The sequence below is a fragment of the Pseudomonas sp. ok266 genome (genome assembly GCF_900110195.1).
GTDB classification, from domain to species: Bacteria; Pseudomonadota; Gammaproteobacteria; order Pseudomonadales; family Pseudomonadaceae; genus Aquipseudomonas; species Aquipseudomonas neuropathica.
Genome location: NZ_FOCU01000005.1, coordinates 173,015 through 401,673 on the forward strand (window position 1 = coordinate 173,015; position 228,659 = coordinate 401,673).

Below are 228,659 nucleotides of genomic sequence, written 5' to 3' on the forward strand. Positions count from 1 at the left end.
GCTGAAGCACGGCCAGATCGATATGATCGGCACCGCCAACGGTTTTGAGGCGGCGGACCCCGAACTGGCAATCTCTTCGCCTTACGCTGACGATAACCCGACCCTGGTGACGCGCATCGATGAGAGTCACAACCTGCCGGAAGACCTGGCGGGCAAACGAGTGGCGATGCTCTATCACTACCTGCCACCGGAAACGGTCAAGGCGTTTTACCCAAAAGCCGACGTGCAACTGTATCCCTCGACACTGACGGCGATCGGTGCCGTGGCGTTCGGTCAGGCTGACGTCTATCTGGGCGACCTGCTCAGCTCTAATTACCTGGTCAAGAAGAACTACCTCAACAACGTTCAGCTCAGCGATTTTTCGCGTATGGAAACCCAGCCCTTCAGTTTTGCCGTGACCCGGGACAACACTCGGTTGTTGCACATTCTCGATGCGGCGTTGAAGGTCATTCCTGCGGAAGAGCGTATGAGCATCCGGCGCCGCTGGAGTGTCGGCGGGGTGGCCATTCCCGGCCAGCATCGACTGCATTTCAGCGTGAACGAACAGCGTTGGCTGGATCACCATCCGCGTATCAAAGTCGCGATCAACGAAAACTTTCTGCCGTTGACCTTTGTCGATGAAGCCGGAAAGTTTCGCGGCATCAGTGCTGATGTGCTGGCCAAGATCAGCCTGCGCACGGGCCTGCAATTCGATATACAGCGTGTTGAGTCGGTGGGCGACCTGATCGGTGAGGTGACCAGCGGCAAGGCCGACATGCTGGCGGCGTTCACGCCGAGCACCGAGCGCGAAGGTCAATTGCGCTTTACCCGGCCGTACCTGATCAACCCGTTCGTGCTGGTCACTCGCCGTGGCGGCGAACCGATGACGCTGGATCAGATGGCCGGCAAGCGCTTGGCGCTGATCAGCGGCAACATTCTGCGCGAGTACCTCATCGAGCAATTCCCCAAGGTGCAACTGGTGACGGCAGGCAACGCCGCCGAGGCCATGGAGATGGTCGCGTTGGGCAAGGCCGACGGCGCGATCAATTCGCTGGTCAGCGCGCGCTATTTGATCTCGCGCCAGTACCGCGACACATTGCAGGTCACCAGCACGGTCGGCACCCAACCTGCACGCATCGCACTGGCCACCAGTCGCGGTGCGCTGGAGCTGTACTCGATTCTCGACAAGGCCCTGTTGAGCATCAGCCCGGAGGAAATGGATGAGCTGACCAACCGCTGGCGCAGCGAAGTGGTGGTGAATGACAGTTATTGGCTGCGCAATCGCGGCATGATCATCCAGGGCTTCGTGATCGCCGGCGTGTTGCTGTTGGTGGCGCTGGGCTGGATCGCCTATTTGCGTCTGTTGATGCGCAAGCGCCGTCAGGCGGAAATCGCGCTGAACGATCAGATGGAGTTCATGCGCGTGCTGATCGACGGCACGCCGCATCCGATCTACGTGCGCGATCGCGAAGGTCGCCTGGTGATCTGCAACAGCGGTTATCTGCATGTGTTTGGTACCGAGCGCGAAGCGGTCATCGGCAAGTTGGTCACGGACGGCGTGCTCAGCGATATGCAGCAGGCACAGACGTTTCAGGATGATTATCTACGGGTGATGGAGGACGGCTTGCCGAGCATCCAGGACCGTAGCCTGAATCTGGCGGACGGCCGCGCGCTGACCATCTACCACTGGATGCTGCCGTATCGTGGCAGCGACGGTGCCGTCAACGGCATGATCGCTGGCTGGATCGATGTCAGCGAGCGTCAGCATCTGTTGCAGGAACTGCAAATCGCCAAAGATGTTGCCGATGACGCCAACCGCGCCAAAACCACGTTCCTGGCAACCATGAGCCATGAAATTCGGACGCCGATGAACGCCATCATTGGCATGCTCGAACTGGCGCTGAAAAAGGCCGATCAAGGTGTACTGGATCGCTTTGCCGTTGAAGTGGCCTCGGGCGCAGCGCGGGGCTTGCTGGACCTGATTGGCGACATTCTCGATATTGCACGGATCGAGTCCGGGCGCCTGTCGCTGGCGCCGGAGCGCGCCAATCTGCGTGAACTGATTGAATCGGTTGCGCGCATTTTTGAAGGCCTGGCGCGCCAGAAACAGTTGCGTCTGCAACTGGACCTGGATGCCCTGAGCAACGTCGACGTGTTGATCGATCCGCTGCGTTTCAAGCAAGTGTTGTCGAACCTGTTGAGCAATGCGATCAAGTTCACCGATGTGGGCAAGGTGGTATTGAGCGTGCAGGTCGAGACCGGCAGTGATGACCGACTGCGCCTTTGCTTGCGCGTGACCGACAGTGGGCGCGGCATCTCGCTTGTGGATCAGGCGCAATTGTTCACGCCGTTTTCCCAGGCTGCCAACCATGGTCAGGCGGCCCAGGGCGGCTCCGGGCTGGGGCTGATGATCAGTCGCACCTTGTGCGAAATGATGGGCGGCAGCCTCGCGCTGACCAGCGAATTGGGGCAGGGCACGCAGATCGAGGTGCGGTTGAATCTACCGACACTCGATCCTCTGAACGCCGCGCCGGTCGAGGAAAACGTGGCACTGCAGGCCAGTCACTGTCTGAATATTCTGGTGATTGACGATTACCCGGCCAACCGTCTGCTGCTGTCGCAGCAGTTGAGTTATCTGGGCCACCGGGTGACGGATGCCGAGGACGGCGCCCATGGTCTGCGTGCCTGGCGCAATCAGACGTTCGACGTGGTCATCACCGACTGCAACATGCCGATCATGAATGGTTACGAACTGGCCCGGGCGATCCGCGATGAAGAGGCGACGCGAGGATTGGCGCGCAGCCTGGTGTTGGGGTTTACCGCCAATGCGCTGGCCGAGGAGAAGGATCGTTGCGCCGAGGCCGGCATGGACGATTGCCTGTTCAAACCGATCAGCCTCAGGGATCTGAATCTGCGTCTGGCCGCAGTCGTTCCACGACCTCGTTCACCGACTGAAGACGAGCCCGGCGATGTCGGCACCGGTGACATTGATCTGGGCAGCCTCGAACAATTGACCCGTGGCGACCGCGCGTCGATCAACAGTCTGTTGAGCGATCTGGCCACGAGCAATGCGCAGGACATGGCCAAACTGATGCGCCTGTTTACCCAGCACGACATGCCCGGGCTCGCCAATCTGGCCCACCGGGTCAAGGGCGGCGCACGCATTATCAAGGCGCACTCACTGATCCAGGCTTGTGAAGCGCTGGAGGTTGCCAGCGAAGGTCTCGACACGCAGGTTCTGACCGAAGCGGTGGATGCCTTGCAGCAATCAATGGAACGTTTGGCGGAGCAACTGGACGAGCGCCTGGCGTAACAAACTATTTCCAGTTTCCCTGTGTTTCTTGCGAATTTTCCTACATTCGTCACTGGCTCTCTGTCGCTAACGTGCGGTGGTCTCGGCATACAGCCGAGCTCACTTCACTGGTTAACATTTGGAGCTGTTGATGACCCTTCCACGTATGTCTTCCCGTGCACGATTGGCCGTCTGTGGACTGGCCGTTGCTGCGGCGTTGAGTGCCTGCGCCAGCGCGCCGCTGCCAGAGCAACAGATCAGCTTGTCCAAGGACGCGGTCAACCGTGCGGTGTCGGCCGAAGCAACCCAATACGCACCTTTGGAAATGAAGGCAGCGCAAGACAAGATGTTCCAGATGGAACGCGCCCTCGGTGAGAAAAACTACCCGCAAGCCAAGTTGTTGGCCGAACAGATCGAAGCCGATGCCAACCTCGCCGAACGTAAATCGCGCGCTGTGAAATGGCAGAAACAACTGGCTGACGCGCGCAATGGCATTCAGGTGCTCAAGCAGGAAATGCTGCAAGACCCGGTCACCGGTTTCAATCCGCCAGCCAGCGCTCAATAAGGACTTGTTCATGTCGAATTTCAAACTGTTGCCCATCGCTTCGCTGATCGCTCTGACACTGGCCGGTTGCGCCACGCCGCCTGAAAACCCGCAACTGCTGCAAGCCCGCGAACAGTTCGCGGCGCTGCAAAACAAGCCGGAAGCCAACACCCTCGCAGCCATTGAAACCAAGTCTGCCTTTACGGCGTTGAACGCGGCCGACCAGGCGTCGCAGAAGGACCACCAGGCACCGCAAGTCGATCAATTGGCCTATCTGGCCAGCCAGAAAATCGCCCTGGCCGAGCAGACCATTGCCGGCCGCCAGGCCGAGGCGGGTCTGAAGAAAATCGACGCCGAGCGTACCCAGGTGCAACTCGACGTGCGCACTCAGCAGCTCAAGGCGCTGCAAGCGATGAAAGCGCAGAAAACCCAGCGCGGGGAAGTCGTGACCTTCGGCGATGTGCTGTTCGACACCGGCAAGGCCGATCTCAAGTACGGCAGCCAGCGCAACTTCGAACAACTGGCGCAGTATCTGGCGGCCAACCCTGAACGCAAGGTGCGCATCGAAGGGTTTACCGACGATGTCGGCGGTGACGATTTCAATCAGCGTCTGTCGGAGCGGCGCGCAGACGCCGTGGCTTTCGCGCTCAAGCAAATGGGCATAGGCGCTGATCGGCTGATCACCAAAGGCTACGGCAAGCAATTTCCGATTGCCGATAACGGCAATGCCCGCTCCCGTCAGCTCAACCGTCGGGTGGAGGTCATCATCTCTTACGGTTCAAGCGTGGTCGGTGCACGCGGCTGATGAGCGATCAAGCGAGCCTGCAACGGGCTCGCTTTCTTCCATCTGAGCATGGGTCAAGACCGATCAATGCTCTTGGGAAATTTCCTACAAAGACAAGGAAAAATCCTACTCAGAAAGTCCCTTCGATTCTCTAAATTGCCGGTTCCCCGAGTGCGAACCGGTTCCCTCAAAGGTTCTGACTCAACTCGATTTACGCCGTTGCCCAAGAAGGCGCACGTGAGGTTCTGTTGATGAAAACCCGTTTCCCGTTGTTCCAGCGCAACCCAGTCGCCGTGGCCGTCGCCATTGCGTTTTTGCTGCCACTGCACGCCAGTGCCTATACCTCTTCAGTCAATGGCGGGGCAGTGATTTATGACGAAAGCGTTACCATCGGCGGGCAATCGATCGGAACCAACGGCACGGCCCATCGCACCACGGTCAGCGCTAGTGGGACGCAGAGCGTATTTCAGAACGGTGTGACCTACGACACCGTAGTAGACGGTGCGACACAAAACGTTCTCAGTGGCGTCAGCCATGGCACGGTGGTCAATAACGGCGGCTCACAGATGGTGGGCACCAGCGGTATTGCCAATGACACCGTGCTCAATGCCAGTCAGCAGACCGTCACGCGATCCACGGCCAACCGCACGCTGATCAATGCGGGCAGCGTACAGACGCTGGATATCATGGCGATTGCCAACGATAGCCAGGTCGGTGCTGGCGGTACGCAAAACCTGATCAACATGGCGGTGGCTAACGGCAGCGTGATTAACGCAGGCGGTGAGCAAACCCTGCGCCGTGGCTTGGTCGGCGGGGCGGTGGCCAATGACACGCGCGTGCAGGGTGGTACCCAAAGCGTGTACGCCACTGGCACGGCCAATAACAGTACGGTCAGCAACGGTGGTCAGGTCAATCTCTACACGGGTGCCCAAGCCAATGGCCTTGTGGCAGACGCCGGTGGCACGGTGAATGTCATGGAGAACGGCGTGAACACGGTGGACTCGCTGACCCTCAATGGCGGGCGTCTGGCATTCGCGCCGGGCAGCGACGGCACGTTCAAGACGCTAACGGTCAATGCTCTTGCCGGTAGCGGCAGCATTTTGATGAATACCGATATCGCCAATCAGCGTGATGATTTGCTGATCGTGCAAGGCGCCGGCATGGCCAGTGGTGATCACACGCTGATCGTCGGCGATAGCGGTCATGAACCGACGACCTCCGATGGCCGCTTGCTGTTGGTCGATACGAACGGCGGCAGCGCGAAATTCGCCCTGTATGGCGGCCACGTCGATGCGGGTGCATTCCGTTATACCTTGCGCCAACAGGGTGATGACTGGGTACTGGCGAGCGGGGGAGCGATTCCGGTTGATCCGGTAACGCCGGTGGATCCAGTGACGCCAGTTGATCCGGTCAATCCCGTGGATCCGGTGGGCCCTGTGACGCCACCGCCGCGCCCGATCGACCCGGCGCCGGAAGACCTGTCCAAAGGGGCCAACGCCGCCATTGCCGCACACACCGCCGGCGCCAGCCTGTGGAACGCGCAGATGAACGCTCTGGTCAAGCGCCTCGGCGAGTTGCGCATGGGCGAGGATGACGGGGGGCTCTGGACCCGCGCCATCGGCAAGCGTTTCGATGTCAGCGAGCATTCCAGCCGCGCCTACTCCCAGGACGTCAGCGGTCTGGAAATCGGTGCCGACAAGGCTTTCGCAGTGGACAGCGGCAAGATTTATGTCGGTGGCATGGTCGGTACTGCGCGTTCCGATCTGGATTTCGGTGAAGGGGCGTCGGGCGATATCGACAGCCGCATGTTCGGCATTTACGCCACCTACCTCAATGACAATGGCGTCTACGTTGACAGCGTCTTGAAGTACAGCCGTTTCGATACGGACATCAAAACGCCGAACAATCTGGGGCAAGCGGTAAAAGGTTCCTACAGCACTAATGGTGTCGGTGCTGATATCGAGGTTGGCAAGCGCATCAATCTGAAGGATGGCTGGTTCGTCGAGCCGCAACTGGAAATCACTGCGACCCGCACCCAAGGGGCCAGTTACACCGCCAGCAACGGCCTGCGCGTCAAGTCCGATGATCTGGATTCACTGCAAAGCCGTGTCGGTTCGCTGTTCGGTCGCAGCCTGGAGCTGAGCAATGGCATGAAGGCCCAACCGTATGTCAAAGCGTCGTACATCACCGAGCATGCCGGCAGCAGCAAGGTCAGCGTCAATGGCAACAAACTCGATGCCGAGCTGCCGGGCAACCGCGTCGAACTCGGCTTCGGCGGCGTATTGCAGGTCAGTGAAAAAAGCAAGATCTCGCTGGATGCCGAGTACGCCAAGGGCAATGGCATCGAACAGCCATTCGGAGTGAGCCTGGGGTATCGCTACCTTTGGTGAGGCGGTTGCCACGTCGGATCCTTCCGACGTGGCGTTGTTCTTCAAAGGGCGTCGGAGATTTCTTGGTATTTTTTCAGACTCGTCCTACATGCTTTGACGACTGTTTTGCCTAGTGTGTCGCCTCTTACGCCGCGAGCGGCGACCTTTTCTACCTCTGTCGAAACCAATGTCCTACAAAAGCTGGCGAATTCTGATTGCCGACGAGGAGCCTGCGTTGCACGCCCGAATCGGCAAGACCTTTAAAGAACTGGGCTGTCGCGAACTGACGCGGGTGCACTCGTTTCGTGAGTTGTTGGGCGTGACCCATTACTCCAGCGAGCCCTTCCAGCACTTTGACCTGATGATCATCAACGCGGGGTTGATCGCCGCCACTGGCGTGGATTGGGTGCGGTTCTTTGCAAGCAATGCACAGATTCGCCACGGCGTGATTCATGACACTGTTCGCGGCCAGCCGCAGGCTCAGACGATTTATGCCAACCACCGACGACAGTTGATGCTGATCCGTACCCCGGACCGGCAAACCCTTGGCCCTTTGCTGGAGCACCTCGATGTTCAGGAACAATCCCACAACCGTTGAGACCTCTGCTGGCGAGTCGAATACGCCATTGGCCACGACACACCATGCTCCCGGCATCGACGACTCAATTGCCGTGCCTGCTCTGCCGCTGCGTGTGTTGGTGTTGGAAGACCATGCGTTCCAGCGCTCGGTGGCGGTCAACATGCTGCGTACGCTGGGTTGTCGCGAAATCTTCGAGGCCAGTGACGGAGCTCAGGCGCTGGCGCTCTTGCAGGAAGTCGGTACGGTCGATGTCGCCCTGTGCGATTTGCAGATGGAGGGGATGGACGGGCTGGAGTTTCTGCAGCGGGTGGGGGCCTCGGGGCAGGTCAAGTCGGTGATCATCAGTAGTTCGCTGTCGGCAGACCTGCGTCGTGCGGTGCATCAGATGGTGGCGTTGCTTGGCCTGGAACTGCTTGGCGATGTAGGCAAGCCTTTGCATGTGCAAGTGCTGGCGAATCTGCTGAGCAAATCCCTCGACAGGCCTGCTCTGGCGCAACCCACGGCCGCTGCCGTGACGCTGGCCAGTGAGACATCGGTTCGTCAGGCGTTGGCGCAGCAGCAATTGCAGGCCTGGTATCAGCCCAAATTCAACCTGCAGACCGGTGAGGTCTGTGGTGTAGAGGTGCTATGCCGCTGGCTCCATCCAACCCACGGCATCCTTTCGCCCGCTTTGTTCATGCCTGTGCTGGAGCGTTGCGGATTACTCGACGAGCTATTGTTTGCGCAGATCGATCAGGCGCTGGGTGTGCAACGAAGTGCCCGTGCGCAGGGAGTTTTCCTGAATGTTGCGTTCAATCTGCACGCTGTGCAGTTGGCCAATGCGCAGCTCACGACCACGTTGAAAAACCTTCTGGCGCACCACGGTGCTTGCGGTGCAGGCCTGACTTTCGAACTGACCGAAAGCGGTCTGCTAGAAGCGCCGGCCACCAGCCTGGAAAGCCTCGTCCGCCTGCGAATGATGGGCTGTCGTCTATCGATCGATGACTTCGGCGCCGGCTTCTCATCTTTGCAGCGCTTGTGTCAGTTGCCGTTCAACGAGATCAAGCTCGACGCCGAATTCATCCGCAATCTTGAGCACGAACCGCGATGCCGGGCGGCGATCAGCAGCACGCTGGCGTTGGGAGAAACCCTCGGTATGAGCGTGGTGATCGAAGGAATCGAGACCGATGCACAGCGTCGTGAACTGTTGGCATTGGGGTGTTCCCAAGGGCAGGGCTACTGGTATGCGCGGCCGATGTCGGGGGCTGATTTGTTGCTTTGGTTGCAGCAGCACGGTGATCGGCGTGACTCGGATGAGTGAACCTTCTTTTAGGAAAAGTCCTACAGAACCTGTCGTGTGGCTTGCGTAGTCTTGCCGCACCCAGAAACCGTGACACCGGGAGATTGAACATGATCAATAAAGCCCTGCGCATCCTGATTGCAGACTCGCAGCATTTCCACCGGATGAAAATCGAGCGTCTGTTCAACAGCCTCGATTACTACCGCGTGGCCCCGGTGCAAAGCCTCACTGAACTGTTGACGCTGGTGGACTACGGTTGTGAGCCGTTCGATGTGGTGGTCATCAACGCCGAGCTGGCTGCGCGTTCGCTGGATCTGCTGGGGTTTTTCCTTGATAACCCGCAGATTCGTCAGGCGTTGATCTACAACGAAGGCACGGCGCCGTTGCAACAGACCTCGGGGTTCGCTCAGGAGAATGTGCAGATCAGTCATTTGATGTTGCCTTCAAAGCAGTCGATCAGTCAGTTGATGGCGCTGGTCGATGTGCCCGCAAAGCCAGGTAAACCGGTCGCTCACAAGCCACACCCGCTGATGCAGTACGTTGCGCATGCATAAAAAGTCCCCGGCCGCAACTGTCAGACCTGACAGGTGCTTTGCTCCCCGTTCCATGCAACAGTCCCTGTGCAGCCACTGAGTCTGGATCAGCCCCCATCGGTGGCCTGCCCGTCAGCCTTTGCACCGGGAGTGGCCATGAAGTTAGCGCTGATCGTCGACGATCATCCGGTGGTGCGTGCCGCCATCCGGATCGTGTTGCAAGCCGAAGGATTCAAGCAGATATACGAGGCGTCCGAAGGCAACGAGGTGATCTCGCTTATTCGTGAACACAAGCCTCAATTGGTGATCCTCGACCTGAATTTGCCAGTGCTCGGCGGGCTGGAGGTGCTGGCCCGGATCAAGGCCAATGATCTTCATTGCCGAGTGCTGGTGTTCAGTACACACGAGCCGATGTTCTATCAGGAACGCTGTGTGCGCGCTGGGGCCATGGCCTACGTGACCAAAACCAATCAGCTGGAGCAGTTGCGCAATGCCATCCGGGCGGTGGTGTCGGGGCATACCTTTTTCTCTGCGCTCCCGGACCCTTTCAGTACGCTGAATGCCGTACAGATCACGGAAAAACAGATGATCGAGCAGCTCTCCGACCGTGAGTTGAGCATTTTCGCGCAACTGGGGCGGGGCAAGTCCAACAAAGCGATTGCTGAGGACATGCACCTGAGTCACAAAACCGTCAGCACCTATAAGACCCGTCTGATGAAAAAGCTCGGGGTGAACTCAGCGGTACACTTGCGCGATTTCGCCAAGCGCAATCATGTGATCTGAGCGGACAGACATGAGGCAGGGGCGCCGGATTGTCTGGCTGTGGCTGTGGCTGTGGCTGACGCTGATGACCACTTGTTGGGCAAGCGATACGCCGCAGGTGCTGCAAGTGCTGACCCGTACCGGACTGGAAAATGTCCAGCTGCGCCTGGATGAACAGGACCGGCAATGGCTGCGTCAGCACCCGGTGTTGCGCATGGGCATTTCCGGGCCGGATTACCCGCCGTTCGAGATCACCCGTAATCAACAGGAACTCGAAGGGCTGACCGCCGATTACGCCGACCTGCTGGGGCAGTTGCTCGGCGTGCGCATCGAAGTCCGCCGTTTCGCCAACCGCGATGCCGTGATGGCGGCACTCAAACGCGGCGATCTCGATCTGCTGGGAACCTCCAACAGTTTTGAAGCCGCCGACCCGGCCTTCATCCTGTCCCGTGCCTACGCCGAAGATCAGCCGATGCTGGTGACTCGACTCGATGAACAATTGCCCACCGATCTGGCCGGCAAGCGCCTGGCCATGGTCGAGGACTATCTGGCTCTGGCCAGCGTGCAGGCGTTTTATCCCCGGGCAAGTGTGCAGCGTTACCCGTCGGCGATGGATGCGCTCGGTGCGGTGGCCTTCGGAGCGGACGATGTTTATCTGGGCGACTTCATCAGTGCCAACTACCTGATCAACACCAATTATCGTAATGACCTGCAATTGGCCGGTCCGGCCGGGCTGGACGCCAATTCGTTCGGCTTCGCGCTGTTGCGCAGCGATGGGCGCCTCAAACGCATCGTCGACAAGGCATTGACGGCCATCCCCATGGAGCGGCGCCAGCGCATCGAGCTACGCTGGAGCGTCGGCCTCGCCGATATGGCTGAACAGTCGCGGGTGCAGCTCAGTGCCAATGAGCAGGAATGGCTGGACCAGCATCCAGTTGTCCGGGTCGGAGCCATCGAAGATTTCGCGCCGCTGACATTTTTTGATGCCGATGGCCGTTTCAGCGGACTGTCGGCGCAACTGCTGAGTCTGATCAGCCAGCGCAGCGGGTTGAACTTCGAGATCGTGCGCGGGGCGTCGCTGGATCGGCAGATCGAACAGCTCAAGGCCGGTGAACTGGATGTATTGCCGGTGGTGACACCGAGCAGCGAGCGCGAAGCCGAACTGCAATTTACCCGCGCCTACCTGAATAATCCGTTTGTGCTGGTCAGCGCAATCACCGCGCAGGGACCGCTCAACCTCGATGATCTGGCCGATAAACGGCTGGCGATTTATCGCGGCCATCCGTTACGTGCTTACCTGTTGAGCCGCGTGCCGCGCATCCGTCTGGTCGAAGTCAAAAGCCCCGCTGAAGGCATGGCGTTGATTGCCAAGGGTCAGGTCGATGCCACGGTGAGTTCATTGCTGGTCGCGCGCTTTCTGATCGCACGTCACTACCGTGAGCGTCTGCGCATTACCGGCACCATCGGCGATCAACCGGCGCGCATTGCGTTGGCGACGGCACCGCAGATGCCGGCATTGCATTCGATCCTGAACAAGGCGCTGTTGAGCATCGCCCCGCCACAGATGGACGAACTGGTGGAGCGCTGGAGCCACGATGTGGTGGTGGAAGACAGTTATTGGTTACGCCATCGTCGCGAGATTCTCCTCGGTTTTGCCGGTGCGGCGGTGTTGCTGGCGCTTGCGCTGGCCTGGATCGTTTTTCAGCGCCAACAGATTCGCCGGCGCCAGCAATGGCTGCAGCAATTGCAGGAAGCCAAGGACGCGGCAGACGATGCCAATCGCGCCAAGACCACGTTTCTGGCGTCCATGAGCCATGAAATCCGCACGCCAATGAACGCCTTGATCGGCATGCTCGAACTGGCCTTGAAGCGCGCCGAGGAAGGCGTGACCGATCGCTTGGCGATTCAGGTGGCATCCAACGCCGGGCAACAGTTGCTGGCGTTGATCGGCGACATCCTCGACATCGCGCGGATCGAGACCGGGCATTTGTCCCTCGTGCCTGAGCGTGCCAACCTGCGTGAGCAGGTGGTGTCGGTGTGTCGGGTGTTTGAAGGGCTCGCGCGGCAGAAGCGTTTGTTGTGGCACATCGAACTTGATGCCCGCAGCAACATTGACGTACTGATTGATCCGACGCGCTTCAAACAAGTGCTGTCGAACCTGTTGAGCAACGCGATCAAGTTCACCGAGGAGGGCGAGGTCAGTCTACGGCTGACGGTGACCACCGTGACGGCGGAACGCCTGACCGTGAAAGTGCTTATTGAAGACAGCGGGGTGGGGATCAACGCCGACGACCGACGACGGCTGTTCAACCCTTTCGTGCAGGCGAGCCATGACTCGCAATCAGCCCGCAGTGGTTCCGGGCTGGGGTTGGTCATCAGTCGCAACCTCTGTGAAATGATGGGCGGTACGCTGCGGCTTGACAGTGCACCGGGTGAAGGCACACGCGTCGAAGTCAGTCTTGAACTGCCGTTGTTGGCTGCTCTGGCTCGCTCGCCAAGTGCTCCGCAAGCAGCGCTTGCGGTAACGTCGTCACTGAGTGTTCTGGTGGTGGACGATCATCCGGTGAACCGATTGCTGTTGTGCTGGCAGTTGAGTGAACTCGGCCATCGCACCGTCGACACCGAGAACGGTGATGAAGGCCTGAAGCAGTGGCGGGCGCAGGCGTTCGATGTGGTGATCACCGATTGCAACATGCCGCGGCGCAACGGTTACCAACTGGCGCGGGCCATCCGCGATGCCGAGTCGGATGCCGGCCGCAAGCCTTGTCTGATCCTAGGCTTTACCGCCAATGCGCAAGCCGAGGAAAGGACGCGCTGCCTGAATGCCGGCATGGACGAATGCCTGTTCAAACCGATCCGCTTGCACGACCTGGCGCAGGCGTTGACGGCTGCCAGTCATTGCGAGAAGACGGTGGACCCCGGCGAGGTGCCCGCGCTGACGGAAATCGACCTGAGCACGCTGGAGCAAATGGCCGGGGATGATCGTGCCTTGATCGAACAGTTGCGCAAGGAAGTGTTGAACAGCGTGCGCCTCGATCTGCAACGTCTGGAGATTTTGCAGCAGGAGCAGGATCGCGCAGGGCTGCGCGAGCTGGCGCATCACATCAAGGGTGGGGCGCAGATGGTCGGCGCGGCGCGGGTGGTGGCGGCATGTGTAGCGCTCGAGCAGGCGTGTCGCGAGACGCACGCGGCGCCGCTGGACGTGGCGAGCGAGACGTTACGCGAGGCCATGGCCGGACTCGCGCAACGCTTGCAAATCTGACGGGCGCCGGCTCAGTCCCAGTGCGGCGCGATGCCTTTCGGGCTGGTCAGGCGATGGCCGCGATCAAGCGTGGCAATCAGCGCCATATCGGCGTCGCTCAGTGTCAGCGCCGTAGCGGCAAGGTTGCTTTGCAGGTTGGCGCGTTTGGTCGACGACGGAATCACCGCGTAGCCAGACTGCATGGCCCAGGCCAGGGTGACTTGCGCCGGGGTGGCTTGCAGGCGCTGGGCGATCTGCCGGATCAGCGGATCTTGCAGCACTTCGCCGTAGGCGAGGGTCATGTACGAAGTGATGTGGATGCCTTGGCTCTGGGCGAACTCGACCACTTTGCGGTTTTGCAGGTACGGGTGCAGTTCAATCTGATTAGTAGCGATGTTGTCGGCACCGACCGCCGCGATCGCCTGTTGCATCAGCTCGATGGTGAAGTTGGAAACACCGATCTGTCGGGTCAGGCCCAGACGCTTGGCTTCGAGCAGGGCGCCCATGAACTCTTCGACCGGTACCTGGTTTTCCGGCGACGGCCAGTGAATCAGCGTCAGGTCGAGGTAGTCGGTCTGCAGTTTTTGCAGGCTTTCCTTGAGGCTGTCGATCAAGCGATCCTGGGCGAAGTTGGCGACCCAGATCTTGCTGGTAATGAACAGCTCTTCGCGGGGGACACTGCTGGCCGCAATGGCATGGCCGACGTCGGCTTCGTTTTCGTAGATTTGCGCGGTGTCGATGGCCCGGTAGCCGAGTTCGAGAGCGGTGCTCACCGAATCAATGACGACCTGGCCTTGCAGGCGAAATGTACCCAGACCGAAAGCGGGAACAGACATGAAAAACTCCAGGGTTGCAGTGGGAATGGTCAGGAGTATCCGCATCCGGATGGTTGAGAAAAACCGTTGGTGGGACAAAGCACTGTTGACCGGAAGTCATGAATCATTTTCAGGATTTGTGTTGTCCGGGCTGTCCTCTTCGCGAGCAGGCTCGCTCCCACAGGAGATCTGTGGTGTTCACAAAATCCTTGTGGGAGCGAGCCTGCTCGCGAAGGGCGCACCACCGATTCAGGCAATGTCACTGTGGGCAAATTCCTCGCCGAGAAAATCAATCAACGTGCGCACCGACGGCAATAACCCGCGCCGCGAAGGAAAAATCGCATGCACCAACCCGCACTTCGGTGCCCAACCGGGAATCAACTCCACCACACGACCGGCCGCAATGTCCTCACGCACCACCACACTCGGCAAATGCGCCACGCCGACGCCGGCAATCACCGCCTGACGCAAGGCAATCAAATCATCAGTGACCATGCGTGGCGTATGGCGAATCAGTGCCGTGTTGTCATTCGGCCCGAGCAGCTCCCATTGATATTCGCGCTGCGCCGCGCCCCAGTGCAGGCTCGGCAAGCCATTGAGGTCGGCAGGTGAGGGCGGTGAGACAGGCGTTCGACAAACTGCGGGCTGCCGACCACTGACTGCGTGCTGTTGCCCAGCACCTTCATGACCATGTCGGTGTTCTCCAATGGCGGAAAACGCACGCGCAGGGCGATGTCGAAGCCTTCGTGCAGCAGATCGACGCGGCGATTGGTGCTCTCGATGAACAACTCCACCAGCGGGTATTTGAGCATGTAACGGGTGAGCATCGGCCCGACCCACGAGTTGAGCAGCGCTGTCGGGCAACTCAGGCGCACCAGCCCCTGCGGTTCGGAGCGGTTGCGTTCGATCAGCTCGGCCGCGCTTTCCGCCTCAACCCGCATGGCCAGGCAGCGCTGGTAGTACGCCTGACCGATTTCGGTCAACTAGCAGTGGCGGCTGGTGCGATGCAGCAGGCGCACGCCAAGGCGTTCTTCCAGTTCGGAAATCCGTCGGCTGAGCTTCGATTTGGACATGTCCAGTGCGCGCCCGGCGGCGAAACCATGATGTTCGACCACTTGGGTGAAGTAGTAGAGGGTGTTGAGGTCTTCCACCATCGTTCTCCATATAGAACGCTAAGGCTGATTTTTGCAGTCTAGTGCATTAATGGCTACGGATTTAAGCTTGATCCATCGCGTCACTCACCCAAATTGGAGACAACCATGAAAAACATCATCGGTATCTACACCAGCCCGCGCGGCCATTGGGTCGGCGATGGCTTCCCGGTTCGCACGCTGTTTTCCTACGACAACCTGGGCAAACACATCAGCCCGTTCCTGCTGCTCGATCACGCCGGCCCGGCCGATTTCACCCCGACCACCGAGCGCCGTGGCGTTGGTCAGCATCCGCACCGTGGTTTCGAAACCGTGACTATCGTTTATGAAGGCGAAGTGCAGCACCGCGACTCGACCGGTAGTGGCGGCGTGATCGGCCCGGGCGATGTGCAATGGATGACCGCCGCTTCCGGGATCCTCCACGAGGAATTCCATTCGAAAAACTTCGCCAAAACCGGCGGCAAACTGGAAATGGTCCAGTTGTGGGTCAACCTGCCGGCCAAGGACAAAATGGCCGCGCCGGGCTACCAGACCATTCTCGACAGCGACATCCCGAGCATTGCGCTCAAGGACAACGCCGGTCGCCTGCGCCTGATCGCCGGCGAATTCGATGGCCACACCGGCCCGTCGCGGACTTTCACACCGATTGATGTGTGGGATCTGCGCCTGAACGCCGGCAAGTTGCTGACGCTGGATTCGCACGAAGGCCGCAACACCGCGCTGGTGGTGCTGAAAGGTTCGGTGCAGGTCAACGGTGTGGAATCGGTGCGTGAAGGGCAGTTGGCGCTGTTCGAACGTGATGGCCATCAGCTGACACTCGAAGCCAGCCAGGACGCGGTGGTGTTGCTGCTCAGCGGTGAGCCGATCGACGAACCGATCATCGGCCACGGCCCGTTCGTGATGAACACCGAGCAGGAAATCCACCAGGCCTTCGCCGACTTCCAGTCCGGCCGCTTCGGCCAGATGCACGCTTAACGCACAACCACTGCGCTCTACACAGGACGCGTAGGCCGGTTCGCAGGCCAGGGATGGCTGTTGCCTATAGAAAAGAGGAAACGCACATGAACACTCAATACAAACGTCTGGACAAGAACAACGCTGCGGTGCTGCTGGTTGACCATCAGGCCGGGTTGCTGTCGCTGGTGCGCGACATTGAACCGGACAAATTCAAGAATAACGTGCTGGCGCTGGCCGATCTGGCCAAGTACTTCAAGTTGCCGACGATCCTCACCACCAGTTTTGAAACCGGCCCCAACGGCCCGCTGGTGCCGGAGCTGAAAGCACTGTTCCCGGACGCGCCGTATATCGCCCGTCCGGGCCAGATCAACGCCTGGGACAACGAAGATTTCGTCAAGGCGATCAAGGCCACTGGCAAGAAGCAATTGATCATTGCCGGTGTGGTGACTGAGGTTTGCGTGGCGTTCCCGGCGCTGTCGGCGCTGGAAGAGGGCTTCGATGTGTTCGTGGTGACGGACGCCTCCGGCACGTTCAACGAACTGACCCGTGAATCGGCGTGGAACCGCATGTCCAGTGCTGGCGCGCAATTGATGACCTGGTTCGGGCTGGCCTGCGAACTGCACCGCGACTGGCGCAACGATATTGAAGGGCTGGGCACGCTGTTCTCCAACCACATCCCGGACTACCGAAACCTGATGACCAGCTACAGCACCCTGACTAACGGTAAATAACCCAGGCCACACGCAGTCCCCTCCGTGGGAGCGAGCCTGCTCGCGAAGGCGTCATGTCAGTCGATGCACCTTTGACTGATCGACCGCATTCGCGAGCAGGCTCGTTCCCACATTTGGTTTTGTGGTGTTTTTGCGGGCGTGTTCATCCTCTGAAATCAATTGCTCCTACACTTGCTCAATCTGTGCGATCTTCTCGCGATTGGCCCCTGTCGGAGTTGTTTGATGCTGTCTCTGCTCACCGAACATCCGTTGTTCTGCGCGTTGATCCTGATCCTCCTCGATCTGGGTTTATGGCGTCTGATCAGTTCCCATGGCAGCGAGTGGAAACTGCTGGTGCGGGTGCTGATTTTCAGCCTGTTCAGCGTGCTGCTGTTCAACGAAGGCCTCAATCCGATGGAGCCGGCGCCGTGGGCCGACAACGTGCCGCTGCACCTGGCGGCGACTGGCCTGCAGATTGGCTGGTGGCTGTTCGGTGCGCGCACCCTGACGGTGTTGATCGGCGCGGTGATGATGCAGCGGGTCGGCCACACCGGGCGGTTGTTGCAGGACTTGCTCGGCGCGGTGATTTTCCTCATCGCGATTATCGCGGCGCTGGCCTATGTGCTGGATCTGCCGGTCAAAGGCGTGTTGGCGACCTCCGGGGCGTTGGCGATCATTGTCGGTCTGGCCTTGCAGAGCACGCTCAGCGATGTGTTTTCCGGGATCGTCCTCAACACCACCAAGCCTTATCAACTCGATGACTGGATTTCCATCGACGGCACCGAAGGCCGGGTCACCGATATCGACTGGCGCGCCACGCGCTTGCAAACCAGTCAGGGCAGCATGGCGGTGATCCCCAACTCGCTGGCGGCCAAGGCCAAGATCATCAACTTCAGTCGGCCGAGCAATATGTTCGGCGTCGCGGTCAGCGTGCAAGTCAGCCCGCATGCGCGGCCCAGTTCGGTGATCGATGCGCTGGAGCGGGCGATGCAGGGCTGTCGCCAGTTGCTCGACACACCTGCGCCGAGCGTCGCACTGAAAAGCTCCGGCAGCAGTGGCGCGGAATACGAGATCAGCGGTTTCGTCGCCTCGATGGGCGAGAAGCGCGTGGTGCGCAATCAGTTGTTCGATCTGGCCTATCGGCACTTGCAGGCCTCCGGGGTCAATCTGCTGTCGAGCGATGAAAGTGCTGCGCCGACCAACCTGTCGCGGCCCCGGGCGTTGCTCGACAGCTCGCCGATTTTCTCCACCCTGCGCCAGGAAGAGAAGGACACCTTCAGCCAGAACATGAGCCTGCAAACCTTCCGTGCCGGCGAAGTCATTCTGGCGGGTGGGGAGGTCAGCGATCATTTGTTCATTATCGAGTCCGGTGTGGTGTCGGTGACGTTGAAGCGCCACGGCACACCGTTCGAGTCCGGGCGCATGGGACCGGGCGAGGTGATTGGCGAGGCAGGGATCTTGTCCGATTCCGCATTGCCGGCGGACTTTTCGGCGAAGACCTTCTGCGCGTTGTATCGCATCGAGAAGTCCTACCTCAAGCCGTGCCTCGATGCGCGTCATGACATCCACGACGCGATGCAGACGCTGCTCGATTTCCGCCTGCACAAGGCGCAATCCCTGACCGAGGAAGCGCCGGCGGTTGTACCCAAAAGAGGCTTTTTGCAGTGGCTGCGTAATCGCGCCTGAAGGGTCAAATAGCGAGTTTCTGCTCCAGATGCAAGCGCACCTGCGGCCACTCGTCGTCGATGATGCTGAAGCGCACCGAGTTGCGCTTGCGCCCGTCCGGCATGATCCGCTCATGCCGGACGATGCCTTCTTGCTGCGCGCCAAGGCGCAAGATCGCATTACGTGATTTCTGGTTGTTCTCGTCGGTGGTGAACTGCACGCGCACGCAGTTGAGCGCTTCGAAGGCGTGTCGCAGCATCAGGTATTTGGCTTCGGTGTTGACGAAGGATTTCTGCCAGCTCGCGGCGATCCAGCTGCTGCCGATTTCCAGCTTGCGATTGAGCGGGTCGATCTTCCAGAAACGCGTTGAGCCGAGCACTTCGCCAGTGTCTTTGAGCACAATGACAAACGGCATTACCGTGCCGGCATCACGGCCATCGAGGGCTTTTTTCAGATAACTGTCGACAGTGCTGGGCGAAGGCACCACGGTGACGGTGAGGTTCCACAATTCGCCGTCAGCGGCAGCGTGGAGCAGGGCGTCGGCATCTGAATACTGAAGCGGGCGCAAGAGAATGCGCTGACCTTGCAGCGTGGTTTGCATGGGATTCCGGTCTCGGCAGTGCGGGCGAATGGCGAGCGCCCATTACGCCGCACGAGACTGATCCGATGCAACCGGCACGACGATCACGGGGTCACAATTTTTACAGCCCTTGGGCAGGAGCCTCAGCCGATGAAAAACCTGCGAATCGCCACTTACAACGTCAACGGCTTACGCGCGCGTTTGCCGAACCTGCTGGACTGGCTCAAGCGCGAGCAGCCGGATATCGCCTGCCTGCAAGAACTCAAATCCGTCGACACTGCATTCCCCGTCGCTGAACTGGAAGCCGCCGGTTACGGCGCGATCTGGCAGGGCCAGGCCTCCTGGAACGGTGTAGCAATTCTCGCCCGCGATGCGCAGCCGCTGGAGAGCCGACGCGGTCTGCCGGGTGATCCCGATGACAAGCACAGTCGTTATCTGGAAGCGGCGGTGCACGGCGTGCTGGTCGGCTGCCTGTACCTGCCCAACGGCAACCCGCAACCGGGGCCGAAATTTGACTACAAACTGGCCTGGTTCGAACGGCTGATCAGCTATGCAAAAGACCTGCAAAGCAGCGATCACCCGGTGGTGCTGGCCGGCGACTACAACGTCGTGCCCACCGACATGGACATCTACAACACCCGCTCGTGGCTCAAGGATGCGCTGCTGCAACCCGAGAGCCGCGAGTGTTATCAGCGCTTGCTCGATCAGGGCTGGACCGATTCGCTGCGGCATCTGTATCCCGAGGATCGGCTCTATACGTTTTGGGATTACTTTCGGCAGCATTGGCAAACCAACTCTGGTCTGCGCATCGATCATCTATTGCTCAACCCGGCGCTGAGTCCGTATCTACATGAGGCCGGGGTCGACGCCTGGGTGCGCAACGAACCGCACGCCAGTGACCATGCGCCGACATGGATTCGCATCGGTTCCCGCAAGAAACGCTAGCGGGCGATTGGCGAAATCAATTGTCGAAAGCAGTGCCTGATCCCGTATACATGGCGACCATCAACGCAGTGACCTGCGGCCCCATGCATAAGGATCGAGCAATGAGTGAGCCACGCCTGACGAATCTGAAGCTGTACCTGCAACGTCTGGGTTTTGAAACGCCACCGGAACCGACAGTGGCGACCCTGCGCCTGCTGCAACTGCGCCATACCGGCGTGTTCCCTTTCGAGAATCTGGCGACGATTACCGGCGCGGCGGTATTGATCGATCTGCCATCCATTGAAGAGAAAGTCCTGCTCGGTGGACGCGGTGGTTACTGCTACGAGCTCAATAACCTGTTCTTTGCCCTGTTGCTGGAACTGGGCTTCGACGCTCGGGCCATCAGCGGGCGCGTGGTAATGAATCAGCCCGAAGGCAGCTGGACAGCGCGCACACACCGTTTGAGTCTGGTGACCATCGACGACGTGCGCTACATCACAGATGTCGGCTTCGGCGGCATGGTGCCGACCGCGCCGCTGCTGCTCGATACCGAGACCGAGCAAGCGACCCCTCACGAACCTTATCGCATTGAAAAACAGGCCGACGGCTACATGCTACGTGCCAATGTGGCGGGTGAATGGCGGCCGATGTACCTGTTCGATCTGCAACGCCAGGAAGACATCGATTACACCATTGGCAACTGGTATGTCTCGACTCACCCTGAGTCACCGTTTACCCAGCGTCTGATGGTCGCGCGCACGGGTAATGGCTGGCGCAAGACGCTGAACAACGGCAGTTTCGCTGTTCATCGCATGGGCGCCAGCAGTGAGCGACGCGAGGTTACTCGGGTCGATGAGCTGATTGAATTGCTGGCGCGCGAGTTTGCTCTGCACCTGCCGGATCTGCCCCACATACGGCAGGCTCTGGCGCGGATGATCGTACCGGTTTCCGTTTAGGGCTTGGCGTCGGGCTCGAGCACTCGGCGAATTTCTCCGACCGCTGCCGACAGTTTTTTCTCGAGACTCTTGAGGTCTGCAGCGGTGATGCCTTTCTTGAATTGCCCGCTCGATTCGGCTTGTTCCGGTTTGGCAACGGCATCGAGCAGGGCATGACGCAGGGTGTTATTGATCACCGTCTGATAACCGAACCCTTCGTTTTCCGCGACCGTTCGCGCCGCTTCGATGACGGCGTCATCCAGCATGATGGTGATGCGGGTTTTGCCCTTGTTTGAAGCCAACGCACCGCGTTTGCCCTGAGAAAAGTCATATTCGTCTTGCATCGATCAAGCCTCCAGAAAATAAGCGCTACGTTCGCTGGGTGTGGCGACACGCGCAGAAATGATTCGAACGACATTTGCATCCCGGTAACTGTAAGCAACGACCAACAAGCGCCCTTTGCCGTTGGCGCCAATAGTGATCCAGCGCTGTTCGTCATGGTCGTTGTCCTCGATCGTCAGTGCTCGTTCGTCGTGAAAGACCGGTTCGGTCTCGGCGAGGCTGACGCCCTTGTGCTTGAGTTTGTTGGCTGCGTTCTTGCTTTTGTCGTACTGAATTTCAATTGACTTCATTATGCATACTTTATATGTATAAAAAAGAGCGCGACCGCACCGTCGGTCGCCGTGAACACTTCAGCGTAGTGGCGGCAGGCGAGGGCACTGGAGAGGAAGTGTTGCCGGATTTGTGGGGGATGGGAGCAGCGGGCTAGAAGCTTGGGTGGCTACCTATCCATTATGTGACTGATAAGTTGTATACAACTCTATGGACATTTGTCACGAGTATTGAATACAGTGTGCGCATAACAAAAACCAGGGAACCCCCCACCATGAAAACGCCCCATGTTTCACACCAACGGCCCGAGGACGAAAATCTCGGGGTCGGCGCGAATATGGCTTACGGCCTGCAACATGTTCTGACCATGTACGGCGGTATCGTTGCGGTGCCACTGATCATCGGCCAGGCGGCCGGCCTGTCGCCGGCGGACATTGGTTTGCTGATTGCTGCTTCATTGTTTGCGGGGGGGCTGGCGACGCTGCTGCAAACCCTGGGTCTACCGTTTTTTGGTTGTCAGCTGCCGCTGGTGCAGGGCGTGTCGTTCTCCGGTGTGGCGACCATGGTCGCGATCGTCAGCAGTGGCGGGGAGGGCGGCTTCCAGTCCGTGCTTGGCGCAGTGATTGCGGCTTCCTTGATAGGCTTGTTGATCACACCGGTGTTCTCGCGCATCACCAAGTTCTTCCCGCCGCTGGTCACCGGCATCGTGATCACCACCATCGGCTTGACGCTGATGCCGGTGGCCGCACGCTGGGCCATGGGCGGCAACAGCCATGCGCCGGACTTCGGCAGCATGCAGAACATCGGTCTGGCGGCAGTCACGCTGGTGCTGGTGTTGTTGCTGAGCAAGGTCGGCAGCTCGACTATCTCGCGTCTGTCGATCCTGTTGGCCATGGTGATCGGCACGGTGCTGGCGGTGTTCCTCGGCATGGCGGATTTCTCCAGCGTCACCACGGGGCCGATGTTTGGCTTCCCGACGCCGTTCCATTTCGGCATGCCGACCTTCCACTTCGCCGCAATTCTGTCGATGTGCATCGTGGTCATGGTGACCCTGGTGGAAACTTCGGCGGACATCCTTGCGGTCGGTGAAATCATCGGCACCAAGGTCGATTCCAAACGCCTTGGCAATGGCCTGCGGGCAGACATGCTGTCGAGCATGTTTGCGCCGATTTTCGGTTCGTTCACCCAGAGCGCCTTCGCCCAGAACGTCGGGCTGGTGGCGGTTACCGGGATCAAGAGCCGTTACGTGGTCGCTACTGGCGGTATCTTCCTGGTGATCCTTGGTCTGCTGCCGTTCATGGGCCGGGTTATCGCAGCAGTGCCGACGTCAGTACTCGGCGGCGCCGGTATCGTGCTGTTCGGCACGGTGGCGGCGAGCGGTATCCGTACGCTGTCGAAGGTTGATTACCGCAACAACGTCAACCTGATCATCGTCGCCACTTCGATCGGTTTCGGCATGATCCCGATTGCCGCACCGAACTTCTACGATCACTTCCCAAGCTGGTTCGCGACCATTTTCCATTCGGGCATCAGCTCGTCGGCGATCATGGCGATCCTGCTCAACCTGGCGTTCAACCACTTCACCGCCGGTAACTCGGATCAGCAGTCGGTGTTTGCTGCGGCGGAAGAGCGGACCCTGCGCTATCGCGACCTGGCGGCGCTGCGTGAAGGCGATTACTTCAGCGACGGCAAGCTGCATGACTGCGATGGCAAGGAAGTGCCGGTCATTGAGCCTGATGATCACGATCATGGGCAGGGTGCACCGAAGGTGCAGGTGAAAAGCAGCGAGCATGTCTGACCGCTGTAACTAAATAAAAAAGGGCCGATCTGGTAAGCACAGATCGGCCCTTTTTCATTTCAAGATCTTTTGACCTTTTCGAGCGCCCACAAAAAAGCCCCTGAATCTTTCGATTCAGGGGCTTTGCTATTTGGCTCCACAACCTGGACTCGAACCAGGGACCCAATGATTAACAGTCATTTGCTCTACCAACTGAGCTATTGCGGAATTGGTGCGTATGTTACTGATTCAAAAAGAGAAGTCAAGCGCCGGTTGTAAAATTAGCTGAATCCTCGGGACGAACGGTGACTTGTCAGCGATTGGCGGTTACCAGAACTGCAGCAGAGGTCTACCATGGGCGCCCGGAAGTGGTCACACGCGCTGCCGGCCATTCGCCGAAAAAGGTCTGCGTCATGAACCATTTATCCCGCAACAGCGAGGTGTTCGCATGAGCATCGCGCAAATCAGCCTGCCCAAGGGCGTTGGCCCTCACGCCGAAAAACTCTTCGATGCAATCACCCAGGCCAGTACCGCTGAGGAATTGAACCGCGCCGGTGGCAAGGCCGAAGGCTTCGTCCTGGGTCTTGAAAGCACCAAGGCGATCAAGAGTCAGATCGCCGAATCGCTGTACGTCGTTTATGACGACGCCGCGAGTCAGCGTGCGATCGAACTGGCTTAACTGCCGAAGGTGATGGTGCCCATCATCAGTTTGGCGTAAGCCGCGGTGGCGGCCAGTTGCACCAGCCACAGGACCAGGCCACCCAGGAACACCCCGGCGGCGACTTGCAGCACCAGGCTCTTTTGGCGTTTTGCCGATGCGCGGGGGATGAAATCATCCAGATCGTCACGGTCGGCGCGCAGGTTGTCGTTTTTCATATCTGATCTCACAAAATTCTGGAATGTACTCATCACCTGTGGGAGCGAGCTTGCTCGCGAAGGCGTCATGTCAGTCGACAACGATGTTGAATGACAGATCGCTTTCGCGAGCAAGCTCGCTCCCACATTTGGACATGTGTGCAGTTTAGAGGGGATAGGGATTGTTTCGTGACAATAAAAAACGGGAAGCCCCAAGGCTTCCCGTTTTTCATCACAGTGCGAAATCAGATGACCTGAACAATCGCATCCGTTACCGCCTCGATGTTGTTCTGGTTCAGCGCAGCCACGCAGATGCGGCCGGTGTCCAGGGCGTAGATGCCGAACTCGTTACGCAGGCGATGCACTTGTTCAGTGGTCAGGCCCGAGTAGGAGAACATGCCGCGCTGACGACCGACGAAGCTGAAGTCGCGGCCCGGGGCTTTCTCTGCCAGCAGGGCAACCATCTGCTCGCGCATGCCGCGAATGCGCAGACGCATTTCCGCCAGCTCGGCTTCCCATTGTGCACGCAGTTCCGGGCTGTTCAATACAGCTGCAACGATGCTTGCGCCGTGGGTCGGCGGGTTGGAGTAGTTGGTGCGGATCACACGCTTGACCTGCGACAGCACGCGCGCGCTTTCTTCTTTCGATTCGCTGATGATCGACAGCGCACCAACGCGCTCGCCGTACAGCGAGAACGATTTGGAGAACGAGCTCGAAACGAAGAAAGTCAGACCGGACTCAGCGAACAGGCGCACAGCTGCGGCGTCTTCGTCGATGCCGTCGCCAAAACCTTGATAGGCCATGTCGAGGAACGGCACGTGACCTTTGGTTTTAACCACTTCCAGCACATTGTTCCAGTCCGCCGGGGTCAGGTCGACGCCAGTCGGGTTGTGGCAGCAGGCGTGCAGGACAACGACCGAGCCGTTCGGCAGGGCGTTGAGGTCGTCGAGCATGCCGGCACGATTCACATCGTGGCTGGCTGCGTCGTAGTAACGGTAGTTCTGCACCGGGAAACCGGCGGTTTCGAACAGGGCACGGTGGTTTTCCCAGCTTGGGTCACTGATCGCCACAACGGCGTTCGGCAGCAGTTGCTTGAGGAAGTCGGCACCGATCTTCAGTGCGCCGGTCCCGCCGACGGCCTGAGTGGTGATGACGCGACCGGCGCTGATCAGCGGCGAGTCGTTGCCGAACAGCAGCTTTTGCACGGCCTGGTCGTAGGCGGCGATACCATCGATCGGCAGGTAACCGCGCGAAGCGTGTTGAGCGGCGCGAACGGTTTCGGCTTCGATCACGGCGCGCAGAAGTGGAATTCGCCCCTCTTCGTTGCAGTAAACACCCACGCCCAGGTTGACCTTGGTGGTCCGGGTATCGGCGTTGAATGCTTCGTTGAGGCCCAGGATTGGATCGCGGGGTGCCATTTCGACAGCGGAGAACAGGCTCATTATTGCGGCGGCTCTGAATGGAGAATGGAGGGACGTGTCGCGCTCCAGCCGGATGCACTAGAGCGGTGCACAAACGGGGAGCAAGTATAGAGGCCATTACGGAACAATGGCGACAGGCGATTCGGCTTTTAGGGTAAGTTTTTCCGATTATTTCTTGACCGTTAGTCGACTGCGCGTGTCAGAGTCTTTACCGGATGTAGGACGTTTGCCTTGAAAGGTGGGGCAATCGCCACCACATTGAGCACAATCCAGCTTTTTTCTTGCGCGACACCGGTCGTTTGCGGTCGTCCCCGTGGTGTACCGCTTTACTCGGAATGCCGCGATCCCAGAGGTGTATATGTCCGAATTCCAGCTCGTCACCCGCTTCGAGCCCGCCGGCGATCAGCCAGAAGCCATCCGCCAATTGGTGGAGGGCATCGAGGCCGGGCTGGCGCACCAGACGCTGCTCGGTGTGACCGGCTCGGGCAAGACCTTCAGCATCGCCAATGTCATTTCGCAGATTCAGCGCCCGACCCTGGTGCTGGCGCCGAACAAGACCCTTGCTGCGCAGCTGTACGGTGAGTTCAAGGCGTTCTTCCCGAATAATGCCGTCGAGTATTTCGTTTCCTACTACGACTACTACCAGCCCGAAGCCTATGTGCCGTCGTCCGACACCTTCATCGAGAAGGATGCGTCGATCAACGACCACATCGAGCAGATGCGCCTGTCCGCAACCAAAGCGTTGCTGGAGCGTAAAGACGCGATCATCGTCACCACGGTATCGTGCATCTACGGTCTGGGTAGCCCGGAAACCTATTTGAAGATGGTGCTGCATGTCGATCGTGGCGACAAACTCGATCAGCGTGCGCTGTTGCGGCGGCTGGCCGACCTGCAATACACCCGCAACGATATGGACTTTGCCCGCGCGACTTTCCGTGTGCGCGGCGATGTGATCGACATCTACCCGGCGGAATCCGATCTGGAAGCGATCCGCATCGAGCTGTTCGATGACGAGGTCGAAAGCATTTCCGCGTTCGACCCGCTGACCGGCGAAGTCATCCGCAAGATGCCGCGCTTCACCTTCTACCCGAAGAGCCACTATGTAACGCCACGGGAAACCCTGCTCGACGCCATCGAACACATCAAGGTCGAATTGCAGGAACGCCTCGAATACCTGCGCAGCAACAACAAACTGGTCGAAGCCCAGCGTCTTGAACAGCGCACCCGTTTCGACCTGGAGATGATCCTCGAGTTGGGTTATTGCAACGGCATCGAAAACTACTCGCGCTACCTGTCCGGTCGCCCGGCCGGTGCCGCGCCGCCAACGCTCTACGATTACCTGCCGGCCGATGCCTTGCTGGTGATCGACGAGTCCCACGTCAGCGTGCCGCAGGTCGGTGCGATGTATAAGGGCGACCGTTCGCGTAAGGAAACCCTCGTTGAATACGGCTTCCGTTTGCCGTCGGCGCTGGATAACCGACCGATGCGTTTTGACGAGTGGGAAGGGGTCAGCCCGCAGACCATTTTCGTCTCGGCGACGCCGGGCAACTACGAGGCCGAACACGCCGGAAGGGTGGTCGAGCAAGTGGTGCGGCCGACCGGTCTGGTCGACCCACAGGTTGAAGTGCGTCCGGCGCTGACTCAGGTCGATGATCTGCTCTCGGAAATCAGCAAACGCGTGGCGGTCGAGGAGCGGGTGCTGGTCACCACGCTGACCAAACGCATGGCCGAAGACCTTACCGATTACCTCGCCGATCACGGCGTGCGCGTGCGTTATCTGCACTCGGACATCGACACCGTTGAGCGCGTGGAAATTATTCGCGACCTGCGCCTCGGGACCTTTGATGTGCTGGTCGGGATCAACTTGCTGCGTGAAGGTCTGGACATGCCGGAAGTGTCGCTGGTGGCGATTCTTGATGCCGACAAGGAAGGCTTCCTGCGTTCCGAGCGTTCGCTGATTCAGACCATTGGTCGCGCCGCACGTAACCTCAATGGCCGGGCGATTCTCTATGCCGATCGCATGACCGGCTCGATGGAGCGGGCGATTGGCGAGACCGAGCGGCGTCGCGACAAGCAGATAGCGTTCAACCTGGAAAACGGCATCACCCCGCGCGGGGTGATCAAGGATGTCGCCGACATCATGGAAGGCGCCACCGTGCCGGGTTCGCGCAGCAAGAAGCGCAAAGGCATGGCCAAGGCCGCCGAAGAAAACGCCAAGTACGAAGCCGAACTGCGTTCGCCGAGCGAGATCACCAAGCGCATTCGTGCGCTGGAAGAGAAGATGTATCAGCTGGCGCGGGATCTGGAATTTGAAGCGGCGGCGCAGATGCGCGACGAGATTGCCAAACTGCGTGAGCGGCTTTTGGCGGTCTGAAAATTTGCAGTGTTTAGTCGGGCCTCTTCGCGAGCAAGCTCGCTCCCACATTGGAGTTGTGTCGTTCACAAATCCCCTGTGGGAGCGAGCTTGCTCGCGAATGGGGCTACGCGGTCTTAATGAGACTCCCCAGCCTTCAGCCCCTCTGGCAATTTCTTGGTCAGCAAAATCGCCAACATGCTGATTCCCAGCGCAATCCCGACAAAGTGAAACGCATCGTTGTACGCCATGATCGCCGCCTGCTGATGGACGATCTCGCTCAGCTTGCCCAACGCCGCCGTGTCACTGCCAAACCGATCAGTCATCGACGCCAAACGCTCGGCCACCTGCGGATTGGTCGGCACCACCGCCTCGCGCAAATAATCGAAGTAGGTCTTGGTGCGCGCATCCAGCAGTGTCGCGAGCAGGGCAATACCAATCGCGCCGCCCAGATTTCGTAGGATATTGAACAGACTCGACGCCGACCCCGCGTCCTGCGGCAGGATGTATGCCGTGGCGATCAGCGAAATGGTCACCATGATCAACGGCTGCCCCAGCGCACGAATAATCTGGATCTGGTTGAACTGCGGCCCTGCGAAATCCGGGTTGAGCACCCCCGAAGAAAAACTCGCTAGCCCGAACAATCCAAAACCGATCGTGCACAGCCATTTCGGCGAAACAAACTTCATCAGCTTCGGCACCAGCGGAATCAGGAACAGCTGTGGCACGCCCATCCACATGATCACTTCGCCGATCTGCAGGGCGTTGTAGTTCTGGATCTGCGCCAGATACAGCGGCAACAGATAGATCGAACCGTACAACCCGACACCCATGCCCAGACTGGAAATACTCGACAGACCGAAATTGCGATTACGCAGGATGCCCAGATTGATCAGCGGATTCGGTTTGGAGATCTGCACGATCACAAAGGTGATCAGACTCACCAGCGCAATGCTGCCCAGCGTCACGATCAGGCTTGATTCGAGCCAATCCTTGCGATGGCCTTCCTCTAGAAAAACCTGCAAGCAGCCGAGACCAATCCCCAGCGTGAGGATTCCGGTGTAGTCGGTGCTTTTCAGTAATTCCCAGTGCGCTTCTTTCTTTTCCAGCCCGTACATCAGGCCGGCGATCATGATCAGGCCCGGCGGGATGTTGATGTAGAAGATGTATTCCCAACCCCAGTTTTCCGTGAGCCAGCCGCCCAGCGTCGGGCCGATGGACGGCGCGAAGGTGGCGGTCATGGCGAACATCGCCATGCCTTTGGCGCGGTGGTGTTCGGGGAGTTTGATCAGGGTCAGGGTGAACGCCAGCGGGATCAGCGCGCCGCCGGTAAAACCCTGCATGGCGCGGAAGACGATCATGCTCTCCAGACTCCAGGCCATCGAGCACAGCAGCGATGAAACCAGAAAGCCCAGCGACACCCACACCGCCAGACGTCGCGCCGACAGCAGCTGCACCAGCCACGCGGTCAGCGGAATCATGATGATTTCCGCGACCAGATACGAGGTGGAAATCCACGAGCCTTCTTCCAGCGTCGCCGATAAGGCGCCCTGAATATCCTTCAGAGAAGAGTTGGTGATCTGAATGTCGAGCACGGCCATAAAGGCGCCGAGCATCACGCTCATCACCGCAATCCAATCGCGCCGGGTCGGTTCGCCGACCGGGCGGATCAGCGAATCACCGGCCATTGTCCGGGGCGTCTTTGATGTTCACGGTGGCGGTCACCGACATGCCCGGACGGATCTTGCCGTGCAACGGGTTGTCGGCCTTGAAGGTCAGTTTTACCGGAATCCGCTGCACGACTTTGGTGAAGTTGCCGGTGGCGTTGTCCGGCGGCAGCAGGCTGAATTGCGCGCCGGAGGCGGCGAACAGGCTGTCGACCCGCGCTTCGATCGGCGTGTCGCTGTAGGCATCGAAGGTCAGCTCGGCTTTTTGCCCGGGCTGCATGTGGCCGATCTGGGTTTCCTTGAAGTTGGCCTGCACCCAGATGTCTTCGTCCGGGACGATCGACAGCAGGTAAGCGCCGGCTTGCACCACTTGGCCGTTACGCGCGGCGCGCTGGCCGACCAGACCACTGATCGGTGCGTGGATTTCACTGCGGGTCAGGTTGAGTTCGGCTTGCGCGAGATCGGCGCGGGCATTGGCGATCTGCGCGTCGAGGCGTTTGATTTCTGCGTTCAGGGCGTTGACCTGCTGACGCTGGCCTTGCGCATCAGCCTGCGCCTTGGCCACTTGCGAACGGGCGATATGAGCGTCAGCGGATAGGGTGGTCACGCGTTCTTCGGAAACGTAACCGGGTTTGCGCAGGGTTTCAGCACGCGACAAATCCATTTGCGACCGGCCCAACGTTGCTTGGGTGGTTGCCACTTGTGCGTCGCTGGAAGCAATCAGACTGGCTTGCTGAGTCAATTTGCTTTGCGCTTGCAGGCGCTCGGCTTCGCGGGTGGCGAGGGCGGCATTGGCGCGATCGATGGCCAGACGGAAATCATTCGGTTCGAGGCGCACCAGCAACTGGCCTTTTTCCACGTGTTGATTGTCCTGCACCAGCACTTCATCGATGCGCGCGCTCAACTGGCTCGAGACACGGGTGATTTCGCCCTGGACATAAGCGTTGTCGGTGCTTTCATAAAAACGCCCCTTGAAAAACCAATGGGCGAAAAAGCCCCCGGCAATCAGCAGGACGAGCAGCAGGAAAATCAACAGGCGACGCTTGAGTTGGGCAGGCATGGGCAAACTGTAGTCGAGGAATTGTAAGGAAAGTTATCAGCAGGCGAATCTGGCATACAGCCGATAAACGGTAAATGCCATCCGCTGATATTTGCCCATTCACCACGGCTTACGGGCGTTCCAGACGCAAACTTGGCTTAAATGCCCTGCCCGCTGGAGCGGGGCGGGTGTCGCCTGTTACCATTCGCCGCTTGATTGTTTTGCTTTTCATTCTTTTCGAGACATGCCATGACCACCGTCCGCACTCGCATCGCGCCATCGCCTACCGGGGACCCCCACGTAGGTACCGCTTACATCGCATTGTTCAACTACTGCTTTGCCAAGCAGCATGGCGGTGAGTTCATCCTGCGGATCGAAGACACTGACCAGTTGCGTTCGACCCGCGAGTCCGAACAGCAGATCTTCGACGCCCTGCGCTGGTTGGGTATCGACTGGAGCGAAGGCCCGGACGTTGGCGGCCCGCACGGTCCATACCGTCAGAGCGAGCGCGGCGACATCTATCAGAAGTACTGCCAGCAACTGGTCGACATGGGTCACGCGTTCCCGTGCTTCTGCACCGCTGAAGAGCTGGATCAGATGCGCGCCGAGCAAATGGCTCGCGGCGAAACACCACGTTATGACGGCCGCGCGCTGCTGCTGTCGAAAGAAGAAGTCGCCGCCCGTCTGGCCGCTGGCGAACCCCACGTGATCCGCATGAAAGTGCCGAGCGAAGGCGTTTGCGTGGTGCCGGACATGCTCCGTGGCGACGTCGAGATCCCGTGGGATCGCATGGACATGCAAGTGCTGATGAAGACCGACGGCCTGCCGACGTACTTCCTTGCCAATGTGGTTGACGACCACCTGATGGGCATCACCCACGTGCTGCGCGGCGAAGAGTGGCTGCCATCGGCACCGAAACTGATTCTGCTTTACGAGTACTTCGGCTGGGAACAGCCAGAGCTGTGCTACATGCCGCTGCTGCGTAACCCGGACAAGAGCAAGCTGTCCAAGCGCAAGAACCCTACCTCGGTGACATTCTACGAGCGCATGGGCTTCATGCCGGAAGCGATGCTCAACTACCTCGGCCGCATGGGCTGGTCGATGCCGGACGAGCGCGAGAAGTTCTCGCTGCAGGAAATGGTCGACAACTTCGACCTCAAGCGTGTCTCGCTGGGCGGGCCGATCTTCGACATCGAGAAGCTGTCGTGGCTCAACGGCCAGTGGCTGCGTGATCTGCCGGTGGAAGAGTTCGCTGCACGCGTGCAGAAGTGGGCGTTCAATTCCGAATACATGATGAAGATCGCGCCGCACGTTCAGGGCCGCGTTGAAACCTTCAGCCAAGTTGCCCCGTTGGGCGGTTTCTTCTTCGCCGGCGGCGTCAATCCGGATGCCAAGCTGTTCGAATCGAAAAAGCTTTCGGGTGATCAGGTTCGCCAGTTGATGCAGTTGATCCTGTGGAAGCTGGAAAGCCTGCGTCAGTGGGAGAAGGACAACATCACCGCGACGATTCAGGCTGTGGTCGAATCGCTGGAGTTGAAACTGCGCGATGCGATGCCGCTGATGTTTGCTGCGATCACCGGTCAGGCGAGTTCGGTCTCGGTGCTCGATGCGATGGAAATCCTTGGCCCGGATCTGACCCGTTATCGTCTGCGGCAGGCGATTGACCTGCTGGGTGGCGTGTCGAAGAAAGAAAACAAAGAGTGGGAAAAGCTGCTCGGCGCTATCGCCTAAGCGCTTGCGGCTTTGTGCAGGAGCTGCCGAAGGCTGCGATCTTTTGATCGTGCCTTCGGCGCTTCTCCCGAATTTACGGGGGGAGGGCGGTAAGTGATTGTTATGCCGACGAAAAACTTTGAAAAATTTCAAAAATAAGTTTGACAGGCTTTCGATACGCCCTTAAGATTCGCCCCGTCCTCAGCGATGACATCAACGATGAGGGGCTATAGCTCAGCTGGGAGAGCGCTTGCATGGCATGCAAGAGGTCGACGGTTCGATCCCGTCTAGCTCCACCAATTTACACTTCGAAGCCTGGCCACACCGGCTCCGAAGCGATCAACACTCAGCGTTGATCAGTTGTATAGAAGGGTTTGCGTCCCCTTCGTCTAGTGGCCTAGGACACCGCCCTTTCACGGCGGTAACAGGGGTTCGAGTCCCCTAGGGGACGCCAGTTTTACAGAAGTGATGTTGCAAGATGTCACTCCGCCGCGAGGCGAAAAATCCGGGGCTTTAGCTCAGCTGGGAGAGCGCCTGCATGGCATGCAGGAGGTCAGCGGTTCGATCCCGCTAAGCTCCACCAATTTACACGTTCAAGGTCTGGCCACACCGGCCTTGAATCGATCAGATCTCAGCACTGATCAGTTGTATAGAAGGTTTGTGTCCCCTTCGTCTAGTGGCCTAGGACACCGCCCTTTCACGGCGGTAACAGGGGTTCGAGTCCCCTAGGGGACGCCACGATTACCCGCTCTGCGGGATTTTATAAGGGTCATTCAATTATTGAATGGCCCTTTTGTTTGTCTGGCGTTTGGCCAATTCTCCTTTTTCCTTACACTGTGCATCAGACCAGCGGTCATATCCTTGACTTGCAGAATATTATTATGCGAATAATATTCTAGTCGTAATATTCGGAGGCAACGATGAACGATAAAAAAGCTCAAACCCGCGAACGCATCCTCAAGGCTGCCAGCGCCGCACTGATTCAGCGTGGCCCGGCCGACCCTAGCGTGGGCGAAGTGATGGGCGCAGCCGGCCTGACCGTCGGCGGTTTCTATGCGCACTTCGAAAGCAAGGACGCGATGATGCTGGAAGCGTTCAAGCAGCTTCTCGGCCGCCGCCGCGACCTGATTGCCGACATGGATGCCGAGCTGACCGGTGAAGAGCGTCGTGCCTTGGTCGCCGCGTTTTACCTGTCGCGCAAGCATCGTGATTCCAGCGACGCGGCATGCCCGATTCCAGCGTCGATCGGCGAGCTGGGGCGCTTGCCGGAATCGTTCCGCATCGCGCTGAACGAGCACCTGGAATTGATGATTGCGCAGTTGGCGTCCAGCCCTGAGGACACCGACAAAGCCTTGGCTGACGTGGCTTTGATGGTGGGTGGTCTGGCACTCGCAAGAGCGCTCGGCCCGGGAGACTTATCCGATCGATTGCTGCGCGCTGCCAAGTCGGCGGTGCGTTGACCTGAAGGCAACTCGCCTGAGGAGAGAGCGATGAACACGTTGAAGTGGGTTCGTGGCGTTAATGGCACCTTGGGCTGGATTGCACCGAAACGCGTGGCGAGCAAAATGCGTGTGGCATTCATGACGCCACGTTCGCTGCCTCTTCGTGATTGGGAATTGCCGCTGCTGGCCAGCTCCGAACGCATCACTTTGCGTTTTGGTCTCTCGGCGCTGCGCTGGGGTCAGGGCCCGACCGTGCTGCTGATGCACGGCTGGGAAGGGCGGCCAACCCAGTTTGCCGCGCTGATCACTGCGCTGGTCGATGCCGGGTATACCGTCGTCGCGTTGGATGGTCCGGCTCACGGTCGCTCGCCGGGGCGTGAAGCCAATGTGGTGTTGTTCGCCCGGGCGATGCTCGAAGCGGCTGCCGAGCTGCCACCATTGCAAGCGGTCATCGGTCATTCCATGGGCGGCGCCAGCGCCATGCTCGCCGTGCAATTGGGCTTGCGCACCGAAACCCTAGTCAGCATTGCCGCGCCTGCGCGCATTCTTGGTGTACTGCGCGGTTTCGCCCGCTACGTTGGTATGCCGCCGCGAGCGCGCTCGGCCTTCATCCGTCAGGTCGAGCAAGATGTCGGTATGCGCGCCGCAACTCTCGACGTTGCCCACTATCAACTGGATATGCCCGGCCTGATCGTGCATGCCGAGGACGACAATTTCGTCTCGGTCAAGGAATCGCAACTGATCCACGAATCCTGGTTCGACAGTCGCCTGTTGCGCCTTGAAGGCGGCGGGCACCAGCGTGTGCTAGCCGACCCTCGGGTGATTGATGGCGTGTTATCACTGCTGGCCGGCCGAAGCCTTCAGGCGCGCCAATCGGCCTGAGCTCCGTTACACTGCTCCGGTTGAATACTTTGACCGGGAGTGGGGCATGGGTTGGGATCGGGCAACGCCGTTTACCATTGATCTGCAAGTAGGCGCCGAGGACATCGACGGGCTGGGCCACGCGAATAACGCCGTGTACGTGACCTGGCTCGAGCGCTGCGCCTGGCGCCACTCGCAGCGTCTGGGGCTGGATCTGGTCGAGTATCGGCGACTGGATCGGGCGATGGCCGTGGTCCGTCACGAGATCGATTATCTCGCCGCCGCCTATGAAGGCGACGAACTGCAATTGGCAACCTGGATTGTCGATTGGGATCAGCGCCTGAAAATGACCCGGCATTTCCAGCTCAAGCGCCCGAGCGACAATGCCACGCTGTTGCGCGCGCAGACCACGTTTGTCTGTATTGAGCTGTCGACCGGTAAGCCGAAGCGCATGCCGGCTGAGTTTATCGAGGGCTATGGCCCGGCGATCCAGTTTCCCGAGTCGGCAAATATCTAAACTGTAGGAGTGAGCCTGCTCGCGATAGCGGTGTGTCAGCCAACATATGCCTCACTGACACACCGCTATCGCGAGCAGGCTCACTCCTACAAGGGATCTGCGGATTTGTGCGATATCCAGTAAACTGCCGCACGTTTTTCTTCAAGTAGTGTTTTCCCATGCAAATTGCTCTGGCGCCCATGGAGGGGTTGGTCGACGACATCCTCCGCGACGTGCTGACCCGCGTTGGCGGCATCGACTGGTGTGTGACCGAGTTCATTCGGGTCAACGACCAGCTGCTCACGCCGGCCTATTTCCACAAGTTCGGCCCGGAGTTGCTCAACGGTGCCCGCACCGCGTCCGGTGTGCCATTGCGCGTGCAATTGCTCGGTTCCGACCCGGTGTGTCTGGCGGAAAACGCTGCACTGGCCTGCGAACTCGGCTCTGAAGTGATTGACCTCAACTTCGGCTGCCCGGCCAAGACCGTGAATAAATCCCGTGGTGGTGCGGTCCTGCTCAAAGAGCCGGAACTGCTCAACCAGATCGTCGAACACGTGCGCCGCGCTGTACCCGCGCACATTCCCGTCACCGCAAAAATGCGCCTGGGCTTCGACAGTCCCGACGGTTCGCTGGTCTGCGCCACTGCGTTGGCTGAAGGCGGCGCCGAGCACATTGTGGTGCATGCCCGAACCAAAATGGACGGCTACAAGCCGCCGGCGCATTGGGAGTGGATTCCTCGCGTACAGGACGTGGTCAAAGTCCCGGTGTTCGCCAACGGTGATATCTGGAGCGTCGAAGACTGGCGGCGTTGCCGCGAAATCAGCGGCGTCGAAGACATCATGCTCGGTCGCGGTCTGGTCTCGCGCCCGGATCTGGCCAGGCAGATTGCTGCCGCTCGCGCTGGCGAAGAAGTGGTCGAGATGACCTGGGCCGAGCTGATGCCGCTGATTCAGGACTTCTGGCTGCAAGCCAAAGCGCAGATGACCGCACGCCAATCGCCGGGCCGTTTGAAGCAATGGTTGGCCATGCTGACGCGCAATTATCCCGAGGCCACCGAGCTGTTTACGGTGCTGCGCCGTGAGACCGAACCGGATCATGTCTCGCGTCTGCTCGGTCTGCCAGTGGCTGAAGCGGCTTGAAAAAAATCTGCGAATAATCTCTTGAAATCATTTCAGCGGTCCCTATCTAAGGGTTACGCGATGCCGAATTCGGGTCGCGGAGTCAAAAAACCTTGCTGATTGTTTTCAGGAGATTTGAACCATGAGTACTGCATTTTCCCTCGCCCCGCTGTTCCGTTCCTCGGTAGGTTTCGACCGTTTTAACGACCTGTTCGAAACCGCCCTGCGCAACGAGCCAGGCAGCAGCTACCCACCTTACAACGTCGAAAAGCACGGTGATGACCAATACCGCATCGTCGTAGCGGCCGCCGGTTTCCAGGAAGAAGACCTGGAACTGCAAGTCGAAAAAGGTGTGCTGACCATCAGTGGCGGCAAGCGTGATGCCAACGAAGGCGTGACCTTCCTGCATCAGGGCATCGCCCAACGTGCTTTCAAGCTGTCCTTCCGCCTGGCCGATCACATCGAGATCAAGGCGGCGGATCTGAAAAACGGTCTGCTGAGCATCGACTTGTTGCGGGTGATCCCGGAAGAGGCGAAAGCCAAACGCATCCCGATCAACGGGGTGGAGAAGCCGGCGTTGCAGCACTGAGTCATGTGCCGCAACACAATCGTCTGAACGGATGATGAGCCGCTGAATGAAGGCCCCGATACGTCGGGGCCTTTTTTGTGCGCGCAAGAAAACCGTTGTTCGACTTTGCCGCTGGCGGTGGTTTCTCTACAATCCGCGGCAGTTTTGCCGACCCCCATTCCTCACCGGTCGGCCTGGAGCCTTTTTTCATGGACGAGATTCAACAGCGCTGGCTGTGCGCTTTGTCTGCGCCAATGGCGGCGATCAATATCGGCGCCAGCTACGACGACCCCGCGTTTTGCGACGATCGCTACATCGACTTGAAAGACAGCTGGGGTATCGACGACCGTGGGCAATTGTTCGACATGCTCGAACGGATGACCGACGACGGCCACGCTAAGCACCTCAGCGCGGCCTATCTGGCGTGGCAGCGTTGTCTGCCGAGTGAATGGCAGGCCTTGCTCGACGACCTGAGTCCCCGCGAACGCATCCTGCATGAATTCGCCAGCCGCACCTTCGGGAGTTGTGGGCCGGGCGGAATATTGTCCTGGGACTATGGGCGCATGGGTTTTCTCTTGCGCTGTGCGGTGCGCAATCAGTGGGTCGACCTGGACGAAAGCAACTGGCTGCACAGTCGTTTGGCCCTCAGAGCGCAATTTCACTACGGTAGCTGGATGGCTTACTTCGATGGCTTTGTCGTGGGCCGGACCTTCTGGTCCTGCCTGAGCGCCAGCGACGATGAGCTTGCGCGCGAACTCGATCGACAAGGCGCCAACGCCCTTAACGTGCGGATTGCCCGCGGCCTTGCCGAGAACATTCCTCAGTTCCTTGCTGATTTGCCGTGGCACATGGAAATCGATTTGCCGCCACGTCCGGCATCGCTCAAGGAGTTCGACTGGTCATGAGTTGCTGGATCCGCTTGGGCATCGAGCCTACCACCGACGAAAACCTGATTCGCAACGCCTATCGCGCACGTTTGCCGGCGCATCATCCGGAGACCGACCCACAGGGATTTCAGGCGTTGCGCATGGCCTACGAAAACGCCCTGCGTCTGGCTCGTGAAGATGAGGAAGAGGAGCCTGAGCACGAGTACGAGTCCCAAGCCTCAGAACAGACTGTCGTTGAGGTCCCTCCAATGTTCGGGGATTTTTGCGCGTTGCTGGATGATCCCGCGCGCCGGTTCAATTTCGCCGCGTGGCAGGCCTTTATTCGAGGGCTGGATGAGCTGTCGCTGGACGTGCTCGATGAACTCAGCTGGCCGCTGTACCACCGGATGGCCGACGCCGGTCCGTTGTCGTACCGCTGCGCGAATCTTTTGGCCAAGCGTATGGCCTGGGATCAACAGTTGCTGGATCTGGGCTTCGACGACGCGCATCAGGTGGGCTTCTTTCTCCAGCGAATCGAAACGCCGGACCCGTTCGATACGGATCTGATGTGCACATGGTCAGAGGCCGCCCAGACTGAATCGCTGTGGTACGCCCGTAGTCTCGACTTCATCTTCAACCAGCGTCCACTGCCTGAGTTCGCCGACTTCGCCAGTCAGCACACCTGCCTGCCGTTGCCGGAGGATGCCGTGTTCCTCAAGCGTCTGCTGGTGCAGTTCACTCAGGCAGGTATTGGCGGGCCGACGTTTTTGCAGTGCTGTATCGAGGAGCAGCTTGCTGCACCGGACGATGTCGACTGGCTTTACCTGTTGGCGTGTCAGAGCAGTCTGCTGGGGCGCGACGATCAGGCATTGCCGTGCTGGATCCGGCTGTGGAACGAGCATCGCCATCCGATGGCGGAAAGTCGTCTGCTGGAGCTGTGTGCCAAGCGCCAGCCGACTTTTCTGCCCTTGCTGATTCAGGCATTCGATCGTCTGCAGGGCATTTCTGCCTGGCCAGAGGATCTTGCCGATGACGCCCAGGTGTATGGCTCTCCGTCACAACATCCCGAGACGCTGAACCGTTGGCTGGGTGTCGGGCGGTTAAAGCTTGAGAGCCTTGCGCAAAGCTTTGTCGATTGGCGCGTGACCGGTGATGAACTGCCATTGCTCGCGCAATTGCTGGGCGAAAATGCCGACAGCCGATTGCTGCATCTATACCGGTACGCCTGGGCGCTGCATCGGGGTGATGCGGCGTTGTTGCAGCAGATTGTGGATGCTCCGCTGCCGATCGATGCCCTCGAAAGCCTGGTGATGAGCGGATTCAAATATCAGGCTGCGCAACACCTGCGCTGGTTGGGCGAGGCACCGATTGCGCTGGCCATGAGCGCTTTCTGCGATGCGCATCCAAGTCCTCAGCCATTGCCGCAGGTGCTGACAAAAGGTGAGTCGCACAAAGTTTGTCGTCTGTGGTTGCGTCGCTTGCGGCCCTATAACGACACTGCGCTGGAACGCATGACCGAGGCGTTCAAGCTGGGTGCGGTCAAAGACGACTGTGACTTGTCCGAACTCGACTTGATGCTCCAGTTGAGCCGTCGCGGGATTCAGTTGCCGCCGGTCGGGCTGGGTGAGGCCGCTTGGGAGTGGCACGCGCAGACCCTGTTTTTGCTGGCATTGCTGGAACAACCCGAACGCTGGCTGCAAATGATTGACGCGCAGTGCGTGGAGCGCCTGCCTTTCAATCCGGCCCATCCGTTGAGTCGCCTGCAACCGTTGTTACGGCGCTTGCAGCGTGAGCAAGGCCATTGCGCCGGTTTGCTCGGATGGTTGCAAGGCAATGACCCGGTGCACGGCTTGTTGGTGCAGCAATTGTTCAGCGTTCAGCAGGCGCTCGACAGCGCGCGATTGCCGGCCAATAGCCTGCTTTACACCTGCCTCGAAAGCGATCGTGCTGCCTGCGGCGATGATTTGCTGGGGTTGATGATGTTCTGGGGCGTGCTCTATCACGATCCGAGCCTGAGTGCTGAGCAGCATCGCGCATTGTTGCAGTCGATTGCGGCGATCAGTTGTGAGGACGATTGGTTCGAAGGCTTCCGCGACGGTTTGATCAAAGGCGAGCCGGTGTGGCCGCCGCGCAAAGTGCTGACCGATTTTGGCGTCGACAAACTGTTGGCGTATGAAGCGCTGGATGCGCTCAAGGGCCTGATTCGCTATGGCGCTGCTGGCGTGCCGAAAACGCGCGTCCTGCGCCAACTGCAACAGGGCAAGGACGATGTGCAGAACAGCATCGGGCTGCGCCTGGCTCTGTGCGCGATATTGTCCTGGTCGGAACGATTACTGCTGGCGAAAAGCGATGCTCAGCCGGTACCGGCGACAGCGATCTGGCGTCTGGGATCGCGGTTGGGGCGTAAGGCTTTTATCGCTCAGGTCTTGGCCTGCGTGGTGATTGCACCGGTGGCAGGGCTGATCAGTGGCACCACGGGCGCTGGCATTCTTATCCTGATACTCGGAGTTCTGCTGGTATTTGGCGCGATTTTGCGTCGCTTGCACGACATGGGCCGGGGCATCCCGACCTTGTTGATCTTCATGGCGCTGACACCGATGTTGCCATTCCTGCCGCTGCTGCTGTTCGGCTTTCCCGGTGACAAGTTGCCCAACCGCTATGGTGTGCCGCCGGACAGCGGCGATAGCGAGATGCTGTCCGGCGGCCTGCAGGCTGCCTTGCGGCGCCTCAACGGCTAGAGGCGCAGTTGATCCAGTGCCTTGTTCAGCTCTGTGCGATGGCTGGCGATCTCCGCTGATTGCTGGCCGCCGAGCACTGTGGTGAAGCTGTGCAGCCACTCGGCTATGTGCTCGCGTTGTGTGCCGAGGCTCTGCATCCATGCCCGCTCCAGACGGGCCAGCAATGTACGGTTGGGCAGTGCGTCACGTGGATGGACTTTCAGCGTCGACAGCCGGTTATGGCTGTCTCGGCGTGCTTGCTCATCCAGCCCCGTGGGGCTGCGGTCGATGCTGTGACTGTGACGCTCGCCGGTTTCGAGCAGGGTGACGTCGACTTCGAGCAAACCGTTGATGTCATAGCTGAAGCGCACGTCCAGTTCCTGGATGTGTTGAGTAGGCGTCAACGTGACTTCGAAAGCATCAATCAGAATGTTGTCGCACACCCACGGCCGTTCACCCTGATAGACGGCGATGCGCAGCACTGTTTGCTTGGGCTGGGTGGTGTAATAGCGCTCCACCCTTGACGTCGGAATGATGGTGTTACGTTCGATGATGGGCGAGAAGGCACCTTTGATGTCTTCTCCACGCATGGTCGCAATCCCCAGCGTATACGGGCAGACATCCGTCAGAATCAACTCTTCAACCGCCCCGTCACGCGCCTTGCACGCCGCTTGCGTCGCCGCCCCGAGCGCAACAATGGTGTCCGGATCAAGATGCCGGTAAGGCAGGCGCCCGAACAACGTCGCAACCATCTGCTGCACCGCCGGCATGCGCGTGGCGCCGCCGACCAGCACCAGGCTGTCGAGGTCGCGCGGCTTGAGGCGAGCATCGCGCAGCGCCTGTTCGATCGGTGTGCGCAAACGGGCCAGTAGCGGCTCCCAGATTTTCACCGCAGCAGCTTCGTCCAGCGACCACTCGAACGTTTTGTCGCCATGGCGCCAGCTCAGCGGCTGAACACCTTCAGCGAGTTTACATTTCAGTTGCTCCAGGGCATCACCGAGGCTGGCCATGCTTTGCGCATCAACCATGGCCGCGGTCAGTTGCCAGTGTTTCAGGCAGGCCTGCAACAGCGCAGCGGTGAAGTCTTCGCCGCCGAGAAAGTTGTCGCCGGTGGAGGCGTGCACTTCGATCAGGGGCAAAGCGTATTCCAGCACCGTGACATCAAAGGTGCCGCCGCCCAGATCGAAGATCAGCGTGCGTTCGAATTTCTGTTCATGCAGCCCGTAAGCCATCGCGGCGGCGGTTGGCTCGTTGATCAGGCGTGTCACCGAGAGCCCGGCCAGTTCGGCGGCAAACAGCGTGCGTTTGCGTTGTTCGTCACTGAAATAGGCCGGGACGGAAATCACCGCTTCCGATACCGCGTGGCCGAGAAAGGCTTCGGCGTCCTGCTTGAGTGAGCCGAGTACCAGCGCCGACAGCTCTTCCGGGCTGAACTGACGTGTACCGAGCTGGACTTGCTTATCGCTGCCCATGAAGCGCTTGAATGCTGCGGCGGTGCGATCCGGGTGCGTGGTCAGGCGCGCGCGGGCGGCTTTGCCGACCAGAATCGTGTCGTCTTCATCGAGGCTGACCACCGAGGGCGTCAGCACATCACCCAGGGCATTGGGAATCAGTCTGGCCTGACCGTCCTGCCAGACGGCGATCAGACTGTTGGTGGTGCCAAGGTCGATGCCCAGCAGGGCCGGGCGGGGGAGGGTTGCATCCTGCATGTCAGATCTCGAAACGGCGCAAAAAACGCGACCCTACAGGTTGCTGCAAATCGTGGCAATTGCGCGTCTGTTGCAACGTGCACCGGTTACGGCAAGAGCTTTTTCAGATCCTCGAGCGCAACCGGTCGGCTATGCAGATAGCCTTGATACAAATGGCAGCCCAAACCCTGCAGGAACGCCAGTTGTTCCGGGGTTTCGACGCCCTCGGCAATCACCTCCAGCTCCAGGCTGCGCGCCATGGCGACAATCGCGCGGATGATCTCGGCATCGTTCGGGTCGGTCGTGGCATCGCGGATAAACGACTGATCGATTTTCAGTGTGTCCACCGGCAGGCGCTTGAGGTAAGTCAGCGACGAATAGCCAGTGCCGAAATCATCCATCGCAAAGCTCACGCCGAGTTTTTTCAGCCGGCGCATTTTGCTGATGGTGTCTTCCAGATTCTGGATGACGATGCCTTCGGTGATCTCCAGTTTCAGTAGCGAGCAGGGCAGACCATGGCTGCTCATGCTGTGTTCGATGCGTTCGACAAAATCGTTCTGGCGGAACTGCCGTGGACTGATGTTCACGCACAGGCTGAAATTCAGCGGGTCGACCAGTTTCAGGGCGATCAGTTGTTTGAACGCGTTGCAGGCTTCGTCGAGGATCCAGGTGCCGACTTCGAGAATCAGGCCGCTGTCTTCTAGCACTTTGATGAACTCGGTGGGCGACTGCGCACCCAGTTCCGGGTGATTCCAGCGCACCAAGGCTTCGGCGCCGATGATGCGGTTGTCGCGGGCGTCGACCTGCGGCTGAAAGTGCACGTTGAATTCACCGCGCGACAGCGCCAGGCGCAAGTCGGTTTCCATGCGCAGCCGTTCGCTGGCGGCCTTCTGCATGGTGTTGTGATACATCTGCGTGGTGTTGCGCCCGGAATCCTTGGCCCGGTACAGCGCGATGTCGGCGCGTTTGAGCAGGTCGGTTGGCGTCGAGCCGTGATCGGGAATCAGCGCCACGCCGATGCTCGGCGTCACTTGCAGGCGCTGGCCGTCGAGGAACATCGGTTCCGAGAGCAATTCGCGCAGGGTGTCGGCCAGATTGCGCACTTGCGCGCTGACCTCATTGCGCGAGCCTTCGAGGCCGCTGAGCAGCACGACAAACTCGTCGCCACCGAGGCGCGCGACGGTATCTTCCATGCGCACACTGGCTTCGAGCCGCGCCGTGATGATTTTCAGCACGGTGTCGCCGACCGGGTGGCCGAGAGAGTCGTTGATGTGCTTGAAGTGATCGAGGTCGAGAAACAGCAAGGCGCCGCGCAGATTGTGGCGCTTGAGCAGGGCGATCTGCTGGCTCAGGCGATCCATCAGCAGGGCGCGATTGGGCAGGTTGGTCAGCGGGTCGTGATAGGCCAGATGGCGAATCTGCGCTTCGGCGTTTTTCAGCAGGCTGACGTCTCGGGCGGTCAGCAGCAGGCACGCGGTTTCATTGAGGGTGATCGGCTCGACCGAGACCTCCACTGTCAGTATTTCCCCGCGTTTGTTGCGCCCGAGCATTTCCTGATGGTGCACGCGGCCCTTGATCTGCAACTCGGCGAGTAACGCCGAACGCTGTTTCTCTTCAGCCCAAATACCCACCTGATAAACCGTTTTGCCCACGACCTCTTCGGCACGATAGCCAGTGAGACGGCAAAAACCGTCGTTGACCTCCAGATAACGCCCGGTGTCGCGCTCGGTAATGGTGATTGCGTCGGGGCTGGAGTGGAACGCCTTGGCGAATTTCTCCTCACTGGCTTTCAGCGCTGCTTCCGAGCGCTGCTGCTGGGTGATGTCGCGCAGAGTGGTGACGATACAAGCCTGGTCGCCGACGCTGATCTGCCGGCTGGAAATCACACAGGTCAGCGACTGGCCGTCCTTGTGTTGCACGATGATCGCGACATTGCTCAAGCCCTGTTCGCGGATGACCCGTTCAATCCGTTGCAGGCTTTTTGCCGAGGCATCCCACAGGCCGATTTCTTCGGCGGTATGGCCGATGACGTCGGCGGCGCTCCAGCCGAAGGTCTGGGTAAAACTGTTATTGATTTCGATGAACTCGCCACTGTCCTGGCGGGTGACGCAGATCGGGTCCGGGCTGACCTGGAACAGCGTGGCGAATTTCTCTTCCGAGGCCACCAGCCGCTGTTCACGCTCGACCTGATCGGTGATGTCCAGCAGTGTGCCGGCCATGCGCAGCGGTGCGCCGTTGTCGTCGCGGTAGAGGCGGGCGCGGCTTTCCAGATAGCGCGAACTGCCGTCCGGCAATTGCACGCGATAAGTCAGTTGATAATTGCCCGCCGGGCCTTCGCGCAGGCTGCGGTAGGCGTCACGCATGCTGTCGCGTTCCTCACCGGGGACGCCTTCGAAAAACTCTTCGAACGACTCATGAAACGGTTTCGGCTCCAGCCCGTGCAACTGCGCGGCGCGCGCCGAGCCGTAGAGCATGCCGCTGGGAATGTGCCAGTCCCAGGTGCCGAGTTGTGCCGAGTCCAGTGCCAGATCGAGACGTTCCTGGCTGTCCTTCAAGGCGTGTTCGGCGGCTTTGCGTTCGGTGGTGTCGAGGAAGGTGCTGAGCAGATACGGCTGGCCTTCGAGTTCGACTTTCTGCGCACTGAGAATGCCGTCGTGGATTTGCCCGTTGCTGGCGCGAAACTGCACTTCCATGGCGATCAGCTCGCCTTTGGCTTTGGTTTTTTTCACCAGTTCTGCGCGTTGCTCCGGGTGCACCCACAAACCCAGCTCCAGCGTGGTGCGGCCGATGGCGCTCTGCACTGGCCAGCCAAACAGGCTTTCAAAATACTGATTGGCCTCGCTGATCAAGCCGTCTTCCTGACGGGTCAGCAGGACCATGTTCGGGCACAGGTGAAAAAGTGTCGCGAAACGTTTTTCCGAACTGCTCAGCGCCTGCTCGCGCTGGCGCTGGTGGGTGATTTCGCGAATCACCCCGATCATTCGGGGGCGGCCGTTTTTATCCGGCAGCAGGCTGCCGCTGATTTCCAGCCAGTGCAGGCTGCCGTCAGGCCAGCGGATGCGGTGGTGCATCGCTTGTTCCAGCGGCGCCCCGGCAATTACCGCGTGGAAGGCGCGAACCGTTTTCGCGCGGTCTTCCGGGGGCAGCAGATCAAGGTATTCAAGGTCTGCCGGCAGCGGCTGGCGCGGGTCGAAACCGAACAAGGCCTGGGTGCCACGCGACCAACTGATCTGCCCGCGCTCGATGTCCCAGTACCAGGCGCCGAGCCGCGCGCCGTTGAGCGCCGCCAGCAATTGCGGCGCGCTCTCCCAGCTCTGCTCGGAATGTCGCGGGTCAATCGCCTGAATACGCGGCATCGGCGGAATTCGGTCAACAGATTTCGGCATCGTGGACAAGCCTTGAGCTGAGGGTGACGTTAGGCACAGGGGTAGCGGCTCTTTAGGAGTAGCACAAGATGGCCTCAAGTCCCTGGCAGATCGATTTGTGCATCCAGTAAGGCCATAAAGGCCCGCGCCGCATTCGAGAGCGTCCGTTCAGTGTGCAGGATATAGCCTAGCTGGCGACTGAGCTGTATGCCCGGCAATACGATGCTTGCCACCTGCTCGTCGAGCATGGTGCGCGGCAAAACGCTCCAGGCCAGGCCGATCGAGACCATCATCTTGATGGTTTCCAGGTAGTTGGTACTCATGGCGATGTTCGGCGTCAGGCTCTGGGCCTCGAATAACCGTTGGACAATGTGGTGCGTGAAGGTGTTGCCACCGGGGAAAACCGCCGGATGACCGGCAATGTCCGCCAGAGTGACGGGGCCATTGCTGATCAGCGAATGCTCCGGGGCAACCACGAAGTCCAGCGGGTCATCCCAGACCGGCGTGGCTTTGACCAGGGCGTGAGGCTCCGGCGCCAGGGTGATGACCGCCAGTTCAGCGCGGCCATGGAGAATTTCTTCATAGGCCACTTCCGAATCGAGGAACTGAATATCCAGCGCCACCTCTGGGTAGCGGCGGGTGAATTCGCGCAAAAGCGGTGGCAAGCGGTGCAAGCCGATGTGGTGACTGGTGGCCAGGGTCAAACGCCCGCTGACTTCGCCGGTCAGATTGGTCAGGGCGCGGCGGGTGTCATCCAGCACGTTGAGAATCTGATAAGCCCGTGGCAACAGGGCGCGGCCGGCCTCGGTCAGGCCGACTTCACGACCCAGCCGATCGAACAGGCGCACCTTCAATTGTTGCTCCAGCCCGGCGATGCGTTTGCTGATCGCCGGCTGCGTCAGGTGCAGCCGTTCGCCGGCGCCGGAGAAGCTGCCGGTCTCGGCAATCGCGATAAAAGCATTGAGGTTGGCCAGATCCATGTTTGTATTCCAGTTGGTTATCCAAAGCATAAAAAATATGAATTTGAGTTATTTAATCTAACCCCATAGGATCGGCCTCACAAGCCAAAGGGTTATTGATAAGCCCAGGGCATAGAAACAAGCTGATGAGGAACCGTCTGATGGCCGGCAAAACGCTCTACGACAAGCTCTGGGATTCGCATTTGGTCAAGCAGCGCGACGATGGCTCGGCGCTGATCTATATCGATCGTCACATCATTCACGAAGTGACCTCGCCGCAAGCCTTCGAAGGCCTGCGTCTGGCCGGGCGCAAGCCTTGGCGCATCGATGCCAACATCGCGACCCCGGACCACAACGTACCAACGACTCCAGAGCGCAAGGGCGGCATCGAAGCCATTGCTGATCAGGTCTCGCGTTTGCAGGTTCAGACTCTCGATGACAACTGCGATGAATACGGCATCGTCGAGTTCAAGATGAACGACGTCCGCCAAGGCATCGTTCACGTGATCAGCCCGGAGCAGGGCGCGACCTTGCCGGGCATGACCGTGGTCTGCGGCGACTCGCACACCTCGACCCACGGCGCCTTCGGCGCTCTGGCGCACGGTATCGGCACTTCCGAGGTCGAGCACGTGCTCGCCACCCAGTGCCTGGTCGCGAAGAAAATGAAAAACATGCTGGTGCGCGTTGAAGGGCAGTTGCCGTTCGGCGTGACCGCCAAGGACATCGTCCTCGCGGTGATCGGCAAGATCGGCACCGCCGGCGGTAACGGCCATGCCATCGAGTTCGCCGGCAGCGCGATCCGCGACTTGTCCGTTGAAGGCCGCATGACCATCTGCAACATGTCCATCGAAGCCGGCGCCCGCGTTGGCTTGGTGGCAGCGGACCAGAAGACCGTTGATTACGTGAAGGGCCGTCCCTTTGCACCGAAAGGCGCCGAATGGGACATGGCCGTCGAGGCCTGGAAAGACCTGGTCTCCGACGCTGACGCCAAGTTTGACACCGTGGTTGAACTCGACGCCGCACAGATCAAGCCGCAAGTCAGCTGGGGCACTTCGCCTGAGATGGTTTTGGCCGTTGATCAGAACGTGCCGGACCCGACCAAAGAGATGGATCTGGTCAAGCGCGACTCGATCGTCCGCGCTTTGAAATACATGGGTTTGACCGCCAATCAGGCGATCACCGACATTCAGCTGGATCGCGTGTTTATCGGTTCCTGCACCAACTCGCGGATCGAAGATTTGCGCGCTGCGGCGGTGATCGCCAAGGGCCGCAAAGTCGCTTCGACCATCAAGCAAGCGATCGTGGTACCGGGTTCGGGTCTGGTCAAGGCGCAGGCTGAGGCCGAAGGTCTGGACAAGATTTTCCTCGAAGCCGGTTTTGAATGGCGTGAGCCGGGCTGCTCGATGTGCCTGGCGATGAACCCGGATCGTTTGGAGTCCGGCGAGCATTGCGCCTCGACCTCCAACCGTAACTTCGAAGGCCGTCAGGGTGCCGGTGGCCGTACCCACCTCGTCAGCCCGGCCATGGCGGCTGCGGCAGCGGTGAACGGTCGTTTCATCGACGTTCGTGAATTGATCTGAAGGAGCGCAGCATGAAAGCTTTTACCCAGCACACTGGTCTTGTCGCGCCTCTGGATCGTGCCAACGTCGACACCGACCAGATCATTCCGAAGCAGTTCTTGAAGTCGATCAAGCGCACCGGTTTCGGCCCGAACCTGTTTGACGAGTGGCGTTACCTCGATGTCGGGCAACCGTATCAGGACAACTCCAAGCGCCCGTTGAACAAGGACTTCGTGCTCAACGCCGAGCGTTATCAAGGCGCCAGCGTGTTGCTGGCCCGTGAGAACTTCGGTTGCGGCTCCAGCCGTGAACACGCGCCATGGGCGCTGGAAGAATACGGTTTCCGCAGCATCATCGCGCCGAGCTACGCCGACATCTTCTTCAACAACAGCTTCAAGAACGGCTTGTTGCCGATCATCTTGAGCGACGCTGAAGTCGATGAGTTGTTCAAGCAGGTCGAGGCCGAGCCGGGTTATCAATTGCAGGTCGATCTGCAAGCGCAGACCGTGACCCGTCCGGATGGCAAGGTGTACAGCTTCGAGATCGACGCGTTCCGCAAGCACTGCCTGTTGAATGGTCTGGACGATATTGGCCTGACTTTGCAGGACGGTGATGCGATTGCGACGTTTGAGGCCAAGCATCGGGTTAGCCAGCCGTGGTTGTTCCGCGACGCATAAGCAACTTTTGAATTGATGCAGTTCAGGCTGGCCTCTTCGCGAGCAAGCTCGCTCCCACAGGGGAATGCATTTCAAGTGTGGGAGCGAGCTTGCTCGCGAATGCGGTAGTCCAGGCAATACAAGGCTAAAACCCAGAAGGAAGTCCCCATGACCAGCACCGCCCAGCACACTCAGGTCGTACAAAAGCAATTCGGTGAACAGGCCGCCGCCTACCTGAGCAGCGCCGTTCACGCTCAGGGCACCGAGTTCGCCCTGCTACAGGCTGAGCTGAAAGGGCAGGGCAGCGCCCGGGTGCTGGATCTGGGCTGCGGCGCCGGTCACGTCAGTTTTCACGTCGCACCGCTGGTCAGGGAAGTGGTCGCCTACGACCTGTCGCAGCAAATGCTCGACGTGGTCGCCGCCGCTGCCGTTGATCGTGGTTTCACCAACATTGCCACGGTCAACGGCGCCGCCGAGCGTCTGCCGTTTGCCGATGGCGAGTTCGACTTCGTGTTCAGCCGGTATTCGGCGCATCACTGGAGCGATCTCGGTGTGGCTCTGCGCGAAGTGCGTCGGGTGTTGAAGCCGGGCGGTGTGGCGGCGTTCGTTGATGTGTTGTCACCGGGCAGTCCGTTGTTCGACACTTACCTGCAAAGCGTCGAGGTGCTGCGTGACACCAGCCATGTGCGCGATTATTCAGGCGCCGAATGGCTGCGTCAGGTCAGCGAGGCCGGTTTGCATGTACGCAGTACCACCCGTCAGCGCCTGCGTCTGGAGTACACCAGTTGGGTTGAGCGCATGCGCACGCCTGAAGTGCTGCGCGCAGCGATCCGCCAGTTGCAGCAGTCGATGGGCCACGAAGTGCGTGAATATTTTGAGATTGATGCCGACGGCTCGTTCAGTACAGATGTAATCGTATTGATGGCCGAGCGATAAGAATTTTTCCGGGCGCGCCGGTAGAGGCGCACCGACTGAAGACACGAGGAAAGCATGAGCAAGCAGATTCTGATTCTCCCAGGTGACGGTATTGGTCCGGAAATCATGGCCGAAGCGGTCAAGGTGCTGGAGCTGGCCAACGACAAATACAGCCTGGGCTTCGAGCTGAGCCATGACGTGATCGGTGGCGCCGCCATCGACAAGCACGGCGTGCCGCTGGCCGATGAAACCCTCGACCGCGCTCGCGCTGCGGACGCCGTGTTGCTGGGCGCCGTCGGTGGCCCGAAATGGGACACCATCGAGCGCGACATCCGCCCCGAGCGTGGCCTGCTGAAAATCCGTGCGCAACTGGGCCTGTTCGGCAACCTGCGTCCGGCGATTCTGTACCCGCAACTGGCCGATGCTTCGAGCCTGAAGCCGGAAATCGTTGCTGGCCTGGACATCCTCATCGTCCGTGAACTGACCGGCGGCATCTACTTCGGCGCGCCACGCGGCACCCGTACCCTGGAAAACGGCGAGCGTCAGTCCTACGACACGCTGCCGTACAGCGAAAGCGAAATCCGCCGCATCGCCCGTGTCGGTTTCGACATGGCCATGGTCCGTGGCAAAAAGCTCTGCTCGGTGGACAAGGCCAACGTGCTGGCGTCCAGCCAACTGTGGCGTGAAGTGGTCGAGCAAGTGGCCAAGGATTACCCGGAAGTCGAACTGAGCCACATGTACGTCGACAACGCCGCCATGCAACTGGTGCGCGCGCCGAAGCAGTTCGACGTGATCGTCACCGACAACATGTTCGGCGACATCCTCTCCGACGAAGCGTCGATGCTCACCGGCTCCATCGGCATGCTGCCGTCGGCCTCGCTGGACTCCAACAACAAGGGCATGTACGAGCCGTGCCACGGTTCGGCGCCGGACATCGCTGGCAAAGGCATCGCCAACCCGTTGGCGACCATTCTGTCGGTGTCGATGATGCTGCGTTACAGCTTCAATCTGCACGACGCGGCTGATGCTATCGAAAAAGCTGTCAGCGTTGTCCTTGATCAAGGGCTGCGTACTGGCGACATCTATTCGGCCGGTTGCACCAAAGTCGGTACGCAGGAAATGGGCGACGCAGTAGTCGCCGCGCTGCGGAATCTGTAATCTCTCGGGCCCGCTGCGAAATTCAATACAAAGCAGCGGCCCACTTTTCAAGAAGGTGTAGTTGCGATGAAACGTGTAGGTCTGATCGGTTGGCGCGGGATGGTCGGTTCCGTGCTCATGCAGCGGATGCTGGAAGAGCAGGATTTCGATCTAATCGAGCCGGTGTTTTTCACCACGTCCAACGTCGGTGGCCAAGGCCCGTCCGTGGGCAAGGACATTGCTCCGCTCAAGGATGCTTACAGCATTGACGAGCTGAAGACCCTCGACGTGATTCTGACCTGCCAGGGCGGCGACTACACCAGCGAAGTGTTCCCCAAGCTGCGCGAAGCCGGCTGGCAGGGTTACTGGATCGACGCGGCCTCGAGCCTGCGCATGAACGATGACGCGGTGATCATTCTCGATCCGGTCAACCGCAAGGTCATCGACCAGCAGCTCGACGCGGGCACCAAGAACTACATCGGCGGCAACTGCACCGTCAGCCTGATGCTGATGGGCCTGGGCGGTCTGTTCGAAGCCGGTCTGGTCGAGTGGATGAGCGCCATGACCTATCAGGCGGCCTCCGGTGCCGGCGCGCAGAACATGCGTGAACTGATCAAGCAAATGGGCGCGACCCACGCCGCTGTCGCCGATCAACTGGCTGATCCGGCCAGCGCGATCCTCGACATCGACCGTCGCGTGGCCGATGCCATGCGCAGCGAAGCGTACCCGACCGAAAACTTCGGCGTACCGCTGGCCGGCAGCCTGATCCCGTGGATCGACAAGGAACTGCCGAACGGCCAGAGCCGCGAAGAGTGGAAGGCTCAGGCCGAGACCAACAAGATCCTCGGCCGCTTCAAGAGCCCGATCCCGGTCGACGGCATCTGCGTGCGCATAGGCGCTATGCGTTGCCACAGCCAGGCGCTGACCATCAAGCTGAACAAAGACGTGCCGATCGCCGATATCGAAGGGCTGATCAGTCAGCACAACCCTTGGGTCAAACTGGTGCCAAACCAGCGCGAGATCAGCATGCAGGAGCTGAGCCCGACCAAGGTTACCGGCACCCTGAATGTGCCGGTGGGTCGTCTGCGCAAGCTGAACATGGGTTCGCAGTTCGTCGGTGCCTTCACCGTCGGCGACCAACTGCTGTGGGGCGCGGCCGAACCGCTGCGTCGCATGCTGCGGATTTTGCTCGAGCGTTGATCGCTTGAAGCAATGAAAGAGCCCGTGCCTTGAAAGAGGTGCGGGTTTTTTTATGCCGATCGTTCCCACGCTCTGCGTGGGAATGCATTCCGGGACGCTCCGCGTCCCTTTACAAGCCGAACGCAGAGCGTCCGATGCGGCATTCCCACGCAGAGCGTGGGAATGATCTGGGTGGGCAGAAATTGCCTGTGCGCCAGTCACCCGGTAAAGTGCCGCTCCCCCCGTTTCGCCAGAGGCTCGCACCATGACCCAGACCCTAGATATTGCCGTGATCGGCGCCACCGGTACTGTCGGCGAAACCCTCGTACAGATTCTCGAAGAACGCGACTTCCCGGTCGGCACCCTGCACCTGCTGGCGAGCAGCGAATCCGCCGGCAGCTCGGTGCTGTACCGCAACAAGAACGTGCGCGTTCGCGAAGTCGACGAGTTCGATTTCAGCAAGGTCAAACTGGTGTTTTTCGCCGCAGGCCCGGCGATTACCCTGAGCTACGCCGCCCGTGCCCACGCCGCCGGTTGCTCGCTGATCGACTTGTCCGGCGCGCTGCCGGCCGATCAGGCGCCGCAAGTAGTACCCGAAGCCAACGCCGAAGTGCTCGCTGGTTTGAAAGCGCCGTTTCAGATCAGCAGCCCAAGCCCGTCGGCCACATCGCTCGCCGTGGTGCTGGCGCCGCTGCTTGATCTGCTTGACCTGCAATATGTCAACGTCACCGCCAATCTGGCCGTTTCCGCCCAGGGGCGCGAGGCCGTGACCGAGCTGGCGCGGCAGACCGCCGAGCTGCTGAACATGCGTCCATTGGAGCCGACGTTCTTTGATCGGCAGATGGCCTTCAACCTGCTGGCTCAGGTCGGCACGCCCGACGCGCAGGGCCATACGCTGCTGGAAAAACGTCTGGTGCGCGAGTTGCGTCAGGTGCTGGCGAAGCCTTTATTAAAGATTTCCGCAACTTGCGTTCAAGCCCCGGTGTTTTTTGGCGATAGCCTTAGCGTGACCTTGCAGTCAACGTCGGCTGTCGACCTGGCAAAAGTCAACGCTGCACTCGAAGATGCGCCGGGTATCGAGCTGGTCGAGGCCGGTGACTACCCGACTGCGGTCGGTGACGCGGTGGGGCAGGATGTGGTTTATGTCGGTCGCGTGCGCAGCGGTGTCGACGATCCGGCGGAACTAAATCTGTGGCTGACGTCAGATAACGTACGCAAAGGCGCGGCCCTTAACGCTGTGCAGGTGGCTGAATTGTTGATAAAAGACCTGCTGTAAAAGATACTTGGCAACAATTTGTCGACTGATTCTAGGTGAGCGCTATGCTTGCCCAGATTGCTTGATAACGTGTCACCCTCCGGGACTTTCCGGGGCATCAAAGAAATGATCGCGCGCGACATCTGTCGTCGTCGCGCGCAATGCCTTACGGCAGCGGTATTCAACATCTTCTCGCTGGCCGAGGAACGTTCAAACAAAGGATGAGGCTATGGTTCAAGTTCGCAAACTGGTGTTAGCAATAGCGGCCGCCTCGGCGCTGTCCTCCGGTATGGCGCATGCCCTCGGGCTCGGGGAGCTGACCCTGAAGTCGACCCTGAACCAGCCGCTGGTGGCTGAAATCGAGCTGCTCGACGTCAAGGATCTCACTGCTGCCGAAGTGGTGCCGAGCCTGGCTTCACCCGAAGATTTTGCCAAGGCCGGCGTCGACCGCCAGGCCTTCCTCAACGATCTGACCTTTACCCCGGTGCTCAACGCCAGCGGCAAAAGCGTGCTGCGCGTAACGTCGAGCAAGCCGCTGTCGGAGCCGATGGTCAAATTCCTCGTGCAGGTGATGTGGCCGAACGGCCGTTTGCTGCGCGATTACAGTGTGCTGCTGGATCCGTCGAAGTTCTCGCCACAGACCGCTGACGCCGCCGCACAGCCAGCGCCGTCGCAGACCATCGCCGCGCCGACCACTGGCGCCACGCACCCGACGCAATACACCACCACGCCGCGCGATACCCTCTGGGAAATCGCTGCGAAGGCGCGTACCGGCGGCTCGGTGCAGCAGACCATGCTCGCCATTCAAGCGCTGAACCCGGATGCATTCATCGGTGGCAACATCAACCGCCTGAAAACCGGCCAGGTGTTGCGTCTGCCGGATGCGGTGCAAAGCACGGCATTGCCGCAGTCGAAAGCGATTGCCGAAGTCGCTGCGCAGAATGAAGCCTGGCGTCAGGGTCGTCGTTATGTGGCCAAACCGGGCACTGGTCAGCAGCAGCTCGATGCGACCAACCGTGGTCGCGGTAACACCGGTGCAGCACAGAACGCTCAGGACAATCTGAGCCTGGTCTCCGCTGAGAGCGCCAAGGCGCGCGGCAAAGGCCCGGCAGGTGATGCCAAGGCACTGAGCAACAAGCTCGCGGTCACTCAGGAAAGCCTCGACACGACCCGTCGTGACAACGAGGAACTGAAAAGCCGCATGTCCGATCTGCAGAGTCAGCTGGACAAGCTGCAAAAGCTGATCGAGCTGAAGAACAATCAGTTGGCAAAACTGCAAGCTGAAGGCGCGGGCACTGCGCCGGCCACCAATCCTGCCGCACCGGCGGTGCCTGCAATCACGGCTGAGCTCGCCGCCACCCCGCCAGCTACTCCGGCAGACGCAGCTCCGACGCCAGAGTCCGCCATTGCACCACCGGCTGAAACGCCAGTCGTCGAGCCAGTGGTTACGCCGAAACCGGTGGTCGAAGACGAGAAAACCTTTAACGAACTGCTGACCAACCCGATTCTGCTGGGGCTGGTGGGCGGCGGTGCTGTGGTTCTGCTGCTCCTGTTGTTGCTGCTGGCGCGTCGCCGCAAAGCGCAGCAAGAGGCCGAAAAACACATGCGCATGGCCCGCGCGCTGTCGGAAGAGCAAGAGTTCTCCGCCGAGCAGGATCTGCCGGAAAGCAGCTTCGAAGGTCTGGAAACCCCGGCGGCGAGCGTCAAGCTCAGCACTCCGGCACCTGCACCCGTAGTGGCTCCGGTAGTCGCCCCGATCGTGATGGCTGAGCCGATTGCCGCGCCGCTGGTAGCTCCCGCCGCCGAGCGATCCGATGACGTGCTCGACAAGGCGCAGTCGCATATCAACGCCGGTCGCCTGAATCAGGCTGCCGCGCTGCTCGAAGAGGGCGTCAGCCTGGAGCCGCAGCGCAGTGATCTGCGTCTGAAGCTGATGGAAGTCTACGGTCAGCAGGGCGACCGCGACGCGTTCGTCGGTCAGGAGCGTCAGCTGGTGGCCAACGGCGACAACTTCGCCAAGGTCGAAGAACTGAAAAGCCGCTTCCCGGCCATGGCCGTCGTCGCTGCCAGTGGTCTGGCCGCTGCCGCCGTGGCTGCCGAGCTGGATGCGCAATACGTCAAGGATCTGCTGCTCGATGAGCCTGAAGCACCGGCGCCAGCGCCGGTGGAAGATGACCTCGACAGCGCGTTTGATCTGAGCCTGGACGATCTCGACAACATCACGCCGGCAGAGCCTGCGCCGGTGGTTGAGCCTGAAGCGCCGGTCGAGCTGGATGAATTCCCGGCGGACGACGACCTGAGCTTCGAATCGGTGCTGCAACAGCAGACCGACATCAAAGAGAATCTGGATGATCTGTCGGACTTCGACCTCGATCTGGACCTCGGTGCCGAGCCGGCAGCTCCAGCGGTTGATCTGGCGGACGATGACTTCCTGCTGGACCTGGACGAAGGCGTGAAGGATCTGCCGCCGGTCGAGGCGCCAGTGGTGGCTGACGTGCCACAAGATGATCTGGAGCTGCCGGCCGATTTCGATCTGTCGCTGGCCGACGAAATGGACAGCAATCCAGCGGCCGAACCGGATGCGTTCGCGGCTGAGCTGGATGACGTCAACGCCGAGCTGGATCGCCTGTCGCAAAGCATCGCCGAACCGACCTTCACCGAAGCCGATGCAATGAAGGGTGATGATCTGGGCGAAGATGATTTCGACTTCCTCGCCGGCACCGACGAAGCGGCGACCAAGCTCGATCTGGCTCAGGCCTACATCGACATGGGCGACAGCGATGGTGCGCGCGACATCCTCAACGAAGTGTTGACCGAGGGTGACGAGAAGCAACGTGGCGAGGCCAAGGACATGCTCTCGAGCTTGTAGTAAGGCCAGCGGTAAACGAAAGCGGCAGCCCATTGAGGCTGCCGTTTTTGTTTGTGCCGGATTCAGTGGTGTCTGAATGATTGCTATCGCGAGCAGGCTCACTCCTACATTTGGAATGCGTTCCCCTGTAGGAGTGAGCCTGCTCGCGATAGGGCCAGAGCTGCCAATAGAGAACTCTGGCATCCCTGAACGACAGCCTTATAATGCCCGCCTTTGCACAAACAGCAGGCTGTCCCACCTTGGCAAACATAGATAACCCGGTCGCCGAAATGGCCCCCGACGGCTTTTACCGCGTCGCGCTGGGCGTTGAGTACAAAGGCTCGCGCTACAGCGGCTGGCAGCGTCAGTTGACGGGTGTGGCGACGGTGCAGGAAGAACTCGAAAAAGCGCTGTCGAAAGTCGCCAATTCACCGGTTTCGCTGCAGTGCGCCGGACGTACCGACGCCGGCGTGCATGCCTGCGGGCAAGTGGTGCACTTTGATACGACCGTCGATCGTTCGCTGAAAGCTTGGGTTATGGGCGCCAATATCAATCTGCCTCACGACATCAGTGTCAGTTGGGCGCGGGTGATGCCGGCGCATTTTCATGCGCGCTTCAAAGCCATCGCCCGGCGTTATCGCTATGTGATCTACAACGATCAGATTCGCCCGGCGCATCTCAACGAAGAAATCACCTGGAACCACCGCCCGCTGGACGTCGAGCGCATGGCTGAGGCTGCGCAGTACCTGATCGGCACCCACGATTTCAGTGCGTTCCGTGCCGGCCAGTGCCAGGCCAAGTCGCCGATCAAGAAGATGCACCACCTGCGCGTGACCCGCCACGGCAAGATGATCGTGCTCGATATACGCGCCAATGCGTTCCTGCATCATATGGTGCGCAATATCGCTGGCGTGTTGATGACCATTGGTGCCGGCGAGCGCCCGGTCGAGTGGATGAAGGAAGTGCTGGAAAGCCGCGAGCGCCGTTCCGGTGGCGTTACGGCGCATCCGTACGGCTTGTATCTGGTGCAAGTCGAGTACCACGACGAATTCCCGTTGCCCGAGCGTTTTATCGGGCCACATTTCCTTACGGGTTTCTCCGAACTTGACGGCTGACGCCCTCGAACGCTTTTGTTACCATCCGGGACTTTCCCGGATTTTGCCTCGGAGTTTTTCTCGATATGTCAGCCGTTCGCAGCAAGATCTGCGGGATTACCCGCATAGAAGATGCGCTGGCCGCCGTTGAGGCCGGGGCGGATGCGATCGGGTTCGTGTTCTATGCCAAGAGTCCGCGTGCGGTCACAGTGCAGCAGGCGCGAGCGATTATTCAGGCATTGCCGCCGTTCGTGACCACCGTGGGCCTGTTCGTCAACGCCAGCCGCTGCGAGTTGGGGGAAATCCTCGATGCCGTGCCGCTGGATCTGTTGCAGTTCCATGGCGACGAAGCCGCTGAAGATTGCGAAGGCTGGCATCGCCCGTACATCAAGGCGTTGCGGGTCAAGGCGGGAGATGATATTGCCGCAGCGGTGGATGCCTATCCGAGCGCCAGCGGTGTACTGCTCGACGCTTATGTCGAAGGCGTACCGGGTGGAACCGGCGAGGCCTTCGACTGGTCATTGATTCCGCAAGGTTTGAGCAAGCCGTTGATTCTCGCGGGTGGTTTGACCCCAGAGAACGTCACAGAGGCCGTGGCTCGGGTAAAACCATACGCGGTAGACGTCAGCGGTGGGGTAGAGGTGAGCAAAGGCATCAAGGATCACGCAAAGATTCGCGCGTTCATCAACGCGGTACGCAAAGCGCCATATTGATGTGACGGCTGGCAGTCTGCCGCCGTCCATCAATGCACTTGCACAAAGCAGGCGCGGCTGAGGGTTTCTGGATCGCACGCAGGTCATGTTTCGCGCTGACCGTGGCTTTCCACCAACCATCGCCACACACATGAATTTAGCTGAAGGGCATACGCGGGGCTGCGAACCAGAGCGTTCGGGCCGCCGGTACTGGAGAAAGAAAGCATGAGCAACTGGTTAGTAGACAAACTGATCCCTTCGATCATGCGTTCCGAGGTCAAGAAGAGCTCGGTCCCTGAAGGTCTGTGGCACAAATGCCCGTCTTGCGAGGCGGTGTTGTATCGTCCAGAGCTGGAAAAGACCCTGGACGTTTGCCCTAAATGCAACCATCACATGCGCATCGGCGCACGTGCACGCATCGACATCTTCCTCGATGCTGAAGGTCGCAACGAACTGGGCGCCGATCTGGAGCCGGTTGACCGTCTGAAATTCCGCGACGGCAAGAAGTACAAGGATCGCCTGACCGCTGCCCAGAAGCAGACTGGCGAAAAAGACGCGCTGATCTCCGTCAGCGGCACCTTGCTGGGCATGCCGGTGGTGGTTTCGGCCTTTGAATTCGCCTTCATGGGCGGTTCCATGGGCGCCATCGTCGGCGAGCGCTTCGTTCGCGCCGCCAACTACGCGCTGGAAAACCGCTGCCCGATGATCTGCTTTGCCGCCTCCGGTGGTGCGCGCATGCAGGAAGCGCTGATCTCGCTGATGCAGATGGCCAAGACCTCGGCAGTGCTGGCGCGTCTGCGTGAAGAAGGCATTCCGTTCATCTCCGTGCTGACCGACCCGGTCTACGGCGGTGTTTCGGCGAGTCTGGCGATGCTTGGCGACGTGATCGTCGGTGAGCCGAAAGCCCTGATCGGCTTCGCTGGTCCGCGCGTTATCGAACAAACCGTGCGTGAGAAACTGCCGGAAGGCTTCCAGCGCAGCGAGTTCCTGCTGGAACACGGCGCGATCGACATGATCATCCACCGTCAGGAACTGCGCCCGCGTCTGGGTAACCTGCTGGCACAAATGACTGGCAAGCCGACGCCGAAATTCGTCGCCGCGCCAATCGAGCCGATCGTGGTTCCACCGGTACCTGCTGGCCTATGACCGAGCGCACCCTTGGCGAATGGCTCGCCTACCTTGAGCAGTTGCATCCTTCGGCCATCGACATGGGCCTGGAGCGTTCACAACAGGTAGCGTCCCGCATGGGGCTGGGCCAGCCGGCGCCTCGGGTGATCACGGTCACCGGCACCAACGGCAAGGGTTCGACCTGCGCATTCGTGGCTTCATTGCTGCGGGCGCAGGGTCTGAGCGTTGGTGTCTACAATTCTCCGCACCTGCTGCGTTACAACGAGCGGGTGCAGCTCAATGGCGTCGAAGCCACTGACGCGCAGCTGTGCGAAGCCTTCGCAGCAGTCGAGGCCGGGCGCGGCGACACTTCCCTGACTTACTTCGAAATGGGCACCCTCGCGGCGTTCTGGCTGTTTCAGCAGGCCGGGCTGGATGCGGTGGTGCTGGAAGTCGGGCTGGGCGGGCGGCTGGACACGGTCAACGTGGTCGATGCCGATATCGCGCTGGTTACCAGTATTGGCGTCGATCACGCCGATTATCTGGGCGACACCCGCGAATCCGTGGCTTTCGAGAAGGCCGGGATCTTCCGCCAGGGCAAGCCAGCCCTGTGCGGCGATCTGAATCCTCCGCAGCCGTTGCTCGACAAGGCGCGTGAACTGGCTTGTCCGTTCTTCCTGCGCGGGCGTGATTTTGACCTCGGTATCACCGATCAGCACTGGCAGTGGCGCGGCACCGACGCGCGGGGTCAGGTTGTCGAATTGCGTGACTTGCCGCTGCTTGATCTGCCGATGGAGAACGCCGCGTTGGCGTTGCAGGCGTACTTGCTGCTCGGTTTGCCGTGGAATGCGCAGCAGATTGTCGCGGCCTTGCAGGCGACTCGTGTGGTCGGTCGACTGGATCGCCGCTCGTTCGATTGGAACGGCAAGCGTCTGAACCTGTTGCTGGATGTCGGGCATAACCCGCATGCCGCCGAGTATCTGGCTCGTCGTCTGGCCTCGCGACCACCGGTCGGCAAGCGCCTGGTGGTGTTTGGTCTGTTGGCCGACAAGGATCTGGATGGTGTTGTCAGCGAATTGAATGCTAGTGTCGAGCATTGGGCGGTGGCGCCGCTGGATTCTCCGCGTGCCCGTCCGGTGGCTGAATTAAACGCTGCATTGCAGAACCTTGGTGCGTCGGTCACGTCTTACGACAGTGTCGCCGCTGCGCTGGAAGGGCAGTGCGCAGTAGCCACCAGTGACGACGAGATTCTGTTGTTCGGATCATTTTATTGTGTCGCCGAGGCCCTTGAATGGCTGGCCCGGCGCTCCACGGAGGAAGCGGCAAATGGCTTTGCTGGATAAAGCGTACAAGCAGCGCATGGTTGGCGCTTTGGTGCTGGTCGCGCTGGCAGTGATTTTCCTGCCGATGCTGTTTTCCCGTCAGGACGAGCAACGTCAGGTGACCGTCGAAGCACCCGCCGCGCCGCAAGCGCCTGTCGTGCCGCAAGTGCAGATGGAGACGGTGGCTGTTCCCGAGCCGCAAGCCTTGCCGCAAGAGCCGGTGCCGACTGATGAAGAAGTCGCCGAAGACACAGCGCCTGCTGCGCCCGTCGCCGCGACGCCGACGGCTCCCATCATGATCACCAAGCCTGTTGCGCCGCCGGCGGTGGCCAAGCCGATTCCGGCTCCTGCTCAGCCGATCACTGCGTCCTCGACCAAGCCGGACACCACGCAAAGCCGCGTCGATGCCAATGGCCTGTCGGTGAGCTGGTCGGTGCAGTTGGCCAGTCTGTCGAGTCGCGCCAGTGCAGAGAGTTTGCAGAAAACCCTGCGCAGCCAAGGCTACAACGCCTATATCCGTTCGGCCGATGGCAAGAATCGGGTGTTTGTCGGTCCGCTGATCGAGCGTGCCGAAGCCGATCGTCTGCGTGATCTGTTGGGTCGTCAGCAGAACCTCAAGGGCTTTGTCGTGCGCTTCCAGCCCGAGCGTGGTTAAAAACTATCGCCTCGATTGAAATGCACTGACAATCGCAGCTTACCGAGAGGCATGCGCTCTGCTAAAATGCGCCGCCTTATCCGTCTGTAGGCTGCACTGTGCCATTTACCTGGGTTGACTGGGCGATCGTTGCAATCATCGCCATCTCCGCTTTGATCAGTTTGAGCCGCGGCTTCGTCAAGGAAGCATTATCGCTGGTGACCTGGATCATCGCAGGAGTCGTCGCCTGGATGTTCGGTGGCTCATTGTCCGAGTACCTCGCCGGATACATCGAAACCCCATCGGCTCGCGTGATCGCGGGCTGTGCCATCATGTTTGTCGCCACACTGATCGTGGGCGCAATGATCAATTATCTTATCGGCGAGTTGGTTCGCGTCACCGGGTTGTCCGGGACCGATCGATTCCTCGGCATGGCCTTCGGCGCAGCGCGTGGCGTGTTGCTGGTGGTCGTGGCGGTCGGGCTGTTGAGCCTGGGGCCGGTACAGCAGGACGGGTGGTGGAAAGAATCACAGCTCGTACCAAAATTTCTATTGGTCGCTGATTGGTCCAAAAACCTGATTCTCGGGTGGAGCAGTCAGTGGCTTGCCAGCGGAATCAGCGTACCCGCTGATATTCCGTTCAAGGAGCAACTCTTGCCGTCGGCGAAAACGCCTCAGTGAGTGTTGTTCAGTTCAGATCCATTAAGTAGGGGTTGCGTCGCATGTGTGGCATCGTCGGTATCGTCGGTAAGTCGAACGTCAATCAGGCGCTGTATGACGCGCTAACCGTGCTCCAGCACCGCGGCCAGGACGCTGCCGGTATCGTGACCAGCCATGATGGCCGGTTGTTCCTGCGCAAGGACAATGGCCTGGTGCGTGACGTGTTTCAACAGCGTCACATGCAGCGTCTGGTCGGCCACATGGGGATCGGCCACGTCCGTTACCCGACCGCGGGTAGCTCGACTTCGGCCGAAGCCCAACCGTTTTACGTCAACTCGCCTTACGGCATCACTCTGGCGCACAACGGTAACCTGACCAACGTTGAGCAGTTGGCCAAAGAGATCTACGAATCCGATCTGCGTCACGTCAACACCAGTTCCGACTCGGAAGTGCTGCTCAACGTGTTCGCTCACGAGCTGGCCCAGCGCGGCAAGCTGCAACCGACCGAAGAAGACGTGTTTGCCGCCGTGACCGACGTGCACAACCGTTGTGTTGGCGGTTACGCCGTTGTGGCGATGGTCACCGGTTATGGCATCGTCGGTTTCCGTGACCCGCACGGCATTCGTCCGATCGTGTTCGGTCAGCGTCACACTGACGAAGGCGTTGAATACATGATCGCCTCCGAAAGCGTTTCGCTGGACGTGCTCGGTTTCACCCTGATTCGCGACCTGGCGCCGGGCGAAGCGGTCTACATCACTGAGGACGGCAAGCTGCACACCCGTCAGTGCGCGACCAATCCGTCCCTGACCCCGTGCATTTTCGAACACGTCTACCTGGCGCGTCCGGACTCGATCATCGACGGCGTGTCGGTCTACAAGGCTCGCCTGCGCATGGGTGAGAAACTCGCCGAGAAGATCCTGCGCGAGCGTCCAGAGCATGACATCGATGTGGTTATCCCGATTCCGGACACCAGCCGTACCGCGGCACTGGAGCTGGCCAACCACCTGGGCGTGAAATTCCGCGAAGGTTTCGTCAAGAACCGTTACATCGGTCGTACCTTCATCATGCCGGGCCAGGCGGCTCGCAAGAAGTCGGTTCGCCAGAAGCTCAACGCCATCGAGCTGGAATTCCGCGGCAAGAACGTGATGCTGGTCGACGACTCGATCGTGCGCGGCACCACGTGCAAGCAGATCATCCAGATGGCCCGCGAAGCCGGCGCGAAAAACGTCTACTTCTGCTCGGCAGCGCCAGCGGTACGCTTCCCGAACGTCTACGGCATCGACATGCCAAGCGCGCACGAACTGATCGCACACAACCGTTCGACTCAGGACGTGGCGGATCTGATCGGCGCTGACTGGCTGATCTATCAGGACCTGCCTGACTTGATCGAAGCGGTTGGCGGCGGCAAGATCAAGATCGAGAATTTCGATTGCGCGGTGTTCGACGGCAAGTATGTTACCGGTGACGTCGACGAGGCTTACCTGGACAAGATCGAGCAGGCACGCAACGATGCCTCGAAGGTCAAGACCCAGGCGGTCAGTGCGATCATCGATCTGTACAACAACTGAGTTATCACCGGCCCTGAGGGGCCGGTTTTGTATCTGACTTTCAATTTTCGAGAATACGGCAAGGAGTGACAGCATGAGTCAGGAATGGGATGCCGGTCGGCTGGACAGCGACCTCGAAGGCGTAGCGTTCGATACCCTGGCCGTACGTGCCGGTCAGCACCGTACGCCGGAAGGTGAGCACGGTGATCCGATGTTCTTCACCTCCAGCTATGTGTTCCGCACCGCTGCCGACGCGGCCGCACGGTTCGCCGGGGAAGTGCCGGGTAACGTTTACTCGCGTTATACCAACCCGACCGTGCGCGCGTTTGAAGAGCGCATCGCTGCGCTGGAAGGCGCCGAGCAAGCCGTTGCGACCGCAACCGGCATGGCCGCTATCATGGCGGTGGTGATGAGCCTGTGCAGTGCCGGCGACCATGTGTTGGTTTCGCGCAGCGTGTTCGGTTCGACCATCAGCCTGTTCGAGAAGTACTTCAAGCGTTTCGGTGTGGAAGTCGATTACGTGCCTTTGGCCGACCTGTCGGGTTGGGATGCGGCAATCAAATCCAACACCAAACTGCTCTTTGTCGAGTCGCCCTCCAACCCGTTGGCCGAACTGGTCGATATCACCGCACTGGCTGAAATTGCTCACGCCAAAGGCGCGATGCTGGTCGTCGATAACTGCTTCTGCACGCCAGCGTTGCAACAGCCGCTGAAAATGGGCGCAGACATCGTCGTGCACTCGGCGACCAAGTTCATCGACGGCCAGGGCCGTTGCATGGGTGGTGTGGTGGCCGGTCGCAGTGAGCAGATGAAAGAAGTCGTCGGCTTCCTGCGCACTGCCGGGCCGACCCTGAGCCCGTTCAACGCGTGGATCTTTCTCAAAGGTCTGGAAACCCTGAACCTGCGGATGAAGGCGCACTGCGCGAATGCTCAGGCGCTAGCCGAATGGCTGGAGCAGCAGGACGGCATTGAGAAGGTGCATTACGCCGGTCTCAAGAGCCATCCGCAGCACGAACTGGCTCAGCGTCAGCAGAAGGGTTTCGGTGCGGTTGTAAGCTTTGAGGTCAAGGGCGGCAAAGAGGGCGCTTGGCGCTTCATCGATGCGACCCGACTGATTTCGATTACCGCCAACCTCGGCGACAGCAAGACCACGATCACGCACCCGAGCACCACCTCTCACGGCCGTCTGGCGCCGCAAGAGCGTGAAGCGGCGGGCATCCGTGACAGCCTGATTCGCATCGCGGTCGGTCTGGAAGACGTCGCTGACCTGCAAGCCGACCTGGCGCGCGGTCTGGCCGCGTTGTGATCGAGTTGTCTACGCCGACAGCAGGTACCCATGGCCGCGTTGCGCTGGTCACGGGTGCTGCGCGCGGTATCGGTCTGGGCATCGCTGCCTGGCTGATCAGCGAGGGCTGGCAAGTCGTGTTGACCGATCTGGATCGGGCGCGCGGTTCGAAAGTGGCGAAGGTGTTGGGCGAAAATGCCTGGTTCATTGCCATGGACGTTGCCGAGGAAAGTCAGGTGGCGCTCGGCGTGGCTGAGGTGCTGGGTCAGTTTGGTCGTCTCGATGCGCTGGTGTGCAACGCGGCGGTCGCTGATCCGCACAACATCACACTGGAAAGCCTCGATCTGGCTTACTGGAATCGGGTGCTGGCGGTGAATCTCAGTGGGCCGATGCTGTTGGCCAAGCACTGTGCGCCGTATCTGCGTGCGCACAACGGTTCGATCGTCAATCTGGCCTCTACTCGTGCGCGGCAGTCGGAAGCGGACTCCGAGGCTTATGCGGCGAGCAAGGGCGGCTTGCTGGCGCTTACGCATGCGCTGGCGATCAGTCTGGGGCCGGAGATTCGCGTCAACGCGGTCAGTCCGGGCTGGATTGATGCGCGTGATCCTTCTGCGCGTCGCGCTGAGCCGTTGGCCGATGCCGACCATGCTCAGCATCCTGCGGGCAGGGTAGGGACGGTCGAGGATGTGGCGGCGATGGTTGCCTGGTTGCTGTCAAGGAATGCCGGGTTTGTTACCGGACAGGAATTCGTCGTTGATGGCGGCATGACGAAAAAGATGATCTACAGCGAATAGGTCGCCTTTTTCGCCTGAATTTGCGTTGAATGAACTGACGCCTTCGCGAGCAAGCTCGCTCCCACATTTGGAATGCAATCCCCTGTGGAAGCGAGCTTGCTCGCGAAGGCGGTCTTGCAGGATCGAAACAATTTCGTCTTTTTCAGAAAAACTTCAATCCTGCTATTGACTTAGGTTCGCTACCTGCGTAAATTTCGCGGCCTCGGAGATGCAAACGGGTGATTAGCTCAGCTGGGAGAGCGTCTGCCTTACAAGCAGAATGTCGGCGGTTCGATCCCGTCATCACCCACCACTCCCCGAGAGACTTGCATAAGCAAGAGCGTAGGCTGAAAGTGCCTGCACCGACGCGCAGCGGTAGTTCAGTCGGTTAGAATACCGGCCTGTCACGCCGGGGGTCGCGGGTTCGAGTCCCGTCCGCTGCGCCATATTTTACGAATCAGACTTGTCTGGTTCGCGATTGCAAAGCACCGAAGCTTGCAGTCAAAACGAGTTACTTGAGCGCAAGCTCAAAGCGATACGCAGCGGTAGTTCAGTCGGTTAGAATACCGGCCTGTCACGCCGGGGGTCGCGGGTTCGAGTCCCGTCCGCTGCGCCATATCTGCTCCAAGGACCACTGAACGCCTTGAAGCACCGAAAACAGCCGTTGGCTGATTCGGAATCGATAGCAAAGACCCTGGTCGAAAGACCGGGGTTTTTTGTGTCTGAAATTTGGCTTTTCCCTCTGCTCCTTCCCCCTGATTCTGAATTCGACACAAATCCCCATGTGGGAGCGTTGGTATGTTCAACGAGCTCCTGCGGTGCCACGTCGCATTGATTTTCTGATCCTTTAGTCAAATTTTTGTAACTGGTTGTTTGCTGCGAGCGCAGAAACCTTTAAAGTTAACCTTTCGGTCAGCTTTGCACTGTCATCACGCCTTTTGTTTAGCCAAGAAAGGCTTCTGCAAGACTCGAGATTCCCCAGTAGATAACCAGAAGGGCGGACACATAACCGCCCAGAGGATGATCCATGTCCAACCGTGAAATATCCCGGCGCTCGTTCCTCCAGGGCGGGCTGGTGGCGGGTGTGAGCGTCACGCTCACGCCGCTCAGCAGTCAGGCGCTGGCTGCCTTGATGGAAAACACCGTCACCGTGCCGTCCGAGAAGTGGCTCGGCAACAACGGCAAGGCGCGTCAGCGCAACGATGCACTGTCCAAGGTCTGCGGCAGCAAAGTCTTTGCTCGCGACATCCGTTCCAAGGACATGCCGGGCTGGCCTGAGCAGCAAGGCCACGCCATGCTGCTGAAAACCATCAAGGCTGACCGCATCTACGACGGCTACGACCTGTCGTGGCTTGGCGCTGACTTGCAGCCTGACCGCATTGTCACTGCCGCTGATCTGGACAAGGACGGCATCGTCTTCCCCGAAGAGCACGCGCCGGATCCACTGCTGCCAGAAGGCAAAGTGCCGATGTTCATCGGCCACCCGGTGGCAATCCTGATCTGGAACGACTTCGAGCGTTTCCGCCAGGCCAAGAACAAACTCAAATTCAATGACAAAGCAATCCGCTATGGCAATGTAGCGCCGTTCTACGAAGGCGACCCCTACGGCAGCTTCCGCTACGTGCGCGTCGGCGGCGCGACCTCGGCCGACGAAGACGAATTCGCCAGCCTCAAGGATTCGATCCTGTTCCCGATGCTGAAGAACCGTCGTCCGGTGTGGAATTCCCAGCCGAACCTGCACGGCAACCTGACCGAGCGCGGCCTGTTCTACGCCGACCGCATGAAGCAAGAGATCGATACGCCACTAGACAACTGGCTGGTGTTCGACGAGCGCTACAAGACCCCGTCGATCGAGCCGGCCGCCATGGAGCCGGACAACGGCAACGGCTGGTATGACCCGAAAACCAAGACCCTGCATTTCGTCGTGGCCACCCAGTGCCCGCTGGAGGCAGCGACCGAAACCGCGAAGATGATCGCGCCGTCGCGTTTCGGCCTCGACAACCTGAACATGCACCCGGGTTACACCGTCGGTTACGGTTCCAAAGACCACAACATCTTCGTCTACTACGCAGCCCTCGCGGCGCTGTATGGCGCAGGTGTGCCGGTGCGTCTGGCCAACGACCGCTACGAGCAGTTCCAGAGTGGCATCAAGCGCCACCCGTTCGACATCCGCTACCAGTTGGCCGTGGACAAGAATGACTACACCTTCAAGATTTTCCGTGCCGAAATGAGCGTCGACGGTGGCGGCCGGATCAATTACAGCCCATCCGTAGCCGCAGTGGGAGCAACAGCCGCGCAGTCGATCTACTACATGCCGCAGAACGACCTGCAGGTCACCGCCTATCACTCGCGTGGTGTTGAGGCGGGTTCGATGCGCGGTTACGGCACCCTGCAAAGCATGGCGGCGACCGAGATGATGGTCGACGAAATCGCCAATCGCCTTGGTGTCGATGCGATCGATCTGCGTCGCAAGAACGCCCTGCGTTCCGGCATGAAAAACACCCAGGGCGCGATTCCGGCCGGTGCTCTGCGCCTGCATGAAATTCTCGACAAAGCCTCGGTGCACGAAGTCTGGAAAAACCGCGACGCGATCAAGAAACAACGCGAAGCGGCAGACCCGGACAACTGGTACGGCGTCGGTTTTGCCATTTGCCAGAAAGACTTCGGCACCGGTTCTGAAGCGCCGATGGCCAGCATCGAATTCACGGCTGACGGTCGTATCACTCTGCGCCACATCGGCATTGAAATCGGCACCGGCATGTCCACCTCGCAAGCCCTAGTGGTTGCCGATTTCCTCGGCAGCCCGGCGCACGAAGTGAAGACTGGCGAAACCGAGTGGAAGGAAATGCAGCTGATCACCAGCGGCAACCCTTACATCATGAGTCAGGCCGAGCAGGACAGCCTGCTGCGCAACCCGCGCTGGGTCGGCAAACTGGCTTCGGCCTCGTCGGCGACCAACTCGGCGTACTACTTCAGTCACGCCACCCGTGAAGCGGCACGCGTGCTGTTCAACAACGGCTTGTGGCCGGCGGCCATGGAAATCTGGCGTCAGGGTCCTTATGGCGGTCAAGCCAACCCTTACGTGGTGCGTCGCGAAGATGCGCATTGGGTCGACGGCAAACTCACGGCCAACGGCATGCAACCGTTGAGCTTCGAAGAACTGGCCAAACACGCTCATGAGCGTGGTCTGGTGACCGGCGCCACCGTTCACGCATTCAACCGCTGGAGCTGGGCTGAAGCCGAATACAGCATCGACGGCGTGCGCGAGCGGCTGCCGCTCGACGGTCTGGCGGTGAAATATGGCGATGGCGCGCCGAAGGCGAAGAAGGCGCTGATGAACACCGCTGGTTTCCACCTGTTGGATCGCCAGAACATCAATTACCCGGTTGTCCAGTTGAACAACGCTGCCGTGACTTACTACAGCCCGGTCGCGACACTGGTCGAACTGAAGGTCAACAAAGGCTCGGCGGAAGTCGAAGTGCTCAACCACCATTCGTGGGTCGAGTGCGGTCGGGTGCTGGTCGAAGAACTGGTCAAGGGCCAGCTCGAAGGTGGTATCGCCATGGGCATCGGCCACGCCTTGATGGAAGAAATGCCGCTGTACGAAGGCGGGCCGGGGGAGGGTGACTGGAACTTCAACCGTTACCGTTTGCCGATGGCGCGTCACGTTGCCGTGTGGAAACAGACGTCGGAGATTCTGCCGGCACTGTCGCCAAGTGATCCGTCCAAAGGCATCGCCGAAGTGGTGATGATCCCGATCGTCGGTGCCATCGGTAACGCCGTGGCGCACGCCATCGGTAAACGTGTTCGCGATCTGCCAATCACTGCTGCGCGCATCAAGGAGGCCCTCAATGGCTAACCGTCCGCTTCAACTGACCCTCAATGGTCAATCCGTCGGCCCGGTGGACATCCCTGATGACCTGCCGATGATCGACTACCTGCACGAATACAAGAACCTCACCGGTTCGCGCCTGGGCTGCGGTCAGGGCATCTGCCACGCCTGCGTGGTGATCGTCGATAACCCGGACGGCACCAGCGAAGAAGTGCGCACTTGCATCACCGGCGCGCACTATTTCGAAGGCAAGAAAGTCCGCACCATCGAGTCTCACGCCAAGCGTGACGAGAGCGGCCAGGTCACCGAGCTGAATCCGATCCAGCAACGCTTCGTCGACGAGTTCGCCTTCCAGTGCAGCTACTGCGCACCAGGTTTCGTCAACGCCGCGACCGTGCTGGTCGAGAAGCTGCAGCGCCAGCCGACCGTGCAAAGCAAGCTCGAACAAGTCATCGAGGACAGCCTCGGCCATCACGTCTGCCGTTGCACCGGGTACGTGCGTTACTACAACGCTACCCGCAACGTGCTGACCGATCTCGGCCTGGTCAAGGAGGGTTAAGCATGAAGCTTTTTCTGACTCGCCTGACCCTGGCGGTCGGCCTCGCTGCGCCGGTGTTGTTTGCCCACGCCGATGATCAGGTCAAGCGCGGCGAATACCTCGCCCGCGCCGCTGACTGCATGGCTTGCCACACTGCACCCGGTGGTGCGCCGTTCGCTGGTGGCCTGCCGATTGTGTCGCCGTTCGGCACGATCTACGGCACCAACATTACCCCGAGCAAAGAGCACGGCATTGGTTTGTACAACGATGATGAGTTCTTCGCGGCGCTGACTGAAGGCAAGCGTCGCGATGGCGCGAATTTGTATCCGGCTATGCCGTATACCTCGTATCACCTGATGCCGCGCGAAGACTCGGATGCGATCCATGCGTATCTGAAAACCATCGAGCCGATCGAGCGCGCAGCCCCGGTTACCAGCCTGAGCTTCCCGTTTAATGTGCGTCCGGGCTTGATCGGCTGGAACATGATGTACGGCAAAGCCCTGAAACTGGAGCCGGCCGAAGGCAAAAGCGAAGCCTGGAAGCGCGGCCAGTACATGGTCGAAGTACTCGGTCACTGCGGCGAATGCCACACACCGCGTGGCCTCCCGGGCGCAATGCAGCTGGACAAGCGTCTGACTGGCGGCATCCTCAATGGTTACCTGGCGCCAAGCTTGCTGGCTACTGATCTGGCTGCGCGGGGCTGGAACGAGCAGGACCTCGGCACGTTCCTCAAGCACGGCATGAGTGCGCAAGGGACGATGTTCAACGAGATGTTCCCGGTGTTCCACAACAGCACTCAAGGCCTGAGCGATGCCGATCTGGCGGCCATGGCGACGTTCCTGCTCGGCGACAAACCGCCGGCAGCCAAAGCCCTCGTTGAAGTGCCAGTCGAGAAACTCAGCGCCAGCGCCCAGCGCGGCCAGCAGGAATACCTGAACGTCTGCGCCGGTTGCCATGCGGTCGGTGGCGAAGGCAAGCCGCATATCGCGGTGGCCATGCGCGGTAATACCACGTTGCGTCTGGAAGACCCACGCAACCTGTTGCGCGTGATCGAGGATGGTATCGGCGAGCAGAAGTTTTCCGGGTTCGAGCACATGCAACCGATGCCGGGCTTCGCTGGCAAGCTCAGTCCTGAGCAACTGACTGATCTGCTCAACTACCTGCGTCAAGGTTGGGGTGGTCAATCCGCTGAGTTGGCGGTGAGTGAAGTGCAGAAGCTGCAAGCCGACGCACCGTCCATCGAGCACAAGGCGCACTGACATGCAGCATCTCGATCTACAAGTGGTGCGGCGAGCGCTGGAGTGGTCGGTGGCGGGGCAGCGCATCTGGCTCTGCACCGTGCTGACGACTTATGGTTCGGCACCGCGTGCGCCGGGTTCGCTGCTGGCGGTGAACGATGGCGGACAGTGGATCGGTTCGCTGTCCGGCGGCTGCGTCGAGGAGGATTTTCTCGAGCGCGTCGCCGAAGGTGCGTTTCTCGAAGCGGTCAGCGTCGTGCGTTACGGCGAGGGTGATGATCCGCGCTCGCGGGTCAGCCTGCCTTGTGGCGGCATTCTCGATGTGCTGGTAGAGAAATTTGACGCCGACTGCGAGGTACAGGCGCATCTGCGTGAATTGGAGTCGGCGCTGCTCGGTCAGCGCCGCTTGATTCGCGAGGTCGATCTGGCCAGCGGTGCACGCAGTCTGTTCGCTGATCGCGAGCAGGGCGCGCGGATCGAGCGTGAGATTGATCGGGTGCGCGTTCGTGTCGGCGCGGCGCAGCGTTTGTTGCTCGCCGGGTATTCCAGTGTGGCGCAGGCGTGTGCCGAGTTTGCCGTTGGATTGGGTTTTGAGGTGATTCTCTGCGATCCGCGCGACGAGGTGCTTGAAGGCGTGGTGCTGGATGGCGTGGAGATTCGTCGGCAGTTGCCGTCGGTGTTTATTGCTGACGGTGGCTGTCATCGTGATACCGCAGTCGTAGCGCTCACTCACGATCCGCGTATCGATGACCTGGCGATGATGGAAGCGGTGCGCACCGAAGCGTTCTACATTGGCGTGATGGGCTCGCTGCAGACGTCACAGAAGCGCTTCGAGCGTTTGCGTCGAATTGGCGGCGTGGGCGAGGCGGAGTTGGCGCGGATTCATGCGCCGATCGGTCTTAACCTCGGCAGCAAGACGCCAGCGGAAATTGCCTTGGCGGTGCTGGCGGATATCCTGCGAATCCGTAGCGGGATTGCCCGAGACCAACTCTGAAACCGTTCTATGTTGAATAAGAAGGGCCGCTGTTCAGCGGCCCTTTTTTACATCCCGAATTTGTCGCGCAAGCCGTAATACCAAGCGCCCAACGCCGCAAATGGTGTACGCAGCAACTGCCCGCCGGGGAACGGGTAGTGTGGCAAATCGGCAAACGCATCAAAGCGCTCGGCCTGACCGCGTAGCGCTTCGGCCAGCACTTTGCCTGCAAGATGCGTGTAGGTCACGCCATGGCCGCTGCAACCCTGCGAATAATAGATGTTGTCGCCCAGGCGTCCGACCTGTGGCAAGCGCGACAGGGTCAGCAGGAAATTTCCGGTCCAGGCGTAGTCAATCTTCACATCCTTGAGCTGCGGGAAGGCCTTGAGCATTTTCGGGCGGATGATCGCTTCGATGTTCGCCGGGTCGCGCGCGCCATACACCACACCGCCGCCGAAGATCAGGCGCTTGTCGCCCGTGAGGCGGTAGTAGTCGAGCAGGTAATTGCAGTCTTCAACGCAGTAGTCCTGCGGCAGCAGCGCTTTCGCCAGTTCGTCACCCAGTGGCTCGGTGGTGATGACTTGCGTGCCGCACGGCATCGATTTGGCCGCAAGCTCCGGCACCAGATTACCGAGGTAGGCATTGCCCGCGACGATGATGAACTTGGCCCTGACCTTGCCCTGCGGCGTGTGCACCACCGGGTTGGCGCCGCGCTCGATGCGCACGGCGGGTGACTGTTCATGGATCGTGCCACCGAGAGACTCGACCGCCGCCGCTTCGCCCAGCGCAAGGTTCAGCGGGTGGATGTGCCCACCGCTCATGTCGAGCATGCCGCCGACGTACTGATCGCACGCAACCACTTCGCGAATGCGGCGCTGATCGAGCAGTTCCAGTTGCGTATGACCGAAGCGCTCCCAGAGGCGCTTCTGCGATTCCAGGTGGCCCATCTGCTTGGCCGTCAGCGCCGCGAACACGCCGCCGTCCTTCAGGTCGCACTGGATGTTGTACTTGGCCACGCGCTCGCGAATGATCCGGCCGCCTTCGAATGCCATCTGCCCGAGCAGTTGCGCCTGCTTCGGTCCGACGCTGCGTTCGATCACATCAATGTCACGGCTATAACTGTTAACGATCTGCCCGCCATTACGCCCGGAGGCGCCGAACCCGACCTTGGCCGCCTCCAGCACGGTGACGCGAAAACCGTTCTCCAACAGGAACAGCGCTGAGGACAATCCGGTATACCCGGCGCCGATCACACAGACGTCCGTCTCCACATCATCCTGCAAGGCAGGGCGGGGCGGTACGGCATTGGCCGACGCAGCGTAATAAGACTCTGGGTAAGGGGTGTTCGCCATCCTGCAGCCTCTGTTTAATATATTTTACGAGTGCGTCGATCCTACCCGAGTTGAAAAACCTCCGCCAGCCACCGGAAAATCTGCGTCGGCGAGCCGAAATTAAATATTTTGCATATTCATAGGGTTAGGTGAAAAAAAGGTGTTGACACCCCTCCGGAATTCCGTAGAATGCCGCCTCACAGCAGGCACGTAGCTCAGTTGGTTAGAGCACCACCTTGACATGGTGGGGGTCGTTGGTTCGAGTCCAATCGCGCCTACCAAACAAAATCCGCTCTGCTGGGCGGTCTAGAAGGGCTCACCGAAAGGTGGGCCCTTTTTTGTTGTCTGCGATTTGCAAAACTTTTGCAAAACCCTCCTCAGGGCGCCAGCTGGACTTCGCGTTTAGTCGATCTCAGGGCATTCGAAATTCCATGCGAGGCCTGTTGATCCACTGCGCGTCGTGCTTCACCGTTTAGCGGTCCTTGCTGAATGGCGTGCGCAAGTCCTCGTCGTGCCTCCCGCCTCTGATCGAATTTCTGCGTCGTCGGGTCAGGCAGTTGGTTGACGATTCACCGTTCGTCGCCAGCGCCCTTTGAAAAAGTGTGGATATTGAACAGGTTACGAGTGTTACTAACCAGCCAGTTATCAAAAAAATGTTGTTACTGTTCGTGGGATTAAGTAACATTCGTCCCGCGTTCACCACCACGGTTTATGCATTTTTAAATCCCAAGCTTCCATCAGCTGCTTGGGATTTTTTTTGCCTGCGATTTGCCTCAACTGGCTGAAATTTTTCCTTTCGATCTCTCCTGAAGGCCTGGCGACACCCCGCAGGCACATCCTGGTTTTTTCAACTACTACTGACTGGCCGATTTTCAACTCTGCGATGAGGGGGTATCGATGCTGGTTCATTGGTTTCTTGCAGCTGTTCATCTGCTGGCATTTGCCTTGGGTTTCTGGGCGGTACTGACGCGTGGCACGGCGTTTAGTCGCCTTGCTGCCGGTTCAGGCGAGCCCCGGCGCGTTTTGCTGGCCGATAACCTATGGGGCATCTCTGCATTGATTCTGCTGGTGACAGGGGGAGTGCGGGCTTTTGGAGGCTTTGAAAAGGGCACTGACTATTATCTTCATCAGCCACTGTTTCATCTGAAGATGACGCTGTTTGTGCTGATCCTGATTGTAGAGCTCGCCCCGATGATCACGTTGGTCAAGTGGCGGATCGCTTCCGCACGCGGCGCAGCAATCGATACCGGGCGCGCGAAGCTGTACGCGCGAATCAGTCATGTCGAGGCGTTGTTGCTGGTGCTGATGGTGATTGCGGCCACAGGCATGGCGCGTGGTGTGACATTCGGTTAGAGGGCGAATTCTCTGCGCTCTATCGGAAATGTCCGACAGCCAGCCTCGGGGATGGCAGGTAGTATCGGGCAGCAAGAGCATGCGGGGAGAGGTTGGAAGGGGAGTCGGGTTTTGCGTGTCAGGCGCCGTGCCCAACAGAGTGGGGAGCGGATGGCAATACGGCGCGTGAATCTCTAGCCAGTCATTCCACAAGGTAAACGGACTGGCTACTGACTGCGATCTGGCTCAGGGAGTTTGTGGCTTGTCCGGGGCGGTCAGGCCAGCCTGAATGCGCTGGTAAATCTCTTCACGGTGCACGGCAACGTTTTTCGGAGCGTTGATACCAATGCGGACCTGTTGGCCGCTTACGCCCAGAATGGTGATCGTAATGTCATCACCAATGTTTATGCTTTCACCGACTTTGCGGGTGAGTATCAGCATGGTCTTCTCCTTGATTGCTTTGTAGGGCACCTGATTCAGACAGTGCAGAGGTCGGTGTACGTATAGATTAGTGCGAAGTCTCACGGTTTGGGTGCCTCTTTCTGACGCGCAGAAGCGGCATTAATTCCCAGGGCGTAACTATACAGAGGCTGCAGGCATCAATCTCGTTGTTTTGTGCCCATTTTGCGGGGCTCGCGAAGTATTTATGAATGATAAGATCGCGGCTTTGAGAATTTCGAGGAAAGCGTTGTGCGCAAATTGGTTTGGGTAGTCGCGGCACTGGTATTGGCAGGGTGTGGTGAAGGCAAGAATGCAGACGCAGCAAAGCCACAGTCGGCAGCAGTGACGGCGCCGGCGGCGGCCGCTGCACCACAATGGGATCTCGAAGTGCGCGGTGAAACGCCACAGGCTGTCAGCGACCTGAGTGGCTGGCTCATCGAGCACGCCTTCGTGCCTACGGTGATCAAGGACAGCAGCGGCAAAACGCGAATTCTGATTGGTCCGTTCAACTCTCAGGCTGAAGCTGAAGCACGTAAGGTGCAAGTGGATGCAGCGTTGGTGAAGGCCAAGAAACAGAACGTTGAGTCGGTGCTGGTCGAGCATCCGCTCACGCCGTAAACGAACGGGCGGTGACTCTGCCAGTTGATATGGCAGCAGCGGGGCAAGCGATTGAGTTGGCTGGCGTCGACATGGAAAAGAACATTCTCCGGGAAATCGCCGACACCGCCACTGACGGCTTTTATGGCTGGATTGCCGGAGAGTCGACAGCCGTCATGAATATTGCGCAGATACCTGATCAAAGAGCGTGGCATACCTCGTGAGTCACTGAGTTTGATGGGCTGCTGGCGACACAACAAAGCCGCTAATCAGGTGCAAAAGAAAAGGCCTCGAACATCACGTTCGAGGCCTTTTTTGTCTGAGCTGCAATCAGCCGCAGGCTTTCATGTTCACTGGGCCGACAAACTCATTACCGCGTCCCATCACGCATGCCACGCTCTGATTACGCTGACGCTCCCAGTCCTGCACCGGGTAAGTCTTGTCCCACGCTTCATACAATTGGCGATCTTGCTTCGACAGGCGCAAGCCGTATTGCTTGCTCATGTAGAAGTACGTGCGGGCGATCATGCCGCGAATCGACGGGCGGGGCATGACCTTCTTCGCCTTGAAGTCGACCTGGGTCAGGCACGAACCGTATTGCCCGGACTGCACGGGCAACCAGCCGTAGCTGAAGTTGCTGCGATCGCCATTGACCTCGCCAATGCTTGGCACCAGGTTATGCAAATCGGCTTCGGCCTTTTGATAGGTCGGGTCGTAACGGGTGCAGTTCTTGCGTCCGCCTTCCTGCCAGCATTGGCGCTGATGGCCGAACTGCCAGGCCGGCACAATGTGTTCCCACTCGATGCGTGATGCGCGCTTGGCATTCTTGCGCGGTACGTAACCGCAAGCCTTCAGATCAACTTTATTGCCAGTGTACTTGCACCCGCAATAAAACTCTGTGGACTGCGGCGCATACAGTTTCCAGGCGACCTTCTTGGCTTCGGTGAATGTGCGGGGTGCGCCAGCCTGGGCACCCATGGCGAAAAACAACAACAGCAAAGCAAAACAGCGGACACTCATTGAATCAATCTTCCTTCGGCACAACCCAAAAAATCTGCACGCCACCGTCGTCGCGATAGGCGAGAGTGACGTTGTCGTTCTCGTCGATTTCCTCAAGCAGGCGCTCCCACTCGTCCATCGGCTCGTCCGGAAGACGAAAGATCAGTGCGGCTTTGGCTTTTTGTGCGGTGGGGGAATTGATGATTTTCTGAACGCGCATGCCTATGCGTTCGTAAGCGTCAGGAGCATCAGGGGAGGTGGCCACGAGGTTATCCTTATTAAGCTGTACGTGCATACAGTATTTAACTGTAAGCATTTTCGCAACTGCTTAAAATTCAAGAAAATCCTCTGACAGCGGTTTTCGGATTTTGGTGTAGGTCGTGCCGAGTTTTTTGTAGGAAAAGTGCGAGAGCTTTGTGAGCGTTGCACCACCCGCCCGTCAGGCGAGTGGTGCAGGGTGCCCAATCAAGAATTGACCGGGCGAAAGTCCATCAGTATTCCCAGAACATCCGTTGCAGCTCTTTGCTGTCATTGGTTTTGGTCAGGGCGACCATTGCCAGGATGCGGGCTTTCTGCGGGTTCAGGTCGTGAGCGACAACCCAGTCGTATTTGTCGTCTGGCTGTTCAGCGTTACGCAGAACGAAGCCGCCAGCGTTGACGTGGGAGGAACGAATGATTTGTACGCCATCCTTGCGCAACGCTTGCAGGGTTGGAACCACGCGGGAGGATACCGAGCCGTTACCGGTACCGGCATGGATGATCGCCTTGGCGCCGGATTGTGCGAGAGCCTTGTAGGCGGTATCGCTGACGTTGCCGTAGGAATAAGCGATTTCTACGTCAGGCAGGCTCTTGATATTTTTGATATCGAATTCCGAATCCATGGTGTGACGCTTGGCTGGCAAGCGGAACCAGTAGGATTTGCCTTCAACCACCATGCCCAATGGGCCCCAGGCGCTTTTGAATGCTTCGGTCTTGATGTTGATCATCTTGCTGACGTCACGACCGGACTGGATTTCATCGTTCATGGTCACCAGTACGCCTTTGCCGTGCGCTTCTTTGCTGCTGGCCACGGCCACGGCGTTGTACAGGTTGAGCATGCCATCGGCGGACATCGCGGTACCCGGACGCATTGAGCCGACGACGATGATTGGCTTGTCGGTTTTTTCTACCAGGTTGAGGAAGTAAGCGGTTTCTTCCAGGGTGTCGGTGCCGTGGGTGATGACGATGCCATCGACGTCTTTGCTATCGGCCAGTTCGGCCACGCGACGACCCAGTTGCAGCAGGTTTTCGTTGGTGATGCTTTCCGAAGCAATCTGCATGACTTGTTCGCCACGCACGTTTGCCAGTTTGCTCAGCTCGGGAATGCCGGCGATCAATTGTTCGACGCCAACCTTCGCCGCTTGATAGGTGGCGCTGTTGGCGGCGCTCGCGCCGGCGCCGGCGATGGTGCCGCCGGTGGCAAGGACTACGACGTTAGCGAGCTTGGTCTGGGTTTCGACTTCTTTCGCCTGAAGGGCGGTGGGCAGGAGTAGGAGAAGGGCCAAAGCGCCCGGAACCAAAGTGTTGAAAGCAGATTTCATTATTTTTCTCTCTAGTAGTGAGACGGTGCTGATGCAGGTTCATCTAGATGCGCCCCAAGCCGATCTGAATGCTCGGGGTGCAGGCTAGGGAGCAGGATCTGTACCAGCCCTACTTTGCTTTAGAGAAATGTTTAACTTGATGATTTACATCAATATTTTATGGATTTGCAAATGGTGGGGCGAAGCGTTTATCCGGGTTTCCGAACAATGGAGGCTTTCGCGTTCGGTTCACCGAAAGGGACTACGGCTTCTTTCGAATGAAACCGGTTGCCGGCTCCGGATTCTCTACTAAAGAAATCGGCCTTGAGGCCGATGGTTGTTCTGGGAAACGCTTTTTTAGGGAGTTCACATGTCACTGACGATCGGTTTTTCAAACCCGGGTACAGTCACCATCGGCGGTAAAACCGCAGCGACGATCAATGCAATGAACCAGGCAGAAGCGGACGCTTCCGACGAGGCGCTGGGCGTTGAAAAAGAGCCGAGCAACCAGGTCAGGACCGGCGGCCCTGCGCAAGAAGCCAGTCAGGCCGATAGCGCGGACAGCGGCGACAGTCTGAATGTCACCGTGAAAATGCTGCTCAAGCGGATGAAAGAGTTGCAGAAGCAACTGCAGGAGCAGCAACAGCAACTGGCGGCGGCTCAGGCTGCGAGCTATCCGACGCCTGAGGCCAAGTCGCAGGCGGTGATGTCCATTCAGGGTCAGATCGCGCAGACCAGCGGCGCACTCATGGAGGTCGCGGCGGCGTTGCTCAAGGAAATGTCCCAAGGCTCCACCAGCGGCAACGTGGTCAACACCACAGCCTGAGCATCAAGGGACGAAGCAACGGATTCGTCCTTTAATCAATACCGATTTCTGATTGTTGACAAATGTCGGCGGGATTCGCATAGTTCGGTCTACGCAAACGTTTGCGAGGCGCTCTCGGGGCACTATGGCCCTGCAGATAGCCAAGTAGCTTACGCCAGCGCAAGCGTTGCTCACAATAATCATAAGATCGGAGTGAACCCATGAAGCTGCCATTCGCTGGACGTCTTCTTGCTGTCGCTATGCTGGCTGCCACAGCCGCCGCACTACCTGTCTCCTCGGCATTCGCCGAATCCGCCGAAAAACCCAAAGTTGCGCTGGTCATGAAGTCTCTGGCCAACGAATTCTTCCTGACCATGGAAGATGGCGCCAAGGCGTACCAGAAAGAACACTCCGCCGATTTCGACCTGATCTCTAATGGCATCAAGGATGAAACCGATACTGCTGGCCAGACCCGCATCGTCGAGCAAATGATCCTGGCCAAGGTCAATGCACTGGTGATCGCGCCTTCCGATTCCAAGGCCATGGTGCCGGTGATCAAGAAAGCCGTCGATGCTGGTATCACCGTGATCAACATCGACAACCAACTCGATCCGGCCATCGTCAAAAGCAAAAACATCAGCGTGCCCTTCGTAGGTCCGGACAATCGCAAAGGCGCGCGTCTGGTCGGTGAGTACCTGGCCAAGCAGCTCAAGGCCGGTGACGAAGTCGGCATCATTGAAGGCGTGTCCACCACGACCAACGCTCAGCAACGTACCGCTGGCTTCAAGGATGCGATGGACGCCGCACAGATCAAGATCGTTTCGTTGCAATCAGGTGACTGGGAAATCGACAAGGGCAACAAGGTTGCCGCTTCGATCCTCAGCGAATACCCGGACGTCAAAGCACTGCTGGCCGGTAACGACAGCATGGCCGTCGGCGCCGTTTCCGCAGTACGTGCCGCTGGCAAGGCCGGTCAGGTTCAGGTGGTCGGTTACGACAACATCAACGCCATCAAACCAATGTTGAAGGATGGCCGCGTGTTGGCCACGGCTGACCAGTTCGCTGCCAAGCAGGCAGTGTTCGGCATCGAAACCGCGCTGAAAATCATCAAGGGCGAGAAAGTCGACAGCGGCGCCAACGGCGTGATCGAAACACCGGTCGAGCTGGTCACCAAGTAAGTCTTCTGGCGACACAACGGCGCTCGTCCGTCCGGGCGAGCGCATGGAGAGTTTTTATGTCAGTTTCCGCCCCGAACGCTGTCCTCTCGGTCAGCGGTATCGGTAAGACCTATGCGCAACCGGTGCTCACCGGCATCGATCTGACGCTGATGCGCGGTGAAGTGCTGGCGCTGACCGGCGAGAATGGTGCCGGCAAAAGTACCCTGTCGAAGATTATTGGCGGACTGGTCACGCCGACCACCGGCCAGATGCAATTCCAGGGCAAGGACTACCGTCCGGGCAGTCGTACACAGGCTGAAGAGCTCGGCGTGCGTATGGTCATGCAAGAGCTCAATCTGTTGCCGACATTGTCGGTCGCGGAAAACCTGTTTCTCGACAACCTGCCAAGCAACGGCGGCTGGATCAGCCGCAAACAACTGCGCAAAGCGGCGATCGAAGCCATGGCGCAAGTCGGTCTCGACGCGATTGATCCGGATACACTGGTCGGCGAGTTGGGGATCGGGCATCAGCAGATGGTTGAAATTGCCCGTAACCTGATTGGCGATTGCCATGTGCTGATTCTCGATGAGCCGACCGCGATGCTGACCGCACGTGAAGTCGAAATGCTGTTCGAGCAGATCACCCGGTTGCAGGCGCGCGGCGTTTCGATCATTTACATTTCCCACCGTCTCGAAGAGCTGGCCCGTGTCGCACAGCGCATTGCCGTGCTGCGCGACGGCAATCTGGTCTGTGTCGAGCCGATGGCCAATTACAACAGCGAGCAACTGGTTACGCTGATGGTCGGTCGTGAACTGGGCGAACACATCGACATGGGCCCGCGCAATATCGGCGCCCCGGCGCTGACTGTCACGGGTTTGAATCGCTCTGACAAAGTGCGCGATGTTTCATTCGAAGTCCGTGCCGGCGAGATCTTCGGGATTTCCGGATTGATCGGGGCAGGGCGCACAGAACTGCTGCGACTGATTTTTGGTGCGGACGTTGCCGACAGCGGCACCATCGCGCTCGGCTCCCCGGCCAAAGTGGTCAGTGTGCGCTCGCCGGTCGATGCGGTGCGCAACGGTATCGCGTTGATTACCGAAGACCGCAAGGGTGAAGGCCTGCTGCTGAGTCAATCGATCAGCGCCAACATCGCACTGGGCAACATGCCGGAAATCTCCAGTGGCGGTGTCGTCAACAACGGCGACGAAATCGCTTTGGCGCAGCGTCAGATCGACGCCATGCGCATCCGCAGTTCGAGTCCGACACAATTGGTCTCCGAGCTGTCCGGTGGCAACCAGCAGAAGGTCGTGATCGGCCGCTGGCTGGAGCGCGACTGTTCGGTGCTGCTGTTCGACGAGCCGACCCGTGGCATCGACGTCGGCGCCAAGTTCGACATTTATGCCTTGCTCGGCGAACTGACGCGCCAGGGCAAAGCGCTGGTGGTGGTCTCCAGTGATCTGCGTGAGTTGATGCTGATCTGTGACCGCATCGGCGTGTTGTCGGCCGGCCGGTTGATCGACACCTTCGAGCGCGACAGCTGGACCCAGGATGACTTGCTTGCCGCCGCGTTCGCCGGCTACCAAAAACGTGATGCGTTGCTCAATGAAGCGGCGCCTAGGGATCTCCCATGAAAACTGCATCTCCTGCCGGCAAACGTAGTGGCAACTTCTACGGTCTGGGCACTTATCTGGGCCTGGCCGGCGCCTTGCTGGCGATGATTGCGCTGTTCTCGGTCTTGAGCAGCCACTTTCTGTCCTATAACACCTTCAGTACGCTGGCCAACCAGATCCCTGATCTGATGGTGCTGGCGGTCGGCATGACCTTCGTGTTGATCATCGGCGGCATCGACCTTTCGGTGGGTTCGGTATTGGCGCTTGCCGCTTCGACGGTCAGCGTCGCCATTCTCGGTTGGGGCTGGAGCGTATTGCCGTCGGCGTTGCTCGGCATGGCAGTGGCAGCGCTGGCTGGCACCGTCACCGGTTCGATCACGGTGGCGTGGCGGATTCCATCGTTCATCGTTTCTCTCGGTGTGCTGGAAATGGCTCGGGGTCTGGCTTATCAGATGACGGGATCGCGCACCGCGTACATCGGTGATTCGTTTGCCTGGCTGTCGAACCCGATCGCGTTCGGCATCTCGCCATCGTTTATCATTGCTTTGCTGGTGATTATCATCGCTCAGGCCGTGTTGACCCGTACCGTATTCGGTCGCTACCTGATCGGCATTGGCACCAACGAAGAGGCGGTGCGCCTCGCGGGGATCAATCCGAAACCCTACAAGATTCTGGTCTTCAGCCTGATGGGGCTGCTGGCCGGTATCGCTGCGCTGTTTCAGATTTCCCGTCTGGAAGCCGCTGACCCGAATGCCGGTTCCGGTCTGGAGTTGCAGGTAATCGCAGCTGTGGTTATCGGTGGTACCAGCCTGATGGGCGGGCGTGGTTCGGTGATCAGCACGTTCTTTGGCGTGTTGATCATTTCGGTCCTGGCGGCAGGTCTGGCGCAGATCGGTGCGACTGAGCCGACCAAACGAATCATCACCGGCGCCGTCATCGTGATCGCGGTGGTGCTCGACACTTATCGCAGTCAGCGCGCCAGTCGCCGGGGCTAAGAGATGGCAACGATCAAGGATGTGGCAGCCCTCGCGGGGATTTCCTACACGACGGTGTCGCATGTGGTGAACAACACCCGTCCGGTGAGTCAGGAAGTGCGGTTGAAAGTCGAGGCGGCGATCAAGAGCCTCGACTATGTGCCGAGTGCGGTGGCGCGCTCGCTGAAAGCCAAGACCACTGCAACCATCGGCCTGCTGGTGCCCAACAGTCTCAACCCGTACTTCGCCGAGTTGGCGCGGGGCATCGAGGATTATTGCGAGCGTAACGGCTATTGCGTGATCCTCTGCAACTCCGACGACAATCCCGACAAGCAGCGCAGCTATTTGCGCGTGTTGCTGGAGAAACGCATCGACGGTTTGATCGTTGCTTCCGCTGGCGGTGACAGCGGTCTGGCGCAGGGGTTGGCCGGGGTGAAAACGCCGATGGTCATCGTCGACCGAGGTCTGGATGGCGTCGATGCCGATCTGGTGCGTATCGACCACGAATACGGCGCTTACCTCGCGACCCGGCACTTGCTTGAGTTGGGGCACCGCGACATCGCCACCATCGGCGGCCCGGCCAGCACCAGTGTTGCGCAGATGCGTCTGGCCGGTTATTGCCGAGCGCTGAAAGAGGCGGGCGTTGACGTCCGTCAGGAGCGCATGCTGGAAAGCGATTTCACCAGTACTGGCGGGTACAACGCAGCGGCGATTCTGCTCGAGCGCAATCCGCCGAGCGCAATCTTTGCCGGTAACGACATGATCGGCATTGGTGTGCTGCGAGCGGCGGCGGAGCGCAATGTGCGCGTGCCGAGCGAGCTGTCGGTGATTGGTTTCGACGATATCCAGATGAGTCGTTACGTCTACCCGGCACTCACCACGGTGGGGCAATCAATCCTGCAACTGGGCGAGATGGCGGCCGAAGTGCTGCTGCGCAGGATTGCCACGCCGAGCCTGGGCACTGATCAACGGATCGTGACTCCGAGTATTGTCTTGCGCGAATCCACTGCACCGTTGTCCGGCGTGTTCACCGAATACCGCTGAAACCGAATTGACGAGTAATGATGTATGCCAGCAAATGTAGTGGTAATAGGCAGCCTGAACATGGATCTGGTGACCCGGGCGCCACGGCTGCCGGTCGGCGGCGAAACGTTGATCGGTCATTCGTTTGCCACGGTTTCCGGTGGCAAGGGCGCCAATCAGGCGGTGGCCGCAGCGCGTTTGGGCGCGCAGGTGGCGATGGTTGGCTGTGTTGGCAGCGACGATTATGGCGTGCAACTACGCAACGCCTTGTTGGCCGAACAGATCGATTGCCAGGCAGTGAGCACCGTCGATGACTCCAGTGGCGTGGCGTTGATCGTGGTCGATGACAACAGTCAGAACGCCATTGTCATCGTCGCCGGCGCCAATGGCGCCATGACGCCCGCAGTGATCGACCGGTTTGATGCGGTGCTGCAAGCCGCAGACGTGATCATCTGCCAGCTCGAAATTCCGGATGCCACGGTGGGGCATGCGCTCAAGCGCGCGCGCGCGCTGGGTAAAATTGTCATCCTCAATCCGGCGCCGGCCAGTCGTCCACTGCCGGCGGACTGGTTTGCGGCGATCGACTACCTGATCCCCAATGAGAGCGAAGCGACCGTGTTGAGCGGCTTGCCGGTGGACTCGCAGGAAACGGCAGAAAGTGCAGCCAGTCAGTTGATCGCCATGGGTGCGGGCAAAGTCATTATTACCCTTGGTGCGCAAGGCTCGCTGTTCGCCAATGGCCAAAGCTTTGAGCATTTCCCGGCGCCCAAAGTGAAGGCTGTCGACACCACGGCCGCAGGCGACACGTTCGTGGGTGGTTTCGCCGCTGCGCTGGCCAATGGCAAGTCCGAGGCCGAGGCGATTCGTTTCGGGCAGATCGCCGCCGCGTTATCGGTAACCCGCGCCGGCGCACAGCCGTCCATTCCAACCCTATCCGACGTACAGGCCTTTAAACCCGCATGAAAAAGACTCCTCTGCTCAACGTCGCATTGTCGCGGCTGATCGCGTCCCTGGGCCATGGCGACATGGTGGTCATTGGTGATGCCGGGCTGCCAGTGCCGCCGGGTGTCGAGCTGATTGATCTGGCGCTGACTCACGGCATCCCGGATTTCGTCAGCACCCTGAAGGTCGTGCTCAGCGAGATGCAAGTGGAAAGCCATGCATTGGCCAAAGAAATCTTCGACAAGCAACCGACCGCGCTGAATACCCTGGAGCAGTTGAGTGAAGAGGGCGCTCTGGGCCGTCGTGATCTGCTCAGTCACGAGCAATTCAAGGTTCTCAGCCGACAGGCTCGGGCGATTGTTCGTACAGGGGAATGCCAGCCGTACTGCAACATCGTGCTGGTCGCTGGAGTCACCTTTTAACTTTTGATTTCACAAGCACAAGGAATGCGCCATGCAACGCTATGCTCAGAAACTGCATCAATTCATCCGGAGCCTGCTGCTTTTGTCCGTAATAACTGCCACCGGCGCCCAGGCGGCGGAAAAAATCGACCTGATCATCGACACCGACCCGGGTGCCGACGATGTGGTCGCCTTGCTGTTCGCCCTGGCCTCGCCGGACGAACTTAACATTCGCGCGCTGACCACCGTGGCCGGCAACGTGCGCCTCGACAAGACTTCGCGTAACGCACGACTGGCGCGCGAGTGGGCAGGGCGCGAGGACGTACCGGTTTATGCTGGCGCGCCGAAGCCGCTGATGCGCACACCGATCTACGCCGAGAACATCCATGGCAAGGAAGGCCTGTCGGGTGTCACCGTGCACGAACCGAAAAAGGGGCTGGCTGAAGGCAATGCGGTCAATTACCTGATCGATACCCTGAAAAAAGCCAAGCCGCACAGCATCACGATCGCCATGCTCGGTCCACAGACCAACCTGGCGCTGGCGCTGATCCAGGAGCCTGAAATTGTTCAGGGCATCAAGGAAGTGGTGATCATGGGCGGGGCGCACTTCAACGGTGGCAACATCACCCCGGTGGCGGAATTCAACCTGTTTGCTGACCCGCAAGCGGCTGAAGTGGTCCTGAAAAGCGGCGTGAAACTGACCTACCTGCCGCTGGACGTGACCCACAAGATTCTCACCAGTGATGCGCGCCTGAAGCAGATCGCTGCGCTGAACAACAACGCGAGCAAGATTGTCGGCGACATTCTCAACGAGTACATCAAAGGCGATATGGAGCACTACGGTATTCCGGGTGGTCCGGTGCATGACGCTACCGTTGTGGCCTATCTGCTCAAGCCGGAACTGTTCACCGGTCGCTCGGTGAATGTCGTGGTGGATAGTCGTGAAGGGCCGACTTTCGGTCAGACCATCGTCGATTGGTACGACGGCCTGAAGGCGCCGAAAAACGCCTTCTGGGTGGAAAATGGCGACGCGCAAGGCTTCTTTGACTTGCTCACCGAACGCCTGAAACGTCTGAAGTAAGCCACTCGCCCGCAGGTGCCAGCCTGCGGGTTTACCCTTTCTCTGCGTGTTCGTGTTCGACCTGTTCGGTTGGGTAGCGCTCGAAAATCTGCTTGATGAATTGCTTGGCCGCTTCTGTGCCCAACTCTTTGACCAATAAATCGATACCAATCAGCGCAAGCTCCTCGGTGGTTCCCGGGCTGTAAGAGCTGTGTCCGTCTGCCCATTTGGCATTAATGGCGGCGTCGATGCTGATCGTGGTCATGAGAGCGCTCGAATAGTCGGAAGATCTTGGGTTTGAGTTAACCATTTTGTCGGGCATTTGGCACTGCGACTTAGGCATGAACGGATCGCTATGCGACACTTGGTCTTTTAAAGCTTTTCAAGGATCGTGTTGTGCAGATCGATTTGAACACCCCTGACGGCCTCACGCTCGACGCGGTGCGCCAGTTGCTCGCCTCGGCCAGTGATGACGAACACACGCAGCTGCGCGTGACCAAGGGGGGCATCGCTTACATTTCCTCCGGCGTTACCGGTGGGCAGGATATCGACGGCTTGCTGTTTCGCCTGGAAACCTGGGCCAAGGGCTCGGGCTACGTGGGCAATGTCGCGGCCAGTGACGAGGTATGGGTCATGCAGATTTTCAATGCGCTGAAGGACAACTGGCCGAATCCGCCGTATGACTACATCGACGTCTATTGAGCGCCGTTAATATTCAGTCACGATTGATTGATGAAGTGACGCATGCCCCTCAGGCACACTCGGCGTTTTTCCGATCGTGGGGCAGGGTGATTGGTGATGGCCTTGGCTGTGAAACCAATCGCTTGAATGGCGGTCGCACGATCTCAGCTTAACCATTTTGAAAACAAGGAGGCTTCATGCCTTTGAAGTTCGCGACACTGGGTGCACTTATGGCCGCTGCCATGCTGGCCGGTTGCAGCACGACCTCCAGCGAGTCGGCAAAGGAATCTGCGGCAACCGAAGCTGGTCACAGCCGCTGTGAAGCATCGGCGGCGGAATTCGCCATTGGCAAGAAAGCTTCGCCAGAGCTTCTGGAGCAGGCGCGCAGCAAAGCCGGGGCGCAAAATGCCCGCTTCCTCAAGCCGAACGACATGATCACGCTCGAGTACCGCTCCGATCGCTTGAACCTGAACACCGACAACAATCTGGTGATCACTCGCGTCAACTGCGGCTGATCACGCGCCACTTTTGTTGCAGGCATAAAAAACCCCGTCACTTGGACGGGGTTTTTTTAGTGCGCGCAGAAATTACTCTGGGCGAACCTGTGCAGCTTGCATACCCTTTTGGCCTTTCTCAGCCACGAAGGAGACGGTCTGGCCTTCTTTCAGGCTTTTGAAACCGTCGGATTCGATAGCTTTGAAGTGTACGAACAGGTCGTCACCGCCACCTTGAGGAGTGATGAAGCCGAAGCCTTTTTCATCGTTGAACCACTTAACGGTGCCGGTTTGGCGATTAGACATGGTGTATCTCCAAGAAACATATATTTTTCAGTACTGTGCTGCTCAGGCCAACTGGGCACACCCGGGTATCATAGTCGAAATGTTCGCTTTGGTAGCCCCCTGGACGTGCTGTTTGCCAATCAGTCGTGTTTTCTTTACTGCCTTTATCGGCTGAAAGCCCCGGTTTACAAGGCTTTTAGCGGAACGTAAAGACGATAAAAAAACCTGTAAAACCTGCATAAAACGTCTGAAAAGACGCAAATTCAGCCCTTTTCAAGGGCGCTGGGCCGAGTCAGGACGCTTTTTTTCTTACTTTTTCGCCGGAGTATTCGCCTTGCATTTGGCGATTTGGCCCAGCGCTTTCTGCTGCAGTTCAGGGGTGGCCTTGTTGTCCATCAGCGCCTGAATGTCGGCGGCAGGATAGGACTTGATGGCGTCAGCGCCACAGGCACAATGAGATTTGGCTGCCGCAGCGCCGATCTGTGGGGTCGCCGCCTGGGTGCACTGCGCCATGTACTTCTCGCGCTCGCCCTTCGGCCAGTCGGCGTGGGCGCTCAGCGGCAGCAGCATAACGATAGGGGCGACTACGGCGAACAGGGTATTCAGACGCATGCGAGGATGCTCCTTGTGGGTCAATGTCTTGTTATCTGAGGGCTGAAAGGCCTATCAAGTTCAGCACTCTGGCATAAAAACAGACGATTTGCCTTCTGATCAAACAGAGGCATAAGTGACCGCTCATCTGTGCTAGCATGCCGGGCTCAAGCGTTCTCTGGCGCCGGATGACCTTCAGTCCCGGCAGCGGTCAACGTGCGAATATTTTCGATTTGAATCCCAGTCACTCTGGTTCGGTTTTCCGGTTGGCCGCAAGGCTCCTGCCGCTGTAAGGCAGGCGTTCGTCATTGAATGGCCTGGATCGGATCTTGTACTGGCTCATCCCAACCCACGTGACCTTTGGTAGGGGTCACCACTAGGAGAGGAGGCGCCATGCCAACTATTACTCTTCCCGACGGCAGTCAACGTTCATTCGATCACCCGGTTTCCGTAGCCGAGGTCGCCGCATCCATTGGTGCAGGTCTGGCCAAGGCCACAGTGGCCGGCAAGGTCAACGGCAAGCTGGTCGACGCCTGCGACATCATCGACAGCGACGCGACGCTGCAAATCATCACGCCAAAGGATGAAGAGGGGCTGGAGATCATTCGCCACTCTTGCGCGCACCTGGTTGGCCATGCGGTCAAGCAGCTGTACCCGACTGCGAAAATGGTCATCGGGCCGGTCATCGACGAAGGCTTCTATTACGACATCGCCTTCGAACGTCCTTTTACTCCGGACGACATGGCCGCTATCGAACAGCGCATGCAACAGCTGATCGAAAAAGATTACGACGTCATCAAGAAAGTCACTCCGCGCGCCGAAGTGATCGAAGTGTTCAAGGCTCGTGGCGAAGACTACAAGTTGCGCCTGGTCGAGGACATGCCGAACGAACAGGCCATGGGTCTGTACTATCACGAAGAATACGTCGACATGTGCCGCGGTCCGCACGTGCCAAACACGCGTTTCCTGAAATCCTTCAAGCTGACCAAGCTGTCCGGTGCCTACTGGCGCGGCGACGCCAAGAACGAGCAATTGCAGCGCGTTTACGGCACCGCTTGGGCAGACAAGAAGCAGCTGGCGGCTTACATCCAGCGGATCGAAGAAGCTGAAAAGCGCGATCACCGCAAGATCGGCAAGCGTCTGGGCCTGTTCCACACCCAGGAAGAATCCCCGGGCATGGTGTTCTGGCACCCGAACGGCTGGACTCTGTACCAGGTGCTCGAGCAGTACATGCGCAAGATCCAGCGCGACAACGGCTACCTTGAGATCAAGACGCCGCAAGTCGTTGACCGCAGCCTGTGGGAGAAATCCGGTCACTGGGCCAACTACGCCGACAACATGTTCACCACTCAATCGGAAAACCGCGACTACGCGATCAAGCCGATGAACTGCCCGTGCCACGTGCAGGTGTTCAATCAGGGCCTGAAGAGCTACCGCGAGCTGCCGATGCGTCTGGCCGAGTTCGGTGCCTGCCACCGTAACGAGCCATCGGGTGCGCTGCACGGCATCATGCGCGTACGTGCGTTCACTCAGGACGACGCCCACATCTTCTGCACCGAAGAGCAGATGCAGGCTGAGTCCGCTGCGTTCATCAAGCTGACCATGGACGTTTATCGTGACTTCGGCTTTACCGATGTCGAGATGAAACTGTCCACTCGTCCGGAAAAACGCGTCGGTTCCGACGAGCTGTGGGATCGCGCTGAAGCTGCTTTGGCTGCAGCCCTTGATTCTGCGGGCCTGCCGTACGATCTGCAGCCGGGTGAAGGTGCGTTCTACGGTCCGAAGATCGAGTTCTCGCTGAAAGACTGCCTTGGTCGGGTCTGGCAATGTGGTACTCTGCAGCTCGATTTTAACCTGCCTGTCCGTTTGGGCGCTGAATACGTCTCTGAAGACAACAGCCGCAAACACCCAGTGATGTTGCACCGTGCGATCCTCGGTTCCTTCGAGCGCTTCGTCGGGATTCTGATCGAGCACTACGAAGGTGCGTTCCCTGCGTGGCTCGCGCCAACCCAGGCGGTGATCATGAATATCACTGATAAACAGGCAGATTTTGTTGCAGAAGTTGAAAAAACTCTCAACGAAAGCGGATTTCGTGCCAAGTCCGACTTGAGAAATGAAAAGATCGGCTTTAAAATCCGCGAGCATACTTTGCTCAAGGTTCCCTATCTTTTGGTTATCGGAGATAAGGAAGTCGAGATGCAGACTGTCGCTGTGCGTACTCGTGAAGGTGCTGACCTGGGCTCGATGCCCGTCGCCCAGTTCGCTGAGTTTCTCGCGCAAGCGGTTTCCCGGCGTGGTCGCCCAGATTCGGAGTAATTATTATTAAGCGTGAAATGAGACAAGATAAACGAGCTGCACCGAAAGCCCCGATCAACGAGAATATCTCGGCACGCGAGGTTCGGTTAATTGGCGCTGATGGCGAGCAGATTGGCATCGTCTCGATTGATGAAGCGCTTCGTATTGCTGAAGAAGCAAAGCTTGATCTGGTGGAAATCTCCGCAGACGCAATCCCACCGGTTTGCCGTGTGATGGATTACGGCAAATCGATCTTCGAAAAGAAGAAGCAGGTTGCCGCGGCGAAGAAGAACCAGAAGCAGATTCAGGTAAAAGAAATCAAGTTTCGTCCAGGGACGGAGGAAGGGGATTACCAGGTAAAACTGCGCAACCTGGTACGTTTCCTGAGTGATGGGGACAGGGCCAAGGTATCCTTGCGATTCCGCGGCCGTGAGATGGCCCACCAGGAGCTGGGGATGGAACTCCTCAAGCGGGTTGAAGCTGACCTGCTCGAGTACGGTTCTGTCGAACAGCATCCTAAGATGGAAGGACGCCAGCTGATCATGGTCATCGCCCCGAAAAAGAAGAAGTAATCAACAGGGCACGGCAGGCCTTCTGATTATGTTTATCAACTGAATGCGGAGTATCCGAACATGCCAAAAATGAAAACCAAAAGTGGTGCTGCTAAGCGGTTTCTGAAAACTGCTAACGGTATCAAGCACAAGCACGCTTTCAAGAGCCACATCCTGACTAAAATGTCGACCAAGCGTAAGCGTCAACTGCGCGGTAGCAGCTTGCTGCATCCGTCTGACGTGGCAAAAGTCGAGCGCATGCTGCGCCTTCGTTAATTTAGTCAAGAATAGAGGAAGTAACTCATGGCTCGTGTAAAGCGTGGCGTCATTGCCCGTAAGCGTCACAAAAAAATTCTGAAACTTGCTAAAGGCTACTACGGCGCACGCTCCCGCGTATTCCGTGTTGCCAAGCAAGCGGTAATCAAGGCAGGCCAATACGCCTACCGTGACCGTCGTCAGAAAAAACGTCAGTTCCGCGCTCTGTGGATCGCTCGTATCAACGCTGGTGCTCGTGTTAACGGTCTGTCCTACAGCCGTTTCATCGCTGGCCTGAAAAAAGCGTCCATCGAGATCGACCGTAAGGTTCTGGCTGATCTGGCAGTGAACGAAAAAGCGGTGTTTGCTGCGATTGTCGAGAAAGCTAAAGCCACCTTGGCTTAAGTACCCCCGACAATCACCCGGCCTCACTTCCGTGGGGCCGGGTGGTAAACGTCTTAAATAGGGGAAGAGCCTTCAAGCTCTTCCCCTATTTTGTATCTGGAGTCTGTACATGGAAAACCTGGATGCGCTGGTCTCTCAAGCACTAGAGGCTGTGCAAAGCGCTGAAGATATCAATGCCCTGGAGCAAATCCGGGTTCAATACCTTGGCAAAAAGGGCGAATTGACTCAGGTGATGAAGACCCTGGGGAATTTGCCGGCAGAAGAGCGTCCGCAAGTCGGCGCCCTGATCAACGTTGCCAAGGAACGTGTCACAGGCGTACTCAATGCGCGCATGGCTCTGTTTGAAGAAGCCGAACTGGCTGCCAAACTGTCCGCCGAATCCATTGACGTGACGTTGCCGGGCCGTGGCCAGACCTCTGGTGGTCTGCATCCGGTGACCCGGACTCTGGAACGTGTTGAACAGTTCTTCACCCGCATCGGCTACGGCATCGCCGAAGGCCCTGAGGTCGAAGACGACTATCACAACTTTGAAGCGCTCAACATCCCAGGCCATCACCCGGCCCGGTCGATGCATGACACCTTCTATTTCAACGCCAACATGCTGCTGCGCACCCATACCTCGCCGGTACAGGTCCGCACCATGGAATCGAAACAGCCGCCGATCCGCATCGTCTGCCCGGGCCGCGTGTATCGCAGCGACTCCGATATCACCCACTCGCCGATGTTCCACCAGGTCGAAGGCCTGCTGGTTGATCGCGACATCAATTTTGCCGATCTCAAAGGCACCATCGAAGAATTCCTGCGGGTGTTCTTCGAAAAAGAGCTGGCCGTACGTTTCCGTCCTTCGTACTTCCCGTTCACCGAGCCGTCCGCTGAAGTCGATATGGAATGCGTGATGTGCAGCGGTAAAGGCTGCCGTGTCTGCAAGCAGACTGGCTGGCTGGAAGTGATGGGCTGCGGCATGGTTCACCCGAACGTGTTGCGCATGTCCGGCATTGATCCGGAAGAGTTCTCCGGTTTTGCTTTCGGCATGGGTGTCGAGCGTCTGGCCATGCTCCGTTACGGCGTGAACGACTTGCGTCTGTTCTTCGACAACGACTTGCGGTTCCTCGCGCAATTTCGCTAGTCGTAACGAATTCTTAGGAGAGCAGGATGAAATTCAGTGAACAATGGCTGCGTGGCTGGGTTAGCCCGCAGGTAAATCGCGACGAGCTGGTTGCTCGTCTGTCGATGGCGGGCCTTGAGGTCGATAGCGTGACCCCGGCCGCCGGTGTTTTCAGTGGTGTGGTGGTGGGTGAGGTGCTGAGCACCGAGCAACACCCTGATGCCGACAAGCTGCGTGTGTGCCAGGTCAGCAATGGCGCGGAAACTTTCCAGGTCGTGTGCGGTGCGCCAAACGTGCGTCCGGGCCTGAAGATTCCGTTCGCCATGATCGGCGCTGAGCTGCCGGGCGACTTCAAGATCAAGAAGGCCAAGCTGCGCGGCGTCGAGTCGAACGGCATGCTGTGCTCGCAAGCCGAGCTGCAGATCGGTGAAGGCAACGACGGTCTGATGGAGCTGCCGGTCGATGCACCGGTGGGCGAAGACTTCCGTGTGTACCTGGATCTGGAAGACGCCAGCATCGAGGTCGATCTGACCCCGAACCGCGGCGACTGCCTGTCCCTGGCCGGTCTGGCCCGTGAAGTCGGCGCACTGTATGCCGCGCCGGTCACCCGTCCGGTGGTCATGGCCATTCCTGCCGCGCACGACGAAGTGCGTTCGGTAGAAGTGCTGGCCCCAGCCGCGTGCCCGCGTTACCTGGGCCGCGTTATCCGTAACGTTGACCTGTCCAAGCCAACGCCGCTGTGGATGGTGGAACGTCTGCGTCGCGCCGACGTGCGCAGCATCGACGCTGCCGTCGACATCACCAACTACGTGATGCTCGAGCTGGGTCAGCCGCTGCACGCCTTCGATCTCGCCGAAATCAACGGCGGCATCCGTGTGCGCATGGCGGAAGAGGGCGAGAAGCTCGTTCTGCTCGACGGTCAGGAAGTCAGTCTGCGTAGCGATACGCTGGTCATCGCCGACCACACCCGCGCGCTGGCGATTGCCGGTGTGATGGGCGGCGAACACAGCGGCGTCTCTGCGACGACTCGCGACGTATTCCTGGAGAGTGCGTTCTTCGACCAGATCGCTGTTGCTGGCAAGGCTCGCTCCTACGGCCTGCACACCGATGCTTCGCACCGCTATGAGCGTGGCGTTGACTGGCAACTGGCCCGTGAAGCCATGGAGCGCGCCACTGGCCTGCTGCTGGACATCACTGGCGGCGAAGCCGGCCCGATCATCGAGACCGTCAGCGAGCAACATCTGCCGTCGATCGCGCCGATCACTCTGCGCTCCCAGCGCATCACCCAGATGCTGGGTATGGAAATGGATTCCGCCCAGGTTGAGCGTTTGCTCGGCGGCCTGGGTCTAGGTATTACTGCCGATGGCGAAGGCCAGTGGCGCGTAGAAGTGCCAAGCCATCGCTTCGACATCAGTCTGGAAGTCGATCTGATCGAAGAACTGGCGCGTCTGTACGGCTACAACCGTCTGCCGGTTCGTTACCCGCAAGCGCGTCTGGCGCCGCAAGCCAAAGCCGAAGCGCGTAGCGATCTGCCGGAACTGCGCCGCCTGCTGGTAGCGCGTGGTTATCAGGAAGCGATCACTTACAGCTTCATCGATCCGCGTCAGTTCGAACTGTTCAGTCCGGGCGTCGAGCCGCTGTTGCTGGCCAATCCGATCTCTAATGACATGGCAGCCATGCGCTCGTCGCTGTGGCCGGGTCTGGTCAAGGCGCTGCAGCACAACCTCAACCGTCAGCAAGATCGCGTGCGTCTGTTCGAAAGCGGTCTGCGCTTCGTTGGTAAGCTCGAAGGCCTGAAGCAAGAGCCGATGCTGTCCGGCGTGGTTTGCGGTAGCCGCCTGCCGGAAGGTTGGGCGCAAGGTCGCGACACGGTTGATTTCTTCGACGTCAAGGCTGATGTGGAAGCGGTGCTCGGCTTCGCCGGTGCACTGGATTCGTTCACCTTCGCTCCGGGCAAACACCCTGCGTTGCACCCGGGTCAAACCGCGCGCATCGAGCGCGAAGGGCGTGAAGTCGGTTTCATCGGCGCCATTCACCCGGAATTGTCGAAAGCCTTGGGTCTGGACCGTCCGGTCTTCGTTTTCGAGCTGGTTCTGGCTGAAGTGGCACTCGGTAAAATGCCGAAATTCCACGAGTTGTCGCGCTTTCCTGAAGTGCGTCGTGACCTTGCACTGATTGCGCACAAAGACGTCGCGTCCGCGGCCGTACTGGACGTAATCCGTGAAAATGCAGGCGAATGGCTCACGGATCTCAGGCTGTTTGACGTGTATCAGGGTAAAGGCATTGATCCTGATAGAAAAAGCCTTGCAGTTGGCTTGACCTGGCAGCATCCATCGCGCACTCTTAATGACGATGAGGTGAATTCGACGACGCAAAATATCCTCACCTCGCTCGAACAAAGGTTGAACGCCACGTTAAGGAAGTGACGTATGGGGGCTTTGACGAAAGCTGAGATGGCGGAACGTCTGTATGAAGAGCTGGGCCTGAACAAGCGGGAAGCCAAGGAATTGGTAGAACTGTTTTTCGAGGAAATCAGGCACGCTCTTGAAGACAACGAGCAGGTCAAATTGTCCGGTTTCGGCAATTTCGACCTTCGGGACAAACGCCAGCGGCCTGGCCGCAACCCGAAAACGGGGGAAGAAATCCCGATCACGGCTCGCCGTGTGGTCACCTTTCGTCCAGGGCAGAAGTTGAAGGCCCGAGTTGAGGCTTATGCTGGAACCAAGTCATAACGACGAACTACCCGTCATCCCGGGCAAACGCTACTTCACCATCGGTGAAGTCAGCGAGCTGTGTGCCGTAAAGCCACACGTGCTGCGCTATTGGGAGCAGGAGTTTCCTCAACTCAACCCCGTCAAACGCCGCGGAAACCGCCGGTATTATCAGCGCCAGGACGTGCTGATGATCCGGCAGATCCGCGCGCTCCTCTACGATCAGGGTTTCACCATCGGCGGCGCACGCTTGCGCCTGTCCGGCGATGAAGCCAAAGACGACACGACCCAATACAAGCAGATGATTCGGCAGATGATTGCCGAATTGGAAGATGTGCTGGTGGTTCTCAAGAAATAAAAAGCAGCGTTTGAATACTTCCAGTTTTCAAACGCTTGCGCTATATTCTTGAGCGTTCTTCGAGATGAAGAACGAGTTGCAAGACCAGTCGGGGCGTAGCGCAGTCCGGTAGCGCACTAGCATGGGGTGCTAGGGGTCGAGTGTTCGAATCACTCCGTCCCGACCATATTTTTCAATGACTTAGCCCAATCTTCACCGGTTGGGCTTTTTCATGTCCGAAAAAATACTCCCACATTTACTCCCACGGATATTCTGGATCTAGTTGGCTTCGGCGTCTGGAGGAGTGTTGTGAGGCACCGCATTGACCCGGCATATTTCAGCGAATTATCTGTAGCACCGAGGCACCGATGTCGGCGACTTAGCCTGGTTTGGATCATTGGCGACCAGCAGTCGCTTTGTATTGATCCGGGCAATCTGGCTTTTTCGTCGGTTTGAGCATTTGACTCAACGGGGTTTGCCGGCTGTTGTCGTCAGGCCCTGAGACACCGAGGTTGCGACCGCTGAATCCTCGAAGTCCGCGTCGCGTCCATTGCGGCCACTTTTTCAGGCGTATTTCAAGGCCTGCTTCGAGCTGAGGCTTTTCCCAGAGTGCGCGGGCAGTAAGCGTTGCATCCATTCATGGCGATCAAGGCTGTTTTAGATTTTTCCGTTATGTTTTTCGTCATAGCAATACAGCTGCTCGTCAATCTCCCTCAGTGGGCGATTAAGCTGCCGGGCCAGGTCAGTCAGTTGCTCGGCATAGGCGATGTATTTCTTGTAGTTGTAGGTCCCGTAGTAAGGCTTTGTGCCAGTCAATGCTCTGTAGGCTCTGACGTCGATGATGGGAAACAGGTCTGGCCTGATGAACTTGAGTATCGAACTCGCCATCGGGAAGCCGATGCCCTGTGCGAGGACGAGCTGGTCGATGACGTCCTTTACGAGTGGATCTTTCAGGGAAATATTTGGGATGGTCGCGAGGGCATTGAGTTTTTCAAGGGTTGCAGGCGGTACCGAGAGTACTCTGTTGGATTTCCACAGAGATACGCGGCGCAATTCGTTCTCGGTGATAGCGCTCGAATTGTTCAACTGTGCGTGCAGTGCTGCGGTCTCTTCATCATTGTAGGAAAAGGTGAAATCCAAGGCTTCGTTTTGCTTGTCAAATGTCCTGTATTGGCGTTTTGTGCTCATTGCTGAGTCCTTTCGGTGAATGTCGTTTCCTTGCTCGTGGCGCTGCTTGCTTGAGCCATCCAGGGTGCCGGTCTGTTGCGTCAGCGAATGAAACCATCAGCAACAGTTCTTGTGTAGAAGATCGCGGCACTTTGCTGTTCAAGGTGTCCTCGCCTGCAGCAAGAGAAGCAAGGGCAGCCAGGTCGGTGGAGGATGTTGTGGCCACCCTCGAAAGCGTGTCCCGATCTTGCACGAGGTGCAGTTAAAATGAGCTCCAAGTGAACAGGCGCAGCTGCTCGTGACGCAAATTTTTTGCGCTATCTAACAACAGGAGTGGTCGCCTTTGCTGTCGGTGTCGGGTGTACAGCAGAGCGGCTATCTCCTCCGTTGGAGGATCAAGGGTACAGTTTGAAAACGCTATCACTGTAGCGTTGCTGTTCACTGAGATCTTCAACATCCAGGCCGTAGGTTCGAAGCAGCCATCGCGACGTTCCGCCCGGTTCCCCGCCAACCTCGGAACGCCCGTGAAGACCAATACGGTTGTTGACGATGACCACATCCCCAGGCGCTACTACCACTGAATCGGCACATTTCAGGCAGGCTTGCTCGAAACGCCCTATGGCTTGGCTAGCTGGCGATGAATCATCTTCCGCCACTGCAGCACTGTGGCTGAAGCGAATCCAGTGACCATTGTCTCCTACGAAGAGCAACTGGACTCCAGGCAAGGGTTTTAGGAATTGGCAGTCACTGCCAAAGAGTTTCTTGAAACCCACCCTGAAGGTCTTTTGCGGCCTGAGGACATACTGGGGCTTTGTCAGCTCTTCTACATCCTTGGGAGAGAGCAGGGCAAGCACCGAGCTCAGTGGCATCACCGTCGTACTCACACTGTCGGGATTGCGTAATCCACTAAGGCAGACAAAATCAGGAGACGGGGCAAATCGCTTCTCAAGCTCATGTTCTTGTCCCCGTATGGGGAAATAAACGCCGTCGGTGTGACCACGCATGTCGCCTTTGGACTTGTTGGCAAAATCGCCATCTCCAGGCAGGACGACGAGGTTGACAAAGAGGTGGCCATCATTTTCAGAGCCATAGGAAACCGTCTGCGCATTCAGCATCGCGAGTGCAACGATGGCTGCGGCGCGCGCAGCGATCGTGGCCGGATGCTCCGGGATAGGTACGAAGGCTGAAGGCGTTTCGGGCAGAGCAGTCGCTTCAAAAACGTTGCGCAGATGGATTACTGGGTGTATCCAGGCTCGCTCTTGAAGAGCATGCAGCGAAGTGCCGGCCTCAATCAGCGCTGCCAACACGGGTGGCGTGAGCTCGGTCGCCAGCTGGACAGGATCGGCAAGTGCCTTTTGGCAGTCCTCGATTGAGTTCGTTTGCATCCACTGCGCTACTCCGCTGCGCACGGCGGCCGAAAAATGAGCGTCGATCAATTGTGTCCCTACTGGCTCAGGTGATATAAAGTTGATATACAGAGCGCAACTACGATACACCCACGCGTCCATGATGACCAAGCCTACCATGAAAAGTGATATCAATTTGACCTCCGCACCGCTCAGAATGTGGGGTGAATACCTGACATGGCTTTCTAGCGCTGGCACCTTTAGTGGATCGGCAGGGAAGCATCAATGCCTGCTCCCATTACCTGACGGTCAAACCTTGAAAGTGGAGGCTCAGAGCCCTGAGTCGCTTGCTCGACAGGTAATGGCTCAGCTATCAGCAACCGTCAGTATTTCGGCTATTGCTGACTGTTTAGAGCAAGCAGGTCACGTCTTCTCTGTCCAGGATGGAACGCCCAAGGAGATCGCAATGGAAAGATGCTATGTGCCATCGGTACCTCAGGCGTCACAAGCCCCTCGAGAGGCTGCAAACTCCACGAAAGAAGCTATGCAGACGATTGGCGTCTACACCAGCAAGGCGATGCATGAGCAGATCCGCAAAGTCGCTGATGCCCGCGACGTCAAGAAGTCAGTGCTTATTCGCCAGCTGGTCAAGCAAGGGCTCGATGCATTTGAGGGCGCGATTGAAGATCAAAGCCCAAAGAAGCTGCTTGAAGCGTACGAGCGAAAAATGAATGCCTATTCGGGCGATTCAGAGCAGTGGATGGCGCGTCTAGATAGATCCTTCAGCCTAGAGATCAAGTTGACTGCTAAGGAGTACAGGAAGTCGGCTTCTCAGGTCGTTGGATTCTTCGTTGCAGAAGCACTCTCCCATTGCCCAGAGGTTCAGCACATTCATGAGACCGTTGCTCAGGTGCTAACAGCCGAGGAGGTTACTCATGCTCGTGAGACAATCAGAAATGTCGCTGGGGTAAAGGCAGGGCGACTGGGTGAAGCAATCGGAATAGGTAACGTTAGGGCGCTGGTCAACCAAGTTCTGGGTGGTATCGCACGCGCGCCCCAATCCTTGTTAGCTAGAATGGCAAAGGAGTTGAAGCTCTCCACAGAGGCCATGGAGGCGGCGATGGCCCTCAATTTCGAACAAGCGCCCCAGAGATCTTATAAAGCACCGAATGGCAGCCCACGAGAGCTCACGGAGCCCGTCAGTTGGGCAGAGGCCGTTAAGGCTTTACGTCTATCGGAAGCGGAAGAAGGTCGACTGTTAGCATTCGAGGATCAGGATGAATCCATTTGATCGCGCGCGTCTCAAGGCTCAGGAAGTCCGCGCCTCGTTAGTGGAGTCCAGCGGTAAAGCCTATCCCGCCAGCGCAGAATTACTCGCGGGCGTCGAGACCGTTCTTGAGTTAGCTGTTGATGAGGTTCCAGCTAATCATTTCGACCTCGGGGGTGGCGATGGTGTGCTGCTGCGATCGATTAAAACGATCCTGATTCGTAATGACGTACGGCCGGATGAACGTGTGTATTTGATCGCGCACGAGCTGGGTCACTGGTATCTGGATTCTCCCCAGGCGCCGAGACCATCTCGCATTCCAAGTTCAGCCGGTGCGGAGGCAGCGGGTGGCGCGGCGGCCATTGTGGATGGCTACGGTGCCTGGGAGCGACAAGAGTTGAAGGCGAATGTCTTTGCTCGTGAACTGCTTTTGCCTCGGTCAGTCGTTCATCAAGCTTGGGCGAACGGGTGGCGAGCGAGACAGATAGGCACGCACTTCGGGTTGGGGAAAGAGCTTGTGCGTCAGCAGATGGCAGATGCGCTACTGCTTCCAGAGATGGTTCCAGTGGCTCTCACTCAAGCGCCAACCCCAAGTGACGCACAACGTCTTGCCGCACAGGCCAGCGAACGTTACGTCAACGTGGTCGCAGGCCCGGGTACCGGTAAGACGACAACTCTGGTTCATCGTGTCGCACACTTGATCAACGATGGAGTCCAGGCCAGCCGGATACTCGTCTTGACCTTTACCAACAAGGCGGCTCAGGAACTGATCGAGCGACTGACCGTCGGTAACGTACCGGATGCCTCTCACGTATGGGCAGGAACCTTCCATGCTTTTGGGCTCGAATTTCTGCGCAAGCATGCCAACCTGTTCAACCTATCACCCCAGATCAAGATCGCTGATCTGTTGCAACAAGTGCGCATGATGGCGGCTGAACTGCCGAACATTCAGCTCGCTCATTTCTTCAGGCTGCAAAATCCTTACGATTGGCTGCCTGACGTACTCAAGATCATCCACCGGCTCAAAGAGGAGCTGGTTTCGCCCGATGAATACGAGCGGCTCCTGGCCAGCTTACCTCCGGTTGAACAGGAAGTGGCCAACGAGCGGCAGGACATCATTACGGTTTATCGAGCTTACGAGCAGGTGATGCGTCGTGATGGCTGGGTGGATTACGCTGACTTGCTCGTGATACCTACGCGAAAATCGGCTGAGGATCGCGCATCCGTTGCAGAGTTCTTGGATCAGTACGATCACGTGCTGGTAGATGAATACCAGGATGTGAACTACGTCATGGTCGAACTGGTGAAGCGACTCGGTGCGTTGCATAAAAATCTCTGGGTCGTCGGGGACGTCCGCCAAGCTATTCACCATTGGCGAGGTGCATCAATTCAGAGCCTGCTTAGGTTTGAGCACGCCTTCGCAAGCGGAAACCAGCGTTCAATTCAATCCTATTCGCTGGATATTAACCGCCGCAGCTCACCTGAAATTTTGGCCTTGGTTCGACGCGCCGGAACAGATCATGTGCTTGAGCAAGATCTGCCATTGGACAATGTCACTGCTAGCCGGCGCTCCACTGGCGTAAAGCCCATGCTATTTCAGAGCGAGGACAACGCCGGGCAGATAAACACGGTTGCTCAAAAGGTATCCGAGGCCGTTTTGGACGGCTATCCGTACGGTACGCAAGGTGTTATCAGCGCTACCAATGGACAGCTCGAGCAGTTGGCCAAAGGATTGGAGGGGGCCGGCATTCCCGTCCTTCATATCGGCGACCTGTATCAGCGAGCCGAAGTTAAGCCATTTCTTTGCCTCATGCAGCTGCTGACTCAGCGTTCCCCGGCAGCTTTATATGGCTTGCTCAATGATCCCGATTTGAGCATGCCGACGGCTGATATTCAAACCCTGATGGCGCTGTCAAAGACCGGCGTGGTATCGCAGCGGGGGAGATGGTTAGGCAAGCCCATTGCCGGGCTTACCCCGAGAGGAGAAGCGGTGGTCACCCAGCTCCGAGGTTTGCTGGGGCGGATGACCCGCAGCACACGCCCCTGGGATTTCATATGCGAACTCTTGTTCGAGAAAGGGGTCGGTCTGGCAAACGTGGCTGATCAGTCCACGCCGGCACAAATTCAAAGATTGGCCCTGTGGTTGTTCCTCTACGGTGTCCGCAATGGTGATGGCGTGGGTAGCCAGGCCACCCTATACAAGTTCTTGGTTCGTGAAGACCTGCGTCGGAGAATCAACCAGCGATCATTGGACCGAGCGCTCCCTCCCGAAGCTGCGGCGATCGATGCCGTCACCCTCATGACCATCCACGGCAGTAAGGGACTTGAATTTCCCATCGTGCACGTGGCCAACGTGGAGAAGTCCCGTTTCGGTGCCGAGGTGTCGGGGCAAAGAGAGAATCACAACGAGGTGCTTCTTCCTCCAGAGGTGCTGAACAGCACCTCGCAGCAACGCCGTAAGGAGGAAGCCATTGAACGTAACAACCTCCTGTACGTGGCGCTCTCGAGAGCCAAGGATCGTCTGAATATCTACACCTGCACGGAGAATCAGAACATCCCCTCGCTGGTAAAAGATCCTAACCTGGTCTCGGTGCACATAGGGCGGGCAGTGCGGGTTGCCGGGCGCGCCGCCGTGCCGCCAACCAGTGCCGCGGCAACGGTCGCCTTTGCGGCATTTGATTCATTCTTGAGCTGCCCACTGAAGTACCACTACGCGCATGAACTGACGTTGCCCGCAGAGCAAGAGATTGATCTCTCCATGAGGGCCCGATCTGGCGTCCTGGCGGGATTGGAGTACGCGTTCAGAGATGGTTTGTCAGCAGGAGACGCGTTCTGGAAAGGCTGGATGGAAAAATCACTGCCGATGCCGGATGAAGATCAATTCCTGGTCAACGATGGTTGGCGCGCGTTCAGTGCTGGAGTGAGCATCCAGCAAGCTACCGGCGCCTCTTACCTGCCAAGCCAAAACGCTGTGGTGAATGGCTTGACGATTTCGCTACCCTGGATGCTTGAGGAGCCGAGCGGAACTATCCATTGGCTTCGGACTGGTATGGCGGTGATGTACGACGTCAAACACGTCCGTCCGATGATGACCAACATGGGCGGCCGGCAGCGCCGATCTTTGACCCTGCATTCGCTTACCAGTGGTCGGCAGGAAAACTGTATCCCGTCGAATAGGATCAATTCGACGAACGTCTTCAAGGCCGCTGAAAAACTTCGAGGTACAGATCGTTCTCCTATACAAGGCTACCACTGCCTTACCTGTGCTTACGCTTCGATCTGTCCGCAAAAGCCTTGATCGTAGGCGTAAGTGTAAGAGGGAGCGTCTGTCGACGCTGCCCATGATGGGGGCACTTCATCTTTGGGGGGGCAAGCAGTATGTCGGTGGCAGGTATGACCTCGCTCCTCATCCGTCAATCACTGCGCAGCTCTTGCCCGATTCCCCGTAAACGCTTGAGATCAAAAAGCGGATTGCCGTACAAGAAGCTGGGCGCCGTCGAGTCACTTTTCTTGTAAGGTCTGGAATGCTCATGGTCTGGAAAAAATGGCAAGTCCGGATGGTCCGGTGCGGAGTCCGCGCGGTACACCTCCTTGGTTTCCCCAGGCTTGTACAACATGTAGGCGTAGTCCATCAGCGTGTTCAACCGCAGTAACCAATGCCATCCTCCGGATAGCTGAACTCTCAAGTGCCAGCCACGTCGACGCTTTTCAGCCGTTCCCACACTGCCGCCCAACCCCTCGGCGACCAGTGCGTGCAGATGCGCAATCAGATCATCGGGAATTGCGTCGCTGCGCTCTACATCCGGGATGTTCAGCGACATTGAAAAGAGTGTTTCAAGGAATCGCATCACGCTAGGGTGTGCCCGCGCGATTTCTAGATGGGGCCCGCAAAGCGGCAATTGAATAAGTACACCTTTGTCGGCATCGCATCCTATTGTTGTACGAGCACTGGCAACTGCGGGTGCCATACAGGCTACACAATTGCCTATGCCGGAGAGGATCACTGAATGGGAGACCGAGGTGTTCTGAAAGCGACCTTCAGCCAAAGCTGTTGGCTCCAGAGTGGTTTGCGTCATCCAGGTGTGCCAAGCCTGGTGCACGGAAATGGCTGCCTGCGTATTTAACCGGTCATAAAGTGCCCTAGTTGTGGGAAGTGTTATCCAGTCGAGTACATCCACTTCATTGGCGGCAATACCCCGTTCGCGCTCGAAGCGATAGGTGCGCAGACAACCGCAATGTTCGGTCTGCATAAACACAAGTACCGCTTCCTGTGTGTCACGAATCCAGAATTTCAACGGTGCAGTTTGAACAAGCTTCTGCCAGATCACTTCTTCGTGGGTCACGCTTTCAATGACGAATGGTAGTCGCTTGGCAACAAAATCAAAATTTTTGAAGGCCAGCGAGGCGATGTATAAATCGATTGTTGGGCCGTCGGGTGCTTCGCCCTTGAGCTCCTGGATCAGTGAGTCAATGTTGAAAAGTCGCCACTGTTTATGGTTTTCCATTCTAGGTTCCTTTGCGGATCTAAAAGAGCATTACACCTAAGCCGGGTCCCCCATACATTTACGCCGACATGTATGCTTCCCAAAGGTTAGGTGTGACATTCGGCAACAGCGCTTCGACGGGCGATAGTGTATAGATGACGGACCCGTTGGCGCCTCGCATGAAGCCGGAAGCGCGGATTCCCGCCCAGAACAGGGCAAGATTTTTGTCTCCTGTGCAGAGCATGATCTGTTCTTGTGGGAACAAGGCATAAAAATTGATCAGCAGTTCCAAAGCGCGCAAATCTGCCAGAGCGTTGTAAGCGTCCTCAGCGGAGTAATGTCTGGACGGCTTGATCAGGCGCTTGGCCGGACCAGCGCCGTTCTCGACACAAACAATGCTCAGGGCGGCAAGCACGACCAGCGTATGTCGCTGGAGGCCGCAGTCATGGGCAACCTCAAGCACCTGACGCCAGATCTCTGCGCGACGGCGGGAGCTGATGGGGGACTGTAGCCTCGGAGCCACCTGACACAAGAACTGCACTTTGCGCGCCATACTCTCGCGCATGTCTTCCAGCAGCCCGACAAGACCTTCGACCGCGGAGTCCGGGGTGAGCTGGGCCTCCGGCAATGCCACCCGGACCTTTCTACTGGCCTCGGCCCATTGCTCAGCGACTTGTTGGGGGGTGGGGATCCGCCGTTTGTTGCCTTCCAAGGCGAACAGCCCAGGATGGATCCGTACGGGCTTGCCTTGGAATAGATCGAGGAAATCCTCTCCAGCACGGGTCTTTTTCCCGTCTCGGTAGCGCGACGCAAGCTCGCTGATCGTGCAACGATCGGGCATTACCACCATGTCCTCACGCAAGGCCAATCCAGATGGCAACCAACCACCGCGGACCAGGCCTATGGCCTTATTCGCATATTGGCTTTCTAGGTGGGTGCGAAGGTTGGCCATGTCCCCGATAGACAGCTCTAGAATGTCGTTTTCGACGATGCGCGCCCCGGACCAGTTCAACGGGATGTTGACCGGTCCATCAAGCTTCATGCCGGCAAGGTCGGAGTACCTCAGCGGCTGTAGCTCCACGCCTTCGAATGTGGTAATTCGCCCGGTGAGAATGCCTTCTGCATCCTGCTCTTTGAAAATCCAGACCCCTGTTGTTTGCGGCTCTTGCTGACTCCCCATGACCAACGGTTCCTTTAAGGTAATTGGAAGTCTTGGATCCCCAGATGCTGGCAGCACGCAACTTGAACTCGCGGGAATAGACCTTTCTTTCGTTCATGGAGCCTCCAAGTTGCCGAAATCATATCGCCCTTAACAGGTGTCCGGGATACTTGACCAGTTCAATCCGCCGCTGAAACCGTCATTATCGGAGCGCCGAAGGGGCTTTAGGGGTCGTAAGCCTGGGAAAATCGCGACCACGAATGCAGCGTTTCAAAATGTCTTCACCTTGCTAGGATTTCATCCATTAAACTGCTGTCCCCTTAACTAGACGTTAGTTGCGAAGTATGCTCAGCCTGAAAATGTACCCGTCCAAGAACGGTGACGCATTTCTCATCAACGCGAATGGCAATCACTTGTTGGTTGATGGAGGATTTGCAAGTACATATACAAATTACATCGCCCAGGATTTAGCTGAGCTTTCCCGTCAAGGCAATCGAATCAGTCTGGTGGTGTGCACCCATATTGACGCGGATCATATAGGTGGGCTCCTAGCATTCTTTTCGGCCAATGGCTGCCCCGACAGCCGAGGCATTGAAGTGGACGCCGTCTGGCACAACAGTCTGCGCTCCTTATCCTCCCAGCCTCAGGGACCTTGCATGCCTCAGGATGCGAGGGTCCTCGAATCCATCAAGCGCCGCGGCTTCCCTTTGGCGACCGAGCGTGCGGCCGATCCAATCAGCGTCCGGCAAGGCAGTTCACTGGCCAAGCTTCTCAGGATTGAACGCTACCACTGGAATGATGGCGACGGATCCCAATGCATAGACAGCCGCGTCGCTGCGCTCGACCTACCGAACGCTGTACAGGTTAAAGTGCTTGGCCCAACAGTCGAACGGCTGGAGAGCCTTCGAACCTGGTGGCTGAGAGAGATGAAGAAACTTGGCTACCGAGGCGTGGGGGAGGCCAGCGATCTCGTGGATGATGCCTACGAAATGTGGTGTGCCCATGATTCTCAGTCGGCTGCTCCCTGCATTCGACCGATTGCAGCACAGAAAGATCTTCAGCTTACCAAGGTGTATACAGCTGACACGTCGATTGCCAATGGCAGCTCCATCGCTCTCCTGCTTACGGCAGGGAAGGCGAGTGTTCTCCTGTTAGGTGACGCTTGGGCTGAAGATATGGTCGCTGAGCTGAAGCAACGACAGACGGACGGAGGGATACAGCTGTTTGATGCCATCAAAATTTCCCATCATGGCAGCAATCACAACACCAGTGTGGAGCTGCTGGCTATGGTAGACGCCCCTTGCTTCCTGATTTCCACTGATGGCAGTCGGCATGGTCATCCGGACTTTGAAGTTTTGGCGGAAATCGTAGACCGCCCCGCGGCCTTTGAGCGCAGGATCTATTTTAACTACGAAACCGCAGCCTCGCAGCAGTTGCGCACTTACACATCGAAGTCCCACGCGCGTTTTAGCGTGCATGTGCCTGAAGGTGAATGGATTCAAATAGGAGAGGCAAACACGTGACGGAAGAGGCGGTCAAACAGGCCACATGCATGATTTCTGGGGTAGGGGATGCAGGTACAGGCTGGCTCATTGCGCCCACGCTCGTGCTGACAGCTCTTCATTGCGTAAAAGCTACCACCGCGGAGGGAGGGGTCATCACTGTGCGTTTTGGGGCGGGCGTCGCAGCGATTGAATTCACAGTGGTTGTTGAAGCGCACGACGACGATCTCGACGTCTGCCTGCTTCGCCTGCCTGTTCCTCTGAATGTGGAGCCCATTGCAATAGATGTCAGCCTCCCCCGAGTGGGCGAGAAATGGTATGCGTTCGGCTATCCTGCGACCAAGCTTGATCTTGGACACGCCCTCAACGGTGAAGTCCAGCAGGCCTTGGGCGAATTGGTCCATGGAGTGGACCTCGATCTCTCGGTCACGCCGGGCACCCATCTTTCAGGCTATCACGGACTGTCAGGTGCAGCCCTGATGGTTGGCCGCGTTTGTCGAGGCATGCTGAGGCTGAATGTCGACACAGCCCTAGCGGCACTCAGCACCGATAAGCTGCGAGCGTTCCTCGATGCCAATGGCATGCTTCCCGAAATCTCCGCCGAAGCTGGGATAAGCGCTCCACATGGTTTGCGACCTGAATTTGACGGGCAGTTTGAAACCCGACTGGCGAGCGCGAATGGAGGGTACCTCGTTATAGAGGGCGCGCATGGCATTGGCAAGTCGACGTACTGCAGGCGGTACGAACCCAAAAACCCGCCACTCGAAGTATTGGGGATTTATGCGTTTTCGGAGCGCGGTCGAGGGATAACGCCCGCGCACCAGGCTCAGCCAGAAGTATTCTTTGACTGGGTAAACTCATTGTTGTCGATGGACGTGAGCGGCAAGCCGGCCAGATTGCGGGAGCTCACATACCCTCAACTTATCCGGAACACTCATGAGGCTCTTCAGGCGTTGGCCAACCGTTGCGCTGCGGCGGGCAAGATCGGTGTGCTGTTTATCGACGGCTTGAATGAAGCTGTCGGCGTGAGCACGGATAGTCTCCAGCGCTTTGTAAGCCTTCTCCCATTGGCACTGCCTCGTGGGCTCGTGATAGTGATTACTGGCGTAGGCTTGGACGCGCATGCAAGCGGCATTGGCTCGCTGTTGCAAGCCGCTGAACGCCTGACTCTTCCTGCCCTCGAATACGAGAGTCAGCGTGGGCTGTGCGTCGAGTTGCTCGATCCTGGAGTGGTCACGTCGAATCTGGTGACCATGCTGTGCGAGCGGGCCAAGGGCCACCCACTTTACCTTCGCTATCTGGCGGATATGGTGAACGGGGGCGCGAGCGAAGGCGATATCGCTCAGTTGCCCGCATTTAGTGGGGCCATCCAGGACTACTACGAGACCCTATGGGGTCAGTTACTGCCGGACAAGGACGCGGTTAACCTGCTCGGCATTATTGCTCGGCTGCGTTGGGGAATCTCTGTCACTGACCTGACAGCCACGCTTTTGCCGACTGAGAGTGCGGTCTACATACCAACGCTGACTCGAATCCAGCACTTACTCTCTCATTCGGGTAGCACCGAGATATATCATCCATCCTTTTCGGAATTTGTTGCGCACAAAACATCAGCCGTGGACCAGCTCTTGCAGGAGAGACTGGCGACCTTCTGCAACGGCTCTGCAAGCGGCGACTACGGGTCGCTGAATAGGATCTATCACGGCCTGCTCGGAGGAACGCAGTCGCAATTGCAGGCAATTCAAGGATGTCAGCAAGCATGGGTGGACGCCTCCGTTTTGCTCGGGGCAGAGCCTGATGTACTGCTAAGTGACATCGACGAAACGCTTAGCGCAGCCACGCGTATCGGTACGGCCACCGATATGGTCCGATTACTGCTTTTGTCCCAACGATTGACCTTTCGTTACGACACCCTGTTCGCGCAATCAGCTGAGTTGGTGGCGCTGGCGTTACTTGCGCTCGGGAAAACCGAGGAAGCGCTGCGCCATGTCATTCGTAACGAACGGCTCATAGTCGACGCTCACCAGGCATTCAAAGTCGTCAACGCACTGACCCGGATGGGCAATACTCGCGAAGCTTTAATCCTTCTGGAAAAGGTTGAACTCACACTTCTTGCGATCTTTGAGCAATGGCAAACCGAAGGCAGCATCGAGACTGACCTGTTGATCGATACGGTCCAATTGCGGTTACACGGATTTGGCTTGGCAATAGCTGCTGGTGGGCAACCGCCTGTTAACAATTTTCTTAACGCGGTTGTGAAGGGGATTGTGCGCGCTCCCAACACTCCGTTCTCCGTCGAGGGGCAGTTCGAAATTCTGCTGCAGCTGACTGGCAACCTGAGGGGCACAGCGCTCTGCCTGAATAGCCAGTATAGGCCCGTCTCGCAGCTTAAACTCCCTGACAAAGATCCCGCACAGGTTTTACAGTCGCTGCTACAGATACTGATTCATGCAGAAATGAACTCGCGGATGTACGGCGTACGGCTGCCAAGAGAGGTAATTGACCGGCTGCTGTCCGACCTGGAGATCTTCAGGGATGCGCCGCTGTCCCCTAAGGACGCGCGTCTGATCTTTGTTGATACGCTGATTGAAACTGGCGCAACTGGGCGCTTAGTAAGCAAGTGCTCAGTGGGGGTTGTGGGCACCAGAGAGATGCTGACTTTTTACAAGACTAACCGTGCTGATCCCGATGTCGTAGGATTTCATGAGTCTTATCAGCAACTGCGCGCAAGCTGCTTTCTGAATGAAGCCCTGGCAACGCCAGTGGTCCAAATCTTCAAGAGTGATGACTGGGAAGGATCGCTGCAGTCGATTGCTTGCGCAATTGCTTGGAGCGATGGGGCCGCGCGAAGAGCCAAGGCAGCCGGTGATCATGCAGCGCTTGATCAAGTCTGGTCATTTATGGCGGAAGTCGTTCTGCCGTCATGCTTCTTTCCACTGGCTTCTCGAATCCAATGGCAGGGCGCCTATACCATCCCAGAAACCGTCATTCCCTTGCTGCACGAGCGCTTGGCAAAATTGATGCTGGACTGCTTCCCCCTGCAGGTTTCAGTGTTTCTGCTGATGCTCGATGAGGCATTTGACAGCCAGTTAGGCCTCTACAACGAAGGTTTTCGCCAGACGCTAGCAGTTGTTGCCGAGCAGTTCATTGCTGCGAAGCTTGAGGGTGCCACGGCTGACGCTCTGTTCAATCTGGTGATCCGTTGGAGGGACTATGTCGAGGCTAATGTCGAGAACAGATTTGAGCTCGTGCCGGAGCTACTGCGCATTGTCCCTCTTCTTGCGCGGCTAGACTCGGCGGAAGAGGCGTTCAATACCTACCAGTCGGCGCTGCGTTTTTCGATGGGCCCGAGTTGGTATAAAGAGGACCAGCTCTCTCTGATGTCCAGTACCCTGGAGTCCCTCCCTGTTGAATCGGCAGTACCAGCTGCATCGCTTGCTCAGATTGCCGCTTACCTGGAGCGAGCCAGTGGGGAAATGACATTTCAGCGTTATGTTCGGGCGGACAAGGGCTGCTTCATCGCTCAACTCTGTCGGCGATCGTTGTACGCTGACGCCATTCAATATTTCAAGCATCAGTCCTGCGGGTCATTGGCGGAACTGTTTGTGCAAGCAGCAGCCGGCAATCTGGACAGGGTTTCACCTCTGATTGGTATGCGATTCCCTGGAGGTGCGCTGGAAGAGCAGGCGGCGCTGCTGGCTTTGCTTCGTCAGGTGTCGACCAAGGCTAACTGGCGTGTTCGCTGGGCCCTACTTGAGGTGTACCAGCATGGGGATGAACGACACCTGGGTGACTGGGGCCAAGAATACGCACTCATAATTGCTGAGTTCGCAGATGATCCAGCTAATGTGGCTTGGGCCATTCGACGAATCCACGTGATCGCTCAAAGCATGTACTCAGAACGGGCGTGGATGCTGCTTAACGCGCTGGTTCCTCTATTGCCTCCCAATGTGAAGTCGGACTTTACGCGCTTGTTGGAGGAAACCGAAACTCACCTAGGGCCGGCCCGCCTTGAGCAACTCGCCTCCATGTTTGGGCTGACCCCGGCATTGCGTAGGACAACCCAAGCCGGGACGGACAAACCAGAAGTCCAGCCAAGTTCTTCCGATGCAAGCAAGGATAAACTGTACCGTCCAGGTCTCTTCGGAAAGATGTCGGTTGAAGAAGAGGCTCGCGCTTCACTGGAGGTTGCACGCTCCCTCCTGCGGCGTCGGAATTCGTCCGCCGCGGTCAATACGTGCATTGACGTCCTGCGGAAGCTGCAAGCTGGAGGCTGGTCCATTTGGTCGAAAACCCATACTGGGAGTGCCGCAGAGAATTTGATCAAATCAGTGGTTCAAGACGGCAACGAGTTAGCGCGTCTCTATGGTCCCCTGATGCTCGAAGAGCGCCATGCTCAGCGTTGGTGGGTCGCATCCCACCTCATCGACGTGGTAGCCGCTAAGGTTGACGCTACGCAACAAGCCGCCTTGCTTGGCATTGCCATCGAACATGTTGGGCAAATGGTGGGTGAGGCGTCGAGTGCGGCGTTTGAGTACCTCAACGGTTCACTGATGGATGCCACGGAAGCCCTTTTTGAACTGCTGCTCTGGACACTTGATCATCCTGCTTGGGAACGTCGAGATAGCGGCGCGGCGATGCTGCTTTGGTTAGCCTCTGCTAACGACACATGGCTGCCTCAACTGGTGAAGCTTGCATTTTCAATGGATCCGCGCAGCCGAGCAGATATCGCCGCAGCGGTATTTGACGTGCTCTCGCACCGCAATCCGACCTTGTTGTGGCAGCGGATAGCGCCGCATGTCGTTATCGCTGATGTGTTAGCGGAGTGCCGTCACGTGGGCAGGTTTGTCACGCTCTTGCGCATTGCGCAACGGGCGAGTGAGCAGGGCGGCGCCGGTGCGGCTGAGGTTGTGTCGGCAATGAGCTCAAGTGTTGCTGAACACCCGGCATCCGTTCCTGCCGAGAATAAAGAAGTGCCTGATTATTTTCCGCAGGAACTTCACGAGCTTTGGTATACGTTAGCAGAGCTCGGTGTATTTACTGAGGCATCTATACTGCAAATGGAGGCGGTCGTTGCCAAAAGCTGTTTGCCCCTTTCCGTGGATGTGGCGAAGCAACTAGAGACGAAGGTCGCCGAGGGCTTCGGGGAGCCTAGTCATCTTTCGACAGATCGTTGGGCTGGGAAAATACGCTATAGCCTGAACACAGCACTGTTTCGTCCCATGCCTGTCGACACATTTTTGGCAATAGAGGCGGAGCTCCGCACCTATAACCCAAGCACCGTTTCGTCACCGAAAGATGGTAACAAGTTGCTCGCCGGCCTGGTGAGTGCGCTCGAAAATGGAACGGAGCAGCATTACCGGCCGTCCTGCGATGGCTTGGTGTTTTTGGATCTCCAAAGCTTTGTCGAATTAGAGGGAAGACCAGCGTTTGTTGAGCTCATCTCACATTTGTTGCCACCAGATCCGAGGCAGGCACCCTATCCCCCGATCTATGGGTTCAAATCCACTGAGCTTCCGCCTGTTTTCAATGACGAGCAGATGGCTGTCTGTGTCAGAGCTATGCCAGTCGTAGCGTACTTCGCCTCACTAAGTCCGGCCATTCCTACTTTCCGGTTTACCCAGCTCATCGGCACGACCTCATCTGCGACTCTCAGATATCACTGGCGAGATGGCAGCACCGTTATGAGCGCCGGCTGCAGTCGCCGTTACGAGGCGGCACTGCTAGCAGTCCATCGGGGAGCGCTTACGCTTCCCCCTGGTTGGAAAATTGCTTGGATGTTGCGAGTTAATGGGGACGTAAGGGCTGTTCTGAATATTTTTTAACACGGGGGTTTACCATGATGGATTCTTTCGAAACACCCTCCACACGGGCCGAATTCGAAGAGCGGATGGGCTATTCGGCGGAACAGTGTCGAATGGGGCTCATGCACTTTGCCAAAGGCCTTCGTGGCCCTGATAGCCTAATGAAGGTTAGGTGTTTGCCCAATGGTAGGATCGATTTGCTTAGCATTGACGAATCAGCGCGTCTGCATGCAAACATGATGCATAACATGCGTGGCTTCGTGCCACCCGATACTGATAAAGAATAATGGAGTGATATAGATTCAGGGTTCACGCCGCCAGATGATCAATGATTTCTACAGGCTCGACCAAATGGAAGGGCAAGTGTTATGGAAACCACAGCTGCACTTGCGAGCGAAGGAACATAAAGGTCTCGGTCGGCTATTGTTTTGCGATCCTGATTCTTGACGTCGTTAGTCCGAGAACAATCGCTGATGACTCGGAGGGAGATAATGTGAGGGCGGGCAGCGGTGGTCCAGCTGGCGTGCTAAGGAATTAGGGCCCAGGTATTCGCGAGATTAAGAGGACTGCTATCGAGTAGTGGACGAAATTGGCGAAGCTGGTGAATATGTGTTTTTCATCGCAAGGGCTCGATTACCAATGGCTGCGGACAAGGAAAGTCAATCCACCTCTACTGAGCTCACTGGCGGTACGGGGTTCACCTACGAAGACTTGGTGGTCGCGTATTACCTTGCCGCATTGCTGCTTGAGGGCCATGCTGCTGGCGTGTCTGGAGTAGTAGTTTCCGTCGCGGTACAGCAAGCAGCCGATCAGCCAATGGATGACGTCATCGTTGAGCTAAAGGACAACCTGGGCGTGCGCACAATGGCTCTGCAGCTCAAGCGGACATTGCGAATCTCAGCTGCAGCAAGCAATAGTGATTACCTTCAAGTCATGTCGTCTTCAACAGCGACTCGACAGTTGCCCATTTTTAAGCCAGATCGCGATGCTTATGGGTTTATCACCGAGCATGTAGCTCAGAACCCTTTGCGCTCTCTTAATCGACTGATCGAATGGGCTCGTGCTAGCGTTGATGGTTCCGATTTTGCTAGGCGATTTGCGTCGGGCGGTAGCGCCGCAAAAGCAGAGCGGGACTTACGAAACGAACTGCGGCCGCTGACCGGCACCATCTCTGATGACGGTGAGGCGGATTTCTATCGCCACCTGATTGCACAACGGATGGACGGTTTGTGGGAAGGCGGCTCCAACCGTGCTTCGATATTGACCCAGTTAAAGAGTCTGGTGGCCAATGATGTCCATGGCGCGGAAGAGCTGCTGTTCGACCGCCTCTGTCGCATCGCACGCAACGGAGCCGGGCAGGGGAAAAAATGGACTCGTCCAACTTTGTTGCAGCAGTTATGTGGGGTTATGCGCCTACGCTGCGCTCCTAGCTATTTTCACGATATTCAGTTAGTCCAACGCTTCTCTCTCGAAGGTCTAGCCGATGTTATCGAAACCATTGGCGGCTGCCATATCGACCGAACAGGTCTGAAAGACCGTATTGTCGAACACCTGACAACCTTTCGGTTGGTAAACATCACCGGTTTGCCAGGGTGCGGGAAGTCAGTCGTTTTGAAGCAGGTTGCCAAGAAATCATCGGAACTCGGTCCTATCTTGTTCTTGAAATCAGACAGGTTGCAGGGCAGTGGCTGGTCTGCATTCGCCTCAGGGATAGGCCTAGTTCATTCTGCTGAGGAACTGCTGGCAGAAATAGGTGCGTCCGGCACTCCGATTCTCTTCATCGACGGTATCGATCGTGTTCGGCCGGACCAGAAGGGTGTCATCACAGACTTGCTGCGCACAATTGAACGCCATGAGTCGTTAAGCCACTGGAGAGTTTTGGCTACGTCACGCGACCAAGGCCTGGAGCCCTATCGAGCTTGGTTCCCCAGCAGTTTCTATCAGGGGACTGGTATTGGCGACATCGCTGTGAGCCCTTTTAGCGATGTCGAGGCCGCTCAACTCGCGGCGGACATTCCTGCATTGAGAACCCTACTAATCGGGTCGCCTGCCATTCAGGAAATTGCACGTAGGCCATTTTTTGCCGCTGTGTTGGCCAGAGGCACCACATCAGACAGTATCGCTCCCCAAACAGAGAACGATTTAATCACGGCTTGGTGGGCGCGCGCCGGGCACGATGCTGCGCCAGAGAGCGCCGAGCTACGCCGTCGAGCAATCATCGACCTAGCGGAGACCGGGGTGCGCGGGCTGGGCAAAAATATCCGTATTCGGAATTTGAAGGACGCCACGATAGCCCAATTGGCCACGCTCAAAGCGGACCTACTCGTTCGTGAAGACGACGATGGAGCTTCATGTTCCTTTACTCACGATATCTTTTTTGAGTGGGCATTCTTCCGTCTACTTATCGACCTTTCCAGCGAGTGGTACGAGGCAATCTTGGCAGCCGGGGAACCACCTTTACTGGCGCGTGTAGTGGGGCTGTTGGCACAGCAGAGGTTGGGGGCTGCTAAGCGCTGGACAGAGGGGTATCGCTTGCTAGAGGCCAAGTCGATGAGGCCTCAATGGCTCCGCGCCTGGGTGACAGCTCCACCGTTCTCTGTTGCATTTCTTGCCTCGCCCACTAGGGCAGAGTTCACGTCGGCGATGACGGATGCCGACTTTCACTGGCTTGAAAAGCTGCTGGTCTGGTTTCAGGCAGAACATACGATTCCCAATCCCGTTGTATTGCAGCAGGGTAGCGGCGACCAAGGTAGCGACTCGATACGATTAGCCCACCTGCTTGGTTGGCCGTCTGATGTTCGTAGCTGGGGGCGGTTGATTGACTGGCTTCTCGGCATGGCCGACGCGTTGCCTGGACGCTTGGTTCCGAAGGCTGTTGAGCTTCTCGAAGTCTGGCTGAACATGTTTGCCAATCACCACAACGCTCGTACTGGTGGGATCGTGTCGCAGTGCAGCAAATGGATCACGCAGCTTGAATGCTCAGAATCGATGGATGATCCCGACACTGATGACGCCAAGTGGGACGATCTGGGCCGAGAAGCTATTCAACACCTCACTTCGGCATTACGCCGCTCAATTTTGCGTTGTGCTCATGCGTTTCCAGAGGCTGCCAAATCATTATATCAACGCGCCATCGGCAAGGAGCGTTTACACGGCGATACCTATGTAGATCTCATGGCCTATGCACACATAATGTCGACGGTTGCACCTGACCTGCTCGTCGACCTCGCCAAGGCAGAGCTGCTTGAGGAGCTGCCGCAAGCTCGATTCGACCGGGAGCAGAGGGAGTACGAGCAACAGGCTGCCCGTCGGAAGGCATTGCGTGCTATTCCTGAGTCTGAGCGCACACCAAAGCAACAATCGGCGCTTGATCATTTCTTTTTCCCGTTGGGTCGAGAACGACCTGACTTAGAAAATATAGGCATAACTCGGCACCACGGTTTCTACACTGATCCGTCAGCCTTACACGAACCATTCGCAAGCCTGTTTAGCAAGGCGTCGAGCTTTGCTCAAGCTTTGGTCCGAGATCTTGCCAATCAAGCTGTGACTGGATGGCGGCAGGTGCATGCGATCAATGCGGAGTCGATGGGCACACCATTACCTCTTACCCTCCAATTCCCTTGGGGAGAGCAGACGTTCTGGGGGGATTGGCGGGTTTACAGCTGGTCCCAAGGCCAGCTCGCAGCCGCCCCGTTGGAGTGTGCGTTTCTGGCGCAGGGTTATTGGGCTTTCCAACAGATTGAGAGCGGCCATGACGCAGATGATGTCATTCGCGAGATCATCCAAGGGTCTGAATGCTATGCATCATTGGGGTTGGCACTTGTAATTGCACTTGAAACTCTGAAGGTTTCAGAAACAACGCTGCCTCTAATAACCTGCCAGAGACTTTGGCATCATGATATCAAACGGATGGTCGAAGCTCCGTCATTAGATATCGACATTTTTGGATTAGGTCTTTACTCACGTCTAACAGGTGCTGCGGCACAAGCAAAGCAGTTCCTAAAAAAGCGCAAGAGTCGAACGCTTAATGTGCGGGACCTGGCGGTATCTTTCGCGCTGACGGGGGACGATCACCTGCGATCGCGCTTCAAAGAGGCGCTGTCGGCATTTCCGGGAGACTTGCCCTACGAGTTTGAAGAGTCACGTACACATGCGGCAACCACTGAGCAATTGCTGGAGTGCTCGCTACAGTGGTCAGGTCTCGGCAATCAAGAAAACTACAAGCGCATTGCTAGTACGGAAGGTACTACCGCTGTTACCTATGAATCACCAATAGCGCTCGCCCCAAATCAGCGAGCCAGACTTAACGAAGCCAACGCCTTTCTACAAGCACAGCATGTCCTCAGCTGGGCTGAGCGGTCGCTGGAAAAAAATGCACCGCAGCCGGATTGGGATCTAGTAAGTGCTGTCGCATTTGCCAAACAGCACGATCACACTGACATGTTTGATACGCGCGGAGATATCGGAGACCACGCGGTGCAAAGCTCAATTTCGGCGATCGCCGCATGCGTAATTCGCTTCAGTGGCTGGGCAGCGTCCGAGCTTGATTGGGCATGGGAGGTGATGCTGCGTGTATCGACGATGCGCGAACCGAACACCTATCTCGGGTCGCGAGTACCATGGCATCCTTACAACCATCTGATCGTGGCGTTGGTCCATAACCGGGGAACAGATGAACCCGAAGAAGAATCTGTCCGTCTATTGCTGGATCTGACCAGACATCCCCTGGATGACATCGCTCAATTCAGTTTTATAGGATTATTGGTTGATAAGCAGCTGTCCGTTAGTTGGATCGCCGCTCAGCTAGCGATGCGTTTGGCTATACGCTGGCGCCCTGTATATAAAAGCGACGGTAATCATGACCACTCGAAAAATCAGAAGTATCGTATTAACAGTTTTTCCGATTGTGTTGCTGCCTTAAACAACACTTCGCCATCCCCTCTGCCGACAGTCCCACAGGCCTGGGAGCAGGTGAGGGCTGATGATCTACTGGAGGAGGATTGCCTAAGAGATCCTGACCCGGCCTTCGATTGGGACTTTGCGGGAAAAATCTTCTCATCTTTCCCGATCGAGAAATGGTGTGGCGAAACTGGATACCGTAGTCATTGGCAGGCAGCACTGGGTGAATTAGTAGCTTGGACTGCAACGCGCCTCATGCCCCCTAAGATCGTGGGCCATCGCTCACGCAACCCTGAAGCCTACGGTTGGCACCATACACTCAGCGCTCTCATTGCACGGTCGGCGGTATTGCTGGATGCCTCATGGGTACGCGAGCAGTGCCTTGATCCATTTTTGGTTTCGGATGACGAGGCGCTTTCAATGCTGAGTCGTATAGCTAGCGCCTTGGTCACCCATCATGTCCTGGACTCGATTACTGTGCCGACAGGAGTCATGCAGCTTTTGGATGCATGTGCCGATCGTCTCGTTGAAGATAGAGCTTTCGCTGGGCACAAGAATCGAGACGGTACGGTCTATGGCAATGCTATGCCCCGGTTGATCGAGGCATTGCTGTTTATTACGGTTGAAAACGCTCCTGGAGCGCATCGCTTTGCCAATGGCGATTGGGCTGAAATCAGAATTATTATGCCGCTCGTAAGCAAAGTGGTTTCTTCGGTCGGTTGGTCAGCCTACGTTATGGGGAAGTTCCTCATACTTTGCGAGCGGGCGGGAGATGCTTACCCTCTGGATGATTTCATTCGCCAAGTGAGCGCGGCACTCCAGAATCTCGATGCAGCTCATGGAAGCTGGACAGGAACGATTCTGCCGGCTCGTATAGCCGCTGTGATCCAGCGGCTTGCTGATAAACATTATCCTCTCCGCCAAGACCAGGCTGAAGGATTGCTCCGCATACTTGATACCTTGATTGATCTTGGTGATCGCCGAAGCGCGGCTTTGGAGCAGAGCGAAACGTTCCGAGAAGTGCAGGTCATGGACTGAAAGATCTGCAGGCCTGAATTGTAGGTGGCAAAAAACAGAGGGATCTTGGACGTTTTCTTGCCAAAGCAATACCTAAGAAACCAGTCGGGCCTGGGCTATCGATGCTAGGTCGCTAGCCATCATCAAACGCGAGGAAAGGGTTGTTTGGTGGTATCGATGGTAAAAGTAACGTCGACTCCCCAATCAGGTACCCCTTCAAAGTCGATTTCTTCCTGGGCCCTTGCACGTTGCATACCCAGATGTTTAAGCCGTTGTCACGCTTCTTGTGGATCTTCAGTTTTTCGAACTGCTTCTGCACCCAACGCCATTCTTCACCTTGGGAGTCTGCCCCCATTGATATGCCCGGAAACTCCTGGACATAACGTTGGAAAAGCCCCGGTGTTACTAGAAACAAAGTTCCGCTCACCGTGTGGATTTTAGCCTTGCTGTCATTGATGATCAGCTTGTGATTCTGGATGCCTTCTCTGACCCAATTTAGGAATGCCTGGCCAGGGTCATCCGATGGGAGGGGGGAGGTTTCGGGCGGGCTTTCTGACGGCGAGTCACTGGCCTCTGGCCCTTCCAACTCGAACATATCGAGCAGAGTTCCGAGGTAGTCGGTATCTTCCATCGCCATGGGATCTCTCGGCGAAGAGCTCTGACGCGATCCTGTACTGACAATCTCGGGCGCAGGTGGTGATGCCAAAGCGTCATTCGAGTGGTCATCAGCTATAACGCCCACCGTTCCGCTGAAGGCCTCAGGCCGAATTTCGCTCCCCCAAATCAACGCCGGTTGAAGGCGCAGAAAGGTAAATCTCTGCTGCCAGTTTCCCTGTGCCACGAGCGCAGTCCAGATAGCTTTGCCTTCTGGAGTCGACTCGACCAGCCCATGCGACTGCAGTTCGTCGAACACGGCAATGTTGGACGTGGGGATGCCCTCAATCGACTGCGATAGCAGATAGGCGCGCAGCTTGTCGGTGACGGTTTTGCTGACCAGCCACAGGGCGTCTTCAGTCAACCAACCCGCGGCACCTGGCTGGTTGAGTTTCAGCTCGTGTTGAACCAGGTGACGCAGTCCGCTGATCAAGTGATGTTGCAGCGAATGGATCGGCGCTTGCAGCGCCTTGTTCGGGTTGCCACCGATGTTCTGTGCGGTGGAGACGCGGTCGGCCTGCATCACCAACTGACCGAGCACGCCAGCACGTTCGTACTGACCTGCCAGGACGTACAGCAGACTGGCCCACAGTGGCGGAAATCCACTGAGCCAATCGAGGATTGGGCGGTCGAGAATTTGGGTGTAGAGCAAGCCTGCGGCGGCGCCGTGCAGGTGGTAGTCGCGACCCTTGAGGTAGCGGAAACGGTAGGGCTGATCCAGTGGCCCCTGCCAGGGGTGCCAAGGGCTGCCGTCCTGGCGTTCGACCAGCAGGTCCACGGCGATCTTGCCGATGTCATGCAGCAGGGCGCCATAGGCGATGCCGGCGGACCAGGCATCGGTCTGGACGGCTTGGTCTTCGGGCGCGGCGCCGGTGGGAAGCAGATAGGATTGGCGCAGTTTCAAACTGCAGGCGACCAGCTCCAGTCCATGGTCGAGCATGCCACCAAGATAAGCATGGTGGTGCGTCTCGCTGGCCGGGAGTTGCTGGACCTGTTCGGCGTAGCGATGGATCGGATTTAAGTAGAGCTGGGTGAATTGGACGTGGGAGAGGGCGGTGTATTGCCAGATGCGATCGAGCAACTGACGGCGGTGTTCCGCCGCTAACAAGCTGGGGGCTGACTCGATGGGCAGGTAGCCTTCGGCGACGCTCACGGTCGGCGGCGGAGAGGGCTTCTGCCTTTTGTGGCGAAACAGACTGAGCATTGTGATCTCCGGGAAGTGGCTGGGTCAGTGGCCTTTTAGCCTTTTCGGATAGGGCTCTTACCCTTGAGTCCCCATTCCCTTCCAACCCTTACCCGTCCTTTTGGCTCGTGTCCCTTTGTGCGGCAATCGGAATACCGATTTTCTCCAAGTACCGTTTTGCAGCGGAGCTTGGAGGGAGCCGGTAGATGCTGTGTCATGATTTCGCTGATCAGGGGGCAGGCAATGATCCAGTGTCATCCGCCGACTAAGAGTGATCGGCGAGGTGGTACCGGTTCCCAGCAGTGGGGCGGTCAAATCAACGATCTGATCGAAACCGGAAGCAGTGACCCAATCGCGCTATCAGCGTATTGGGTAGCCGTATTCGGCCCTGTTAGTGAGCGTGTATCGCAACGTGCACTTTTTTGAAACACGAATGTTCCGATCGGATAGTTCGCTCAATAACCTTCTGCCGCTCTGAGCTCCTACCTAGCGCCGACAACCTTCAGCTTGGGAAGATCCTGCGCAATCCAACTCTGAGTCTAAGTTCTTAAGCATCGGCGATGGATAGCAAGCTTTCGAATTGGCGTGGTAATTGCCTGCAAGTTTGGCACTCATATGTCGTACTTGGGGAAGTGAATGTCGCTATCAAGCAATTCTATGCAGTTATCCTCCGCCGAAAAGCGCTGGTTACCTTGGTTTGGCAAGACCGGAAAACTGGCGATGAGCTGGTCCTGCCGACTCAATCGGTCTGCCTACCCGGTGATTGAGCAAACATTCGAGGCTATTGCCGAAACCCGGGTCAAATTGTTGCACAACTGGACTCGAGAGCAGTGGGAACACTTGGCCGAGTTGGCCGTGACCCTTAACCGCGACTTCTCCCATCTCGACAATTATCCGCTGCTGGACAAGCTCGGCCAGGCCGAGGACTTTTCCGAACTCTTTGTCGTCGATACAGCTGGCGCAGTCATCGCCTCGACCTGGAGTGGCCATGGCAAAAGCAATCCCTGCAACGCCAAAGCACTGGCCGAAGGGTTGAAAGCTCCGTTTCTCCACGGGCCCTACAGTGACCCTCTGACCTTGCAGCTTGGTCCCTCGTCATCGCGCTTTCACGATGAGGTCACGCTGATGTTCTACCAGCCCCTGAAGGCTGATGGAAAAGTACTTGGCTGTCTCTGCGGCCGCGTGCCGAATGATGTCTTGGGTGACCTGATCCAGCGTGAGGCCGGGCATATTTTTGCCGAGTCGGGGGATAACTACCTCTTCATGGTTCAGTCTCGCTTCGATCCGGCGATCCAACCTGGTGTCGCACTGTCCCGCTCACGCTTCGAGGACGGTACGTTCACCCACGGTGAGAACCTCAAGAGCGGCGTACGTACCCCATGGAAGAGTGTGCAGATACAGCGCCACACCGAACTGGAGCTGCGCTTTACTGACCCGGCGACCCAACAACTGCACCCCGGTGTACGAGAAACCATTCGCACCGGCTCCAATCTGTTCGTCACCTATCCCGGCTACTCGGACTACCGACACATTCCGGTCGTCGGCAAGGGCGTTACTTTCCAACTGCCCGGTTCGCCTGACCGCTGGGGTATGATGTGCGAAGCCGATCTGGAGGAAGTCTATCGACGGCGCTCGCTGAGTTACGGGTTGATGAAACCTTACCTGGCAACAATGGCTGGCTTGTTCGCCTGCAATTTCCTGGTCCAGCACTACAGTGGTCTGGAGCAGAGTCTTATTGATGCTTGCGAGATTTTGAGCCTGCTGACGGCTGCGGTCCTGTTCAGCACTTTTGGCCCGAAGCGGTTGGCTGCGCGTCTAAACGAAATGACCGGTGTGATCAGGACCATCGCTGAAGGCGAGGGCAATCTGCGGCAGCGCCTTGATACCTCGCGAATGGCCAACGATGAGACCGGAGATATGGGCCGTTGGATCAACAGTTTTATCGACCATCTGGATGCGGTCGTCGGACAGGTGATCAAGGCCAGCCACAGCGTCGGAAAGACCAATCAGCTCATGCTCGGACGCAGCCAGGAAGCCAGCCTCACCTCCGATGAAGTCGCGGATGCGGTGCATCGCATGATGATCATTGTTGAAGAGCAACTGGGCGAGATCCAACAAGCCTCGGCCAGTGCCGAACAGATGAAGCAAGCGATGGACGAAGTGGTCTGCCGAGCCCGCGAGCAGTTCCTCGCAGTGCAGGTAGGTACTCAGTCAATTCGCGATGTCGTGGAGCGCTCTTCTTCGAGCGTGCAGTTGCTTGACAGCCGGATGGCACAAATCGGCAATATCACTGGCCTGATCAGTGACATCACCAATCAAACCAACCTGCTGGCGCTCAACGCTGCCATTGAGGCCGCCCGCGCGGGCGAACATGGTCGTGGTTTTGCGGTGGTAGCTGATGAAGTCCGAACCCTGGCTTCGCGTACATCCCGCGCTGCGGATGACATCCGGCAGATGGTCGAAGGTCTGCAAAGCGAAACGCAAAAAGCCGTGGGTTTTATGGAAAACGGCGTCAAGGATGTCGACAGCAGCCTGCGCCTGGCTGAAGAGGCATCCTCAGAAAATGTGCAGCTGCATCAGGCAGTGGAAAGTATGTTTAGCATCATCCAGCAACTCAATGAACGCAGCCTCGACTATGGCAAAACGATCAAACAGGTCGACCAGTCGTCCGCAGAGATGCGCCAGACGGTTATCGTGTTGCAGGCCAGTGCTGAAACGGTAAGGCTCGACGCCAACAAGTTGCAAAAACTGGTGGGGCTGTTCGAGGTGAGTAACAACTCCCGGCAAAGTGCTGCTTGAGGCTTTGCCGCATACTTCAGAGTAGGGCAGATCGTGAAGAGTACGGGGTAGATCCGGGCCACCATCGAAGCGCTGGCTCATGTCTTTTGGTGAGGACTCCAGCTAATAAAAGACTGAAATATTGCTCACTCTCTTGCTGTGCGGTGAGTACATCGATGATCTAGTTGGTGTTGGGTAAGGAGAACTCGGTACACTGCGGTGCAAATTTTTGTGAGTCCTATCATGACCCTCACTGACGCCACGCTAGTGCTGCTGCTTGCGGCACGCATCCATGGGACAGACGAAGCCGTCAGGGCCTCGGCGAAGAGCGTGGTTAAGAAGTTGCCGCGCAGTAAACGCGATCTGATCTACAAGGTGATCGACAGCCGAAGCCCGCTCGAGTTGGTGGACTTTCTGGCGCAGAACTTGGATACGTAACGACAAGCTGCGGGGGCTCTCTTGTCTTGCGTGAGGGCCCGCGGCGTAATGCTTCTGGAAACAGAAAAAAGGGCTCAACTCGCGTTGGGCCCTGTGAAGCGTTTGCAGTGGTGAGGTAATAATTAAGCTCCATCGTTCATGCATAGTGAGTTATCCAAGACCGCTTGCTTCAGTTGCTGCTCCAGGTTGAATACATACTCCGAGGCGCTTCGGGCGTGACCACTGGCGCGGAAGATCGCGTGTTTGTCAGCCTTGAGCAGGCGGAGCCAGGAGTCGATGTAGCCCTCGTGCCTCAGCTCTCCCTGTATACCGGCGTAGGCACATAAAAACGCCGCGCCCATTTCGGCGATCAACTCCTCAAACGCGTAGCCTGGCGAGCCGAACGGACAGGATGACGTCACGCCTTCGCGCTGCAACCGAGAGTGATGCCCGGTCCAGTGCGTCAGCTCGTGCAGTGCGGTGGCGTAGTACCCACCTTCATTGTGAAATTGCGCTTTTGTCGGCAGTTGGATGAGATCCCTGATCGGATGGTAGAAGGCTTCGTCTGCAGATCGATGAACGATGTGTGCACCCGAACTTAACAGCAGATTTTCCGCAGCGCTGTTGGGCTGGAAGGGATCAGTCGGTTCCGTCTCGAGCAGGGTTTCATCGAAAGTGTCGAGCCCTTCTGTTTGCTCGATGTTGAACAGAAAATGCGTCCTGAGAATGCCAAAGTGAGCGACCTTGGGCTGACCATGTTCATCAAGTACGGGGTGGCCTGACTCGGTCTGTTCCTCGCGCTCCATCGGCTTGTAGAGCACCGCCAGGGTGCTGTGCTCACCCTTACGGATGTGCCCACCGGCCTTTTTGGCTTGGTTGAAGGTCAGCCAACGATCTTGAGTGAATCCCTGCAAACTGGCCTCGGCCCAGAGCAACGGTAAATTGATGCCCGAGTAGGGACGACGCGTGATGGCGTTGATGGGGTAGGGTTGATGCCCGATGTCAGCTGAGCCACTTGAGGACCAGGGTTTGATCCAGGGAGCTGCGCCTTGGGCCAAAGCGGCAACGATTTTGTCAGTCACGTCTTGGTAGATATCGCGCATGGCATTTTCCTCGAGAGAAAACGGAGGAACGCCTTGCCCGTCGGGGAGGGTTCCCCGGTGGGTGATCGGTTGGATTGATGCAGGTCTTGCATGCCGTCTGAGTGTGGATCTGGGGGCCGAGTACTGCCCTATGTGTTTAGTGTTGGTGTTCTCCTGCAAGCGCTATCAGCAAGGCGTCAGGCTGACCCGGTTCTTGGAGTAGGCTGAGACTCAATTGCAGTAACGAGTCGTGGTCTAAGTGATCGGTTGGTTGAATGTGGACTACCTCGAACAGCACATAGGGCTCGTGTGGATAGGTCAGGTGAGCCTCGAAGGCTGCGCGCAATACGTGGCTCAGCCGGTCGACCTGCAGCTTTTCAGGATGACCTGAGTGCTCGAGCAGTACTGCGCGTTGCCAAGCGCCAGGAGTAAATACAATAGGCAACCGAAGGGTGTTCAGTGCTTCCGGTGTAAGTGAGTCGGACATGGTGTGCCTCCGTTGAAAGCGCGAAGAAACCTGTCCCGTGCAGGAAAGAGTTTCCCCGCGGTGGGTTGAAGAAAAACAAAAAGGTTTGCCTGGGAGCAGAGCTCGAAAGGCGCTCAGGTGAGCAGTAGGCGTTCATCACCGTAGAAACGGTCATCGTGCGAGCTACCGAACGCTAATCGCACTTGGGGAGAACCATCACCGAGGTGACATAGTCTTGTAGGTCCTGACTATCTGGGCAGGGTGCTGTCGGTAACAGCGATCCGTACCTAGTATTTAGCTGGACGATTTATATGGGTCAATCACAGCAGAGAAGCTGTTTTGCGGGGCTTGTCTTCTGCCTTCCAATGAAGATTTTTCGGCTGGGCAAACTGATAAACGGTCAGGCACGGACAGTTTTCAGTAGTAGGCTGTTACTCCTGTCTCAACCATGAAAACGCTCAGAAGAGGGTGAGGCCATGCCGACTCAGAACCGTGTTCAGGTTTCCCGCGCCCACCGCTGGGCATATACCTGTGGCATGTCGATAAAGCGCGGGTATCGCAAGGTGAAAGCGTTTGAGTGCCGCGTGGCTGAGCGTGCGGTGTCAGCAGGTATGCCTGCAGATACATTACTTGTTCGTGGAAGCTTTCTGATTGCCAAACTGGCATTGATCGGAGGATTGCTCTTTGTCAGTGCTTGGCTGGTTACTTTCATTGTGATGATGCTGGCTGTCATTACTTTGCTATGGTTCAGGGCTTTTATTGGTGCGGATCAACAAGAGAAAAATCCAGGGCCAGACTATCTAGGTGCTGACCTCTATATCGGTGACTTCGACGACAACGGGCATTATGTAGGCGACAGCAAGTCATCTAATTGAGCGCTTAGCAGCACCCAATATTTGATCCGTACCTTTGCTCGCTGAGTCACTTGCTGCTTTGCTACCGTTCGCCAACATGCCTTGAATCCCGTTGCCGACTGAATATCCTGCCCAGCTCATGGCCCCTAGAAACAGCATCGGTAGTACGATGAACATCGCCCCCATCACATACTCGATCACCTGTGCCGTGACGGTCCCATCCATGAAGCCTGATGTGGGGAGCGATAACAGCACTTGATTGGAAGTCGAAACTTGGTTGTACAAGGTGTCGAGCATGCTGGAGTCGATCCAGCGTGCTAACTCCCACCAGAAGCTCAACATGTGCAGCGTGAACAGCGCGAACGTCACCGTCATGACGGTCTTCAACTGGTAGGTACTGACCAGCAAGATCAGCGGCAAGCTGATGACGATGCCCATGATCAGGAAAGCCTGCACCATCGGCAGGGTGGCTCGTAGCGCATTCATTGCCGGGAAGTTGCTGAAGGAGCCGAGTGCCAATCCGGTATTGGTGGCGAGGTTATTGAGCCCCTGATTGATCGATCCGCCGCGGGCGCTGGAGCCATAGTCTTGGTACACCTGTCCGGGCGACATGGACATCGATTGCTGGCGCGGGCTGACCAGCTCACGCAGGGTGGCATCCTCGATCTCGTTGCTCGAACGACCAGTTAACCAACCTTTCAGCTGAGTCAGCAGCGAGGGATCGACCTGCTGGATCAAGCGCTCGCGCAAGCCAACACCGCTATCACTCCACCACTGCTTGCAGGTGGGGTAGCCCGCGCCATTCTCCAGCCGCGGTAAGGAAACATCGCGGTTGTCGTCATACGGCCAGCTGACTCGCGGAGTGCGTGAACGATCCGTGTCGTAGTAGCCGGGCGTGTCGAGAAAATAGCTTGAACCGATCCACGCTGCGTCGTGACTTTGTGCCTTGTCCAACTGCGGGCGGTTGGTGAACAGCCGGGAGCGAGAATAGCCATAACAGTCGCGAGTGAAATCGGCGACTTCCTGCAGCAGGACCTGACTGTCGATGCGTGAACTGTCGATCTCCATGCGCATCTGGCGGATATCCGGCGCGCAAGGAATGGAGGCGGTGGCCGCCGCGGTCACACCTTTGCTCAAGGCATGCACCAGAAACCACCAGATCGGTACGTTGGCGGAGCGTTCGCCGATAGTATTGAAGGTCGTCCCCCAGGCGGTTTCCGCCGGTTGGGCCACACTCACGCCGCAGCGCTGGCTCGCCACATCATCGAACGTCATTGACGAGAGGCTCAACGGAAAGACCGGCGCGCAGCCAAACAACACGACGATGTAGGCCAGCCACAACCGGTTCTCGATCCGCGGTACCGAGAGCAGCCCCTTGTTGCCTTCATCTGCGCCTTGCTGGCGGGCCGATAGCCATTCTTGCAGGATGATTGCACCAAAGGGCGCGGCGAACAGCCCGGTGTCGGACAGGACGCTCCAGAGGCCGTTGTTGATGATCCAGGCCAGGAGAGAGAGGTAAAACTCCAGGTAGCTGTTGGTGCTCATGAGCATGGTGGTGACCTCACAGTCGGGTGAGTTCGACGCAGGTAAAGAGTACGAGCCCTAATGCTCCGATGCGTTTCACGCGCAGTCGATCCTGTGGTCGGTGGCGGTAGCGCCGAAGCAGATCCCACCAGAGCGCAAAGAGGGCGGCGTAGAGCAGGGCGCGCCACCACCGCAGATAGGGCCGTACGGATTCGAATGCCTGCTGCCAGGCCTCGAAACTACCCAGCGCAGTTCGGCCGATCCATGTAACTAATGCGGCGCTCAGGATCATCACCGAGGCAATCCCCAGACTCGCAAGCAAAGTGAATAGCGGTGAGCGTTTCATGGCTCACTTGCGCCTGGCGTCAGCATCATTGAGTCGACCGGGCTCGGGGTCGCCTTGCTCGACGGTACGCGAAGCATCGGCACCACCGGCATGCCGGTCGAGCACTAGGCTGGCGGTATTGGTGGTCAGCATCTGCCGTATCTGCAGCTCGGTTTGCAGCAGGCGAATTTCTCGCTCCAGGGTGTCGATGTTTTTCGTCAAGGCGGTCTGCGCTGGTTCGGCGGAGGCGATGTTCGGTTCGTGACTGCCCGCCAGTAGCGTGCGCAGTAGCAGCAGTGCCTTATCGAGTACGCTGGACAGGGCCGTCTCGCTGGCTAGGCGTCGCGCCAGCAGATCCTGGTCGGGATCGTCGCGCAAGGCTTCGATCACGCCACGGGTCACCGGCAGCATTGGGCTCGAGGCTTTAGCCAGATTGTCAGGGGTAGGTGACAGTGAGCCGGACAGCAGCCCTTGCAGGGCCTTGAGACGTTCGCTGTAGGCCGCCTGAATCAGCGGCGTCAATCCGCTGCCAGCGGTAGCTCGAAGGGTTTCGCAGCTGTCGCAGGTCGCGACCTCGCTCTCGCCCAGCACGCGAACGGCCCATTCGGATTCCTCCTGGGGCGAAGTCCAGGCCTGGCAAATAGCCCCACCCAGGCAATCACTGCTGCTGATCGAGGCAGTATCATCCACCGACCGGTTATGCAGCAGGTTATAGCCCGCGCGCACCACGTCGGCGGTCACTCGAATGGGTGTCTGCCCATTGCCTCCTGCCTTCGAACCGCCGACCCAGGACACTCCATTGTTGCCGTTACGGGTCTCGGTGTTTTTCACCGCCGCCACCGCATCACCGCCGGTCTGCTCCAGATTGCCCTGCATTTCTTGGTTCTTGGCCAGCTCGCCCCAACCGGCTTGACCGACCTTGTCCGCCATCTTTTCGGCCATGGCCTGGCAGGTCAGCTTGGAGCGGTCGAAGTCGATGCGCCCCTGCATCACCCCGTTACTGAGCAACTCATAGAGGCCTGGGTTGGCGCGCTGGATGATCAACGCCGGCAGCGACATCACCGCTTGGGTCGCGTTCTGCACGATGCTGCCCATGATCTGCTGGAAACCTTCGGTGACGCCGTTCAGTTGGTTTTGTAGGGTGTTGGTGAGGCTCATGTTTCCGCACATCATGTTCGCTCGCCATGACCCGCCGACACCGAGACCACTGGGTCGGTAGAGCGAACTCGGTGAGCCGACTGCCGAGCCGCCACCAATGGTGTACATCACTCGGTCATCGAGCACTTCGCCTTGAGTGCCCAGGCGGTAATCGCCTTCGGCGGCGTGGGCATGCGTGGCCATGGCGAGCAGTCCACAGAGCAACAGACTTATCATGCCCAACCAGGATCGTACGAGAAACCGACTCATGAAGCACCTCCTTCGAAGTCGATGCTGAACAGGAAGGTCTGCCCCTCACGCTTGCAGCAGCTATAGGGGCGCCACAACGACCAGGCGTAGCCGCCATCCGTGCTCTGGACCGGATCGCTGGGGAAGATGGCGCACGTGGGCTGAACCTGGGGGTAGAGCAACTGCCATTTGTGGGTTGAGGCGTCGTTTTCGACGATCGGGCCAGGCGGCCAGTAGCCGTCGCGTGGTATGGGTGTGAGCGGTACATACACATGCGGCTGCCAGCTGCGGGTCATCACATCGCCGGCCCGTTGCGCCATGACTGCGGCGGCTTTGAAGTCGTCGGGCTGCACCAGAAAGCCCTGACGGGGATAAACGTTGCCCCACATGTTTCCCGAGGCCTGACGACCAATTTCACGGGTCCCCGGCACGAGCGACTCGGGGTAGAAACTTTCCGGGATGCCATGGCGCCAGGCCAGTGAGTCCAGGGTACTCAGGTAGTAAGGCATGAATGCAGTTGCACCGCTGGCGCAGGCATAGCCGGATTGCGAAGCCAGTTGCGTTGCGATCCAGCCACCGGGGTGGCCGATACCATCGACGTTCTTAAAGCGGGGCAGGTTGTCGCGGTGGGTGTTCGGGGTGATCAGGTTGCCGCCACCTTCCGCACCGCTGATGGGCGAGGAGAGGGTGGCCATCTCGGTCCAAGGGTTATTGCCGGTGGTGGCGTAGCTCGAGACCACCAGTTCAGGAATGAAATGACGAACCTTGGTCGAGGTTTTGACTGTGCAGCCGAAGGGTGTGCAGAGCAGCCAGAAACAAATACCGACGACCCTGTATTCGAGACAGCTTGGCGAAAGCACGGAGGACGTGATGCTGCCGGTTTCCAGCGCCACGCTTGGGCCGCACGCCAGCAGGATACTCAGCGCCAAGGGCCGTAGCTTTGTGGGCGGGATTGACGAGCAGGCAACAGGCATTTTCCAGGCTCTCAGTGTATGGCCTGGGCAGGTTCGCTTAGGAACTGAAGACTGTCAGTGGAAATTATGAAGGCGGATGTATCGGGTTTGTGAGACGTGAGACTATTATTTGACGTGAAGGGAGCTGCGCAGGATATCGGGTTCCACAAGTAACTGATCTGCGGTAATTTCGAAAATATTGGCGAGCTTGCACAGGACCAACAGCGACGGATTGCCCGTGCATCGTTCGATTTGACTGACGTAGGTGCGATCCACCTCGGCCATGAGCGCGAGCTGCTCTTGGGTAAGGTTTTTCACGCGTCGCATCCAGCGGATGTTTTCCGCCAGCTGCAGACGAAGCTGTTCGTAGTCTTGAGTCATGCGCGCAAATTGCGCCTTGAGGGACTCTCAATCCACGGGATATAGTCTACATTGGTATTGATCTACGCCATTTGAGGCTTATGCCTGTTATCAAGCGTTCATTTGGTGTCGTTAAGATTTCGAGGCTGGGTCCAGCGTCTAACAATAAAATCAGAAATCTAGGGTGTGTATGGACGAAAACTACATTTCAATTCCTGCGGCGGATGGTTGCCCAAGTCTTCAGACACCTTGGGGCAACGAGTTTGCGTCGATGATCGAACGTGGCGTCCAATGTGCTCAGGCTTGGCTTGATACGCCCGGCGAGATTCCACTGTGGTGGGAACTGGCGCAAACCCGCAAGACCTTTCCTGTCGGTGACTGCCAAGATGCCTTCGAGGCCGGTTTTCTGTTGAGGATTCAGCAACGGCTTCGGAGCGCGTCACAGTAATCCTGTTGGTCATAGGCGATTGCATCGTCTTGATCGCCCGTTTGCACTCAATCTGGCCACAACGGCGCAGACCAACCGATTGCAGTTTAAGAGCGGTAGTCGCTTATTACGTTTTTGTCCACGGCTGAAACACTTGGTAGGAGATAGCGCTTCCCTTATTTGGGTGCGGCACCAAGGGCGGCACTTGCTTCAAATGTCGCCGGTCATGCATTGAGCGTGAAAATCTCTTGAAAGGTATGGTTCCAGACGCCATTCCTCTAGAATGGGGGCTGACAGAGGTAGCTTTCGTCCTGTTACAAACAGGTTTACGTAGCTAAGATTCTGATTAAGTGCAGATTCTGCACGCTCTGAGAACGTGGAGCGCGATATGAAAGCCAAACGAGTGTTGAGTGACGATCTGGTGAGCCGACTGGAGGATAAGATCCCGGTCATGGCTGAAGGCGCCATCAATACCGCCTATATCAACGCCCTGGCTGCCGGCCGCAGTGTGATGGAAGTCATGAACGGCATGCTTGTTGAAACGACTGCTGACGGTAAGCACAAAGTCATTCGGGTGGCCAAGCCCAAGCACAAAGTGACGCAGGGTGGCGTAATCAAGGTGCGCCGCTGCTCATGACTGTCCCTCGGTTGAGGGTCTTTGCTGGACCCAACGGCTCCGGTAAGAGCACGATGAAAAGTGCCATCCCTTCCCACCTGATCGGTATCTACATTAACCCGGATGAAATCGAGAAGGCTGCCAAAGAGAGCGGTCGTCTGGAGTTCAGTGATTTTCAACTGGTGGCTGAGTGTGATGAGGTCCTCGCTTTCATTAGGGCGCATCGGCTGGTCAGGTCCGCCGGGCTCGATGAGGAGGCGGCCAAAATAGGCTTTAGCAGCAACGGCCTGAATTTCCAGACGGTAGCGATGAACTCTTATTTTGCCTCCGTGCTCTCTGACTTCATTCGGAACAAGCTCCTCGAAGTCCAGCTGTCTTTCACCTTCGAAACGGTGATGTCTAGCGACGACAAAATCGCTTTTATGCTCAAAGCAAGAGAGTGGGGATACCGAACCTACCTCTACTTTGTGGCAACTGAAGACCCTGATATCAATATCAACAGGGTCAGGAACCGTGTCGCGGCAGGTGGGCACCCAGTTCCCACAGAAAAAATTGTCCAGCGCTATGGCCGTTGCCTGAGCCTGCTACCTGCGGCTATTGCAGCTTCGAACCGGGCCTACATCTTCGATAACTCCGGTGCCGACCTGGTGCTGCTTGCCGAAGTTACGGATGGGACTGACCTTGAATTCAAGGTTGATGAGGTCCCTGACTGGTTCATGGATGCCTACGTTGAAAAGGTGTCCAACGGCTAGCTGCCGGATTGACCAAAGCCCGGGGCGCCGCACCTCCCTTATATTGGCTCTATTCCTCGCGCTCTATTAATCCGTTCAGCTACCCGGTAAGCCGCTTCCAACTCTGAGCAGCCGTTCTCCTGCATCAGTGTCCAGCGCTCGGCTTTTTCCTCGGGCTCCGTCATGGCCAGGGCGAGATAGAGGCTGGGCGGTACGGCTCGAAACAGTGTTTCGAGCTTTTTCGATAGCACCACTCCTTCGGTGTATTTGCCCGGCTCTTTGCTGGCGGAGAGCAACAAGGCTTTCTGCGCCGGTGAAAGCTTCTTGAAGCGAGCGATTTCTTCAATCTCCGCCGGTGGCATATTCAAACAAATCCACCATTCGATCATGTTGAGCATGGTCTGCGCAGCAGTGGGGAAGTCAGCAAGGTTTTGCGTCGCCATCCAGAACCAAGCGCCGAGCTTGCGCCACATCTTCGTCCCCTTGACCACGAATGGCGCCAGCAGCGGGTTTTTGGTGATGATATGGCCCTCGTCGGTGACCATGATGATCGGTCGGCCCAGGTACTGGTCGCGTTCGGCAAGGTTGTTCACGGTGTTCATCAGGCTGATGTAGCTGATGGACATCTGTGCCTCATAGCCTTCGCGAGCGTAAGTGGCGAGATCGACAATGGTCACATCGCTCTCGGGCCAAGGCGTGCCCTCGCGATCAAAAAGTTCGCCCTCGAAACCCTGGCAAAACAGGTCGATGGACTCGCCCATTTCCTGGGCACGCTCACGACGCTTCTCCGGCAAGTGCGGGTCAGCGGCGACGCGCAGCAAGGCGTTGCGCACGTCGTGGGTCAGTACCTGACGACCCGACGCGACACAGGTCTGTGCCGCATTCAGAATGCACTCGCGAATCAGGCTGCGATCCGCTCGGCTCAGGCGGGCTTCTTCCTTGGCCTCGCCGCCGGTGATCATCAGCCGAGCGGTGATTTCCAATTCGCCAAGAACATCGCGCTGGTCTTCGCGACTGGTTACCACCTCATCGTCCCACTCGTCGATCGACAGACTCGCCACCTGATCCGGCTGCTCGACCAGGCGCCAAGCATCGACAAAGGGCGCGAGACTGACCGAGGCGCCAGGTTTCAATTGGACCTTGTTGACCGACAAGCCCTGTGTCGCGAAGTAGTCGCCCTGCAAACCGAATGAGTTGCCGGCCTCGACGATAAACAGGCGAGGGCGGTACACCGCCATGACCTGCATCAGTAGGGTGACCAGGGTGGCCGACTTACCGGCGCCGGTGGGGCCGAACAACAGCAGATGACCGTTCATGGCCCGGTCCAGGCGTGACAACGGATCAAAACTCAACGGCGAGCCACCACGATTGAACAGGGTGATGCCCGGGTGGCCGGTGCCGGTGCTGCGGCCCCACACCGGAACCAGGTTCGCCAGGTGCTGGGCGAACATCAGGCGGGTGTACCAGTTACGCGTGTCGCGGGCCGGGTTGTAAGCCATCGGCAACCAACGCAGGTAGCTGTTGCAGGCGGCGACTTCATCGCCTTCGCGTACCGGTTGTAGCCCCGCACCCAGCAGCGTGTTGGCAAGGCTGACCGAGCGCTGGTGCAATTGCTGTTCATCGTGACCGCGCACGTAGAACGCCAGTGTGCCGCGGTACAGCTTGTGCTGGCGACCGATGATCGCACGAGCCTCTTCAACATCTTGGCGGGTCTGGGTCGAGGCCAGGTTTTCACCGATGGCTTTGCGCGCCAGGCGGTTCAGTTGGTCCTCGAGCACGTCCTGCGGTTTCACCACCAAGGTCAGACTCATCACCGTGCCTTCGGGTAGCTGGTCGAACAGGGCATTCACTGCGTCGCCCTTGCGGGTTTCTCCGGTGAGTTGACCAATCGACGGTGCCCGTCGCAGTTTGTCCACCACCATCACCCGGTGGGGCTGATCATCGAAAAACCAGAGCCCGTGCTGCACATCCGAACGCGGTTCGTTGAAGAACAGTCGCTCGGCAAAGTCGTGGTCGAAGGGCAGTGCCAGCGACTCACCGTCGCCCGACTCCGGATAGGCCACGCGGCGGTAGAACTCCTCGGGCGCCTCATCGGTGAGCCTGGGTGCCGGATTGAACCAGGGCAATAACCAGGCATACAGACCTCGGCCATCGACTCGCGTCGATTGCACCCCGCAAGCCTGCAACGAAGCACGGATACGTTCGCAAGCCTGATGCAGGGATTGCACCGGGTTGAGTCCCGTCTCCTCAGCGTTAGACTCAAGCCAGCGATAGACCACCAGGCGCACCCGGCGGTTGTTTCCGCGCCACGGCAGGCGCGTCACCACTCTATCCTCAAACAGACCACCGGGCTTGGTGATGGCCTTCAGATGACGGCGGCTGAGCTCCAAATATGCCTGGGTGAAGACCGTGCCTCGCGCGCTGTCCCGGATATAGTCGGTGAGTCGGGTGAGATAGGGGGTGAAATCGTTGTCGTCCTGGCAGAAAAACTGCGCCACCCAAGGCGCTTGATCCAACTCGTCAAAGCTATCCTGCAGGGCATCCTCGAGGGCATCGCGGGCCGCCCTCAACCAATCGGGTTCGCGCCCTTCGGTGCCGATGGGCAGTAACTCGAACACCGCACCCACCGAGCGATTGTCATCCAGTAGAAAACACTGCTCGGTGTCGAGGTATTCGACCCAAGGCAGATGATCGGTGAAGCTGGGATTGTGCGCATACAGTGCGGTTTCATCGGCCAAGGTCGCGCGCGGGCGCGACGGGTTGCGCCAAGCTTTCCACGCGGGAGTGCGGTTGCCCGAGTCGCCGCTACGCACTACAAGTCTTCCTGACGTTCACCCGGCAATGCGTACTGCACACGTTGGTAAAACGGAAAGACTGTCGAGTAACCCGGGACTGGTGCCTGCTCGGTACCACTCAAATGCGGATACACGTACAGCACTAGATCGGGATTGGGCAAGCGAGGGAACAGATTGCGGATCTCGTTCGTTGCTGTGCGAGTGTACGGTTCCTGGAGAGCAACGGAGAAATCTGCTTGAGCCAACGGGCGGCGTAACTGCTGCCGAGCATCCAGCAGTTGCTGCTGAGTGCCTTGCGAACCGGCGCCGTTCCAGATGTCCAGCATGGTTTGCTCGCCATGGGGCAGCAGCGTGTCCTTGTCGGTGGAACACCCCGCCAGAACCCAGCAGAGCACGCTAATCCAGGTCAGGCAGAGAGGCATGGTCTTTTTCATGGCGAACGCTCCGGCCCTTGGGCTCGTAGTCGATGGTGATCTCATGGTCGAGGTGCAGCGCGACCTGTGCGGCCGGTGGCACGTACACGGCAGCAAAGGCCTCGCCATAGAGCTTGTTGACCCACTCGCGGATATCGCTGACCCCACCACTGAGAATTGAATTCAGCGCGCTGTTGCCCGTGCTGTTGGTGACCCCGAAGGCACTGCCGCCCGAACTGATCACGCTGTTGTTGTTCTGCTCATCCCCGAGCAAGGCGGCGACACCCGCACCGGCCGCAGTGATCAGACTCTGGCTGCCGAGGTACTGCTGGGCGTTCGAGCGGCGCTCGCCGGCGATGCACGGGATGCCATACGGGTCGGACAGGTAACCGAGTCCGCCACGGATCTTGTCGGTGTTCGAGCTCTGGGTGGTGGAGGCAGTGCGGCTGGCTACCGCCTTCGGCTGAGGCACCGTGCGGATGGTGCCATCGGTAAACACAAAGGTGATTGACTCGACCTGTCCGCGTACGCAGGACAGGGTCCAGTCCCCGGACGCCGTGCCACTCATCACGGCACCTGCGACGTCCGGCAGGTCGATGCCGTTGGCAGTCAGATTCTCCGGACCGACCAGCACCTTGAAGGGATAGGGATCATTCACTGTGCCATCCACCGGGACTCGGCCGATCAGCGCGGTCATGGCGACCGAGCCCATCAATGTCGCGTTTTCGGGAATGGTGTAGATCGGCTTCGCGCCTTCGGTACGATCAGCGGATCGCGTCAGGTCACGTTCACCCTGGGTGGCTGCACGTAGCTGTTTCTGGCTGCGATCAATGGCGTTATCTTTCAAGCCTTCCAGTGAGTTGAAGGCAGTCGGCAGACTCAGTGCGGAGGAGGTCGTGGTTTTGCCTCGGGCATCGGTGGGCGGAGCATCCGAGGGCTCAATCCACTGCATCGCATCATTGGCAGAATGCTGCCCGTCGAACTGAGCACCGTCGCCCGGCTCAAGCCCCAATCCGATTGGCATATCCTTGCCTTTGCTGGTCAGCCCCGACAACTGGTCCTGCAATTGCGTCAGCAGACCGCGAGCCTGACGACTGTCTTGTTCTGCTTTGAGTCGGGCCTCGTTGGCTTGGCGGCGTCCTTCGTCGACCTGCTGGGTTACGCTGCCAAGTGCCGTCTGGATACGCGAATCGACGCTGTTTTCCCGCTCGCGCAGGCGGTTGTTCTCCGTCTGCAGTGAATCGTTGTGTTTCTTCAAACCGAGCATGTCGCTGCGCATGGCCTTCACCTGGCCGACCAGGGTGGCGACCGTGTCACGCGGGGTATCGCCCGCAATGCCGAGCGACTTGGCTTGCTCGGTGGATAACTGAAGATTGCCCTGATCAGCCGGGTTCTCTGGAGATGGTGTGCTGCCGCCCGCGACCCAGCTTTTCAGGATGATCAACACCACGGCCAGCAGCGCAGCCGGTACTAGCCATTTGAGCAATGCGTTAGCCTTCATCGTCAGCACCTCGCGCAACGGGCGGAAGCAACACGGCGTGTTCGAGGCCGGCACCGCGGGTGACGAGGTAGGCAATCGTGGTGTCTTCAGCGCTGCCGACAGGCCCGAGGAAAGCATGCTGGAAGGCCGCGGCGAACAGCTTGGCCTGAAGCCAGCGCGGATCGAGTTGCACCGTCGCTGAACCACGGTTGCGTAACTTCACCGCCGTCACCCAGTAATCACCGAGTCGCCAGGCGGCGATAGGCGTACTGGACACGTTTTCGGTGGGCAGCAGGGTCGGCAGTTCGGTGCGCAGCTTGAGCGGGACGCGGCGTACACCGGGCAGGGACTCCACGGTGCGCAGAGGCGCGTACAGGCTTTGCGCGGCGTAGCGCGTCAAAGCGACCGGGGTCGGTGTACGTTCTGGAACAGAGGCGGTGCTGGACTCAGCCTCGGGAGCTTGCACCTGAGCATTCTTGAGAATACGCACGGGCTCCAGCGGTTGATCGCCAGGAGTGGCCGCGATATCCAGGAGGATGATCTCGCCCGTCGTGACCGATTGCAGTTGCAGTCGGGTCGGGGCAATGGCTTCCGACGCGCGCAGGTACAGCGTGCCACCGGTTGATTGCACGCGCAGCTTGCCCGTCAGGGTTGAGGGCACGCCGACTCGAACAGCCTCATCGACAAAGACCACCCGCTCCTGATTGATCACCAGTGGGACCGCGAGGGGGAGGCGTTCCCAGTGCATCAGTTCGACGGCCTGCGTTGCAGCTCCCGATAGCATCAGTGCGACGGTGAGTCCCAGGGTAGAAATCCGCTTCATGGCTCACCTCCAGGCAGGGCGATTTTTTGCGGAGTGCCCTGATAACAATCCAGTGCCAGCCCCCACTTATTGCGTTCGGGGTCCAGATCAAAACGCACCACGCGCAATGGATAACGCACCACCACCCGTTTCACCGGTTCGGCGGCGTAATACTCATCGGCGTTGAGGTCGAGCTTGACCAGCCAGCTGTCGCGGTCGAGTTGCTTGACCCTGAGTTCCGGATCTTCGCTGTATCCTCGCCCCAGAATTTCGTAGACGCCACGCACCCGCTGGCGCAGTTCGCCGGCGGCCTTGCGGTACTCGTAGTCGCCATCGAGGAAGGCCTTGCAGGCGGGTGTCAGGTACGACTGCAAGCCATAGATGGCGCGGCGATAGTCCTGCTCGCCATCCGAGGGCCAGCGGTTGAGCTGACCGAAGATGTACAGGGCAAAGGCATAGACATTCTCTGAGGGGATATCCCACCACTTGCGCGTGCTGCCCGAGCGCAGATCCGGTGGGACATGCACGGTCAGATCGGTCGGTGTCGAGCGCCAGCCATACCAGAGTCCGGCACAGACCAGGGCGAGGATCATTACCGCCAGACGGAGGCTGAAGATATGGGCCTGTTGCGCATCTACCTTGTTCCGAAAGCGGCTCATGGCTGCCACCGGGATAGGGCGGGGCGCAGTCGACGAGAACGGCGAACCGTCCAGGCGCCGGAGTGGAGGATCAAACTGCCGCGACCCAGGTGACAACGGCTGGCCAGGACCCATTCGAGCTTGCGGTACAACCAGGTCTCGGGGCGCGCCCGTTTGGCCCGACGCAGTAGCGTGCCACCGGCAAATAACACCAGCGCCATGCCCGCGATCATGCCGGTTGGCGCCACGGCAATGGAGGCAGTGGCGATCGCCAGAGGAACACCCAGCAGCAGGCCAATGACGGCGCCGGTGCCGAGCGCTACCCACATCTCATCATTGGTCAAACCGCGCAATACGGCAGGATCTCGATTGAGTCGTTCCGGCAGAAAGACCAAGGTGCCGTCGGCAAGGAGTTCGATGGTGTCGTTCATGCCAACCTCACAGAATCGCGGCGGCCTTGGTCAGGAACCAGATGATGATCACCACCAACAGGGCTCCTATACCGACCACCGCGCCGAGGTCTTTCCAAGTTTTGCGCTGGTTCTGCACGTCGGCATACACCGTCAGCGAATGCCAAGCCACGCCGAGAAAAGCGAGCAGAGCGATCAGCAGACCGAGCAGGATGCCGCCGTCGTAGGCGTAGTTTTTGATCGTCTCGATCAACCCGGAGCCTTCGCCGCGCGAAGGGGCTTCCATAGTGGGGAGCTCGGCAAAAGCCAGGCTTGGACCGAGTACCAACAGCAGGCCGATCAAGCGCTGGCTTGCACGATCACGCAGGTTGTTTTTCAGGGGGACAAGGCACTCGAACATGACGGCGATCTCCTGGATTAGGAAAGGGTGAAGAACATCAAAACCAACAAGGTGAGCAGCACGCGCGCGGCGCTGCCGCCAAACGCACCGAAGCGCACACTGCCTGTCGCCCATCCCCGGTAAGCCGTCCACATCACCCAGGCACACCACAGCAAAGCCAGGACGAGAACCAGGGAAAGCCAGAGCGTCGAACTGCTCTGTGCCGAGAAGCCGGAGGCGTTGTGGAAAGCTGAGCTCTGAGCTTCAGTCATGCTCATGGCGAAGACTCCGGGGACGGAGTGTCGAGGCGGTAATCACCGAGCAGTTCACCGGGATCGCGGGGTTGAGCGCGGGAGGGGGAGAGATAGCCCTGAACGCTTTGACGAATGCGCTGGATGTCCCGGATTAAGCGGGTGTAGTCGAATCGATATCGGTCGTCGGGTTCAGTCGTGCTGGCTGTCTTAGCTCGCGTTGCAAGGCGCTCTATAGTGTCGAGTTGCTGCTGGACTAGGCTGAGTTGTTCGCGCTCATGACCAGATGCGGCATAGCTGCTGCCATCGACGATAGCCAGCGAGAGTAGTAAGCAGCGAAAGACGGTAGTTGGCATGATGCTGGCCCATATGGATCTGGGAGCAGAATCAAGTTAGAGGTCGAATTATTCCGTAAGAAATCTGAGGTCTGATGAATCGCTTTTTTTTGTTCTTCATTGAGCTCCAGGAAACACAGAAACAAGAACGCCGATTTGATTGATGATGTTTATACGAGCTAGCACATCCAACAAACCGGCGTTCTTATGCGCGATGTTAATACTTATCTTCCTTTTTGGGAGGGCTTTTCTGTTGTCACGATCAAGCCTGATGGTGACGCGCTACAGATCGATCTGACTCCCCATTCCACCTGATTCCCGTTCTGTGGTGGGTACAGAAAGCCTTGGTCAAACCACCCATGAGTATTACGAGCGAGTCGTTCGTGATTTGCCCATTCTCGGTCGTGCGGTGCGCCTCAGCGTATTGCTCAGGCGTATTGATTTCGAACTATGGACTGGGGGGCGTTTGAAATTCAGCCCCCTGCATCATCTTGCGACGCCCCCATCCGTGGCGTTCAACTCCGGTGTCAATCCTCGTGTCATTGACGATTCAAGCTCGCTAAAGCTTATTCGGGTGAGTCTGCACCTAGAGCGCAAGGATTTACTGTCGGAGATTCACTACCCACTGACGATGGTTCAGGCAATCGCCGTTGTGTGGATGCATACAGGATTGCGTAGTAACGAGATTATGCGACTTGCGTGAGGCGACATTATTCGGTGGTTGTGGCAGGCCTGAGGCGGGCACTGAGGATAGGGCCATCCTCAGTGCCCGCCCGCTTCTATTGCCGGAAGTTACTTGCTCGACCAAGCGATAAAACGTTGCTCCAGGCTCTCGCCGTGCTCGGTCCAGAAGTCCACGTCCATCTGCAAGGCGTTCTGCATGTTCTGCGGCGCAGTCGGCAGGTCGGCGGCCAGTTCCGGGCTCAGCAGGCTGATGGTGCCTTTGTTCGACGGGCCGTACGCCATGTGCTCGGTGTAGATTTTCTGCTGCGCCGGCTGCATGGCGAACTTGATGAACTTGTAGGCCTCGTCCAGGTTCGGCGTGCCCTTGGGAATGGCCCACTCATCGAACTGGTAGAGGTTGCCGTCCCAGACGATTTTCAGCGGTGCGCCGGATTGCTTGGCGGCATAGATCCGGCCGTTGTAGGCCGAGCTCATGACTACGTCGCCGGAGATCAGGTATTGCGGCGGCTGGGCGCCGGCTTCCCACCACTGGATGTAGGGCTTGAGTTCGTCGAGCTTGGCGAAGGCGCGGCTCACGCCGGTGTCGGTGGACAGTTCCTTGTACACGTCCTTGGGCGCCACGCCGTCGGCCATCAGGGCGAATTCCAGGGCGCCGCGGGCGGATTTGCGCAGGCTGCGCTTGCCGGGGAATTTCTTCACGTCCCAGAAATCTTTCCAGCCCTGGGGCGCGGTCTTGAGCTTCTCGGTGTTGTAGGCCAGGACGTTGGACCAGACGAAAATCCCCACGCCGCAGGTCTGCACGGTGCCGTCGATAAAGTCTTCCACCGGCCCGATGCGGCTCATGTCGATCTTCTCGAACAGGCCATCGTCGCAACCACGGCTGAGGTCGTTGTCTTCGATGTCGAGCACGTCCCAGTTGACGCTCTTGGTGTCGACCATGGCCTTGACCTTGGCCATCTCACCGTTCCATTCGCCGGCGATGATCTTGGTCCCGGTGGCTTTTTCGAAGGGTTTGTAGAAGCCCGCCACTTGGGCGTCCTTGCTCGCGCCGCCGTAGGAAATCACGGTCAGGTCCTTGGCCATGGCCTGGCCCACGGCCAGGCTCAGGCAACCGCTGAGCAGCACAAACTTCAGTGTTTTCGACATGGTGAAACTCCCAAAAAAAGTAGTACCGCAATGGAGTGCTAAGGGCAGTGTCAGCTCGGCGGGGCGGGAACGAATCAGCGCCGCGCCGGTTGCTCTACCGGACATTCGAAGTTCCGGGCTGATTTGTTGTTATGCAGAGCGTCAGGGTCGGGATGGTCCCTCTTCAGTAGCCTTGGTGTTTTTCGATGACGCCGGACATGGCCTGGCCCCGTTGGTGGCGGCGCAGGTTGTCCAGCAATGGAGCGAACGCAGATTCGGGCAGGGTCACTGCGCCGATGTGCGGGGTCAGCCAGATGTTCGGGTGTTGCCAGAATGGGTGCTGCTCATGGGCCGGTTCTTCTTGCACCACATCGACAATCGCGTGGCTCAGTTGCCCGCTGTCCAGGGCCTGCAGCAGATCCTGCTCCACCAGGTGCGCGCCACGCCCCAGGTTGATCAGGCTCGCGCCCCGGGACAGCGCGCCCAGGGTGCGGGCGTTGAGCAGGCCACGGGTGTGTTCGGTCAGGGGCAGCAGGCAGAGCAGGGTGTCGCACTGGCTGAGGAAGGCCGGCAACTGCTCGGCACCGGCAAAACACTCGACGCCGTCCAGTTGTTGCGGCGAACGCGACCAGCCCCGCAGGTTGAAGCCGAACGGCCGCAGGTGTAGTAGCACCGCCTTGCCCAGCATACCCAGGCCCATCACCCCCACGCGGCGTTGTCGGGCCGGCACCCAGGGCTGTTCCTGCCACTGCCCCTGGCGCTGCTGGTGCAGGTACAACGGCAGTTGCCGATGCAGGCTGAGCACCGCCATGCAGGCGTATTCGACAATCCCCTGGACAATGCCCGGGTCTTGCATGCGCACCACCGGCACCTGCTCGGGCAACTGCCGCAGGTCGAACTGATCGACCCCCGCCGAGGTGGCGAACACCACTTCGAGGTTGGGGAAGTCCCGCAGGTTTTCCGGCGGCTGCCAGGCCATCAAATAACGGATGTCCGCGGGGTTGCCGACGTCCGGCCAGAGCCTGACTTCGATGTCCGGGGCGTGCTCGGCGAACAACGCCTGCCACTGATGGCCACGCTCGGAATCGGCTTTGTAGAGAAGGACCATGAGAGGCTCCGCCTGAAGGACTGTGCTCAGCCTATCCCAGCGCCGGCAGTAGATTCTTTTGAATCGCTGCGCGGCGACGGCAGCTTTTGAATTTTATTCCACTGGCCGCAGCAGCCGCCCGAATGGGCGGCCACCCGGGGCTCAGCAGAGGGCGGCGATGGCCTTGCCCAAGGCTTCGGTGGTGCCTTTGCCACCGATGTCGGCGGTCAGCGGCGCCACGTCCGGACCTTGTTCGAGCACGGCTTCGATGGCCTTGACCACGGCGGCGCCGGCTTCGGGGTGGCCCAGGTGTTCGAGCATCATCGCCCCACACCAGATCTGCCCGATGGGGTTGGCGATGCCTTTGCCGGCAATGTCCGGGGCCGAACCGTGCACCGGTTCGAACAGGCTGGGGAAGTTGCGCTCCGGGTTGATGTTGGCCGAAGGAGCGATGCCGATGGTGCCGGTGCAGGCCGGACCGAGGTCGGAAAGGATGTCGCCGAACAGGTTGCTGGCCACCACCACGTCGAACCAGTCCGGGTGCAGGACGAAGTTCGCGGTGAGGATATCGATGTGGTACTTGTCCACCTTGACCTCGGGGTAGCGCTTGCCCATCTCCACCACGCGCTCATCCCAGTAAGGCATGGTGATCGCGATGCCGTTGGACTTGGTGGCCGAGGTCAGGTGCTTCTTCGGACGGCTCTGGGCCAGGTCGTAGGCGAACTTGAGAATACGGTCGACACCGACCCGGGTCATCACGGTTTCCTGTAGCACGATCTCGCGCTCGGTGCCGGGGAACATCTTGCCGCCGACACTGGAATACTCGCCTTCGGTGTTCTCGCGCACCACCCAGAAATCGATGTCGCCGGGCTTACGGTTGGCCAGCGGTGCCTTGACCCCGGGCATCAGCCGGCAGGGGCGCAGGTTGACGTACTGGTCGAATTCGCGGCGGAACTGCAACAGCGAATCCCACAGCGAGATGTGGTCCGGCACCACGTCGGGCCAGCCCACCGCGCCGAAGTAGATGGCGTCGTACCCCTTGAGAATTTCGAACCAGTCGTCGGGTATCATCTTGCCGTGGGCCAGGTAGTAATCGGCACTGGCGAAGTCGAACCAGTCCCACTGCAGTTCCAGGTCGTGGCGGCGGGCCACCGCATCGAGTACACGCACGCCTTCGGGCATCACTTCCTTGCCGATGCCGTCACCGGGGATCACGGCGATTTTGTAGCTGGACTTGCTCATGGTTCGACTCCAGGGATTGTTGGGTAGCGGCACTGAGTGTATGTATGAACGCGGAATAAATAATTAGCCTGAAACGAAAGCCATTCTTAGATTTTTGGAAAGAATTTATGAGCACCATCGACGACTTGAGTTTCTTCCAACAGGTGGCCAGCCGCGCCAGCCTCACTGAAGTGGCGCGCCACCTGGGCCTGTCGCTGCCGGCGGTAAGCAAGCGCCTGAGCCAGTTGGAACAGCGCCTGGGGGTGCAGTTGCTGCAACGCACCACGCGCAAGCTGGCCCTGACCCCGGAGGGTGCGCTGTACCTGGAAGGCGGTCGGCCGATCCTGCGGCAACTGGAGGAGTTGGAGAGCGCCCTGAACCAGCGCCAGCCGACCTTGCACGGGCGGCTGCGGATCAATGGCACCCTGGGTTTTGGTCGCCGCCACCTGGCGCCCATCGTCTCCAGCTTCGCCCGCTTGCACCCGCAACTGGAGATTTCCCTGGAGCTGAGCAGCCAGCCCCTGGCCCTGCTGGACGACCAGTTCGACATTGCGGTGTGCATGGGCGAACCGCCGGATTCTCGCTTGATCAGCGTGCGCCTGCTGGAAAATCCGCGGCTATTATGTGCAGCACCTGGATACCTTGAAAACATGCCTGAGCCCAAAGTGGTAGCCGACCTGGCCCAGCACAACTGCATCGTGCTGCGGCAGTTTTCCGGGGATTACGCGATCTGGCGCTTCCACAAGGACGGCCGCGAGTACGCCCATAAAGTCAGCGGCACCCTGTCCAGCAATGACGGTGAAGTGGCCTTGAGCCTGGCCCTGGAGGGGCACGGGCTGATTCTGCGATCCCGCTGGGATGTCCAGCAATACTTGGAGGATGGGCGTCTGCGCGCGTTATTGCTGGATCACCAGGCACCGCGGGCGGACATCTTCGCGGTGTACCAGCACCGCCGTCATATTCCCCAGCGCATCTCGGTGTTCAGCCAGTACCTGGCCCAGCAGCTGGCAAAACGCCTGCCCTATGCGGTGCATCCATGACCGATCAAGGCAGTGGGTGTTTATACATAACCTGAAGCTATGCTTGTCCTGACTATTGGTGAGTTGTCCGGCACGGCGCACTCTTGTAACGTCGGTTGGGCCCGCTCGGTAAAAACAAAAAACAGACCGAAGCCGCCACAAGGTTCCTAGGTGTTCAGTCGCATTTTTTGAGTCTGCCGAATCAAATGACTTAATAGGATGATTGCCATGAAAGTCTTGTCGCTCGGTTCAGTTTTCTCCGTGATGTGCCTGACCGCCGGGGCCGCATTGCCGGCGCTGGCGGCGCAGATCACCTTTGTTTCCCAGGGCGGCACGTATCAGGAGGCGCAGACCAAGGCCATCCTCGACCCCGCCGCTAAACGCCTCAATATCACCATCAAACAAGACAGCGTTCCCGATGCCTGGCCCATGGTCAAAGCCCAGGGCGAGGCCGGCAAACCGCTGTGGGACGTGATCGACACCCCGCCTTCGAACTGCCTGCGCGGCGGTCGCGAAGGGCTGATCGAACCCCTGGACCTGAGCAAGCTGCCGAACGTGCAGAGCATGCCCGAGGCTTATCGCACCCCGTACTCGGTGGCCTACGAGTTCTACTCCTCGGTGCTGGCCTACAACACCAAGGCCCTGAAAAAAGTGCCCCAGAGCTGGGCCGACTTCTGGAACGTCAAAGACTTCCCTGGCGTGCGCGCCTTGCGCAACGACCCCATGGGCACCCTGGAAGCGGCACTGCTGTCCGACGGCGTGCCCCGGGAAAAACTCTACCCCTTGGACGTGGACCGGGCCTACAAGCGCCTGGAACAGATCAAGCCGGACATTGCCGTGTGGTGGAGTTCCGGCGGGCAGTCGGCGCAGCTGCTCAGCGACGGCGAAGTGGACATGCTGATGATCTGGAACGGTCGCGCCAGCGCGGTGCGCAAGGACAAGCCAGAGGTCGAGTTCACCTACAACGACGGACTGTTGCAGAACACCCAGTTGTGCGTGCTGAAAAACGCCCCGAACTACGCCACCGCCCTGCAATTCATTAACGAGGCCATGTCCCCGGACCTGCAAGCCAACCTGCCGCTGCACATCGACTACGGCCCGGGCAACCCGGCGGCGTTCAGCACCGGCAAGATCAGCGCGGAACGCGCCAAGGAGCTCCCCAGCACGCCGGATAACGCCGCCAAGCAGGCGTTGCTCTCCGAAGAATGGTGGGCGTCGCCGGCCGGTATTGCCGCCAAGGACCGCTGGCTGAAGTTCGTTCAGTAACGCCGTGTCGTACCCGGCGGCGGGCCGCCTTGTGGCGGCGCCTGCCGGGGTTGCTGATTCGATGGGCTGTCCACAGGGAATGCCATGAGCACGATGATCGACTACCTCATCCTCGGGGGCGGTTCTGCCGGTTGCGTATTGGCGGCCCGGCTCTCCGAGGACCCGGACAAACAGGTGTGCCTGGTGGAGGCCGGGCGCGATATTTCGGCGTCGAGCATGCCGCCGGAGATTCGCAGCCGCTACCCGGGCCGGGCCTACCTGGACCTGGGTAATATCTGGCAGCGCCTCAATGCCTTGATGGGCACCGGCACGCGCCAGCAGCGGCGTTACGAGCAGGCGCGAATCCTTGGCGGCGGCTCGGCGATCAATGCCCTGATGACCAATCGCGGTGCTCCCGCCGACTATGACGAATGGCAGCAACTGGGCGCCGAAGGCTGGGGCTGGGACAACTGCCTGCCGTACTTTCGCAAGCTGGAAAACGACACGGATTTCAGTGGCCCGCTGCATGGCCAGGACGGCCCGCTGCGCATTCGCCGGACCCCGGATGCGGCCCTTTCGCCCTTTGTCAAAGGGGTGATCGGTGCTTTGGGCGAGCAGGGCCTGCCACGCAAGCCGGACCAGAACGGCCCTTGGGAAGACGGGGTGTACGTCGGGGCGATTGGCGTCAGCGAGGCGGGTGAGCGCATTCCCACCTCGGTGTGCTACCTGACCGATGAGGTACGCCGGCGCAACAACCTGAGCATCCGTACCGATTGCCTGGTGGAGCAGGTGCTGTTCAAACACAGGAGCGCGGTGGGTGCGCGCCTGCGCCTGGCCGATGGACAAACCCTGGAACTGGCGGCGCGTCAGGTGATCATCTGCGCCGGGGCGATCCACAGCCCGGCGTTGTTGATGCGCAGCGGCGTCGGCCCGTTGAATGAGTTGCTGGACCTGGGCATCGAACTGGTGGCGGACCGTCCCGGCGTCGGTGGCAACCTGATGGAGCATCCGTCGATTGCGGTGTCGGCACTCTTGACCCGCAAGGGCCGCGCTCCCTTTGCCAATGAACACCATGAGCAGGCGATCGTGCGCTTTTCTTCCGGCCTGGCGCAGACGCCCAGCGGCGATATGCACGGCGCCATCCTTTCCCGTTCGGGCTGGCACTCCATCGGTTATCGCTTGGGTTCAATGTTTTTCTGGGTCAATAAATCCTATTCCCGCGGGCGGGTGCGGCTGGTCTCAGCGGACCCGTTGCAAGAGCCCGATGTCCAGTTCTACATGCTCTCCGACCCGCGGGATTTTCAGCGCCTGAAAGACGCCTTGCGCTTTGGCGCTCGCACACTGGGGGCCGCCTCTCTGGATGCGCAACGCAGCGTGGTGTTCCCTTCCAGCTATTCGCCGCGGGTGGCCAAGGTGGCTCGTCCGGGAGGGATCAATGGGCTGTTGCGTGGCACCTTGAGCGGTTTGCTGGACCTGGCCGGGCCGCTGTGTGGCTGGCTGATTCGGCGCCTGGTGACCCAGGGCGTGACCCTGCAAGGGTTGCTCGCCGACGACGCGGCGCTAGGGGTTTTTGTGCGCAGCCAGGTCGGTGGCACCTGGCACCCGTCCGGTACCTGCCGCATGGGCCGCGCCGATGATCCGCAGGCGGTGACCTTGAGCGATGGCCGGGTGATCGGCGTCAGTCAGTTACGGGTGTGTGACGCATCGCTGATGCCATCGATCCCCTGTGCCAACACCAATGTGCCGACCATCATGCTGGCCGAACGTATCGCTGACCTGATCAAGGCCGAGGCGGCACAGGAGGCCCGGAAGGCCGCGACCGCCTAAGGGGCGGTCGCGGTTTTAACGCCGCAAGGTCAGTGGCCGTAGCCGACGATGCCCTTGGTTTCCAGAAAAGCCTCCAGCCCCCACTCGGCGTATTCGCGGCCGTTGCCCGACTGCTTGTAGCCACCGAAGGGCGCGGCGCTGTCCCAGTCCGGGTAGTTGATGTAGACGCTGCCAGCGCGCAATTGCAGGGCCACCTTGCGTGCCCGTGGCAGGTCCGCCGACTGCACGTAGGCGGCCAGGCCAAACACGCTGTCGTTGGCCATGGCAATGGCTTGCGCTTCATCGCGGTAGGGCAGGATCACCAGCACCGGGCCGAAGATTTCCTCGCGGGCGAGGGTCATCTGCGGCGTGACCCCGGCAAAGATGGTCGGCTGCACGTAGTAGCCGCGCTCCAGGCCCTCGGGCCGCCCCAGGCCACCGGCCACCAGTTGCGCGCCTTGCTCCAGGCCGATGCCGATCATGCGCTGGATGGCCAGGTACTGACGTTCGCTGATCACCGGGCCCAAGGTCGTGTCGTCGGCGTCCGGCGGCCCCGGGCGATGAGCCTGGGCGGCGCGGGCGGCGATGGCCACCACCTGTTCGTGCAATGCCTCGGGCACCAGCATGCGCGTGGGCGCGTTGCAGGATTGGCCGCTGTTGTTGAAACAGGCATTCACGCCCTGGGTCACTGCGGCTTCCAGGGCCACATCGTCGAGCAGGATGTTGGCTGACTTGCCGCCCAGTTCCTGGTGCACGCGCTTGACCGTGGGCGCCGCCAGCCGGGCGATTTCCACCCCGGCCCGGGTTGAGCCGGTGAACGACACCATGTCGACATCCGGGTGGGCGGCGAGGGCGGTGCCGACCGTGGGGCCGTCGCCATTGATCAGGTTGAAGACCCCGGGCGGCACCCCGGCGCTGTGCAGCACCTCGGCGAAAATCAGCGCGTTGAGCGGGGCGATCTCACTGGGTTTGAGGACCATGGTACAGCCGGCGGCCAGGGCCGGCGCGACCTTGCACACAATCTGGTTGATCGGCCAGTTCCACGGGGTGATCAGGGCCACCACGCCCACCGCTTCCTGGTTGATCAGGGTGGTGCCCCGTTGGCGTTGAAAGTCGAAGTGCTCCAGGCTGCGGATCAGCTGTTCCAGGTGCATGCGGCCGATGCCGGCCTGCCAGGCGTGGGACAGGGCACGGGGCGCGCCGACCTCGCGGGTGATGATCGCGGCGATCTCGTCGTAGCGCGCCAGATAGGCCCGCAACACCTCCTGTAACAAGGCCTGGCGTTCGGCGGGGGCAGTGGCGGAAAAACTTGGGAAGGCTTTTTTTGCCGCCTGCACCGCCGCCTCGACATCGGCGCCGTTGCCCAGGGCAATTTCGCTGAAGGCGGTTTCAGTGGCCGGGTCGATCACCGCCAGGCGTTCGCGACCGTGGGGCTCGACCCAACGACCGTCAATGTAGAACTGCAGAGCGTGTTCCATGAAGTTGGCGCCTCTTGCTGGTCTTTAAAAAATGCGCCGCGGGCCGGACACAGGAGTGGGGCGGACGGGGCGTCTGGCGTCGCAAGATTAGTCACGGCTTTTGTGTGGCGGCAATTTACTAATAGTTGGGTCAGGCATAATATCAGATCATGTCAAACCTACGTCGCAAACTCCCCAGCTCCAGTTCCCTGTTCGTTTTCGAAGCGGCCGCCCGTTGTGGCAGCTTCACCCGGGCGGCGGAAGAACTCTGCGTCAGCCAGCCGGCGGTCAGTCGCATGCTCGGGCGCCTTGAAGAACACCTCGGCGTGCAATTGTTCGAGCGCGTGCGCGGCGGTGCCCGGCTCACCGAGAGCGGGAGCATCCTCTATCGCCGGGTCCAGGAAGGCTTCAGCACCATCGAGGCGGCGATCAGCGAAATCGAGTCCCGCGCCACCGGCATCGAGACCATCACCCTGTCGGTGTCCACGGCCTTTACCACCCATTGGCTGATGCCGCGCATGAGTCGTTTCAGCGAGGCATTTCCCAACGTCGACCTGCGCTTCCAACTGATGTCGGGGAAGATCGGCGGGCCGTTGGTGGACGTCGACCTGGGCATGCGTTACCTCGAGGTCGGCAGCCTGAAAGCCACGGATAAACTGGTGCTGCCGGAGATTACCATCCCCCTGTGCAACCGCCAGTACCACGCCTATTTGCTCCAGGAACGCTCGCGCAAACAGCCTAGAACCCTGATCAGCATGGACAGCCAGGAGCGCGGTTGGGTCGAGCATTTCGACACCCTTGGCCAGCGTTCCGGGGTGGCCGACAACAGCCAGGTGTTCTCCGATTATGCAGTGGTGGTGCAGGCCGCTTTGCTCGGCCAGGGCATGGCCTTGGGCTGGTTGAATGTGGTCTCGCACTGCCTGGCCAAGGGCGAATTGCTGCCTGCGGCAGACCAGGTGCGGGTCAGTGCGCGGCGCTGTTGCCTGGTGTCGCCGGGCAACCGACCGCTGCGGCCGTTGGTGGCGGCGGTGAGGGACTGGATTGTTACCGAAATGCACAGTGACCTGGCGCAGATCGACGCCGCCTACCCACATTTGCGCCTGGCCGAAGCCCTGCGTTCCACGCCGTAAGGGTGCCTGTGCCGCCGCGAGTAAAAAAACAGTAGGTTATGCCTCAGGGGTGGCTGAAAACGGAATATTGCGTGCCGCAGCGAGGTCGATAATCCATGCAGACGGATTTTCCGATCCCCCCTGACCTACCTTGCGGAGCGCTTTATGTCATTCAAGCAGTTCAAAGCCCTGACGTTTGATGTCGTCGGCACCCTGATCGATTTCGAAGCCGGAATCCTGGCCCACGTCCGTGAAGTGGCGGGGGAGGCCGGCCAGGCCCGCAGCGATGACGAAATTCTCAAGGCCTACCGCGAAGCCCGGGCCTTGCCGGATTCCGGCTGGTGGCCCGATGACCTGGAGCGTTGTTATCACCTGATCGCCGCCAAGCTCGGCCTGCCGGACAACGCCGAGTACGCCCGCGGCCTGGCCCTGGCGGTGCAGAACTTCCCGGCCTTCCCGGACTCGGTGGCGGCCCTCAAGCGCCTGCGCAAGCACTTCAAGCTGGTGGCCACCACCAACTCGCAGATCTGGGCCCTGGACTACATGGCCAAGACCCTAGATGAACCCTTCGACGTCAAGGTCACGGTGGACGACGTGCGCTTCGAGAAGCCCGACCCACAGTTCTTTGCCTACACCCGTGGCGTGCTGGCGACCCAGGGCATTGTCTTCGAGCAGATTTTGCACGTGGCTCAGAGCCAATACCATGACATCGGCGTCGCCGTGGACCTGGGTTACCAGGTGTGCTGGATCGAACGTCGGCACGCGCAGAAGGGCAGCGGCGGCACCCTGGAATCCGAGCACACCAAGCCCCACTACCACTACCACACCCTGGCCCAACTGGCCGACGCGGTAGAGCAGGAACTGGGTTGAGCCCCCGGGCGCCGCAGCTATCGTGCCGGCGCCCCTTTTTCTCGGAAGCCGGCAATGACTCTTCAGACCTTATGGGCGGCCACCGCCGAACCCGGCCCCGCGCTGCAATCGCTTGAGGGTGAGCGCCAGTGCGATGTGGCGATCATCGGCGCCGGCTACACCGGCTTGAGCGCCGCCCGGCATATCGCCTTGAGCGGCCGCGAGCCGTTGCTGATCGACGCCAATACCCTGGCCTGGGGCGCCAGCGGGCGCAACGGCGGGGTGGTGTCGCCAAAATTTCGCGTGGGTTTTGCCGCGCTGATGGCGCGTTTTGGCCGTGACACCGCGCTGCGCATGTACCGCACCGGCTACGACGCCGTGGACAGCCTGGTGGAAACCGTCGAGGCCCTGGGCCTGGATCAGGCCCAGTTGCACATGGGCGGGCACATTGCCGCGGCACACAACCCTCACGCCCTGTCGGGGCTGCAAGCCACCGCCGAGTGGATCAAGCGCGAGACCGGTGGCGCCTCGTCCTACATGCTCAGCGCCGCCGAAGTCGCTGAGTGCACCGGTTCCAACCTGTTCCACGGCGGCCTGCTGACCCCCAAGGCGGGCGGCATCCACCCGCTGAACTACGCCCGGGGCATGGCCCGCAGCCTCACTGGCAACGGGGTCAAGATCTACATCAACAGCCCGGCGCAACAGGTCCGCCGCGAGGGCCCGCGGATGATCATCGAGACGCCCCAAGGGCGGGTCAGCGCCCGGCAGGTGATCTACGCCACCAACGGTTATTCGGACCTGACCCCGGTCACCGACACCTTGCACCGACGGCTGATTCCCTTTCGCAGCGCGATCATCGCCACCGGGCCCCTGGCCCCGGCGGTACTGGCCACGCTGATGCCCGGCGGCCAGGTGTGCGGCGATACCAAGCGCATGCTGCGCTGGTTCCGGGTGGTGGGCGACCGCCTGATCTTTGGCGGGCGCGGGGCCTTTGGCAAGAACGATTCCGAGGCAGCTTTTCGCGCCTTGCAGCGCAGCATGGGCGAGGTGTTTCCGATCCTGCGCGAGCAGCCCATCGCCTTTCGCTGGTCTGGCCTGGTGGCCATGACCCTGGATTACCTGCCCCACGCCGGCCAGCTGGATGAGCAGAGCTTCTACGCCATCGGCTACAACGGCGGCGGGGTGGCGATGTCCACCTACATGGGCGGGCAACTGGCGCGCATGAGCGCAGGCGAGAAGGTCGACCTCGGCCTGTTGGCGGGCGAGAAATTCCAGCCCATTCCCCTGCATGCCTTCCGCGCCCCGGGCGTTCGCCTGGCGGCGGGCTGGCAGCAGTTCCTCGACCTGATTGGTCGCTAAGCCGAGAGTCTGAATTCATGCCTGCGATGCTGCATTACTGCCACCCGGCCAGCGCCCGGCGCTTGCCCAGCGACAACCTGACCTGGGTCGACGACCCCCTGGCCAGTGGCCGCTCCCTGCATTGGTACGACGCGGCCCAAGGCTACGCGGTGGGTGTGCACCAAAGCTCGGGCACGCGGCGGGTGATCGAGGACTTTCCCTGGGTCGAGCTGGGCATCGTCGAGTCCGGCACCCTGGTTCTGCAGGGCGAGGGCTTCAGGATCGGCCTGCACCCAGGGGACTGCTTCGTGATTCCACGGGGCATCACCCTGGACTGGCACCAGCCCGGCGACCTGCGCTACCTGTGCATGGTCTTTCCTGGCCTGTCGCGAAGCGCGCCGATGCCGCCCCAACCGCTGAAGATCGATCCCTGCCTTGAGTTGCAGCCGTGCAATCCGCCGGCCGCCGAGGTGCTGCTCAGCGCCACGCCCCAGGCCCGGAGCCAGACCCTGTTCAGCGCCGCCAACCTGCGCATCGGTGTCTGGGTGTGTGAAGCCTACAAGCGCAAGACCGTGGAGCCGGGCTACTGCGAGTTGATGCACATCCTCAAGGGCGCGGTCACCCTCAGCCCCGAGGGCGCGGCGCCCTGCACCGTGCAGGCCGGGGAAACCGTGGTGGTGCCGGCGGGGGCGAGCAACGCCTGGACCAGCGCGCAGACGGTGCGCAAGATCTTCTGCATCCTCTCCTGAGGCCAACCTCGGGGCCGTGCGGCCCCGTCTCTTTCTTGATCAGGCCGAGCGCAGCAGGCTGCGCAAAGGCACGGTGCTCTTGACCACCGGCGACTTGATGACGATGTAGCTGAAGTACTTTTCGATACCGATGTTCTTGTCCAGGATCGACTCCATCAGCTCCTGGTAGTGCTGGATGCTGCTGGTGAGAAAACGCACCAGGTAGTCATACCCGCCGCTGATCAAATGGCACTCCAGCACCTCGTCGATATTGCGGATGCTCGACTCGAACTTGGCGAAGTCGGAGCGCTTGTGGTCGGACAGGGTGACCTCGGTGAACACCGTCACCGAGTTGGCGAACTTGGCCAGGTTGACATGGGCTTCGTAGCCGCTGATGTAGCCCGCCGTTTCCAGGCGCTTGACCCGTTGCAGGCAGGGGCTGGGGGAGAGTCCGACGGCTTCGGCGAGGCTGACGTTGGTCATGCGTCCGTCTTTTTGCAGCTGGACCAGGATGTTGATGTCGATACGATCGAGTTTGGTTACCGCTTCCATCGTTGACTCCTCGCTATGTCAGTCTTGAATACTGGGTCAGGCGTGCAGCGCCTTCTGGTGCGCGTGCACCAGGTCGGCCAGGCTGGCGTACTCACAGCGCTTGCCGTCAAGGGCCTGCTCCGAGTGGTTCCACGGCTGGCGCTGGTCGCGGCGCAAGGTACACACCGGGAAGTCCACCCGCAGGTTCCACGGATCATCCGCTTCGGTGCTGCGTACCGGTAACATCTCGCTCCGTTGCAGGCCCAGCCGGTCCAGGGCTTGCTCCAGGCTGGCGTGCCAATCGTTGGCCTGGGGTTCGATGATGGCGTCGAACTCGATGGGCAAACGAAGGGTCAGGGCATCGATGTCCATGCCATGGGGCGGAGCGATCAGCACCAGCCGATAAAACTTGCTGAGGTACTGCAAGGCGCCGGGCGCGTCTTCGAAAATCGGCCATTGGCCGGACGCGGTACTAAAGGCAACACTTTCATCCCAGCCCGGAACCACACGCAATTGATGTGCCAGGCGCTGGTACAGCTGGCCATGGAACGCCGTGGCGCTGCTGGCGTGACCTTGGGCGGCCAGTTCCAGGGCGATGCGCCGATAGGCACTGAGCACCTGCTCGTCGCTGTGCAGGTCTGTGGTTTGCACCGACAACGGCCGCAGCCCTTCGACGATGCCCCGTTCGCGGTCGACCAGGGTGCCGAAGGACAGGCCCAACGCTTTGTACTGGGTAACTTTCATGTGCCGTTCCTGGGTAATCCTAATGGGCTTCCTGAGTCATCAGGCAAAAGCCCGACCCGGGGTGAGCGGGTCGGGCCTGGCCTTTACCTTGGGTGCTGCGGGCGTCGGTCAGGCACCGGCGGCGGCCAGGGCCTGGTCAAGCATTTGCAAGGCTTCTGCCAGTTGCTCCGGGGTGGTCACCAGCGGCGCGAGGAAGCGCACCACGTTGCGATATACGCCGCACTTGATCACCAGCAGGCCGGCGTTGCGCGCTTCGTCGATGATCTTCTGCGCCAGGGCCGCGTCCGGGCTCTGGGCGGCGTCGGCGGCGACGATCTCGATGGCTTGCATAAACCCCAGGCCGCGCACGTCGCCGATTCGCGGGTAGCGTTTTTGCAGGGCCAGCAGGCCTTCGCGCAGTTGCGCCGCCAGTTGTTCACCCTGGCCCAGCAGGTCCTGTTCCTCGAACAGGTCCATCACCGCCAGGGCCGCCGCACAGGCCACGGCATTGCCGCCGTAGGTGCCGCCCAGGCCACCGGGGGTGGGTGCGTCCATGATCTCGGCGCGGCCGACCACGGCTGACAGCGGCATGCCACCGGCCAGGCTCTTGGCCACGGTCACCAGGTCTGGCTGGATGTCGGCGTGCTGGAAGCCGAACAGGGTGCCGGTTCGGCCAAAACCGGCCTGGATCTCATCGAGGATCAGCACAATGCCGTGTTCGGTGCAGCGCTGGCGCAGGGCCTGGAGGAAGGCCTTGGGTGCGGCAAGGAACCCCCCGTCGCCCTGCACCGGCTCAATGATGATCGCCGCCACCCGGTCCGGCGCCACGTCGGTGGCGAACAGGGTGTCGAGTTCGGCCAGGGCGTCGTCGCCGCTGATGCCGCGATATTCGTTGGGGTAGGTGGCGTGGTAGATCTCGGCCGGGAAAGGCCCGAAGTTCTGTTTGTAGGGCTGGCTCATGCCGGTCAGGGTCACGCCGAGCAGGGTGCGGCCGTGGAAGCCGCCACGGAAGGAAATCACCGCCGGGCGATTGGTGTGGCCACGGGCGATCTTGATCGCGTTTTCCACGGCTTCGGCGCCGGAGGTGAAGAGCACGCTTTTGTAGTGCTGGTCGCCGCCGATCATTTTGTTCAGGCGTGCCGCGACCTGGATGTAGGACTCGTAGGCCACCACCTGGAAACTGGCGTGGGAGATTTCGCCGACCTGGCGGCGCACCGCTTCCACGACTTTCGGGTGGTTGTGGCCGACGTTGAGCACGCCGATGCCACCGACGAAATCCAGGTAGCGTTTGCCGTCCACATCCCACACTTCGCTGCCCTGGGCGTGGCTGACCACCACCGGGTGGGCGGTGGCGATGCCCCGTGGAACGTGCTGCTCGCGCAGGGCCAGAAGGCGTTGATTTTCAGTTAGTGCAGAATTCATCTCGATCTCCATAAACGCCGTGCTTGGCGGGTGGTCTGTGATCAGGATAAGGATTGGCCGGCGCGCCACGCGCTGAATTTGCCTGGCCCGGCGCTGTGATCGACTGTTTTTCAGGGGGCTGGCGAAACATTTGACTGTGCCCATGCCGGGCGCGGGAGCGGGGCGACCGGACCTCCGCCCGGGTGCCCCGCAGGGCTGGCCTCAGGCGCTGGCCCGGGGCACCACGATGGTGTCTTCGGGGTGCAGGCGCATCAGCATCGGCGCGCCGATCGGCGGCAGGCTGAGGTTGCCTTCATGGTGGCTGGGCTGGCGCAGGCTGACGGTGGGGCCGCCGTCCAGGTCGACAAACACCTTGAGGCTTTCGCCCTGGAACACGATGTCCGAAATCCGCCCGCGCAGGCGGTTCCATTCCGGGCCGGCGCTGTTGTTGTCCAGCAGCAGCTTCTCCGATTGCAGGGCCAGGAACAGGTCGCCCGAGGCCGGGATCGGCCGCGTGGTGCGCAGTGGGGTGGCGCCCAGGGTCAGGCCGTTGCCGCTGCCGCGCTGCAAGGGAATCAGCGTGCTCTCGCCGATAAAGCTGGCGACGAAATCGTCCGACGGGTGATCGTGCAGGCGCCGTGGCGTGTCCACTTGCACCAGTTGCCCGCCGCGCATGATGGCGATGCGGTCGCTCATGGTCAGGGCTTCGCGCTGGTCGTGGGTGACGTAGATCATGGTCGCGCCGAGGCGCTTGTGCAGGGCCCGCAGCTCGATCTGCATGGTCTCGCGCAGTTGTTTGTCCAGGGCCGACAGCGGTTCGTCCATCAGGATCAGCTTGGGCTCGAAGACAATCGCCCGGGCCAGGGCCACCCTTTGCCGCTGGCCGCCGGAGAGCGCGGCGATCGAGCGGTTTTCATAGCCGCCCAGTTCCACCGTGGCCAGGGCCTGCTTGACCCGGTCGCGGCTCTTGGCGGCGTTTTCACCCCGGGCACGCAAGGGGAAGGCGACGTTCTCGCCCACGGTCATGTGCGGGAACAGCGCGTAGTTCTGGAACACCACGCCGATCTCGCGCTTGTGCGGCGGCATCAGGGTCACGTCGCGCTCGCCGAACAAAATGCTCCCGGAACTGACGCGGATAAAGCCGCCGAGGATGCTCAACAAGGTGGTCTTGCCTGAACCGGAAGGGCCCAGCAGCGACATGAATTCGCCGGCTTCGACCTTGAGGTTGACGTTGTTCAGGGCCTTGAGGGAACCGTAGTGCTTGCAGACTTGATTGACGCTGACCGACTCGAAACCTTCAGTGAACTTCATGCAGCGTTCTCCTATGCACAGCGCGGGGACTGCCCGCAGTGTTTGTCTGTCATCTGAACACAGGCGCTGGCCTGGTTCGTGCCGTTTTCCCGTGCCCGGGCAACAGAATCTGCCGCCCGGCGCCGTTGTTCTCAGTCCAGTCCGCCGATGTGCCAGGCCTTGATTTCGAGGAACTCGTCGAGGCCGTATTTCGAACCTTCGCGGCCAGTGCCCGATTGCTTCATGCCACCAAAGGGCGCGACTTCCATGGACACCACGCCGGTGTTGAGGCCGACCATGCCGAACTCCAGGCGCTCGCCGACGCGAAAGGCCCGGCGCATGTCCTGGGTGAAGTAATAGGCCGCCAGGCCATAGGGGGTGTCGTTGGCGATGGCCAGGGCCTGGGCTTCGTCCTGGAAGCGGAACAGCGGCGCCACCGGGCCGAAGGTTTCTTCGCTGGCCAGGAGCATGTCCGGGGTGGCGTCCAGCAGCACCGTGGGCTGGACGAACAGGCTCTGGCCCTGGGGCGCGCCGCCGATGGCGATGGAGGCGCCTTTTTCCAGGGCGTCGCCGATGTGCAAGGCCACCTTGTCCACCGCCGCCGCGTTGATCAGTGGGCCGATGGTCACGCCGTCGCTCAGGCCGTCGCCGACTTTCAGCTGGGCCACCGCGACGGTCAGGCGCTCGGCGAAGCGCGCATAGATACCGTCCTGGACCAGGATCCGGTTGGCGCAGACACAGGTCTGCCCGGCGTTACGGAATTTGCTCAGCATGACCCCGGTGATCGCCAGGTCGAGGTCGGCGTCGTCGAACACGATAAGGGGCGCGTTGCCCCCCAGCTCCAGGCTCAGGCGCTTGATGCTGCTGGCGCACTGGCTCATCAGCAACTGGCCGACCCGGGTCGAGCCGGTGAACGACAGTTTGCGCACCGCGGGGTTGCCGGTCATCTCGCCGCCTACTCCAGCGGGCAGGCCGGTGAGCACGTTGAACACCCCGGGCGGAATCCCGGCGCGTTCGGCCAGCACCGCCAGGGCCAGGGCCGACAGCGGGGTCAGCTCCGAAGGCTTGACCAGCACCGTGCAACCGGCAGCCAGGGCCGGCGCGCACTTGCGGGTAATCATGGCGTTGGGGAAGTTCCATGGGGTGATCGCCGCGACCACGCCCACCGGCTGCTTGATCACCAGGATCCGCCGATCGGCGGTGGGCGCCGGGATGGTGTCACCGTAGATGCGCCGGGCTTCTTCGGCGAACCATTTGACGAAGGTGGCGCCGTAGCCGATCTCGCCACGGGATTCGCTCAAGGGCTTGCCTTGCTCGGCGGTCATGATCAGGGCCAGGTCTTCCTGGTTTTCCAGGATCAGCCGGTGCCAGGTTTCGAGATACCGCGCGCGTTCGGCCGCCGGCACCTCGCGCCAGCTTTGGAAACGCTGCTCGGCGGCCTCGATGGCGCGTCGGGTTTCGGCGGCCTGCAGGGCCGGCACATGGGCGATCAGGCTGCCGTCGGCGGGGTTGGTCACGGCGAGGGTGGCGCCGTCGTCGGCCTCGATCCAGGCGCCGTTGACGTAGGCGCGCTCGACGAGCAGGGAAGGGTCACGCAGGGTGCTTTTCAACATGGGAAGTGCCTTTGAAGGTCCGGACGATAGGACCGATTGTAAAAAAGGCTCGCCGGCGGCCGATGCCGAGCTGGCCTGTTGAGTGGGTGTTTGCTGCTCAATTGCGTCGTTTGCCGGCAGGATCTGCCGTCACCGCGATCAGCTCTCGCGGTGACGGCCAACGGCTCAGGAAGGCTTGTTGCGCCCGGCGACCACCACCAGCAGCAAGGACGCCAGAATCAGCAGGGAACTGATGGCGGCGATGGTCGGGTCGATCTCGTCGCGCAAAGCGGTGAACATGCGCTTGGTCAGGGTCTGGTTGTCGCCGCCGGAGATAAACAGCGCCACCACGGTTTCATCCAGGGAGGTGATAAAGGCGAACAGGGTGGCCGACACCAGGCTCGGTTTGATCTGCGGCAGGGTCACCGCCATAAAGGCGCGGAAGCGGTTCATGCCCAGGCTGCGGGCGACCATTTCCTGGGACATGTCGAAGTTCCGCAGGCCGGCCAGCAGGGCGATGATCACGTAGGGCAGGGCCAGCATGATGTGCGCCAGCACCAGGCCGGTGAGGGTGCTGATCAGGCCGACCCGGGCGTAGACAAAAAACACCCCGGCGGCGATCAGGATGACCGGCACCATCATCGGCAACAGCAGGATGATTTGCAGGGTGCGCACCACCCGCAGGCTCGAGTTGTTGATGGCGTAGGCCGCGGCCATGCCCACCGGCAGGCTGACCAGGGTCGTGACCAGCGCGGTGATCAGGCTGACCCGCGCCGCCGACATCCACTCGGCGCTGCTGAAGAACGCCTCGTACCAGCGCAGCGACCATTCCTTGGGCGGGAACTGCAAAAAGCGCGCTTCGGAGAACGACATCGGCACCACGATCAGCACCGGCAGGATCAGGTACAGCAGGATCAACGCCACCAGCACCGTGAAGGCCAGGTGGGACAGGCGCACGCGCCGCAGGTTGGCTAGCCAGTTCATTCAGCGCGCTCCCAGAATGCGTTCGATGGGAATAAAGCGGTTGATGCCCCAGAAGATCAGGAACACCACCAGCAGCAACACCAGGCCCACGGCACTCGCCGCGCCCCAGGCGTGATACAGCTCGACGTTACGTTGCACCAGCATCGACACCAGGATGGTGCGCCCGCCGCCCAACAGTTCCGGGGTGATGAAGAAGCCCAGGCAGATCACAAACACCAGGATCGAGCCGGCCATGACCCCCGGTGCCGCCATCGGCAGGAACACCCGGCGAAAGGTATAGAACGGCTTGGCGCCGAGGCTTTCCGAGGCTTGCAGCAGGTCCTGGGGGATCTTGCGCATCACCGAGTACAGGGGCAGGACCATGAACGGCAGCATCACGTGCAAGGTGCCGATCACCGTGCCAGTGGTGTTGTGCATCAGGTTCAGCGGCTGGTCGATGATCCCGAGGTCGAGCAGGGTCTGGTTGACCAGTCCGCGGCGCTGCAACAGCACCAGCCAGGCGTAGGAGCGCACCAGCACGCTGGTCCAGAACGGGATGATCACGCAGATCAGGATCAGGTTGGCCCAGAAACCCTGGAGCCGCGAGGCGGCGTAGGCGATGGGGAAACCGAGGAAAATCGAGAGCACGGTGACCATGAAACTGATCTTGAAGGTCAGGCTGAAGGTGTCCCAGTAGATGCGTTCCTGGAAGATACGCAGGTAGTTGGCCAGGGAGAAACCATCTTCGGTCTGCACCGACTGCAGGGCCAGCCAGCACAGTGGCAGGATCAGCAACACCACCACCACCACCAACGCCGGGGCCAGCAGGAGCAGCATCGAAGTGTTTTCCTTGCGCTCCTCGCAGGCGATAGCTTGCAGGCTGCTGGACGAGGGTTGTGGGCCGTCGCTGGCGTCGGGCATGGATTTGGCCAGGTAGGCGTTAGACATGTTGGCCTCCGTTGCCGGCTGGGCCGCGCCGGTGCGCTTGAACGATCGCGGCGGGCCGCCGTGTGGAGTGCTGGAATCGGGTCATGCGAGGACTCCCAAAGAGGGGCAGGTGCAAATAAGCGTGCAGCCGGTCGTTATTGTTAGGGGCGCACCCGGGCCGGCGACGTTTCTAATGTACGGCCAGGGCGGCGGCGCAAGCGGCTATAAATAGGCCGCGGCAAAGTGCTTTATTGCGTATTTGCCAGGGTCGGCGGCATGTCCTGCGCCCGGTGAGTGGGCCTCTGATGAGGCCCGGCCGGGCGCGACAGCGTCGTCACTTCTTCTGGACGAAGGCCAGCCAGCGCTCTTCGGCTTTCACGCCTTCGGCGGAGGCCCACCATTTGGACGACAACAGAGCCTGGCGGCTGATGTTTTCCGGTGACGACGGCAACTTGGCTCCGCGTTCGGCGGGGATCACCCCAACCTTGAAGGCTTCAGGGTTGAGCGGGCCGTAATCGATGATCAGCGGCAGGGCGGCTTGCAGCTTGGCATCAATCGCCTCGTTGACGAATTTCATCGCCGCGACCCTGTGCGCCGAGCCCTTGAGCACGCACAGCGAGTTGGTTTCCAGCACCCCCTGGTTGTAGTCGAAGGCCACGGGCGCGCCGTCGGCCTGGACCGCGCTGATGCGGCCGTTCCAGGCCTGGATTAGGTCCACTTCACCATCGCTGATCAACTGTGCGGACTGGCCACCGGAGGTCCACCAGGTGGCGATATGCGGCTTGATCTGTTCGAGTTTCTTGAAGGCACGCTCGACGTCCAGCGGGTACAGTTGGTCTGGTGGCACGCCATCGGCCATCAGGGCGATTTCCAGGGTCGGGCGCGGCAGGTTGCGCAGGGAGCGCTGGCCGGGAAATTGGTCGGTGTTCCAGAAGTCGGCCCAGGTTTTCGGCACCTTGTCGCCCTTGAAGGCGTCGGTGCGATAGGCCATGACCGTAGAGTAGCTGATGTAGCCGACGCTGTAGTCGTCCTTGAGTTCGGGGGGCAACTGGGCGGCGTTGGGAATCAGCGTCAGGTCGAGTTTTTCGAACAGGCCTTCCTGCTCGCCACGGATGCAATCACCGGTGGGTAAATCGACCACGTCCCAGCTGACTTTGCCGCTTTCCACCTGGGTCTTGATGATCGGGTAAGCCTTGGGCGAACTGTCCTGTTTTAAGGTCACGCCGAGCTTTTTCGCGGCCGGTTCGAGGATCGCTTTGCTCTGGGCTTCCTGATAGGCGCCGCCTTGGGAGACAAAGGTAATGTCTTCGGCCTGGGCGCTAGAGGCGCTCAGGCCCAGCAAGACGAAGCCAGCCAATTGCAGGGTACGGATAGGCGCTTGGGTCATAGAAAAACTCCTGATGGTTGGCAGAGGGACAGGGCAACCAGGGTCGTGTGTTACCGGTCATTCTGCGGGACCTGAGGCTTTCCAATGTACCGTTGCGCCGACAAAGCAAGGGCGCACAAATGCATCGTGGAAAAGCGCATTGTTTCGTATTGGCCGGAGGCGACGGCATCTAATGCGCCCCTTGGGAGGGCGGAGTGGGCGGGGTTGGTGCGAAGTGCGGGGGGAATCGATCCAGGGCGGTTGGCGGCGGCGCTTGGTCGTTGAACCCAGCCGTCATCCATCCTTGGCTCGGGGCGCACCAGGGAAGGCCTGCGGCATGCAGAGGAGGGGCAGACGGTCTTGCCGCCCAGGACTTCGGCCACCCAGTCGGCGACGTAATGGCCAGCGTTGATGCTGTTGTCCAAGCTGGAGCGCTGCACGTCGCCTTCACGCTCGGTGAAAATTTGCTGCTCTCGCTATGGACGATTAACTAGTTGTTCGTAGGTGCGATGGACCGACTTCAGCGGGATCTGCGAATCCTGCTCACCGTGGGTCACCCGGAATGGTATGCGGATGCGATCCAGTACGCCGTCCAGGTGCACCTGTTCGGCCAGAGCCATGAACTCGTCGATGTCCGTGGTGCCCCAGCACGCGAGGGATCAGTAACGGGGTACCGGGAAGCTGCCTTCCTTTTCCAGTCGGCGCTTCCGCACATCACACCAGTCGTGGTTGGTGCCTCAGACCACGTCGCAGTCGAAACACGGTTCGAAGGCCACCGCCTGCGGGCAGCAGAAGTCGCCCAGGGGCACGCCTTCCATGGCGATGCGCCGGGCAACGATGTCGCTGCGGGTTCCGCCCGCTGGCAGTTTTTCCCGGACAGATCGACGCCTCAGGTGAAGGTCTGCAACGGCACTGGTTAAGCGCTTAGCGCCCGGCGGCACCGCGTGGGCCTGCAGGCGCTCGCAAGTCAGGTAGTAGGTGGTGGCGAGGTTGTATTTCTCGCCGGCGGAGAACAGCCGGCCAGCGCTTTCGTCCTCTTCGGCGAGGCTGCAGAGCTTGTTCGCCATCTTCACCCAGGTTTCACGGAAGGCTTTTCGCGTCCGCGAAAATGGGATTCACAATGGCTGATGAGAAGGCGAAAACATACACGGTGTATCGCAGGATCTGGCGGAGATATCGACGCTCTGTAGGTGACTACAACCAGGAAACAAAAATGCCTCATTAAGAAGCGGAGTTCTCGGCCCCGCACCACGAAGTGAAGTGGTAGGTTGTTATTGAAAGTGAGCTGATGGGTTCTGACGATAACTGTTCATGGATCTGGAAATGCCAGAGCAAGCCAAGTTGGTCCGTGTTTTTTGATTCTCAAGAAAAATGGCGTCATCCAGTGATCAGTTCAAGGCAATGCTTAACTAAGCAGCTAGAGGTACTTTTTGAAAGTTGCTGTTGTGATCGCCATCGCGATCCCGAGCATCGCGGCGCAAGGCAAAAAAACGGCCATGGGATTGAGCGTAAAGGGCAGGGATAGGTAAATGACCCAGGGCACGATCAGCAGAGGTATCACTGCTCGTTTAGCGCGGTGATAAACAAAACTGCTTTCTCGTCCAGCTCCAAATTTGCGCAGGTCGCGGCGCATCAAGCCATCCACAAAACCAGTGAACATGGCCAACAGAAACAGCGGAGCGGCCAGGGTTAAAATGGTCAGCCTCACCACGAAGGTAAAGGTCACATACACCGCCGCCAGTACAAAATCCTCAATGCTCACGTAGAACTGATTGGTCCAGCTCCAGAAGCCGTTGCCTTGGCTCGACACCCGAGCCTGCTGGGCAAAATCCACAAAGCCTGTCTTGACCAACAACCACTGATTGAGGAAATCCAGCAACTGAACGATCGTTTGCCCGGGTTGTTGGAGGATGAGTGAGGCTTTGAAATACTCACTGAGCCAGCCCAGTTCACTGGTCAGCATGGCCTGGCTATGCCGCCAGCCCTGATCACCCCAGAACAGCAGCAGGCCGGCGAACTCGATCAGGATCGAGAGCAGCAATGAGGCAACCAGCAAGCCGATGATGCGCAGGACCAGGCCGATGGCCGAAACGATTATTCCCGGATGCTGGATAGGTTGTGGCGGCGTGTTCTGTGTGGAAGTCGCCATCGTTCACTCCATTCTGCGCCACAGGACTGTTGTCGTTACGACGTCCCTCGAGTGTGTTCTTGCTGAAAAGGAACCAGAAGGGGTAGGGCTACCCCACCTGATCCAGATCGAAGTTTGTTGTCGGGCCGCCACCGCTTGCGCTCCACCATTGCCCCGCCTGCTCGTTGTAGGTGGCCCGCATTCGCTGGGTGAGCTCCTGCAGGTCCTTGGGCATGGCATCGTCGTTGGAGGGTTTTGGCAAAGGCATGCGGACTTTCCAGAGCTGCCCACCGGCCTGGAAGGAGAACATTTGCCCCTTGGGTAAACTGACGATATGAGCGGGCTCGATCAAGGGTACGCTGGTGCTACTGACGCGGTCTTGCGAGGAGGAAGTGAAGTCTGTATTGGCATCCGGATCGGAGGTGTCGGTGGCACCCGACACCAGGGTTTTGGTCAGCACGTTGACCTTGGGCAACTGCTGGGTGAGCAGTTCAGCGGTGGCGGTTTCGCGCACCCGCAGCATCTGCAGGGTGTTGAAGTTGCCAATAACCTGGCCGGCCTTGGCGCGGTTGCCGATACGTGCTTCGATATCGCTGAGGGTCTGGGTGTAGGCGGTTACCTGGATACCGGCACCGCCGCCCTTATTGATCAGCGGGATGAACTCATCGCCCATCAACTCGTTGAACTCATCGGCGTGGAGGTTGATCGGCAACTTGTCGTTGCTGTTGTTCGATGCGGGCAGGCCATGGTCGATGCCGTGTTTGTAGATGTGTCCGGCGACCGAGACCAAGTCGGCGAACATGGAGTTGCCCACCGCGGCGGCCACCTCGGCGTCGGTCAGCGCATCCAGACCGACGTAGACGATGCCGCGCTTACGGATGATCTGCATCCAGTCGAAGATTGGTCGCGGGTCATCTAAATCGGTGTAGTTGGGGGCCAGCAGTTGGGCGGTCTTACCGGTGGTGAGTTTCTCCAGCAGCGGCAGTAGCGAGGCAACGATTTTGTCGAAGTAAGTACGGTCATATCGTACTGCCGAACGCAGTCCGTCCATTACTGGATCAAATACCCGCTTCACCGCCAGGTACTGCTCGATGGCCACCACCCGTTTTTCTCGCCCGATCATATGCCGCGGAATGTTCTTCTCGGTGAGTTTGCCTTCAAGCTGGACGATCACTTCCCACGCTTTCGGATCGGTCTTGGCGAAAAACTGCTGGGCATATTCGATGAACAGTGCGTCGATATTGACCACATGCCGTTGGATCTGCAGGTAGTCCGGGCGTCGGCCCAGCTCGATTAGGGCGCGGGCGATGATGTTGACGAAGCGCCAGGCGAACTCGCGGAAGGCCGCGGAGTTGCCTTCACCGCTGAGCTGCCCGGCGATACGCGATGCCACCTCCGAAATGCGCCCGAAACGTCCCACGGCGTTGTAGCGGGCAGAGATCTCTGGCCAGCCCAGATGGAAGACGTAGAACTCCTTCTCCCGACCGGCCCGCTTGGCTTCGACGTACATCCGCTTGAGCAAATCAGCATCGCCCTTCGGATCGAAGACGATGACGACCTCGTGTTCGACGCGGTGAATGTCCTGGGTGATGTACACCTCGGCGAGCCGGGTCTTGCCGACACGGGTCGTGCCCAGCACCAGTGTGTGTCCGACCCGTTCGCCCAGCGGCAGACTGACTTCCGTTTCGTCGGGTTCAACCCCATGCAACAGCGGCGAGCCACCGACCGGGGGCAAAGGGCGCAACGGATTGAAGACGCTATCCCAGGCAGTGACACGGGCCAGTATCGAGAGTGGAAACGGTGCATGCTCCAGGCGCCGTTCGAGACCACGGGCCAGACGGTAGCTGGTCGGTTGGTCGACATAGTGGGCGACCGCCGGATCCTGGGCCTCGACCAAGCGCTGGGTGTGTAGACGGGTCCAGCGAAAGCCGCGACCCATGAACAAACGCTTACGGCTAACCGGAATCTGCCGACTGGTCAGTTCGTAGCGGGGCAGCCGGCGGATATTGCGTCGATAGCGCAACACCTCCCAGGCTTGTCGTAGGCGGATCAGGCCGAACAGGGCATAGGCCAGCGCCGCAACCTGCCCGATCTCGGGTGACAGGGCCACGGCCCAGGGCGAGGACATGCACAGCATTGCGGCCGCGATGCAGATCGCTACGGTGTACAGCTCCACCGCTGGCCGGAGCTTGGATTCCATCGCATGCTCGGCCATGACCTGGACTCACTGTTCCAGTGAGGTGGCAGTGATCAAGACGGGGTAGTGCTCGATCTGCAAGCGGGTGGCGATGTCGTTACCGTTGATCGGCAGGATGGTGAGGTTCGGAGCGGCTGTTCGAATCCGCGCCAAAGCTTCGGTGTCGGCCACTTCGACGGCGAGGCCGGCCGCGCCCATTTCGTGCAGTTCGGCCGCGCGTTGACGCAACCAAGTCAGTGACTGGGGATCCTCCCCGACCAGGAAAAATGGTCGCAAGCCCGGCATGTTCAGGGCGCGAGACGTGATCTGACCGGGGCTCAAGTGAGAGCTGCGGACGGGCAATATCCAGGCTTCATCGGCAAACGTGGACAGGTCCGCATGCATGGTCCGATCAGGCTGGGTCTTGTTGTTTATGGGCGGCCTGGCAACCTGAAAATGGGGTCGGGTGAAGTCGCTAGGCTGATCCCCGGCTACGGTCAGTTCCGGCTGGGCGAAAGGTGCCAAGAGCAGGGTGAAATAACAGGTAATGGCGATTCGCTTCATGGTGGTGTGCCTTGTTCGAAGGAAACCAGTAATCGTTCGAGTTGCCGGGAAAAGCCGGCGCGGTAACGCGCGGCCGGCGCGCCGCCTGCCGGGCGGTGATAGCGTCCGGCCGCCGACACCCAATCACCGGTGGCGGCGTGATGCTTCTGCAACAGCGCGGCGGTCACCGCGAGATTTCGATAGGGGTCGAGGGCTTCGCAGGGACTGGAAAAACGTTGTCCGTGGTAACCCAGGTTGGTTTGCCCGAGTCCGACATCGACCCGCTTGGCGTCATGTCGGGCGAGCGCCTGGAGCAAGGCGTGACAGGCGGCCTGGCGAGTGGTGAAGCGGTAGGGTGTTCCGGCGATGTTCAGGGTCCAAGGCCAGGGCAGCAGTCGACCACGGACGCGGATACCACTCTCCTGCAAGGCAATCGCGAACAGCACCATAGAAGGGATGTCGGCGTCATGCGCCGCCAGTTGGTAGGCTGGCGGCGGAAGCTCCTCGGCCTGAGCCGCCAGCATCGCAAACATCAGCGTAATACCACTTAGTCGAGGCGTTGCCATTGTCCATTCACCTGTTGAAATGTGGCAGGCAATGGCCCCGGGGCACCCAGGCTGAACCAGCGACCACGGTCATGGTTCAGGGTGATCTGCCTGCGTTGAACTCTGGTCGGGTCGATGTCTGCTTGCCGAGCCCAGCTACGGACGCGTTCATCCTCGCCTTGGCTGCCCACCAGGTAGATATCGAACGCCGTGTCACTGCTTTGCAGACGCTGCGCTTCGGCGGTGCAGGCCGGGCAGTGGTCCTCCACAAACAGGGCCAGGCTCCGCGCGACCGCTGAGCTGACAGGGGATGGGGATGCCATGCCCTGGATCGGCAGCAGCCCGGGAAACAGCTTGGCCCAGGCCGCGGTGTAAGCGTTTTGGTAGACCAGTTCGCGCTCGGCGCGTTTGGCTTCCAGCGCTACCTGTAATTCGGCATAGCGCTGGCGCTCTTGGTCGGTCTGGGCCTCGACCCCGAGTGCGGTCAACGGATCAAGGTTTGGGCTCCAGAAACCGCGCGGGCCGGCTTGGATCTGTTCGAAGCGCGTCCACTCCTGCTCCGTCAGCCCCCAGCTTGCCGCCTGTTCAGACTGAGAGCGCCCCAGCGGAGCGGACTGCGTGTCTTGGATCTGTGACTGTGTCGTGATGGGGTTAGCCATCGCAGCGCCGGTGATTAGTAGCGAAACGAGACAGGCGACGGAGGGCAGTAGCGCTCTGTTCATGATCGCTTCTCAAGGGAGGTGCACGGTCTGGTCTGGCTGAGCGGCTACCGCGAAGATGGCTGAGTGCGGCTCCAGCACTTTCAGGTGCCAGGCTCCGAGATGCTCGCCGCTATGCAGCAGCCGAACATCTATGAGAGAGCGACTGTCATGGGGTGCGACTGCCAAAAAGCGCTCACCACCACGGGATTCGACCCCCAACACCGAGAACGGTGGCGAGAGCGGGACGGGCTTGGGGCGGGCGGTCTGTTTAGGTTTGGTCGCGGAAGGCGATGGCGGTGGGGGTGATGGCTGGGTCTTGTGCTCCTGGAACTGCTGCTCGACCTGTTCAAGGCGTGCGCGCAACGCTGTCAGGTCTGCCACGGTGGCGCGGGCTGCCAGACTGTCGCGCAGTTCCTGTATTTCTTGTGCCCACTGATCCAGCATCGGATCGAGGGTATTGGCCTGTTGCTCACCGGTATCGACCATCTGCTTCAGGTCTTTCAGCTCGTACTGCAGCTTCTCTTGTGCGTCCTTCAGCGCGCTTGAATCAAGTTGCAGGGAGTCCAGAGTTTGTAGGCGTTGGGTGTCCGTGCTCTGTAGCTCGGCCATACGCTGATACTGGTTATACAAACCACCGCTCAGACCGGCGACTGTCAGGCACAGCAGCCCAATGATGAGGGTTTGAAACGTTGAGGCTTTCATTGACGCGCCTCCGATTGATGGGGCGAGACTGGTGTGATTAGCATGCCGTTGGCATTAGTTTTCTGCTGTTCGAAGCAGACCGAACGGCTGACCTCATCGGTCGTGAGTTGCCAGGCGGGTCCAGCGAGCACTTGGAGCGCGCGGCGCAAAGAGATCGGGCCGAGCCGGTAATGGGCCGCGGGCAGGGGCCGAGTAAACAGCACCCTCACCGACGCGGTAACGGGGCAGAGCGCATAGCCCGAGCGCTGCAATACGTACTGCAACGCATCCTGCACTGAAGGGTTCAGGCTGGACGGGATGCTCACGTCAATGATTTGGGCAAGAAGATCGCGTTGTTCCGTGGTGGGCTCGGTGCTGACCAGCGTGTAGCGGCCATAACGAAGCTCTGCCGGATGGCTTTCTTCGGCTATGCCCTTCGAGTGCTGGGCCCGATTGGAGTAACTGTCGATCTCTGGATTGGTCGGCAAAGGGTTGGGGATTTGCGCGGTGCAGGCGCTCAACAAACCCAGCAGGCAGACAGGCGTGAAAAAACGCTCCATGGAAAAAACCTCATGTCAGATTCAGTGCAGAACCTGACATGAGGTGAAGGAGCGATTCAGTGAGAAAGTTGATTCAAGGTGGGTCGTGTTAACGCTGAACACGTTGCTATTCATCGAAAATGGCGAGCCCATCCAAGACGGCAGCGTCGGGGTCGAAGATCAACAATCGCACATCCGCCAATGCCGCCAAATACAGTACGTTGACCAAGGTTTCCGGTGTGCCTGCGTCGAGTTGTTCTTGTCTCAAGCTCGAATAACGATTGCCCTCAATGTTCAGCAAGTTCTCGTCCGTCCATGGCGTGCCGATCAGTTTGCAACCGATACCGCAGCAATCTGGCAGCGTAAAAAGCTCGAACAAGAGGCCGGTTTGCCTCGGAACGAAGTGACTGACCCACTCCTCCAGATAAAGCATCGCTTCTTCGGGAAGGTGCGCGGTACTGATTTCCCAGGCTCGACTGTAGTGTCCTGTTTCGAAGCTCAAGTGATGGACCATGGCTTGGGCCTCTTCCAGGGAGTACAGATCACCGAGGTGATGCCGCTCGTTGAGCATTTCGCCCATCACAGCGTAGATCACTTGGCGCACTAGCCCGCTGGACTGACAGCGTTCATCCAAATTATCCGGAATGGAGTGGCCTTCCCTGATCACGGCGAAATCGTCATTGAACAGGCAGGGGAACAGTTCCAGCTCGTCGTCGGACAGATGGGCTTGTGCATCATGCACTGGTCGAAAGCAGGGAGGGCAGTCGTCTTCGTAGGTGATCAGTAGCAGCCGTTCGATATGAAGGTTGTCGTAACTGCGAGCAAATGGGTTTGAGGCCGCCAGCAGGGCTGCAGCTTGGTGTGTGGGGTTCATGAAGGTTCTCCAGAATGAAAATGAACAAGGCGCCCGAAGACGCCTGTGAGGGTTAAAACCAGCCATGTTCGGCAAGGGAGAGAGGACGACCTTCACCGACGATGAAGTGATCCAGTACGCGCACTTCGACCAAGGCCAAGGCCTCCTTCAACCGTGCGGTCAAGATGCGATCCGCCTGGCTGGGTTCCGTACAACCTGAGGGGTGGTTGTGAACAAAAATGGCGGCCGCGGCGTTATGCGCTAGGGAGCGCTTAACGACTTGGCGGGGGTAAACGCTGGCACCATCAATGCTGCCGTGAAAGAGGACTTCGAACGCCAACACCCGGTGTTTGGCATCGAGAAATATCACACCGAAGACTTCATGCTCTTGTTGCACAAGGTGCAGTTTTAGGTATGAAGCCACGGCGTCAGGCGACGTCAGGTTAGGGCCGCGGGCGAACAGCCGACGATCCAGAATATGCAGTGCTTCGTCGATCACCTGGTTTTCTTGGACAATGCGATCAGCCTCGAAATCCGAGGTCTCAATCAGTGTGAGTTGGGTGCTCATGGTGGTACCTCCGAAGGGAACAATCAGGGGTACACGCCCGAGGGGAGTGGTGTCCCCGAGGTGGGTGTGGAGTCGCGGGCGTTAGCAGATGGCGCGCTGTTTACAGCCGCGTGAATCGGTGGCGTTGACCGTGTAGGGGCGAACTACAACCGTCGCAGGGCAATGGGGAAAAAGCTTTTATTCCCCAGCCAGTTTCGGGATCGAAGTCGGCACTGATGGGCATTAACCGAACCAGTTCTCGATGGATGCCGGCGATGCGTTTCTCAATTTCATCCGTCGTGTAATAGAGCGATAACGTGCTGTAGTCCTCGTAAGCAGTAGCAAACAGGCAGTCGTCGCAAAGCCAGAAGGATTCCATGTCGTTCTCCTGTGCTATTGAAGAAAAGGCGCTCGAGGGAGCGCCTTTATGTGGAACATCGTTGACTGTTCAGGCGGACTGAACGGTACGGGTGGCATCACGGCGGGCCGTGTGGGGAGTGGGTAAAGATTCAGGTTCGACCTGAGCCTCTGTTGGTTCGTCGGTCCCCTCAGCTTCGGCCTCAGCCGATGTTGGAGATGGCTCACTGGTGGGCGCTTGCTCAGCAGGTGCTGTTGCTTCCTGCCTGGCGGGCGCTTTGTATTCGAACGTGCCGTTGACCTTGATCCAGTCGATGAACAGCAAACGACCTTTCAGACTGGCGCCTGGTTGGCCTTGTTTATCGCCTTTCTCGTAGAGAAACGGATCAATCCATAGATCGCCGATACGGAACGACAGCAAGACCTTTTTCTCGGCGTTGACAGCGTCCATGTAGAGACGAATCAAACGTTCAGCTTCGCCTCCAGCGACCTTGCAGTCGAAGCGGGTGTACTCCACGGCATCGGTGGCACCGTGCAGGGCGGCGATATCGCAGGCCATGAAGGGTTGGCCGCGGCGGACTTGTACTTCACGAACACGGTTGAGGTAACCGATACCGGTGGTGTGCAGATTGAAGTAAGTGGTCGCTTCTTGGGATTGGTTGGCGTGGGCCATGGTGGTTCTCCTGTTTCAAGGGAAAACGGCGACGCACAGGCCCTGACGGGGAAGTGAGCCCCCGTCAGGGTGGGTAAGGTGAAGTCGAGCGATGAACGACTCGCCACCGGCAAGCCGATGACGATCAGAACGATGCGTCTGGGGAATAGCTGTGCAGCAGAAAACCGTCTGAGGTGGTGATCCGCAGGCATGGGGTAGTGGGCATTCATCACCGCTGAAGCGGTAACCGCGCGAGCTTCCGAACGCTGATCGCACTTGGGTAAACCACCACGAACGTGGCGTAGCCTTGAAGGTTCTGGCTACCTGGGCTGGGCTGTCAACGACAGCGAACCACGCCCTTGGTATAAGCCTGTCATAGGGGAGCGTCAAGACGCTGAAACCCAGTTTTTTACGGGCGGAATTCAGTGGCAGTCACTGGACTGAAGAAACTGAAGAGTGGGCCTGGCGGGGTGCCAGGCGAGGAACAGAAAAGCCACCTTTGGCGGCCTTACGCAGTCGACAAGCTCCTCGCAAAGCTTGGTTTAACTGCATCATGACTCGCCAACCGACCCTTGTCGTGGCCTGGGTCGGAGCATGCTGGCACGCATCCGCGCACAAAGGGTGCCCAATGTTTCCCCGGTGGGCTCCGGGGCTGAATACGATCGCCGAAGCGGATGACCGCTATTGCCTAGCAAAGGCAACAGTGGTCATCCGCCACCACCATCAGGTCGAGCACAAAACGGGAATGAAATCCCGCAGAAGAGAAGGCTCCGAACTCAAGGAGTCCGACCGAGCTACCCGGAGCGAATCGGTCTTGGGTCGCCGTTGGCGATGATCCTGAGGCACTACAGCAGAGGGCGTTGGAGACGTCAAGGCAGAGGCGGCCAAACATTGGCGCGCTTTGGGATGGTCAGGCTGCGATCTTCTGATAATGTTTACAACGGTAAAGTAAAAAGATCGCAGCTTGTGGCAGTTGTAATGAGCCTAGCGGAGCTGGTGCCGTGGCAGCAGTTCATCGATCATCTGTAAACAATAATTCAGCCCCGGTAACACGTCACCCACCCGTCGGCTGAGAATGATCGGCGAGGTGGCGTTGTCTTCCCGCACCGGGGTGAAGCCAATGTCGTCGCGGTGCAGCAACTGCACCGAGGCCGGTACCAACGTCACCCCGATTCCCGTCCCCACCAGACCGATGGCCGTTTGCAGCTCGTTGGTCCATTGCGCCACGTTGATATGCACACCATAGGATTCGAATAACGCGATCACGTGGTCGGCGTAGCTGGGCCGCGGGTTGCCGGGGTAGAGCACGAAGGGTTCTTTTGCCAGGTCCCGAAGGCTGATCGGCCCGGCCAGTAATGGATGGCCGGCGGGCAGGGCGGCGACCAGTCGGTCTTCAGTCAAAACAGTCTGGATGATCGCCGGATCGTCGATGCGGATGCGCCCGAAGCCGACATCGATGCGCCCGGCCTTGAGCGCCTGCACCTGTTGCAACGTGGTCATTTCCGAGAGCCCCAACTCAAGCGCCAGAGGCTCGCCGCTGCGCAGTCGGCGGATCAGTTCCGGCAGCACGCCATAGAGTGTCGATGGCGCAAAGCCGATGCCCAGCCAGGTCTTTTCGCCCAGTCCGATCCGCCGTGTGTTGTCGCAAACCTTGCCCAATTGTTCGAGCAGGGCGGTGGAATGTTCATGGAAAAACCGTCCGGCGTCGGTCAGTTTCAATGGTCGGCCGCGTTCCAGCAGAAGCACCCCGAGTTCATCTTCCAGCTGCTGAATCTGCCGGCTCAGCGGCGGTTGGGCGATGTGCAGCAGTTCGGCGGCGCGGGTGAAGTTGAGGGTTTGAGCCAACACCTGAAAATACCGCAGGTGACGCAGTTCCATGAGGCCTCCGGACGTCGATCTGTTAAATACCTTAAAGGTATCGAGTCAGACCAATTCTATATTGGCCGCCCGGAAAAAGCCGTACGAGAATCCGTTCCAGAACTTTAAGAACCTGACGGGTATCGACATGCGTGCAACTGCCATTGAATCGATCGAGACGATCATCGTCGATCTGCCGACCATTCGCCCCCATAAGCTGGCGATGCACACCATGCAGAACCAGACCCTGGTGATCATTCGCGTGCGTTGTGCCGATGGCATTGAAGGGGTCGGTGAATCGACCACCATTGGCGGTCTGGCCTATGGCAATGAAAGCCCGGACAGCATCAAGACCAACATCGACAAACACTTCGCGCCACTGCTGATCGGCCAGGACAGCAGCAATGTGAATGCCGCGATGTTGCGCCTGGAGCGCAGCATTCGGGGCAACACGTTCGCCAAGTCGGGTATTGAAAGTGCCTTGCTCGACGCCCAGGGCAAGCGCCTTGGCCTGCCGGTCAGTGAACTGCTGGGTGGCCGCGTTCGTGATGCGCTGCCGGTGGCCTGGACCTTGGCCAGCGGCGACACCGCCAAGGACATCGCCGAAGCGGAGAAAATGCTCGACCTGCGCCGCCATCGAATCTTCAAGCTGAAAATCGGTGCCGGCGAGGTCAACCGCGACCTGGCCCACGTCATTGCGATCAAAAAGGCGTTGGGCGATCGCGCCAGCGTGCGGGTCGATGTCAATCAGGCCTGGGACGAAGCGGTTGCCCTGCGGGCCTGCCGGATCCTCGGCAGCAACGGCATTGACCTGATCGAACAACCGATCTCGCGCAACAACCGCGCTGGCATGGTGCGCCTGAATGCCATGAGCCCGGCGCCGATCATGGCCGACGAATCCATCGAATGTGTAGAGGACGCCTTCAACCTGGCGCGCGAGGGCGCCGCTTCGGTATTCGCCCTGAAGATCGCCAAGAACGGCGGCCCACGCGCCGTGCTACGAACCGCCGCCATTGCCGAGGCGGCCGGTATCGGCCTGTATGGCGGCACCATGCTCGAAGGCGGTATCGGCACGCTGGCCTCGGCCCATGCCTTCATCACGCTCAACACACTGAGCTGGGATACCGAGTTGTTCGGCCCGCTGCTGCTCACCGAAGACATCCTCAGCGAGCCGCTGGTCTATCGCGATTTTCAACTGCACGTCCCGCAAACACCGGGGTTGGGCCTGAGCCTGGATGAAGAGCGCCTGGCGTTTTTCCGTCGGGACAAAATATCCACTGCCGTTCATCAAGCCTGAGGAGGGCATCATGCTGTTTCACGTAAAAATGACGGTGAATTTACCGGTCGACATGAACCCGGAACGCGCCGCTCAGCTCAAGGCCGACGAAAAAGCCCTGGCCCAGCGCCTGCAAGAGCAAGGCAAGTGGCGTCATCTGTGGCGCATCGCCGGGCTTTATGCCAATTACAGCGTGTTCGATGTCGACAGCGTTCAGGAACTGCACGACCTGCTGATGCAATTGCCGCTGTACCCGTACATGGCAATCGAAGTCACCGCGCTGTGCCGGCATCCTTCTTCCATTCGCGAGGATGACCGCTGAACCCAGCCTGTTCAGTTCGCTACGCTAATAATTACAAGATGAGGAACCACCATGAACGTCAAGATTTCCCACACTGCCGCCGCCCAGAAGTTTCTTGAAGACGCCAGCGGTCTGCATAACGAAGCCGGCGATCCGCGGGTCAAGGCGCTGATTTACCGCATCCTGCGGGATTCGGTGAACATCATCGAAGACTTGGCCGTGACCCCGGAAGAGTTCTGGAAAGCCGTCAACTACCTCAACGTGCTGGGTGCGCGTCAAGAGGCGGGGTTGGTGGTGGCCGGGCTCGGCCTGGAGCATTACCTCGACCTGCTGATGGATGCCGAAGACGAGCAGGCCGGTAAATCCGGCGGCACTCCGCGAACCATCGAAGGCCCGCTGTATGTGGCCGGTGCTCCGCTGTCAAATTTCGAAGCGCGACTGGATGACGGCGTCGATCCGGGTGTGGTGCTGTTCATGCAGGGCCAGGTCAAGAACACCGCCGGCGAACCGTTGGCCGGGGCGGTGGTGGATGTCTGGCACGCCAACACCGGCGGCACTTACTCCTACTTTGATACCACTCAATCGGAGTTCAACTTGCGTCGTCGTATCGTCACCGATGCTGAGGGTCGCTATCGCTTTCGCAGCATCGTGCCGTCGGGCTATGGCTGTCCGCCGGACGGTCCGACCCAGCAACTGCTCGATCAACTGGGCCGTCATGGTCAACGGCCGGCGCACATTCACTTCTTCATCTCCGCGCCGGATCATCGTCACCTGACCACCCAGATCAACCTCGATGGTGATCAGTACCTGCACGACGATTTCGCCTACGCCACCCGAGATGAGCTGATCGCCAAGATCACCTTCAGCGACGATCAACAGCGTGCGGCGGCCCATGGCGTCAGCGGTCGCTTTGCCGAAATCGACTTCGATTTCACTTTGCAGACCTCCGCGCAACCCGACGAGCAACAACGCCACGAGCGGGTCCGCGCACTCGAGGATTGATCTCCTCGAACCGCTGAACCGGGCCACGAGATAACAGAAAACTTATCTCGTGGCTTTCTGCGTTGCAGCCGGACCTTAAAGCCCCCAATTTGGAGGCGCTATGAAATGCAGTAGGCACCGCCTCAGTTGTGAAGTCGGACAACCGTTGAGCGACTTGGAGAGAGATTAGCCGACGCTGATGATGCATCAGTAAGTGATCACAATAGCCCTATCGATCTCCAATTGTGCGTTATGGGCGACCCGTATCTTTACTGATCTGCGCAGTGCCTTTGCAGTCTGGGTAGTGGGAGCATGACCAGAACGGCCCTGATTTCCCCTTACGCCTGAGCGTTGAGGCGCTGCAAATGGGGCAAGTCGGTCCGGTTTCGACCGGTAACGCCAAGGTGAGTGCTCGGTAGTGTTCGACCAATTGCGCAATCCAGTTCGCCTGCTTGGCGACGAATGCATCCAGGGGCAGGCGTCCCACTTCGATTTCATCCAGGGCCTGCTCCCAGATCGCGGTCATGCCCGGATCGGCGATTGCCGCGGGTACCGCTTCAATCAGGGTATGGGCCGCTGCGGAGGCCATCAAGGCGCGTTTTTTCTTCAGCAAATAACCGCGATCAATCAACCCCTTGATGATGCCGGCTCGTGTGGCTTCGGTACCGATTCCGGTGGTGTCTCGTAGTTTCTGTTTCAGACGTGGGTCGTTGACCAGCTTGGCTACATTTTTCATCGCCTTGATCAGATCGCCTTCGGTGAGAGGTTTGGGAGCGGCGGTGCGCATGGACTTGAGTTCGACGTCGTCCACTGCGCATTGCGTACCCTGTTGTAGGACGGGTAATACTTGGGACTTTTGACTGGGCTCATCCTCTTCGGTGGCGTCATGGAGCAAGCCTTTCCAGCCCTGGACCAGGATCTGTTTGCCAACAGCGGTCAATCGTTCTTCGCCACACTCCAGTTCGACCTGGGTTCGATCAAATTCATGATGTGGAAGAAATTGCGCGAGGTAGTGGCTACGAATCAGTTCGTAGACTTGGCGTTCTTGTTCGGACATCCGCGCAAGGTTCGCCGGCTGGGTGGTGGGGATGATGGCGTGGTGCGCGGTGACCTTGGCATCGTTCCACACGCGGGAGCGCAGTGATCGATCGAGTCTTCCGAATGCGGGCTGCAGCGCGGGATCTGTTTTGAGCAGGGCATCGAATACCGCGGGTGCCTCGTTGAACATACTCTCTGGCAAATGGCGGCAACCGCTGCGCGGGTAGGTGGTGGCTTTGTGGGTTTCATACAGAGCCTGGGCGATGTTCAGGACGTCCTGGACGCCGAGACCCAACTTGCGCGAGCAGACTGCCTGCAATGTGCTCAGGTCGAAGGGCAGAGGCGCCGCTTCGCGGAAATGATCAGTCTGTAGCGAGAGTACTGTGGCGGCCTTACCACTGGAGATCGCTTGGACCGCGTGACGGGCAAGCGTTTGCTGCAGGCAACGACCGGCCTCATCTCGCCCTGAGCGTGGTGGTAACCACGATGCAATGAATGGTTGTCCCATTGAGCACAGGTGCACCTCCACGTCCCAGTAGGGCATCGAGACGAAGCTGGCAATCGTACGGTCCCGATCGACCACCAAGCGCAAAGTGGGTGTTTGGACGCGTCCAACCGACAATACTCCATCGTATCCCGCCTGCCGTCCGAGGAGAGTAAACAAGCGACTGAGGTTCATGCCGATCAACCAGTCGGCACGGCTGCGGGCGAGGGCGGAGTGGTAGAGCGGGAAGGTCTCCTGACCAGACTTCAGCGAGGACAGCGCTTTGCGAATCGACGCCTCGTTGAGTGCGGACAACCAGAGGCGCTGAACAGGGCCTCGATACTTGCAGAGCTCCAGTAACTCGCGGGCAATCATTTCACCTTCGCGGTCGGCGTCGGTCGCGATAACGACGGTGGTGGCTTCGCTGAGCAGGCGCTTGATGACTTTGAATTGTGCCGCGGTCTTGGGTTTGACCTCGACCTGCCATTGCTCGGGAATGATCGGTAGATGATCCAACGACCAGTTCTTGTACTGAGCGCCATAGGCTTCAGGCGGTGCTGTCTCCAGTAGGTGGCCGATACACCAGGTGACGGTTGTCTCTGTGCCGGTCAGGCAGCCATCACCACGCCGGGTGGCCCCGAGTACCTTGGCAATGTCCCGCCCCTGGGAAGGTTTCTCGCAGAGGAAGAGGCGCATAGAACTGCTCCGGATTGAGTTCGGAGCAGCGTGGTTGGAAACAGCAGGTTCGAGATATGAGAAACCTGAATGGCAGGTTGCTCATATTAGTTTTGAGGGGAAGCCAAGAACCGGAGGGCCGCCAGGTCCGTAGCCATCAGTAAGTACTGATTTTACCAATGGCACCCTTTAAGGTTTTCGCACAGGCTATCGAGCAAGACGGAGTCGTCGTCAGGTTCTCCTGTGATAAGAAACGCGGTTCCTGGCACCGGAAGCATTTCAAGTTTCGGATGAGTCTCCCAGGACCAGAACCTTCTGGGTAAAAGACCTGCGGGGCGGGCTATGGCGAGAAACGCTACGTGATCAGCCAGTTCAAAACCATGGTTCAGTTCAGAATAGGTTTGCGCAATACCACAGTGAGGGCAGCAGGAGACGTGTTCTTTGACTCCTCTTTTCTTGAAGTGAATCTGTTTGATTCTGCACATATCCCGAATGTGCGAGGTCTTGCGATGGATCGTGGAGACGATTTTCGGCATCTGCCGAACGAGATCATCCGTAAATTCCGGATCAAGCAGGCAGATGTAACCTTTACAGCTCCAGCATCGCTTTCGATGGATTCTGATGTGATGAAGAGAGGTAGTAACTTCGTGCTCAATGAATCTGAGTTTCCCGGAGAGTGCCCCCAGAATGAACTCAAAGAAATCGATGTCTTGCTTTTCGATGGACACAAGGTAGGCGTCGGTGCTGTCGGCAGACTCACGCTTGCACTCAAATCGAGGAAGCGCTTTGGTTGGCTTACTGATGTGATGACGATACGTTTTCTTGGAAATGTCGATCCAGATACAACGAATGCCTGCTTCCTCGTAGGTCTTTTGGCGTTCTTCATAATCGACATCACGCTGTGTCGATCGTTGTATTTCGATGGCGACTCTGCTCTTGCCATTCGGATGAGTACAAAGAACGTCAGCCCGATAAAATTTACCGGAAGCTGTTGCCCCTGACTGCTCAGGAAGTGCAGACCAACTCGCGGCTGTTGCAGCAAAAAGCGATTTAATTTTGAGCATGACATGATCAGCACTCTCGACCCCTGTCTGACTGAGTCCGCGCTCACCCGGCTTGTGGGAAAAGAAACGATGCCCGAGCCGAGAGACCTTGGGCACTGCTTGGCTTTTGGTCTCGGGCATGAACAGGTCCCGGGATTTGTTCAGTGCTTCGGTTTTCCATTCTTCGTCCGTTAGGAATACCGAGACAATGGGCGTCCCATCTAACCTATAGGCAAGTAGTCCCACAGTGCGTATCCATTGCATGATCTCGATGACAAGGCAATGGTACCTCGTTCTGTTAAGCGAAGTCTGGGGTAGCGTTGACTACTGGTCTTCCCACTCTCGAGAGACGAATCAGCACCGTTCGTGTGTTTCGCGCAGAGGCGCAAATTGCATGCCGGCTTACATCAGTTATTGGCCGATTACTCTTTGCGTTTTCTGGGTTTTGAGGTAACCGAAGAACTTTGACTGCTGGCCCGTTCTGCACTTTGCTCGACCTGTTTTGTAGATGTCGCCGGTTCACTGGATCGTTCCCGCATGACCACGTTGTGCACGCGGTGAGGCAGGATACCGACTCGTCGGGCCTCGATCTTGAAGGTCACCCGCGCATTGTCTTCGCTGTCCTCCCACTCATCGCGCACGGTGCGACCTTCGACCAGCACGCGCATGCCTTTCTGGTACAGCATGCTCCAGTGTTCAGCCTCGCGGTGCCAGAGCTCAACCGGCGCCCAATAGCCGCCTCGATCTTCATAGCTGCCCTCGCGTGGCACGGGGTTGTCGAAGTACACATTCAGCCGTAGCAAACGCCGTGGCTCGTCATTGCCTGATGGAAATTCCTGGAACTCTGGCGCACTGCCGATGTTGCCTTCGCCGACGAAAAAAGTACTCATCGTGATACCTCCGCTGCTGTTGTGAGCTGGCGCAGTAACCGTTCGGCACTCGCCATTTTGATCGCGCAGGTCGAGGCCTGGCGGTAAAGCGAATGCACCACACTCATTTGCAGGTTCAGTGCAATGCGATCGCATTCGAAACGGTGCAATCCCTCGCGCACGACCTGCGACAGGGTTTGGTTGCCGACCTGGCGTTCCCAGACCGCAACCCCCATGCGGGCGAAGTCACGGGTGCGCCAACGCAAAAAGGTGCTGCCCGCGCTGGTGTTCTGCAGCACCAATCGAATATCCAGCAGTGAGTAAGGAGGCTGTCCGGCTTGCTGTACCACAGCCTCCATCAGGTGACGTAACTGCGCCTCGATTTCCCTCGCCACCTGCGCCAGGTGTTCCAACTCCCCCTTACCCTTAAAAGGTTTTAAAAGGCCTTTTAGGGAGGCGGCGTGTTCGAGCTGTCGATAGGCATCCGGTGTCAGCGCTTCGAAGGGTATTGGTTGAGTCGGGCTCAGGGGATTCATGCTTCGTCCTCCTGCTCATCCGTTGTCGCAGATGGCTCTCCCGCGTCCTCTACCAGCGCGTCAGCGTCATCCACTGTCACAGCACCACGACGAATGATCGATGGCGCGAACTGGGAGCGGCGATGCCCCTCAAGGATATCCATGGGGGGCAAACCCAGTTTATCAATGACCGCAATGGCACGGGCGTTGTTCGCCGCCATGTCATCGCGCGTGACGCCGGCATGCCGATAGCGCTGTGCCTGGCCGAACAGGCTGCGCAGCAGGTGGGCGCCATCGTCGATCCAGGCTTCCATGTCGATGCGGCCAATCAGGGCGGTGTGATGGGCCAATAGGGTACGGCGCACCAGAGTGTCGTAGTCGGTCAGCAGGTAGACCGCCAGAAAACCCAGCTGGCTGCCTATGTACAACGGCAAGGTGACGGGGTGGATGTTGAGGTTGTCGCTCATGTCGATCTGTGTCGGCAGGTCCTGCCTGACTCGATCCAACTGCTGGGTCAGTTCCAGCATCCCAGCTTTGGCCTGCATCAGTTTTTCTTCGAGTTGCACGATGGCCCAGTCGGCATAGGGATCGTCCTGGGCGGCGGTTTGTTTGATCAGGTTGGTGACACTGATGTAACCGGCCATGCCCATGATCGAGTGAACGCCTTCGCGTGCGGTCCGGCCTTGCCAGATACGTGCAGCGTGGTGCGTGTGCAGGGTCAGGGTGATGCTGCTACGCAATGAACCCAGGTTGAGTTGGTAGTGATCGGCCACGGTGTTGTCCTCGCATAAGCTTGGACGGGAACGTTGCGATAGTTGAGGGTCAAGGGCAGCCCAAAAGCTGAATGCGGCCTGTTCGGTTTACGCGTGTTGGATGGATGTCGCCGACCTCTCCCTAGGGTGATGCCAGTGGCATCAGATCCACTGATGTCCACGTTCAGCGCGGGGAACCAACAGAACCTCATTGGCTACGTTTATCGTGTGACGGGGTTCCTACGACGAGCTTGATTTGATGCCTGTGGCATTGAATCCATCGACGTCCATGATTGGCACGGGGACAAATGCTAACTAAACACCCAAGGGGCTCAGGGCGGGGTCTGATTTGATGCCAGTGGCATGAAATCTACTGGCAGCCAGGGTGTTTACCGGAGAGTTGACGCAACTCCTCCAGGCAGGCCTGCACCAAGGGGGATAGGGGCTCTTCCGGTTTCCTGGGGCGATGCGGTGGTTCAGTCGGGCCTGAATTAACGACGGGTGACGATGCAGTCTGACCCGCCCAAGGATGGAATTCATCGCGTAGTGCGCGCTGGATCAGGCTCATTAAGTAAGCGGCAGGCTTACGTATTCCACCGGCAGCACAGCGGGCCCCAGCCTCACTCAACACCGCTTGGCGATCGCTGGGCTCCAGTTTGTTCAGTGCGATGACCACAGCATGTTGTTCACCCGGACTCAGGTGCAACGACGCTGGCCAATGCACCGTCAGCTTGTCCGTACTGGGGTTCACGTGCGGTACTGTACTCATACGCTCTTTTAATACAGTACAGGCCGCGTTCGGATTCCGAACGGAGTCGTGAATGCTGGGTTGCACACCGGGTTCGGATTCCGAACGATGGGCTGCACGAATCCGAACGGTGGAGATTTCGCCCAGTTCGGATTCGTGCAGGGAGACGCCGGACGTGGGGGTATCCAATGCATGCTCTGTCAAGCGTTCGCCCAGGATATCCAGCCGTGTGGGCAATCGGCGCTGGTCAATATCGGTATCTCGTTGGATCTCCGACAGAGTGTGCTGTGCCACGATGCGGACGTTCTTGGCGGTGTGACCGAGGCAATGCCCGACCAGCTCTAAATAGTCCTGATCCAGCTCCATGGCTTCGGCAGGCGTCAGCGGTTCGTCGTGCAGCACATACAGCGAGCCTTGCAAACGCCCATTGGTTTGATCGCGTCCGCGCGCCACCAGGCTGAGCCAGCGGGTGAGCCTGAGCACGGTAAGTACTCGCGCAATTGTCTCTCGAGAGGCCGCAGGGCCATAGGGAATGGTCGATAAATAAGGCTGCAGGTCTTGGTAGCGAGGTGTGGCCAAGCCCTGGCCGTCCATTAACAAGCGAAACACCTGCCAGGCGTTGCGCTCCAACGGTGTCAAGCGACTGTCCAGCAGCAGGCGACGTGGCACGGTATCGATGGAGTGGCCACTGAACAGAAATCCGGCCTGCTGGCCGTAGAGGGAAGGCTTTGGCGAAGGTGGGCGTGCCGGCCACTGATCTTCTAAGTGTCGGGTGCATTGTTGCAGTACCCGTTGCCAGCGGGAGGTCACCACCGCGCTCACTTACGGAGGCTGTGCAGAGCGATTTGCTGCCAGACCACCGTCAGGCTGATCTGTTGCTCTTCGGCCAACATCAGCATGGCATCGAGTTGATCGTCAGTGTCTTCCTGCTCGCGTAACTGGCACCAGCGTCGCCAGAGCGCATGTTCCTGTGCTTCGCTCAGGTGATGAGGACGGCCCTTGCGGGCTTCGACCTTGAGCAGACGTCGGCGCATCGCGGTTTCCGAATGGGCCAAGCCGAAGCACTGATACATGATGGTGCTGCTGGCGCCGAGTTTGAGTGCCCGGTTGATCAGCCGCTCATTCTGTTCGTCGCGATCGGCTTGCTCGATCAGGCGACGCAAGACCGGTGAATCGATTCGGATCTCGACCCAGGACACGCTGGCATGTGCCAGGCGCGACAAGGTGGTGGGCGGCAAGGACTGCAACAGACCGAGGTCGTCTTCGCCCGCGCCTAGCGCCTTACAGCGCTGTAAGTTGCCTAGGCGCAGCTCATGTAGCACTTGAGTCAGCATGGCCTGATTGAGCAGGTTGAAGGACGAGCTCATGGTAGTTCCTCCGAGGAGGGGGACGAAGGCTCGTGCGTCAGATCGATCAACCGTCGGGCGAGGCGGATCAGCCGGAAGAGGTTGATCAACTGCTCGTCAGGCAGACGCTCTAAGCCCACATCCATGGTGGGGTGATCATTGAGTGGAATTTCGTAGACACCAATGAGCAGTTGTCCGAACAGGGCTGAAGGCAGGTGCTGGCGATCGTCCCAATCTATGTCGTCATGAGCACGCAGCAGGGCGGTAAGCAGCAACTGAATGCCAGTGGCCCGGGGTGAGGCCCGCTCGAGCGGTTCAAGCCGCAGGGTATAACCGAGACCATCTTTCTGCTCGACCACACTATCGGCCTGTCCGCCGTAATTCGCGATGCTCCGTGCCAGGTAAACGATGGCTAAGCGCAGTTGCTCGGGTGCGTCGAGCGCCCGTTCGATGTGCCAGACATCGCCCACCGAATGAAATCCGTCAGTCAGAGATGAAGTGGGAGCGACTGTATGCGCCTCTGCATCCGACAACGGCTCGCTCATCGTCTCGCGGGCGATCAGCTCGCGGATTTGTTGTACTCGTGAAAGGGGACCGGGTGATGGCTCTATTTGAGCCTCCGTCCGGGAGGATGATTCTTTCGCAATTTCGCCACCTAGAGGCCGAGGTTCAGGGGTTTCGGGTTGAGTATCGAGAGCGGGAGGGGATGACTCGAGCTGTATCGAGGGTTGGCCGATTTCTGGCAAAGCGCTTACCCCAATGCCTGGAGTCGGGTGGGGGCGTTGGCTGTCTGTCAACTCCAGCGCCAACATTCGATAGGACTGCCCGAGCAGTTGGCTCATCCGCTCAAGGAGTTCATCTTGGACGTGCTCGACTTCAAAGGTATCCGGCTCTGCATCGAAACTTGTCAATGTGTCGAGCCAGAATTCATTGAATGAATAAGCGATAGACGGATAGCGGTTCCATGTCTGTTCGGCCTGGCTGCGAAGGCCAATCAGGCGCTCCGCCTGGGGTTTTCCCAAACCGGCATAGAGGATTTGTGGAATGGCCGGCAGCAGGTGATCTAGGGTGCCGAGCATACGGCTGATATGCGACTGTGATATCGGATAACCACCTGCTGCAAGGCGTGTGGCCAGTTCGCGTTGTGGCAGTGAGGGACCATCCTGTTCAAACATGGCCTTGAGTTTGGCGATTGCCAACGCACGCTCGATAAAGGTGAGCTGACCGTGTAGATCGCTTTCGGCCAGGTGACCGAGCAGGGCACTGATTTCATTGGTCCAGGGTTTGAACAGGCAGTGAATGCGAAAGAAGCGTTCATCACGGGTCTCTTGCCACAGTTCGCTGAGAATCGCTAGGCGGGTATTGCCGCCGTTGCGGATGATGAAGTACGCCTCGCCGGGACGGCGGGTGATCGGTGGCGGCTGATCCAGGCCGCGCTCGTGGATGGAGGCCTTGATATCGTCGTACAGTGGATTACGGATGAAACGAGGGTTGTGCTCATACGGGCGCAGCTGTTCCAGGGTCACCAGCATGGGCGTATCGACGACAGGATCGGAGGCTTGATCCACCTCAAGACTGTGCACGAAATTGCCTGCCCGCAGCTTGCCAGTGATGTCCTCCTGAGTCGGCTTTTTCATTTGCCATGTCTCATGATGGCTCACCACTCAGATAGTCACCGGCTTGGACTCTGACGATCTCCACAGCACCTGAGCTTTCAAAGTGTTGGGACAGGTCGAGCAGAAGCTCACTTATCGCAGGGCGGCCGCCTTGGAGGCGGAACAGTACGGTACAGTACTCCTCATCTGTAAATTCTTGCACGGCATGCGCGGTGAGTTGAGATGGTGGTGTTTTAGCGAAATCGTGACGCATCAGGAAGCTCCTTGCCACGCGGTATTGGCATGCAAAGCGGTAAAGCGGGTTTGTTCGGCAATGAACGAAACCCGCAGGGAGCCGGTTGGGCCATTGCGGTGCTTGCCGATGATCAGTTCGGCAGTGCCCTGATCGACACTCTCGGGGTGGTAAACCTCGTCGCGGTAGACGAACAGGATCAGGTCGGCGTCCTGCTCGATGGCACCGGATTCGCGCAGGTCAGCTAATACCGGGCGCTTATTGCTGCGTTGTTCTAGGGAGCGGTTGAGTTGGGAGAGGGCAATGACCGGGCAGTTCAACTCCTTGGCCACGGCCTTGAGACCGGCAGTTATCTCGGCGATCTCCAGATGGCGCGTTTCACGACCCGGTGCCCGCATCAATTGCAGGTAATCGACCATCACCAGGGCGGGTGTTCCGTAGCGACGAGCCGCGCGACGGGCTCGCGAGCGCAACGCCATACAGGTCAGGGCGGGACTGTCATCGATGATCAGGCGCTCCCCGTAGCCCTGCAGCTTAGCTGCGGCGCCAGTCAGATGTGGCCAGTCGTTATCGCTCAGTTGGCCTTTCATGAGATTGGCCAGAGAAAGATGCCCCAGAATGGCCAGCAGTCGATAGACCAGAGCCCGTGCCGGCATTTCCAAGCTGTAGATCTGCACTGATGCGGCAGGGCGGGCGGCGAGGGCTGTTTCGACAAAATTCAGCACCAGGCTGGTTTTGCCCATCGAGGGTCGAGCCGCGACCACCACCAGATCGGCCGGCTGAAAGCCGGCGGTCTTGAGGTCCAGATCGATCAGTCCGCTGGGAACGCCGGTGGTGATCTCGCCGCTGTTGAAGTGCTGGTCGATCTCCTCGATCACATCAAGCAGGCAGCGATTTAGATCGACGAACTCCTGCCGCTGTTGCGCCTGGCCCAGTGCGAACAGCCGTTGCTCGAACATCTCCTGCACCTGTTGGCTGCTGGCTTGTGGTTCGGCGGCTTCGCGGCTGCAAGCGAAACCCAACAGAATCAGTTGGCGCAGATGAGCGCGTTCGCGGACGATTTCGGCGTAGGTCTTGATGTTGGCCACCGAGGGTGTGTTTTTTGCCAGCTCGCCCAGGTAGGCTAGCCCGCCCAACTCCGGTTGCTCGGTGAGTTGTTCGGTCAGTGTCACGATGTCGAAGGGGCGATTCTGTTGCGCCAGGGCGGCGATCGCTTTGAAGATCGCGCGATGTTCCGAGCGAAAAAAATCCTCGGGTTTCAACAGGTCAGCCAGCAAATCCCAGGTACTGTTGTCCAGCATCAGTCCGCCGAGTACCCCTTGCTCTGCCTCGAGCGAATATGGCGGTGTCAGGTTGGCGATCGTCATAATGGTCTCTTCGTACTGGGGCCAACCGTGGAAATGACGGCGCGCCACTCGGGAAACAGTTCGATGGCCAGGGCGCGCATGGTTTCCAGGGCTGAGGGCGAACGCCGGCCGCTTGAGCGGTGAGCCTCGACCCGGTGAACGGGCTGGCCCAAGGAGGCTGCATTCACGTAGGCCACTCGATTGGGGATTGCGGTATTCAGAACGGAAATCGACGTTGCCGTCGCGAAGCTTTCCCGCAATCCGTGCACAATCATCCGTGTATCCAGCCTGACCGAGTCCACTTGATTCAGCAGTAGCCGCAACGGCGGCGTGGCAATGCCGAAATGGCGGAAGGGTTCCAAGTCGCCAATGAGTTTCAGTGTGCCGCGGCTCAGCTCGCGTGCAGCGAGCATTTCCGGGGTGATCGGGGAGATTGCCAGGTCAGAGGCAAGGACCGCCATCTCCAACAGCACGCTGCGCGCACCCTGCGTGTCAATCAGAAGCAGGTCGTAATGCTCGCGGAATCCATCGAGTAGGTTGCGCAGGCGTAGACGACCATCCGGCGCATGCAGCAGCAATGTGTTCAGCCTGCCTTGATCGTCGTTGGAGATAATCAGATTGAGGTTATCCAGTGTTGTGCTGGAAATGATGTGTTGATGATCGGTCAGGTTTAGCGCGATCAGTTCGTAGGCCCCCGCAGGCGCTGCACGGCTTAAAGGGTAATAACTGGACAACGTGGGTTGGCTGTCCAGATCCAGTAGCAGTACGCGTAGGCCGGCATCGGCCAGGAGGCCGCCGAGATTGGCAGCCACCGTGGTCTTGCCCACACCGCCCTTGGTGGAAATGACCGACACCACACGCAGGGTCATCACGATGCCTGCTGCGCCAGGCGTTCGGTAATCCAGTGCTCGATTTCCAGAGAGTCCCAGCCCACGGCACGCAGTCCAATGCGTTTGGCTTGGGGAAACTTACCTTCCTTCATTAAGTTGTAGATATGTGCTCGTTTAAAACCGGTTTTTCGCTCCACTTCGTCGCGGCGCATGATGTGGCGTTCGGCCAATGGTTGAGGGACGTCAGCGAGCGGGACGGATGAAATGGACATGATGGTCACTCCTAGCGCCGCTTGGCACGTGATGGGAAGTGACCTGAATTGAATAGCAGAAAAGCGAGGGAGTCATTGCACTGCAATCGCGGGCATTGCAGTGCAATGATTTGGTTCAGATGGTTTTTTTGAGAGCGCGATTGGCTGCCGCGAACTTTTTATCCAGAGTTCGTTTGCTGAGACCGGGAATGTCATTGTGGCGCGCGGTCAAAGCATCGACGATTGCGGCTTGGTTCTTGAACACGGAAAGAGGTTTACCTGCGGGCGACATGTCCAAGACGGTGTTGACCAAGGCACCGATGATCTGCAGGTAGGTGTGTTCACTACGATCGCTGAGCTGTCCCTGCGTTTTGACCAGCGTTTTAAGGCTTTCCTGCTCAAATCCCAGTGCCTGAAGGTCAGCTTCGATATCTTGGAGCTGACGTTGCAGAGTATCGCGTTCTCGCAGGAGGGCATCCCGCTCGGCCTGGAGTGCAAAGTAAACACCCAGGCTGATTTTACCTTGAGTGTCGTCTGCGCCGAACAGAAACTCGGGTTTTTGATCGGGGTAGTAGATTTGCATCCAATGCCGTAGGTCAGAGTGTCGTACCGTCAACAGAGTGAGTTCTACGGGAGTGCACAGGGGCACCGATATACCGAAACAGCCATACGGCAATTCGCCATTCCGGACGGCGTCATAAATTTTTTCGATATTGGCTTGCAGGCAAGGCCATTGGGGAAACAGGATCCTTAGTTTTTCTGGACAGGACCAATCAGCTTGCACTATCTGCGTTTCGTAACGAGTGAGGTTGCACCAACGCAATGCTGCGTCGATGGGCCGATAGAAGGTTTTGGCGTGCGGATTAAAGTTGTTTGAAGACATATGCGAACGGACCTCCATTCCCGATGGATAGGCCTCCCGCGAAACGTCTCTATGGCAACGTCTCTGAATCTGCATCAATTACGCAGACACTAAGCGTGACTTCTACCTATAGGCCTCTGGCGGTGCTGATCGCCAGTTCGATTGCATCCCTCACCAAGTACTGAGAATTGATAAGTAAGCCAAGGCGTTGCACCAGTGTTTCGGTAGTCCTATCGCGGTAGCTCTGTAATTGACCAAAGGGCTAATCGTCGCGGCACATTGATCTGTGTGTTGAATCTCCCGAACGGCTTTCTGACGCTATGGAGCGTTACTTAGCGTTACTTAGCGCAACGGGCGAATGCAGCATCACGCCGTCTGATGGCGTGATGGACCTTGGTTTCGCTGCATTTTCCGCTCTCTGTGCTTGTAGCGAGCAGGACAGAATTCGCGTGCCTACCATCTTGGTGGCGATGATGCCTCTCCGGAGAATGTCCTCAGTCGTGGGGCGACGAAAATTTTATATCATAATGAATGATCGGTCATTAGTGGCTTTTTGGAGCTGCACAAATTAAGTATCTAGTCGTTGGGAGCGAAAATGAGTGGATAAGGAGCGTTTGTAAGAACCAGCTTTTTTCATGGCGCGCGACTGTCACTCGATGTGTGCAATGCAGGCCTATTGATTTTGCGGATCGAATTGTTTGTCCCTGATAAACAGTGCTGGAATCACGCCACAGATGAAGTAGGCCGCGCCCATGACCAGAAAACCTACGCCAATCGAGCCATGGGAGGCCAAAAAGCCAATTGCCGCAGGTGCTACCGCAGCACCCAAACGGCCAATGTTATAAGCACCACCGACCGCAGAGCCGCGTAACTTCGCCTCGAAACTTTCGGTCATGTAGGTCGCATTGACGCCATACGGAATGCCATACAAAAAGCCGAACACGACCAGCATCCACAGAATGTTGTCCTGGCTTTGAAACAGCACGATCACCGGTAGAAACACCGCCGTGCCGAGGGCGCCAAAGGCGAATACGGTTCTGCGCCCGATACGATCGGCGGCCATGCCTGCGAGGATTTTGCCAAGGATCATCGCGGTATAGGTGCCCACCATGTAGCCCGTCATGGACTTGAGGTTCATGCCCAGTTCGCTTTCCAGGTAGGTCGGCATCCAGTTGTTTACACCGTAGTAGCCGAACTGCAAGAAACCGGCAGTAAGAGCCCAGCAGATGAACATCCGACTTGCCTGCGGGTCGCTGAAAATTTGTTTGTACATGCTTTCGCGCTTTACAACGGATCCGCTGCGTATGCCGGCGATTTTTTGCTTGGCGCGTTCGGTTTGGGCGTTGATCCAAGCCTGGGGCTCGGGCACGAAGCGTTGCATCACCAACGCAAGAGTCACCGGAATAATCGCGATATAGAACAGCCAGCGCCAGCCATGAATAGGCAATATCCAACCGGCCAGCAGCGTCGCGACGATGTAACCTACGGACCAACCCGCCTGCAGGGTGCCGAGTACCGTGGTGCGGTAGCGAGTGGGGACATACTCGGACATCAGGGTGTTGCACGCCACGTACAGCGCGCCGATGCCCAGCGAGGCCAGGAATCGGATAAGCGCGAACTGCCAGTAACTATGGGTCAGACCTAAGGCGGCGGTGCCGACGGAGAACAGCAAAATACTCCAGACCACGGTTTTTACCCGACCGAACCGATCACAGGCCCAGCCGCCGTAGATACCGCCGATTGCCATCCCTGCTAGGGTAAAGCTGCCGAGGCTGCCGGCCTCGACGTTAGTCAGGCCGAATTCAGTCTTGAGGCTGTTGAGGCTGTAGGACAGCAGCATCAAATCGGCACCGTCGATCAATAATCCGAGAAAGCAAAAAATGAAGACCAGCACCCAAGTGCTGGATTGTGCGTGCGCAGTCGCACTTGCCTGAGCAGTAGCGTCCATGGAGTTACCTTATTGTATTTATGGGGTGGAACTGGACCTGGGGAAGCGTGCGCCTTAGCCTTGCGCGTCGCGGATCATGTTTCGCGCGATGACGATCTGCTGGATCTGGGTGGTGCCTTCATAGATGCGGAACAGGCGCACATCGCGGTAGAAGCGCTCGATGGCGTACTCGCTGACATAACCGGCGCCGCCGTGGATCTGCACGCAACGGTCGGCGACGCGGCCGCACATTTCGGTGGAGAACATTTTGGCGCAGGAGGCTTCAGTGCTGACGTTATGGCCGTCGTCGCGCTTGCGCGCGGCATCCAGCACCATGCAGCGGCTGGCGTAGATTTCTGCCTTGCTGTCGGCCAACATCGCCTGGATCAGTTGGAATTCGGCGATGGGCTTGCCGAACTGTTTGCGTTCCAGTGCATAGCGCAAGGCGTCGTCCAGCATCCGCTCCGCAGCGCCCACGCTCAACGCGGCGATATGCAGGCGACCCTTGTCGAGGACTTTCATCGCGGTCTTGAACCCAACACCTTCGACACCGCCAATCAATTGGCTGGCGGGAACGCGGGCGTTCTCGAAGATTACATCACAGGTATGGGCGCCTTTGTGGCCCATTTTGTGGTCGGGCTTGCCCAGGGAAACGCCTGGCGTGCCACGTTCGACAATGAATGCGCTGATGCCGCCAGCGCCCTTGATTTCAGTGCTGGTACGCGCCATGACCGTGTAGATGCCAGCGTGCGGGGCGTTGGTGATGAAGCGCTTGGTGCCATTGAGGATGTAGCTGTCGCCTTCGCGTACAGCGCTGGTTTTCAGCGAGGCAGCGTCAGAGCCCGCGTCGGGCTCGGTCAGGCAGAAGGAGCTGAGCAGTTCACCGCTGGCGAGCTTGGGCAGGTAGTGGTGTTTTTGCGCTTCGGTGCCATCGAGTAGGATGCCGATGGAGCCGATTCCGTTGTTGGTGCCGATGTAGGAGCGAAACGCCGGGGAGGTGCGCCCCAGTTCGAAGGCGATATTCACCTCTTCCTCCATGGTGACGCCCAGCCCGCCAAACTCTTCCGGCAGTGTCAGACCAAACAGACCCATGGCCTGCATCTGTTCGACGATGTCCTGGGGGATTGCGTCGGTGTCGGCCACCTCGTTTTCCCGAGGGATCAGCACTTCGCCGACAAACTGACGAAGTGAATCCAGAAGAATCTGCAGGGTTTCGGTATCACGGATCATGTGCGCTCCTAACGCTCGCAGGCGAGCGGTTCTTTATTGGGGCGCCGTTACTCCGTTGCGTCAGCGAGCAGCGGCACCGATGTTATTAACCATGTTGATCAGGCGAGGCCCGATGTCGTCCATGAGCTGTTCGCGGGGCAGTTGAAAACTCGGCCCACCGCAGTTGAACGTCAGCAACCCGTATTGCGGGTGCACCAACGGCACGGCCACGGAATTGACGTCGCGATGCCACTCACCGATCGACAGACAGAAGCCGTAGTCGGCGTAATCTCTGAATGCCCGGTCCAGCCCTTTGCGGATGGCCGGCCACTGCTCCGATTCGCGCTGGCGAATGTGATCGAGCAAAAACTCCCGCTCGGTTTCCGGCATGGCCGCCAGGCATGCACGGCCTACTGAACTCTGTGCCAGGGGCAAGTAGCTGCCGATCTGACGACGCATGGTCATGTTGCCCTGGCCCTGGACCACATCCAGGTACACCATTTGGAGGCGGTCACGAGAGGCCATGGCGACGGCGGCCTGGGCGTGGTTCGCCAGCTCCTCCATCAACGGATGGGCCACCGTGCGAATCGCCAGGTTCGACAACATGGCGTAGCCAAAACCCAACACCCCGACATCCAGCTGATACTTGCCCGAATGCACTTCTCGTTTGAGGCAGCCCAGACGCATCAGCGTATTGGTCAGTCGCGTCACGGTCGGTTTGGGCAGGCCGGTCATGCGCGCCAGGTCCTGATTGCCCAGCACGTTGTCGCGCGGGGTGAAACACCTCATCAGTTCCAGGCCGCGTGCCAATGCCGTCACGAATTGGCCGCTGTTTTCGTCGTCGCTCAGTGCGCTGGCGGGGTCGAGCATGCCCATCTTCAGTAACCCGATTTCATCCGCTCCCTTGGTCGTGTCAGCGGCCTGCTGATCTGCCTTGATGCGAGCCATGGTAGAACCTCACTTTAAAAAAATGCAAGAAAATAAAATACAGTTTCGCTTGGCGAAATTATATTCGCTTGCGTTAAAAAAACAAATGGCTTTGTTGTTTGTGGCTAAATACCAGTAATCATTGGGTTTTGTTAGATTTTTCGTGTTTTATGTTTACAGAGAATTGGAAGCCTCCCTATGATGGATCGTAATTACGGTACTCAGTTTCGTCTGGCGAAACAATATAAGAGGTTGCTATGAACTCCCAACCAGAACCGGTCGTGCATGTAGAGATTCGCGAGGATGGCGTCGCTGTCGTACGTATTGAACGGCCCGAAGTCAAGAACGCCCTTAACAGCGCAGTACGTGAGCAACTGGCCGAGAGCTTTCGCGCGCTATCCGTTGATGCGCGGGTACGTTCGATTGTCCTCACTGGCGGCGAACAGTGCTTCGTCGCCGGCGCCGACATCCGCGAGTTCGCCCAGGCCAGCCCGATAGAGATGTACCGTCGTCACACGGAATACCTCTGGGATGCCATCGCTCGTTGCCCTAAGCCGGTGATCGCCGCAGTCAACGGTTTTGCCCTGGGTGGCGGCTGCGAGCTGGCGATGCACTGCGACATTATTGTCGCCGGGCAATCGGCGCGCTTTGGCCAGCCTGAGGTCAAGCTCGGCCTGATGCCAGGCGCAGGGGGGACGCAACGGCTGATCCGTGCGGTCGGTAAGTTCCAGGCCATGCGTATCGCGCTGACGGGCTGCCTGGTGCCCGCGCCCGAGGCGCTTGCAATGGGCATGGTCAGCGAGGTGGTGAGTGATGAGCGTACGTTGCCGCGCGCGCTTGAGCTCGCATCAGAGATTGCCGCATTGCCACCGTTGGCGGTTGCGCAGATCAAGGAAGTGATGTTGCTCGGTGCCGACTTACCCCTGGACAGTGCGCTGGCCTTGGAACGTAAGGCGTTCCAGTTGCTGTTTGACTCGCGGGATCAAAAGGAGGGTGCCAACGCCTTCCTGGAAAAACGCAAAGCCAGCTTTTCGGGGGAATGACCCATGACACGTGAAATCAAGCGCATGGCGGTGGTGGGTGCCGGCGTCATGGGCACCGGCATTGCCCAGATCGCAGCCCAGGCAGGTGTTGAAGTCTTGCTGTTCGACAACCGCGAGGGCGCCGCCGAGGCCGCTCGCGCAAACTTGGGGCAGACCCTGGATAAGCTGGTTGCCAAGGGCAAGGTTCCCGGCAGCGATGCCCAGGCAACACTTGAGCGTTTGCGGGTGGCGACGGCTTTAACCGAGCTCAGCGATGTTGACCTGGTGGTGGAAGCCATTATTGAGCGCCTGGATGCCAAACAGGCCTTGCTGGCCCAACTTGAAGCGGTGGTGCGCGATGACTGCATATTGGCCACCAACACCTCATCGCTGTCCGTGACCAGCATCGCGCGTGAGTGCAAGCACCCGGAACGTGTGGCGGGCTTTCACTTCTTCAACCCGGTACCGCTGATGAAGGTGGTGGAGGTCATCGATGGCTTGGCCAGCGATCCGCGCGTCGGCGACAGCTTGCAAGCGCTGGCTACGCGGATGGGACATCGCGGGATCCGGGCCAAGGACACCCCCGGTTTTATCATCAACCACGCCGGGCGTGCCTACAGCACCGAAGCCCTGCAGATACTCAAGGAATGCGTAGCGGAACCCGCAGAGATTGACCGCATCCTGCGTGAAGGCTTGGGGTTCCGCATGGGGCCGCTGGAGTTGTTCGACCTTACGGCGCTGGATGTGTCCCACCCGGTGATCGAGTCAATCTACAACCAGTTCTACCAGGAACCGCGTTATCGTCCGGCCGCGCTGACCCGCCAGATGCTCGAGGCGGGGTATGTCGGGCGTAAGGTTGGGCGTGGTTTCTACCGGTATGTCGATGGCCAGAGGGTGGATGCGCCCGAGCCGCAGGCCGTACCTACTGTGGAGGCGTTTCCGCCCGTCTGGCTGGGTACCGAAAACGACAATGACCGCGCCAGCTTGAGCGCATTGCTGGAGCAACTCGGCGCACAGGTAGAGCAGGGGGCCACACCGTCGGATGATGCGTTGTGCCTGCTGGCACCGTATGGGGATGACGCCACTCGCGCGGCGCAACGCTTTGCCACCGACCCGACCCGTACCGTTTGCATCGACCCGCTGCTCGACTGCACTCGTTACCGCACCCTGATGCTGACCCCCACCACCCGCGTCGACCTGCGCAATGCCGCACACGCATTGCTGGCACGCGATGGTGTGGGTGTCAGCGTGATCAATGACAGTGTCGGCTTTGTGGCCCAGCGGGTGCTGGCGATGATCGTCAACCTGGCGGGCGATATCGTGCAACAACGCATTGCCAGCGTCGAAGACCTGGACGAAGGCGTGCGCCGGGGGCTGGGTTACCCGCAAGGGCCATTGGCCTGGGGGGACAGCGTCGGGCCCCGGCGTTTGCTGACTATCCTGGAGCGCATGACTGAACTGACCGGTGACCCTCGTTACCGACCTGGCCCGTGGCTGCGCCGTCGTGCGGCACTCAGCCTGTCGCTGTGCCATCCCGAACCGACCCTGACTTGATCCCTTAACGCTTAGGAAACTGCCATGCTCAACGCTTATATTTTTGCAGGGTTGCGCACGCCTTTCGGTCGCCACGCTGGCGCGCTGGCGCCCGTGCGGCCCGATGATCTTGCGGCCCATGTTATCCGGGAATTGCTGGCTCGCTATGCCATCCCTGGCGATGCCATCGAAGACGTGATCCTTGGTAATACCAACCAGGCCGGTGAAGACAGCCGCAATATTGCGCGTCACGCTGCGCTGCTCGCCGGTTTGCCTGTGACGGTGCCGGGGCAGACGATCAATCGGCTGTGCGCCAGTGGGCTGGCTGCCGTAATCGATGCCGCCCGGGCTGTTACCTGTCAGGAAGGCGAACTGTTCGTTGCCGGCGGGGTGGAGAGCATGTCCCGGGCTCCCTTCGTGATGGCCAAAGCAGAGGCGGCCTACAGCCGCGATTTCACCGTGTTCGACAGCACCATCGGCGCACGCTTTCCCAACCCGAGGATTGTGTCCGAGTTCGGTAACGACAGCATGCCGCAGACCGGCGACAACGTGGCCCAGGAGTACGGCATTGACCGGACGCAGGCCGATGTTTTTGCTGCGCGTTCCCAGGCGAATTACCACGCCGCACGCCAGCGCGGTTTCTTCAACGACGAACTCCTCGGTGTAAGTGTCCCCACTGGTCGGAAGACGCCGCCCAACCTGGTCGAGCAAGACGAGCACCCACGCCCACAATCCGACCTTGCGGCCCTCACGCGCCTAAGCCCTTTGCACGAAGGTGGTGTGGTCACCGCCGGCAACGCTTCAGGTGTAAACGATGGGGCGGCGGCACTGCTGATCGGTACTGCCGCCGCCGGTGAGCGCCACGGGTTAGTGCCTATGGCGCGAATTCTGTCGAGCGCCGCCGCAGGTGTTGCGCCGCGCATCATGGGCGTCGGCCCGGTGGAGGCGATCAACAAAGCCTTGGCCCGCGCCGGCCTGACGCTGGCGGACATGGATATCATCGAAATCAACGAAGCGTTTGCCAGCCAGGTGCTCGGTTGTCTAAAGGGGCTGGGCCTTGCGCTTGACGATCCTCGGGTCAACCCCAACGGTGGCGCGATCGCGGTGGGCCACCCACTGGGTGCCTCAGGCGCGCGCTTGGCGCTGAGTACCGCGCGGGCGTTGCAGGAAAGCGGAAAACGCTTCGCCGTGGTCAGTCTGTGTATCGGTGTCGGCCAAGGGCTGGCGATGGTTATCGAGCGCGTGTGAACGCTCAAGTAAAGGTGAAATGACATGGGTGCTTTGACTGGATACCGCGTGCTCGACTTGAGCCGTGTACTTGCCGGGCCCTGGTGCGGGCAAACCCTTGCCGACCTCGGCGCGGAAGTGATCAAGGTGGAACGGCCAGGCGTCGGTGACGACACCCGCGGCTGGGGGCCGCCCTGGATGAAAGGCCAGAGCGACGAGCTGACCTCTGAGGCCTCCTATTATCAGTCGACCAATCGCGGCAAGTTATCGGTGGCGCTCAACTTGGCCAGCCCGGAAGGGCAGGCGTTGGTGCGTGCCCTGGCGACCGATTGCGACGTGCTGATCGAAAACTACAAGGCCGGTTCCCTGGCCAAGTATGGGTTGGATTACGCGTCGCTGGCGGAGTTGAACCCACGCTTGGTGTACTGCTCCGTCACCGGTTTCGGGCAGACCGGCCCGCGTGCTGCCGAGCCCGGTTACGACTTTATCGTGCAGGGCATCGGCGGGCTGATGAGCATCACCGGGGAACGCGATGACTTGCCCGGTGGCGGACCGCAAAAGGTCGGCGTGGCTTTTTCCGACCTGATGACCGGGTTGTATTCCACGGTGGCGATCCAGGCGGCGCTGCTTAGCCGGGAAAAGACCGGGGTCGGTCAGCATATCGATATGGCGTTGCTGGATGTGCAGGTTGCCACCCTGTGCAACCAGAGTCAGAACTACCTGGCCTCCGGCAAGCCGCCTGGGCGATATGGCAATGCTCACGCCAATATCGTGCCGTATCAGGTATTCCGCGCCAGTGACCAGGACTTCATCATCGCCTGCGGCAACGACTCGCAATTCGTCGCGTTGTGCGAGGCCATTGACCTCGCACACCTGCCTGAAGACCCACGCTTCACGCGTAACGCCGACCGTGTGGCCAATCGCGAAGCGATTATCGAAATCTTGTCTCGGCATTTCCTTGAGGGGCGTGCGCAGGCATGGATCGATCGTATTCACCCTAGGGGTGTGCCAATAGGCGCGATCAACAGCATCGCCCAGGCGCTGGATGAGCCTCAGGTCAAGGCGCGCAATATGCTGGTGACGATACCCCATCCGCTGAAGGCCGATTTCGTGACCGTCGGCAGCCCGATCAAGCTGTCGGGTACGCCGGTGGAATACCTGCGCCCGGCGCCGATGCTCGGTGAGCATACGGATGAAGTGCTTAAGCGTCAGTTGGGGTTGGACGACGAGCGCCTGGCGCAACTGAAGGCCAGCGGCGTGATTGAGCAGTTGGGCTCGCGCTGATTCGCTTTCCCGGCGCGCCGAACCCGAGCCGGGCTCTTTTTTTGCAATGGAGTTTTCCATGAAAGTCCTCGTAGCCATCAAGCGGGTGGTCGACTACAACGTCAAGGTCCGGGTTAAAGCGGACAACTCAGGCGTCGATCTTGCGAATGTAAAAATGTCGATGAACCCATTCTGTGAAATCGCCGTGGAAGAAGCCGTACGCCTTAAAGAGAAAGGCGTGGCGACTGAAATCGTCGTCGTCTCCATTGGCCCGCCCACTGCTCAAGAGCAACTGCGCACAGCGCTGGCTTTGGGTGCCGACCGCGCCATCCTCGTCGAATCCGCTGAAGAACTGACCTCCCTGGCCGTTGCCAAGCTGCTTAAAGCGATTGTCGACAAGGAACAGCCACCGCTGGTGATCCTCGGCAAACAGGCCATCGACAGCGACAACAACCAGACTGGCCAGATGTTGGCTGCGCTGACCGGTTATGGCCAGGGCACCTTCGCTTCCAAAGTCGAAGTGAGCGGCAACAGCGTAGCTGTGACCCGTGAAATTGACGGCGGCGCACAGACCGTTTCCCTGAAGCTGCCGGCCATCGTCACCACCGACTTGCGTTTGAACGAGCCGCGCTACGCGTCCCTGCCAAACATCATGAAAGCCAAGAAGAAGCCTCTCGAAGTGCTGACTCCTGACGCTTTGGGCGTTTCCACCGCCTCCACCAACAAGACCGTGAAAGTCGAAGCGCCTGCTGCACGCAGCGCGGGTATCAAGGTCAAGTCGGTGGCTGAACTGGTCGAGAAACTGAAAAACGAAGCGAAGGTGCTTTGAGTTAAGGAGCCAGAAATGACTATCTTGGTTATTGCAGAACACGACAACAAAGTGCTGGCCCCGGCCACGCTGAACACCGTTGCGGCTGCCGTTAAAATCGGCGGTGACATCCATGTGCTGGTTGCAGGCCAGGGCGCTGGCGCCGTGGCTGAAGCCGCAGCGAAAATCGCTGGCGTGGCTAAAGTGCTGGTGGCCGACAACGCCGCTTACGCTCACCAGTTGCCGGAAAACGTCGCTCCTCTGGTTGCAGAGCTTGGCGCTGGCTACAGCCACATCCTGGCTGCCGCTACCTCCAACGGCAAAAACATCCTGCCACGCGTTGCCGCGCAGCTGGACGTTGACCAGATCTCCGAGATCGTTTCGGTAGAAAGCGCCGACACCTTCAAGCGCCCGATCTACGCCGGTAACGCCATTGCGACTGTACAGTCCACTGCTTCGGTCAAAGTCATCACCGTACGTGCCACCGGTTTCGACCCGGTTGCCGCCGAAGGTGGTTCGGCTGCCGTTGAAGCCGTCTCCGCTGCCCACGACGCTGGCACTTCCAGCTTTGTTGGCGAAGAGCTGGCCAAGTCGGATCGCCCTGAGTTGACCGCTGCCAAGATCGTCGTTTCCGGCGGCCGTGGCATGCAGAACGGTGACAACTTCAAGCACCTGTACGCCCTGGCCGACAAGCTGGGTGCTGCGGTCGGCGCATCCCGCGCGGCCGTCGACGCCGGTTTCGTACCCAACGACATGCAGGTCGGCCAGACCGGCAAGATCGTTGCGCCACAGCTGTACATCGCCGTCGGTATCTCCGGCGCGATCCAGCACTTGGCCGGTATGAAAGACTCCAAAGTGATCGTCGCGATCAACAAGGACGAAGAAGCACCGATCTTCCAGGTGGCTGATTACGGCCTGGTGGCGGACTTGTTCGAAGCCGTCCCGGCGCTGCAGCAGGCGCTGTAAGAACCTGTCGGTAGGCGAGCGAAGAGCCCGCCTGCCGCAGGCTCAGTTGTACGAGCCCTTGCCGGGCATTTTGATGCCATGCAGGTTCACTTTGCGGTACAGCGTTGCACGGGAGATCCCCAGGTCTTGCGCGGCCAACAGGGGTTTCCAGCGATTGCGCACAAGCGTGTCGATCAACGCCTGGCGCTCCGGGCTGCCGCTGACGGTCTCCTGGGCTTTTACCGGCGCACTCGCGCCGAGCGTTACTGGCAGATCATCCACCCCGATCACCTGGCTTTTACACACGGCGCAGGCGTATCGCAGCACGTGATGCAGTTGCCGCATGTTGCCCGGCCAGCTGTAATTCAAGAGCATCTCCAGTGCAGCTTCGCTCAGTTCCAGGCGCTCGCCCGAGCGCTGGCATTCGTCGTCCAACTGTGTGTTGATCAACGCCAGTTTGTCTTTGCGTTCGCGCAGCGGCGGAATATCGAAGCGCGCACCACTCAGGCGGAAAAACAGGTCTTCACGAAAGCTGCCGGTTTCAACCAGCGTGGCAATATCGCGGTGGCTGGCACAAATCACCTGAATATCGATGGGCTGGGTGCGCGCACCGCCCAAGGGCGCCACTTCACCTTCGCTGAGTACGCGCAATAGGCGGGTTTGCAGGGCTAGGGGCATGTCGCCGATTTCATCGAGAAACAAAGTGCCGCCGTCGGCCTGCTGCAACAGGCCTCGCATGCCTTTGGTTGAGGCGCCGGTAAAGGCGCCAGCAGCATAACCAAACAATTCACTCTCTATCAGGCTCTCGGGAATCGCCGCACAGTTCACCGCGACAAAGGGCTTGTCCCGACGTTTGCTGGCGGCATGCAGTTGCAGAGCAAAAAACTCCTTGCCCGCACCGGTCTCACCATGGATCAACACAGGCAAACCACGATCCTTGACCCGTACCGCCAGCTCCATTGCCTGCGCAACCTTGGGGTCCAGCGCTGATGCCGGGTGGCTGGCCACTGGGGCTCTGATGGGGCGGCGGGGTGACTTGAGTCGCACATGCAACCCCATCGACGGCAGAAAGTGGAGGCTGTCATCCCCGGCTGCGGGCAGCTTGGCTGAGGTGAAGGCTTCGTCAATATGCGCGGGGATTCGGCCACAGCGCTGTAACAGCAGGCGCCGCGCGGCGGGGTTGAGCGCCTCTATGCGGCCATCCCGGTCCCAGGCGAACAGGCATTGCGGCTGGCTGTCGACATAACCGGGCAAGGGGTGCGCCCGTAATACCCACAGGTCTTGGGTGCTGTACATGAAGTAGGCATTTTCGAGCTCTGTGGCGCTTTGAATGACCATTTGCCGAATCAGATGCTGGCTGCGCCGGTCATCTGGAGCACGCACTGAAGACACGTCCAATACCGCCAGGATCTCGCCGCTGGGGGAGAATATCGGCGCCGCAGAGCAGGTATTGCCAATAAACGCTGCACGGAAATGATCAAGCTTGTGCACGGTGATCGGCAATTTGTCGATTAACACCGCGCTGACCGCTGTCGTGCCTTCTTCCTTTTCCGACCAGCATGTGCCGACGTCCATGCCGGAGCGACGGTACTCGCCGCGCAGGGCCGAGTCGATCCGGTAGTCGACGGTACATCCCAGCGTATCGGTGAGCATCACGCAGTAGTCGGCGTCGCGTACGCGGCTGTGCAGCCGCGACATTTCATCACCGGCCAGGTGCAGGAAATCGTCGACACGCTGGCGATGCTCATTGATCTGGTGAGCCTCCAGCACCCTCGGGCCCTGTAAAGACCCCGGGTCGAGCTTGTAGTGCTGTACCGAGCGACGCCAGGAATCGAGGATGGCATTCGGCACCGGCAGAGTCGGGGCATTCTGGGCAGTGCGCAATACGCGACTCACGTGTTCCACATGAGTCTTCGAAAAACCAGAGGACATGGTACCTCCGAAGGTTAGATCTTATTTTTCTGTTGATGGCCATTAAAGGCGGCTTGGCCACTCCCTTCAAGCTGAATCCGTCAGCCGGTGTCGGTGAGACATAACCGCTCAGTATTCGCAGCGTCCCACGTGAGACTGGAGCGGTTATGTCTTGCGACAGCCAGTGGGGCGATTGCGATTAATCAAGCATTGAGCCTTCTATTCCGGGCTTTGTGGCTGGATATAAAGGTGTTGGCATCCCACTTGCTCTGTCTGTCTCAGCAGGCCGCGTCGAACGGTCGCATCTCAACAACAATAACGACAGAGGCAGTACATGAGCGAATTCAACGCTGTGAATTTCTCCCTGAACGGCAAGGTTGCCCTGGTGACAGGCGCTGGCCGTGGCATTGGCCAGGGTATTGCGCTGAGCCTTGCCCAGGCGGGCGCAGACCTGGTGCTGGCCGATTACGATTTGGGGATCGCGCAAGAGGCTGCCGCCTTGGTCCAGGCCCTGGGGCGTCGGGCTGTGGCCCTGCAAGTTGACGTCAGCAAACCCGAGAGTGTCGCCAGTTTGATTGAGCAGGTCAGGGCGCAGTTTGGCCGCCTGGATGTGGCGGTCAACAACGCAGGCGTGGTGAGCCTCGGTCGGGTCGAAGAGCTGGCCGTCAGCGAGTGGGACCGCATTATGAACATCAACGCCCGTGGCGTATTCCTCTGCTGCCAGGCCGAACTCAAGTTGATGCGCGAGCACAACTTCGGCCGCATCATCAACCTGGCCTCGATTGCCGGCAAAGTCGGTTTCCCGGACCTCTCTCACTACAGCGCCTCCAAGTTCGCCGTGATCGGTTTTACCAACGCGTTTGCCAAGGAGGTTGCCCGCGAAGGCATCACGGTCAACGCCCTCTGCCCCGGTGTGGTGGGCACCGGAATGTGGCGCGGTGATGAGGGGCTTTCCGCGCGCTGGGCGCAACCGGGCGAAACCGAAGTGCAATCCTGGGAGCGGCACCAGTCCAGCCTGCTGCCTCAAGGGCAGGCGCAAACCGTCGAAGACATGGGCCAATTGGCCGTCTACCTGGCGTGCGCACCCCACGTTACCGGGCAGGCGATTGCTGTTGATGGCGGCTTCTCGCTCTAACTGACCCCGCTCACTTATCAATTTTACGTCCGCTGAATCCTTATTCAGGGGAGCGGATACGGCTTGCCTGCAACTTTGTTTTTGAGTTGCAACCCGCAGGCGCTTTGATCGAAACAGGAGAACATAATGACAACTACAGTTCTGGCCAAACGTTCCGTTGGCACCGACGTTATCAACTACGACGCCATTGTGATTGGTGCAGGTTTCGGCGGCATTTACATGCTCAAGAAATTGCGCGATGAACTGGGCTTGAAGGTGCGCGCCTTCGACAAGGCCGGTGGCATCGGCGGTACCTGGTTCTGGAACCGCTACCCCGGCGCGCTATCCGACAGTGAATCGTTCGTCTATTGCTTCTCCTGGGACCGCGAACTGTGCCAGGAATGGGACATCACCACGCGCTACCTGACCCAGCCGCAGATCCTGTCCTACCTGAACCACGCAGTGGATCGCCATGACCTGCGCCGCGATATCCAGCTTGAAACAGGCATTACCGCCGCCGTGTTCGACGAGCAGAGCAGCCGCTGGCTGGTCACGGCCGATGATGGTCATCAATACAGCGCCAAGTACCTGGTAACGGCGCTGGGCCTGTTGTCCGCAACGAATGTGCCCAAGATCAAAGGCCTCGACCAGTTCAAGGGGCACATGTATCACACCGCCAACTGGCCGGCCGATGCTGTGCTGGAAGGCAAGCGCGTAGGGGTAATCGGCACGGGTTCGACAGGGTGTCAGGTCATTACTGCGATCGCACCGACCGTCGGGCACCTGACCGTGTTCCAGCGCTCTGCGCAGTACACCGTGCCGGTGGGCAATGGTCCGGTCAGTCGCGACTACGTCGACGACATCAAACGCAATTATGACGCGATCTGGCAGGAGGTGCGGTCCTCGCGCTTGGCGTTCGGCTTCCCCGAAAGCGACATTCCCACCATGAGTGTTGATGCGGCTGAACGCAAAGCCATCTTCCAGCGCGCCTGGGACGGCGGCGGTGGCTTTCGCTACATGTTCCAGACCTTTAACGATATCGCCACCAGTGAAGAGGCCAATATCGAGGCGCAAAACTTCGTTCGCGAGAAAATCGCCGAGATCGTCAAGGATCCGGAAACAGCCCGCAAGTTGATGCCCCGCGATCTTTACGCCAAGCGCCCGCTGTGCGACAGCGGTTACTACGCTACCTTCAATCGGTCCAATGTGTCGCTGGTTGACGTCAAGGCCAACCCGATTGAAGAGATCACTGCCAAGGGCATTCGTACGGCAGATGGGGTTGAGCACGAACTCGATGTGCTGGTGTTTGCCACCGGTTTTGACGCTGTAGACGGCAACTACAAACGCATCGATATCCGTGGGCGTGACAACACCTCGATGAAGGATCACTGGGCTGACGGCCCATCCAGCTACCTGTCGGTGGCCACCGCCAAATTCCCGAATATGTTCATGATCCTGGGGCCTAACGGTCCGTTTACCAATCTTCCGCCGACGATTGAGACCGAAGTGGAATGGGTCTCCGATCTGGTTGGGTTCATGGAACAGAACGAATTGGCGTGCGTGGAGCCCTCTGCGCAAAGCGAGCAGGAATGGGGCAAGACCTGCCAGGATATTGCCGATCAGACGCTGTTCGCCAAGACCGATTCGTGGATCTTCGGTGCCAATATCCCCGGCAAAAGCAACAAGGTGTATTTCTACATGGGGGGATTGGGAGCCTTCAACGAACATTTGGCAGCGGTCAAGAACGATGACTACCGGGGCTTCAAGTTCAAGGCCGTCAGTGTCGAAGGCGCGACCAAGCGTCGCGTAACGGAGAACCTGCAATGAACTTGAACAACCCCGAACTCATGCGTCATCAAGCCTTTATCGACGGTGAATGGCTGGCTGCAGACAGCGAAGCCACGATCACAGTGAGCAACCCATCGACGGGCGCCACTATCGGCCAGGTGCCGCGCATGGGCAAGGCTGAAACACGCCGGGCCATCGCAGCGGCTGAGCACGCGTTGCCGGCCTGGCGTGAGCTTTCTGCCAAGGCACGCGCAAATACGTTGCGGCGCTGGTACGACTTGATTATCGAAAACCAGCATGACCTAGCGCACATCATGACGCTGGAACAGGGTAAGCCGCTGCCTGAAGCGCTGGGTGAAATCGTCTTCGCCGCGTCCTATATCGAGTGGTATGCGGAGGAAGCGAAGCGGGTCTACGGCGATATCATCCCAGGCGCAACGGACAAGCGTCTGCTGGTCATCAAGCAGCCCGTGGGTGTTTGCGCCGCCATTACTCCGTGGAACTTTCCCAGCGCAATGATCACCCGCAAAGCCGGTCCGGCGCTGGCCGCGGGTTGCACAATGGTCATCAAGCCAGCCTCCCAGACGCCGTTCTCGGCATTGGCGCTGGTGTACCTCGCCGAACAGGCAGGCATTCCCAAAGGTGTGCTGTCGGTGGTCACGGGTGCTGCGGCAGAGATTGCCGAGGAGCTGACCAGCAACCCGGTCGTACGCAAGATTTCCTTCACGGGGTCCACTGAGATCGGGCGCCAGATCATGGGAAAATGCGCTCACGACATCAAAAAAGTCTCTCTGGAACTGGGCGGCAACGCGCCCTTTATTGTATTCGACGATGCCGACCTGGACGCTGCCGTTGAGGGTGCGCTCGCTTCGAAGTTTCGCAATGCAGGGCAGACCTGCGTCTGCGCCAATCGCTTGTACGTGCATGACAAGGTGTATGACGCTTTCGTCGACAAACTGGCTTGCGCGGTGGGCGCTCTGAAGATTGGCGATGGTTTTAGCGAGGGCGTCACGCTTGGGCCGCTGATTGATGGCAAGGCCGTCGCCAAGGTACGCGAGCATATTGAGGATGCCTTGGCCAAAGGCGCCAAGGTAGTCCTGGGCGGTGGTGCACATACCCAGGGCGCCAATTTCTTTGAGCCCACGATCCTGGTGGATGTGCCGGACACCGCGCGCGTCGCCAAAGAGGAGACTTTCGGCCCGCTTGCACCGGTCTTTCGCTTCTTCGATGACGCCGAGGTCATCGCTAAAGCCAACGACACCGAGTTCGGCCTGGCGGCGTATTTCTACACCGCAAACCTGAGCCGGGTGTTTCGTTTGGGCGAGGCGCTGGAGTACGGCATCGTCGGAGTCAACACCGGCATTATCAGCTCCGAAGCCGCGCCGTTTGGTGGGGTCAAGGCGTCGGGTGTTGGCCGCGAAGGCTCCAAATACGGGCTGGAGGATTACCTGGAGATTAAATACCTGTGCCTGGCCGGCATTTGATCTGTAGCGCCCCATTTTTCAACTGATTGCTTTCTTGAGTGACCGCCAGGGCGCTGCCCTGCGGTCCGGTCAACGCTGTGTCGTAAAACATAAAAACAATAGGATAAATCGACATGAACATCGCTTGGAAATTGCCGCTGGGGCTCGGGCTCCTGTCATGCATCGCTGTGCCGGCCTCGGCGGACGACGCTTCCTCGAAATGGGGAACCGGAGATTGGGGCGGGGTACGCAGTGAGCTACTGGAGCAGGGCGTTGACGTGATCGTCGGTTACGTCGGCGAAGCTGCCACCAATGTCCACGGAGGCTATAACCATGACCGTACGGCGCGCTACACCGCGCAATGGGCACTGGGCACTCACCTGGACTTGCAAAAATTACTCGGCTGGAATGACGCAGAGTTCCAGCTGCTGGTGACGGAACGCAACGGCAACAACCTCTCCAACGAGCGCGTTTCCGATCCCCGCGCGCCACAACTCAGTTCGGTGCAGGAGGTGTGGGGCAGGGGACAGACCTGGCGCCTGACCCAGATGTGGTACCGCCAGAAATTTTTCAACAGCGCCCTGGATCTCAAGTTCGGCCGCGTGGGCGTCAACGAAGACTTCGCCAGTTTTCCCTGCGACTTCCAGAGTCTGTCGTTTTGCAGTGCCCCCATCGGCAACGTCGCCGGTGATGTCTGGTACAGCGGACCAGTGAGCCAGTGGGGCGGGCGCGTGCGCTATAACCTCGATGATCGCTGGGCGGTGCAGGTCGGGGTGTATGAGCAAAATCCGTCGTACCTGGAGACAGGCAACGGTTTCAAGCTCAGCGGCAGTGGCACCAAAGGCGCGTTGGTGCCGGTGGAGGTCATCTGGAAGCCAACCGTCGGTAAAGATGCCTTACCCGGTGAATACCGCTTGGGTTACTACCACAGCAGTGCCAGCGCCAACGATCTGTACGACGACGTCAACGGTAACCCGCAGGTGTTGACCGGCCAGGCGCCAAAGTCACGCAGCAGCAAACACGGCGCATGGATCATTGGCCAACAGCAGCTCACAACCCATAACGGCGATGCTTCGCGCGGTCTGAGTGTATTTGCCAGCCTGACCGTGCATGACAAAGCCACAAGTGGTATCGAAAGCTTCCAGAATATCGGCGCGGTCTACAAAGGCCCGTTTGATGCGCGGCCCCAAGATGACCTCGGCGTGGGTATCGCACGTCTCAAGGTCAATGACGACGTGACCAAGCGCCAGCGCCTTATCAACGACAGCACGGGCATCAGTGATTACGACGACCCACAGTACGTTCCTGTGCAGCACAGCGAATACAACATCGAACTTAATTACGGCGTACACGTGACCAACTGGCTGACCGTGCGCCCGAACGTGCAGTACGTGCGCAATCCAGGTGGCGTCTACGAGGTGGACAATGCCTGGGTCGCCGGTGTGAAGCTGCAGGCAAGCTTCTGAGCCTGGGCAGATGTGTGAGCAGTCTGTAACCCCCATCACGAATAAGAAGGAACACCAGCATGACTAAGTCCTTGGGAAAAGTTGCTTTTGTAACCGGTGCCGGTCAAGGGATTGGAGAGGCCATTGCCTTGCGCTTGGCGGCCGATGGTTTCGCCGTAGCCTGTGCCGATATGAACCTTGAAACAGCCTGTCAGGTGGCCGAAAACATCAGGAGAACCGGCGGCAAAGCCCTGGCGATTAAGGTCGATGTGGCCGACCGCGAGGATGTTTTCAAGGCCGTGCAGGCCGCGGTGGATGGTTTGGGTGACCTGCATGTGGTCATCAATAACGCAGGCATTGCGCCCATTGCGCCCATCGAGTCGATTACGCCAGAGATCTATCGCCGCACGTTCGACATCAACGTGGGCGGTGTGCTCTGGGGCATACAGGCAGCAGTAAAGGCGTTCAAGGCGTTAGGTCACGGCGGCAAAATCATCAGCGCTTCTTCGCAGGCGGGTCATATCGGCAACCCTGACCTGGCGGTGTACGGCGGGACCAAGTTTGCCGTGCGTGGTATCACCCAGACCGCAGCTCGGGAATTGGCTCATCTGGGTATTACGGTAAACGCCTACTGCCCTGGCATCGTGAACACACCGATGATGCGCAAGGTCGCCCAGGACGTGGCCGATAACGCCAATCAAAGCATTGAATGGGGAATGGAACAATTTGCTCAGCACATCACATTGAAGCGACTTTCCCAGCCCGAAGATGTGGCGGCCTGTGTTTCGTTCCTGTCCGGCCCTGACTCCAACTACATGACCGGGCAGGCCGTGATCATCGATGGCGGAATGGTATTTAACTGATTCGTCATCAGCGCTGGGGAACGCTCAAGCGTGCATACGTTGAGCGTTTTGCGCAGGCGACGTGAGGGAATGAGATGACAATTACCAAAGGCATTGCATCGCCGGCCAAATTTCTGGTCCAGGCCGATGCGCTGGTGGATTTAGCACTACATGGCAAAGCCTTCGGGGCCAATGCCTATTTGATCTGCGATCAATTTATCGTCGGCCGGGTTCATGAGAAAGCGATGCCGGGGTTCAAGAACGAACAACGCGCGGAGTTGGCCGTGTTTGGTGGGCAATGTTCCGACAGTGAAATCAACAGGCACGTGGAGGTGGCACGCGGGGCTGATTATGTCGTGGGGATAGGTGGCGGGAAAACCCTGGATACCGCTAAGGCGGCAGCACACTTCCTGGAAAAACCCGTGCTGATCCTGCCTACGCTAGCCTCCACGGACGCGCCCTGCACGGCGATTTCGGTGATTTACAACGACGACGATACGTTCAATCGCTATCTGTTTTTATCCAAAAACCCGGACGTTGTTTTAGCCGACACACGCATTCTGGCCGAACAACCCCCGCGGTTTTTTGCTGCGGGTGTGGGTGACGGTCTGGCCACGTATTTCGAGGCGCGAGCGTGCTTTGCCGCGCAGCGTGACAATCTGATCCTGGGCAATGACGGCAAGATGCTCAAACCCACATTGATCGGGTTTGCGATTGCGCAAACGTGCTACGAGACCATCAAAAAGTATTCGGCCCAAGCGGCATTCGCGGTGCAGAAGAAAGCCATTACGGCTGCCCTGGAGAATACGATTGAGGCCACCATCTACATGTCGGCTGTCGGGGCTGAGTCCGGTGGTTGCGCCGCTGCGCATGCGATCCATAACGGCATGACCAACGTGCATGACCTGCACGGTGCACAACACGGGGAAAAGGTCGTGTTCGGCCTGTTCACCCAGCTCGTGATGGAAGCTGCGCCTATGGCGGAGGTTGAGGAGGTGGTGGACATTGCCATGGCCGTGGGTTTGCCTCTGACGCTCGAAGACTTGGGGCTCAAACACTTCAAAGAAGCGGAGTGGAGAAAAGTCGCCGAGTTGGCCTGCGATAAAAACGACACGATGCACAACATGCCTTTCACGGTGACGCCGGACCTGGTGTATGACGCGATCGTGGCGACTGACGCATTGCTGCATGGGTTCAAGCGACAAAAGGCTGTGCACTAGCCACTTGATTGGGTGCCCGTTTTGAGGCGTTTACAGCGCTCGAAAACGGTTTGGCGCCGTCAATTGTTCAAATCGATTGGCGGCGCCTTTTTTAGTGCAGAACTGACGGTTACCCGTATCAGTGAGCCTGCGCGATGCCTTTGAGCTTGGCGACTTGGGTTGCCAATACATCCATCAAGTCCGGGGATAGGCAGTCGTAGGTCTCCAGGCCGATTGAGCGCAGACGTGTACGGATGCCCTTCATCTGCTCAGGAGGGGTGCCGGTTTCAATGATCGAAGAAACGAACGCCGCGAACCCCGGCGCAGACCAACCAGTCTGTGGCGACAGTTCAGTGTGAACGAAGTCCAGACCGTAGAAGGCGTGATCCTTGTTCTCGATACGCCCGTACAGGTGCGCGTGGCACGCAGTGCAGGCGTGGCGCTGAATGGCTGCGTTCTTGTCCACAATGGCGAGCTTGTCGGCATGTGCCGTGACGCTGACAGCATCGCGCGGCACCACCGCGATGACGGCAAATGTCGCGCCCGCCGGTTTCCAGCATTTGCTGCAACCACAGGCATGGTTATGCAGGGTCTGGGCAGCGATGGTCACCTCGACCTTATCCGCGGCGCACAGGCATTGCAGAGTGCCCCCGGTAAAGTCAGCGGCAGCAGGGGATAGACCGTTATCCAGTGATGGATGAAGTTTGATGTCGCTCACTGTGTATCTCCAGATCGTTAAGGAACTCGAAATGACCCGAGGGATTTGCCGCCCCCGGGCCTCACATCAGTACTTGATGACGGTGCGGATCGACTTGCCTTCATGCATCAGGTCGAACGCTTCATTGATGCGTTCCAGTGGCATGGTGTGGGTGACAAAAGGCGCCAGCTCGATTTCGCCTTTCATCGCGTCTTCAACCATTTTCGGCAGTTGCGTACGGCCTTTGACGCCGCCGAACGCCGAGCCTTTCCAGGTGCGACCAGTCACAAGCTGGAAGGGACGTGTGGAAATCTCCTGACCCGCGCCGGCCACACCGATGACGATGGATTGCCCCCAGCCACGGTGCGAACTTTCCAGCGCAGCGCGCATGACATTCACATTACCGATGCATTCGAACGAGTGGTCCACACCCCAGCCGGTCGCTTCAATGATGACTTGCTGGATCGGCTTTTCATGGTCTTTCGGGTTGATGCAGTCGGTAGCACCGAAAGACTTGGCGAGTTCAAACTTGCCCGGGTTGGTGTCCACGGCAATGATGCGGCCGGCCTTGGCCTGGCGCGCGCCTTGAATAACGGCAAGACCAATACCGCCGAGACCGAATACTGCAACGGTGTCCCCCGGTTGCACCTTGGCGGTGTTATGCACTGCGCCAATCCCGGTGGTTACGCCGCAGCCCAACAGGCATACGTGCTCAGGGTTGGCGTCTGGGTTGATCTTCGCGACAGAGACTTCCGCCACCACGGTGTACTCACTGAATGTCGAGCAACCCATGTAGTGATAGAGCGGCTGGCCATTATAGGAAAACCGCGTAGTGCCATCGGGCATAACGCCTTTGCCCTGGGTCTCACGGACCGCGACGCAAAGGTTGGTCTTGCCGGACTTGCAGAACAGGCATTCGCCGCATTCGGCGGTGTACAGAGGGATAACGTGGTCGCCCGTCTTGAGGCTGGTGACACCTTCGCCGACTTCCACGACGATGCCAGCCCCTTCATGGCCCAGAACCACCGGAAACAAGCCTTCAGGGTCATCACCAGACAAGGTGAAGGCATCGGTATGGCACACGCCGGTATCGGTGATCTTGATCAGCACTTCGCCTTTGCGCGGCGGCGCCACATCGATCTCGACGATTTGAAGTGGCTTGCCTGGTTCAAATGCAACTGCAGCACGGGATTTCATAAAGGTTTTTCTCCAAGTGGTAAGGCTCGTATGGCTGGTGCAGCGTAGGGCCTGAAGGGTTCGGGGCTTACTTGAGGTAAGTGCGCACCAGTGAAACCACTTCATCGATCGAGGCACGCTGTGCCTGCGACGTGTCGGTCAGCTGTGAAAACTCTTCCCTGAGATGGCTTTCTAGAACGCCAGCCATCAAACCGTTTACCGCGCCACGCAGCGCTGCAATCTGTTGCAGAACCGGGCCGCATTCAGAACCTTGTTCAAGTGCAGCTTGCAGGGCATCCAGTTGGCCCCGGACCCGATTGACTCTGCCTAATACACGTTTTTTTTCAGCGGGCGAATGTGGCATTGAACGACTCCAGTATAGGCGTGGTGGCCAGTGTACGCCGGTACTGAGGGGGAGTATGTGAATATACTGGATGGGAGTATATTGGCCCGCCTTGCAAACAAACATGGGTGTTTTGTTTGGGGACTGATCGCATTATGTTTCTAATGCCCGCGAGGCCCCGGCTGTAATGGCTTCGGAGCAGGTGTCTAGCGGGGGCGACCTGGCTGATTCTGGAGTTGATCTTGTAGCGATTTCGCCAGCGCTTCGATTGCTGCTTCGTTGCGCCGATAAAAGTGAAAGGGCCCCGTCCGGCAGGCATCAACCAAGCCCGCCTGTTTGAGGACCGCCAAATGTTGGGACACGGTCGATTGGGACAGGCCGCACCGCTGGGTGATCTGGCCGACACTGATTCCGCGTTCAACGTCCCACTCTTGCAGGGGGAAATACAACTGTGGGGCCTTTAGCCACTTCAGGATTTCCCGCCGCAGCGGATGGGCAATCGCGCGTACGGCGGCATCGACGTGAGGCAGGGGGCGTTTCTGCTGTTGTTCACACATGGACTGTCCCATCGATGCAGGTTGGATCAACCCAGCATGTCGGCCAGAGATTCGGCGATGAGTTGGTAGGATCGGCAACGCGCCTTGGCGTCATAAATGCGTGCATCAATGATCAGTTCATCCACTTGGGTCGTTGCAATGAACTGGCGTAGCCAACTGCCGACGTCGTCCTGGTCACCTGTCGCCGTGCACAGCATCGCCTGGTTGAGCGTGTGCCGATCAATGTTTGTAAGCCTGTCCATAAAACCCTCCGAGGGGCGCGGTAGCGAGCCTGCTTTGCCGGCGTACAGGTTGCACACCCACTGGCGGTGAGAGCTGGCGATATAATCGGCTTCCGCCCGTGACGGGGCAGCAAAGACATTGACCCCCGCGATCACGTAGGGCTGCTTGAGCGCCTCAGATGGGCGAAACGAAGTACGGTAGTGCGTAATTGCATCCATCAAAAAACGCGGTGCGAAATGTGAGGCGAAGGCATAGGGCAGCCCGAGCCTGGCGGCAAGGTCCGCGCTGTTCATGCTTGAGCCCAGGAGCCAGAGTGGCACGTCGTGGGGGCCGGGAATCGCCCGCACCGGCTGATGCTCGTTGTCCGCCAGGTAATCCTGCAAGTGTTGAATGTCCTGCGTGAAGTCACGCTCTGAAGCGTCACCGCGCAGGGCGCGGATGGCCGCCCCCGCTGAACCTGGTGCTCGACCGATACCCAGGTCGATGCGGCCAGGGAACAGGGTGGCCAATGTGCCGAACTGCTCGGCCACCATCAATGGGGAGTGGTTGGGCAGCATGATGCCGCCGGAGCCCACGCGCAGTGTGTTGGTGGCCGCTGCCAGATGCTGGACCAGCAGTGTGGTTGCCGAGGAAGCGATGCCTGGCAGGTCATGATGCTCGGCGACCCAGTAACGTTTGTAACCGTGGGCTTCCACATCCCGCGCCAAAGCGACCGCGTCATTCAGTGTGTCAGTGAAGGTTTTACCTTCGCCAATCATCATCAGGTCAAGCACAGAGAGGGCTGTCATTGCAGGCTCCTTTTTCATGTCAGGTGGAGAGGGCGTTACAGCGATGTAAAGTCAGACCAGTGCGGATGACGTCCCAGGCGACGATCAATATCGCGCAGGGTTGTCAGGCAGCGTTGCAGCTTCAGGTAAATATCGCCGCCATAGTCCCAACCGAGCACGCCAATGCTGCCGGTGTAGCCGACACTGTTCAGCGCTGCGACCACGGCAAAGTTGTCCAACTCTCCACGATCAACCGGTTCCATCGTGGCCGCGCCGCCCCAGCCCAGTTCGCTGAGCGTGCTGCCTGAGAGCACGACTTGCATCAACCAGGGTTGCATGGCTTCAAGGCGCTGCTGAAGTTCGCCTTCCTGACTGGCGTACCAGTGATAGCCGTTGAACGATGTACCCAGGCGCGGGTGAGCGAAGTATTCGCAGATCTGCACCACCTGAGCCGTGGTCTGGGTGACGTGGTGAAGATGGGGATACAGCGCAATTCTCAAGCCGCGTCGTTCTGCAATGGGCAGCACCGACTCGATGAAGCGCATGATGGCCGAGCTGCCGTTGACCGAGGTCTGGACTGCCAGTTCGATGAGTTCCACCCCTTCGACGCTTTCGATGATTCGCCGTATGAGGTGATCATTGCGCCCTTCGTGCAGCACCAAATACAGGCCTTCGACGCGCAGGCCGTGCTGCTCTCCAACGCGCGGCAGCAGGCGCAGGTCGGTCAGCGGCGTGCCGCCCCAGGCAGAAACAGTGATGCCGTCAAAACCCAGTTCGGCGAGCATTTCGCACTGCGACTGGAAGGCGTAAACACCCATTGAGGAGTAAAAAAATGAATCGAGTGCATGGACGCGATGGGCCACGGTGTGTCTCCTCGCCTAGCGTGGCGTTTCGGTCAGTAGGGCCCACTCCGGGTGTGCGGCCAGGCGTTGCTCCATGGAGCGAAACGCTGTGGCTGAACGGCGTAGGTTGCCGTAAACGTCGCCACCCATGCTTTGCCATCCCAGCACGCCAACACGTCCGGTAAAACCGCGGCGTTCAAGGGCGCCCAGCAGGACGAAATTATCCATCTCGCCTTCATCAAGCGGTTCGATGGTCGCCAGGCCGCCCCAACCCAATTGAGAGCGACGTGTGCCGGCAATGTTCACGTGCTGGAGCCAAGGCCACATTGCATCAAGGCGTTCTTCCAGAGCGCCTTCTTCAGTGGCGTACCAGTGATACCCGTTGAACACAATATTAAGCCGAGGATGGTTAAACTCCCGGCACAGTGTGATGGCTTCGGTGGTGGTTTGCATGCCATAGCGCGCGTGCGGATAAAGGTTGATATGCAGGCCTCTGCGCTCACAGATGGGCAACAGGCGCTCAAGCATGCGACGGTCAAAATTGGTGACCTGATCGCCTGAATGCAACGCCAGCTCAATTGTGGTGCAACCTTCAATACTCTCGAATACCTGGGTCACGAACGCTTCGAGGCCCTTGCGGTAGATCAAATAAACCGCGCCCACGTCCAGGCCCCAGGTCGGTTTGACTTGAGGAATCGACTTCAGGTCTTGGCTCCATGCAGACATCGTCAAGCCTTGATAGCCATGCTCGGCGAGCATTTCGCATTGCGCGGCCAGGGGGTAGGTGCCCATGGCGGTCTGGAAGATGAAATCCATATGGTGAAGGGCGCGATTCATTGGGCGGCCTGCAAAGGTTGAGGGGCGACGGGGAGGGTGATGCTGGGAAAGTGCGGCAGCAGGTATTCAGCTAGCTCATCAATGACTTCAGCGGCAGGGCGGCGTTGCGGCTTGAAGTGCAGGGCAACATGACCCACCCCCTGATCCTGTTGGCGTTTCCAGTGCTCAATCAGTGCATTGCGCCCGGCGCGCAGTACGCGGCCTGCCTGCACGGGATGGTCCGGGTCGCGATCCAGATCAAACAACGTGCCGTAGCCGTAGGGTTTGTGCACCTCGTTGCCACAGACCGCACGCCAGCGTTCGATCACCTGGGGAATCAACGCGGGGTTGGAGGTGTAGGAAAGAATCCCGTCACTGTGCTCGCCGATCCATTCCTGCGATTGGCCTGCGTGGCCGACGATAAGGGTCGGCAAACGCGCCCCGACGGGTTTGGGGACCAGGTCAATTTCACCGTTCAACTGGCCATAGAAACGCGATGTATGCTTGGCCCAATGGCTTTGCGTAGTCGCGCGGATGATGCCCAGTGCGTCGCGAAAGCGTTCGGCGCGGTTGGCAAAATCCAGGCCGAACGCCGGGTATTCGATCGGCCGGTCGCCAGTGGCCAGCCCCAGGATGAATCGCCCGCCCAGCAGTTGGTCCACGCTCGCGGCCTGCTTGGCGACAATCAGTGGATCGCGCAACGGCACGACGATACCCGCCGTGCCAATCGCAATGTGCTTGGTCACGGCAGCCAGGTAGCCTGCATAGACCAGTGGATCGAGGATCTGGCCGACATCCCCGAAGTTGGGGTCATAAAACGGCACATCGCGCAGCCAGATCGCGGAGAATCCGGCTTCGTCTACATGTTGAGCCATCTGCGCGTGATCCTGCAGGGTAGGGCCTGGACTGTTCGGGTAGCTTTCCAGCGGGGCAATAAAACCGAAGGTCAAATGCCCTTGTTTAAATACGCGGGCATAACCAGGGTGCTGCTGAAGCTCCGGGGCGATTGCGCGTGCGCAAGGTTGAGAGGTCATCGGGGTACGCTCGTAGTAGCAGATGGCGGTGACGTTGAAGGCGAGACGCGCTCCATAAAGTCACGATGGAGGGGACTATAGGCGCTATGATTGGAAAGAAAAACAGGATGAAATTCCGATCATTTGTGAAAATAACGCTCAAATAAATGAGGCTGTTCATGGATCATTTCGGCGCGCTAAGCGCATTTGTTCAGGCAGCACATACCCGCAGCTTCACTGAGGCCGGGCGTAGAACCGGGGTGTCTTCCTCGGCTGTTGGAAAGGCGGTTGCGCGGCTGGAGGAAGAGTTGGGCGTGCGGCTGTTTCATCGGTCTACCCGCGCGATTACCTTGACGGCGGAAGGCAGCCTTTTTCTGGAGCGTTGTCAGCGGATTTTTGCGGAATATGAAGTCGCCAAGCGTGAGCTCACTCAAGCTGCCGGTAACCCCCAGGGCAAACTACGCGTCGGCTTGCCACAGCTGGGCATGCGGTTGATGCCTCATTTGATTGCGTTTCAGCAGGCGTATCCAGAAGTGGAATTGGAACTGGAGTTCAGTGATCGCCTGGTCAATGTGATTGAAGAGGGCTTCGATGCGGTAATGCGCATCGGCGAAGTCGACGACTCCCGACTGATGATGCGTAAGCTCAACGGCTACAGCCACCGGTTGGTTGCATCGCCAGACTATCTTTCACGTTGGGGTGTCCCTGCGCGGCCGGCGGACCTCTCGAACCATGCTTGCCTGCGATACCGCTATCCCACCAGCGGTAAGCTTGATCCCTGGCCGCTGGTGACGAAGAAAGGGCAAGACGCGCTGGAACTGGGGCAGTCGGCGACGTCGAACGCGATTGAAGCCTTGCTGGCAATGGCTGAGGCGGGGCGGGGCATCGCCTGCCTGCCCGACTTTTTTATCGAGGATGCCATCGCGGCAGGGCGCTTGGTGCCGGTATTGGACCGGTACATCAGTGATCACCGTACGTTCAGCATTCTGTGGCCGTCCAGCCGACAGCCGTTGCCCAAGATCAAGGCGTTTGTCAGCTTCATGGCCTCACGCCTGACGTGAACCGCTGTAGCGCGCCAAACGCAACTGCCGGCGCGCTGGGTGGCCAGGGCGCCGGCAGCGGTTGCGTATGGCTCAATCACGCATTATTGGATGGCTTGGCCGCAAAGGCGCCTTCACCCAGCAATGCAACGACCAGTGCCGTCACACTCAGGTAGATCGGATATTCCCAGCCGCCATTGGCGTTGGTGAAGCTCCAGCCGTTGCCGAAGTGCACGGTCGCGGCGACGAACAACTGGACCACTGCCAGTGCCGCTACCCAGCGTGCATACACACCTAATACCAGCATCAAGCCGCCGATCACTTCGAACGCCATGACCGGATAGGCCAGGAAGCCTGGAAAACCGATGGACTCGAAAAAGCCTGCGGTGCCGGCCGGGGTAAACACCAGCACTTTGGTCAAGCCGTGGGCGATGAACATGATGCCGAGTGCCAGGCGCATCACGAATGCGGCGTAGGGTGCAGTGCGAGAATCAATCATGGTGTAGCTCCTTTTATTTAGTTGGGAAGGGACAGCGTGTGGCTAAGCCATTGAGAAAAGTCGGCCAGTTCTTCACCGATAATCTCGTGGGCCATGTTGTAGAAATGGGTTTCGTGCTTGACGCCGATGCGATCCAGCCAGGCATCAGCCTCGTTCGCCCAGTCCACCGGCAGGACGGCGTCCTGGTGGCCGTGGGCGATGAACGCCGTGACCGACTTGAGGCGCTCGGCTGAGGCGATCCGCGGGGCAATCTCGCGCAGCATGCGGCCGCTCAATATGGCAAAGCCTGCCACCAGCTCAGGTTCAGTGACGCCCAGGCTCGCACTCATGATGCCGCCCTGGCTGAAGCCTGCGATTACCGTCGGCAGGGCGGGCAGTGCTTCGATAAAGCGCTGCAACAGCAGGCGGCTTGCTTCTGCCTGTTCCTGGTTGAAGGACGGGCCGTTGCTGGTGAAGTTCACCTGGTACCAGGCAAAGCCTTGCGGGCCAACCTGCAAGGGCGCGCGCAACAGAATGACTTCCAAGTCTTCAGGAAGCGATTTAGCCAGGGCTGCAAGGTTGGCTTCGTTCGAGCCCACACCATGCAGCAGAATCAGGCGACCTTTAGGCGTGAAGGTACTGCAGCCTTTGCGGAAAAACAGACCGGTTTGTGGTTCGCGGGCTGCGTCGGAAAATGTAGTGTCACGCATGGTCGATAGTGCCTTGAGTCAGTTGAATAGGTTCGTGGCCATTGGACGGGGCCGAGGAGAACAAGTAGCTGTCCATTGCCAGCACGCCGTAGGTCACACCGCCCTCCAATACCTGTGTCTCGTAGCCTTCCCCGGCTGCGCCCAGGGCGATCAGCAAGGGCAGAAAGTGTTCATCGGTGGGGTGAGCCCGCTCAGCCGACGGCGCATATTGCTTGAAGTCCAGCAATTGCCCGGTGTTACCGTCTTGCAGGGTTTTAGCTGTCCACGCGGCGAACGCATCGACATAGGCGGCGCTTTCGCGGGTGGCTCCGCGGAACTCGTACAAGTTGTGGGTCAGGCTGCCTGACGCGACGATCAGTACATTCATATCCCGCAGTGGCTTGAGCGCGTCGCCCAGCTTCCAGGCCTGATGAGTGTCAAGACTGGCTGGCATGGAGATCTGGACCACCGGGATATCCGCTTCGGGTGCCAGGTACAGCAGCGGTACCCAGGCGCCATGGTCCAAACCGCGTTGAGCGTCCAGTCGCGACTGCCAGCCGGCGGCCTGCAACAGGTCTACGATGTGCCCAGCCAAGGCTGGAGCGCCCGGTGCGGGATAGCTCAATTTATACAGTGCGTCGGGAAACCCTCCAAAATCATGGATGGTCGCAGGCGCGGTGCTCGCCGTGACAAGGACTTCGCCGCGCGTCATCCAATGTGGAGAGAGGACGACGATGGCGTCAGGTCGCGGCAGCTCGCGACCGACCTGAGCCAGGCGGGGACCCGCCAGGCCAGGCTCGATGGCGAACATTGGAGCACCATGAGACACAAACAACAGGGGGAGCGGGGTGTTCATGGTGGAATGCTCCGAAGGGGTTACTTGCTAAGCCAAACAGGGGCGATGGAAGTGCCCAGGCCGGCGCCATAGCCGAGATAGATATTCAGGCCTGCCAGCGGCTCCAGGTAGCGAGCGTTGATCAGTCCACCGGTGTCGACGGTGTTCCAACCCAGGCTGCGAGCCAGGGCTATTGCTGTCTGCTTGGCGCGTTCACTGTCACTGGCCACGAATACGCTTCCACGTTGGTCATTGGCGAACGTCGGTCCATCGCCCAGTACTTGAGCAAACAAGGTGTTGAAGGCTTTGACGACCTGGGCCTGAGGCACTGCCTTGGCGATTTCTTCGCTGGCGCTGGTGACGTGGCCGATGGTCAGCGACATGTAATCGGCGCTGAGCGGGTTGGTGATATCGATGACGACCTTGCCGGTCAGATCGCCCAGGCTTTGCAGCGCCGCGGCGGCGTCTGCGTAGGCAGTGGCAAGCACCACCACATCGCTGTCGCCCAATGCCTGGTCTGCGCTAAAGGCGGTTACCTGATCGAACTGGGCTGCCAGCGCTTCTGCCTTCTGGATATCACGGCCCGTAATACGGACAACGTGACCGGCGCCAGACAACTGCTTGGCGAACGCTGAACCCATGTTGCCGGTACCCACTACTGTAATTTTCATATCGACCTCTTTCGCGTTGGTGTGTGTTTCGATGGGCTCAGTTTATAGGTTGTGAGTTTGGGATAAATAAGGCCAAATGTGATAGATAGTTCCACTAAGTGAGACAGTTATGGACAGGGCGTTAGAGATGCAGGTGTTCTGCATGGTGGTTGATAAAGGTACTTTTGTAGGCGCGGCCGACGCCCTTGAAATGTCCAAGGCGGCTATCTCGCGGTATGTGAGTGCCCTTGAGGAACGTTTGGGTGCTCGGCTGCTGCATCGCACTACGCGCAAGCTCTCGCTGACCGAGGAGGGCCGGCAGTTCTACCATCAGGCACGGGAGGTGCTGGCCCTGATGGATCAGGCAGAGGAGGCTGTATCGTCTGCAGCACCGGAACCCAGCGGTGTGTTGCGGGTGAATGCGCCGGTCAGTTTCGGCGTTTTGCACCTTGCGCCGCTGTGGGGGGCGTTCATGAGCGCCCACCCAAATGTCGAGTTGGATATCAGCCTTAATGACCGTTTGGTAGACCTGGTGGATGAGGGCTTCGACGCAGCGATACGCATTGCGCGCATGGAGAACTCATCCCTGGTGGGACGCCGGCTGGCAGGCACGCGTATGTGCCTGTGTGCTTCCCCCGATTATCTGGCGAGTCATCCCCCGCTGCGCACACTGACGGACTTGGCTGAACATGGCGTCATCGCCTATACCAACTTTGCGACGGGCAATGAATGGCTATTCGACGGGCCCGATGGTCGTGTCAGCGTGCGCACCCGTTCGAGCGTGCGCTGCAACAATGGCGATACGTGCCGCAGTATCGCCCTTGCGGGTGGGGGCATTGCCCTGCAGCCAAGCTTTATGGTCGGTGAGGATTTACGCACCGGAACGCTGGTGGAAATCCTGCCTGAATACCGCTCCATCGAGTTGGGCATTTACGTGGTTTATCCCACGCGCAAGCATCTGGCGAGCAAGGTTCGGGCACTGATCAGCTTTCTGACTGAACGTTTCGCCCATCCCGAGTGGGAGCGCTAAAGGGTTGAATCGGCACGTATCAGGAGCGCTGTAAGAAGCTGTGCAGGTCAGCGGCGAATTTCTGCGGATTCTTGAATGCCAGAAAGTGGTCGCCTTGTTCGGTCTTGTCGTACACATACAGTACCGAGTCGCGGATCACTGAGTTCATCCACTTCTGACTGTCCAGCCAGTCACTGTATTCCCCAGTAAAAATCGCGGTGGGCACGTCGATCTTGGTTTGGATGACGTCCCGCCAGTCGTTAGTGACATGATCGAAAAGCACCAATCCGGTAAATGCCATATCGTCTTTTATGGCCGCTTGGAGCAGACTGATTGCATTGTGAAAATAGGGTGAGTCGAGTGCCATTGCGCGCTCAAGTACGCGAGTTCGTGAAACCAATTGGTTGGTCGGTGTCATGTTCACGTAGGAGTCGATCATGCGCTCCGGTGAGGTGGTGAAAGCCCCGGCATCCAGTCGCTGTTGTTCTGTCCAATCGGCGTGACAATAGACTGAAGGTGCCTGGTCGATGATGCTCAAGGTGCGAATACCTTGGGTTCCGAACAGATCGATGTATGCCCACATCACCGACGCCCCCATCGACCAACCGCAATAGTGCGCCTCAGGCACACCCAGATGCTCGGCAAACTCTTTAACGTCCATGGCATAACGGGAAATGCGATTGCCCGACGCGGTTTTTTCGGAGAAGCCCTGGTTGCGAACATCCAGCACGTAGACGTGATAGTGATTGCTGAGGATGTGCATGAGGTGGAAATACATCGCACCGTTGGCCGACCAACCCGGGATAAAAATCAACGGCTGCCCTTCACCTGCTTCCCAATACGCCAGATTGACGCGGTCACTGGTGCTGAAGCTGCTGACTTTAAGGTCGGGAAAGTCCGAGGCGCGGAAGGCCTGGCCAATGATTTCGTGGGGAAAGTAAAAGTCTTCGCCGAGCATGGCCGGGAGCGATTGATTGATCAGGGGGTACTTCACGGTCCAATCCTGTGTCGATTCAAGTAACGGTCGAGCGACGATTTCCAGCGCCGGCTATCAGTTGGCCCGCACCCGTTACCGTCAACTCGCTGCCAAGCGAAGATAGACCTTGGACAGTTCCAGGATAAATACTCAAAATGCCTGAACATTCGAAACGGATCATTGGTAATGGATCGTCTGAGCAGCATGGCGGCGTTTGTCAAAGCGGTGGAAATGGGCTCCTTCAGTGCCGCTGGCGACGCGTTGCAGATGTCGGCGCAATTGATCGGCAAGCATGTGCATCATTTGGAGCAGCACCTGGGCGTACGTTTGCTCAACCGCACCACCCGTAGACAAAGCCTCACTGACTTCGGCCGCGAGTTTTACGAACGTTCCAAATTTATCCTGGCCGAAGTTGAAACCGTCGAAAACCTCGCAGCTCATACCCAGGCGGCCCCAAGCGGGCGGCTGCGCATCAATGCGCCCGTCAGTTTTGGTATGCAGTCCCTCGCGCCATGCCTGCCTGCATTTATGGAGGCCAACCCGCAGGTGAGCGTCGAGCTGAGCCTGGCCAACAGTGCGGTTGATCTGATCGATGAGGGCTTTGACGTGGTGTTCAGGGTCGGTGTACTGGCCGACAGTGGCTTGGTTGCCAAGGCGTTGGCACCCTACAGGCTAGTGTTGTGCGCTGCGCCGTCTTACCTCGAAGGCAAGCCCCCGATCGAGACGCCGTGGGACCTGCAGAACCATGAGTGCCTGGGGTTTTCCCACACCGAGCTACGCACGCACTGGACGTTCGATGGGCCTGAAGGAACCGTCGTTGTTCCCGTCGGCAGTCGATTCATGGCCGATCATGGCGAACCGCTGCTGTGTGCCGCCCTGGCCGGGCTGGGGATACTGCTCCAACCGGTGGAGCTGGTGCGCAAATCACTGCTCGCTGGGGAGCTCGTCACGCTGCTGCCGGATTACCCGCCACCCAGTCGCCTCTTGCACGTGCTGTACGCACCCGATCGCCGGCTCACCCCCAAGCTGCGCAGTTTTCTCGACTTCGCCATCCAGAATTTCGGTGCAGACTTCGTTGAACCTGAGCTCTTTTGAAACAGACTGTTGTAGATCACCAACCTGAATTGACATTTATCCAGGAGCGGCTAAGCCATACAGTGGCCGCTTTGTTTTCTACGTAACGGTAGGAACTGATGGCGGGTATACACGCCCGTACATTCTTGATGGAGAAATGATGAATATCCAACTGAAGACGAAACGCGCACTGGTTACCGCCTCGACCGGCGGCATTGGTTTTGCGGTGGCCAAGGGGCTTGCCGAGGCAGGCGCCGCCGTCGTCGTCAATGGCCGCAGTGAAGGCTCCGTGAACGCAGCGGTAGCCCGTCTGCTGGCAGAGGTGCCCGGTGCCAGTGTCAGGGGTGTGGCTGCCGACCTGAGCACCGCGCCAGGTGTTGCAACCTTGTTGGACGGCATCAGTGATATCGACATTTTGGTGAACAACGCCGGCATTTACGAACCACAGGATTTCTTTGAAGCCGGTGATGACGTGTGGGACAACTACTGGCACACCAACGTGATGTCAGGCGTCCGCTTGAGCCGCGCGCTGCTGCCAGCCATGGTTGATCGCGGGTGGGGTCGGGTGGTGTTCGTTGCTTCCGAGTCTGCGCGAAACATTCCCGCGGACATGATTCACTACGGCGTTTCCAAGACCGCCCAATTGGCACTGGCCCGTGGTTTGGCCAAACGGGTCGCCGGCAGTGGTGTGACCGTCAATAGCGTGCTGCCGGGGCCTACGCTGTCTGATGGCGTCGCGGACATGATGAAGGGCGAAGTCGAACGCACCGGCAAATCCCTTGAGTCGGTGGCTGCCGAGTTCGTCATGCAGCATCGTCCAAGCTCGATCATTCAGCGTGCCGCCAGCGTGGAGGAAGTGGCCAACATGATTGTTTATGTCTGCTCCACCCAGGCATCGGCCACCACCGGCGCTTCGTTAAGAGTCGACGGCGGCGTGGTAGACGATATCGTCTAACTGGCCTTCAGGGCTGGCGGGACACGTACAGGTTCACCCCGATACATACCAGCAAGGCGAACGCAGACAACAGCATTGCGTTCGCCATCCCTTGCGAGAACGACGCCACGTCATCATGCGCAATCAATATTCCCGAGACGGCAACGCCTAACACGCCGCCCAACTGCCTGGCAGAAGCCATCAACCCCGAGGCGATCCCTGCATCGTGCTGGGACACAGACGACAACATCGAATTGGTAATGGACGGCACCGACATTGCGCTGCCAATGCCGACCAGCATCAGTGCGCCATTGAGCAGCCACGGGGAGGCTTGCGCCGTGATCTGCGACAGTACGAGAAACCCTACGATCTGAACGCTAAAGCCTGTGGTGATGATGCGTGTGGCGCTGAAGTGTTTGGCGAAGCGTGAGGAGAGCAGGGTTGAAAGGGTCAGCACCGCCGTCAAGGGGATGAATGACACCCCGGTTTTGAACGCGTCGTAGTGCAGGAAGGTTTGAAAGTAGATACTGAACACGAACACTGCGCCGTAAAACGTCAAATTGATCGCAGCGCCGGCCAGCGCCATGCTGCCGAGCATTTTATTGCGGGCAAGGCGTGTCGGCAGCATGGGATCCTTGACGCGACGCTCGATTCCAACGAACGCTGCCGCACAGGCCAGCGCAACAGCAATGGCTGTCAGTGTCTCAGCGCTCCAGCCTTGCGCACTCGACTCGGTCAAGCCATAGGTTAAGGATGCAAGGCACAAAGCAATACTGATTTGCCCCGGAATATCGATGTGTTTATCGACCCGAGGGGACGCGGGTGCGTATCGCAGGATCAGGGTGATCGCCAGCAGACCGATTGGAATATTCAGCAGAAAGACACTTCGCCATCCAAAGTACTCGATCATCAAACCACCGATTACCGGCCCGGCGGCCAGAGCAATTCCGCCGCAAGCCCCCCAGAGCGCGACGGCGGATCGACGTCGGTCCGGGTCTTGAAAAGACACACGGATCAGCGTCAATGAAGTAGGGATCAGCAATGCGGCTCCGATTCCCTGAATCACACGCATCGTGATCAGGACACTCATGCTGTTGGCCAAGCCGCAGCCGATTGAGGCTAGGGTAAATATCACAAAACCCGCTGCGAACACGGATTTTGCCCCCCATTTGTCACCCCAGGCTCCCCCCAGGATTAGCAAGGCAGAGAAGGGCAAGGCGTAACTGTTAATGACCCACTGCAGTCCGGTGAGGTCGGCGTTAAAGGCGGCTTTTAGAGCACCCAGCCCGACGTTCACTACGCTGACGTCGAGTTGCACGACGAGAAAGCCCAGGCAGGCAGCGATTAAAATGGCGCGTAACGAAGCAGGTGTTTGAGTCATGACATTTGTGTTTCACAGCTTGTGGCAGGTCATGGTTGAGAGTCGATTTACCCATGCCATGGCATGCCTGGCGTGAACCAGGCACGCACAGCAGCGAGGGCTTAAACGAACTGCAATACGTCGTTCACGGCTTTACGCGGCTTTTGTGGCCAGTTGGCCGAGCCCGGGTAGCCAACGGTGATCAACATCACAGGTACTTCTTCCTCTGACAGACCGAATTCCTTGGCCACTGCGGCCTGATCGAACCCGATCATTGGGGTCGATACCAGACCTTGGCCCTTGGCGGCCAACATCAGGGTCATCGCGGCGAGCGAGCCAGAGCGAATAGCTTCGTCGCGCTGCAACTGAGGGTTTTCCTGATACATGCCTTGAGCCGCACCCACCCACATGTCGTAGATCGACTGGTCAATGATTCCGGCATCCAGGGTCGGCTTCAATGCGGCAGGCAGGGTGACATGCGGGTTCAGGGTGCCGCAGACAATAAACGTCACGGCGGCATCCATGACCTTTTGCTGGCCGAATGCCAATGGCAACAGGCGCGCTTTGGCTTCGGTGCTGCGCACGGCCAGGAACTTCCAGTTTTGCAGGTTGAAAGCGGAAGGGGCGTGGGTGGCCAGGTTGACCAGCTCGGCGACCTGGGCGTCCGTCAATGAACGTTCAGTGTCGTAGCTGTTGGCGGAAATGCGGGACTTAATAACTTCGGCGATAACGGACATGGTGATCTCTGTGCGGGATGGTGGTGCGCAGGACACGGTTGTCACTCTTGAGCCTGCGCCCTGTTTCAACTCAGCGGCTGAAGCCGTCGAATGGCGTCATGTAGACGGCGCCGAACGGGTCCAGGCGCTTGCGGATTTCAGCGTCGGGGGTGCCGTAGACCACCAGGCTAGTGATGGTGCACAGCTCCAGGAAACGCTGGCCGAAAGGCGCAAACGTGGTGTCGACGTGGCTTACCACGGCATCGACGTTATAACGCTCAAGGATGTGCACGGTGCTGTTGTCTTCGTTGACGCTGTATTCGTAAACCAGTGTGCCCGGCTCAGCCTTGGTGGCAGCAACGATTGTGGCGATCAGTGCTTTGAATTCAGCGAACTCTGCGGGTTTTACCGCAAGTGAGAACAGGCAGGAAATATGGGGATGCATGGTGGTGGTGGTCTCCGGCAGATGGATGACAAAAACCTGCAAGGCAGCATCACTGAATTAGCCGATGCATGCGGTGCAGGTCGGGGCGTCAGGATTTTTCGGGGGCTTCCCCGAACAGCTTGCCGGCGCCTGCCCAATCCGATGCGGCTACGTCTTCGAAAATCACGTAAATGTAACTGGCATCGGTACCGGTGTGTTTAACGATGCTTTCGGTGATATCGGCTGCAACAGCAGCTTTCTGCGCGTGTTCTTTACCTTCGAACCAGCTCACACGTACGACGGGCATGATGTATTCCTTCTAGGACATTGATCTGGGAGAGGTGCGCGAAGTGCACCGTTGTCTTACTGGAATCCATCTTACTGTTGAATACTGTGGCGATAAACGGCTTTAAACTATAATGTGGGTAGATCAAAATTCTACAATGGTGGGCGCAGCATGGTACCTATCGATTCTTTTCAGGGCGTTATCACCTTCGTCGTGGCGGCGCGCTCGTCCAGCTTTACCCAGGCAGCCGAGCGCTTGGGGCTGTCGAAATCTGCCGTGGGCAAGGCCATCGCGCGCTTGGAAGAGCGTTTGGGCGCGCAGTTATTTCATCGCACGACGCGACGGATCTCGCTCACCGCCGATGGCGAGGCCTACTTCGCAGCGTGCTCCACGGCGCTGGAGGAAATCGGCACCGCAGAAAGCGGGCTGGGGCCAGGTGGTGGTGAACCTTCAGGACGTTTGCGGGTTGATGTTCCGGTGGCCTTCGGACGGCGGGTCGTCGCGCCACTGTTGTTTGAGATCGCCAACAAATACCCGGCGCTGCAATTGAGCCTGACCTTTTCCGATCACCTGGTGGACCCGTTCGAAGAGGGTATCGATTTGTTGGTACGGTTCGGCGAACTGCAGGACACCAGCGGCCTGGTAGCACGACGATTGACCCGCCAACGTTGGGCCGTCTGCGCTTCCCCTGACTACCTTGCGCGCTTCGGCACCCCGCAAACCTTGGAAGAGCTGACCCAGCATCGTTGCATCGTCGGCCATCGCCGCGGCCAGCCGCTGGCTTGGCGAGTGATGCAGGCGGGTCAGACCGTCCGTTATGCCCCCCCTTCAACTCATCAGATTGGCGATGGTGAAGCCATGATTCTTGCCGCGGTGGCTGGCGCCGGCCTGTGCCAGATGCCGCGCAGCCTGTTCCAGGATGACATCGAGGCGGGCAGGCTGGTCGAGGTGCTGCAAGCCTATGAGCCTGAAGCGGTTGATGTGCATGCGGTGTGGCCCAAGGTGTCGCACCTGCGCCCCAAGGTTCGGTATGTGGTCGACGAATTGGTCAAGTTATGTGCGCATTGGCAGTAAAGGCGGTGCGCGCATTTAATCGCTGAACAGATCGAACATCAGTTGTCGAAACCATTTATTGGCAGGGTCCCGGTTGTATTTGCCGTGCCAGAACAAATTGATGGCGATCTCGGGCAAGGGCAACGGAACCGGCAGGCTGGTGAGGCCGAACGGCTGCGCGCAGCTGTTGGCGAACCGCTCGGGAACGGTGGCGATCAAGTCAGTGTTCTGCAGGATATGCCCAACTGCGACAAAGTGCGGTACTTCCAGGCGAATCTCGCGTTGCAGGCCAGCACGCTGCATATGTGTGTCGATTTCTCCATGGCCGGTACTGGCGGCCACGATCCTGACGTGCCCGAACTCACAGAAACGTTCGCGGGTCATTGGTTGTTGAGTCAGTGGATGGTCTTTTCTGCACAAGCACACATAGCGATGGTGAAACAGACGCCGCTGGTAGAAGCCTGCTTGCAGGTCCGGCAGCAGTCCGACCGCCAGATCCACTTCTCCGCTGGCCAGGCTTTCGGATAGTTGAGCATTGCTGCGCAGCGTACTCACCGAAATGCCAGGGGCCAGTTTGAGCAGCGCGTCGATCAATCGCGGCACAAAATAAATCTCCCCGATGTCGGTCATTGCCACGACGAAGCGTTTTTGGCTGGTCGCTGGATCGAACTCATCGTGGCGGTTGATCGCACCGTGCAGCAAGCCGATCGCCTGTGATACCGGCTCAGCCAATTGCGCGGCAAAGGGGGTTGGCTGCATGCCCTTGGGGGTCCTTACGAACAACTCATCATTGAATGTGATGCGCAGACGCTTCAACGCATTGCTGACGGCCGGTTGAGTCAGCCCAAGGCTATCCGCCGACATTGAGACACTTCGGTCTGCCAGCAATTGGTTAAAGATCACCAACAGGTTCAGGTCCAGCTCGCGCAGATTCATCTTGGATGCTCTCGGTCAGGCGTGCGGATTAAGTCATTTTTATATTCACGTTGGTGATAGTTTGTATGGAGGGCAGGGCATTTATCAATGGTTTATGAATAGTCATGATCGGGCTATTCCAAAAACAAACATAAGGTTTTCCCATGACTAGCCCTCATTCTGTCTTGCAAGTGGGCATCGTCGGCGGCGGTATCGCTGGCGTGGCCCTGGCACTTGATCTCTGCCGTCACACACAT

The 228,659-nt window shown here is 59.0% G+C and carries 206 protein-coding genes, 10 tRNA genes and 3 pseudogenes (2 of these 219 running past the window's edge); 116 read left to right on the plus strand and 103 right to left on the minus strand.

Annotation, left to right across the window (positions count from 1 at the left end; translation table 11 throughout):
- The 9 genes from BMY54_RS10790 to BMY54_RS10830 form a co-directional block, all read left to right on the plus strand.
- Positions 1-3,292: the 3' portion of a transporter substrate-binding domain-containing protein gene (locus BMY54_RS10790; RefSeq protein WP_256573866.1), read on the plus strand. Its footprint begins 344 nt before the window's first position; only the last 3,292 of its 3,636 coding nucleotides appear in the window; its start codon lies beyond the left edge, outside the window; its stop codon occupies positions 3,290-3,292.
- Between the two features lie 130 nt (positions 3,293-3,422).
- On the plus strand, positions 3,423-3,836 hold the full coding sequence (locus BMY54_RS10795) for a DUF4398 domain-containing protein (protein ID WP_225919925.1): 414 nt from the start codon (positions 3,423-3,425) through the stop codon (positions 3,834-3,836).
- Positions 3,837-3,846: 10 nt separating this feature from the next.
- Positions 3,847-4,620, plus strand: a complete 774-nt coding sequence (locus tag BMY54_RS10800) for an OmpA family protein (protein WP_093431994.1) — start codon at positions 3,847-3,849, stop codon at positions 4,618-4,620.
- Between the two features lie 230 nt (positions 4,621-4,850).
- The gene (locus tag BMY54_RS10805; RefSeq protein WP_093431997.1) at positions 4,851-6,989 is read left to right on the plus strand and encodes an autotransporter outer membrane beta-barrel domain-containing protein; all 2,139 of its coding nucleotides are present in this window, start codon (positions 4,851-4,853) and stop codon (positions 6,987-6,989) included.
- Between the two features lie 166 nt (positions 6,990-7,155).
- Complete coding sequence (locus tag BMY54_RS10810) at positions 7,156-7,566, plus strand: hypothetical protein (RefSeq protein WP_093432000.1); 411 nt, start codon at positions 7,156-7,158, stop codon at positions 7,564-7,566.
- Positions 7,567-7,639: 73 nt separating this feature from the next.
- Positions 7,640-8,848, plus strand: a complete 1,209-nt coding sequence (locus tag BMY54_RS10815) for an EAL domain-containing response regulator (RefSeq protein ID WP_175559589.1) — start codon at positions 7,640-7,642, stop codon at positions 8,846-8,848.
- Between the two features lie 89 nt (positions 8,849-8,937).
- Positions 8,938-9,381, plus strand: a complete 444-nt coding sequence (locus BMY54_RS10820) for a chemotaxis protein CheY (RefSeq protein WP_093432006.1) — start codon at positions 8,938-8,940, stop codon at positions 9,379-9,381.
- Between the two features lie 135 nt (positions 9,382-9,516).
- A complete protein-coding gene (locus tag BMY54_RS10825) occupies positions 9,517-10,143 on the plus strand; it encodes a response regulator transcription factor (protein ID WP_093432009.1) in 627 nt (208 codons plus the stop codon).
- A gap of 10 nt (positions 10,144-10,153) precedes the next feature.
- The gene (locus tag BMY54_RS10830; protein WP_093432011.1) at positions 10,154-13,384 is read left to right on the plus strand and encodes a transporter substrate-binding domain-containing protein; all 3,231 of its coding nucleotides are present in this window, start codon (positions 10,154-10,156) and stop codon (positions 13,382-13,384) included.
- An 11-nt stretch (positions 13,385-13,395) separates the two neighbouring features.
- Here the strand turns inward: BMY54_RS10830 and dkgB are convergent, their stop codons facing one another.
- Together dkgB and BMY54_RS10840 are read right to left on the minus strand one after the other, a co-directional pair.
- The gene (gene dkgB / locus BMY54_RS10835) at positions 13,396-14,199 is read right to left on the minus strand and encodes a 2,5-didehydrogluconate reductase DkgB (RefSeq protein ID WP_093432014.1); all 804 of its coding nucleotides are present in this window, start codon (positions 14,197-14,199) and stop codon (positions 13,396-13,398) included.
- Between the two features lie 228 nt (positions 14,200-14,427).
- Positions 14,428-15,332 (minus strand): annotated as a pseudogene (locus BMY54_RS10840) (LysR substrate-binding domain-containing protein).
- Positions 15,333-15,437: 105 nt separating this feature from the next.
- Between BMY54_RS10840 and BMY54_RS10845 the strand changes: the two are divergent.
- The 3 genes from BMY54_RS10845 to BMY54_RS10855 all read left to right on the plus strand — a co-directional run bounded on the left by BMY54_RS10845 (position 15,438) and on the right by BMY54_RS10855 (position 18,682).
- Positions 15,438-16,304 carry a pirin family protein gene (locus tag BMY54_RS10845; RefSeq protein ID WP_093432017.1) on the plus strand — a complete coding sequence of 289 codons (867 nt, stop codon included), beginning with the start codon at positions 15,438-15,440 and terminating at the stop codon, positions 16,302-16,304.
- 86 nt (positions 16,305-16,390) lie between these two features.
- Entirely contained in the window at positions 16,391-17,017 is a 627-nt protein-coding gene (gene ycaC, locus BMY54_RS10850) for an isochorismate family cysteine hydrolase YcaC (protein ID WP_093432020.1), read from the plus strand.
- A 222-nt stretch (positions 17,018-17,239) separates the two neighbouring features.
- On the plus strand, positions 17,240-18,682 hold the full coding sequence (locus BMY54_RS10855; protein ID WP_093432023.1) for a mechanosensitive ion channel family protein: 1,443 nt from the start codon (positions 17,240-17,242) through the stop codon (positions 18,680-18,682).
- Between the two features lie 4 nt (positions 18,683-18,686).
- Here BMY54_RS10855 and BMY54_RS10860 read toward each other — a convergent pair whose 3' ends face one another.
- Positions 18,687-19,262, minus strand: a complete 576-nt coding sequence (locus BMY54_RS10860; RefSeq protein WP_093432026.1) for a GNAT family N-acetyltransferase — start codon at positions 19,260-19,262, stop codon at positions 18,687-18,689.
- A 129-nt stretch (positions 19,263-19,391) separates the two neighbouring features.
- Between BMY54_RS10860 and xth the strand changes: the two genes are divergently transcribed.
- Together xth and BMY54_RS10870 are read left to right on the plus strand one after the other, a co-directional pair.
- Entirely contained in the window at positions 19,392-20,186 is a 795-nt protein-coding gene (gene xth / locus BMY54_RS10865; protein WP_093432029.1) for an exodeoxyribonuclease III, read from the plus strand.
- Between the two features lie 101 nt (positions 20,187-20,287).
- Entirely contained in the window at positions 20,288-21,121 is an 834-nt protein-coding gene (locus tag BMY54_RS10870; protein WP_093432032.1) for an arylamine N-acetyltransferase family protein, read from the plus strand.
- On the opposite strand, the gene BMY54_RS10875 is transcribed toward BMY54_RS10870, so the two are convergent.
- A complete protein-coding gene (locus BMY54_RS10875; RefSeq protein WP_093432035.1) occupies positions 21,118-21,444 on the minus strand; it encodes a BrnA antitoxin family protein in 327 nt (108 codons plus the stop codon). The two genes, BMY54_RS10870 and BMY54_RS10875, sit on opposite strands and share 4 nt — an antisense overlap.
- A 3-nt stretch (positions 21,445-21,447) precedes the next feature.
- The gene (locus BMY54_RS10880) at positions 21,448-21,732 is read right to left on the minus strand and encodes a BrnT family toxin (RefSeq protein ID WP_093432038.1); all 285 of its coding nucleotides are present in this window, start codon (positions 21,730-21,732) and stop codon (positions 21,448-21,450) included.
- Positions 21,733-21,986: 254 nt separating this feature from the next.
- Here BMY54_RS10880 and BMY54_RS10885 point away from each other — a divergent pair, with 254 nt between their 5' ends.
- Positions 21,987-23,510, plus strand: coding sequence for a nucleobase:cation symporter-2 family protein (locus BMY54_RS10885; protein WP_034152785.1), 1,524 nt, complete (start codon positions 21,987-21,989; stop codon positions 23,508-23,510).
- Positions 23,511-23,641: 131 nt separating this feature from the next.
- Here the strand turns inward: BMY54_RS10885 and BMY54_RS10890 are convergent.
- A tRNA-Asn gene (locus BMY54_RS10890) sits at positions 23,642-23,717 on the minus strand.
- A gap of 220 nt (positions 23,718-23,937) precedes the next feature.
- Between BMY54_RS10890 and BMY54_RS10895 the strand changes: the two genes are divergently transcribed.
- Positions 23,938-24,168 (plus strand): hypothetical protein, encoded by a 231-nt coding sequence (locus BMY54_RS10895; RefSeq protein ID WP_093432041.1) that lies wholly within the window; start codon positions 23,938-23,940, stop codon positions 24,166-24,168.
- Here BMY54_RS10895 and BMY54_RS10900 read toward each other — a convergent pair.
- The gene (locus BMY54_RS10900; RefSeq protein ID WP_093432044.1) at positions 24,165-24,365 is read right to left on the minus strand and encodes a hypothetical protein; all 201 of its coding nucleotides are present in this window, start codon (positions 24,363-24,365) and stop codon (positions 24,165-24,167) included. The two genes, BMY54_RS10895 and BMY54_RS10900, sit on opposite strands and share 4 nt — an antisense overlap.
- Positions 24,366-24,589: 224 nt before the next feature.
- A complete protein-coding gene (locus tag BMY54_RS10905) occupies positions 24,590-25,786 on the minus strand; it encodes an amino acid aminotransferase (protein ID WP_093432047.1) in 1,197 nt (398 codons plus the stop codon).
- A 337-nt stretch (positions 25,787-26,123) separates the two neighbouring features.
- On the opposite strand from BMY54_RS10905, the gene uvrB reads away from it, so the two are divergent.
- Complete coding sequence (uvrB, locus tag BMY54_RS10910; protein WP_007913411.1) at positions 26,124-28,139, plus strand: excinuclease ABC subunit UvrB; 2,016 nt, start codon at positions 26,124-26,126, stop codon at positions 28,137-28,139.
- A 116-nt stretch (positions 28,140-28,255) separates the two neighbouring features.
- Here uvrB and BMY54_RS10915 read toward each other — a convergent pair whose 3' ends face one another.
- Both BMY54_RS10915 and BMY54_RS10920 read right to left on the minus strand, forming a co-directional pair.
- Positions 28,256-29,746 carry an MDR family MFS transporter gene (locus tag BMY54_RS10915; protein WP_175559590.1) on the minus strand — a complete coding sequence of 497 codons (1,491 nt, stop codon included), beginning with the start codon at positions 29,744-29,746 and terminating at the stop codon, positions 28,256-28,258.
- Positions 29,747-29,795: 49 nt separating this feature from the next.
- Positions 29,796-30,845: an HlyD family secretion protein gene (locus BMY54_RS10920; protein ID WP_093432053.1), complete on the minus strand. Its 1,050-nt coding sequence runs from the start codon at positions 30,843-30,845 to the stop codon at positions 29,796-29,798.
- Positions 30,846-31,073: 228 nt separating this feature from the next.
- Here BMY54_RS10920 and gltX point away from each other — a divergent pair, with 228 nt between their 5' ends.
- The 12 genes from gltX to BMY54_RS10980 all read left to right on the plus strand — a co-directional run bounded on the left by gltX (position 31,074) and on the right by BMY54_RS10980 (position 40,623).
- Positions 31,074-32,555 (plus strand): glutamate--tRNA ligase, encoded by a 1,482-nt coding sequence (gltX, locus tag BMY54_RS10925; RefSeq protein WP_007913414.1) that lies wholly within the window; start codon positions 31,074-31,076, stop codon positions 32,553-32,555.
- A gap of 202 nt (positions 32,556-32,757) precedes the next feature.
- A tRNA-Ala gene (locus BMY54_RS10930) sits at positions 32,758-32,833 on the plus strand.
- A gap of 79 nt (positions 32,834-32,912) precedes the next feature.
- Positions 32,913-32,988, plus strand: a tRNA-Glu gene (locus tag BMY54_RS10935).
- A gap of 53 nt (positions 32,989-33,041) precedes the next feature.
- A tRNA-Ala gene (locus BMY54_RS10940) sits at positions 33,042-33,117 on the plus strand.
- A gap of 79 nt (positions 33,118-33,196) precedes the next feature.
- Positions 33,197-33,272 (plus strand) — tRNA-Glu (locus BMY54_RS10945).
- 182 nt (positions 33,273-33,454) lie between these two features.
- Positions 33,455-33,994 (plus strand): TetR/AcrR family transcriptional regulator, encoded by a 540-nt coding sequence (locus BMY54_RS10950; protein WP_007913421.1) that lies wholly within the window; start codon positions 33,455-33,457, stop codon positions 33,992-33,994.
- 30 nt (positions 33,995-34,024) lie between these two features.
- The gene (locus tag BMY54_RS10955; protein ID WP_093432056.1) at positions 34,025-34,858 is read left to right on the plus strand and encodes an alpha/beta fold hydrolase; all 834 of its coding nucleotides are present in this window, start codon (positions 34,025-34,027) and stop codon (positions 34,856-34,858) included.
- 46 nt (positions 34,859-34,904) lie between these two features.
- The gene (locus BMY54_RS10960) at positions 34,905-35,354 is read left to right on the plus strand and encodes an acyl-CoA thioesterase (protein WP_093432061.1); all 450 of its coding nucleotides are present in this window, start codon (positions 34,905-34,907) and stop codon (positions 35,352-35,354) included.
- Positions 35,355-35,512: 158 nt separating this feature from the next.
- Positions 35,513-36,472 carry a tRNA dihydrouridine synthase gene (locus tag BMY54_RS10965; RefSeq protein WP_007913426.1) on the plus strand — a complete coding sequence of 320 codons (960 nt, stop codon included), beginning with the start codon at positions 35,513-35,515 and terminating at the stop codon, positions 36,470-36,472.
- 121 nt (positions 36,473-36,593) lie between these two features.
- Positions 36,594-37,040 (plus strand): Hsp20 family protein, encoded by a 447-nt coding sequence (locus BMY54_RS10970; RefSeq protein WP_093432063.1) that lies wholly within the window; start codon positions 36,594-36,596, stop codon positions 37,038-37,040.
- Positions 37,041-37,228: 188 nt separating this feature from the next.
- Positions 37,229-37,924: a DUF1266 domain-containing protein gene (locus BMY54_RS10975; protein ID WP_093432065.1), complete on the plus strand. Its 696-nt coding sequence runs from the start codon at positions 37,229-37,231 to the stop codon at positions 37,922-37,924.
- The gene (locus BMY54_RS10980; protein ID WP_093432068.1) at positions 37,921-40,623 is read left to right on the plus strand and encodes a DUF805 domain-containing protein; all 2,703 of its coding nucleotides are present in this window, start codon (positions 37,921-37,923) and stop codon (positions 40,621-40,623) included. The genes BMY54_RS10975 and BMY54_RS10980 overlap by 4 nt, the downstream gene beginning before the upstream one ends.
- Here BMY54_RS10980 and BMY54_RS10985 read toward each other — a convergent pair.
- The 3 genes from BMY54_RS10985 to BMY54_RS10995 form a co-directional block, all read right to left on the minus strand.
- A complete protein-coding gene (locus tag BMY54_RS10985; protein ID WP_093432070.1) occupies positions 40,620-42,311 on the minus strand; it encodes a molecular chaperone HscC in 1,692 nt (563 codons plus the stop codon). The genes BMY54_RS10980 and BMY54_RS10985 overlap by 4 nt on opposite strands.
- Positions 42,312-42,397: 86 nt before the next feature.
- Positions 42,398-45,676: a sensor domain-containing protein gene (locus BMY54_RS10990; RefSeq protein WP_093432072.1), complete on the minus strand. Its 3,279-nt coding sequence runs from the start codon at positions 45,674-45,676 to the stop codon at positions 42,398-42,400.
- A gap of 74 nt (positions 45,677-45,750) precedes the next feature.
- Positions 45,751-46,635, minus strand: a complete 885-nt coding sequence (locus BMY54_RS10995) for a LysR family transcriptional regulator (protein WP_093432075.1) — start codon at positions 46,633-46,635, stop codon at positions 45,751-45,753.
- 140 nt (positions 46,636-46,775) lie between these two features.
- On the opposite strand from BMY54_RS10995, the gene leuC reads away from it, so the two are divergent.
- The 23 genes from leuC (at position 46,776) to BMY54_RS11110 (ending at position 71,878) form a co-directional block, all read left to right on the plus strand.
- Positions 46,776-48,194 (plus strand): 3-isopropylmalate dehydratase large subunit, encoded by a 1,419-nt coding sequence (gene leuC / locus BMY54_RS11000; RefSeq protein ID WP_093432077.1) that lies wholly within the window; start codon positions 46,776-46,778, stop codon positions 48,192-48,194.
- Between the two features lie 11 nt (positions 48,195-48,205).
- Positions 48,206-48,850, plus strand: coding sequence for a 3-isopropylmalate dehydratase small subunit (gene leuD, locus BMY54_RS11005; RefSeq protein ID WP_007913445.1), 645 nt, complete (start codon positions 48,206-48,208; stop codon positions 48,848-48,850).
- Positions 48,851-48,997: 147 nt separating this feature from the next.
- Positions 48,998-49,765 carry a class I SAM-dependent methyltransferase gene (locus BMY54_RS11010; protein ID WP_093432079.1) on the plus strand — a complete coding sequence of 256 codons (768 nt, stop codon included), beginning with the start codon at positions 48,998-49,000 and terminating at the stop codon, positions 49,763-49,765.
- A gap of 54 nt (positions 49,766-49,819) precedes the next feature.
- Positions 49,820-50,902 carry a 3-isopropylmalate dehydrogenase gene (gene leuB / locus BMY54_RS11015; RefSeq protein ID WP_003226430.1) on the plus strand — a complete coding sequence of 361 codons (1,083 nt, stop codon included), beginning with the start codon at positions 49,820-49,822 and terminating at the stop codon, positions 50,900-50,902.
- A gap of 66 nt (positions 50,903-50,968) precedes the next feature.
- Entirely contained in the window at positions 50,969-52,081 is a 1,113-nt protein-coding gene (asd, locus tag BMY54_RS11020; RefSeq protein WP_007913448.1) for an aspartate-semialdehyde dehydrogenase, read from the plus strand.
- Positions 52,082-52,325: 244 nt separating this feature from the next.
- Positions 52,326-53,336, plus strand: a complete 1,011-nt coding sequence (locus BMY54_RS11025; RefSeq protein ID WP_093432083.1) for an aspartate-semialdehyde dehydrogenase — start codon at positions 52,326-52,328, stop codon at positions 53,334-53,336.
- A 208-nt stretch (positions 53,337-53,544) separates the two neighbouring features.
- Complete coding sequence (locus BMY54_RS11030) at positions 53,545-56,184, plus strand: motility hub landmark protein FimV (protein ID WP_093432086.1); 2,640 nt, start codon at positions 53,545-53,547, stop codon at positions 56,182-56,184.
- A gap of 269 nt (positions 56,185-56,453) precedes the next feature.
- Positions 56,454-57,278, plus strand: a complete 825-nt coding sequence (gene truA / locus BMY54_RS11035) for a tRNA pseudouridine(38-40) synthase TruA (protein ID WP_034152768.1) — start codon at positions 56,454-56,456, stop codon at positions 57,276-57,278.
- A gap of 65 nt (positions 57,279-57,343) precedes the next feature.
- Positions 57,344-57,970 carry a phosphoribosylanthranilate isomerase gene (locus BMY54_RS11040; protein WP_093432090.1) on the plus strand — a complete coding sequence of 209 codons (627 nt, stop codon included), beginning with the start codon at positions 57,344-57,346 and terminating at the stop codon, positions 57,968-57,970.
- A 204-nt stretch (positions 57,971-58,174) separates the two neighbouring features.
- Positions 58,175-59,095 carry an acetyl-CoA carboxylase, carboxyltransferase subunit beta gene (accD, locus tag BMY54_RS11045; protein ID WP_007913458.1) on the plus strand — a complete coding sequence of 307 codons (921 nt, stop codon included), beginning with the start codon at positions 58,175-58,177 and terminating at the stop codon, positions 59,093-59,095.
- Complete coding sequence (gene folC / locus BMY54_RS11050) at positions 59,092-60,399, plus strand: bifunctional tetrahydrofolate synthase/dihydrofolate synthase (protein WP_093432093.1); 1,308 nt, start codon at positions 59,092-59,094, stop codon at positions 60,397-60,399. Before accD ends, folC begins: the two co-directional genes overlap by 4 nt.
- Complete coding sequence (locus BMY54_RS11055; RefSeq protein WP_093432096.1) at positions 60,383-61,033, plus strand: SPOR domain-containing protein; 651 nt, start codon at positions 60,383-60,385, stop codon at positions 61,031-61,033. The genes folC and BMY54_RS11055 overlap by 17 nt, the downstream gene beginning before the upstream one ends.
- Before the next feature lie 98 nt (positions 61,034-61,131).
- The gene (locus tag BMY54_RS11060) at positions 61,132-61,692 is read left to right on the plus strand and encodes a CvpA family protein (protein WP_007913461.1); all 561 of its coding nucleotides are present in this window, start codon (positions 61,132-61,134) and stop codon (positions 61,690-61,692) included.
- Positions 61,693-61,733: 41 nt separating this feature from the next.
- Positions 61,734-63,239 (plus strand): amidophosphoribosyltransferase, encoded by a 1,506-nt coding sequence (purF, locus tag BMY54_RS11065; protein WP_016984539.1) that lies wholly within the window; start codon positions 61,734-61,736, stop codon positions 63,237-63,239.
- A 73-nt stretch (positions 63,240-63,312) separates the two neighbouring features.
- The gene (locus BMY54_RS11070) at positions 63,313-64,524 is read left to right on the plus strand and encodes an O-succinylhomoserine sulfhydrylase (protein WP_093432099.1); all 1,212 of its coding nucleotides are present in this window, start codon (positions 63,313-63,315) and stop codon (positions 64,522-64,524) included.
- On the plus strand, positions 64,521-65,297 hold the full coding sequence (locus tag BMY54_RS11075) for an SDR family oxidoreductase (RefSeq protein ID WP_093432102.1): 777 nt from the start codon (positions 64,521-64,523) through the stop codon (positions 65,295-65,297). The genes BMY54_RS11070 and BMY54_RS11075 overlap by 4 nt, the downstream gene beginning before the upstream one ends.
- Positions 65,298-65,513: 216 nt before the next feature.
- Positions 65,514-65,589 (plus strand) — tRNA-Val (locus BMY54_RS11080).
- A gap of 56 nt (positions 65,590-65,645) precedes the next feature.
- Positions 65,646-65,722 (plus strand) — tRNA-Asp (locus tag BMY54_RS11085).
- 93 nt (positions 65,723-65,815) lie between these two features.
- Positions 65,816-65,892 (plus strand) — tRNA-Asp (locus BMY54_RS11090).
- Positions 65,893-66,303: 411 nt separating this feature from the next.
- On the plus strand, positions 66,304-69,135 hold the full coding sequence (locus BMY54_RS11095; protein ID WP_093432105.1) for a xanthine dehydrogenase family protein molybdopterin-binding subunit: 2,832 nt from the start codon (positions 66,304-66,306) through the stop codon (positions 69,133-69,135).
- Positions 69,128-69,667: a (2Fe-2S)-binding protein gene (locus BMY54_RS11100; protein WP_038369461.1), complete on the plus strand. Its 540-nt coding sequence runs from the start codon at positions 69,128-69,130 to the stop codon at positions 69,665-69,667. The genes BMY54_RS11095 and BMY54_RS11100 overlap by 8 nt, the downstream gene beginning before the upstream one ends.
- Positions 69,668-69,669: 2 nt before the next feature.
- Entirely contained in the window at positions 69,670-70,905 is a 1,236-nt protein-coding gene (locus BMY54_RS11105; RefSeq protein WP_093432108.1) for a c-type cytochrome, read from the plus strand.
- 1 nt (position 70,906) lies between these two features.
- A complete protein-coding gene (locus BMY54_RS11110) occupies positions 70,907-71,878 on the plus strand; it encodes an XdhC family protein (protein ID WP_093432111.1) in 972 nt (323 codons plus the stop codon).
- Between the two features lie 47 nt (positions 71,879-71,925).
- Here BMY54_RS11110 and BMY54_RS11115 read toward each other — a convergent pair whose 3' ends face one another.
- Positions 71,926-73,209 carry an NAD(P)/FAD-dependent oxidoreductase gene (locus BMY54_RS11115; protein WP_093432114.1) on the minus strand — a complete coding sequence of 428 codons (1,284 nt, stop codon included), beginning with the start codon at positions 73,207-73,209 and terminating at the stop codon, positions 71,926-71,928.
- A gap of 183 nt (positions 73,210-73,392) precedes the next feature.
- Between BMY54_RS11115 and BMY54_RS11120 the strand changes: the two genes are divergently transcribed.
- Positions 73,393-73,469, plus strand: a tRNA-Val gene (locus BMY54_RS11120).
- 415 nt (positions 73,470-73,884) lie between these two features.
- On the opposite strand, the gene BMY54_RS29950 is transcribed toward BMY54_RS11120, so the two are convergent.
- Entirely contained in the window at positions 73,885-74,097 is a 213-nt protein-coding gene (locus BMY54_RS29950) for a hypothetical protein (RefSeq protein ID WP_139213399.1), read from the minus strand.
- On the opposite strand from BMY54_RS29950, the gene BMY54_RS11125 reads away from it, so the two are divergent.
- Positions 74,086-74,541, plus strand: a complete 456-nt coding sequence (locus BMY54_RS11125) for a DUF2214 family protein (RefSeq protein WP_093432117.1) — start codon at positions 74,086-74,088, stop codon at positions 74,539-74,541. The genes BMY54_RS29950 and BMY54_RS11125 overlap by 12 nt on opposite strands.
- A gap of 225 nt (positions 74,542-74,766) precedes the next feature.
- Here the strand turns inward: BMY54_RS11125 and csrA are convergent, their stop codons facing one another.
- Complete coding sequence (gene csrA / locus BMY54_RS11130; RefSeq protein WP_003179932.1) at positions 74,767-74,961, minus strand: carbon storage regulator CsrA; 195 nt, start codon at positions 74,959-74,961, stop codon at positions 74,767-74,769.
- A gap of 249 nt (positions 74,962-75,210) precedes the next feature.
- Here csrA and BMY54_RS11135 point away from each other — a divergent pair, with 249 nt between their 5' ends.
- Both BMY54_RS11135 and BMY54_RS11140 read left to right on the plus strand, forming a co-directional pair.
- A complete protein-coding gene (locus BMY54_RS11135) occupies positions 75,211-75,579 on the plus strand; it encodes a penicillin-binding protein activator LpoB (RefSeq protein ID WP_093432120.1) in 369 nt (122 codons plus the stop codon).
- 11 nt (positions 75,580-75,590) lie between these two features.
- Positions 75,591-75,782 carry a hypothetical protein gene (locus tag BMY54_RS11140; protein WP_256573867.1) on the plus strand — a complete coding sequence of 64 codons (192 nt, stop codon included), beginning with the start codon at positions 75,591-75,593 and terminating at the stop codon, positions 75,780-75,782.
- Positions 75,783-75,888: 106 nt separating this feature from the next.
- Here the strand turns inward: BMY54_RS11140 and BMY54_RS11145 are convergent, their stop codons facing one another.
- The 3 genes from BMY54_RS11145 to BMY54_RS11155 form a co-directional block, all read right to left on the minus strand.
- Positions 75,889-76,578: an endonuclease gene (locus tag BMY54_RS11145; RefSeq protein ID WP_093432123.1), complete on the minus strand. Its 690-nt coding sequence runs from the start codon at positions 76,576-76,578 to the stop codon at positions 75,889-75,891.
- Positions 76,579-76,582: 4 nt separating this feature from the next.
- The gene (locus tag BMY54_RS11150; RefSeq protein ID WP_371748305.1) at positions 76,583-76,852 is read right to left on the minus strand and encodes a DUF1654 domain-containing protein; all 270 of its coding nucleotides are present in this window, start codon (positions 76,850-76,852) and stop codon (positions 76,583-76,585) included.
- A gap of 196 nt (positions 76,853-77,048) precedes the next feature.
- A complete protein-coding gene (locus BMY54_RS11155; RefSeq protein ID WP_093432129.1) occupies positions 77,049-78,137 on the minus strand; it encodes an asparaginase in 1,089 nt (362 codons plus the stop codon).
- Positions 78,138-78,486: 349 nt separating this feature from the next.
- On the opposite strand from BMY54_RS11155, the gene BMY54_RS11160 reads away from it, so the two are divergent.
- The 8 genes from BMY54_RS11160 (at position 78,487) to BMY54_RS11195 (ending at position 86,109) form a co-directional block, all read left to right on the plus strand.
- Positions 78,487-78,942: a hypothetical protein gene (locus BMY54_RS11160; protein ID WP_093432134.1), complete on the plus strand. Its 456-nt coding sequence runs from the start codon at positions 78,487-78,489 to the stop codon at positions 78,940-78,942.
- A gap of 200 nt (positions 78,943-79,142) precedes the next feature.
- On the plus strand, positions 79,143-80,099 hold the full coding sequence (locus BMY54_RS11165) for a sugar ABC transporter substrate-binding protein (protein ID WP_016984936.1): 957 nt from the start codon (positions 79,143-79,145) through the stop codon (positions 80,097-80,099).
- 56 nt (positions 80,100-80,155) lie between these two features.
- Positions 80,156-81,709: a sugar ABC transporter ATP-binding protein gene (locus BMY54_RS11170; protein WP_093432137.1), complete on the plus strand. Its 1,554-nt coding sequence runs from the start codon at positions 80,156-80,158 to the stop codon at positions 81,707-81,709.
- The gene (locus BMY54_RS11175; RefSeq protein WP_093432140.1) at positions 81,706-82,683 is read left to right on the plus strand and encodes an ABC transporter permease; all 978 of its coding nucleotides are present in this window, start codon (positions 81,706-81,708) and stop codon (positions 82,681-82,683) included. The genes BMY54_RS11170 and BMY54_RS11175 overlap by 4 nt, the downstream gene beginning before the upstream one ends.
- A gap of 3 nt (positions 82,684-82,686) precedes the next feature.
- Positions 82,687-83,706: a LacI family DNA-binding transcriptional regulator gene (locus tag BMY54_RS11180; RefSeq protein WP_093432142.1), complete on the plus strand. Its 1,020-nt coding sequence runs from the start codon at positions 82,687-82,689 to the stop codon at positions 83,704-83,706.
- Between the two features lie 24 nt (positions 83,707-83,730).
- Entirely contained in the window at positions 83,731-84,648 is a 918-nt protein-coding gene (rbsK, locus tag BMY54_RS11185) for a ribokinase (protein ID WP_093432144.1), read from the plus strand.
- Positions 84,645-85,049, plus strand: coding sequence for a D-ribose pyranase (gene rbsD / locus BMY54_RS11190; protein WP_093432146.1), 405 nt, complete (start codon positions 84,645-84,647; stop codon positions 85,047-85,049). Before rbsK ends, rbsD begins: the two co-directional genes overlap by 4 nt.
- 31 nt (positions 85,050-85,080) lie before the next feature.
- Positions 85,081-86,109, plus strand: a complete 1,029-nt coding sequence (locus BMY54_RS11195) for a nucleoside hydrolase (protein WP_093432149.1) — start codon at positions 85,081-85,083, stop codon at positions 86,107-86,109.
- A gap of 31 nt (positions 86,110-86,140) precedes the next feature.
- Here the strand turns inward: BMY54_RS11195 and BMY54_RS11200 are convergent, their stop codons facing one another.
- Positions 86,141-86,353, minus strand: coding sequence for a hypothetical protein (locus tag BMY54_RS11200; protein ID WP_093432151.1), 213 nt, complete (start codon positions 86,351-86,353; stop codon positions 86,141-86,143).
- Positions 86,354-86,484: 131 nt separating this feature from the next.
- Here BMY54_RS11200 and BMY54_RS11205 point away from each other — a divergent pair, with 131 nt between their 5' ends.
- A complete protein-coding gene (locus BMY54_RS11205) occupies positions 86,485-86,790 on the plus strand; it encodes a hypothetical protein (RefSeq protein ID WP_007913485.1) in 306 nt (101 codons plus the stop codon).
- Between the two features lie 176 nt (positions 86,791-86,966).
- On the plus strand, positions 86,967-87,284 hold the full coding sequence (locus tag BMY54_RS11210) for an I78 family peptidase inhibitor (protein WP_093432154.1): 318 nt from the start codon (positions 86,967-86,969) through the stop codon (positions 87,282-87,284).
- A gap of 72 nt (positions 87,285-87,356) precedes the next feature.
- On the opposite strand, the gene BMY54_RS11215 is transcribed toward BMY54_RS11210, so the two are convergent.
- The gene (locus BMY54_RS11215) at positions 87,357-87,569 is read right to left on the minus strand and encodes a cold-shock protein (protein ID WP_003179963.1); all 213 of its coding nucleotides are present in this window, start codon (positions 87,567-87,569) and stop codon (positions 87,357-87,359) included.
- A 288-nt stretch (positions 87,570-87,857) separates the two neighbouring features.
- Positions 87,858-88,160 carry a hypothetical protein gene (locus tag BMY54_RS11220; protein WP_093432157.1) on the minus strand — a complete coding sequence of 101 codons (303 nt, stop codon included), beginning with the start codon at positions 88,158-88,160 and terminating at the stop codon, positions 87,858-87,860.
- A gap of 372 nt (positions 88,161-88,532) precedes the next feature.
- On the opposite strand from BMY54_RS11220, the gene thrS reads away from it, so the two are divergent.
- The 9 genes from thrS to BMY54_RS11265 all read left to right on the plus strand — a co-directional run bounded on the left by thrS (position 88,533) and on the right by BMY54_RS11265 (position 95,985).
- Positions 88,533-90,455: a threonine--tRNA ligase gene (gene thrS, locus BMY54_RS11225; RefSeq protein WP_093432160.1), complete on the plus strand. Its 1,923-nt coding sequence runs from the start codon at positions 88,533-88,535 to the stop codon at positions 90,453-90,455.
- Positions 90,455-91,006: a translation initiation factor IF-3 gene (infC, locus tag BMY54_RS11230; RefSeq protein WP_171057393.1), complete on the plus strand. Its 552-nt coding sequence runs from the start codon at positions 90,455-90,457 to the stop codon at positions 91,004-91,006. The genes thrS and infC overlap by 1 nt, the downstream gene beginning before the upstream one ends.
- Before the next feature lie 60 nt (positions 91,007-91,066).
- Entirely contained in the window at positions 91,067-91,261 is a 195-nt protein-coding gene (gene rpmI, locus BMY54_RS11235) for a 50S ribosomal protein L35 (protein WP_002553160.1), read from the plus strand.
- Between the two features lie 27 nt (positions 91,262-91,288).
- The gene (gene rplT, locus BMY54_RS11240; protein WP_007913489.1) at positions 91,289-91,645 is read left to right on the plus strand and encodes a 50S ribosomal protein L20; all 357 of its coding nucleotides are present in this window, start codon (positions 91,289-91,291) and stop codon (positions 91,643-91,645) included.
- A 109-nt stretch (positions 91,646-91,754) separates the two neighbouring features.
- Complete coding sequence (pheS, locus tag BMY54_RS11245) at positions 91,755-92,771, plus strand: phenylalanine--tRNA ligase subunit alpha (RefSeq protein WP_003226365.1); 1,017 nt, start codon at positions 91,755-91,757, stop codon at positions 92,769-92,771.
- A 26-nt stretch (positions 92,772-92,797) separates the two neighbouring features.
- Positions 92,798-95,176: a phenylalanine--tRNA ligase subunit beta gene (pheT, locus tag BMY54_RS11250; protein ID WP_093432163.1), complete on the plus strand. Its 2,379-nt coding sequence runs from the start codon at positions 92,798-92,800 to the stop codon at positions 95,174-95,176.
- Between the two features lie 3 nt (positions 95,177-95,179).
- Complete coding sequence (ihfA, locus tag BMY54_RS11255) at positions 95,180-95,482, plus strand: integration host factor subunit alpha (RefSeq protein ID WP_002553164.1); 303 nt, start codon at positions 95,180-95,182, stop codon at positions 95,480-95,482.
- On the plus strand, positions 95,463-95,819 hold the full coding sequence (locus BMY54_RS11260; protein WP_003179985.1) for a MerR family transcriptional regulator: 357 nt from the start codon (positions 95,463-95,465) through the stop codon (positions 95,817-95,819). The genes ihfA and BMY54_RS11260 overlap by 20 nt, the downstream gene beginning before the upstream one ends.
- Before the next feature lie 89 nt (positions 95,820-95,908).
- A tRNA-Pro gene (locus tag BMY54_RS11265) sits at positions 95,909-95,985 on the plus strand.
- A gap of 470 nt (positions 95,986-96,455) precedes the next feature.
- Here BMY54_RS11265 and BMY54_RS11270 read toward each other — a convergent pair.
- Both BMY54_RS11270 and BMY54_RS11275 read right to left on the minus strand, forming a co-directional pair.
- A complete protein-coding gene (locus tag BMY54_RS11270; protein ID WP_093432166.1) occupies positions 96,456-96,986 on the minus strand; it encodes a hypothetical protein in 531 nt (176 codons plus the stop codon).
- Between the two features lie 374 nt (positions 96,987-97,360).
- The gene (locus tag BMY54_RS11275) at positions 97,361-98,401 is read right to left on the minus strand and encodes a TauD/TfdA family dioxygenase (RefSeq protein WP_256573869.1); all 1,041 of its coding nucleotides are present in this window, start codon (positions 98,399-98,401) and stop codon (positions 97,361-97,363) included.
- 73 nt (positions 98,402-98,474) lie between these two features.
- On the opposite strand from BMY54_RS11275, the gene BMY54_RS11280 reads away from it, so the two are divergent.
- Positions 98,475-99,602 carry a hypothetical protein gene (locus tag BMY54_RS11280; RefSeq protein ID WP_139213400.1) on the plus strand — a complete coding sequence of 376 codons (1,128 nt, stop codon included), beginning with the start codon at positions 98,475-98,477 and terminating at the stop codon, positions 99,600-99,602.
- Positions 99,589-102,876: a UvrD-helicase domain-containing protein gene (locus BMY54_RS11285; protein ID WP_093432174.1), complete on the plus strand. Its 3,288-nt coding sequence runs from the start codon at positions 99,589-99,591 to the stop codon at positions 102,874-102,876. Before BMY54_RS11280 ends, BMY54_RS11285 begins: the two co-directional genes overlap by 14 nt.
- Positions 102,877-102,991: 115 nt before the next feature.
- Here the strand turns inward: BMY54_RS11285 and BMY54_RS11290 are convergent, their stop codons facing one another.
- Positions 102,992-104,083 carry a hypothetical protein gene (locus tag BMY54_RS11290; RefSeq protein ID WP_093432177.1) on the minus strand — a complete coding sequence of 364 codons (1,092 nt, stop codon included), beginning with the start codon at positions 104,081-104,083 and terminating at the stop codon, positions 102,992-102,994.
- Between the two features lie 58 nt (positions 104,084-104,141).
- On the minus strand, positions 104,142-105,242 hold the full coding sequence (locus BMY54_RS11295; protein WP_093432180.1) for a hypothetical protein: 1,101 nt from the start codon (positions 105,240-105,242) through the stop codon (positions 104,142-104,144).
- Positions 105,243-105,565: 323 nt separating this feature from the next.
- Between BMY54_RS11295 and avs1a the strand changes: the two genes are divergently transcribed.
- The 4 genes from avs1a (at position 105,566) to BMY54_RS11315 (ending at position 118,464) form a co-directional block, all read left to right on the plus strand.
- Positions 105,566-106,744 (plus strand): AVAST type 1 anti-phage system MBL fold metallo-hydrolase Avs1a, encoded by a 1,179-nt coding sequence (gene avs1a, locus BMY54_RS11300; RefSeq protein WP_093432589.1) that lies wholly within the window; start codon positions 105,566-105,568, stop codon positions 106,742-106,744.
- Positions 106,741-112,548, plus strand: coding sequence for an AVAST type 1 anti-phage system protease Avs1b (avs1b, locus tag BMY54_RS11305; RefSeq protein WP_175559581.1), 5,808 nt, complete (start codon positions 106,741-106,743; stop codon positions 112,546-112,548). The genes avs1a and avs1b overlap by 4 nt, the downstream gene beginning before the upstream one ends.
- A 17-nt stretch (positions 112,549-112,565) precedes the next feature.
- Complete coding sequence (gene avs1c / locus BMY54_RS31280; protein ID WP_371914436.1) at positions 112,566-112,814, plus strand: AVAST type 1 anti-phage system protein Avs1c; 249 nt, start codon at positions 112,566-112,568, stop codon at positions 112,812-112,814.
- Between the two features lie 292 nt (positions 112,815-113,106).
- Positions 113,107-118,464, plus strand: a complete 5,358-nt coding sequence (locus BMY54_RS11315) for an AAA family ATPase (RefSeq protein WP_175559582.1) — start codon at positions 113,107-113,109, stop codon at positions 118,462-118,464.
- Between the two features lie 112 nt (positions 118,465-118,576).
- Here the strand turns inward: BMY54_RS11315 and mobH are convergent, their stop codons facing one another.
- A complete protein-coding gene (gene mobH, locus BMY54_RS11320) occupies positions 118,577-120,301 on the minus strand; it encodes a MobH family relaxase (RefSeq protein WP_093432192.1) in 1,725 nt (574 codons plus the stop codon).
- 2,130 nt (positions 120,302-122,431) lie between these two features.
- Between mobH and BMY54_RS31285 the strand changes: the two genes are divergently transcribed.
- Together BMY54_RS31285 and BMY54_RS11330 are read left to right on the plus strand one after the other, a co-directional pair.
- Positions 122,432-123,079: a methyl-accepting chemotaxis protein gene (locus BMY54_RS31285; RefSeq protein ID WP_371914437.1), complete on the plus strand. Its 648-nt coding sequence runs from the start codon at positions 122,432-122,434 to the stop codon at positions 123,077-123,079.
- A 222-nt stretch (positions 123,080-123,301) separates the two neighbouring features.
- Positions 123,302-123,496: a DUF7740 domain-containing protein gene (locus BMY54_RS11330; RefSeq protein ID WP_093432593.1), complete on the plus strand. Its 195-nt coding sequence runs from the start codon at positions 123,302-123,304 to the stop codon at positions 123,494-123,496.
- A 122-nt stretch (positions 123,497-123,618) separates the two neighbouring features.
- Here the strand turns inward: BMY54_RS11330 and BMY54_RS11335 are convergent, their stop codons facing one another.
- Both BMY54_RS11335 and BMY54_RS11340 read right to left on the minus strand, forming a co-directional pair.
- On the minus strand, positions 123,619-124,578 hold the full coding sequence (locus BMY54_RS11335) for an ArdC family protein (RefSeq protein ID WP_093432198.1): 960 nt from the start codon (positions 124,576-124,578) through the stop codon (positions 123,619-123,621).
- Positions 124,579-124,714: 136 nt separating this feature from the next.
- On the minus strand, positions 124,715-125,044 hold the full coding sequence (locus BMY54_RS11340) for a hypothetical protein (RefSeq protein ID WP_093432201.1): 330 nt from the start codon (positions 125,042-125,044) through the stop codon (positions 124,715-124,717).
- 455 nt (positions 125,045-125,499) lie between these two features.
- On the opposite strand from BMY54_RS11340, the gene BMY54_RS11345 reads away from it, so the two are divergent.
- Positions 125,500-125,898 carry a DUF3742 family protein gene (locus tag BMY54_RS11345; RefSeq protein ID WP_093432204.1) on the plus strand — a complete coding sequence of 133 codons (399 nt, stop codon included), beginning with the start codon at positions 125,500-125,502 and terminating at the stop codon, positions 125,896-125,898.
- Here BMY54_RS11345 and BMY54_RS11350 read toward each other — a convergent pair.
- The 5 genes from BMY54_RS11350 to BMY54_RS11370 form a co-directional block, all read right to left on the minus strand.
- Complete coding sequence (locus BMY54_RS11350; RefSeq protein ID WP_093432207.1) at positions 125,887-127,428, minus strand: conjugal transfer protein TraG N-terminal domain-containing protein; 1,542 nt, start codon at positions 127,426-127,428, stop codon at positions 125,887-125,889. The two genes, BMY54_RS11345 and BMY54_RS11350, sit on opposite strands and share 12 nt — an antisense overlap.
- Positions 127,429-127,438: 10 nt before the next feature.
- Positions 127,439-127,747 carry a hypothetical protein gene (locus tag BMY54_RS11355; RefSeq protein ID WP_093432210.1) on the minus strand — a complete coding sequence of 103 codons (309 nt, stop codon included), beginning with the start codon at positions 127,745-127,747 and terminating at the stop codon, positions 127,439-127,441.
- A gap of 3 nt (positions 127,748-127,750) precedes the next feature.
- On the minus strand, positions 127,751-129,133 hold the full coding sequence (locus BMY54_RS11360) for an integrating conjugative element protein (RefSeq protein WP_093432214.1): 1,383 nt from the start codon (positions 129,131-129,133) through the stop codon (positions 127,751-127,753).
- Positions 129,130-130,086 carry a TIGR03756 family integrating conjugative element protein gene (locus BMY54_RS11365; protein ID WP_093432217.1) on the minus strand — a complete coding sequence of 319 codons (957 nt, stop codon included), beginning with the start codon at positions 130,084-130,086 and terminating at the stop codon, positions 129,130-129,132. Before BMY54_RS11365 ends, BMY54_RS11360 begins: the two co-directional genes overlap by 4 nt.
- Before the next feature lie 105 nt (positions 130,087-130,191).
- Positions 130,192-130,446 carry a helix-turn-helix domain-containing protein gene (locus BMY54_RS11370; protein WP_093432220.1) on the minus strand — a complete coding sequence of 85 codons (255 nt, stop codon included), beginning with the start codon at positions 130,444-130,446 and terminating at the stop codon, positions 130,192-130,194.
- A 169-nt stretch (positions 130,447-130,615) separates the two neighbouring features.
- Between BMY54_RS11370 and BMY54_RS11375 the strand changes: the two genes are divergently transcribed.
- From BMY54_RS11375 to BMY54_RS11385, 3 genes are all read left to right on the plus strand, one after another.
- Positions 130,616-130,873 (plus strand): LasR-specific antiactivator QslA, encoded by a 258-nt coding sequence (locus BMY54_RS11375; RefSeq protein WP_093432222.1) that lies wholly within the window; start codon positions 130,616-130,618, stop codon positions 130,871-130,873.
- A 367-nt stretch (positions 130,874-131,240) separates the two neighbouring features.
- Positions 131,241-131,489: a hypothetical protein gene (locus BMY54_RS11380; protein WP_093432225.1), complete on the plus strand. Its 249-nt coding sequence runs from the start codon at positions 131,241-131,243 to the stop codon at positions 131,487-131,489.
- A complete protein-coding gene (locus tag BMY54_RS11385) occupies positions 131,486-132,220 on the plus strand; it encodes an ATPase (RefSeq protein WP_093432228.1) in 735 nt (244 codons plus the stop codon). The genes BMY54_RS11380 and BMY54_RS11385 overlap by 4 nt, the downstream gene beginning before the upstream one ends.
- Before the next feature lie 38 nt (positions 132,221-132,258).
- Here the strand turns inward: BMY54_RS11385 and BMY54_RS11390 are convergent, their stop codons facing one another.
- Genes BMY54_RS11390 through BMY54_RS11430 form a run of 9 tightly spaced genes read right to left on the minus strand, consistent with a single transcriptional unit; the run spans position 132,259 to position 139,723 of the window.
- Positions 132,259-135,012 (minus strand): conjugative transfer ATPase, encoded by a 2,754-nt coding sequence (locus tag BMY54_RS11390; RefSeq protein ID WP_093432230.1) that lies wholly within the window; start codon positions 135,010-135,012, stop codon positions 132,259-132,261.
- Positions 135,012-135,428, minus strand: coding sequence for a TIGR03751 family conjugal transfer lipoprotein (locus tag BMY54_RS11395; protein WP_093432233.1), 417 nt, complete (start codon positions 135,426-135,428; stop codon positions 135,012-135,014). Before BMY54_RS11395 ends, BMY54_RS11390 begins: the two co-directional genes overlap by 1 nt.
- Positions 135,391-136,908, minus strand: coding sequence for a TIGR03752 family integrating conjugative element protein (locus tag BMY54_RS11400; protein WP_093432235.1), 1,518 nt, complete (start codon positions 136,906-136,908; stop codon positions 135,391-135,393). Before BMY54_RS11400 ends, BMY54_RS11395 begins: the two co-directional genes overlap by 38 nt.
- Entirely contained in the window at positions 136,898-137,710 is an 813-nt protein-coding gene (locus BMY54_RS11405; RefSeq protein WP_093432237.1) for a TIGR03749 family integrating conjugative element protein, read from the minus strand. Before BMY54_RS11405 ends, BMY54_RS11400 begins: the two co-directional genes overlap by 11 nt.
- The gene (locus BMY54_RS11410) at positions 137,707-138,348 is read right to left on the minus strand and encodes a PFL_4703 family integrating conjugative element protein (RefSeq protein ID WP_093432240.1); all 642 of its coding nucleotides are present in this window, start codon (positions 138,346-138,348) and stop codon (positions 137,707-137,709) included. Before BMY54_RS11410 ends, BMY54_RS11405 begins: the two co-directional genes overlap by 4 nt.
- Positions 138,345-138,758, minus strand: coding sequence for a TIGR03750 family conjugal transfer protein (locus tag BMY54_RS11415; RefSeq protein WP_093432242.1), 414 nt, complete (start codon positions 138,756-138,758; stop codon positions 138,345-138,347). The genes BMY54_RS11410 and BMY54_RS11415 overlap by 4 nt, the downstream gene beginning before the upstream one ends.
- A gap of 7 nt (positions 138,759-138,765) precedes the next feature.
- Complete coding sequence (locus BMY54_RS11420) at positions 138,766-139,137, minus strand: TIGR03745 family integrating conjugative element membrane protein (RefSeq protein WP_093432244.1); 372 nt, start codon at positions 139,135-139,137, stop codon at positions 138,766-138,768.
- Positions 139,138-139,154: 17 nt separating this feature from the next.
- The gene (locus tag BMY54_RS11425; RefSeq protein ID WP_093432246.1) at positions 139,155-139,394 is read right to left on the minus strand and encodes a TIGR03758 family integrating conjugative element protein; all 240 of its coding nucleotides are present in this window, start codon (positions 139,392-139,394) and stop codon (positions 139,155-139,157) included.
- Positions 139,391-139,723, minus strand: a complete 333-nt coding sequence (locus tag BMY54_RS11430) for an integrative conjugative element protein, RAQPRD family (protein WP_093432248.1) — start codon at positions 139,721-139,723, stop codon at positions 139,391-139,393. The genes BMY54_RS11425 and BMY54_RS11430 overlap by 4 nt, the downstream gene beginning before the upstream one ends.
- Before the next feature lie 406 nt (positions 139,724-140,129).
- On the opposite strand from BMY54_RS11430, the pseudogene BMY54_RS30855 reads away from it, so the two are divergent.
- A pseudogene (locus tag BMY54_RS30855) lies at positions 140,130-140,402 on the plus strand (integrase); the annotation flags it as partial.
- Positions 140,403-140,494: 92 nt separating this feature from the next.
- Here BMY54_RS30855 and BMY54_RS11440 read toward each other — a convergent pair.
- The 3 genes from BMY54_RS11440 to BMY54_RS11450 form a co-directional block, all read right to left on the minus strand.
- Complete coding sequence (locus tag BMY54_RS11440) at positions 140,495-141,532, minus strand: ABC transporter substrate-binding protein (RefSeq protein WP_093432251.1); 1,038 nt, start codon at positions 141,530-141,532, stop codon at positions 140,495-140,497.
- 163 nt (positions 141,533-141,695) lie between these two features.
- Complete coding sequence (locus tag BMY54_RS11445) at positions 141,696-142,619, minus strand: 2-hydroxyacid dehydrogenase (protein WP_093432253.1); 924 nt, start codon at positions 142,617-142,619, stop codon at positions 141,696-141,698.
- 141 nt (positions 142,620-142,760) lie between these two features.
- Positions 142,761-143,840 (minus strand): tartrate dehydrogenase, encoded by a 1,080-nt coding sequence (locus tag BMY54_RS11450; protein WP_093432255.1) that lies wholly within the window; start codon positions 143,838-143,840, stop codon positions 142,761-142,763.
- A gap of 107 nt (positions 143,841-143,947) precedes the next feature.
- On the opposite strand from BMY54_RS11450, the gene BMY54_RS11455 reads away from it, so the two are divergent.
- From BMY54_RS11455 to BMY54_RS11465, 3 genes are all read left to right on the plus strand, one after another.
- A complete protein-coding gene (locus BMY54_RS11455; RefSeq protein WP_093432258.1) occupies positions 143,948-144,859 on the plus strand; it encodes a LysR substrate-binding domain-containing protein in 912 nt (303 codons plus the stop codon).
- Between the two features lie 207 nt (positions 144,860-145,066).
- The gene (locus tag BMY54_RS11460; protein WP_218189344.1) at positions 145,067-146,104 is read left to right on the plus strand and encodes an ABC transporter substrate-binding protein; all 1,038 of its coding nucleotides are present in this window, start codon (positions 145,067-145,069) and stop codon (positions 146,102-146,104) included.
- Positions 146,105-146,188: 84 nt separating this feature from the next.
- Entirely contained in the window at positions 146,189-147,910 is a 1,722-nt protein-coding gene (locus tag BMY54_RS11465; RefSeq protein ID WP_256573871.1) for a GMC family oxidoreductase, read from the plus strand.
- 29 nt (positions 147,911-147,939) lie between these two features.
- Here the strand turns inward: BMY54_RS11465 and BMY54_RS11470 are convergent, their stop codons facing one another.
- Entirely contained in the window at positions 147,940-149,367 is a 1,428-nt protein-coding gene (locus BMY54_RS11470) for an aldehyde dehydrogenase family protein (RefSeq protein WP_093432264.1), read from the minus strand.
- A gap of 149 nt (positions 149,368-149,516) precedes the next feature.
- Between BMY54_RS11470 and BMY54_RS11475 the strand changes: the two genes are divergently transcribed.
- From BMY54_RS11475 to BMY54_RS11490, 4 genes are all read left to right on the plus strand, one after another.
- A complete protein-coding gene (locus BMY54_RS11475; RefSeq protein ID WP_093432267.1) occupies positions 149,517-150,476 on the plus strand; it encodes a LysR family transcriptional regulator in 960 nt (319 codons plus the stop codon).
- Positions 150,477-150,620: 144 nt separating this feature from the next.
- Positions 150,621-151,325: an HAD-IA family hydrolase gene (locus BMY54_RS11480; RefSeq protein WP_093432270.1), complete on the plus strand. Its 705-nt coding sequence runs from the start codon at positions 150,621-150,623 to the stop codon at positions 151,323-151,325.
- A 54-nt stretch (positions 151,326-151,379) separates the two neighbouring features.
- A complete protein-coding gene (locus BMY54_RS11485) occupies positions 151,380-152,663 on the plus strand; it encodes an NAD(P)/FAD-dependent oxidoreductase (protein WP_175559583.1) in 1,284 nt (427 codons plus the stop codon).
- 17 nt (positions 152,664-152,680) lie between these two features.
- Positions 152,681-153,391: a cupin domain-containing protein gene (locus BMY54_RS11490; RefSeq protein ID WP_093432273.1), complete on the plus strand. Its 711-nt coding sequence runs from the start codon at positions 152,681-152,683 to the stop codon at positions 153,389-153,391.
- 39 nt (positions 153,392-153,430) lie between these two features.
- Here the strand turns inward: BMY54_RS11490 and BMY54_RS11495 are convergent, their stop codons facing one another.
- The 21 genes and pseudogenes from BMY54_RS11495 to BMY54_RS11600 all read right to left on the minus strand — a co-directional run bounded on the left by BMY54_RS11495 (position 153,431) and on the right by BMY54_RS11600 (position 173,763).
- Positions 153,431-153,922 carry an Lrp/AsnC family transcriptional regulator gene (locus BMY54_RS11495; RefSeq protein WP_093432276.1) on the minus strand — a complete coding sequence of 164 codons (492 nt, stop codon included), beginning with the start codon at positions 153,920-153,922 and terminating at the stop codon, positions 153,431-153,433.
- Positions 153,923-153,958: 36 nt separating this feature from the next.
- Positions 153,959-154,645, minus strand: a complete 687-nt coding sequence (locus BMY54_RS11500; RefSeq protein ID WP_093432279.1) for an HAD family hydrolase — start codon at positions 154,643-154,645, stop codon at positions 153,959-153,961.
- 108 nt (positions 154,646-154,753) lie between these two features.
- Positions 154,754-156,046, minus strand: coding sequence for a 4-aminobutyrate--2-oxoglutarate transaminase (gene gabT / locus BMY54_RS11505; RefSeq protein WP_093432282.1), 1,293 nt, complete (start codon positions 156,044-156,046; stop codon positions 154,754-154,756).
- Between the two features lie 201 nt (positions 156,047-156,247).
- Positions 156,248-157,336, minus strand: coding sequence for an ABC transporter ATP-binding protein (locus BMY54_RS11510; RefSeq protein ID WP_093432285.1), 1,089 nt, complete (start codon positions 157,334-157,336; stop codon positions 156,248-156,250).
- 131 nt (positions 157,337-157,467) lie between these two features.
- Positions 157,468-158,928 carry an NAD-dependent succinate-semialdehyde dehydrogenase gene (locus BMY54_RS11515; protein ID WP_093432288.1) on the minus strand — a complete coding sequence of 487 codons (1,461 nt, stop codon included), beginning with the start codon at positions 158,926-158,928 and terminating at the stop codon, positions 157,468-157,470.
- Positions 158,929-159,093: 165 nt separating this feature from the next.
- Positions 159,094-159,891, minus strand: a complete 798-nt coding sequence (locus BMY54_RS11520) for an ABC transporter permease (protein ID WP_093432291.1) — start codon at positions 159,889-159,891, stop codon at positions 159,094-159,096.
- The gene (locus BMY54_RS11525) at positions 159,892-160,818 is read right to left on the minus strand and encodes an ABC transporter permease (RefSeq protein WP_093432294.1); all 927 of its coding nucleotides are present in this window, start codon (positions 160,816-160,818) and stop codon (positions 159,892-159,894) included. It lies immediately after the preceding gene.
- A 313-nt stretch (positions 160,819-161,131) separates the two neighbouring features.
- The gene (locus BMY54_RS11535) at positions 161,132-162,184 is read right to left on the minus strand and encodes an ABC transporter substrate-binding protein (RefSeq protein ID WP_093432303.1); all 1,053 of its coding nucleotides are present in this window, start codon (positions 162,182-162,184) and stop codon (positions 161,132-161,134) included.
- Positions 162,185-162,234: 50 nt separating this feature from the next.
- Positions 162,235-163,260 (minus strand): annotated as a pseudogene (locus BMY54_RS31290) (hypothetical protein); the annotation flags it as partial.
- A 320-nt stretch (positions 163,261-163,580) separates the two neighbouring features.
- Positions 163,581-164,312: a TIGR03747 family integrating conjugative element membrane protein gene (locus tag BMY54_RS11545; RefSeq protein ID WP_093432309.1), complete on the minus strand. Its 732-nt coding sequence runs from the start codon at positions 164,310-164,312 to the stop codon at positions 163,581-163,583.
- A gap of 88 nt (positions 164,313-164,400) precedes the next feature.
- Complete coding sequence (gene traD, locus BMY54_RS11550; RefSeq protein ID WP_093432312.1) at positions 164,401-166,506, minus strand: type IV conjugative transfer system coupling protein TraD; 2,106 nt, start codon at positions 166,504-166,506, stop codon at positions 164,401-164,403.
- A 9-nt stretch (positions 166,507-166,515) separates the two neighbouring features.
- Positions 166,516-167,031 (minus strand): integrating conjugative element protein, encoded by a 516-nt coding sequence (locus tag BMY54_RS11555; protein WP_093432315.1) that lies wholly within the window; start codon positions 167,029-167,031, stop codon positions 166,516-166,518.
- The gene (locus BMY54_RS11560; protein ID WP_093432318.1) at positions 167,028-167,576 is read right to left on the minus strand and encodes a lysozyme family protein; all 549 of its coding nucleotides are present in this window, start codon (positions 167,574-167,576) and stop codon (positions 167,028-167,030) included. The genes BMY54_RS11555 and BMY54_RS11560 overlap by 4 nt, the downstream gene beginning before the upstream one ends.
- Positions 167,558-168,277, minus strand: coding sequence for a TIGR03759 family integrating conjugative element protein (locus BMY54_RS11565; protein WP_093432321.1), 720 nt, complete (start codon positions 168,275-168,277; stop codon positions 167,558-167,560). Before BMY54_RS11565 ends, BMY54_RS11560 begins: the two co-directional genes overlap by 19 nt.
- 9 nt (positions 168,278-168,286) lie before the next feature.
- Positions 168,287-168,958, minus strand: coding sequence for a chemotaxis protein (locus tag BMY54_RS11570; protein WP_093432324.1), 672 nt, complete (start codon positions 168,956-168,958; stop codon positions 168,287-168,289).
- Positions 168,955-169,497 carry a PFGI-1 class ICE element type IV pilus protein PilL2 gene (locus BMY54_RS11575; RefSeq protein ID WP_093432327.1) on the minus strand — a complete coding sequence of 181 codons (543 nt, stop codon included), beginning with the start codon at positions 169,495-169,497 and terminating at the stop codon, positions 168,955-168,957. The genes BMY54_RS11570 and BMY54_RS11575 overlap by 4 nt, the downstream gene beginning before the upstream one ends.
- 106 nt (positions 169,498-169,603) lie before the next feature.
- Positions 169,604-170,350 carry a DUF5983 family protein gene (locus BMY54_RS11580; protein ID WP_093432330.1) on the minus strand — a complete coding sequence of 249 codons (747 nt, stop codon included), beginning with the start codon at positions 170,348-170,350 and terminating at the stop codon, positions 169,604-169,606.
- Between the two features lie 52 nt (positions 170,351-170,402).
- Positions 170,403-170,897, minus strand: coding sequence for a RadC family protein (radC, locus tag BMY54_RS11585; protein ID WP_093432333.1), 495 nt, complete (start codon positions 170,895-170,897; stop codon positions 170,403-170,405).
- 100 nt (positions 170,898-170,997) lie between these two features.
- The gene (locus BMY54_RS11590; protein WP_093432336.1) at positions 170,998-171,255 is read right to left on the minus strand and encodes a hypothetical protein; all 258 of its coding nucleotides are present in this window, start codon (positions 171,253-171,255) and stop codon (positions 170,998-171,000) included.
- Between the two features lie 69 nt (positions 171,256-171,324).
- On the minus strand, positions 171,325-171,906 hold the full coding sequence (locus BMY54_RS11595) for an STY4534 family ICE replication protein (protein ID WP_093432338.1): 582 nt from the start codon (positions 171,904-171,906) through the stop codon (positions 171,325-171,327).
- Between the two features lie 963 nt (positions 171,907-172,869).
- On the minus strand, positions 172,870-173,763 hold the full coding sequence (locus tag BMY54_RS11600; protein ID WP_093432341.1) for a LysR family transcriptional regulator: 894 nt from the start codon (positions 173,761-173,763) through the stop codon (positions 172,870-172,872).
- A gap of 127 nt (positions 173,764-173,890) precedes the next feature.
- Between BMY54_RS11600 and BMY54_RS11605 the strand changes: the two genes are divergently transcribed.
- The 3 genes from BMY54_RS11605 to catA are packed head-to-tail and all read left to right on the plus strand — an operon-like array spanning position 173,891 to position 176,321.
- Complete coding sequence (locus tag BMY54_RS11605; RefSeq protein ID WP_175559584.1) at positions 173,891-175,039, plus strand: muconate cycloisomerase family protein; 1,149 nt, start codon at positions 173,891-173,893, stop codon at positions 175,037-175,039.
- 10 nt (positions 175,040-175,049) lie between these two features.
- Positions 175,050-175,340, plus strand: coding sequence for a muconolactone Delta-isomerase (gene catC, locus BMY54_RS11610; RefSeq protein ID WP_093432347.1), 291 nt, complete (start codon positions 175,050-175,052; stop codon positions 175,338-175,340).
- A 51-nt stretch (positions 175,341-175,391) separates the two neighbouring features.
- On the plus strand, positions 175,392-176,321 hold the full coding sequence (gene catA / locus BMY54_RS11615; protein ID WP_093432350.1) for a catechol 1,2-dioxygenase: 930 nt from the start codon (positions 175,392-175,394) through the stop codon (positions 176,319-176,321).
- A gap of 229 nt (positions 176,322-176,550) precedes the next feature.
- Here catA and BMY54_RS11620 read toward each other — a convergent pair whose 3' ends face one another.
- From BMY54_RS11620 to BMY54_RS11695, 16 genes are all read right to left on the minus strand, one after another.
- Positions 176,551-178,518 carry a DNA topoisomerase III gene (locus BMY54_RS11620; RefSeq protein ID WP_093432353.1) on the minus strand — a complete coding sequence of 656 codons (1,968 nt, stop codon included), beginning with the start codon at positions 178,516-178,518 and terminating at the stop codon, positions 176,551-176,553.
- 152 nt (positions 178,519-178,670) lie between these two features.
- Complete coding sequence (locus BMY54_RS11625) at positions 178,671-179,681, minus strand: competence protein CoiA family protein (protein ID WP_139213401.1); 1,011 nt, start codon at positions 179,679-179,681, stop codon at positions 178,671-178,673.
- A gap of 281 nt (positions 179,682-179,962) precedes the next feature.
- A complete protein-coding gene (locus BMY54_RS11630; protein ID WP_093432359.1) occupies positions 179,963-180,430 on the minus strand; it encodes a single-stranded DNA-binding protein in 468 nt (155 codons plus the stop codon).
- Complete coding sequence (locus tag BMY54_RS11635) at positions 180,427-180,945, minus strand: DUF3158 family protein (RefSeq protein WP_093432362.1); 519 nt, start codon at positions 180,943-180,945, stop codon at positions 180,427-180,429. Before BMY54_RS11635 ends, BMY54_RS11630 begins: the two co-directional genes overlap by 4 nt.
- Complete coding sequence (locus BMY54_RS11640) at positions 180,942-181,697, minus strand: PFL_4669 family integrating conjugative element protein (RefSeq protein WP_093432365.1); 756 nt, start codon at positions 181,695-181,697, stop codon at positions 180,942-180,944. The genes BMY54_RS11635 and BMY54_RS11640 overlap by 4 nt, the downstream gene beginning before the upstream one ends.
- A 349-nt stretch (positions 181,698-182,046) precedes the next feature.
- The gene (locus tag BMY54_RS11645) at positions 182,047-183,246 is read right to left on the minus strand and encodes an STY4528 family pathogenicity island replication protein (RefSeq protein WP_093432368.1); all 1,200 of its coding nucleotides are present in this window, start codon (positions 183,244-183,246) and stop codon (positions 182,047-182,049) included.
- Complete coding sequence (locus tag BMY54_RS11650; protein WP_093432371.1) at positions 183,243-183,791, minus strand: DUF2857 domain-containing protein; 549 nt, start codon at positions 183,789-183,791, stop codon at positions 183,243-183,245. The genes BMY54_RS11645 and BMY54_RS11650 overlap by 4 nt, the downstream gene beginning before the upstream one ends.
- Positions 183,788-185,407 carry a ParB family protein gene (locus BMY54_RS11655; protein ID WP_093432373.1) on the minus strand — a complete coding sequence of 540 codons (1,620 nt, stop codon included), beginning with the start codon at positions 185,405-185,407 and terminating at the stop codon, positions 183,788-183,790. The genes BMY54_RS11650 and BMY54_RS11655 overlap by 4 nt, the downstream gene beginning before the upstream one ends.
- Positions 185,408-185,417: 10 nt before the next feature.
- Entirely contained in the window at positions 185,418-185,639 is a 222-nt protein-coding gene (locus tag BMY54_RS11660; protein ID WP_093432376.1) for a hypothetical protein, read from the minus strand.
- Entirely contained in the window at positions 185,639-186,985 is a 1,347-nt protein-coding gene (dnaB, locus tag BMY54_RS11665; protein ID WP_093432379.1) for a replicative DNA helicase, read from the minus strand. The genes BMY54_RS11660 and dnaB overlap by 1 nt, the downstream gene beginning before the upstream one ends.
- Positions 186,982-187,827: a ParA family protein gene (locus tag BMY54_RS11670; RefSeq protein ID WP_093432602.1), complete on the minus strand. Its 846-nt coding sequence runs from the start codon at positions 187,825-187,827 to the stop codon at positions 186,982-186,984. The genes dnaB and BMY54_RS11670 overlap by 4 nt, the downstream gene beginning before the upstream one ends.
- A 5-nt stretch (positions 187,828-187,832) precedes the next feature.
- Positions 187,833-188,066 carry an AlpA family transcriptional regulator gene (locus BMY54_RS11675; protein WP_093432382.1) on the minus strand — a complete coding sequence of 78 codons (234 nt, stop codon included), beginning with the start codon at positions 188,064-188,066 and terminating at the stop codon, positions 187,833-187,835.
- A gap of 115 nt (positions 188,067-188,181) precedes the next feature.
- Positions 188,182-188,928 carry a hypothetical protein gene (locus BMY54_RS11680; protein WP_093432385.1) on the minus strand — a complete coding sequence of 249 codons (747 nt, stop codon included), beginning with the start codon at positions 188,926-188,928 and terminating at the stop codon, positions 188,182-188,184.
- A gap of 652 nt (positions 188,929-189,580) precedes the next feature.
- Positions 189,581-190,855: an MFS transporter gene (locus tag BMY54_RS11685; RefSeq protein ID WP_093432388.1), complete on the minus strand. Its 1,275-nt coding sequence runs from the start codon at positions 190,853-190,855 to the stop codon at positions 189,581-189,583.
- Positions 190,856-190,909: 54 nt separating this feature from the next.
- Positions 190,910-192,064, minus strand: coding sequence for an acyl-CoA dehydrogenase family protein (locus BMY54_RS11690; RefSeq protein ID WP_093432391.1), 1,155 nt, complete (start codon positions 192,062-192,064; stop codon positions 190,910-190,912).
- A 60-nt stretch (positions 192,065-192,124) separates the two neighbouring features.
- On the minus strand, positions 192,125-192,991 hold the full coding sequence (locus BMY54_RS11695) for an IclR family transcriptional regulator (RefSeq protein WP_093432394.1): 867 nt from the start codon (positions 192,989-192,991) through the stop codon (positions 192,125-192,127).
- A gap of 236 nt (positions 192,992-193,227) precedes the next feature.
- Between BMY54_RS11695 and BMY54_RS11700 the strand changes: the two genes are divergently transcribed.
- The 6 genes from BMY54_RS11700 to BMY54_RS11725 are packed head-to-tail and all read left to right on the plus strand — an operon-like array spanning position 193,228 to position 199,789.
- Entirely contained in the window at positions 193,228-194,013 is a 786-nt protein-coding gene (locus BMY54_RS11700) for an enoyl-CoA hydratase (protein WP_093432397.1), read from the plus strand.
- A gap of 3 nt (positions 194,014-194,016) precedes the next feature.
- Positions 194,017-195,546: a 3-hydroxyacyl-CoA dehydrogenase gene (locus BMY54_RS11705; protein ID WP_093432400.1), complete on the plus strand. Its 1,530-nt coding sequence runs from the start codon at positions 194,017-194,019 to the stop codon at positions 195,544-195,546.
- Positions 195,547-195,570: 24 nt separating this feature from the next.
- Entirely contained in the window at positions 195,571-196,773 is a 1,203-nt protein-coding gene (locus tag BMY54_RS11710) for a 3-oxoadipyl-CoA thiolase (protein ID WP_093432406.1), read from the plus strand.
- Positions 196,774-196,797: 24 nt separating this feature from the next.
- On the plus strand, positions 196,798-198,036 hold the full coding sequence (locus BMY54_RS11715; RefSeq protein WP_093432409.1) for a CaiB/BaiF CoA transferase family protein: 1,239 nt from the start codon (positions 196,798-196,800) through the stop codon (positions 198,034-198,036).
- 58 nt (positions 198,037-198,094) lie between these two features.
- Positions 198,095-198,844: an electron transfer flavoprotein subunit beta/FixA family protein gene (locus BMY54_RS11720; RefSeq protein ID WP_093432412.1), complete on the plus strand. Its 750-nt coding sequence runs from the start codon at positions 198,095-198,097 to the stop codon at positions 198,842-198,844.
- A gap of 15 nt (positions 198,845-198,859) precedes the next feature.
- The gene (locus BMY54_RS11725) at positions 198,860-199,789 is read left to right on the plus strand and encodes an electron transfer flavoprotein subunit alpha/FixB family protein (RefSeq protein ID WP_093432415.1); all 930 of its coding nucleotides are present in this window, start codon (positions 198,860-198,862) and stop codon (positions 199,787-199,789) included.
- A 42-nt stretch (positions 199,790-199,831) separates the two neighbouring features.
- On the opposite strand, the gene BMY54_RS11730 is transcribed toward BMY54_RS11725, so the two are convergent.
- Positions 199,832-201,700 (minus strand): sigma-54-dependent Fis family transcriptional regulator, encoded by a 1,869-nt coding sequence (locus BMY54_RS11730; protein WP_093432418.1) that lies wholly within the window; start codon positions 201,698-201,700, stop codon positions 199,832-199,834.
- A 313-nt stretch (positions 201,701-202,013) separates the two neighbouring features.
- Between BMY54_RS11730 and BMY54_RS11735 the strand changes: the two genes are divergently transcribed.
- The 6 genes from BMY54_RS11735 (at position 202,014) to BMY54_RS11760 (ending at position 209,551) form a co-directional block, all read left to right on the plus strand.
- Positions 202,014-202,814 carry an SDR family NAD(P)-dependent oxidoreductase gene (locus BMY54_RS11735; RefSeq protein ID WP_093432421.1) on the plus strand — a complete coding sequence of 267 codons (801 nt, stop codon included), beginning with the start codon at positions 202,014-202,016 and terminating at the stop codon, positions 202,812-202,814.
- A gap of 126 nt (positions 202,815-202,940) precedes the next feature.
- Positions 202,941-204,620, plus strand: a complete 1,680-nt coding sequence (locus tag BMY54_RS11740) for a flavin-containing monooxygenase (RefSeq protein ID WP_093432423.1) — start codon at positions 202,941-202,943, stop codon at positions 204,618-204,620.
- Positions 204,617-206,065 carry an NADP-dependent succinate-semialdehyde dehydrogenase gene (gabD, locus tag BMY54_RS11745; protein ID WP_093432426.1) on the plus strand — a complete coding sequence of 483 codons (1,449 nt, stop codon included), beginning with the start codon at positions 204,617-204,619 and terminating at the stop codon, positions 206,063-206,065. Before BMY54_RS11740 ends, gabD begins: the two co-directional genes overlap by 4 nt.
- A gap of 113 nt (positions 206,066-206,178) precedes the next feature.
- On the plus strand, positions 206,179-207,510 hold the full coding sequence (locus tag BMY54_RS11750) for a carbohydrate porin (protein WP_093432428.1): 1,332 nt from the start codon (positions 206,179-206,181) through the stop codon (positions 207,508-207,510).
- A gap of 59 nt (positions 207,511-207,569) precedes the next feature.
- The gene (locus BMY54_RS11755) at positions 207,570-208,352 is read left to right on the plus strand and encodes a (S)-acetoin forming diacetyl reductase (protein ID WP_093432431.1); all 783 of its coding nucleotides are present in this window, start codon (positions 207,570-207,572) and stop codon (positions 208,350-208,352) included.
- A gap of 74 nt (positions 208,353-208,426) precedes the next feature.
- The gene (locus BMY54_RS11760) at positions 208,427-209,551 is read left to right on the plus strand and encodes a glycerol dehydrogenase (protein ID WP_093432434.1); all 1,125 of its coding nucleotides are present in this window, start codon (positions 208,427-208,429) and stop codon (positions 209,549-209,551) included.
- Positions 209,552-209,669: 118 nt separating this feature from the next.
- Here BMY54_RS11760 and gfa read toward each other — a convergent pair whose 3' ends face one another.
- The 8 genes from gfa to BMY54_RS11800 all read right to left on the minus strand — a co-directional run bounded on the left by gfa (position 209,670) and on the right by BMY54_RS11800 (position 215,984).
- The gene (gfa, locus tag BMY54_RS11765) at positions 209,670-210,248 is read right to left on the minus strand and encodes an S-(hydroxymethyl)glutathione synthase (RefSeq protein ID WP_093432437.1); all 579 of its coding nucleotides are present in this window, start codon (positions 210,246-210,248) and stop codon (positions 209,670-209,672) included.
- 66 nt (positions 210,249-210,314) lie between these two features.
- Positions 210,315-211,424 carry an S-(hydroxymethyl)glutathione dehydrogenase/class III alcohol dehydrogenase gene (locus BMY54_RS11770; RefSeq protein ID WP_093432440.1) on the minus strand — a complete coding sequence of 370 codons (1,110 nt, stop codon included), beginning with the start codon at positions 211,422-211,424 and terminating at the stop codon, positions 210,315-210,317.
- Between the two features lie 67 nt (positions 211,425-211,491).
- On the minus strand, positions 211,492-211,767 hold the full coding sequence (frmR, locus tag BMY54_RS11775; protein ID WP_093432443.1) for a formaldehyde-responsive transcriptional repressor FrmR: 276 nt from the start codon (positions 211,765-211,767) through the stop codon (positions 211,492-211,494).
- A gap of 185 nt (positions 211,768-211,952) precedes the next feature.
- Positions 211,953-212,303 carry an ArsR/SmtB family transcription factor gene (locus BMY54_RS11780; protein ID WP_093432446.1) on the minus strand — a complete coding sequence of 117 codons (351 nt, stop codon included), beginning with the start codon at positions 212,301-212,303 and terminating at the stop codon, positions 211,953-211,955.
- Positions 212,304-212,329: 26 nt separating this feature from the next.
- The gene (locus BMY54_RS11785; protein ID WP_093432449.1) at positions 212,330-213,313 is read right to left on the minus strand and encodes an LLM class flavin-dependent oxidoreductase; all 984 of its coding nucleotides are present in this window, start codon (positions 213,311-213,313) and stop codon (positions 212,330-212,332) included.
- A gap of 35 nt (positions 213,314-213,348) precedes the next feature.
- Positions 213,349-214,155, minus strand: a complete 807-nt coding sequence (locus BMY54_RS11790; protein ID WP_093432452.1) for a sugar phosphate isomerase/epimerase family protein — start codon at positions 214,153-214,155, stop codon at positions 213,349-213,351.
- Positions 214,156-214,170: 15 nt separating this feature from the next.
- Positions 214,171-214,971 (minus strand): TIM barrel protein, encoded by an 801-nt coding sequence (locus BMY54_RS11795; protein ID WP_093432455.1) that lies wholly within the window; start codon positions 214,969-214,971, stop codon positions 214,171-214,173.
- Positions 214,968-215,984 carry an LLM class oxidoreductase gene (locus BMY54_RS11800; RefSeq protein WP_093432458.1) on the minus strand — a complete coding sequence of 339 codons (1,017 nt, stop codon included), beginning with the start codon at positions 215,982-215,984 and terminating at the stop codon, positions 214,968-214,970. Before BMY54_RS11800 ends, BMY54_RS11795 begins: the two co-directional genes overlap by 4 nt.
- Before the next feature lie 158 nt (positions 215,985-216,142).
- On the opposite strand from BMY54_RS11800, the gene BMY54_RS11805 reads away from it, so the two are divergent.
- Positions 216,143-217,024, plus strand: coding sequence for a LysR family transcriptional regulator (locus BMY54_RS11805; protein WP_093432462.1), 882 nt, complete (start codon positions 216,143-216,145; stop codon positions 217,022-217,024).
- Positions 217,025-217,100: 76 nt separating this feature from the next.
- Here the strand turns inward: BMY54_RS11805 and BMY54_RS11810 are convergent, their stop codons facing one another.
- From BMY54_RS11810 to BMY54_RS11825, 4 genes are read right to left on the minus strand one after another with little or no spacing between them, the layout of a single operon-like run.
- The gene (locus BMY54_RS11810) at positions 217,101-217,502 is read right to left on the minus strand and encodes a DoxX family protein (RefSeq protein ID WP_060765970.1); all 402 of its coding nucleotides are present in this window, start codon (positions 217,500-217,502) and stop codon (positions 217,101-217,103) included.
- Between the two features lie 17 nt (positions 217,503-217,519).
- Positions 217,520-218,191 (minus strand): alpha/beta hydrolase, encoded by a 672-nt coding sequence (locus tag BMY54_RS11815; protein WP_093432465.1) that lies wholly within the window; start codon positions 218,189-218,191, stop codon positions 217,520-217,522.
- Entirely contained in the window at positions 218,184-219,026 is an 843-nt protein-coding gene (locus BMY54_RS11820) for a DODA-type extradiol aromatic ring-opening family dioxygenase (RefSeq protein ID WP_093432468.1), read from the minus strand. The genes BMY54_RS11815 and BMY54_RS11820 overlap by 8 nt, the downstream gene beginning before the upstream one ends.
- A gap of 20 nt (positions 219,027-219,046) precedes the next feature.
- The gene (locus BMY54_RS11825; protein WP_093432470.1) at positions 219,047-219,676 is read right to left on the minus strand and encodes an NADPH-dependent F420 reductase; all 630 of its coding nucleotides are present in this window, start codon (positions 219,674-219,676) and stop codon (positions 219,047-219,049) included.
- A gap of 109 nt (positions 219,677-219,785) precedes the next feature.
- Here BMY54_RS11825 and BMY54_RS11830 point away from each other — a divergent pair, with 109 nt between their 5' ends.
- Positions 219,786-220,685 carry a LysR family transcriptional regulator gene (locus tag BMY54_RS11830; RefSeq protein ID WP_093432472.1) on the plus strand — a complete coding sequence of 300 codons (900 nt, stop codon included), beginning with the start codon at positions 219,786-219,788 and terminating at the stop codon, positions 220,683-220,685.
- Between the two features lie 19 nt (positions 220,686-220,704).
- Here the strand turns inward: BMY54_RS11830 and BMY54_RS11835 are convergent, their stop codons facing one another.
- A complete protein-coding gene (locus BMY54_RS11835) occupies positions 220,705-221,658 on the minus strand; it encodes an alpha/beta fold hydrolase (protein ID WP_093432474.1) in 954 nt (317 codons plus the stop codon).
- A gap of 168 nt (positions 221,659-221,826) precedes the next feature.
- Here BMY54_RS11835 and BMY54_RS11840 point away from each other — a divergent pair, with 168 nt between their 5' ends.
- A complete protein-coding gene (locus BMY54_RS11840; RefSeq protein ID WP_093432477.1) occupies positions 221,827-222,735 on the plus strand; it encodes a LysR family transcriptional regulator in 909 nt (302 codons plus the stop codon).
- A gap of 139 nt (positions 222,736-222,874) precedes the next feature.
- Positions 222,875-223,669, plus strand: coding sequence for an SDR family NAD(P)-dependent oxidoreductase (locus BMY54_RS11845; protein ID WP_093432482.1), 795 nt, complete (start codon positions 222,875-222,877; stop codon positions 223,667-223,669).
- A 7-nt stretch (positions 223,670-223,676) separates the two neighbouring features.
- Here the strand turns inward: BMY54_RS11845 and BMY54_RS11850 are convergent, their stop codons facing one another.
- From BMY54_RS11850 to BMY54_RS11865, 4 genes are all read right to left on the minus strand, one after another.
- Positions 223,677-225,029, minus strand: a complete 1,353-nt coding sequence (locus BMY54_RS11850; protein WP_093432484.1) for an MFS transporter — start codon at positions 225,027-225,029, stop codon at positions 223,677-223,679.
- Between the two features lie 101 nt (positions 225,030-225,130).
- Complete coding sequence (locus BMY54_RS11855; RefSeq protein WP_093432486.1) at positions 225,131-225,745, minus strand: nitroreductase family protein; 615 nt, start codon at positions 225,743-225,745, stop codon at positions 225,131-225,133.
- Between the two features lie 70 nt (positions 225,746-225,815).
- The gene (locus tag BMY54_RS11860; protein ID WP_093432605.1) at positions 225,816-226,169 is read right to left on the minus strand and encodes a putative quinol monooxygenase; all 354 of its coding nucleotides are present in this window, start codon (positions 226,167-226,169) and stop codon (positions 225,816-225,818) included.
- 88 nt (positions 226,170-226,257) lie between these two features.
- Entirely contained in the window at positions 226,258-226,455 is a 198-nt protein-coding gene (locus tag BMY54_RS11865; RefSeq protein ID WP_034103477.1) for a tautomerase family protein, read from the minus strand.
- A 150-nt stretch (positions 226,456-226,605) separates the two neighbouring features.
- On the opposite strand from BMY54_RS11865, the gene BMY54_RS11870 reads away from it, so the two are divergent.
- Positions 226,606-227,508 carry a LysR family transcriptional regulator gene (locus BMY54_RS11870; RefSeq protein ID WP_093432490.1) on the plus strand — a complete coding sequence of 301 codons (903 nt, stop codon included), beginning with the start codon at positions 226,606-226,608 and terminating at the stop codon, positions 227,506-227,508.
- A 15-nt stretch (positions 227,509-227,523) separates the two neighbouring features.
- On the opposite strand, the gene BMY54_RS11875 is transcribed toward BMY54_RS11870, so the two are convergent.
- A complete protein-coding gene (locus BMY54_RS11875) occupies positions 227,524-228,423 on the minus strand; it encodes a LysR family transcriptional regulator (protein ID WP_093432492.1) in 900 nt (299 codons plus the stop codon).
- 143 nt (positions 228,424-228,566) lie between these two features.
- Here BMY54_RS11875 and salA point away from each other — a divergent pair, with 143 nt between their 5' ends.
- A protein-coding gene (gene salA, locus BMY54_RS11880) for a salicylate 1-monooxygenase (protein WP_093432495.1) crosses the window boundary here: on the plus strand, positions 228,567-228,659 show its 5' end (the start). 1,191 nt of this gene lie beyond the right edge of the window; the window shows 93 of its 1,284 coding nt (coding positions 1-93); it begins with the start codon at positions 228,567-228,569; the stop codon falls past the right edge of the window.

Bases quoted from the DNA above. Each gene is read 5' to 3' on its own strand.
- BMY54_RS10995 (WP_093432075.1), bottom strand. From the start codon at position 46,635: ATGGATCTGGCCAACCTCAATGCTTTTATCGCGATTGCCGAGACCGGC.
- ycaC (WP_093432020.1), top strand. From the start codon at position 16,391: ATGAACACTCAATACAAACGTCTGGACAAGAACAACGCTGCGGTGCTG.
- BMY54_RS11440 (WP_093432251.1), bottom strand. From the start codon at position 141,532: ATGTCGAAAACACTGAAGTTTGTGCTGCTCAGCGGTTGCCTGAGCCTG.
- BMY54_RS11845 (WP_093432482.1), top strand. From the start codon at position 222,875: ATGAATATCCAACTGAAGACGAAACGCGCACTGGTTACCGCCTCGACC.
- BMY54_RS11410 (WP_093432240.1), bottom strand. From the start codon at position 138,348: ATGAGCCGCTTTCGGAACAAGGTAGATGCGCAACAGGCCCATATCTTC.
- BMY54_RS11025 (WP_093432083.1), top strand. From the start codon at position 52,326: ATGACCCAGACCCTAGATATTGCCGTGATCGGCGCCACCGGTACTGTC.
- BMY54_RS11695 (WP_093432394.1), bottom strand. From the start codon at position 192,991: ATGGCTCGCATCAAGGCAGATCAGCAGGCCGCTGACACGACCAAGGGA.
- BMY54_RS11700 (WP_093432397.1), top strand. From the start codon at position 193,228: ATGAACTCCCAACCAGAACCGGTCGTGCATGTAGAGATTCGCGAGGAT.
- BMY54_RS11355 (WP_093432210.1), bottom strand. From the start codon at position 127,747: ATGAAACGCTCACCGCTATTCACTTTGCTTGCGAGTCTGGGGATTGCC.
- BMY54_RS11760 (WP_093432434.1), top strand. From the start codon at position 208,427: ATGACAATTACCAAAGGCATTGCATCGCCGGCCAAATTTCTGGTCCAG.
- BMY54_RS11820 (WP_093432468.1), bottom strand. From the start codon at position 219,026: ATGAACACCCCGCTCCCCCTGTTGTTTGTGTCTCATGGTGCTCCAATG.
- BMY54_RS11215 (WP_003179963.1), bottom strand. From the start codon at position 87,569: ATGTCTAATCGCCAAACCGGCACCGTTAAGTGGTTCAACGATGAAAAA.
- BMY54_RS10900 (WP_093432044.1), bottom strand. From the start codon at position 24,365: ATGAAAAACGACAACCTGCGCGCCGACCGTGACGATCTGGATGATTTC.
- BMY54_RS11040 (WP_093432090.1), top strand. From the start codon at position 57,344: ATGTCAGCCGTTCGCAGCAAGATCTGCGGGATTACCCGCATAGAAGAT.
- BMY54_RS11755 (WP_093432431.1), top strand. From the start codon at position 207,570: ATGACTAAGTCCTTGGGAAAAGTTGCTTTTGTAACCGGTGCCGGTCAA.
- BMY54_RS11795 (WP_093432455.1), bottom strand. From the start codon at position 214,971: ATGAATCGCGCCCTTCACCATATGGATTTCATCTTCCAGACCGCCATG.
- mobH (WP_093432192.1), bottom strand. From the start codon at position 120,301: ATGCTCAGTCTGTTTCGCCACAAAAGGCAGAAGCCCTCTCCGCCGCCG.
- BMY54_RS11870 (WP_093432490.1), top strand. From the start codon at position 226,606: ATGGTACCTATCGATTCTTTTCAGGGCGTTATCACCTTCGTCGTGGCG.
- dkgB (WP_093432014.1), bottom strand. From the start codon at position 14,199: ATGTCTGTTCCCGCTTTCGGTCTGGGTACATTTCGCCTGCAAGGCCAG.
- BMY54_RS11655 (WP_093432373.1), bottom strand. From the start codon at position 185,407: ATGAAAAAGCCGACTCAGGAGGACATCACTGGCAAGCTGCGGGCAGGC.
- BMY54_RS11855 (WP_093432486.1), bottom strand. From the start codon at position 225,745: ATGTCCGTTATCGCCGAAGTTATTAAGTCCCGCATTTCCGCCAACAGC.
- BMY54_RS11710 (WP_093432406.1), top strand. From the start codon at position 195,571: ATGCTCAACGCTTATATTTTTGCAGGGTTGCGCACGCCTTTCGGTCGC.
- BMY54_RS11630 (WP_093432359.1), bottom strand. From the start codon at position 180,430: ATGAGTACTTTTTTCGTCGGCGAAGGCAACATCGGCAGTGCGCCAGAG.
- BMY54_RS11470 (WP_093432264.1), bottom strand. From the start codon at position 149,367: ATGGAACACGCTCTGCAGTTCTACATTGACGGTCGTTGGGTCGAGCCC.
- BMY54_RS11460 (WP_218189344.1), top strand. From the start codon at position 145,067: ATGAAAGTCTTGTCGCTCGGTTCAGTTTTCTCCGTGATGTGCCTGACC.
- gltX (WP_007913414.1), top strand. From the start codon at position 31,074: ATGACCACCGTCCGCACTCGCATCGCGCCATCGCCTACCGGGGACCCC.
- BMY54_RS11510 (WP_093432285.1), bottom strand. From the start codon at position 157,336: ATGAAGTTCACTGAAGGTTTCGAGTCGGTCAGCGTCAATCAAGTCTGC.
- BMY54_RS11395 (WP_093432233.1), bottom strand. From the start codon at position 135,428: ATGAAAAAGACCATGCCTCTCTGCCTGACCTGGATTAGCGTGCTCTGC.
- BMY54_RS11810 (WP_060765970.1), bottom strand. From the start codon at position 217,502: ATGATTGATTCTCGCACTGCACCCTACGCCGCATTCGTGATGCGCCTG.
- BMY54_RS11405 (WP_093432237.1), bottom strand. From the start codon at position 137,710: ATGAAGCGGATTTCTACCCTGGGACTCACCGTCGCACTGATGCTATCG.
- BMY54_RS10955 (WP_093432056.1), top strand. From the start codon at position 34,025: ATGAACACGTTGAAGTGGGTTCGTGGCGTTAATGGCACCTTGGGCTGG.
- BMY54_RS11165 (WP_016984936.1), top strand. From the start codon at position 79,143: ATGAAGCTGCCATTCGCTGGACGTCTTCTTGCTGTCGCTATGCTGGCT.
- folC (WP_093432093.1), top strand. From the start codon at position 59,092: ATGACCGAGCGCACCCTTGGCGAATGGCTCGCCTACCTTGAGCAGTTG.
- BMY54_RS11270 (WP_093432166.1), bottom strand. From the start codon at position 96,986: ATGAGCACAAAACGCCAATACAGGACATTTGACAAGCAAAACGAAGCC.
- BMY54_RS11650 (WP_093432371.1), bottom strand. From the start codon at position 183,791: ATGAGCTCGTCCTTCAACCTGCTCAATCAGGCCATGCTGACTCAAGTG.
- BMY54_RS11620 (WP_093432353.1), bottom strand. From the start codon at position 178,518: ATGCGCCTCTTCCTCTGCGAGAAACCTTCCCAGGGGCGGGACATTGCC.
- BMY54_RS11560 (WP_093432318.1), bottom strand. From the start codon at position 167,576: ATGGCAACGCCTCGACTAAGTGGTATTACGCTGATGTTTGCGATGCTG.
- BMY54_RS29950 (WP_139213399.1), bottom strand. From the start codon at position 74,097: ATGAACCAGCATCGATACCCCCTCATCGCAGAGTTGAAAATCGGCCAG.
- BMY54_RS11555 (WP_093432315.1), bottom strand. From the start codon at position 167,031: ATGAAGCGAATCGCCATTACCTGTTATTTCACCCTGCTCTTGGCACCT.
- traD (WP_093432312.1), bottom strand. From the start codon at position 166,506: ATGGCCGAGCATGCGATGGAATCCAAGCTCCGGCCAGCGGTGGAGCTG.
- BMY54_RS11875 (WP_093432492.1), bottom strand. From the start codon at position 228,423: ATGAATCTGCGCGAGCTGGACCTGAACCTGTTGGTGATCTTTAACCAA.
- BMY54_RS11815 (WP_093432465.1), bottom strand. From the start codon at position 218,191: ATGCGTGACACTACATTTTCCGACGCAGCCCGCGAACCACAAACCGGT.
- BMY54_RS11825 (WP_093432470.1), bottom strand. From the start codon at position 219,676: ATGAAAATTACAGTAGTGGGTACCGGCAACATGGGTTCAGCGTTCGCC.
- BMY54_RS11100 (WP_038369461.1), top strand. From the start codon at position 69,128: ATGGCTAACCGTCCGCTTCAACTGACCCTCAATGGTCAATCCGTCGGC.
- BMY54_RS11220 (WP_093432157.1), bottom strand. From the start codon at position 88,160: ATGCGTCTGAATACCCTGTTCGCCGTAGTCGCCCCTATCGTTATGCTG.
- BMY54_RS11850 (WP_093432484.1), bottom strand. From the start codon at position 225,029: ATGACTCAAACACCTGCTTCGTTACGCGCCATTTTAATCGCTGCCTGC.
- BMY54_RS11750 (WP_093432428.1), top strand. From the start codon at position 206,179: ATGAACATCGCTTGGAAATTGCCGCTGGGGCTCGGGCTCCTGTCATGC.
- BMY54_RS11455 (WP_093432258.1), top strand. From the start codon at position 143,948: ATGAGCACCATCGACGACTTGAGTTTCTTCCAACAGGTGGCCAGCCGC.
- rbsK (WP_093432144.1), top strand. From the start codon at position 83,731: ATGCCAGCAAATGTAGTGGTAATAGGCAGCCTGAACATGGATCTGGTG.
- BMY54_RS11680 (WP_093432385.1), bottom strand. From the start codon at position 188,928: ATGTCTTCAAACAACTTTAATCCGCACGCCAAAACCTTCTATCGGCCC.
- BMY54_RS10970 (WP_093432063.1), top strand. From the start codon at position 36,594: ATGAGTACTGCATTTTCCCTCGCCCCGCTGTTCCGTTCCTCGGTAGGT.
- BMY54_RS10965 (WP_007913426.1), top strand. From the start codon at position 35,513: ATGCAAATTGCTCTGGCGCCCATGGAGGGGTTGGTCGACGACATCCTC.
- BMY54_RS11285 (WP_093432174.1), top strand. From the start codon at position 99,589: ATGAATCCATTTGATCGCGCGCGTCTCAAGGCTCAGGAAGTCCGCGCC.
- BMY54_RS10805 (WP_093431997.1), top strand. From the start codon at position 4,851: ATGAAAACCCGTTTCCCGTTGTTCCAGCGCAACCCAGTCGCCGTGGCC.
- BMY54_RS10960 (WP_093432061.1), top strand. From the start codon at position 34,905: ATGGGTTGGGATCGGGCAACGCCGTTTACCATTGATCTGCAAGTAGGC.
- BMY54_RS11375 (WP_093432222.1), top strand. From the start codon at position 130,616: ATGGACGAAAACTACATTTCAATTCCTGCGGCGGATGGTTGCCCAAGT.
- BMY54_RS11565 (WP_093432321.1), bottom strand. From the start codon at position 168,277: ATGAACAGAGCGCTACTGCCCTCCGTCGCCTGTCTCGTTTCGCTACTA.
- BMY54_RS11730 (WP_093432418.1), bottom strand. From the start codon at position 201,700: ATGTCCTCTGGTTTTTCGAAGACTCATGTGGAACACGTGAGTCGCGTA.
- BMY54_RS11570 (WP_093432324.1), bottom strand. From the start codon at position 168,958: ATGAAAGCCTCAACGTTTCAAACCCTCATCATTGGGCTGCTGTGCCTG.
- BMY54_RS11420 (WP_093432244.1), bottom strand. From the start codon at position 139,137: ATGTTCGAGTGCCTTGTCCCCCTGAAAAACAACCTGCGTGATCGTGCA.
- BMY54_RS11780 (WP_093432446.1), bottom strand. From the start codon at position 212,303: ATGTGTGAACAACAGCAGAAACGCCCCCTGCCTCACGTCGATGCCGCC.
- BMY54_RS11685 (WP_093432388.1), bottom strand. From the start codon at position 190,855: ATGGACGCTACTGCTCAGGCAAGTGCGACTGCGCACGCACAATCCAGC.
- BMY54_RS10810 (WP_093432000.1), top strand. From the start codon at position 7,156: ATGTCCTACAAAAGCTGGCGAATTCTGATTGCCGACGAGGAGCCTGCG.
- BMY54_RS11635 (WP_093432362.1), bottom strand. From the start codon at position 180,945: ATGAATCCCCTGAGCCCGACTCAACCAATACCCTTCGAAGCGCTGACA.
- BMY54_RS11590 (WP_093432336.1), bottom strand. From the start codon at position 171,255: ATGGAATCCTTCTGGCTTTGCGACGACTGCCTGTTTGCTACTGCTTAC.
- BMY54_RS11675 (WP_093432382.1), bottom strand. From the start codon at position 188,066: ATGTCCATTTCATCCGTCCCGCTCGCTGACGTCCCTCAACCATTGGCC.
- BMY54_RS11155 (WP_093432129.1), bottom strand. From the start codon at position 78,137: ATGAAATCTGCTTTCAACACTTTGGTTCCGGGCGCTTTGGCCCTTCTC.
- BMY54_RS11115 (WP_093432114.1), bottom strand. From the start codon at position 73,209: ATGGCGAACACCCCTTACCCAGAGTCTTATTACGCTGCGTCGGCCAAT.
- BMY54_RS11465 (WP_256573871.1), top strand. From the start codon at position 146,189: ATGAGCACGATGATCGACTACCTCATCCTCGGGGGCGGTTCTGCCGGT.
- thrS (WP_093432160.1), top strand. From the start codon at position 88,533: ATGCCAACTATTACTCTTCCCGACGGCAGTCAACGTTCATTCGATCAC.
- BMY54_RS11865 (WP_034103477.1), bottom strand. From the start codon at position 226,455: ATGCCCGTCGTACGTGTGAGCTGGTTCGAAGGTAAAGAACACGCGCAG.
- BMY54_RS11430 (WP_093432248.1), bottom strand. From the start codon at position 139,723: ATGCCAACTACCGTCTTTCGCTGCTTACTACTCTCGCTGGCTATCGTC.
- BMY54_RS11125 (WP_093432117.1), top strand. From the start codon at position 74,086: ATGCTGGTTCATTGGTTTCTTGCAGCTGTTCATCTGCTGGCATTTGCC.
- BMY54_RS11175 (WP_093432140.1), top strand. From the start codon at position 81,706: ATGAAAACTGCATCTCCTGCCGGCAAACGTAGTGGCAACTTCTACGGT.
- BMY54_RS10855 (WP_093432023.1), top strand. From the start codon at position 17,240: ATGCTGTCTCTGCTCACCGAACATCCGTTGTTCTGCGCGTTGATCCTG.
- BMY54_RS11520 (WP_093432291.1), bottom strand. From the start codon at position 159,891: ATGAACTGGCTAGCCAACCTGCGGCGCGTGCGCCTGTCCCACCTGGCC.
- leuB (WP_003226430.1), top strand. From the start codon at position 49,820: ATGAGCAAGCAGATTCTGATTCTCCCAGGTGACGGTATTGGTCCGGAA.
- BMY54_RS11385 (WP_093432228.1), top strand. From the start codon at position 131,486: ATGACTGTCCCTCGGTTGAGGGTCTTTGCTGGACCCAACGGCTCCGGT.
- BMY54_RS11705 (WP_093432400.1), top strand. From the start codon at position 194,017: ATGACACGTGAAATCAAGCGCATGGCGGTGGTGGGTGCCGGCGTCATG.
- BMY54_RS11105 (WP_093432108.1), top strand. From the start codon at position 69,670: ATGAAGCTTTTTCTGACTCGCCTGACCCTGGCGGTCGGCCTCGCTGCG.
- BMY54_RS10845 (WP_093432017.1), top strand. From the start codon at position 15,438: ATGAAAAACATCATCGGTATCTACACCAGCCCGCGCGGCCATTGGGTC.
- BMY54_RS10990 (WP_093432072.1), bottom strand. From the start codon at position 45,676: ATGCCGAAATCTGTTGACCGAATTCCGCCGATGCCGCGTATTCAGGCG.
- BMY54_RS11380 (WP_093432225.1), top strand. From the start codon at position 131,241: ATGAAAGCCAAACGAGTGTTGAGTGACGATCTGGTGAGCCGACTGGAG.
- BMY54_RS10795 (WP_225919925.1), top strand. From the start codon at position 3,423: ATGACCCTTCCACGTATGTCTTCCCGTGCACGATTGGCCGTCTGTGGA.
- BMY54_RS10820 (WP_093432006.1), top strand. From the start codon at position 8,938: ATGATCAATAAAGCCCTGCGCATCCTGATTGCAGACTCGCAGCATTTC.
- BMY54_RS11445 (WP_093432253.1), bottom strand. From the start codon at position 142,619: ATGGTCCTTCTCTACAAAGCCGATTCCGAGCGTGGCCATCAGTGGCAG.
- accD (WP_007913458.1), top strand. From the start codon at position 58,175: ATGAGCAACTGGTTAGTAGACAAACTGATCCCTTCGATCATGCGTTCC.
- xth (WP_093432029.1), top strand. From the start codon at position 19,392: ATGAAAAACCTGCGAATCGCCACTTACAACGTCAACGGCTTACGCGCG.
- BMY54_RS11720 (WP_093432412.1), top strand. From the start codon at position 198,095: ATGAAAGTCCTCGTAGCCATCAAGCGGGTGGTCGACTACAACGTCAAG.
- BMY54_RS10800 (WP_093431994.1), top strand. From the start codon at position 3,847: ATGTCGAATTTCAAACTGTTGCCCATCGCTTCGCTGATCGCTCTGACA.
- BMY54_RS11195 (WP_093432149.1), top strand. From the start codon at position 85,081: ATGCAACGCTATGCTCAGAAACTGCATCAATTCATCCGGAGCCTGCTG.
- BMY54_RS11830 (WP_093432472.1), top strand. From the start codon at position 219,786: ATGGACAGGGCGTTAGAGATGCAGGTGTTCTGCATGGTGGTTGATAAA.
- BMY54_RS11800 (WP_093432458.1), bottom strand. From the start codon at position 215,984: ATGACCTCTCAACCTTGCGCACGCGCAATCGCCCCGGAGCTTCAGCAG.
- BMY54_RS10920 (WP_093432053.1), bottom strand. From the start codon at position 30,845: ATGCCTGCCCAACTCAAGCGTCGCCTGTTGATTTTCCTGCTGCTCGTC.
- BMY54_RS11030 (WP_093432086.1), top strand. From the start codon at position 53,545: ATGGTTCAAGTTCGCAAACTGGTGTTAGCAATAGCGGCCGCCTCGGCG.
- BMY54_RS11290 (WP_093432177.1), bottom strand. From the start codon at position 104,083: ATGGAAAACCATAAACAGTGGCGACTTTTCAACATTGACTCACTGATC.
- rbsD (WP_093432146.1), top strand. From the start codon at position 84,645: ATGAAAAAGACTCCTCTGCTCAACGTCGCATTGTCGCGGCTGATCGCG.
- leuC (WP_093432077.1), top strand. From the start codon at position 46,776: ATGGCCGGCAAAACGCTCTACGACAAGCTCTGGGATTCGCATTTGGTC.
- rpmI (WP_002553160.1), top strand. From the start codon at position 91,067: ATGCCAAAAATGAAAACCAAAAGTGGTGCTGCTAAGCGGTTTCTGAAA.
- BMY54_RS11525 (WP_093432294.1), bottom strand. From the start codon at position 160,818: ATGTCTAACGCCTACCTGGCCAAATCCATGCCCGACGCCAGCGACGGC.
- BMY54_RS11110 (WP_093432111.1), top strand. From the start codon at position 70,907: ATGCAGCATCTCGATCTACAAGTGGTGCGGCGAGCGCTGGAGTGGTCG.
- BMY54_RS11495 (WP_093432276.1), bottom strand. From the start codon at position 153,922: ATGGAAGCGGTAACCAAACTCGATCGTATCGACATCAACATCCTGGTC.
- BMY54_RS11580 (WP_093432330.1), bottom strand. From the start codon at position 170,350: ATGAACCCCACACACCAAGCTGCAGCCCTGCTGGCGGCCTCAAACCCA.
- BMY54_RS11010 (WP_093432079.1), top strand. From the start codon at position 48,998: ATGACCAGCACCGCCCAGCACACTCAGGTCGTACAAAAGCAATTCGGT.
- BMY54_RS10895 (WP_093432041.1), top strand. From the start codon at position 23,938: ATGAGCATCGCGCAAATCAGCCTGCCCAAGGGCGTTGGCCCTCACGCC.
- BMY54_RS10885 (WP_034152785.1), top strand. From the start codon at position 21,987: ATGAAAACGCCCCATGTTTCACACCAACGGCCCGAGGACGAAAATCTC.
- BMY54_RS11340 (WP_093432201.1), bottom strand. From the start codon at position 125,044: ATGTCCGACTCACTTACACCGGAAGCACTGAACACCCTTCGGTTGCCT.
- dnaB (WP_093432379.1), bottom strand. From the start codon at position 186,985: ATGACGATCGCCAACCTGACACCGCCATATTCGCTCGAGGCAGAGCAA.
- BMY54_RS11490 (WP_093432273.1), top strand. From the start codon at position 152,681: ATGCCTGCGATGCTGCATTACTGCCACCCGGCCAGCGCCCGGCGCTTG.
- BMY54_RS11740 (WP_093432423.1), top strand. From the start codon at position 202,941: ATGACAACTACAGTTCTGGCCAAACGTTCCGTTGGCACCGACGTTATC.
- BMY54_RS11860 (WP_093432605.1), bottom strand. From the start codon at position 226,169: ATGCATCCCCATATTTCCTGCCTGTTCTCACTTGCGGTAAAACCCGCA.
- BMY54_RS11180 (WP_093432142.1), top strand. From the start codon at position 82,687: ATGGCAACGATCAAGGATGTGGCAGCCCTCGCGGGGATTTCCTACACG.
- uvrB (WP_007913411.1), top strand. From the start codon at position 26,124: ATGTCCGAATTCCAGCTCGTCACCCGCTTCGAGCCCGCCGGCGATCAG.
- ihfA (WP_002553164.1), top strand. From the start codon at position 95,180: ATGGGGGCTTTGACGAAAGCTGAGATGGCGGAACGTCTGTATGAAGAG.
- BMY54_RS10985 (WP_093432070.1), bottom strand. From the start codon at position 42,311: ATGCAGGATGCAACCCTCCCCCGCCCGGCCCTGCTGGGCATCGACCTT.
- BMY54_RS11515 (WP_093432288.1), bottom strand. From the start codon at position 158,928: ATGTTGAAAAGCACCCTGCGTGACCCTTCCCTGCTCGTCGAGCGCGCC.
- BMY54_RS11545 (WP_093432309.1), bottom strand. From the start codon at position 164,312: ATGGCGACTTCCACACAGAACACGCCGCCACAACCTATCCAGCATCCG.
- BMY54_RS10830 (WP_093432011.1), top strand. From the start codon at position 10,154: ATGAGGCAGGGGCGCCGGATTGTCTGGCTGTGGCTGTGGCTGTGGCTG.
- BMY54_RS11485 (WP_175559583.1), top strand. From the start codon at position 151,380: ATGACTCTTCAGACCTTATGGGCGGCCACCGCCGAACCCGGCCCCGCG.
- BMY54_RS11160 (WP_093432134.1), top strand. From the start codon at position 78,487: ATGTCACTGACGATCGGTTTTTCAAACCCGGGTACAGTCACCATCGGC.
- BMY54_RS11770 (WP_093432440.1), bottom strand. From the start codon at position 211,424: ATGAAATCCCGTGCTGCAGTTGCATTTGAACCAGGCAAGCCACTTCAA.
- BMY54_RS11095 (WP_093432105.1), top strand. From the start codon at position 66,304: ATGTCCAACCGTGAAATATCCCGGCGCTCGTTCCTCCAGGGCGGGCTG.
- BMY54_RS11450 (WP_093432255.1), bottom strand. From the start codon at position 143,840: ATGAGCAAGTCCAGCTACAAAATCGCCGTGATCCCCGGTGACGGCATC.
- BMY54_RS10950 (WP_007913421.1), top strand. From the start codon at position 33,455: ATGAACGATAAAAAAGCTCAAACCCGCGAACGCATCCTCAAGGCTGCC.
- catC (WP_093432347.1), top strand. From the start codon at position 175,050: ATGCTGTTTCACGTAAAAATGACGGTGAATTTACCGGTCGACATGAAC.
- BMY54_RS11480 (WP_093432270.1), top strand. From the start codon at position 150,621: ATGTCATTCAAGCAGTTCAAAGCCCTGACGTTTGATGTCGTCGGCACC.
- BMY54_RS11330 (WP_093432593.1), top strand. From the start codon at position 123,302: ATGACCCTCACTGACGCCACGCTAGTGCTGCTGCTTGCGGCACGCATC.
- BMY54_RS11400 (WP_093432235.1), bottom strand. From the start codon at position 136,908: ATGAAGGCTAACGCATTGCTCAAATGGCTAGTACCGGCTGCGCTGCTG.
- asd (WP_007913448.1), top strand. From the start codon at position 50,969: ATGAAACGTGTAGGTCTGATCGGTTGGCGCGGGATGGTCGGTTCCGTG.
- BMY54_RS11605 (WP_175559584.1), top strand. From the start codon at position 173,891: ATGCGTGCAACTGCCATTGAATCGATCGAGACGATCATCGTCGATCTG.
- BMY54_RS10880 (WP_093432038.1), bottom strand. From the start codon at position 21,732: ATGAAGTCAATTGAAATTCAGTACGACAAAAGCAAGAACGCAGCCAAC.
- BMY54_RS10875 (WP_093432035.1), bottom strand. From the start codon at position 21,444: ATGCAAGACGAATATGACTTTTCTCAGGGCAAACGCGGTGCGTTGGCT.
- BMY54_RS10825 (WP_093432009.1), top strand. From the start codon at position 9,517: ATGAAGTTAGCGCTGATCGTCGACGATCATCCGGTGGTGCGTGCCGCC.
- BMY54_RS10980 (WP_093432068.1), top strand. From the start codon at position 37,921: ATGAGTTGCTGGATCCGCTTGGGCATCGAGCCTACCACCGACGAAAAC.
- BMY54_RS11335 (WP_093432198.1), bottom strand. From the start codon at position 124,578: ATGCGCGATATCTACCAAGACGTGACTGACAAAATCGTTGCCGCTTTG.
- BMY54_RS11345 (WP_093432204.1), top strand. From the start codon at position 125,500: ATGCCGACTCAGAACCGTGTTCAGGTTTCCCGCGCCCACCGCTGGGCA.
- BMY54_RS11725 (WP_093432415.1), top strand. From the start codon at position 198,860: ATGACTATCTTGGTTATTGCAGAACACGACAACAAAGTGCTGGCCCCG.
- truA (WP_034152768.1), top strand. From the start codon at position 56,454: ATGGCCCCCGACGGCTTTTACCGCGTCGCGCTGGGCGTTGAGTACAAA.
- avs1a (WP_093432589.1), top strand. From the start codon at position 105,566: ATGCTCAGCCTGAAAATGTACCCGTCCAAGAACGGTGACGCATTTCTC.
- BMY54_RS11805 (WP_093432462.1), top strand. From the start codon at position 216,143: ATGGATCATTTCGGCGCGCTAAGCGCATTTGTTCAGGCAGCACATACC.
- purF (WP_016984539.1), top strand. From the start codon at position 61,734: ATGTGTGGCATCGTCGGTATCGTCGGTAAGTCGAACGTCAATCAGGCG.
- BMY54_RS10860 (WP_093432026.1), bottom strand. From the start codon at position 19,262: ATGCAAACCACGCTGCAAGGTCAGCGCATTCTCTTGCGCCCGCTTCAG.
- BMY54_RS11145 (WP_093432123.1), bottom strand. From the start codon at position 76,578: ATGAGTGTCCGCTGTTTTGCTTTGCTGTTGTTGTTTTTCGCCATGGGT.
- csrA (WP_003179932.1), bottom strand. From the start codon at position 74,961: ATGCTGATACTCACCCGCAAAGTCGGTGAAAGCATAAACATTGGTGAT.
- BMY54_RS11295 (WP_093432180.1), bottom strand. From the start codon at position 105,242: ATGGGGAGTCAGCAAGAGCCGCAAACAACAGGGGTCTGGATTTTCAAA.
- BMY54_RS10870 (WP_093432032.1), top strand. From the start codon at position 20,288: ATGAGTGAGCCACGCCTGACGAATCTGAAGCTGTACCTGCAACGTCTG.
- BMY54_RS11735 (WP_093432421.1), top strand. From the start codon at position 202,014: ATGAGCGAATTCAACGCTGTGAATTTCTCCCTGAACGGCAAGGTTGCC.
- BMY54_RS31285 (WP_371914437.1), top strand. From the start codon at position 122,432: ATGGACGAAGTGGTCTGCCGAGCCCGCGAGCAGTTCCTCGCAGTGCAG.
- radC (WP_093432333.1), bottom strand. From the start codon at position 170,897: ATGAGCACCCAACTCACACTGATTGAGACCTCGGATTTCGAGGCTGAT.
- BMY54_RS11840 (WP_093432477.1), top strand. From the start codon at position 221,827: ATGGATCGTCTGAGCAGCATGGCGGCGTTTGTCAAAGCGGTGGAAATG.
- BMY54_RS11360 (WP_093432214.1), bottom strand. From the start codon at position 129,133: ATGAGTCGGTTTCTCGTACGATCCTGGTTGGGCATGATAAGTCTGTTG.
- BMY54_RS11260 (WP_003179985.1), top strand. From the start codon at position 95,463: ATGCTGGAACCAAGTCATAACGACGAACTACCCGTCATCCCGGGCAAA.
- BMY54_RS10905 (WP_093432047.1), bottom strand. From the start codon at position 25,786: ATGAGCCTGTTCTCCGCTGTCGAAATGGCACCCCGCGATCCAATCCTG.
- BMY54_RS11210 (WP_093432154.1), top strand. From the start codon at position 86,967: ATGCCTTTGAAGTTCGCGACACTGGGTGCACTTATGGCCGCTGCCATG.
- BMY54_RS10975 (WP_093432065.1), top strand. From the start codon at position 37,229: ATGGACGAGATTCAACAGCGCTGGCTGTGCGCTTTGTCTGCGCCAATG.
- gabD (WP_093432426.1), top strand. From the start codon at position 204,617: ATGAACTTGAACAACCCCGAACTCATGCGTCATCAAGCCTTTATCGAC.
- BMY54_RS11660 (WP_093432376.1), bottom strand. From the start codon at position 185,639: ATGCGTCACGATTTCGCTAAAACACCACCATCTCAACTCACCGCGCAT.
- BMY54_RS11690 (WP_093432391.1), bottom strand. From the start codon at position 192,064: ATGATCCGTGATACCGAAACCCTGCAGATTCTTCTGGATTCACTTCGT.
- BMY54_RS11415 (WP_093432242.1), bottom strand. From the start codon at position 138,758: ATGAACGACACCATCGAACTCCTTGCCGACGGCACCTTGGTCTTTCTG.
- BMY54_RS11200 (WP_093432151.1), bottom strand. From the start codon at position 86,353: ATGACCACGATCAGCATCGACGCCGCCATTAATGCCAAATGGGCAGAC.
- BMY54_RS11500 (WP_093432279.1), bottom strand. From the start codon at position 154,645: ATGAAAGTTACCCAGTACAAAGCGTTGGGCCTGTCCTTCGGCACCCTG.
- avs1c (WP_371914436.1), top strand. From the start codon at position 112,566: ATGGATTCTTTCGAAACACCCTCCACACGGGCCGAATTCGAAGAGCGG.
- BMY54_RS11715 (WP_093432409.1), top strand. From the start codon at position 196,798: ATGGGTGCTTTGACTGGATACCGCGTGCTCGACTTGAGCCGTGTACTT.
- BMY54_RS11365 (WP_093432217.1), bottom strand. From the start codon at position 130,086: ATGCCTGTTGCCTGCTCGTCAATCCCGCCCACAAAGCTACGGCCCTTG.
- BMY54_RS11535 (WP_093432303.1), bottom strand. From the start codon at position 162,184: ATGACCCAAGCGCCTATCCGTACCCTGCAATTGGCTGGCTTCGTCTTG.
- BMY54_RS11055 (WP_093432096.1), top strand. From the start codon at position 60,383: ATGGCTTTGCTGGATAAAGCGTACAAGCAGCGCATGGTTGGCGCTTTG.
- BMY54_RS11280 (WP_139213400.1), top strand. From the start codon at position 98,475: ATGACCAAGCCTACCATGAAAAGTGATATCAATTTGACCTCCGCACCG.
- BMY54_RS11595 (WP_093432338.1), bottom strand. From the start codon at position 171,906: ATGGCCCACGCCAACCAATCCCAAGAAGCGACCACTTACTTCAATCTG.
- BMY54_RS11170 (WP_093432137.1), top strand. From the start codon at position 80,156: ATGTCAGTTTCCGCCCCGAACGCTGTCCTCTCGGTCAGCGGTATCGGT.
- pheT (WP_093432163.1), top strand. From the start codon at position 92,798: ATGAAATTCAGTGAACAATGGCTGCGTGGCTGGGTTAGCCCGCAGGTA.
- BMY54_RS11350 (WP_093432207.1), bottom strand. From the start codon at position 127,428: ATGCTCATGAGCACCAACAGCTACCTGGAGTTTTACCTCTCTCTCCTG.
- BMY54_RS11625 (WP_139213401.1), bottom strand. From the start codon at position 179,681: ATGCCCGAGACCAAAAGCCAAGCAGTGCCCAAGGTCTCTCGGCTCGGG.
- BMY54_RS11785 (WP_093432449.1), bottom strand. From the start codon at position 213,313: ATGACAGCCCTCTCTGTGCTTGACCTGATGATGATTGGCGAAGGTAAA.
- BMY54_RS11425 (WP_093432246.1), bottom strand. From the start codon at position 139,394: ATGAGCATGACTGAAGCTCAGAGCTCAGCTTTCCACAACGCCTCCGGC.
- BMY54_RS11600 (WP_093432341.1), bottom strand. From the start codon at position 173,763: ATGGAACTGCGTCACCTGCGGTATTTTCAGGTGTTGGCTCAAACCCTC.
- gabT (WP_093432282.1), bottom strand. From the start codon at position 156,046: ATGAATTCTGCACTAACTGAAAATCAACGCCTTCTGGCCCTGCGCGAG.
- BMY54_RS11575 (WP_093432327.1), bottom strand. From the start codon at position 169,497: ATGGAGCGTTTTTTCACGCCTGTCTGCCTGCTGGGTTTGTTGAGCGCC.
- BMY54_RS11370 (WP_093432220.1), bottom strand. From the start codon at position 130,446: ATGACTCAAGACTACGAACAGCTTCGTCTGCAGCTGGCGGAAAACATC.
- BMY54_RS11475 (WP_093432267.1), top strand. From the start codon at position 149,517: ATGTCAAACCTACGTCGCAAACTCCCCAGCTCCAGTTCCCTGTTCGTT.
- pheS (WP_003226365.1), top strand. From the start codon at position 91,755: ATGGAAAACCTGGATGCGCTGGTCTCTCAAGCACTAGAGGCTGTGCAA.
- BMY54_RS11070 (WP_093432099.1), top strand. From the start codon at position 63,313: ATGAGTCAGGAATGGGATGCCGGTCGGCTGGACAGCGACCTCGAAGGC.
- BMY54_RS11150 (WP_371748305.1), bottom strand. From the start codon at position 76,852: ATGCACGTACAGCTTAATAAGGATAACCTCGTGGCCACCTCCCCTGAT.
- catA (WP_093432350.1), top strand. From the start codon at position 175,392: ATGAACGTCAAGATTTCCCACACTGCCGCCGCCCAGAAGTTTCTTGAA.
- rplT (WP_007913489.1), top strand. From the start codon at position 91,289: ATGGCTCGTGTAAAGCGTGGCGTCATTGCCCGTAAGCGTCACAAAAAA.
- leuD (WP_007913445.1), top strand. From the start codon at position 48,206: ATGAAAGCTTTTACCCAGCACACTGGTCTTGTCGCGCCTCTGGATCGT.
- frmR (WP_093432443.1), bottom strand. From the start codon at position 211,767: ATGCCACATTCGCCCGCTGAAAAAAAACGTGTATTAGGCAGAGTCAAT.